Origin of the sequence: Microbacterium sp. NPDC006705 (assembly GCF_044903545.1) — a bacterium.
GTDB classification, from domain to species: Bacteria; Actinomycetota; Actinomycetes; order Actinomycetales; family Microbacteriaceae; genus Microbacterium; species Microbacterium plantarum.
Genome location: NZ_JBJDQQ010000001.1, coordinates 1072785 through 1297667 on the forward strand (window position 1 = coordinate 1072785; position 224883 = coordinate 1297667).

The window sequence follows — 224883 nt, forward strand, 5'->3', positions numbered from 1 at the left end:
GCGGCTCGAGCTCGGGCGGCGACGAGCGCGGCCTCAGCGGCTTCCGCTTCCGCACGCAGTCGTGCGAGATCGGCTGCGGCGATCGCGTCGTCGGAGGGCATGGCCGGGTCGTCGGGCGAGACGCTCATGCCGGCGAGCCTAGCCCCGCCGCTCTCGCACGGCGCGGCGCTCGCGTTCGAGCTGCTCGGTGAACATGGCGGCCACGATCAGGGCGACGCCGGCGCCCAGCAGCATCCCACCGACGGTGTCGGAGAGCCAGTGAGCGTGCACGACCGTACGGCTGAGCGCCATCAGCAGGGTCCAGACGATTCCGACGAGCGCGACCCAGACGCGCGGGAAGAGGATGATCGCGACGATCGCGATCGTGGCCGCATTTGCCGTATGCCCCGAGGGATATGAGCCCGCATCTGTCGTCACGAGGATGTCTTCGGGTCTCGACCGATCGATGAGGTTCTTGATCAGCTGGACCACCAGCGCGCTCAGCGCCGACGCCACGAGGAAATAGCCCGCAGCCCAGGGCCGTCGCAGCAGGACCAGAGCCACGGCGACCGCGATCGGGATCGCGAAGACGCCGACCCACGTGCCGCCGATCCGGTTCATCACGAGCCCGAACACCAGGCCGACCGCGCCCGGGTCGGCCGGCAGCGTCTCGTTCCACCACCGGTCGATCGCGAAGGGCTGGCCGAGCTGCGTGAACAGCCACCATCCCAGCAGCGCACCGGCCACCACCAGCACGAAGCCGATGGCGGCGCGGCGCGGCCAGAGTCGGCGGGGGTCGGTCGGCGGAGCGTCGTTCATCCGTCCATTGTGTCGACGGCGGCGGATTCGACCCCGCCCCTTGCGCTGAGAGCAGCGATCAGGGAGAGAGCTGCGGCACGCTGCGCGGCCGCACGACGAGCCACAGCGAGAGGACCGCCACCACGGCGCACCCCGCCATCACCGAGGCCATCGTCGTCGCGGTGATGCCCGAGCCGCCCGAGATCCACGCCGCGAGCGGCGAGATGAAGCCGGCGACGCCGAAGTTGACGGCGCCGATCAGGGATGCCGCGGTCCCGGCGGCTCGGCCGTGACGGTCGAGAGCGAGCACCTGAACGCAGGGGAAGGTGAAACCGCACGCCGTGATGAAGAAGAACAGCGGCACGACCGTGCCCCACAGGCCCAGCCCCAGCTGGTCGGTGACGATGATGGTGGCCCCCGCGATGACGAGCACGGCGGTCGAGACCGCCATGACCCACTGCGGGCCGAAGCGGGCGGCGAGCCGCGACGCCGTCTGCACGCCCAGCACGACTCCGAGGGAGTTGACGGCGAACAGGACGCCGTACTGCTGCGGATCGAAGCCGTAGGTCTGCTGGAAGAGGAACGACGACGACGACAGGTACGAGAACAGTCCGCTGAAGGTCATGCCGCCGATGATCAGCACGCCGATGAAGATGCGATCGCTCAGGACGCTGCGGTAGCGCTGCCAGACCGTGGCGGAACCGCTGTCGCGGCGGCGCGCTTTGGGCAGGGTCTCGGGCACGAGGAAGAGCGAGGCGATCAGCATCACCGCGCCGTACGCGGCGAGCACGACGAAGATGCCGCGCCAGGGCATGACCGTCAGCAGGCCCGAGCCGACGAGCGGGGCGGCGACCGGGGCGACACCGGAGACCAGGGCGAGTCGGCTGAGCATCACCACGAGCCGGCGTCCGCCGAAGAGGTCGCGCACGATCGCCATCGCGACGACACCGCCCGCCGCGGCGCCGATCCCCATGAAGACCCGGGCGGCGCTCAGCAGCTCGAGGGTCGGGGCGATGGCGGCGGCCGTGCTCGAGAGCACGTGGAGCGCGGTCACGCACAGCAGCGGGACCCGGCGCCCCAGCTTGTCGCTGAGCGGGCCGACGATGAGCTGGCCCAGCGCGAAGCCGACCATCGTTCCGGTGAGCGTCAGCTGAATCGCCGCCGCCGTCGTCTGGAAGTCGGCCTCCAGCGCGGGGAAGGCGGGCAGGTAGAGGTCGATCGTGAAGGGCCCGAGCGCCGTCAGCGCGCCGAGCAGGATGATGTAGATGACGCGGCGTGAGGTCGGGATCGCGTCACCCGGATGCAGCATGATGGGCGCGGTAGCCGGGTTCGAGCCCAGCGTGCGGATCGCCCCGGTGGCGGAGGAGGAATGATGGGGAGGAGTTTCGGGCACGTCTTCTTCGTTTCGTGGCAGCAGCGTTTTTGAGCGACCTTCTATCGTAACCCGCCGCCGCTCCGCGTCGTTCGCGCCTCTCAGCCGATTCACCATTCACGCGCATAGGCTGGCTCCGCGCCGCGCGCGCTCCGACACTCCCCTTGCCCCCGAACCGAGGTCACAGCAATGACTCCGTCCGCCGACAAGCGAACGAGCGGCAATCCTGCCGCCCAGGCCCAGATCAACCTCACCGTCAAGCAGCAGCGCGAGCAGCAGAAGCAGGCCAAGCTCGCCGAGTACCAGAAGCAGCTGGCGAAGCGACGTCGCAGCAAGCTGACGTGGTGGGTCGTCGGCTCGACCGCCGCGGTCGCCGTGGTGGGCCTCATCGCCGCGTCGGTCATCCTCGCGCCTCGGCCCGTCACGTACGAGGCCGGCAACAGCACGGGTCGCGAGATCCCCGGCGTCGAGACGTTCCAGAACATCACGACGCACGTGGAGGGCACCGTCGAGTACCCGCAGAACCCGCCGGCCGGTGGCGAGCACAACCCGTACTGGCTCAACTGCGGCGTCTACACCGAGCCGCAGGCGAACGAGAACGCGGTCCACTCGATGGAGCACGGCGCCGTCTGGATCACGTACGACCCGGCCCAGGTATCGGATGCCGACATCGAGACCCTCGAGGGCTACATGCCGAGCACGTACGCGCTGCTGACGCCGTACCCCGACATGGACACCCCCATCGCCGTGAGCGCCTGGAACGCGCAGCTGAAGGTCGACTCGGCCGACGACGAGCGCATCCGCGACTTCTTCACCGAGTACTGGCGCAGCCAGAACGTCCCCGAGCCGAACGCGATCTGCTCGGGCGCGATCGACGGCCCCGGCAAGGCGTGACGGACGACGTCACGGCGGAGACGGGCGCGCAGATCCCCGTCCCGTCATCCACCGGCCTGCGCTGGTGGGCGGTGCTCCTCATCGTCCTCGCGGTCGCGGGCTCGGCATTCGCGGTAGGACGATTCTCCGCCTTCGGCACCTCCCCGTCGGTTCCCGGCGGCTCCTCCCCCGAGGCCGGGTTCGCCCGTGACATGCAGGTGCACCACACGCAGGCGATCGAGATGGCGATGACGATCTATCGCAAGACCGAGGATGAGGGCATCCGCACGCTTGCGTTCGATATCGCCACCGCACAGGCGGGCCAGCGCGGCGAGTTCTACGACTGGCTCGTCCAGTGGGGGCTGCCGCAGGCATCCACCGCGCCCCTCATGCAGTGGATGGTCGGGCACCCCGCTCACAACCACGGGACTCAAGCGCAGCAGCCGAGCGACGAAGAGCTCCGCGCCGAGATGGGCATGGCCACGCCCGCTCAGCTGGCGCAGCTGGATGCCGAGACCGGGGTCGCCGCCGACTGCACGTTCCTCGGCCTCATGATCCGGCACCACGAGGGCGCGATCCCCATGGCGCAGGCTCTCGTCGACCTCGGCAGCGACCCGCGGGCCGTCCAGGTCGCCGGCGGCGTCATCGAGACGCAGAGCGCCGAGATCGACCTGATGCGCTCGATCCAGCAAAGACTGGGGTGCGAGGGCTGACAGCCCCCGCACCCCAGCGGCATCCGATCCTGCCGATCAGCCCTTCGTCGCACCTGCCAGCAGGCCGCGCACGAAGAAGCGCTGCAGGGCGAAGAACACGATCAGCGGCACGATGATCGAGATGAAGGTTCCCGCCGACTGCAGGAACCAGCGGTTGCCCCACGTGCCCGACAGCGAGTTGAGCGCCTGCGTGATCGGCAGCGCGCCCGGCGACGCGAAGATCGTCGCGACCAGCAGGTCGTTCCACACCCACAGGAACTGGAAGATCGCGAACGATGCGATGGCCGGGGCTGCCAGCGGGACGATGATGCGGAAGAAGACCTGCCCGTGGCCGGCGCCGTCGACCCGCGCCGCCTCGATGATCTCGCCCGGGATCTCGGCGATGAAGTTGTGCAGCATGAAAGTCGCCAGCGGCAGGGCGAAGATCGCGTGGGCGATCCAGACGCGGGCGAAGCTGTACTGCACCTCGTTCAGGCCGAAGCCGGGGAAGATGGGCACGTCGTTGATCGTCAGGCCCTCCGAGAAGAGGCTGAGCAGCGGAACCAGGGCCATCTGCAGGGGCACGATCTGCAGTGCGAAGACGAACACGAACAGCGCACTGCGGCCCTTGAAGTCGATCCAGGCGAACGCGTAGGCGGCGAGGGCTGCCATCACGATGGGGAACACCGTCGCGGGGATGGTGATCGCGAGCGAGTTGATGAACGCCGACGCGAGCGTCGTGGACGTCCCTCCCGACGTCAGCGCCTCGGCGTAGTTGTCGAGGGTGAACTCGGGATTGGTGAAGACGGTCCACCAGCCGGTGGACTGGGTGTCGGCACCGGGTCGGAACGACGTCACGAACAGGCCGAACGTCGGGATCGTCCAGAAAACGGCGATGATGACGGCCGCGATGGTCGCGCCCTTAGACGTCAGCTTCTTGTGGGCGATCGCCTCGTTGCGGCGGGTGTCGCGCGCCACTTGGCGCTTGGTGCGGGTGTCGACGGGCGCGGCCGGGGCTGCAACGGTCATCAGCGGATCTCCCTCTGCTTGGCCATCGATCGGGCGTTGTAGATGATCAGCGGCAGGACGAACAGGAACAGCACGACGGCGAGCGCGGACGAGTGCCCGTAGCTCTGGAATCGCTGCTGCTGGTTGACCATCTCGAAGCCGAGCACGGTCGTCTCATCGCGACCGCCAGTCATGACCGCCACGATGTCGTACACCTTGAGCGACGCGATCGTGATGGTCGTGAGGACCACGATGAGCGACGACCGGATGCCGGGCACCGTGACGTTGCGGAACCGCTGCCAGGCATTGGTCCCGTCCAGCTGCGCCGCCTCGAGCTGCTCGGTCGGCACCGCCTTGATCGCGGCCGACAGAATCACCATGGCGAATCCGGTCTGGGTCCAGATGAAGACCACCAGGAGCATGAGGGTGTTGATGACCGGCTTGATGGCGAGCCACTGGATCGGATCGCCGCCGAATGCCGTGACGATCGCGTTGAGCAGGCCGACCTGCTCCCCCTGGCGGGCGTCGTACATGAACTTCCAGATGATGCCGGCGCCGACGAACGAGATCGCGACGGGCATGAACACCAGGACCTTCAGGACCTTTTCGCCGCGGGCACGATCGATGAACACCGCGTACGCCAGGCCGATGGCGACGGAGATCGTGGGAGCGAGGAGCGCCCACAGGATCGTGTTGACGACCGAGGCCGTGCCCGTCGGGTTCGTGAACACCCAGAAGTAGTTCTCCAGGCCCACGAACTGCTCGCCCGACTTGTCGTAGAACGACTTGAAGATCGTGGCGATCGCGGGGTAGATCAGTCCGAGCGCCAGCATGATGCTGGCCGGGGCCATGAAGAGGATGAGCTGGAACAGATAGCCCGCGCCCTGACGCGACCGGAAGTCCGCGAAGAAGAGCAGCGCACCGACGAGCAGCGCGATCGCGACGACGTAGAGGACGGCGTTGGCGTAGGGCCGCAGCAGCAGGAAGGCGAGCACCGGGATGACCAGGCACGCGACGAGCCGCATGATGAAGTAGCCGCGACCCGGGCGGGGCGCGTACTCGATGAGCACCAGGATGATGCCCACGACGAGCCCGAACACGGCCAGGATGACGGGGATCTGGATGAGCGGATTCATCGCGCCCAACCAGAGGAAGAAGCTGTTGAGCGAGAACCCGATCGTGATGCGCGACGATTCCTCGCTCGATCCGGTGAAGATCAGCAGCAGGAGGATGGCGACGATCAGGGCGAATCCGGCGGCGACGATGATCCGAGTGATCGACCGCCCCTTCGGATCGGTGGCGTGCGTGGTGGTGGGAGGTTCGGTGTCGACGGGTCTGTCGACGGTCGTCTGCGACATGTGGATCCCCTTCTGAGTACAGCGGCGTACCCGGGCGGTACGGACGGGAGGAGCGGGGCCGGGCTTGTGCAGCCCGACCCCGCTCGGCTCAACCGATCGTCAGGCGACGATCAGTTCTCGTAACCGGCCTGGATGTCGGACAGGACCGTCTCGGTGTCCTTACCGTCGATCCAGTCGACCATGCCCTTCCAGAACGAGCCCGAGCCCACCGTGGACGGCATCAGGTCGGATGCGTCGAAACGGAAGACCGTGGTCTCGTCCTGCAGCGTCGTCATGGCTTCCTGGAGGAACTCGCTCGAGGCGAGCGAGGGGTCGGCGTTCTTGTTCGCCGAGATCACGCCGCCGAGCTTGACGCGCGCGTCAGCGAACTCGGGCGAGGCCATGAACTCGAGAACCTTCTGCGTCGACTCGTCGTCCGAGAACGCGGCGACGAACTCGCCGCCGCCCTCGACCTGGAGCTCGCCTTCGGTGTACCCCGGCGTCAGGAACGCGTAGACGTCACCGTCGGGAGCGACCTCGGGGGTCGCGCCGTCGGCGGTCTGCACGTCGAGGAAGTTCGCCGACAGGAACGAGGCCTGGTGCGTGAGGGCGCAGTCACCGCTGGCGACAGCCGCGGCCACGTCGCCGAACGCGGTCGAGTTGATGCTCTTGACGTCGCCGTAGCCCGCGTTGACGTACTCGGGGTTGAGCAGGATCTCGCCCACCGCGTCGAACGCGGACTTGATCTGCGGGTCGGTGAACTTCACGTCACCGGCCACCCACTGGTCGTACACGTCGGGGCCGGCCTGGCGCAGGACGAGGTCCTCCACCCAGTCGGTGCCCGGCCAGCCCGAGGCGGCGTCGGAGGCGAAGCCGGCGCACCACGCGGGACCGCCGGTCGTCTGCACGATCTTGTCGGTGAGAGCGATCATCTCGTCCCACGTCTTGGGAATCTCGACGCCCCACTCGGCGAACTGCTTCGGCGAGTACCAGACGTAACCCTTCAGGTTCGCGAGCATGGGTGCCGCGTAGAAGGTGTCGTCGAACGTGCCGTACTGCTTCCAGTCGGGCGACCAGTTCTCGTCGACCGCGCTCTCGACCGCCTCAGTCGCGGGCAGCACCTTGCCGGTCTCGACGAGCGTCTTCAGCAGGCCGGGCTGCGGGACGATCGCGATGTCGGGGGCGTCGCCACCGGTCACCTTGGTGACGATGTTGCCCTCGAACGACTTGTCGCCGGTGTACTCCACCTTGATACCGGTGTCCTCGGTGAACTGCGCGAACGACTCGTTGAGTGCGTCAGCCTCACCACCGGTGATGCCGCCCGAGATGCGGACGGTCGTCTTCGCGTCGCCGCCGCCCTCGCCGCCGCCTTCGCCGCCACCTTCGGCGCACCCAGCCAGCACCAGTGCTGCCGCGCCCATGAGGGCGACGGGGGCAAGAAGACGGTATCGCTGTGACAATGCCATGTACTTCTCCTCTATCGGGATCATCGTTCACCCAGAGGAGCCTTGTCCGCATCCATTGGGGAACCGATTCCAGGACAACCTACTGTCCTGCGGAGTCCGGCACAACCAGCGGAATATCACGGATTGACAACCATCCCATGTGGTAATAAGCGAGGCCGTGGGAGCGCTCACACTCGAGGCGCCTGGAACCGGTTCCCGGTCGCGGTCGAAACCGCTACGCTCTGGTGGGAGTCCCCCGGCAGGTCTCCCCGAACGGACGAGGAGGTCCCATGAGCACCATCGCCGACGTGGCCACCCGTGCAGGGGTGTCGAAAGCGACGGCGAGCCGCGCCCTCACCGGACGCGGGTACGTGTCCGACGAGACCCGCAGGCGCGTCGCTGCCGCAGCACAGGAGCTGTCGTATGTCGCGCACTCGTCGGCGATGAGCCTCGCGACCGGTCGCACGCAGACCGTCGGCGTCGTCATGCCCCACGTCAGCCGATGGTTCTTCGGAGAGGTTCTCGAGGGCATTCAGGCGGCTCTCCTGGAGCACGGCCTCGACCTGACCCTGTACGACGCTCGCCCGGGGACGGAGACGCGGCGCCGGGTGTTCGAGGACTTCCTGGCCCGTCGGCGCTTCGACGGTGTCATCGCGGTGGGCCTCGAACCTGCCGAGAGCGAGCTGGGCGCACTGCTGGCGCTGGGAAAGCCAGTCGTCAGCGTCATCGGCACCGAGGGCGACACCAGCCTCGTCACGCTCGACGACGCGCACGCCACCGCTCTCGCGACCGCGCACCTCGTCGAGCTGGGGCATCGCCGCATCGCGTTCCTCGGTGGCACCGACTCCACGCACTGGCCTCACGTCGAGTCCGAGCGATACGCCGGCTACGAGTCGGAGATGCGTCGCGCCGGTCTCGCCGACGAGATCTCGCGGGTGCCGGCCGAGCTCTCGATGCCAGCCGGGTACGCTGCCGCGGTCGACCTGCTGAGCGACCCCGCCGCCCGACCCACGGGCATCGTTGCGGCCTGTGACGACGTCGCGATCGGAGCGATCATCGCCGCCCGCCGCCTCGGCATCCTCGTCCCGTCGTCGCTGAGCGTCGTCGGCATCGACGATCACGTCAATGCCGAGATGTTCGCCCTGACGACGTTGCGACAGGTCCCCCACGAGCAGGGCCGGGCCGCCGTCGAGCTGCTCCTGCGCCACATCGAGGACCCCGAGGCCGACACCGTGACGATGCGGATCAAGCCGCGCATGGTGGTCCGGGGGACGACAGCGGGAGCACCTGGACACAGCTCCGTCGCCGTCCGCGACTCGACCCTCTCCCGCCGGGACTGAGTCCGGCGCAGACGACGACGGCCCCGGATGCAGCATCCGGGGCCGTCGTGCTGCTCTCGAGTGAGAGCGGGGAATTACTTGAGGGTGACCGTCGCGCCGGCCTCTTCGAGAGCGGCCTTCGCCTTCTCGGCGGTCTCCTTGTTCGCGCCCTCGAGGACGGCCTTGGGAGCACCGTCGACGACAGCCTTGGCCTCGCCGAGGCCCAGCGAGGTGAGCTCGCGGACCGTCTTGATGACCTGGATCTTCTTGTCGCCGGCAGCCTCGAGGATGACGTCGAACGAGTCCTTCTCCTCCTCGGCCTCAGCGGCACCAGCGCCACCAGCGGCGCCGGCAACGGCGACGGGGGCAGCAGCGGTGACGTCGAACTTCTCCTCGAACGCCTTCACGAACTCGCTGAGCTCGACGAGGGTCAGGCCGGCGAACTGCTCGAGCAGCTCCTCGGTGGAAAGCTTCGCCATGATGTATCTCCTAGATAGATGGGGTTGGTGTAAGAGCTCGCCTGTCGCTCACGCGGCGTCGGCGGTCTCCAGCTTTTCGCGAAGCGCGTCGATGGTGGCGGCAGCCTTGCCCATCGTCGCCTTCATCATGCCCGCGGCCTTGGCCAGCAGAACCTCGCGGCTCTCGAGCGAGGCGTACTTGTTGACCTCGTCGGCGGTGAGGGCGTTGCCCTCGAAGATGCCGCCCTTGATGACGAGGAGCGGGTTGGCCTTGGCGAAGTCACGCAGAGCCTTGGCGGTGGCGACGAAGTCGCCGTGCACGAACGCCACGGCCGAGGGACCCTTGAGGTCCTCGTCGAGCGCCGTGATCCCCGCGTTGTTCGCGGCGATCTTGGTCAGCGTGTTCTTCACCACGGCGTAGTTCGCGTCCTGACGGATGCTGTTGCGCAGCTGCTTGAGCTGGGCCACCGTCAGACCGCGGTACTCGGTCAGCAGAACGGCAGTCGAGTCCTCGAATGACTTCGTGAGCTCGGCGACCGATGCGTCCTTCTGCACCATGGTCACTCCTTGATGTGTGCCTGACGCCCCGCGGTGGCGGAGCGCCGGCCTCGACCAGCCCCGGACATGACAAAAGCTCCGGCGCAGAGGCACGGAGCTCGGTTCCCGAAGGAGAAGTTCAGTGTCACCTGCGCGGGCCCCTGCAGTGCAGAGCTTCGATCACGAGTGCGCTCACGCGCACACCGATGACCAGCGGTCTTTGGCTTACCCCCACCATACCCCCACACCCCCCATCCCCCAAATCCCCCCGCTTGTCGCCGAGTGCACGGCATCCCGCCCACTGCACGGCACCGCTACGCAGCGTGCCCGTGCACTCGGCGCGAGCTCGTTCGCTCGGCGCCGGCCGCGAGTTCTGCACACGTGGGGGTGGGGTGGGGGTGTCCACACATAAGTGGGGGGATGGGGTGGGGTGTGGGGGTGGGGGTGAGCATGGGCGGGATGCGCAGACGACGAGGACCGGATGAGGTGCGGGCATTGCTCCACCGCCGACGCGACCTGCTCGTGGCGGGTGAGAGCGAACGCTCGATCGACCGCTCGGTGCGGGACGGCATCCGGGTGCACGTGCGACGCGGCTGGTACGTCGACCGCGCCGCGTTCGATGAGCTCTACGCCGAGGACGCGCATCTGCTCCATGTGATGGCGGTTGCGCACGAGGTCCGGGGCCACGCGGTCGTCTCGCACGAGTCCGCCGGGGTGCTGCACGGCCTCGACCTCTATCGCGTCCGGCCGGCCCGCGTCCACCTCACGACGGCCCCGGGCGCCCGGGTCTCCAGCAGTCCCGATGCATTCCGCCACTGCGCGCCCCTCGATGCGCAGGACGTCGTCGAGGTGAACGGCATCCGCTGCACCTCCCTCGCGCGGACGGTCTTCGACGTCGCACGCACGATGACTCCCGAGGCGGCGCTCGTCATGGCCGACCGCGCGGAACGGATCTGGTGCGACCGCACGGGCCGCTCCCCCGACGACTGGCGGATGGCGATGTCCGCTCGGATCGCCGAGGCGGGGGCGGCGCGAGGGATCCGGCGGGCTCGATGGGTGGCGGGCTTCGCCGACGGCCGGGCCGAGTCGACCCTGGAGAGCGTGAGCCGGTTCCGGTTGCACCAACTCGGCTTCCGGTCGGTTCGGCTACAGGTGCCGATCGCTGGCCCGCGCGGTGCGGGCTGGTACCGCGTCGACTTCGGCCTCGACGACGCCGATGCCTGGGGCGAATGCGACGGCGTCGGCAAGTACCTCGACCCGGAGCTCCGCTCAGCCCGCTCGGCAGAGAGGACGGTCCTCGACGAGAAGCGCCGCGAAGACTGGATCCGGGGTACGACCGGGCGCCGCCTCGTGCGCTGGGAACCTCGTCACGTCACCTCCCCGTCAACCCTCGCCGCCCACCTCAGGGCATTCAACATCCACCCTCCCCGTTGAGCGCACGGCTTGCCGCCGAATGACCGCGACATCTACGCACCGATGCCGTGCAATCGATGGGATGCCGTGCACTCGACGCCTACGCGTGAGGTGGGGTGGGGCGGGGGCACGCCGAGGGGCAAGGGCGGGGAGGGAGGGCGGGCGGGGTTAGGGTCTAATGCGTGTCACCCGAACTCGCTGCTCGCATCGTCGCGGACTCGCGCGACCGCGTGGCGTGGATCCGGGCTCGCTCGCGGGGCATCACGGCGACGGACGTCGCGGCGCTGACGAGCCCGAAGGCGATTGCGCGCGCCGCCGACGCCAAGCTCATGGGCTCGGGGTTCTCCGGCAACGCGTACACCGACCACGGTCGCCGCCGCGAGCCGGAGATCGCCGCCTGGGTCGCTGCGACGCACGGCATCCAGCCATCGTCCGCGCTCTTCCACGCCCTGGTCGAGAAGCGACACCTCGCCACGCCCGACGGCGTGATGGTGGATGCCGACGGCCGTGTCACCCTCGCCGAGATCAAGACCACGAACAAGAGCTGGCGCTCGATCCCCCGCACCTATCTGCGTCAGGTGTGGTGGCAGCAGCACGTCCTCGGCGCCGAGCGCACCCTCGTGGTGTGGGAGCAGCACGACGACTTCGTCCCCATCGACGACGAGCCGCGCTGCGCGTGGGTCGACCGCGACGAGCGCGAGATCCGATCACTCGTGAATCTCGCGACCGATCTCATCGACGAGCTGTACCGCCGCACGATGCAGCGGCGCGCGGCGGAAGCGCCGCGGATCGTCGCATCGCGCCCGCGCGAACCCTTTCGAGCCCTCGCCCTCAGCGACTGACCGGCCTCTCGTCACGGGCGGGGCGATCACGCCAGCGGCGTGACCACCTTGGCCTCGGCATCCCAGAGGCGCAGTCCGGTCAGTTCACCCTCGAGGGTCGGCGCCCCGACGATGCCGAGCGCGCGTCCGATCTGCTCCGCCGTCATCCGGCGCGCCAGGGTGATGTGGGGTGTCCATCGGTCTGCCGCGGTGACGGCGTAGCGCACCGGCGGCGGTCCGATGAGGTCGACGATGCGGGCGTGAAACCTCAGCAGCGCGGCCGTCATGACGAGGGGCCGGGCCAGGACGAACCTCTCCCCCGCAGCGAACACCACCGCGCCACCGAGCCGGCACTCCACCGGCAGGGCGTCACCGAGACGCGCCAGTTCGCGCCCAGCATCCGTCGACAGGTCGTCGCGCACCGCGAGAGTCACGTGGGGGCGGTTCGATTCCGAGGGATGCCGCCCCGCGCTGGGCAGGTCGGCTTCGATGAGCCGCTGCCAATCGGCCCGCACGGCCACCTCGATGCGGGTATCGGGAAGCGCCTCCACACTGAACACGTCCCCATCCTCGTCGCAGCGAAGCGCGCGCGGGAATAGTTGACGTAACTCAACGATTGAACATATAGTTGACCGATCTCAACGGTTGACTTTCGTCAACCAGTTACGCCGCCCCGCGGCTACCGAAATACCGTCCGCCGACGATCCGCGCCAACGCAGCCGCGTCCGTCCGAATCCCAGGAGGACTCATGTCCGCTTCCGCATCCACTCAACCCGAGGGGAAGAACATGTCGCGCCGCGGCGTGCTCGAGGCCCTTTCGGGCCTTCTGCTCGGCATGTTCGTGTCGATGCTCGCCTCGACCGTCGTCTCGACCTCGCTGCCGGTCATCATCCACGATCTCGAGGGCACCCAGGCCGCGTTCACGTGGGTCGTCACGGCGACTCTGCTGACGACCGCGATCTCGACCCCGATCTGGGGAAAGCTCGCCGACCTCACCAACCGCAAGGTGCTGTACCAGCTCGCGATCGTCATCTTCGTGCTGGCGACCGCTGCTGCCGGCTTCTCGCAGTCCCCCGAGATGCTGATCGCGTTCCGCGCGGTGCAGGGCATCGGCGCCGGTGGCCTCGCCGCCCTCAGCCAGGTGCTGATGGCCGACATCATCAGCCCGCGCGAGCGCGGCCGCTACATGGGCCTGTTCGGCGCCGTCATGGCCGTCGCCACGATCGGCGGCCCGCTGCTCGGCGGCGTCATCACCGATGCCTGGGGCTGGCGCTGGAACTTCTTCGTCGCCCTCCCCGTCGCCGTCGCCGCCCTGCTGATCGTGCAGCGCACGCTCCACATCCCCGCGCACCCGCGCAAGGAGACGCGCATCGACTACCTCGGCATCGTGCTGCTGTCGGCATCCGTCTCCCTGCTGCTGATCTGGGTGACGCTCGCGGGCGACTCGTTCGAATGGATGAGCGTCGAGACCCTCCTGATGGTCGGTGGCGCCGTCATCGGCGCGGTGCTCTTCGTGATCACCGAGCTCAAGGTGCGCGAGCCGCTCGTGCCCCTCACGCTCTTCCGCAACCTGACCTTCACCCTCTCGGTGATCGCCTCGATCGCGACGGGCATCGCCATGTTCGGCGCCTCGGTGTTCCTCAGCCAGTACATGCAGCTCGCCCGTGGAGCCACCCCCACCGAGGCCGGCCTCATGACCATCCCGATGATCGGCGGACTGCTCGTCGCCTCGATCGGCGTGGGCGCGCTGATCACGCGGACCGGCCGCTGGAAGCCGTTCCTCATCGTCGGCGCACTGCTGCTGATCGGCGGAGCGAGCCTGCTCTCCACGATCCACTACGACACCGACTTCACGCTCGTCTCGATCTACATGGCGATGCTGGGCGCGGGCATCGGCATGACGATGCAGAACCTCGTGCTCGTCGTGCAGAACACCTCTCGCCCCACCGAGATCGGCGTCGCGAGCTCGGGCGTGACGTTCTTCCGGAGCCTCGGCGGCACGATCGGCGTCTCCGTCATGGGGGCGGCGCTCGCCTCGCAGGTCACCACGCTCGTCAGCGATCGGAAGGACGACATCCAGGCCGCGCTGGTGTCTCTCGGCGACCAGGCCCCGACCTGGGCCGCACAGCTGCAGTCGGACACGCTCCCCCAGGTCTCGGCGATGCCCGAAGCGCTGCGGATCGTCTTCGAGGACATCTACGCCACCGGCATCTCGCACTCGTTCCTCATCGCCGTGCCGTTCGCGGTCCTGAGCCTGATCGCGATCGTGTTCCTGCCGAACAAGCCGCTGACGACGATGACCACCACCGAGCGTCTGCAGGCCGGCGAGGCCGACCTGGCCACCGTGTCGGTTCCGGAAGGCATGAACGCCCTCACCGCGACCGGCGCCGTCCACACGGATGCCGCAGACTCCGACGCCCCGGTCGACGCGGAGACGCGCCGCTCGGCTCGATAGGGTGATCGGGATGACCGCGCGAGAGTCCGCCGAGTCCCGGGGGTGCACCACCCCCGGGACTCCCGGCCCGTGGGGATCGGTCTTCGACGACGAGCGCACCGCGGCCGTCCGAGCGCTCGAGCTCGAGTTCGGTGAGCTGTTCACGCACGTCCGGCGGCTGTTCGCCGAGAACGCCGACCGGCTGAGCCCGGGAATGCTCCCGGGCGCGTACAAGGTGTTCACGACGATCGCGCGCCGTGGCGAGATCACGCTCTCCGCCCTCGCCGAGACGCTCCACTCCGACAAGGGCCAGATCAGCCGCACGGTCCGCGAGCTCGAGGAGCTCCAGCTCGTGCAGCGCACGCCCGACCCCGCCGACGGCCGCTCGAGCCTGCTCTCGGCCACCCCCGACGGCATCCGCCGGCTCGACGCCGTCCGCGCGCCGCGCGAGAACTCGCTGCTGACCGCGCTCGAGTCGTGGCACGTCGACGACATCCGCGAGCTCACCCGGCTGCTCCACGCCCTGTCGTCATCCGAGACGCCCGACTGAACGCCCTCGCTCCCGCTTCCGGCGACGCCGAGCTTCTCCCTCCGGTGACCGCGGCGTAACACGGTCGAGACAATCTCACGATTGACTGAGATCGACCGAGCATCATCGCCGCCGACGCCGCGGTGTGAGGAAGGAGCGACGGATGAGATTCCGGCCGCTGCGCACAGCAACCGCCTCCCAGCCGACGACGCCGGCCGAGGCGACGCCCGAGACGATGCGAGCGGTCGTGTTCGATGAACCCGGCGCGCCCGAGGTTCTCCGCGTGACCGATGTCCCGGTGCCCTCTCCCGCCCTGAGCGAAGTGCTCGTGCGAGTGGTGGCCGCCGGTGTGAACCCCATCGACACCAAGACGCGGCTGGGACGCGGTGTGGCAGGACTCATCGATCGCTGGCCGAGCACCCTCGGCTTCGACTTCAGCGGCGTGGTCATCGCGAGCCCCTACGAGACCCACGAGCTGCAGCCCGGCACCGAGGTGTTCGGCATGCTACCGTTCCCCCGCTCGGGTGGCAGCTACGCGGAGTACGCCGTCGTGCCCTCGTTGTCCGTCGCCCGAAAGCCCGCGAGCCTGTCGCATGTGGAGGCGGCGGGGGTTCCCCTCGCCGCGCTCACCGCTTGGGGGCTGGTGGTCGAGACCGCCCACGCGCACGAGGGACAGCGAATGCTGATCCACGCCGGATCGGGCGGGGTCGGTCACTTCGCTGTGCAGCTCGCCGCGTACTTCGGCGCACAGGTGACCGCCACCGGCTCGGACCGCAACCTGCCCTGGCTGCGCGAGCTCGGCGCTTCGGTCGCGATCGACTACGCGACGACGCGCTTCGAGGACGTCGTCGGCGAGATGGATGTCGTCATCGACCTCGTGGGCAACGTGCACGACGACACCGGTTCCCGCTCGCTCGGGGTGCTGCGTCCGGGCGGTCTGTACGTCATGGTCCCGACCGGCGGATGGCCGGGGTACGCCGAGGCTGCCGCAGCGGCGGGCGTACGCGCGACCGGGTACAAGGTGATCCCCGACGGCAGCGTGCTGGCCACCCTCGGCCGCCTGCTCGACTCGGGCGCCATCCAGGTCTTCGTCGACAGCGTCCACGACCTCGCCGATGTCGCCGCCGCTCACATCGAGGTCGAGCGGGGTCACTCCCGCGGAAAGGTCGTCCTCACGGTCGCGGAGTCCTGAGTCCCTCCCCGCCCGGCGGAGCGGCTTCGCCGAGCACGCACCGTCCAGCCCACCACATACCGTCACAGCGACACTCTCGCGCCGAGGGTGCACTCTCGGCGAGCCGAGCTCGGGATCAGGCGGCGGGCTCGAGCACGCGCCGGGCTTCTGCGACGATCTCCTCGGCGACCGCGTCGAGGAGCGGCGAAGCGAGGTTCCACTGCTGCCAGTACAGCGGCACGACGATGTCGTCTCCCCCGAGCCGCACCAGCTCGCCCCGTTCCACGTGCACGCGTGACTGCAGTGTCGGCAGGAGCGCCCACCCGAGGCCGAGCAGCACGGCGGTCGCGAAGTCCTGGGATGCCGGGACGCGGTGCCGCGGCGGTGCGTCGGCAGCCACACCCGCGCCGCGCAGCCACCGGGTCTGCAGCTCGTCGCGGCGGTCGAAGTCCACGACCGGCGCCGACGCGAGTCCGGCGCGATCGGGTCCTGCGCCCACGCCCGCGCCCTCCGCGAACCATCGCCTCGCAAAGGCGGGCGTTGCGACCGCCTCGTACCGCAACGCGCCGAGCGCCGACACCCGGCATCCCGCCACCGGAACCCGCCGAGAGGTCACCGCGCCCATGACCGTTCCGCTCTCGAGCAGGCCGGCGGTGAAGTCCTGATCGTCGCGATGCAGGTCGAACACGACATCCCGTGCGGACGCGACCCGGGCGAGCGGCGGCAGGAACCACGTCGCGAGCGAGTCGGCGTTGACCGCGAGCGGAACGCTCGTGGCCTCTTCGTCGGCCCCCTCGAACGCGTCGCGCTCGAGCAGGGCGAGCTGGCGGGCGTAGCGCACGAAGCGGTGCGCCGCCTCGGTCGCGCGCGCAGGCTTCGACCGCACGAGCAGAACCTGGCCGGCGACGCGCTCCAGAGCCCGCACCCGCTGGCTCACGGCGGATGGCGTGATGTGCAGACGACGCGCGGCGGCATCCAGGCTCCCCTCGTCGAGGATCACCGCGAGGGTCTCGACCAGCTCGACCGGAACGCGCATCTTCAGCTGTGCTGCATCGACTGCAGATCCATGAACTGGACTGTACCGACCTGCGACCCTAGCGTCGACTCGTGCTCTCCGCTTCCCTCTCGGGCCTCGGCCTCGGCCTGTCGCTCATCGTCGCCATCGGCGCGCAGAACCTGTTCGTGCTGCGGCAGGGCATCCGGCGGGAATACGTTCTACTCGTCGCGACCATCTGCGCCGTATCCGACGCCGTGCTGATCGTCGCGGGGGTGACCGGCCTCGGCCTCGTGGTGGCGGGCCTGCCGTGGCTGGTGCCCGTCGTGCGGTGGGCCGGCGCGGCGTTCCTCCTCGCCTACGGCCTCCTCGCTGCTCGTCGTGCCTGGCGCCCCAGCGGGCAAGCTCTCGACGCGCGGGCGGCGACCGAGCGCCCCGCGCCGGCCCGCCGCGCCGCCGTCGCGCTCACGTGCCTCGCGCTGACCTGGCTGAACCCCCACGTCTACCTCGACACCGTCTTCCTCCTCGGGAGCATCGCCGCGACCCACGGCGACGACCGCGTCTGGTTCGCTGTCGGCGCTGTGACGGCGAGCGTCGTCTGGTTCTTCGCGCTCGCGTTCGGAGCGCGCCTCCTCGGGCGCGTGCTCGCGACCCCGGGCGCGTGGCGCGTGCTCGACGGGCTCGTCGCCCTGGTCATGATCCTCCTCGCCGTGAGCCTCGTCTGGCCGTGAGGCAGGATGAGGGGATGCGAAGCGTTCACGTGGTCGTCGAGGGCCGTGTCCAGGGCGTCGGATATCGCTACAGCCTGCTGCTCGAAGCTGATAGGCGCGGCGTCGCCGGCTGGGTGCGCAACCGTAGCGACGGCACCGTCGAGGCTGCCCTGGAAGGCACGGATGACGCTGTCGACGCGGTGCTCGCCTGGATGGCGGAGGGCCCTCCCGGGGCGCGGGTCGACGCGGCGCGGGTCACCGACGCGGTGCGCATCGGCTCGATGGGCTTCGAGGTTCGCGACACCCAGTGACCGAAGCCGCGGCACCGCGCCGGCGCCGCGACCGGCCTCACGACGCCGGCAGCCCGGCGGCGAGCTCGCGCAGCACGTCTCCCGCGTTGTCTCGCGTGGCGAGACCTGCGGCCTGGCCCGCCCACAGCGACGAGAGCTCCGGGTCACCCCCGGCGGCGGCGCGGAAGACTCCCGTGAGCCAGTTCTGCGCCGGGAATGGCGCGATCACCCCCGCGGACTCGATGTGGCGGACGGCGCGATTCGGGATGCCGCGCGCGAGGCGCCCGCTCATCGCACGCGTGAGCACCGTCGAGGTGTCCTGCGCCCCGGCGATCGCGGCGCGATGGCCCTCGGATGCGGCCGACTGCCGCGTCCGGAGGAAGGCGGTCCCGACCTGCACCCCCGAGGCCCCCAGGGCGAACGCTGCGGCGACGCCGCGCCGGTCGGCAACGCCGCCCGCGGCGACCACCGGCACGGACACGGCGTCGACGACCTGCGGCACGAGAGCGAAGGTCCCCACGAGGGAATCCTCCGGCGCCCCGAGGAACGAAACGCGGTGACCCGCGGCCTCGGCGCCGCTCGCGACGATGACGTCGACGCCGCCGGCCTCGAGCGCCCGCGCCTCGGCGACCGTCGTGGCGGTCCCCATCACGCGGATGCCCAGCCGATGCGCGTCTTCCACGACCGCCGACGCGGGCACGCCGAACACCACGCTCAGGACCACGGGTCGTGCCTCCCAGATCGCAGCGAGCTGCTCCTCGAGCGGCGGCAGGAAGCGCTCCGGCAGCTCGGGTACGGCCGCGCCCGCGACTGCGTAGAGCGGCCGCAGCGCGTCGCGCGACGGCGCGGCATCCACTCCGTGCGGCGTGACCTCGTCGCCGAGCGGCAGCCACAGGTTGAGAGCGAACGGGCGAGCCGTGCGCTCTCGGATCGACGCGACGGTCTCGCGGATCCGCGTGCCGTCGTACCCGTAGAGCCCGAACGACCCGAGTCCACCTCCCTCACTGACCGCGGCCGTCAGCGCCGCGGACGACAGACCCCCGAAGGGGCCGAGCACGATGGGCAGATCGATTCCGAGGACATCGGTGAGGGAATGCCGCATGAGCCGACGCTAGCGCGATCCGGGCGAGCCCGGAACGACGAACGGGGCCTCACCCGAAGGTGAGACCCCGTTCATGCGAATCGCGATCAGACGAGCGCGTTGACGTCCAGCGGGATGCCGGGGCCGAACGTGGTCGACACGGCGCCCTTCTGGATGTAACGACCCTTGGCGCTCGAGGGCTTCAGACGGACGATCTCCTCGACCGCCGCGTTGAAGTTCTCTTCGAGCTGCTCGGCCGAGAACGACGCCTTGCCGACGACGAAGTGCACGTTGGCGTGCTTGTCGACACGGAACTCGATCTTTCCGCCCTTGATCTCCTCGACGGCCTTGGCCGGGTTGGGGGTCACGGTGCCGGTCTTCGGGTTGGGCATGAGGCCTCGGGGACCGAGGACCTTGCCCAGGCGGCCGACCTGGCCCATGAGCTCGGGCGTCGAGACGGCCGAGTCGAAAGCGGTCCAGCCGCCGGCGACCTTCTCGATGAGCTCGGCGCCACCGACCTCGTCAGCGCCAGCGGCGATGGCGGCCTCAGCGGCCGGGCCCGTCGCGAAGACGATGACGCGAGCGGTCTTGCCCGTGCCGTGGGGCAGGATGACCGTGCCACGGACCATCTGGTCCGCCTTGCGCGGGTCGACAGCGAGCTTCAGCGCGACCTCGACGGTCGAGTCGAACTTCTTCGAACCGGTGTCCTTCGCCAGAGCGACGGCCTCGGTGGAGCTGTAGAACTTGTCGCGGTCGATCTTCGCCGCGGCTGCTTCGTAAACCTTGGACTTAGCCATTGTGTTCTCCCCCTCAGCTCTCGACCGTGATGCCCATGGAACGGGCGGTGCCGGCGATGATCAGCGAGGCGGCCTCGATGTCATTGGCGTTCAGGTCGGGCATCTTGGCCTCGGCGATCTCGCGGACCTGGTCCTTCGTGAGCTTCGCGACCTTGGTCGTGTGAGGCGTGGCCGAACCCTTGGCGACTCCGGCGGCCTTCTTGATGAGCTCCGCGGCGGGCGGGGTCTTCAGGATGAACGTGAAGCTGCGGTCCTCGTAGACGGTGATCTCCACGGGGATGACGTTGCCGCGCTGCGACTCGGTCGCGGCGTTGTACGCCTTGCAGAACTCCATGATGTTGACGCCATGCTGACCGAGCGCGGGGCCGATCGGCGGCGCCGGGTTGGCTGCTCCGGCGTTGATCTGAAGCTTGATCAGGCCGGTCACCTTCTTCTTCGGTGCCATTCGTTTTCCTTTCGTCGAGCGGATGCCGGCGGCATCCCTCTCCCGCACGCCCGGCATCTCCGAGCGGCGGTTGTGTCATGCAGGCGCACAAGCGCCCGCAAACTCCCCAAGCTTACCGCATCCTCGGCTTCGAGGATGCTGGCGAGGGCGGCGCCGGGACGACGAAGCGCCCCGGCCGCCGGGTGGCGGAGGGGCGCTCGTCGACGTGATGTCGCGTTACTGCTTGGTGACCTGGTCGAACGAGAGCTCGACGGGCGTCTCGCGCTCGAAGAGCGACACGAGCACCGTGAGCTTGCCGCTCTCGGGCTTGATCTCGCTGATCGAGCCGGGAAGGCCGGCGAACGAGCCCTCCTTGATCGTGATGGTCTCGCCGATCTCGAAGTCGACCTCGGTGACGACGCTGCGCGTGGGGGCGGCGACGCCCTTGGCCGCGCCGGCCTTGGCGGGAGCCGCTTCCTTGACCTCGACGAGCGACTTCAGCATGTTGAACGCCTCGTCGAAGCGCAGCGGCGTGGGGTTGTGGGCGTTGCCCACGAAGCCCGTGACACCGGGGGTGTGGCGGACGACCGACCAGGTGTCTTCGGTGAGCTCCATGCGGACGAGCACGTAGCCGGGGATCCGGACGCGCGTGACCATCTTGCGCTGACCGTTCTTGATCTCGACGACGTCCTCCATCGGGACCTCGACCTGGTAGATGTCTTCCTCGACCTCGAGCGTCGACTTGCGCTGCTCGATGTTGGCCTTCACCTTGCGCTCGAACCCGGCGTAGGAGTGAATGACGTACCACTTGCCCGGCAGCATGCGCAGCTCGGTACGGAACGCCTCGTACGGGTCTTCGTCGTCGCCGACGGAGATCTCGATGCCGGCGGCGGCCTCGAACTCGGAGAGGTAGTCGACGGCCTCCTCGGAGACCTCGACGTCGGGCTCGGGACCGTCGTAGGGCTCGACCTCGTCGGCCGCCTCAGCGGCCTGCTCGGCGATCTCCTCCTCGAGGGAGTCGGTCAGGACCTCCGCGGCGGCTTCGGCCTCGGCGGTCTCGTCGATCTCGAGCGCGTCGTTCACGACGGCGTCGGCCTCGGGGTCGTCGATCTCCACACCGTCGAGGTCGGTGTCGTCCTGCTCGGCCTCATCGTCCACGACGTGGACAGCGGCGTGCTCGGCGGCGTCGGAGGCGCGCTCCTGGCCTGCCAGCACGTTGCCCTCCTGGGCTTCGTCGTCCTCGCTGGACTGCTCGGCGGCCGTGGCCCAATCGACGTCGTCGGGGATGCGTTCTGACACTGCGTTCTCTTCCATCGGTTGTCGGGATGCCTGGCTGGCAGGCATTCGCGGGTCGTGCGGGCTGGGCCCGTCGATCAGCCCGGGACGCCGAAGACGACGGTCGTGATCCAGACGAACAGGACGTCGAGGCCGTAGACGAGCGCCATCATGACGACGACGAATCCGAGGACCACTGCCGTGAACTTCACGAGCTCCTGGCGGGTCGGGGTGACGACCTTGCGGAGTTCGGCGAACACCTGGCGGATGAAGATGATGATCCGCGCGAAGATGTTGGGCTTCTTCTCGCGGGGCGCGCCACCTGCGGCGACGACTTCGCCACCCTCTTGGACCATCGAACCCACCTGATACCTTCCGTGTGCCGGCTGACGCCGACGCGCAGGGCGGACAGGAATCGAACCTGCAACCTGCGGTTTTGGAGACCGCTGCTCTGCCAATTGAGCTACCGCCCTAGAGATCCTTCGGACCCCGGGGTCTACGCCCGCATTCCTCCACGGCCGTCGAGTCTTCGACGCTTGGGCATGGCGAAAGAATGCAGATTTCGACTGCTCCTCTCAGTGTACGTCATGACCGCCGGGGTCGCGAACGTCGGCGCGATTTCGGCACGGGCTCCTCCCCTGGCGCGACGTGGGACGAGTTGCCCACAGGGGCACGTACGTTCGACGGGAATGTCTGAGGCTGGTGCCAGGATGGGAACATGACAGCGAACCGTGGTAGCGGGCTCGGGGGTGACGGCGCCGCGGATGCGTCGCCGCACGCCGAGGCGTTCTCCGTGTTCGCTGAGGCGCTCGACCTGTTCCATGCGGCCGATGTTTCGCGGGTTCGGGCGTTGGCGGAGCTGGGCCGGTCGGCGATGCGTGAGGCGCGGCGTGACGGCGTGCGGGGGATGGCGTCGGACATGGAGTTGCGGTCGGTCGCGGCCGAAGCCGCGGGGATGGCGCGGCTGACGGACCGCAGGTTGCAGGGTGAGATCGACCACGCGATGACGGTCATCGACGACTACCCCGCCGTGTTCGAGGCGTGGGTTCAGCGGCGGATCGAACGCGGCCACGTCGATGTGGTCGTGCGGGTCGGCGCCGGGGTGCCGCACGAGGTGCGGTCGGCGTATGCGGAAGCGGCGGTCGGGGTGTGTGAGCGGGATGTGCCTTCCCGGGTGCGCGGGACGCTGGAGGCTCTTGCGGCGAAGTTGCACCCGCAGACCTTCACCGAGCGGCACAAGACTGCGGCGGCGGAGCGGTGCGTGCGGGTGTTCCACGGCACGGACGGGATGTCGAACCTCGTCGCCAACCTCCCGACCGTCATCGCCGCGGGGATGCTCGACCGGCTCACGCAGATGGGGCAGTCGGTGAAGGACGCCCGGGTCACGACTGGTCCGGAGGGCGGGTCGGATGCCGCGGGGTCGGGCGAGCCGGCGGATGCTGGTGGGGCGGATGCCGCCGACTTGGCCGCGGACCCCGATACGCGGACGATGGATCAGCTGCGGGCCGACATCCTCGGGGACCTCGTCCTCGGCGGGGCACCCGTCGTCGACCCCACGTACGGGACCGACCGGGCCGGTGGGCTCGGCGCCATCCGGGCACGCGTGCAAGTCGCCGTCACCGCCGAAACCCTGATGGGGCGCGACGAGAACCCCGCCGAAGCCGTGGGCGCGGGGCTTGTCGATGCCGACACGGTCCGCCAGCTCGCCGGGCAGGTGTCCGAATGGGACCGACTCTTCATCGACCCCGTCACCCGCACACCGGTCGAGATCGACACCTACCGGCCCACGGCCTCGATGAAGAAGCTCTTAATGGCGCGGGATCAGCACTGCCGGTTCCCCGGATGCCGCCGCGCCGCGATCCGCTGCGAACTCGACCACACCATCGATTACGCCCTGAGTGGGCACACCCACATCTTCAACCTCGCCCACCTCTGCCAAAGACACCACTCCATGAAGCAATTCACGAAATGGGAAGTCCGACAGGTCGGCGGAGGAGTTCTCGAATGGACCTCACCCCTCGGCCGGGTCTACCGCGAAGACGTTCCCATACCGGCGGTCTGCTTCACCATCGACACCACGGATCCGCCACCGGATGCGACACGCGGCGGACCACCGCCGGACGAACCGCCACCCTTCTGAACCGGTCCGGTTGCCATGAGCATGAGGCGGCGGTCGATAACTGCGCGTCGATTCTGGACGCGAATCAGAAATGCGCCCTTACCGGGAACTGTTACGCTCTGCTGTCGCACCGAGGACGCCATCGGTGGTGCTTACCCGAAACGAAATCAGGCGGATGAATACCGGACGATCACAGCAGTTCCAGGTCGACCTTCGCGGCATCGTCGACCTCCTGAGTCGACACATCTACTCGGGTCCTCGCGTCTTCCTGCGAGAGCTGATGCAGAACGCCTGCGACGCGATCACCGCTCGGGCAGAGTTCGAAGCGAGCACATCCCCCGCCGGGATGCCGCGGCAGTCGAGCGGCATCCGCATCACCCCGCTCAGCGACCGCAGTGACGAGTTCATCGTGCGCGACGACGGCATCGGGCTCACCGCCTCAGAGGTGACGGACCTCCTCGCGACGGTCGGCCGCAGCTCGAAGCGCGACATCTTCGACCTGCCCAGGAGCGACTTCCTGGGGCAGTTCGGCATCGGACTGCTGTCGTGCTTCATGGTGGCCGAGACGATCGTCATCCGATCGCGGAGCGCGCGCGGGGGCGACGCCGTCGAATGGCAGGGCAACGCCGACGGCACGTTCACGGTGCGGACGATTCCCGACGACCTCCCTGTCGGCACGAGCGTGCACCTGCGTCCGCGCCCGGGCCAGCGCGATCTCCTCAGCACGCCCGCGACGGTCGAGCTGGCCGAGACCTTCGGCGAGTTCCTCCCCATCGCGGTGCGCGTCGACCTTCCCGGCGGCGGCGAGCAGCTGACGACCCGCACGCCTCCCTTCCGTGCCGCCACGACCGGCATCGACGAGGCGGCGCGCTGGGCCTACGGGCGCGATCTGCTCGGCCAGGACCCGTTCGACGCGATTCCCCTGCACGTCCCGGGAACCGACACCGTCGGAACCGCGTACGTCCTCCCCTACGCTCCCCCGCCCGGCGCCCGGCAGGCCACCCGCGTCTACCTCGGCCGGATGCTGCTGAACGAGAACGCCGACGACATCCTGCCCGACTGGGCCTTCTTCGTCCGAGCTGTGATCGACTCCGCAGCGCTCAGCCCGACCGCGAGCCGAGAGGCGCTGGTCGAAGACGAGGCTCTCGAGCACACACGCCAAGAGCTCGGAGCCGCGATCCGGCGCTGGGTGCTCGACCTCGGCCTGACCGAACCGCACCGTCTCGCGCAGTTCGTCGCGGTTCACGAAGTCGCTCTCAAGTCGCTCGTGCGTCATGACGACGAGCTCGCCGCCTTCATCGTGCGATGGCTGAGTGTCGAGACCACGCACGGCCGGATGCGGGTCGGCGACCTGATCGGCCGCTTCCCCCACCTGCGATACGTCGAGACGGTCGACGAGTACCGCCAGATCGCCGGCATCGCCGACCCGCGGCAGCCGCTCGTCAACGGCGGATATCTGTTCGACGCCGAACTGGTGCGCCTGCTCCCGCTCGTGTTCGACGGCGTCACGGTCGAGCACGTCGACCTCGCTGAGGAACTCGACCGGCTCGATCCGCCCCCGCTCGACGACCGCGCCCGCGTCCTCGCACTGGAGGAGCGCGCGAGCTCCGCCCTGTCGGCTGTCGGCTGCACCGTCGCGGTGCGTTCTCTCGACGCCGCCGAGATCCCGGCGGTCTACCTCGCAGGCGCCGAAGCGCTGCGCGCGATCGACCGTGGCCGCGCCCGATCAGTGGGCAGCCCGCTGTGGGGAAGCGTCATGGACCGCATCGACGCGACCGCCGAGAAGCTGCGCCCGGCGTCGCCCGAGAGCGCGTCCGGGGGCGTTCGGCTGTGCCTGAACTGGCAGAACTCGGTCGTGCGCTCGCTCCTGGACATCCCCGACGACCTCGCCTTCGCACGCACGGTCCACCTCCTCTACGTCCAGGCGCTCCTCGCCGCGCAGCGCCCCCTCAGCGGCGACGACCGCGCGCTCATGATGGGCGCGCTCCATGCGCTCGTCGAACTCTCCGCGCGCCCTGCGTCCTGACCGCATCCCGCGCCTCGGCCCCCACGAAAGGACAGCATGACCAGCGACCGCATCCTCGAACTGTTCGAGCAGATCGACCGCACCCCGGTCGGCATCGAAGAGCGAGCCCTCATCAACGAGGCCATCGCCCTCGCCGTCGAGGCAGGCGACGAGCCCCTGGAGTACCGGGCCCGGATGCGGCTGACCTCGTCCGCCTGCATGAGCGGCGACACCGAGGCGATGCTGACCTCCTTCGCGTGGTGCCTCGGCAAGCATGACGACGACCCCGAGCGCTTCCCCGCCGACCTCGGCGACGAGACCGCCGACCTCATGTGGCAGTTCAAGTGGATGGCCGACAGCCTGGCCGCATCCCCGGCGTTCGACCGCGAACAGATCTCCGCCGTGCTCGACGACATGGAGAACCACTACCGCGCCGCCGGGCTCGGTCAGAGCGGCGTCCTCATGGCCCGCTTCGAGAACGCGTGGATGGCCGGCCGCCTCGACGAGGCCGAGCAGCTGCGCACCAAGCTCGAGACGACACCCCGCGACAGCCACAGCCACTGCGAAGCGTGCGTCCGCAGCGTCGTCGCCGGATACCTCATCGACACCGACCGCGAAGACGAGGCGATCCGCCTCGTCGAGGAGCTCGTCGAGGGCGACTTCTCATGCGGTGAAGAGCCGGAGCACGCGCTCGCCCGGTCGCTCGTGCCGTACCTGCACGCGGGCGAATACGACAAGGCACGCCTCGCTCACCTGCGCAGCTACCGCCTGGCGAAGGACAACGCGGACAACCTCGCCATCGTCGCCGACAACATCGTCTTCTGCGCCATCACCGGCAACGAGGCACGGGCGCTCTCGCTGGTCGAACGCCACCTCGACTGGCTCGCGCACGACGCGCTCGGCGTCGACGGGCATCTCTCCGCCCTCACCGCCTTCGCGATCGCCCTGGAAGCGGTCAGCGCCGCGGGTCACGCCGACACCATCGTGCGCGGCGCCGACTCCGAGCGGCTTCGTGCCTTCTTCGGCGACCACGACGGCCCGTGGCGTGCCGCCGAGCTGGCCGCGGTGATGCGTTCGGAGGCCGAGCGGATCGCCGGCGAGTTCGATCGCCGCGACGGCACCGACGGTCACCGCCGACGCCTCGACCGGGCCTGGGCCGTCGGGCAGGAGCGCTATTCGCTCCCCCTCAGCGCCGAGCCCCTGCTCCCCCGGGTCGCCCCCGTGGCCGCACGGTCGGCCGAAGAGCTCGTCCAGCGGGCTATCGACCTCGGCGACTACGGAGCCTCGGAAGCGCTGGCTGCGGCGGATGCCGCACTCCCCGGCGCGACCCTCGAGCAGCGCGCCAAGCTCCACTCGGCGCGCATCGCCGCTCTTGTCGCGCGCGACGACCTCGAGGGCGCCCAGGCGGCTCTGCAGGACCGTCTCGACGCCCTCCGCGCCGCCGGCCGCGACGCGGAGGCCCAGGTCGAAGAGCGCGCCGGGCTCGCGCTCTTCGGACGCGGCACCCCCGACGACCTCGAGACGCTTCGCGCGGTCCTCGCCGACGGCGAGAGCCTGCCGCCGCGCCTGCACGCGATCGTGGAGGTCGTACTCGGCATGGCTGTCGCCGAGAGCGACCCGGAGACGGCCCGCGAGCTCTTCGACGACGCGCGCGACCGCGAGGCCGCGCTCGGCGACGACGACCTGCGCCGCATCGTCGCGCTCGCGCGTGCGTCATTCCAGGGCGCCATCGGCGCGTTCGACGAGTGCGACGCGACGATCGCCGCCGCGCTCGAGAGCCCCGCAGTCGGCGCCGGCGCACGAGCCCGGCTGCTCGGGCTGCGCGCTCGCATGCGCGGTGGCCAGGAGCGGTTCCTCGACGGCGTGACCGACGCCGACGAGCTCTGCCGCATCCTCGTCGAGCTCGACGCGCGCAGCGTCCTCGCCGGGGCATACGTGCTCGCGGCCGCCCTGAACGAAGACGCCGGCGCTCCCGGCGAGGCGGTCGCGCGCTACCGGTTCGCCGAGCGCGCCGCGACGGAGAACGGCGACTCCGTGACCGCGGTGCAGTACCGCCTCGCGCGGGCACTGCTCGCATCCGGCTCTGCCGACGAGGCCGCCGAGCTGCTGGTGAACGTCTACTCCGACGAGACCGACCGCGACGAGCCTGCGGCCTCTCGCGCCCAGACGCTCATGCTGCTGGCCCGCGCCTTCGAAGACGCCGGCGAACCCGGCCGTGCCGTCGGCGCCTGGGATTTCGCCGCCGAGCTGTTCGACGAGGGAGAGGCCCCGGTGGGTCGCGCCAACGCCCTCCTGTCGCACGGTCGCCTGCTGCACCGGTTCGGAGAGTTCGACGACGCCCTCGCCTCGCTCGAGACGGCGGTCGCGATCGCGCGCACGGAGCCCGACCAGGGCGGCCTGCTCGCCGAAGCGCGGCACTCGGAGGGCCAGGTCCGCGCCGCCCGCGGCGAGCAGGAGGCGCTGACAGCCCTCGACGAGGCCCGCGAGATCGCGTCCGGTCTCGGTGCCCCGTGGCTCGCCGCCGACATCACCGACTCCCGAGCCCGCGCGCTCGCGATGCTCGGGCAGGCGGACGAGGCGGTCGCCACCGCTCTGCAGGCCGCCGACGGCTTCGCCGAGGTCGGCGACGCGGGCTCTGCCGGCGCGTCCGAGCTCTTCGCCGCACGCGTCCTCACGCAGCACGAGCGCGCGGCCGACGCGGTGCCGCTCTATCGGTCGGTCATGGAGCGTGCCGCGGAGATCCCGCCGCTGCTCCAGGTGGCTGCGGGCGAGCTCGGCGACGTCTACGAGGCTCTCGGCCGCCCCGCCGAGGCCGCGGAGGTCCGCTCTCTGCTCGACGCCTGAGCCCGGTCACCCCACGACCCCGATCACCCACGACGAAGGGCGCGCCGATCCGCTCGGCGCGCCCTTCGTGCTGCTCCGTGGGCTCCCGCGACGGGTCAGGCGCCGGTACGGATGAGCTTCTTGTTCACGAACTCGTCGGCGGCGAGGAGCCCGAGCTCGCGTGAGGTGCCGCTGCGCTTGACTCCGCCGAACGGCAGCCCGGCCTCGTCCGCGAGCACGAGGTTGATGTAGACCATTCCCGCGTCGATCGCATCGGCCACACGCTCAGCCTGCTCGGCATCCGTCGTGAACACGTACGACCCGAGCCCGAACGGGGTGTCGTTGGCGAGCTCGATCGCCTCGGTCTCATCCGCGACGCGGTAGACCACGCCGACGGGACCGAAGAACTCCTCGCGGTAGGCATCCATCTCCGGTGTCACGCCGGTGAGCACCGTTCCCGGGTAGAACGCGCCGTCGCGGCGTCCGCCGGTCACGAGGGTCGCCCCCTGCGCCACGGCTCGGTCGACCTGCTCCGCCAGCCGCTCCGCCGCCGTGAGCGACGACAGCGGTCCGAGGACCGTATCGTCGGCGAACGGATCGCCGACCTTCGCGTCGGCCAGCGCCGCGGCGAACTTCTCGACGAAGGCGTCGTAGAGTCCATCGACCACGATGAACCGCTTCGCGCCGTTGCACGACTGGCCCACGTTGTCGAGGCGCGCCTCGGCGGCCGCCGACACCGCGGCATCCAGATCGTCGGTCGAGAGCAGGATGAAGGGGTCCGACCCACCGAGCTCGAGCGCGACCTTCTTCAGGTTGCGACCGGCGATCTCGGCGACCGCCGATCCGGCGCGCTCCGATCCGGTCACCGAGACGCCCTGCACGCGGCGGTCGGCGATCACATCGGCGGCCTGCTCGTTGCTCAGGTACAGGTTCGTGTAGACCCCGGCCGGGAAGCCCGCGTCGCGGTAGATCGCGTCGATCGCTGCGGCGGACTCGGGGCACTGCGGCGCGTGCTTGAGCAGGATGGTGTTCCCGACCGCGATGTTCGGCGCCGCGAAACGGGCTACCTGGTAGTACGGGAAGTTCCACGGCATGATCCCGAGCAGCACGCCGAGCGGGCTGCGACGGATGACCGCCGCACCCTCCCCCTCGATCGGGATCGGGGTGTCGCCGGTGATCTCGTCGATGTGGTCGGCGTAGTACGCGGTGATATCGGCGGCGAAATCGACCTCGCCCTCCGCCGCGGCGAGCGGCTTGCCCATCTCGCGCACGATGATGGCGGCCAGCTCGTCGCGGCGCTCGCGGTGCAGCTCGGCCACGCGGCGCAGACGCTCGGCCCGATCGGCCGGCGCGACGACGCGCGACCACGTGCGGTAGGCCGCGTCCGCCGCGGCCAGGGCGCGCTCGACGTCCTCGTCGGTCGCGGGGTCGTACGTCGCCAGGGTCTCGCCGGTGGCGGGGTTGGTCACGGCATACGTGCTCATCGGTTCTCCTTCGTCTCGTCAGTCGGCGGGGATCAGGGTGTACTTCGTCGAGAGGTATTCGTGGATGCCCTCGAGTCCGCCCTCGCGCCCGATTCCCGACTGCTTCACACCACCGAACGGGGCCGCCGCGTTCGAGACGACTCCGACGTTCAGGCCCATCATGCCGGTCTCGAGGCGATCGATCATCCGGTGGCCGCGCGCGAGATCCTGCGTGAACACGTACGACACCAGTCCGTACTCGGTGTCGTTGGCCAGGCGCACGGCCTCGTCCTCGTCGGAGAAGGTCGCGATCGCCAGGACGGGTCCGAAGATCTCCTCGCGCAGGATGTCGCTGCCCGCGGCGACCTCGGTCACGACCGTGGGCTCGAAGAACGTCCCCTCCCCGTCGATCGCCGAGCCGCCCGTGCGCACCGTGGCGCCCCGCGCGACGGCGTCCTCGACGAGCGCGCCGGTCTTCGCGACCGCCTTCTCGTCGATGAGGGGCCCGATCTGCACACCGTCCTCGGTACCGCGACCGATCTTCATCGCCGAGACGCGCTCGGTGAGCCGGTCGGCGAACTCGTCGGCGATCGACTCGTGCACGATGAAGCGGTTGGCCGCGGTGCAGGCCTGCCCGATGTTGCGGAACTTCGCGAGCATCGCGCCCTCCACCGCCTTGTCGAGGTCGGCGTCGTCGAACACGACGAACGGGGCGTTGCCGCCGAGCTCCATCGAGACCCGCAGCACCCCTTCCGCCGCCTGCTCGATGAGCTTGCGTCCGACCGGGGTCGAGCCGGTGAACGAGAGCTTCCGAAGCCGGGGGTCGGCGATGATGGGCGCGGCGACCTCGCTCGAGCGCGTCGCGTTGACGACGTTGACGACGCCCGCCGGGAGGCCCGCCTCTTGCAGGATCTGGACGAACAACGTCGTGGTGAGCGGCGTAAGCGCCGCGGGCTTGACCACGACGGTGCACCCGGCCGCGAGCGCCGGAGCGATCTTGCGCGTCGCCATCGCGAGCGGGAAGTTCCACGGCGTGATGAAGAACGACGGGCCGACGGGACGCTGCGAGACGACCATGCGGCCGGTCCCCTCGGGGTTCAGGCCGTAGCGGCCCGAGATGCGCACCGCCTCCTCGCTGAACCACCGTAGGAACTCACCGCCGTAGACGACCTCGCCGCGCGCCTCGGCGAGGGGCTTGCCCATCTCGAGCGTCATCAGCAGCGCCAGGTCCTCCTTGCGCTCCTGCACGAGGTCGAACGCGCGGCGCAGGATGTCGCTGCGCACGCGCGGCGCGGTGGCGGCCCACTCCTCCTGCGCCGCGACGGCAGCGTCGAGGGCGCGGATGCCGTCCGCCGGCGAGGCGTCGGCGATCTCGATGAGCGTGCGGCCGGTCGAGGGGTCGGTGACCGGGAAGGTCGCGCCGCCCTCCGCATCCACCCACTCGCCACCGATGAAGAGGCCGCGTTCGATCCCCGCCAGCAGTCGTGTCTCGTTCTCGTGCGTCATCGCGCCGCTCCTCTCGCGCGCCGGCTCACCGGCGCATCCTTGGTCAAAGTCTCGCCCCGGAAGAACGCGGGGCGCTTCACGGCCTGCCACACCATCACGACGACGCCGACGAGGATGACTCCCACGCCGAGGATGAACACCAAGCCGATGCCGCCGATCTGCGATCCGCTGCCGTACGCGGGATCCATCGTGTCGATGAGCGTCGTGACGAACAGCACCGCCAGGATGACGCCGCCCACGAGCGGGAAGAGGAACGTGAAGAAGACGTTCCGCACCGAGTCGAACCACTGGCGCCGGAAGTACCAGACGCAGGCGAATGCCGTCAGGCCGTAGTAGAAGCAGATCATCATGCCGAGCGCGAGGATGGTGTCCCACAGCACGTTCTCGCTGACGATACGCATGACGACGTAGAAGCCCGATGCGACGATCGCCGAGACGATCGTGGCGTAGCCGGGCGTGAAGAATCGGGGGCTCACTTTCGCGAAGCTCTCGGGGAGGGCGCCGTAGTGGCCCATCGCGAGCAGTGTGCGCGCCGGCCCGACGAAGGTCGACTGGAGCGACGACGCCGAGCTGGTGAGCACCGCGAGCGAGACGAGGAACGCCAGCGGGCCGAGGATCGGGCCCGACAGGTGGAAGAAGACGTTCTCCTGGATGTCCTCGTTGCCGAGCCCGAGCTCGCCCGTGCCGACGCCGGCGAACATGATCATCGCGATCGCGAGCAGCAGGTAGAGGGCGACGATCATGACGACCGTGATCGTCGCGGCGCGTCCCGGCGTGCGCTCGGGGTCCTTCGTCTCCTCGTTCATCGTCAATGTGACGTCCCAGCCCCAGAAGATGAAGATCGACAGCGAGAGCCCGGCGGCGAACGCACTGAACGTCGGCACCGCGAACGGGTTGAACCACGACCAGTCGAACGCCGTGGCGTCGAAGGCGTTGCCCGACACCGACTCGACGATCGCCGCGATCGCGAACAGCACGAGGACGACGACCTGGAAGGCGACGAGTCCGTACTGCAGCTTCTGCGTCGTCTGCATGTCGCGGTACGAGATGAACGTCGCCGCGGCGACGAACAGGACGCAGACGAGGACGTTGATCCAGACCACGGAGGCGAGGCCGGCAATCGACTCCTGTCCGGTGAGCTGGGCGATCAGCAGGAAGAGGAAGTCGACGGCGACCCCCGCGAGGTTCGAGAGCACGAGGATCGTGGCGGCGACGAGCCCCCAGCCGGCCATCCACCCGATCCACGGGCCGAAGGCGCGCGTCGCCCACGTGAAGCTCGTACCCGAGTCGGGCATGCGGTTGTTGAGCTCGCGGTATCCGAAGGCGACGAGCAGCATCGGGATGAAGCCGACGAGCACGATCGCCGGCACCTGAGTGCCCACGACGGATGCCGTCGGCCCGACCGCCGCGGTGAAGGTGTAGGCCGGGGCGATGCAGGAGATGCCGATGACGACTGCTCCGATGAGGCCGACCGTTCCGGCGCTCAGCCCCTTCCGGGAGATGCCGCCGGTGACGGGGTCGCCCGCGGGCACCCCCGCCTGTTCTGCTCGGGTCATGCGCTCGCTCCTTCGCGGTCGCTGCGGGTGCGGGGCACCACGATCATGGGGGCGGTGACGACGCGCAGCATGCGCGCCGCCGTGGAGCCGAGGAAGAGCCGTCGCGGCTGCGCGAGACGGCTGGAGCCGACGATAACGACCTCGCCGGCCTCCCATTCGAGGTGCGACACGGCGTCCTCGATGCCGTCGCCGGCCGCGACCACGGCGGTGACCTCGGCCTCGGCCGGAAGAGCTCCGCGGACCTCGTCCAGGACCTCCTGCGCGTGGTTCTGACCGACCGTGCGGATGGCCCCGGTGTCGAGGCCCGCGGGCAGGTCGAGGGCGACGAGCGAGAGCAGCCGCACCGGCGCCGCGGTCGCCGCGGCGAGCCGGATGGTCGCCTCGACGAGGAGCTCGGTGCCCTCGCGCTCCCCCACGGCGGCGGTCAAGCGCGTGATGCCGGTCTCGACCGGAACCCGGCGCGCGCCGCGCGGAACCAGGGCGACCGGCACGTCGGACGAGTGCACGAGCTCGGTCGTCGTCGTGCCGAGCCGGTGCCGGCCCCGATTGCCGCCGTCGGCGGCCCCGACGACGATGAGTGACGCGCCGAGCTCATCGGCCGCGTCGATGAGCCCCGCGGCGACCGACTCGCCGTAGCGGACGTGTGCGCGGTGCGACACACCCTCGGGCACCTCCGCGGCGCCCTCCCGCAGCCAGCCGGCGGCCTGCTCGCGCAGCAGCCGTTCGTAGCCCGCGTCCGGCGGGACGACCCCTGGCTTCTGGGCGGGGAGCACGAGCACGAGGTGGAGCGCGGCCCCGGATGCCGTCGCGAGGCGACTCGCGAAGGCCACGGCATCCCGCCCCGCCTTGGTCGCGGTGTATCCGACGACGATGCGGCCGCCGGACGCCGAGCGGCTCATGCGCGGTCCGCTTCGAGGATCTCGTCGGCGACGCGGTGGCCCATGCGGATCGCTCCGTCGACGTGCTGGTAGCCGAGTCCGGCGAGATCGCTGCACGCGACGTGCAGCGGTGCGACGAGCTCGAGCTGCTCAGCGCCGTAACGGGTCAGGCCGCCGAGGTCGAAGCTCGCGGCGTAGGCGCCGCGCGTCCACTCCTCGCTGCCCCAGTCGCTCTCGTAGTAGACGATCGGGTTCTTCGCCTCGGGTCCGTAGTAGTGCGAGAGCGACTCGAGGATGCGCTCGCGCCGCTCGTCCGCGGAGAGGCGGAAGAGGTCGTCCGCGTTCTGGTCGGACACGAACCCGACGAGCGTGCCCCGCTCGTCGCCGTGGTTGGTGTTGTCGTACGCCTCGTGCGACAGCTCGTACGGGCTGAAGGCGGTGCCCGACAGCCCCTGCTCGCGCCAGAACGGCCGGTCGTAGACGGCGTGCACCTTGATGACGAAGCCCATCGAGAAGTGCTGGTGCATCTGGTGCTTCAGACGCGGCAGCGGCGGCGAGAACGAGATGCGGTTGTAGAGCACCGGCGCCAGAGCGAGCACGACGTGGCGTGCCCGCACCGTGACCTCGTCGGTGCGGACGACCGCACCCGCGTCGGAGTACTCGATCGAGCGCACCGGCTGACCCAGCAGGACGTCCTCGCCTAGCCGCTCCGCGAGGCGCAGCGGCACCTGCTGCAGACCTCCGACGACGCGCTTGTCGAGGATGAAGTCCGCATCGACCAGGTGCGAGTACGAGCCCGCCGACGCCGCCATGAGCAGCGACTGGAGCAGCGAGAAGGTGTGCGTCGGCTTGGTGAGCATCGCCGATCCCGTGGCGAAGGCGAGGTTGCGCACCGCCTCGTCGTCATCGGTCTGCTGACGCAGCCACGCGTCCCACGAGATGCGGTCCCACTCGGCCGCCTTCTCGTGCGCCCACGGCCGGTCGGGGTCGATCTCGGCGACCATCTCGTCCAGCCGCGCGGTGATCTCGTCGATGACGCGCTCGGTCTCCGGCGCCACCGGGAACATCTCGCCGCGGAAGCGCCGCGCCTGCCCGTCCGGACCGACGTACACGCTGTCGCCGTCGCGATACCGCGTGTACGTCTCGAGTCCGAGGTCGGCGAGCGTGTCGATCAGCGCGTGCTGGTCGGGCGAGACCCACTGTCCGCCGAGCTCGAGCATGGCGCCGTCGATCTCGTCGGTCCACAGGCGTCCGCCGACGCGGTCGCGCGCCTCGAGCACGACGACCGACAACCCGGCCTTCCTCAGGTCGTTCGCGGCCGTCAGTCCGGCCGCGCCGGCTCCGACGATCGCGACGTCGCGGGTGATCTCAGTCATTTCCGACTCCTTCGTTGGCAGAACCCGTGACCGGGGCGACACTCTCCCGGTCGAGCCGACGGGCGCGCAGGTTGCGGCGCACGAGCGGCCAGAACACCAGTAGTACACCGGTGGCGATGAGACTCGTCCACACCTGCGAACGCCCCGACTCGGTCGTGAGCATGACCACCACGACGGCGGCGATCGCGACGATCAGGAAGATGTTGAGCCACGGGTGCAGCCACATCTTCAGCTTGAGCGCGGCCACCTCCTCGGGCGTCATCCGCTGACGCAGGCGCAGCTGGGTGAGGGCGATGAAGACGTACACGAAGAGCGCGACGAGGCCGGCCGAGTTCATGATGAAGTCGAAGATGCCCGACCCCGGCGTGAGGAAGTTCACGAGCGTCGCGATGAGCCCGCCGATGGTCGAGGCCAGCAGCGCCATCACGGGAACGCCGTTGCGCGAGCGCCGCGCGACGAGCTTCGGGGCGAAGCCCTTGTCGGCCAGCGCCGAGAACATCCGCGAGGCCGAGTACAGGCCCGAGTTGAGGACCGAGATGACGGCCGTGAAGATCACGAGCTGCATGATGACGTCGGCCCCGGGGATGCCGAAGCGCGACAGCGCGACCGTGAACGGCGCGTTCGCGACATCCGTCGGCGCCGGCAGCTCATCCCAGGGCACGACGGTGACGATCACGAGCACCGACCCGACGAAGAACAGCAGGATGCGCCAGATGATCGTGCTGGTCGCCTGCCGGATGCCCTTGGCGGGATCGACGGATTCGGCCGACGCCATGACGGCGATCTCGGTGCCGAAGTACGAGAAGATCACGAGGGCAACGCCGGTGAAGGCGACGCCGATGCCGTTGGGGGCGAACCCGCCGTGCTCCCACAGGTTGGGGACGGCGAAGGTCGCCTGCGGCCACAGCCCGAGGGCGAAGAGGATGCCGGCGCCGAGGAACACGACGATAGCGAGCACCTTGATGCTGGCCAGCCAGAACTCGACCTCGCCGAACGTGCGGACCGAGATGACGTTCGTGCCGACGAAGACCCCGAGCAGGATCAGCGACCAGCCCCAGGAGGGGATGACCGGGAACCAGGTGTGCATCGTCTCGCCGCCGAGCACCGCCTCGTAGGCGAGCACGCCGACCCAGAAGTACCAGTAGAGCCAGCCGACGAGATAGGCAGCCCAGTCACCGAGCCCGACGCGGGCGTACTCCATGAACGAGCCGATCGCCGGACGCGACGCCGCCATCTCGCCGAGCATGCGCATCGCGAGGAAGACCAGCAGACCGCCCAGCAGGTACGACAGGACCGCGGCCGGCCCGACCGTGCGGATGACGTTGCCGGATCCGACGAACAGGCTCGCGCCGATGATGCCGCCGAGAGTGATCATCGTGACGTGGCGCGACCGCAGCTTGTTCGAACGCGCCTTCGTCACCGCCCCGAGCCCCGCGGACGTCTCGGGCGAGACCGGGTTCTCCCAGCCGCTGGAGCTCGGGGCCGCCACGCTCAGGCCCGCCCGAGAGCCGCGGCGATGACGTCGAGACCGTCGTCGAGCAGCTCGTCGCCGATCGAGAGCGGCGGAAGGAACCGGATCACGTTGCCGTAGGTGCCGCACGTGAGGACGATGACGCCCTCCGCGATGCACGCCTTGGCGATCGCCGAGGTCAGCGCGGCGTCGGGGGCGCCGGTGGCGGGGTCGACGAACTCGGCGGCGATCATCGCGCCGAGCCCGCGCACCTCCCCGATGCGGGGGTCGCTCTCGCGCATCGCGTTGAGACGAGCTGTCAGGCGCGCCCCGATCTGCTGAGCGCGCTCGATCAGGCCGTCGTTCTCAAAGGCGTCGATCGCGGCGAGGGCCGCCGCGCAGGCGACGGGGTTGCCGCCGTACGTGCCGCCCAGGCCACCGGGGTGCGAGGCGTCCATGAGGTCGGCGCGGCCGGTGACGGCCGCGAGCGGCAGGCCCGCCGCGATGCCCTTCGCCGTCGTGATCAGGTCGGGGACGATGCCGAAGTGCTCGCTCGCGAACATCGCACCGGTGCGGGCGAAGCCGGTCTGGACTTCGTCGGCGATGAACACGACGCCGTTCTCGCGGCACCAGTCGGCGACCGCCGGCAGGAACCCGTCGGCGGGGACGATGAACCCGCCCTCGCCCTGGATGGGCTCGATGATGACGGCGGCGAGGTTGTCGGCTCCGATCTGCTTCTCGATCTGCGAGATCGCGCGGGCCGCGGCATCCGGGCCCGACAGTCCGTCGCGGAACGGATACGACAGCGGCGCACGGTAGACCTCGGGGGCGAAGGGCCCGAATCCGCTCTTGTAGGGCATCGACTTCGCGGTGAGCGCCATCGTGAGGTTCGTGCGGCCGTGGTAGCCGTGGTCGAAGGCGACGACCGCCTGACGGCCGGTCGCCTTGCGTGCGATCTTCACGGCGTTCTCGACCGCTTCGGCGCCCGAGTTGAACAGCGCGGTCTTCTTCTCGTGGTCGCCGGGGGTGAGCCGGTTGAGGGCTTCGGCGACGGCGACGTACGACTCGTACGGCGAGATCATGAAGCAGGTGTGGGTGAACTGCGCGACCTGCGCCTGCACAGCGGCGACGACGGCGGGATGCGCGTTGCCGACCGAGGTCACGGCGATGCCCGAGCCGAGGTCGATGAGCGAGTTCCCGTCGGCGTCGACGACGACTCCGCCACCCGCGGCGACGGCATGGATCGGCGCGGTGTGGCCGACACCGGCCGGGACGGCGGCTGCCTTGCGTGCCAGCAGCTCCTCGGAGCGGGGTCCGGGGATCGCGGTGACGACGCGGCGCTCCTGCGGGAGGGTCGGGCCGCCGAGGGGGATGATCGGCGTCGAGGTCGTGGTGCTCATTCCGCGACAGTAAGACGCGCATCGCGCAACCCGCATTCACCGGGTTGTACAGTGATGCCACCTCTTATCGCCAGCACGTACAGGATGCCGATGCCCGCCGCCGCTCCCCCGTCACCGACGATCCGCGCCCTGCTGGCCCGGCGTGAACTCGATCTGCGCCTCGCGACGCCTGCCGACGACGCCAACCTCGACGCGCCGGTGCGCTGGGTGCACAGCTCCGATCTTGCCGACCCCACCCCCTTCCTCTCGGAGGACGTCGTCCTGCTCACGACGGGCACCCAGTTCGCCGGGGACTCCGATGCGGATGCGGAGGTGGAGGCCTATGTCAGCCGCCTGCGGGCGCGCGGTGTCCGCGGGCTCGGCTTCGGCACGGCGGTGGTCCGCGACGGCATCCCCGATTCCCTCCGGCTCGCCTGCACGACGGCAGGCATGCCGCTGTTCGAGGTGCCGTATCGGACCCCGTTCATCGCCGTCGCCCGAGCCGCCGCGGAAGCCATCGCCGCGCAGGCGTACGCTCGGCGCAGCTGGGCGCTGGACGCGCAGCGCGCCCTCGCGATCGCCGCCCTGCGGCCCGACGGGTTCGACGCGACGCTGGCCGAGCTCGCGCGCCAGCTCGGCGCGTGGGTCGGCCTCTACGACGCCTCGGGGACGCTGACGCACGAGCACTCCTCCGCCGGGTCCGCGGTCGACGGCGATCTGCGCGGGGCCGTCGGAGCAGAGGCTGCGGCACTGCTGCGACGGGGAGGGGGAACTGGCGCGGCGATGCGGTTGGCGGGCCATCCGGTGACGCTGCAGACGCTCGGCTCGGGGGGGCAGCGCGGCGTCCTCGTCACTGCCTGCGCCGAACTCGACCAGGACGCCCGCGCCGTCGTCACCGCCGTCGTCGCGACGACGGGCCTCGCTCTCGAGCAGCGCCGGATGACCGCGGGCGCGTGGAGCGGGCTGCGCGCTGCGCTCGTCGACCTCCTCGCCGACGGGCACCTCGCCCTCGCACGGAAGGTGGCGACCGATGCCTGGGGCGGCTTCCCCGCCGCGCCCTACGTCGTCGCGGTGGCGGATGCGCACGCGCCGACCGGCGCGCGCGAAGTGCTCGACAATCACGCCGCAGGCGGCCGGCTGTTCTACGGTCGCGACGAGGACGGCGTGCTCCTCATCGTCGGGACGAACGAACGGCACCTGCTCGACGAGATCGCCGCGCGGCTGTCGTGGCGACTCGGGACCGCGGCGGCCACGACCGACGACGACGTGACGGCGGCCCGCGACCGGGCCCGGCTCGCGCGCGACCGCGGGCGTCCGGGTGCCGTCACCGATGTCGTCGATGCTCCAGGCGACCTGCTCGACGATCTCGCGACGGCGCCCGCTCGCGCCCGCGCCGGAGCCGAGCTCACCCCGCTACGCACCCACGATGCACGTCACGGCACGGCGCTCGAGGCGACGCTCGTCGCCTGGCTCGACCACGACGGCGCTCACGAGTCGACGGCGCGCGCCCTCGGCGTGCATCGACACACCGTCCGCACGCGCATCGCCCTGGCCCAGCGCCTGCTCGGCCGCGACCTGTCGAGCTTCGCCGACCGCGCCGCCGTCTGGACGGCCCTCCGCCTCTCCCCCTGACCCCGTGCTCAAGCCCCGAGATTGTCGGAGAGGACCTCGAGCACCTGCGCGCGCACGGCGCTCGCGCCGCCGGGCAGGCGCGCGGCCACCTCGTCGGCGAGAGCCTCGACGAACAGCGCGTGCGCGGCCCGCGACGTGTGCTCGAGCTCATCGCGGAAGCTCGTCCCCGCCGGCGCGATGACGAGCGCGTGCGTGGCTCGTTCGACGAGCGGGGATGCCGCGAACGAGGTGATCGCGATGACGACGGCTCCCCCGGTCGCGGCCGCCGCCGCGGCCCGCAGACTCGCCTCGTTCGCGCCCGAGCCGCTCACGACGATGCAGACGTCACGACTGCCGAGCTGCCGAGCGGAGATCTGCTGCGCAATGACGTCGGCGATCACCTCGGCGGGCCGCCCCACGGCGGTCAGGCGCATCGCGAGATCGCTCGCGACCGGCGACGAGAGTCCGTTGGCGACGACCAGCAGCCTGCCGGCGCCGACCACAGCCGTCACCGCTCGCTCGACCTCGTCAGCCTCGAGCAGGCTCGTCGACGCCGGCAGCGACGCCGCGGCTCGATCGATCGACCTGCGCACGCGCCCGAGCGCCCCGTCGCCGTGGTCGGATGGCGCCGGCGCGGCCGCTCCGAGTTCGGCGGCGAGCGCGACCCGCAGCTGCGGATAGCCGCGGAACCCGAACGTCTGACAGGCGCGGACCACCGACGAACGCGCGACGCCCGCACGGTCGGCCAGCTGCTGCGCGGTGAGTTCGACCACGACCTCGGGCGCGTCGAGGATCACGTCCGCGACGCGGCGCTCGGTCGGCTGCAGCCCGTTGCGGAGCGCCTGGATGCGCACGGTCGGCGGAGCGTTACCGGACACGTGCGCCCTCCATGATCCGTCGGCGGATGCGGCCCGAGATGCCGTCGATCGTCATCGTGACGACGATCACGACGATCAGCAGCATCCCCACCGTCGACCACTCACGGTACTGGGTGTAGGTCGTCAGCATGTCGCCGATCCCGCCGACTCCGATGAGCCCGAGGACAGCCGACGAGCGCACGTTGATCTCGAAGCGGTAGAGCCAGAACGACAGGAACACCGGGGTCGCTTGCGGCCACACGCCCCATCGCAGCACCTGCGCCGGGCTGCCCCCGGCCGCGCGCGCCGCTTCGATGGGTCCGGCGGGGACGGCTTCAACGGCTTCGTACCCCCACTTGCCGAGGGTGCCGATGCCGTTCACCGCGAGGGCGAGCGCCCCCGTGAGCGGCGTGAGCCCGGTCATCGAGAGGATGATGATCGCGAAGATGATCTCGGGAACGGCGCGAATCGTCGAGAACACGAACCGCAGGATCGAGCGCAGCCATGCCGGACCGAACCCTCGGGCCGCCACCAGGCTGAGCGGTGTGGCCACGATGACCCCGAGCACGGTCCCGACCCACGCCATCTGAACGCTCTGCCAGGTCTGCCACAGAGCGTCCGGCAGCTTCTCCCACGTCGGCGACGAGAACATGAGCCAGCCGTAGCGCACGAGCTCGGCGGGCAGGTCAGCCAGCCGCGACCAGGTGATGTCCACCGACCAGAAGGCCAGGATGACGACGATCGTCACGGCGGCGGCGACCACGGTGCGCACCCGTCGACGCGGGCGGGAGGGCACGGCCGGCGCTGACGTGCGTCGCGGATCGGCGAGAACGGGAGCGGTCATGCGAGCCTCCGTCGCAGGGCGGAGCTGGCGGCGTCGATGACGAGCACGACGACGAGGATCTCCAGGATGATGAGCGACAGCTGGTCGTACCGGTAGAAGGTGCGCACGGCGTCGATGATGAGGCCCATGCCGCCGGCGCCGACGAGCCCCAGGACGGTCGACGCGCGGACGTTGAGCTCGAGGACGTACAGCGTCTGCGCCGCGAACGCGGGCCAGGTGTCGGGCAGGGCGAGGGCACGATTGATCTGAAGCTGCGTCCCGCCCGCGGCGCGGCCCGCTTCGAGGGGCCCCGTGTCCATCGCGTCGATCTGCTCGGAGACCAGCTTCACGATGATGCCGACGTTGAAGATCACGAGGGCGAGGATGCCGGGCAGCGCGCCGACCCCGACCATCGCCACCAGGATCGCCGCCGACAGCAGGTCGGGAACGCTCCGGACGATGTTGAGCATCGCGCGGACCGCACCCCGCAGCACCGGGCGCGGGTTGGTCGGCCGAGCCGCCCACAGACTCAGCGGCAGCGAGAGCGCGGCCCCCACCGCGGTGCCGATCACCGCCATCTGGAGCGTCTCCAGCAGCGGGGCGACGGTCCGCGGGAAGAACGTCCAGTCCGGCTGCAGCAACCCGAGCACCTTGTCGGCGCCGTGCTGCCAGTTGCGCGCGATGCCCGACAGGTCGAGGCCGACGCCGATGCCGGGGAGGCAGGTGACCACCGTGATCGCGGTGACGATCCCCGCGACCAGCCACGGCACCGCACGTCCGCGGGGTCGCGGCGGGACGACGAGTGCGGGCGCGCTCATGCGTCGAGCCGGTCCTCGGCCGTCAGCGATCGCCCGTAGATGCCGGCGAAGTCCGCGTCGGAGGCATCCGCTGCCGGGCCGTCGTAGACGACCTCGCCCGCCCGCATCCCGATCAGTCGCACGCCGTAGGTGCGCGCCAGGTCGAGCAGGTGCAGGTTCACCAGCACCGTGATGCCGAGCTCGGTGTTGATGCGCTGGAGGTCTTTCATGACCCCGTGCGCCGTGGGCGGATCGAGGCTCGCGACCGGCTCGTCGGCCAGGACGATGCGCGGCTGCTGCGCGAGGGCGCGGGCGATCGCGACGCGCTGCTGCTGACCTCCCGAGAGAGCGGCGGCGCGATCCCAGACCCGCGGCAGCATCCCCACGCGCTCGAGCGCCTCGAAGGCGAGGCGGCGGTCGTCGGACCGGTAGGCGCCCAGCAGGGTGCGCCACACCGGGGTATGGGCGAGGCGACCGACCAGGACGTTGTTGAGCACGCTCGTGCGACCGGCGAGGTTGAAGCCCTGGAACACCATGCCGATGTCGCCGCGCAGGCGACGCAGCTCGCGCCCACGCGCCGTGTCGACGCGCACGCCGCCGACCTCGAGCACGCCCGAGGTCACGGGGACGAGGCCGTTGATCGTGCGGATGAGGGTCGACTTGCCCGATCCCGACAGCCCGACGACGGCGACCATCTCGCCCGCACCGATCTCGAGCGAGACCCCGCGCAGGCCGAGAGTGCCGTTCGGGTAGCGCACCGTGACGTCGTGCAGCCGGATGCCCGACGGCGATGCCGGGGCCGCGGCCCCGGCATCGCGTGCAGTGGTGTCGGTCACTGCAGTCCGAGCGCCTGCGCGGCGCGTGCGACGACGTCGAGCGACGAGGCGTCGGCGGGTGCGAGCTTCGTGATCGAGTAGATGCTCTGCAGCACCTCCGAGCCCTCGGCGGTGTTCGAGAAGTCCTCCAGCGCGGTCGCGATGCGCTCGCGCAGCTCGGGCGAGAGGTCCGAGCTCAGCGCGACACCGTCGTTCGGGATCTCCTCGGTCATCGCGAACACGACGACCTTCTGCCCGACGTCCGGGGTGTCCTTCTTCACGATCGTGCGCGCGTCCCAGAAGCTGAACCCGACTTCGGCGTCACCGTTGTACACGGCGAGCACGGACGCGTCGTTCGCGGTCACGGGCAGCTGATCGATGTCGCTGTCGGTGTCGAGCCCGGCCTCCTGCAGCGCGAGGATCGGGTAGATGTAGCCGGCGGGCGACCCGGGTCCGAGCACGGCGACCTTCGCGCCCTTCACCTTGGTGATCGAGTCGAGGCCCGCGGGACCCGTCATCGCGTCGGCGCCGTTGCAGAAGAGCATCCCGTCGCGCTCGACGGGAGCGTCGTCGCAGTACTTGTCGGGGTTGTTCGTCATGAACTGCGCGGGGTAGCTGATGTTGCCGTTGCGCTCGGTCTGCAGCACGACGTCAGCGCCGTACATGTCGTTGGCCTGCCACAGCTGCAGCGACGGGAGGAAGCCGATCTGCGCCTGGCCGGCGCCCATCGCCTCGACGGCGGCCTGATAGTCCTTCGAGACCACACCGGTGACCTCGATGCCGAGCTCGTCGCTCAGGTAGTCGGTGAGCGGAGCCGCGGTCTCGACGAGCCCGTTCTGGTCCTGCGAGGGGACGAGCGCGAGCACGAGCGACGTCGGGTCGGCGGCGGCCTCAGGGGTGTCACCGGCGGCGGGCGAGCCCGCGCAGCCGGCGAGGGTGATGGCGGCGATGGCGCTGACGGCGGCCGCGGCGAGAAGTCGGGTGGTGCGCATGAGTGGATGTCCTTCGGGTGAGGGGTGGGAAAGGAGTGGTGTGAGAGGTGTACGGAGTCAGGGGGCGGATGCCGCGGCCCACGCTTCGATGCGCGGCAGCAGTTCGGTGAGCGTGTCGGCGTGGAAGGTCGGGGATGCCGCGGCATCCGTCCACGGACCGACGAGCGCGGTGTCGTGTCCGCGCCGGTGCGCGGGCTCGAGGTCGTTGCGCCAGATGTCGCCGACCGCGAGCACCCGGCGGTCACGGACCTCGGGCGCGTCGAGCAGCCGTTCGAGTCCGGCGGGCTTGCCCGCGTCGGTGACGATGCGCGCGAAGGCGTCGCCGAGCCCGAGCGCGTCGAGGGTCTCCGCGACGCGGGTCGCCGGGGCATTGGTGACGAGGACGCACTCGGCCGGCAGGCGTTCGGCGACCGCGGCGAGCCCGACCGGCGCCTCGACGGGAGCGAGATCGGTGCCCAGCAGTGCGCGGCTGTCGAGGTAGGCACGCGACAGCGCCTCGGCGCCGACCCCCGCATCCTCGGCGACGAGGCGGATCACGTCGTACGCGTCGAGGGGCGCCCCGGCCCCGGCGGGTCGGCCACGCAGTCCGTCGTCGACCCGGGCGAGGAACCGGTCGGGCTCGCCGGAGGCAGCGGCGGCAGCACGCGCGTAGGCGAGCACCGGCCCGTCGCCGAGGGCGACGGTTCCGTCGAAATCGAAGATGATGAGAGCAGGGTTCGGCACGGATCGGACTTTCTGAGTGGACGCTTCGTCCATCGTTAGGTGCACACGTGGACACAAATCCCACAGTCGATGAACTGCGGATGAACGAGATCCGACGACTCGATGCGGCGGCCGCGACCGCCGCGCGCGGCGACGCCGGGCAGGCGTTCGACGCGGTGCCCTGGCTCTCGCGATCGATAGCCCAGGATGCGGCATCCGGTCGCTTCGCACGCTGGTCGCGGTCGACCATCGTCGACGAGAACGTCGGTGCGCCCGTGCTCGACCGTGCGGTCTTCGACCGGCTGCACGACCTCGCCGGCGAGCCGAGTGCCTGGCCGGTCGGGAACGCGGGCCTCCTTCACGTGTACGGCTACCTGCTCTCGCTGACGCCGACGCCGTACGGCCTGAAGCGCGAACGCTGGCTCGGCCCCGAGCTCGCCCGCGCGTTCGGGCTCGCCGACGCTGCGTTCGCGCCCTGGGCGGACGGGCCGACGCTGCTCGAACGGGTGACGGACGCGGCGACGAGCCTGCTCCGCTCCCCCGCGGCGGCGCGGTCCGAGGCCGGCGGCGAGTACCTCACCGTGCTGTCGGCATCCACCGGTGCCGCCGCGCTCGTGTACGCGCGTGTCACCGACGACGGCATCCGCCTGGTGACGACCTTCCCCGTCGCCGACGCTGCCGCCGTCCTGACCGCGATCGACACTGCCTCGCCCGCCCCCGGCACCCCCTACCGCCCCCGGTGGAACGCCGCCCCCTGACCCGAGTCGACGGGGTGCTTCAGGAGGGGGCGTGTGCCTCCAGGAACGCGTAGAGGTCGGTCGTGTCGACGCCCGGGAAGGCGCCGGTCGGCAGAGTCGCCAGCAGCGTGCGCGGGGTCTTCACGTTCGGCCACGCGGCGGCACGCCACCGCTCCTCGAGGTCGGCCGGCGCACGTCGGCAGCACACGTCGACCGAGTGCCGTGACACCCCGCGATGGGGTGTGTCGCGCCCGAGGAACCACTTCGTGTCATCGAACCGCACGCCGACGCTGACCGAGTGCGCGCCCTCGCTCGAATGCTCGACGCGAGCCGTGCACCAATAGGTCCCGTTGCCGGTGTCGGTGTACTGGTAGTACGGGTTGAAGCGGTCATCGACGTCGAAGACCGCGCGGCTCGTCCACTCCCGGCAGCACAGCTGCCCCTCGATGGCGCCGAGGCGGTCGGTCGGGAAGTCGACGTCGTCGTTCTCGTACGCCTTCGTGATCGTCCCCGACTCGTGAACCTTGAGGAAGTGCACAGCGATGCCCAAATGCTCCGTCGCGAGGTTCGTGAATCGGTGCGCGGCGGTCTCGTAGGTCACCGAATACGCGTCGCGCAGATCCTCGATGGAAATCGCGCGCCGCTCCTTGGCCTCGCGCAGGGCGGGCGCGGCATCGGCCTCGGGGATCAGCAGGGCACCGGTGAGGTAGTTGGTCTCCACCCGCTGCCGCAGGAACTCGTCGTAGCTGGCCGGCTCGGTGTGACCGAGGATGCGGCTCGACAGCGCCTGCAGCACGGCGGTCCGCGGATCGGCGGACGTCGCGGCAGCGAGGCGGCTCGACAGGTAGAGCCGCCCATGGGCGAGGTCGGCGACGCTTCTGGTCGTCTGGGGCAGATCCGCGACGTAATGGATGCTGAAGCCGAGATGCCCCGCGATGTCGCTCGCGGTGCGCTGCGTCAGCGGCCCGCCCGGGTGCCCGACCGCCGCCAGCAGCTCCCGCGCCTGCTGCTCGAGCTCGGGGAAGTAGTTGTTCTGCGTCCGCATAAGACGCCGCAGGGCGACGTTGGCGCGCCGCGCCTCCTCGGGGGTCGCGGCGCGCTCGTCGTGCAGCCGCTCGATCTCGCCCTGCAGCGCGAGAAGGGCGCGCAGCACCTCGTCGGGCACGGCGCGCGGGATGCGGAACGGCGTGATCCCGGCGCTTCGGAACGTCGGCCCCGCCATCGCGCGGGCGACCTCAATCTCCAGGGCGGCACGGGGATCCAGCTCCTCGGACTCGAGGAGCGCATCGAGCGAGGTGCCGAGGGCGCGCGCGATCGTGCGGAGCAGCGAGAGCTTCGGCTCGCGGCGACCGTTCTCGATCATCGAGAGCTGGCTCGGCGCACGCCCGACGGCAGCGGCGAGGTCGTCGAGGGTCATCCCTCGTCCGGTGCGGATCTGCCGGATGCGCCGGCCGATCGTGAAGGCGTCCATGTCCTCATCGTCGAGCGCCACGCCCGCGGCGGCGACGGCGTCCTTGCGCGTCATGGCGGGATTCTGTCACGAAAGCAGAAGATCGGCCGATCTTCTCCTCGAACCCGGCGGTGCTGCGCCCGGTAGTTCGCCCACAGTGGTCTCCACGACGGGCAGAGCCGCCCGTTCCGACGAAGGAGACCGAGATGACCACGATTCCCGCTCCGGGTCCGCTGCGGCCCGGCGACCAGGTTCAGACCGCTGCCGAGCTCGAGGAGCTGTGGCAGACCGACCCCCGCTGGGACGGCATCGAGCGCACGTACCGCGCAGACGACGTCATCCGGCTGCGTGGCTCCGTCCGTGAGGAGGCCACCCTCGCCCGCCGGGGTGCCGAGTCGCTGTGGAACCTCCTCCACACCGAGGAGTACGTCCGCGCCCTCGGGGCCTACACGGGCGGCCAGGCCGTCCAGCAGGTGCGCGCCGGCTTGAAGGCGATCTACCTGTCCGGCTGGCAGGTCGCGGCCGACGCGAACCTCGCCGGGCAGACCTACCCCGACCAGAGCCTGTATCCCGCCAACTCCGTGCCCGCCGTCGTGCGGCGCATCTCGAACGCGCTGCTGCGACAGGACCAGATCGAGCACGCCGAGGGCGGCCGCACCCGCGATTGGCTCGCCCCGATCGTCGCCGACGGCGAGGCGGGGTTCGGCGGTCCGTTGAACGCCTACGAGCTCGCGGCATCCCTCATCGCCGCTGGTGCCGCCGGCACGCACTGGGAGGATCAGCTCGCGAGTGAGAAGAAGTGCGGCCACCTCGGCGGCAAGGTGCTGGTGCCGACCGCTCAGCACATCCGCACGCTCAATGCCGCGCGGCTCGCCGGGGATGTCGCGGGCGTGCCTGCGATCGTGATCGCGCGGACCGACGCGCTGGGCGCCGACCTCATCACGAGCGACGTCGACGAGCGCGACCGCCCCTTCCTCACCGGCGAGCGCACGAGCGAGGGCTTCTACCGCACCCGCGCCGGGATCGACCCCGTCATCGCGCGCGGCCTCGCGTTCGCGCCCTACGCAGACCTGCTGTGGGTCGAGACCGGCGAGCCCGACATCGAGCTGGCCCGCGAGTTCGCCGCAGCCGTCCACGCGGAGCATCCCGGCAAGCTGCTCGCGTACAACTGCTCGCCGAGCTTCAACTGGAAGCGGCACCTCAGCGACGCGCAGATCGCGACGTTCCAGGCGGAGCTGGCCGAGCTGGGCTACCGGTTCCAGTTCATCACCCTGGCCGGATTCCACGCCCTCAACCACTCGATGTTCGACCTCGCCCGTGGCTACGCCGACCGTGCAATGAGCGCGTACGTCGAGCTGCAACAGGCGGAGTTCGACGCCGAGGCGCACGGCTACACCGCCACCCGCCACCAGCGCGAAGCCGGCACCGGCTACTTCGACGCCCTCTCGACGGCGCTCAACCCCGACAGCGCCACCCTCGCCCTGGCCGGATCGACCGAGGCATCCCAGTTCTGACCCGAGCGTCACAGATCACAGGAGACGAGACCATGACCATCACAGAGACTCAGCGCCGGCGGCGCACCTGGACGGGGCCCGTACCCGTGCAGACGCACGAACCCGCGATCGAGGTGCGCGGCGAGATGCACCCGCGCTTCGACGAGATCCTCACGCCCGACGCGCTCGACTTCGTCACGGCGCTGCACGACCGCTTCGCGGGGCGACGGCACGACCGCCTCGCCGACCGGATGCGGCGCCGCTTCGAGATCGGCAACGGGGCCGACCCATCGTTCCGCAGCGACACCGCGCACATCCGCGAGGACGACTCGTGGCGCGTCGCGGGTGCGGGCCCGGGCCTCGAGGACCGCCGCGTCGAGATCACAGGACCCACCGATCCCAAGATGACGATCAACGCCCTGAATTCAGGCGCCCGCGTGTGGCTCGCCGACCAGGAGGACGCCACCTCGCCGACCTGGCGCAACGTCATCGGCGGGCAGCTGTCGCTGCGCGACGCGATCCGCGGTGAGCTGGAGCACACCGGTCCCGATGGGCGGCGCTACACCGTCACCGCCGAGCGCACGCCGACGATCGTCATGCGCCCGCGCGGCTGGCACCTCACCGAGAAGCACCTCGCCTACACCGACCGCACAGGGCGCACCCTCGACGCCTCCGGGTCACTCGTCGACTTCGGGCTCTATGCGTTCCACAACGCCGTCCGGCTCGTCGAGAGCGGCCGGGGACCGTACTTCTACCTCGCCAAGCTCGAATCCAGCGCCGAGGCGCAGCTGTGGGACGACGTCTTCTCGTTCACGGAGCGCCGGCTCGGACTGGCCCACGGCACCATCCGGGCGACCGTGCTGATCGAGACGCTGCCGGCGGCGTTCGAGATGGACGAGATCCTCTTCGCTCTCCGCGACCACTGCGCGGGTCTCAACGCCGGACGGTGGGACTACATCTTCTCGATGATCAAGAACTACCGCGGACGCGGGGCCCGGTTCGTGCTGCCCGACCGCAGCGCGGTCACGATGACGGTGCCGTTCATGCGCGCGTACACCGAGCTGCTCGTGAAGACCTGCCACCGCAGGGGCGCGCACGCGATCGGCGGAATGAGCGCCTTCATCCCCAACCGGCGGAACCCCGAGGTCACGCGCGCCGCGTTCGAGAAGGTCGCCGCCGACAAGCGTCGCGAGGCCGGCGACGGTTTCGACGGCACGTGGGTCGCGCACCCCGACCTCATCCCCGTTGCGCGCGCCGAGTTCGACGCCGTCCTCGGCGACCGTCCGAACCAGCTCGACCGGCAGCGAGACGACGTCGAGGTCGCAGCATCCGAACTGATCGACTGCCACATCGGCCTGCCGATCACGACCGCCGGTGCGCGCGCGAACGTGTCCGTCGCCGTGCGCTACCTCGAGGCCTGGCTGCGCGGGATCGGCGCGGTCGCGATCGATGACCTGATGGAGGATGCCGCCACAGCCGAGATCAGCCGCTCGCAGATCTGGCAGTGGATCCACCAGGACCGCACGACGGATGACGGCACGCCGATCACCCGCGCCTGGGTCGACGAACTGGTCGACGACGTCATCGCCGAGGTCGAGCGCCGCGACGGCGACCGCTTCGACGATGCCGCGGCCCTGTTCCGCGAGGTCGCGCTCGGCTCCGAGTTCCCCGCGTTCCTGACCCTCCCCGCCTACGCGAAGTACCTCTGAGCCGCCTCCCCTAGCCCCCGTCGGGGCTGGGGGTAGGTCAGGGGGACAGGAGGGGGATCAGAGACGGAGGGGCGGGGCGGGTCTGGAAGTCGCTGCCGACGATGCGCTGACAGCCGTCGAGCTCGACGGTCACAGTGAGAGGCGCGCCGCCCGCGGCGGCCGTGACGTCCGGGTGGACGACGACGAAGCGGGATGCCGTCTCGGAGCAGTGCGCGCCCGCACGCGTCGCGCAGCCGGCCGCCGTCGCCTCGTGCAGTTCGACGCGCCCCGCCCCCGAGAACGTGCGGTCGACGACTTCGAGCCGAGCCAGAGCGGCGAGAGGTTCGTCCTCCTTGGGTCCGCCGCACGCCGTCAGGGGGAACGACATCGGCACGAAGCGTCCCGCCGCATCGGTCGCCCAGATCGCGCGGAACCCGTACCCCACGGCGGGGCAGACCGCTGCCGGCCCAGGATCGCTGGGCGCCGCCATCGCGTCGAGGAATTCCGTGAGGTCGCCCTCGTAGCGCCGCACCTCGTTGCCGGCGATGACGCCGTCGGCATCCTTACGCGTCACGCCGTTGGCGCACTCCAGCACCGCGATGACCTCGAAGTCCTCAGGGACGAGACCGGCGCCGGGAAGCGGGTTGAGGATCGGGTCCGGGCACGACATCGTGTCGGACACGGTCGCCACCTCGCGGACAGGCGGCGGTCCGAGCGGGATCGACGCGCACCCCGCCAGAAGCAATAGCGTGGCGAAGCCCGTGGCCAGAGCCGCCCGCATCCGCATCCCCGCAGCCCTCCCCCGCCCTGTTCCTTCCGTTCCCTCCCACGCTACGACAGCGCCCGCTCCCGCATGTGACGACCCCATAACGGGGGCTTCGGGTCAGGGAAGCAGGCCGCGCTCGAGGGCCAGGGTCACGGCGCGGGTTCGGCTGTCGACGCCGAGCTTGTCGTAGACCCGCAACAGGTGCGTCTTGACGGTCGACTCGCCGATCCCGAGCTGCACCGCGATCTGCCTGTTGCCGTGCCCGGCGGCGACGAGGCGCAGCACGTCGGTCTCGCGCGGAGTGAGAGCGGATGCCGCCGGCTCGGGCTGCCGCATCCGTTCCACCAGACGCACCGCGACGGCCGGCGAGAGAGCCGACTGGCCGGCGGCGACCGAACGGATCCCCGCCACGATCTCCTCGCGCGGAGCCGCCTTGAGCAGATACCCGCTGGCTCCGGCTTCGATGGCGGCGAGGATCTGGTCGTCGCTCTCGTAGGTCGTGAGGATGAGCACCCGCGGCCCCGCGGCCCCATCGCGCGCCGTCACGATACGAGCGGTGGCTGCGACGCCGTCGAGCACCGGCATCCGGAGGTCCATGAGGATGACGTCGGGATGCGCCTCGGTGGCGAGCCGGACGGCCTCGTCGCCGTCGGCGGCCTCCGCGATCACCTCGAACCCGGGCTCGTCGGCGAGCAGACCGACCAGCCCCGCCCGGACGATCGGGTGGTCGTCGACGATGAGCAGACGGATCATGCGCGCACCGCCGCGCCAGCGCTCGGCACAGGCGACCCGGGCAGCCGAACGGAGAGCGTCGTCCCCGAACCCGCGACGGCCGTGATCTCGAGGTTCCCCCCGGCGAGTGCGACTCGCTCGCTCATGCCGTCGAGACCGTACCCGGTGCGCGGAGACGAGACGTCGAACCCGCGCCCGTCGTCCTCGACGACCAGTCGCAGGGCGCCGTCGTCCTCGCGCGTGAGCGCCACCGTGATCCGCGCGGCTCCCGCGTGCTTGCGCACGTTGGCCAGCGCCTCCTGCAGGCAGCGCAGCGCGACGACCTGCGTCTCGCGATCGGCCCCGGAAGCCGTGTCGACGACGGAGATCTCGAGCCCGGTGTCGGCGCGGAAGCGTTCGGCGAGCCGCTCCACCGCAGCGCCGAGCACGGGGTCGTCGGGGACGGCGGCGGTGCGCGCGACGATCGCACGGGCCTCGCCAAGCGCGTCGCGAGCGGCCACCTCGAGGCGCTCGACCGCGGTCGCGGCGCCGCCTGCATCCCCCGCGCGCGAACGCCGCCCGGCTTGTTCGGCGAGCATGACGATTCCCGCGAGGGTCTGCGCGAGGGTGTCGTGGATCTCGCGGGCCAGATGCTCCCGCTCGTCGGCCGCGCCCTTGTCGCGGCTGAGCGCCTCGACCTGCTGCTGCGCCCGGGAGAGCTCGTCGAGCAGGCGCGCACGCTCGGTGCCGTATGCGGCGATCGCTGAGATCCACCACCCCATCGCGATCGAGAACGCAACCGAGAGCACCGCGACGGCAGCTGCCTCCAGCAGCGCGTCGGGAGCGAAACCGAAGCCGCCGGCATACCCGACGAGCATCCCAGCGCCGACCGAAAGCGATCCCACGACACCATCACGGCGCAACGGAGCGAAGATCCACACCAGCGGATACACGATGACCTGCATCGTCGCGAGCGAGACCTCGCCGAACGTCATCGCTGCGATCGAGACCGTCACGACGGCGAGGAACACCGCGAAGCGCCGGGGATCCTCCGCGCCGGCGGAGGGCCGCGCGATCAGATACGCCGCGAGCAGGAGCACCAGGCCCGCGACCGCCCACGGCAGCCGGTCCGTCTCTCCCGCGGCTGCGAGGATGCCCACGCCGAGGGCGAGCACGACACCGACGGCGACATCCACCCAGCTGCGACTGATCACGCTCCCATCCTGCCCCTCAGCGGATGCGCGAGCGGATGCGGGCCGCGGCGAGCACCGTGAACGCCACGGCCACGACAGCGAGCACGACCGCCGCGACCCAGACCGGCACCGCCGCCGACCCCACCTGCAGGTCGAGCCCGTAGATGCGGCTGAGCTCCTCGACCGCGCCCGGCGCCCCGCCCGCGAGGCGATCGAGCGGATCGGCGGCGAACTCGCGCCGCACGAGCATCGCCGACTGCGCGAACGGGAGCACGCCGACGGCATCCCGAACGGCGTCGGGGAACGAGCCGACGGGGATGTACGCACCCGCGACGAAGCCGGTCAGGGTTCCCACGAGGGTCGACAGTCCCGAGTACGACCCGCTCGTGCGAAGGAACGACACCACGAACGCCCAGAGCGCCGTGTAGGCGGCCACCGAGAGCACGGTCCACAGCACGATGCGGATGATCTGCCCGGCGTCGGGGAGCGTCCGCCCGGTGAGCCCGAGGTAGGCCAGCGCGACGGCGAGCACGATCAGCGTGGTGATCAAACCGATGATGAACGCCGACCCGAGGTAACCGAGCACGAGCTGCGCGCGGCGCACCGGCGAGACGAGGAAGTCGCGGAACCGTCCGGACGCGGCATCCTCGACGAACGTCGACAGCGCGCCGAGCGGCGTCGTGACGGCGGCGACGGCCACGACCCCGGCGAACATCCACGAGTCGACGAAGTCGCGGGCGGCGTCGGCATCGAACCCCGGAGTCGCGGCGAGCGAGTCCACCTGCATCTGGCCGAGGAACAGGGCGTAGAGGAGGAACACCACCAGGGCGCCGGTGAGCGAGAAGAACACCCCGAGCGGGTCCCGGTAGAACAGTCGGAGATTGCGCCCGACGTACGCCTGCACGGTCTTCATCGCGCCGCCTCCCCTGTTGCTGTCTCCCCCGCCGCCGCCTGTCCGGTGAGGGCCAGGAAGACGTCGTCCATGCGTCCATGACAGAACTCGAAGTCGAGCACCGCGTCGCCCCGTTCGGCGAGGATGCCGCGGGCTTCGGCGGCATCCGCCACCGCGATGCGCTCGTCGCCGTCGGCCGTGACGAGCGACAGGATGCTGGAGCTGTACCGCGCACGCAGCTGCGCCGGAGTGCCGTCGGCGACGACGCGCCCGCGGTCGATGATGCAGACCTGGTCGGCCTCTTCCGTCTCCTCGAGGTAATGCGTCGTGAGGAACACGGTGAGACCGGCGCGCTCGCGCAGCTCATGGATCGTCCGCCACACCATCTGCCGGCTCGCGGGATCGAGTCCCGTCGTCGGCTCGTCGAGGAAGACGATCTCCGGGTCGTGGAGCAGCGCGCGGGCGATGTCGGCGCGGCGACGCTGCCCGCCCGAGAGCCGGCCGTAGCGACGGTCGATGAACTCGCCCAGGTCGATGATCTCGGCGAGGCGGTCGATGCGGTCGCGGATCGCCGCCGTCGAGCCGAGGTACGGACGCGCCCGCACCGTCAGGTTCTCGCGCACGGTGAGGGCGGAATCGAGGAGCGAGTCCTGGAAGACGACGCCGATCGCGCGGCGCACGGCGTCACCGTCGGAGCGCACGTCGTGACCGGCGACCTCGAGCTGCCCCGCATCCGGCTCGATCACAGTCGTGAGAGCGCTGATCGTCGTGGACTTGCCGGCCCCGTTCGTCCCGAGGAACGCGAACACGCCCCCGGCGGGCACCTCGAAGCTCACGTCGTCGACGGCCGTCACGTCGCCGTATCTCTTGGTCAGGCCGCGCACGACGGTCGGTGCGCTCGCTCTCGTGGTCATGCCTCCAGCGTGCCGGTTCCGTCGCCGGCGCGGGAGAGGTCATCCGGTCGATCCCCGTCCACCATTCGGTGGACCACGCCGCTACTCTCGAAGGGTGACCGAACGCGCACCGCTGTCCCGCAAGCTCTCCGCCATCGCCGAGTCGGCGACCCTCAAGGTCGACGCCAAGGCCAAGGCCCTGCAGGCCGCCGGCCGGCCGGTCATCTCGTACGCCGCGGGCGAGCCCGATTTCTCGACGCCGCAGTTCATCGTCGAGGCCGCTCAGCACGCCCTCGCCGACCCGGCCAACTACCGGTACACCCCCGCCGCCGGCCTCCCCGTGCTGCGCGAGGCGATCGCCGCCAAGACGCTGCGCGACTCGGGCCTCGAGGTCCAGCCCTCGCAGGTCATCGTGACCAACGGCGGCAAGCAGTCGGTGTACCAGGCCTTCCAGACGGTCGTGAACCCCGGCGACGAGGTGCTGCTGCCCGCGCCGTACTGGACCACCTATCCCGAAGCGATCGCCCTGGCCGACGGCATCCCGGTCGAGGTCTTCGCCGGCGCAGACCAGGAGTACAAGGTCACCGTCGAGCAGCTCGAGGCCGCGCGCACCGAGCGCACCACCGTGCTCGTCTTCGTCTCGCCCTCCAACCCGACGGGGTCGGTGTACACGCCCGAGGAGACCGCGGCGATCGGCCAGTGGGCTCTCGAGCACGGCATCTGGGTCATCAGCGACGAGATCTACCAGAACCTCGTCTACGAAGGCGCCCGCGCGGTCTCGATCGTCGAGGCCGTACCCGAGCTCGCGGGTCAGACGATCCTGGTCAACGGCGTCGCCAAGACCTACGCCATGACCGGATGGCGCGTGGGCTGGATGGTCGGCCCCGCCGACGCCATGAAGCTCGCCGGAAACCTGCAGTCGCACCTCAGCTCCAACGTCAACAACGTCGCGCAGCGCGCGGCTCTCGCCGCACTCACCGGCCCGCAGACCGAGGCCGAGGAGATGCGCTTGGCCTTCGACCGTCGGCGCCGGCTCATCGTCGAGGAGCTCGCGAGGATCCCCGGCGTCGAGGTCCCCAACCCCCTCGGGGCGTTCTACGTCTACCCCGACGTCACCGGACTCCTCGGACGCTCCTGGGGCGGCGTCGAGGCGAACACGAGCCTCGAGCTCGCCGACCTGATCCTCGAGCAGGCCGAGGTCGCCGTCGTGCCCGGCGAGGCCTTCGGTCCGTCGGGCTACCTGCGCCTGTCGTACGCGCTCGGTGACGATCAGCTGCTCGAGGGCCTCCAGCGCCTCCAGCGCCTCTTCTCCTAACCCCTCCTTCTCCCGTCGAGTCGCCAAGAAACGCGGATGCCGGTACCCGACCATCCGCTTTCTCTGGCGAGTCGACGGCAGCGACGGGGTTAGAGCTCGACACCGACGAGGACGGGCTCGGGCTGCAGGATGAGGCCGAACTCCGCCTGCACGCGCTGCTGGACGAACCGCGCGAGTGCGGCGAGCTCCTCGGCCGTCGCTCCCCCGCGGTTGGTGAGCGCGAGGGCGTGCTTGGTCGACAGGCCGGCTCGCGATCCGGGCAGCGAGAAACCCTTGCCGATACCGGCGTGCTCGATGAGCCAGGCCGCGCTCACCTTGACGTCCGGCTCGGCCACCTCACCCGTCGGCGAGACGCCGTAGTACTCGTTCAACGGGATCACCCGGTCGCTCACAGGGTCGGGTGCCACCGGCCAGCGCGGGCAGGCGTCGGGCAGCGTCCGAGCGAAGGCGGCGGTCACCACGGCGTTCTGGAAGAACGACCCGGCGCTCCACGTGTCGGGGTCGGCGTCGTCGAGCACCATCCCCTTGCTGGCCCGTACGGACAGCACGGTCTCGCGCACCCAGCGCAGCGACACCGTCGCCTCCGGGTCGAGCCCCAGGGCGCCGCGCAGCTGCGGCCCGCTGATCGCGAACTCGCCGTGCCCGACTCGGTCGAGCTCGAGCGTGATCGACAGGATGACCGCGGAACGCGCCGCGACCGATCCGTGGTGATGCTTCAGCACCGAGGTGCGGAAGCCGAGGCCCAGCTCGGCTGCCGGCACGACACTGACCTCGCCGGTCGACTCGTCGAGCAGCTCGACCTCGACGAGGGTCTGCACGACCTCCTGACCGTAGGCGCCGATGTTCTGAACGGGAGCTGCCCCCGCGGTGCCCGGGATGCCCGACATCGCGGCGATCCCGCCGAGACCGGCCGCGACGGCGTACTCGACGAGGTCATCCCACGAGTGTCCGGCCTGCACCTTCAGACGCGCACGCCCGGGATGCGGCGACGGCAGCTCTTCGATCCCGGTCGTGCGCACGGCGACGACGGTGCCGTCGAACGGCTCGTCACCCACCAGCAGGTTCGACCCGCCTCCGACGACCAGCCAGGGCTCACCGGCCGTCCACAGCTCGCACATCGTGGCGACGAGCTCGTCGGCCGTGTGCACCTCGACCATGCGGTCGGGCACGGCGCCCGCGCGCAGCGTGGTCAGCTCCGCGAGGGGTCGCGGTTCGATCTCGGCCACGGTCACTCGGCGGTGCGCACGCGCACTTGCGCCTTGCCGAGCACGACGGTGCCGTCGTGGCTGACGGTCAGGTCGATGCGTGCGACGCCCTCATCGACGGCGCCCACCTTCGCGACGACGGTGAGAGTCGCGCCGGTCTCAGCATCGACGACGACAGGGCGGGTGAAACGCACGCCGTACTCGACGATGCGGCCGCTGTCGCCGAGCCACTCCACGATCGTCTCGACGGCCAGCCCCATCGTCAGCATTCCGTGGGCGAGCACACCGGGCAGGCCGACGCGTGCCGCGACGTCGTCGCGGTAGTGGATGGGATTGAAGTCGCCCGATGCCCCGGCATACCGTACGAGCGACTCGCGCGTGAGCTCGACGGTGCGTTCGGCGACGACGGACCCGACAGTCAGATCGCTCATGCGTCCTCTCCCCCGACCAGCAGCACGGAGACGGCGGTCACGACGTGGTCACCGGCGACGTCGCGGATATCCGCCTCGCTCGTCACCATCGCCCCCTTGCCGAAGGCACGGATGCCGGTGACGGTGAGCTGCGCGGTGAGCTCATCGCCCGCGACGATCGGGCGCGTGTAGCGGAATCGCTGCTCGGCGTGCACCGTCCGCTCGAGGGCGATGCCCGAGTCGGCCTCGCCCAGGAGCTGCTGCAGCGTGAGGTCCTGGATCACCATGGCGAAAGTCGGCGGAGCGACCACGTCGGTGTAACCCAGCGCACGTGCCGCTTCGGGGTCGGTGTGCTGCGGATCGGTCGCGAAGACGGCGCGGGCGAACTCGCGCACCTTTTCGCGACCCACGAGGTACGGGGCGGTCGGCGCGAAGGCGCGGTCGACCAGATCGGGGTTCACGGACACCGTCCGATTCTACCGGTGGCCCCCCGACGGCTGCGCGGCCCGCTTCGTCGCGCGTGCCGCCCGGTGCGCCTTCACGGCGCGGATCGCCATCTGAGACGCGATGAAGGTGAGGAACACGGCGAAGAGGATGTTGGCCGTCAGCGGGTTCAGCAGCGTCGCGATCCACGCCCCCAGCGCCGTGGTTGTACACGCGGCGAGCCCGACGACGAGGGCCGCCACGAGGTCGACGTTGCGTCGCCGAGCGTTGCCGACGGTTCCCGAGATCGCGGTCGGGATCATCATCAGGAGCGAGGTGCCCTTCGCGATGAGGTCGCTCGTGCCGAAGAGGAACATCAGCGCCGGAACGACGATCACGCCTCCGCCCACACCGAGCAGGCCGGCCATGATCCCCGTGAACAGCCCGAGCCCGGCGAGCCCGATACCGACGCCCCAGTTCAGTTCGAGTACCGCGTCACGCGAGGGCACCACGATGAAGAGCATCACGATGACCACGACGAGGAACCCGACGAAGCCCCACCGCAGCGCGTTCTGCGGGATCTTCGCCAGCAGCCAACTGCCGATCTGTGCGCCGATCACGGCACCCGCGGCGAGGATGATGGCCGGGACCCAGGCGACGGATCCGGTGAGGGCGTAGGAGATGACGCCGACCGAGGCCGTGGGGACGATCGCGGCGAGGGAGGTTCCGGCAGCCAGCCGCTGATCGAATCCGAGCAGCAGCACCAGGAGCGGGACGATGACCGTTCCGCCGCCGACGCCGAACAGTCCCGACAACAGGCCGGCCGCGAGCCCGACCCCGGCACACGCCAGATAGAACCGCGCGCTCCGGCGCGCACCACGCTCGACCATCACTGCTCGACGTAATCGTCGATGAGCCAGCCGGAGCCACCCGGAACGAGCGTGTAAAGCGCTGAGAAGCTCGCGGGAACGGGGTTCTCGAGCGGAGCACCGGCGGCGTCCGCCGTCTGCGTGAAGGTCTCGACGGTTTCGACGTAGATGGTGTCTCCTTCTCGGGTCGTCGAGATGAAGCTCACCTCGTAGTCCTCGACCGAGTTGTTGAACTCGCGGGCCGCCTGGGCGAAGTCCGCGCAGTCGGACAGCCCGCCGCTCGCGAGGAACTCGGGAGTCAGGATGGCCTGGTAGGCCGCGCAGTCCATCTCGTCCCATGCGTCGTCGTACGCGTCGACGATGTCTTCGGCCGCCCGCAGATCGGCCCCCTGGACCGCCGTCGCACCGGGGCGATCGCTGCTCGGATCCAGGATCCCCACGATGAAGCGCGGAATGAACACGGCGGCGAGGACGACGAGCCCGACGAGGACGACGCCGAGCGCGACGAAGACGATCCAGAGCCGGGAACGGCGCGGAGGCGCTGCGTCGGTTTCGCCGACGGCGCCGGTCACGGCCGCCGTCGCGATCGACGGATGCGCGCCGGGATACACCGGCGCGAACCCTCCCGGCGACGGCGGGATCAGCGGCAGCGCGTCGGTCGGCGACGCGGTGTCGGATGCCGCGACCCCGTGCTGGCTCTCGGTGAGGGAGGCCTCCGTCACGGCCGGCGGTTCTTCGGGCTGAGGCTCGGTCTCCGGCTGCGGCTCGGGCTCGACGGGGGCGTGCGTGTGCTCGGTCCACCGCGAGCCGTCCCACCATCGCAGTGCGCCGTGCCCGTCGTCGTACCAGCCCGGAGGCGTCGAACCGCTCAACTCTGCCTTCTCTCGCGTCGGGCGCAGATCCGCCTCGTTCAGACTACCGATCGGCCGAGACCGGCCGGCCGCCCGCGGTATCATCGGCCGCGCCGAGCTCGGCGACCGAATCCGGCTGCTCCGTCGCCGCCTGCTCGAACTGCGATTGGTACAGACGCCAGTAGGCGCCCTGAGCCGCGATCAGCTCGTCATGCGAGCCCTTCTCGACGATGTCGCCGTGCTCCATCACGAGGATGAGGTCGGCGTCGCGAATCGTCGACAGCCGATGCGCGATGACGAAGGAGGTCCGCCCCTCGCGCAGCGCCGACATGGCCTGCTGCAGCAGCAGCTCGGTTCGCGTGTCGACGGAGCTCGTCGCCTCGTCGAGGATGAGCACCGCGGGCTGCGCCACGAACGCGCGCGCGATCGTGATGAGCTGCTTCTCGCCGGCCGAGACGTTCGCGGCATCCTCGTCGAGGACGGTGTCGTACCCGTCGGGCAGCGAGTGCACGAAGCGGTCGACACGCGTCGCGATCGCCGCCTCGACGATCTCGTCGTCGGTCGCGCTCTCGCGGCCGTAGCGGATGTTGTCGCGGATCGTGCCGGCGAAGAGCCACGGGTCTTGCAGCACCATCCCGGTACGCGAGCGCACGTCGTCTCGGGAGAGCTCGGAAATGTCCTGACCGTCGAGGAGGATGCGGCCGCCGTCGAGCTCGTAGAAGCGCATGAGGAGGTTGACGAGCGTGGTCTTGCCGGCCCCGGTCGGACCGACGATGGCGACCGTCTGGCCCGGCTCGACCCGGAAGGTGAGGTCGGTGATGAGCGGCTTCTCGGGTGAGTAGGCGAAGCGGACATGCTCGAACTCGATCACGCCGCGGCCACCACGCGCCGGCTCGACATCGGGAGCGTCGGGGTCCTGCTCGTCCTCGTCGAGGAGCTCGAACACCCGCTCAGCGGAAGCCGTGCCCGACTGCACGACGGCGGCCATGCCGCCGAGCTCCGACAGCGGCTGGGTGAACTGCTGCGAGTACTGGATGAACGCCTGCACGTCGCCGAGTCGCAGCTGGCCCGAGGCGACCATCAGACCGCCGAGGACCGCGATGCCGACGTACGTGAGGTTCCCGATGAAGGTCATGCCCGGCATGATGAGGCCCGAGAGGAACTGCGCCTTGAAGGCTGCTTCGAAGAGCTCGTCGTTCTCGGCCTCGAACTTCTCGCGGGCGTCTCGCTCGCGACCGTACACGCGGACGAGGGCGTGCCCCGAGAACGACTCCTCGACACGAGCGTTCAACCGGCCGACCTTGCGCCACTGCACCGCGAAGGCCTTCTGCGACCGCGGCCCGATGACACCGAAGATCACGGCCATGAGCGGCAGCGAGACGAGCGCCACGAGCGCCAGCTGCCACGAGATCGAGAACATCATGAACAGCACGCCGACCACCGTCAGCACGCTCGTGAGCGCGGTCGAGAGGGACTGCTGCATCGTCTGGGTGATGTTGTCGATGTCGTTCGTGACCCGCGAGATCAGCTCGCCGCGCTGGACCCGGTCGAAGTACGACAGCGGCAGCCGGTTGATCTTCGCCTCGACCGACTCGCGCAGTCGCCACATCGTCCGCACCATGATGATGTTGATCACGAAGCCCTGCAGCCAGGTCAGCACGGCGGAGCCGACGTAGATCGCGAGGACGGTGACGACCACCCACTTCAGCCGGTCGAAGTCGACGCCCGCGCCCACCTGGAAGTTCTGCATCGCCCCGACGATGTTGGCGACATCCGTCTGCCCCGCGGCGTTGAGCGCCGCGACGACGTCCTCCTGGCTCGTACCCGGGGGGAATTGCGAGCCGAGGTTCGCGGAGACGACGCCCTCGAAGATGAGGTTGGTGGCATCGCCGAGCACGCGCGGGGCGAGGACGGCGAGGACCACGCCGATCGCACCGAGAACGGTCATGAGACCGAACACGAGAGCATAGGGGCGCAGCAGACCGATCATCCGCACGAAGCTCGGCCCGAACTTCGCCGCCTTGCCGGGAGCCACGCTGTCCCAGCTGCCGGAGTTCTGGCGAGCCTGTTCCGCCAGCTCGAGCTCGGCGCGCTCGTCGTCTGTGAGGTTCTCGGCGCTCATGCGTCCACTCCCAGCTGCGATTCGACGATCTCGCGATACGTCTCGTTGGACTCGAGCAGTTCGTCGTGTGTGCCGAGACCCGCCATCCGGCCGTCGTCGAGCACGAGGATGCGGTCGGCACCGGTCACCGTGGAGATCCGCTGTGCGACGACGATCTTCGTGACCTCCGGCAGTTCGCGCCACAACGCTTCGCGCAGTCGGGCGTCGGTGGTGAGGTCGAGCGCGGAGAACGAGTCGTCGAAGACCAGGACGTCGGGGCGCCGCACGATCGCTCGTGCGATGGCGAGCCGCTGGCGTTGCCCTCCCGAGACATTGGTGCCGCCTTGCGCGATGCGCGCTTCGAGGCCTCCCTCCATCTCCGCGACGAAGTCGCGCCCCTGCGCGATCTCGAGTGCCTTCCACAGTTCGTCGTCGGTCGCGTCCTCCCGCCCGAACCGGAGGTTCGACGCGACCGTGCCGGTGAACAGGAACGCGCGCTGAGGGACGTAGCCGATGCCGCTCCAGAGCAGGTCGAGGTCGGCCTCGCGCACGTCGACGCCGGCGACCGTCACCGATCCCCCGGTGACGTCGAACAGCCGGGGTATGAGCGAGACGAGCGTGGTCTTGCCCGACCCCGTCGACCCGACGACGGCGACCGTCTCGCCGGGATCCGCGCGGAACGAGATGCCCTGCAGCACCGGCGTCTCGGCGCCCGGGTACGTGAACGCGACGTCGTCGAACACGATGGCGCCCGGCTCGGGGAACTCCCGCACGGGCGAGGCGGGACGCTCGAGCGCATCCTGAGAGGAGAGCACCTCGCCGATCCGGTCGGCGGAGACCGCGGCGCGCGGGATCATGATCGTCATGAACGTCGCCATGAGCACGCCCATCAGGATCTGGCCGACGTACTGCATGAACGCGAAGAGTGTGCCGATCTGCACGTTGCCCTGATCGACCTGGATGCCGCCGAACCAGATCACGCCGACGACCGTGACGTTGAGCACCAGCATCGCCAGCGGGAACATCAGCACGAACAGCGACCCGACCTTGCGCCCGACGATCATGATGTCGGTGTTCGCACCGCGGAATCGCTGCTCTTCGATGCGCTCGCGGACGAACGCCCGCACGACCCGGACGCCGGTCAGCTGCTCGCGCATGATGCGGTTGACGTTGTCGAGCCGGGTCTGGAACTGGCGGAACAGCGGCACCATGCGGCCGATGATGAGCCCGGCGACCACGAGCAGGAGCGGCACAGCGACCCCGATCAGCCAACTGAGCCCGACATCCTGCTGCAGCGCCATGATGACGCCGCCGATCGCGAGCATCGGAGCTGTGACGAGCATCGTGGCGCCCATCATCGCGAGCATCTGCACCTGCTGCACGTCGTTCGTGTTGCGGGTGATGAGCGTGCCCGGGCCGAAGCGCGACACCTCGCGCTCGGAGAAGCCGCTGACCTTCTCGAAGACGTCGCGTCGGATGTCGCGTCCCGCGGCCATCGCGGCACGGGCAGCGCACAGCGTCGCGATGACCGACGCGACGATCTGCCCGAGCGCGATGACCAGCATGATGGCCCCGCGCGACCAGATGTAGGCGGTGTCGCCTCGGGCGACGCCGTTGTCGATGATGTCCGCGTTCAGTCGAGGCAGATAGAGCGAGGCCATCGCCGAGCCGAACTGGAACACCAGCACGCCCAGGAGCAGCCACCGATAGGTGCGCAGATAGCGGAACAGGAGCTTGCCGAGCATGGGTCTCCTTGAGCGAGTCGACCGGACGGTTCATGGTAGCGCCGGGCTCCGACACGCGAACGACCGTGGATCCTCACAGCCGCCGCCGATGCCGGATCGGTACCGTCGGTGCCATGACGACCGGCAGCTCCGTGCCCCCGCTCTCGATCACCGACGGTCTCCAGAACTTCACGCCACAGGAGCTCCGGAGCCTGCGCGACGAGTTCCAGCAGTTCCTCCTGGAGTACCGCTTCGGCATGCAGGAGATCGAGACGAAGCTGCAGATCCTGCGCGACGAGTTCCAGCAGCTGCACGACTACAACCCCATCGAGCACCTCTCGAGCCGGCTGAAGTCACCCGACGGCATCGTGGAGAAGGTCGTCCGGAAGGGGGTCGAACCCGAGTTCGCGTCGATCCGCGAGCACATCACCGACATCGCCGGCGTCCGCGTCACCTGCAGCTTCACGCAGGACGCCTATCGCCTGTTCGACCTGCTCACGGCCCAGGACGACATCGAGGTCCGGACCGTCAAGGACTACATCGCGGAGCCCAAGCCCAACGGTTACAAGAGCCTGCACGCGATCGTGGAGGTGCCCGTCTTCCTCTCGACCGGACGCATCACCGTGCCCGTCGAGGTGCAGTTCCGCACCATTGCGATGGACTTCTGGGCGAGCCTCGAGCACAAGATCTATTACAAGTTCGCCGCGAACGTGCCGGCGGAGCTGATCGCGGAGCTGAAGGATGCCGCCGAGACGGCGGCCGAGCTCGACGCGAAGATGGAGCGCCTGCACCGCGAGGTGCGACACCGTCCCCGCGTCGTGCGCATCTGAGCGCGCGACGCGGGGACGCGGGGATCAGTCCTCCGAGACCGTGATCTCGACGGGGATGTTGCCGCGGGTCGCGTTCGAGTACGGGCACACCTGGTGCGCGGCGTCCGCGAGCTCCTGTGCGACCTCGCGATCGACGCCGGGCAGCACGACCTCGAGGACGACCGAGAGCGAGAACCCGCCGGCATCCGTGGGGTGGATCTGCACCTGGCCGCCGACGGCCGAGTCGGTCACGTCGATCTTCTTGGAGCGCGCCACCATCTGCAGGGCGGAGTGGAAGCAGGCGGCGTAGCCGGCGGCGAAGAGCTGCTCGGGGTTCGAGCCGCTGCCCGAACCCCCCATCTCCTTCGGAATGGCCATCTCGAGGTCGACCCGGCCGTCCGTGGTGCGGACGTGCCCGTTGCGGCCGGCGCCCGTCGAGAGTGCTTCGGCGGTGTAGAGAGCGCTCATGCGTGCTCCTCCTTCATTTCCTTTTCGGGGGTGGTCTTCGTCGCGCGGGTATCCGCGCGCAGATCGGTGGCGGTGTCGCGCATCCCGTCCGCCAACTCGGTGAGGGCGGCGATCAGCTGCCGGGCACCATCGACGGTGACGCCCATCCCCTGCGCGATGCAGGCGGGCACGTGGGCGAGCTCCGAGCGCAGTTCGCGGCCTCGGGGGGTGAGCGACACGGTCACGACGCGCTCGTCGACACTGTCGCGACCCCGTTCCACCAGGCCGTCGCGCGTCATCCGGCGCAGCAGTGGCGACAGCGTGCCGGAATCGAGGTCGAGCGCCTGGCCCAGGTCACTGACGCTGCGGCCGTCGCGGTTCCACAGCAGCACGAGCACGAGGTACTGCGGGTAGGTCAGCCCGTGCGGCTCGAGGAGAGCCGCGTACGCCTTCGTCGTTGCCCGCGACGCGGCGTAGAGCGAGAAGCAGACCATGTGCTGCGTCGGTTCCATGTATGCACTGTACACAACTAGGTTGTGCGCAATCAATACGCTGGAAAAGTGCGCCGGCAGCCGCGGCCACCGGCGCACTCGTCAGCGATGACGTCAGGGCGTGGGCATTCCGCCGTTGACGTTCAGGGTCTCCCCCGCGACGTAGCTCGACTCCGCCGACGCGAGGAACACGTAGGCGGGCGCGAGCTCCGCCGGCTGACCCATACGTCCCAGCGGGGTCTCCTCGCCGAAGCTGTCGATCTTCTCCTGCGGCTGGCCGTCGCTCGGCTGGAGCGGCGTCCAGATCGGCCCCGGCGCCACGGCGTTGACGCGGATGCCCTTCGGCGCGAGCTGCTGGGCGAGCGCCTTGGTGAACGTGTTGATCGTCGCCTTCGTCGAGGCGTAGTCCACGAGCGTCTCGGACGGCGAGTAGGCCTGGATCGACGTGGTGTTGATGATCGAGGCACCTGCCGGCAGGTGCGGCAGCGCGGCCTTGGTGATCCAGAACATCGCGTAGACGTTGGTCTTGAAGGTGTCGTCGAACTGCTCGTCGGTCAGATCGGCCAGCTCGTACTGGAAGATCTGCTTGCCGCCGTTGTTGACGAGGATGTCGATGCCGCCGAGCGCCGAGACCGTGTCGGCGACGAGCGAGCGGCAGTACTCCGGGTCGCGCAGGTCGCCGGGAAGCTGCGCCACCGTCACACCCGCATCCTTCAGGATGCCGGCGATGCGCTGCGCGTCCTCTTCCTCCTCGGGAAGGTACGAGATGGCCACGTCGGCACCCTCGCGCGCAAAGGCGATCGCGGTAGCGGCGCCGATTCCCGAGTCGCCGCCCGTGATGAGCGCCTTGCGCCCGGTCAGGCGGCCGCTGCCACGGTAGCTCTCCTCGCCGAGATCGGCCTTCGGCGTGAGGTCGGCGTCGAGGCCCGGCTCGTCCATGTGCTGCTTCTCGGGCTCGATGTCCGCGTACAGCTCGGCGGGGTTGACGAAGGTGTACTGGTCACGGGACATGGTGTCTCCTTCCATCGGTCTTCCTGGGGGTGGTCGTCACTCGGGTCCGTCGATCAGGCGATCGACGCAGACCCGAACGTGTGGATGGCGCGGCCGGTCGCGCCGGGTTCGAGGCGGAGGATGCCGCCCGAGAGAGGATGCCGCTGCAGCTGCTCCTCGGTGAGGTTCTCGCGCGCCGATCCGACGAGGAGGACGTCGAGGTCGGGCCCGGCGAACGCGACGGAGGTGATGTTGGGCACGGGCATCGTGCTCTCCTCGACGAGGTCTCCGTCGGCGCTCCAGCGCGCCACCATGCCCTCGCCATAGAGCCCGTTGAAGAACGAGCCGTCGGTCGCCATTACCAGCCCGTCACTCGACCGGCCGACAAGGTAGGGCTCGAGCTCTCCGAGCTCGCCGGCGGGACCGTAGGACGCGCGGTAGACGGTCGAGGTCGCGGTGTCGGTGATGTACATCGTGCGCCCGTCGTCGGACCACTCCATACCGTTCGCGATTCCGTAGCCGCCGCCGAGCACCCGCACGTCGCCGTCCGGGTCGACCGACCATACCGCCGCATCGGGGTCGTCAGTCGTGAGCTCCATGGCGCCGACGATGAAGCGGCCGAACGGGTCGACCTTTCCCTCGTTCAGCCGCATGCCGTCGTGGCGGTGACGCAGCGAGGCGAGGTCGCGCTCGATACGGCCGTCCGCGTCGAGAAGGACGACGCGGTCCTTCAGTGCCGCGATGTAGCCGCCTCCGGCGGCCGGCTGCACCGCCGATAGCGGCGGGGGCAACTCGACGACCCGGTCGTCGCTGCCGTCGACCGCCCCGTCGAGCGGGCCGCGATGCAGCAGCCCTGCGGTGATGTCGACCCACACGACCTCGTCGGTGCGGTCGTCCCACCAGATGCTCTCGACGAGCACGGCACGAGTGTCGCGGAACACTCCGATCTCATCTGCCACGGAGGGCCTCCTCGGGGACGACGTCGCGGATGGTGAGGACCGTCGCGATGAACGCGAGGTGGCTGAGGGCCTGCGGGGTGTTGCCCCAGGCGGTGCCGTCGTCAGCGTCGATCATCTCGGCGTAGATGCCGACGTCGTTCGCGAGGGCGACGAGCTGGTCGACGAGGTCGAGCGCCTCGTCATGCCTGCCGACGCACGCCAGCGCCTCGGCGCGCCAGAACGCGCAGGCGACGAACGTCTTCTCCTCCGCCGACACCCCGCTGTAGCGGTACAGCAGCGGGCCGGCGCCCAGTTCGTCGGTGAGGGCGTCGATCGTCGTCGACATCCGCTCGCCGCGGTCGAAGCCGGTGGGCGCGTGCAGCAGCACGGAGGCGTCGAGCTCGTCCGAACCCGCGTAGAAGGCGTAGGCCGACTTCGCCTCGGACCAGCAGTTCTCGTCGATCCAGAGCCGGATGCGCTCGCGCTCGGCCTTCCACCGCTCGGCGCTCCCGGGGATCGCGCCGCTCTCGGCGAGCGCGACAGCGTCGTCGAGGGCTTTCCAGCATCCCATCTTCGAGGAGGTGTAGTGCCGTTCCTCCGGCAGCTCCCACATTCCCGAGTCGGGATTGCGCCACAGGTCGCAGGTGCGGTCGGCGACGCCCGCCAGCATCCGCCCCGTACCGATGTCCAGGACGTTCCCCGCATCGACGTACGTCCGGCAGATCGCCATGAGGTCGCCGTAGACGCCGAGCTGAAGCTGCTCGCGCGCTGGATTGCCCGTGACGACCGGACCGACGCCTCCCCAGCCGGGCACGGGGTAGTCCTGAGCATCGGGCACGAGTTCGCCGCCCAAGGTGTACATGACGTGCAGCTCGGGCCCGTGCTCGCGGATGGTGCGCAGCATCCATGACAGTGCCGCGTGCGTCTCCTCGCGGAGACCGAAGCGCACGAGCGCGTGAGCGGTGTAGGCGAGGTCGCGCACCCAGGCGTAGCGGTAATCCCAGTTCTTGCCGCCCTCGGGATTCTCGGGCAGCGACGTGGTGGCGGCAGCGGCGATCGCGCCGGTGGGACTGAAGATGAGCAGCTTGAGGGCGAGCGCGCTGCGCTGGATGCGTTCCTCCCAGGGGCCTTCGTACGAGAAGACCTCGGACCAGTGCCGCCAGTTGTCGATCGTCCGGTCGATGCCGACGTCGACGTTACGGGGGTCGGGAAGGTGCAGGGGCTCGTCGTGCGTCGCGGCGAGCGCGATGAGGTGACGCGAACCCTTCGAGGCGGTGAACGAGCCGGTCAGGCGGGGGCCGCTCGTGCCGTCGGGATCGGGAGCCTCGGGCCCGTGCTCGAACCCCACGACGACGAGAGCGGTCTTGCCGCTGCGGATGACGTCGCCGTGCTGGGTGCGCTCGATCCAGGGCGACGCCGTACGCAGCGAGGTGCCGGGATGGATGCGCCAGGCCATCGGCACGGTGCCCTCGAGCCCGTCGATGCGACGAGCCAGCTCCGCCCACGGCATCCGCCCGGCGACTCCCGACACCATGGCGTCGGTGACTCTCACGGACCCGCGAGCCGTTGTGAACGTCGTCTCGAGAACATTGGTGTCGGGCACGTACCGACGGGTGGTCTCGAACTCGTCCGTGGGCGCGAGCTCGAGACATCCGCCCGTCTCGCGATCGAGCAGGCGCGCGAAAACGGGCGTCGAGGTCAGATCGGGGAGCGGCAGCCAATCCACGCTGCCGTCGAGACCGATCAGCGCGACGGTGCGGCCGTCGCCGATCGGCGCGTACGACTCGATCCCCGGGGTCACATGCCCTCGTCGTTGATGTCGCCCTCGCCGTCCTCGCCGAGTTCGGCGATGACCGGGTCGTCTCCCTGGGTCTCCGGCTGGGCGTATCCCGTGGGCAGGTCCTCTGCGGGGATCTCGTCTTCGTCCGACGGGATGTGCGCCGGGTCGTCGCTCGTCGCCGTCGCGACATCGAGTTCGGCGGGGTCGACGCCGGAGTCGAGCGCCTCGTCGATCGCGTCGGTGCGGTCCCACTCGCGCTGGGCCGGGTCGAGGTCGGGGTCGGCCACGCTGGTCGCATCGCCGTCGCGCAGCGGCTGGATGCCGGCATCCTCGGCTGCGGCGGGGCGGGCGAGGTCGTCGTTGAATGCGTTGGACATGCCTCCACGATGCGGCGGGGCGGCGAATCCGTCGAGCCACTTGCACCGGGCCGGAGTGCGCGGTAACGCGCGCACCCCTCGATCGCTCAGGTGCCGTCGGTAGGCTGGCACGCTCCGTCCCCGCTCTTCCCGGAGGTCCCCCATGCCCGTCGCCCGAATGCTGCTGGATGCCGGACGCGGCGCTCTCATCGGAACCGTCGAGATCATTCCCGGAGTCAGCGGCGGCACCGTCGCGCTCATCATCGGCGTCTACGAGACGCTCATCGAGTCGGCCGGCCACCTCGCCCGCGGGGTCGCCCGTGGTGTCGCGGACGGCGTGCGAGGCCGCGGGCTGACGCGCGCTCGTGCCGAGTTGGCCGCCGTGCGCTGGTCCGTCGTGCTGCCGGTCGGCATCGGCATGATCACCGCCGTCCTCGTCGCGTCCGCCGTCCTCGCCCCGATCATCGAGGCCGAGCCCGTCGCCTCACGCGCCTTGTTCGCCGGGCTCATCCTCGCGTCGCTCGTCGTGCCGATCCGCATGGTCGGCGGCCGGTGGCGGATGCGCGAGTACGCCGTCGCCCTCGTCGGCGCGGTCGCCGGCTTTGCCCTCACGAGCCTCCCCCAGGTCGACCCCCTCGACCCTCCTCTCCCGGTCGTCGCACTCGCGGCGGCGTTCGCCGTGTGCGCTCTGGTGCTGCCCGGCGTCTCGGGGTCGTTCCTCCTGCTGGCCGTCGGGATGTACGCGCCGACGCTGGCCGCCGTCAACGAGCGCGATTTCCTCTACCTGGGCGTCTTCATCCTCGGCGCCATGATCGGTCTCGGCCTGTTCGTCTCGGTGCTGCAGTGGCTGCTCGTCCACCGTCGGCGCATCATGCTCGCGACGATGACCGGCCTCATGATCGGCTCGCTCCGGGCGCTGTGGCCCTGGCAGGAGGGCGGCGCCGTCCAGGCCCCCGGGCCCGACGCGCTGCCGGCGCTCCTCCTGGTGGTGCTCGGCGCGGCGGCGGTGGGCGGCGTGCTGCTGATCGAGTCGGCCGTGTTGCGGCGGGCCGCGCGGCGCCTCGAATCCGGAGCCGCGGGCTAGCACACGGCGGTCCGATCCGCCTCCCCCTCGGCTCATCGGACCCGACGTGTGAGCGTGGAGACATGATGTCTTCGATCGCCGCCGCTGCACGCACGCTGACCGACGACTCCCCTCAGCTCCTGCTGCGTGGGTACCGATTCGGCGACCGCATCTGGAGTCGCGTACGGGCTGGCGCCCGCTCGGCTCCGATGGGCCTGCTCGGCGACCCGACCGTCTTCGTCCGCGGCGCGGAGGGCGTCGAGGTGTTCTACGACGAGGAGCGGGTCCGGCGCCACGGGGCGATGCCGGGAATCGTGCAAGAGACCCTGTTCGGGCATGGTTCGGTTCACAGCCTCGACGGCGAGGACCACCGGCACCGCAAGGCGACCTTCCTCGACGTCGCCTACGAGGACGAGCAGGTCGAGCGTCTGCGTCCGCTTCTGGCTGCCGAATGGCAGGGCGAGCTCGACGACTGGTTCGCCGGCGGGGAGCGTTCCGCCTACGACGCGGCAGTGGGCGCCTTCGGCCGCGCCGTCATGCGGTGGGCAGGACTCCCGGGAACGCCTGCGGCGAAGACGCGGTGGGCGGCTCGTCTCGCCCAGATCGTCGATGGCTTCGGCGTCCCCTACTCCCCCGAGTACCTCCTCGCCTGGATCAATCGCCGCTGGTCAGACCGGCACACCCAGCACCTCATCGAGGCGGTGCGCGACGGCGACCTCGAGCCCGAGCCCGGAACGGCCCTGCACGCATGGGCCTGGCACCGGGACCGCGCCGGTGTCCTGCTGTCCGCCCGCCTGGCCGGCATCGAACTGCAGAACAGCATGCGTCCGATGATCGCGGTCGCACGCTTCGTGGCGTTCGCCGCGAAGGAGCTCCACGAGCGTCCGGAGTGGCGCGATCGCATCGCCGCGGAGGCGGCCGAGCGTGAGACGCTCGACGGCGGGCCTCTCGCCGTGGCGTTCGCGCAGGAGATCCGGCGCACGGCCCCGTTCGTCCCCATGCTCCCCGCGCGTGCGGTCGCCGATATCGAACTCGACGGCCAGAGCGTCGCGGCGGGTGGCCGCGTCGTCCTCGACATCCTCGGCACCAACCTCGATGAGAACTCGTGGGAGCGTGCCGACTCGTTCGCGCCCGAGCGTTTCGTCGGCGTCGACGACTACGAGGCTCTCCCCGCATTCATCCCCCACGGCGGTGCCGATGTCGCGACGGGCCACCGCTGCCCTGGCGAGAAGCTCGCGATCGCCGGACTCGCGACGGCGATCACGGCGATGAGCCACCCGGATGTCACTATCCTCGACTCGGGTCTCGACGTGAACATGCGCCGGTTGCCCACCAAGCCGGCGTCGGGCGGGCGCGTGCGGGCGACGGGCACCGGCGGCGGCTGCCCGTTCCACCGGCGCTGACGCGTCACCGGCAGACGACGTGTCCCCCGAAAGGCCGACTCGACGGACCGGCGGGGAGGCCCTAGCGTCGATGACGTCGACGATCTTCCCCCCGGATCGTGGAACGCCCCGCATCCTCCGATGACGGGGCGTTCTGGTTTCTGCGGGACGCGCGGCGCCACGTCATCCGATCGGATGAAATCCTGCGCGGAAATTCAGCCCATACGTAGCTCGCAAATGGCACCGTTGCGCCCCGATTTCACTGCTTCACCGGCCATTTTCCCTCGAGGTGGACGGATGGTCGGCGCGCCCCAGCATCCTGCCACGCGAGGCATGATCGTGACGTCGGGTGCGATCCAGCGCTGATGGGGAGCAGGGCGGGCCTGCTCGATCCCTCGGCCGCGAGTTAGGTCCTCGTCTCGCGTCCGACCTGCGCCCGGGACTCTGGAGGGGTCCCGGGCGCCTTCTCGTTCCCGCGGACTTTCGCGCGCGGTTGCCGTTGCCGAATACGACAAAACCCCCGGTGCGTCCGGGGGTTTTCATCTGTAGCAGGAGCGGGGCTTGAACCCGCGACCTCACGATTATGAGTCGTGCGCTCTCACCAACTGAGCTACCCTGCCGCATCGCATCCGAGGATGCTGCGAGCCCCGAGTCAGGATTGAACTGACGACCCCTTCCTTACCATGGAAGTGCTCTGCCACTGAGCTATCGGGGCGTGCTACCCGCAAGCGGGCAACTAGAAGAGGATACCATCTCGGCGGCCTCACTTCGAATCAGGTCAGCGCTTCGTGTGCTCTTCGAGCCAGGCGATCGGGTCGATCTGCGTCGTCCCGCCGAGGAGCACCTCGAGGTGCAGGTGCGCGCCGGTCGACTTGCCGGTGCTGCCGACCTGTCCGATGATCTCGCCGGGCTCGATCGTGTCTCCGACCTTCACCCGCAGCGAGCCGTACTGCATGTGGCCGTAGCGCGTCGAGACGAGCTCACCGTCGATGTTGTGGTCGATGACGACGGTCACGCCGTAGTCGCCGCCTGCCTCGGTCGCGATGCGCACGGTTCCGCCCGCGACGGCGTGGATCTCAGCCCCGGCCCCCGGCGTCAGGTCGACACCGCGATGCGGGCGGGAGAACTCGGACAGGTACGAGACCGAGCCGAACTGCGCCGAGATCGGAACCCCGACCGGGAACGGCCACTGGATCGCGGCGTTGGGGTCGTTGACCCACGTACCGGCGAAGTTGGTCACACCCGAGTCGGCCGCGATCTCCGAGACGGACGTCACATCGAAGGTGTCGCTGCGATCGAAGGTGACGCCCGTGTTCGGAGACGAGACGTACGCCTGGATCTCTTCGGGCTCGATCGACGCGGATGTCCGGGGCGCCTCGGCCGTGATGTCGCGACCCGTGTCGCCCGAGGCGAAGACGGCGGCGGCAGGGCTCGTCAGGCCGACGGCCAGGAGACCGACGGCGGCGACGGCGCTCATCGAGACGGATGCGGCAGCAACTCGCTTGCCCACGCGACGCAGGCGACCCGGACGCGCGACCGTGACCTCGCGGGTGCGCTGCTGGTGCTCGGCGATGGACTCCTCGCCCACCTGCACCGGGGTCTGCGCTGTGAAGGAGAACAGCCGCGCGGCGAACTCGAACTCGTCGACGTCGTGCGCGTCGGACGGCTTGCGCGTCTCATCGCTCGCGTGCGCGTCGCTGTGCGAGCGCGCGTCATCGGCATCCGGCGTCTCGGTCGTCGCGGAGTCGACCGCGGCCGGGCCGAACGACTCGCCCTGCGCGGCGGCATGCTCGGCGGCCGGGCGGGTGCGACGACGGCGGGATGGCGCGACGAAATCCGGTCCCGCGTAAGCGTCGCCGTCCACGACGGTGAGGACCATCTCGTCGGCTACGGTCTCGCTGGTCGCGGCGGCCTGCGAATCGACGGCTTCGACGTCCGGCGTCTGCGGTGCCTCGTCGATCGTTGCGACGTCATCGGCCGGAACGGCGGCGACCTTCGCGGCGAGCTCAGCTTCAGCTGCCAGCCGCCGCCACTGTGCCCGGGTGAGACCGGCAGCCCGCGTGAGTCCCGCCGAGGCTTCCCCTGCCGAGGGTCGCGAGGACGCGGCCTCAGTGGGAGTGGTCTCAGAAGTCAAATCGCAGGCTCTCGAAAACAGCGCGCGCTCGTGCGCAGCGGAACAGTCCGGGTTGCGTTCGATCCCTCGGCTCGGGTTCCGAAGATAACGAACGGGTAAACACTAACGTCTTACAGCTGGGAACGCGATCCACGCGTCAGCTTTCGTGGAAAACCCGTTCGGTCAGCCGACTGTGGAGCGACGACGACGCGGCGATCGTCATGGTACGGCCGGGCCGCTCGCCGGGCATACCGGTGACGACGCCGCCCGCCTCGGCGACGAGAAGCGCCCCGGCGGCGTGGTCCCACGGCTGCAGCCCACGCTCGACGTAGCCGTCGAGACGCCCCGCCGCGACGTAAGCGAGATCGAGCGATGCGGCGCCGGCTCGGCGGATGTCGCGAGCGACCGGCATGATCCGCCCGAGTCGCGCGAGGTCGCCCGCGTGCGTCGCCGGGTCGTAGCCGAAACCCGTCGCCAGGAGGGCACCGGCATCCGTCGGCTCGGACACCGCCAGGCGCGCATCCCCGAGCCACGCTCCCCCGCCCGCGGTCGCCCGGAACATCTCGTCGACAGCCGGCGAGAAGACCGCCGCCACGACCGCCTCCCATCGCTGAGGATCGGGTTCACCGTCGACGACCGCGATGCTCACGGCGTAATGCGGGATGCCGTAGGCGTAGTTGACCGTTCCGTCGATAGGGTCCACGACCCAGGTCAGCCCGCTGGCGCCGCGCTCGGCGCCGGACTCCTCGCCGAGGAAACCGTCATCGGGGCGCGCATGTGCGATGCGATCGCGGATGAGGAGCTCGACCTCGCGGTCTGCTTCGGTGACGATGTCGGCGAGCGCCGACTTCGTCGCGGCGATCGCGACTCCCTCGCCGCGGCGTCGGCGCGCGAGCGCACCCGCCTCGCGGGCGATGTCGACGGCCAGGTCTTCGAGCTCTCGGGCATCCACCATGCCTCCACGCTACGCGGTCGTGCCGGAGGCCAGCCTCGAAGCCGGATCGCCCAGGTCGAGGACTCGGGGTTCGACCGCCTGCAACGCCTCCTCATCATGCGTGGCTCACACCACCGCACCGCCCTGAGCGAGATGACCGGTCAGCAGCTCTCGGAGCGCGCGGGCGGAGCTCCCCCCAGATCAATCCCGCCCAGTTAGCGAGGTCGAGCCCAATGAGGATGACGGCGCCGGCCGCTGTCTGCGACGGCACCCCGAACCGGGGCAGGCGAAGTGTCGTCAGGGCAGCAGCGACGATCCATGCGTGGGGCAGATCCACGATCACCGGCGCACCTCGCTCCGAACCGCCGGCATACGTGACAGCGAAGCTAGTGACGACACGGACATCAGCGCGTCGGCAGGAAGTCGCTCTACCGGAAGCTGACGAGTCCGAAGCGCGCCGCCGTGATGAGAACCTGCACCCGGTCGCGGGCGTTCCACTTCAGCATGATGTTGCTCAAGTGGGCTTTGACCGTTCCTTCGGATACGTGCATCGAACGGGCGATCTCGCCGTTGGACTGGCCCGCTGCCAGATATCGCACGATCTCTGCCTCGCGCGCCGACAGCTTCTCCGACTCGGTAGGCAGTCGCAATGCACCGGTTTCAGCTGTCTGCAGGGCTCGGATCAGCTAGGGCGGCCCTCCTCGGTGGAGCTTTCGACTCCCGGCGTGAGGGGCGAGAATGGGTGGTGACGGCAGCCCTGCCCATCACCTGACGTGCGGCCGCGGAAGGCCTCAGCGCGGGGCGATGGGCTGGTCGGGCAGCGGCGGAGGCGGCGGATAGTCCCCGTACCCGGGCTCGGCGTGGGCCGCCTGCTGCGGCGGGGCCACCTGCGGTGCGGGGGCGGACTGCTGCGTCGGCGCGGGGGCCTGCGGCGCCGGCTGCGCGGGAGCGTAACCCTGCGGGTAGGTGGGGCGCCCCGTGTAGTACGCCTGCCAGTCGGGCGATCCGTCGGCGAGGACGGGGAGAGGCGTCCGGCCATCGGCGTAGGTCGGCCATGCCGGGGCAGCCGGCTGAGGAGCGCGAGGCATCAGTAGCGCGTTCACGAGGGGCACGAGGGCCGTGCCCACGGCGGCGAGGATCGTCAGTGCGACCACGACCCGCCAGTAGATCGGCAGGAAGTCGAACCACTCCCCTCCGACCAACGGCACGATGAGCATGACGGCCACGATGCCGAGGAAGGCGATCGTCACATAGGTGACGATCGACAGGAAGGTCGTGGGGTTGCGCAGGTACGCCTTGGTGAAGAGTCGCAGGTGCAGCAGCGCCAGCTGCAGGATGAGCAACACCAGCAGGAAACGCATGAACCGCTCGTACCCCCAGCCGAAGCTCTCGGTCGGGGATGGAAGCCAGATCATGACGGCGCCCACGAGCAGCGCCCCGACCCACGTGCCCATACTCGTCAGAGCGAACCACGCCGGGCGACGACCCGCGAGGTGCGACTCGAGGATCGCGATGCCTGCGAAGCCGGCGAGCAGCAGGACTGTCATGAACGCGCGGGCGACGATCCCGGTGCCCGACCCGATCAGCACCCAGACGACGCAGACGATCGCCGCCGCGATGAGCGCGCCGATAGCGACCCAGATCGCGGCTCGCAGCAGCTTGTTCGATTCCGGAGATGTGATGGGTTTGCTCATCGACAGGGTTTCCTTCCGCGCTGACACCTCACATCCTGGCACGCGCGAACGTTCCGTGCGGGGCTGAGAGGATTCTGTGGTGAACCCACCCCGAGAGCCTGGCCTTGAGTTCGACGCATCCGCGACGCGCACCTTCTTCCGCACGCGTCGCGCGGCGCTGATCCTGGTCGCGATCGTCTCGGTGAGCACGACCGTTCAGGTGCTCGCAACGCCGATCACCGCAATGATGGCTGGCCCCGTCGATTGGCCCTTCGACATATCGATATCGCTGCTGTGCGTCATCCTCGCCCTGGCATGCGTGGCCCAAGCCTCGGCTGTCCTCCTGAGCGATCGGTGGCCCCGCATCGCGGTCTTCGCAACCGTGGCCGTCTACCTCCTCCTCCTCGGCGCCTTCGACATACCGAACTGGCTCATCGGCATGTATCTCGTCGTGGCACTCGCGCAGTTCCTTCTTGCCCGCCGGGTCTCGGCCGGCTCGGCCGTCGTGTGCTTGCTCGGCGTCGTGGTCGCCGGAATGGGCGGGCTCTTCACCTGGGCCGTCTTCTACTCGGGTGATGTCGGTACCGCCCTGAGCTTCATGGCGAACGAGTTCTTCCGCTTCACCGCGCCGGCCCTCGGTGCGACCGCCCTGGGGATCTGGTGGGGCGCCCAGGTGCGTCAGGTGACCCTGGCTCGCGAGCAGGCCGAGCTCGCGCGCCAGGAGCACGACGCGCGGGTCAACGACGCGCGCGAACGCGAGCGCGCCCGCATCGCGCAAGAGCTGCACGATGTCGCGGGCCAGCACCTCGCCGGGCTCGTGACGCTGGCCGACGCCGCTATCTCCCTCGCACCGGCACGCCCCGACGAAGCCATCCGCCTGGTCGGCGAGGTGCGCAACGAGGGCCGATTCGCCGCCGCGAGCCTGGCGGGTGCGCTGAGCGACCTGCACGCCGCCGACGCAGCTGGTCCCGCCGAGACGACCCGCGACCTGCGTCGCGCCGGCGAGCTCGTGGAGTTCTGGTCGCAACGCGGCATGCCGGTCTCATTCGACCTAAACGGGGCCGTGTCCGATCTGCCCGCCGTCGTCTCGACCACCGCCTACCGCGTTCTCCAGGAGGCACTGACGAACGCGGCGAAACACGCCCCCGGAGCGCCGGTCACCATCTCGGTGACCGTGACCGAGGAGGAGCTCCATGCCCGCGTCGTCAACCAAGCACCCGGCACTGATTCGATGCCCGTTCCGGGCCTCGATCTCGGCTGGGGCCTGCGCGGGATGCGCGAGCGCGTCGAGCTGTTGCGCGGCACACTGTTCGCAGGGCCGACGCCGACCGGCGGATGGGATGTGCGGATCGCGATCCCGATCGACCCGATCGCCTGACAAGGAGAACGGTATGAACCGTGGGGCCGAGCGCATCCGCGTTCTGATCGCCGACGACAATCGCGCCGTGCGGCGGGGGCTGCGGCTTCAGCTCGAAGGCGCCCCCGGCATCCAGGTCGTCGGCGAGGTCTCGAACGGCGTCGACGCCGTTCATGTCGCACGCGCCGAACGCGCCGACGTCGTGCTCATGGATATCCAGATGCCCCAGATGTCGGGATTGTCCGCCACCCGCATGCTCGCTCGTCCCGACGACGGCCGCTCCCCCATCGCCGTCATCGTCATGACGAGCTTCGCCGTCGATGGCTACGTCAGTGAGGCACTTGATTCGGGCGCCGTCGGATACCTGCTGAAAAGCCACGACTCGGACCAGCTCGTCGGCGCGATCTACGCCGCAGCGCGGGGCGAAGCACTCGTGTCGTCGCGAGTGACGGCGCCGCTGATCCGAGAGTTCGTGCGCCGCGGCGGCGCTCCCGAAGACCCCGAAGCAAGCGCTCTGCTGACCTCGGCCGAGCGCCGCGTGATCTCCGTGCTCGCCGGCGGAGTCACGAGCAACGAGGGCATCGCCGAGACGCTGCAGGTGTCGGTTCACACCGTGCGATCGCAGCTGCACTCCGCACTCAAGAAGCTCGATCTCGCCGACCGCACCCAGCTCGCGCTGTGGGGCGCGCGCAACCGGGTGTGAGATTACTTCATCCATCCGGGTGAAACTTCGACACGGGTTTTCACCGCACGACCGACCGCACGACCGTCCCCCTCCCGCTGACCAGCGAGAGGGGGACGGTGCGTGTCAGGCTCAGCGGACCGCGCGCTGACGGTGGACCCGCAAGCCTCCCACGAGCAGGAGCAGACCGACCATCATGCTGCCCAGTCCGAGCATGAGGGCCAGGTGCGGTTCGCTGCCACCGGTGGCGGGCAGGGCGCTGTGGCCCGGGACCACCGGCTCGCCGCCGCGGACGTCGTTCACGAGGGCGGCGTCGACGGTGTCGCCCGGTTGGATCTCCACCGTGACCGGGTCGGCGGTGGCCACCTGGACCAGTGCGGTCGTTCCCGCCTTCGTCTCCGTGACGACGCAGTCCGAACCGGCGGGCAGGTCGGTGTACACCTGCTCGTAGTCGCCCGCTGCACTCCTCGCGGGGATCGTGAACGTCTCATCGAGCACGGCCCCGTCATCACAACGGACGGTGAGTTCGATGTCCGCCTGCAAGCCGGCGCCGCCACCCGTGATCGTCTTCACAACCCGCAACGAACCGGACAGATACACGACGTCGTTGGCCAGGGCGGCATCGACCGTCGCGCCCGGCTCGATCGCCACCGTGACCGGGTCGCCGGTCGTGACGTCGACCTGCGCGGTTGCGCCCGATTCGAGCTCCGTGACGGTGCACTCGGTACCCGCGGGGATGTCGGTGAAGAGCTGTTCGTACTCCCCCGCGGCAGCACCCGCGGGGATCTCGAACGTCTCGTCGAGGACGTCTGCGCACACGATGCCGAGCTCGATCGCTCCCTGCTGCCCGGCCGCCACTCCGTCGATGGACTTCACCACGCGCAGCGAACCGGGCCGGTAGGTCACGGCGTTCGCCAGGGAGGCGTCGACCGTCGCGCCGGGCTGGATCTCGACGGTGACAGGATCGCCGGTCGCGACCTGCACCTGCGTCGTCTCACCGGTCTCCGTCTCCGTCACCGTGCACTCCGTGCCGGCAGCCAGGTCGGAGTAGACCTGTTCGTAATCACCGGCCGCGCTCCCCGCGGGAATCTCGAAGGTCTCGTCGAGCACGTCGCCGCACACGATGCGCAGCGAGATGGCGCCCTGCTGACCCGCCGCGTCGCCGTCGATGTTCTTGACGACTCGCAGCGCTCCCGGCCGATAGGTCACCGTGTTGGTGACGGTGACGGCCGCGCCCTCTGACGTGATCTCCGCGTCCTGGCCGGCATCCGTCGAGACGTCGACGACCGTGTTCGCGCCCGTGACCGGTTCGGTCACGGTGCAGGTCGTGCCCACCGGTATGTCCGAGTACGTGAAGGTCTGCGTCGACGCGGTACCGGCCGGGATGTCGGCGGTATAGGCGTAGCCCTCGCCGCAGTCGATCGTCAGCTGGATATCGCCCTGCAACCCGAGCGCTTCACCGGCGAACGCCTTGCTGACCGTCAGCGAGCCCACAGCGAGGAACTCCGCCACCGCAGAGTCGACCGCGTCGAGTTCGGCGGTATCCGCGAGGATGAGCCGCTGCGCGTCGGCGAGATCCGGGGTGTTGCCGTCATATAGGTAGACCTGGCCGCGCTGAACGGTCACCGTCGCGCGCGCGTTGATCACCGCGTCTCCCGGTGATCCGTCGGGGACTCTCACCCAGATGTCGGTGCCCGATGGGACGGTCGCGGGGTTTGCCAGGGGCTCCATGCCCGCCTCATCCGTGAACATGGCGTACCCGCCGGGAACGGAGACGGTGACGTCGGTCGCTCCCTCGGCGGTGACCGTGTAGGGCCCGGCACTCGATGTCGCTCCGACCGTGTCGGACTCCGGCGTGATGCTCACTTCAGGCGCGGGCGGCTCCACGACGGGACCGGCGGCCTGAGCTGCCGCGACGATCGCCGCCGTGGCCTCGCGCACCGTGGAACTGGCCGCGGTGTTGAGCACATAGCCATCGGTGAAGTACCAGATCGCGGACTGCACGGCGGCAGCCTGCTGGTTCGCCGACAGACCCGCCGGCTCCGGAACGGTGGGGTAGAAGTTGTTGAGGATGTAGGTCACGTACCCGATGTTGGGCACGTTCGACTCCTCCCAGCTGCCGGACTCGTATCCGATCCCCACGTAGGTCGAGACGCGCAGATTGATGCAGTACATCTCAGCGGTGAGCGACGGGTCCGAGACGCTCGCCGCGACGATCGTGCCGGCGAACGTCGAGACCGATGCGTATCCCTCCGGGTTGCTCGCCGGGTACGGCGCCTGCGGGTCTTGGGTGATGGGCGACGGGGGTTGGAGACCGGGAAGCGTCGCACCCGGGCCGAGGCTCGTGATCTGGATCTCGGTGTTGGGACCGATCTGACCATCACCGATGGGCGTCGCATCATCGATGCGCGCATGTGCGGCGGGACCGAGCGGGAACAGAACGAGCGCCGCGACGACGAGAGCTCCCAGTGCGGCGATGATGCCACGGCTGCTCGCGCCGACTCGATCACCGCCAGGCGCGATGACTGAGCGCACCGTCACGGCGCGACCTGCTTTTCCTTCGACGAGTGATGCGCGGCTTCATGTCTCATGCCAGTCATGGCGTCGTCCTCTCTCCGGGGCGGGGGTGCAGACGCTCCCTTTCACGGGGATGCGTACGGTCACCCTCGACCACGACGGAGCGAGATCGGCAGTGCCATTCGTCCCTTCGATCTCCAGAAATCGAAAGAACTATCTCGCTCATAAAGGGCCGCTGTGCGTGCTTTCGTCGTGAGTGACGCGATACACGGCGGCTTGCGTACGACTTTCCAGATGCAACTTGGCGAGCAGTCCCGAGACGTAATTCTTGATGGTCTTCTCCGCCAAGCCGAGCCGGAGGCCGATCTGCCGGTTCGTCATTCCGGCGGCGATGAGACGGAGGACCTGCCGCTCGCGCAGGGTGAGGTCGGACACTCCCGGTTCGTCGGCGGGAACGACCGCGGTGGGCACCGCCTGCAGCCCATGGGAACCGTCGCCGCGCGCGATCCGCCGCACCAGCTGCAGGACGTCCTTCCCGCGGGCGTCATCGAGAAGATATCCGTCGGCTCCAGCCGCCCACGCGATGCGCTTGGCTTCCTCGGCGTCGGTGCGTCCGTGCACGAGCACGGGAACGTTCGCCTGCACACGACGGATCGTGTCGACCGTGTCGACGATGCGCGCGGTGGGTTCCGTCGCATCGAGGATGGCGACATCCAGCTCGGTCCGGTCGATCATTCGTCCCGTGTCGTCGAGTCGAGCCGCGTCGCCCACCACGACGACGTCGTCCGAATCCTCGATGACCGCTCTCAAGCCTCGTCGGACGACATCCCGTCGATTGATGAGGAGGACCCGTACTTCGTCTTCGGCGTCGAGGTCCTCATCAATTGACTCTGGCTGCGTCTCCACTTCGTCATTCATAGCCTCCGTGCCTCTCCCGGGTGGCCCCAGTCAAACACCTGCACCCGGGCGCGCCTAGGGGGTGCCCGGGTTTTCGAACGGTTTCAGGCCTTTAGTCCATACCACCTCCTTGCGGCGCGCATTCTGGACAAACGCGACTCCTTCATCCATTCGGATGAATTTTCACGACTTGTTTGCGGACCGCCTCGGTGCCCCTGCACCACTGCAACGCGGCACCACCGGTAGCTCAGGGCGCCTTTGTGCCGGGAGCGACGCAGGCGACGCCGCTCGAGCGGACGGATGATGACCCTGGGCCCGTCGTTCCGGGCCATGGGGGAAGCAGATGGAACCGATTTTCGGGCGCTTCGCGACACGAGGTCGGGTGTTCTACGACGCGCCCGGCACGGGTGACGCCAGCGCCGAAGCCGAGGGGCGTACCGCTGCGTACGTACCGGCGACGACCCTCGCGTGGCAGGGCTGGCGGCACAGCCGACGGGGCCCGTGGTCGGTGTGGCTGCCGCCCGCGCATCGTCTGCCCGAACAGGGATGGAAGGTGCACATCACCGCACTTCCCGATGCCGCAGCGACCGTGCTGGACACCGCCTCGAGGTACTGCCACCGCCACGGCATCGCTTTCAAGCACCTGCAGAACGCGCACGCGCTCGGCGCCGTGCTCGCCAAGGATGCCGACCGCTCAGGCGCGGGCAAGTTCATCACGCTCTATCCGCCATCCGAGCGCAGCCTCGAGCACTGCCTCGTCTCGCTCGACGACGCGCTCGGCGGCCAGCCCGGCCCGTACGTCCTTTCGGACCTTCGCTGGAACACGGGCCCCCTGTTCGTGCGGTACGGCGCGTTCACCGATCGCGAAGTCCTCGTCGGCGGCGAAGCCCTGCCCGCCATACAGGATCTGCGGACGGGAGAGTGGGTACCCGACCGGCGGACCGCGGGGTTCCACATCCCACCTTGGGTCGAACTGCCGCCTTTCCTTCAGCGGCAACTCGACGCGCTCGGACACGAGCCGCCGCCCGGCTTCCCGGAGATCACCGGCGCCCTGCACTACTCCAACGCCGGCGGTGTCTACACCGGAGCCCTCGACGGCGCCGAGGTCATCGTGAAGGAAGCTCGCCCGTTCGCGGGCTGGACGCCCGACGGGCGCGATGCCGTCGCCCGGCTCCGCGACGAGGAACGCACCCTCCGCGCTCTCGCCGGAAGGGTCCGCGTCCCGGCGGTCCGCGCTGCCTTCGAGGCGCACGGTCACCGCTTCGTCGCCATCGAGCAGCTGCCGGGACAGCCCCTGGACCGGCTGGTCGCAACGACCAGCCCGCTCACCGCCGCCGTCTCGACCGCAGCCGAGCGCCGCGCGTACCGCGATCGGATGCTGCAGCTGCTCGACGCGCTGCGGAGGGAGATCACCCGGCTGCACGCCGCGGGCGTCACCCACGGCGACCTGCACCCGGCGAACGTCATGGTCGACGCCGACGGCTCGGTGAGCCTCCTCGATCTCGAGATGTCCCTTCCCGTCGACTCCCGCGCGCCCGCCGTCCTCGGCGCAGCGGGATTCTCCCTCCCGGACGAGCCGGACCCCGTGCGCCGCGATGCACACGCTCTGGCGTGCATCGAGCTCTACGTCTTCCTTCCGATGACGAGCCTGCTGGCGCTGCAGCCGGCCAAGGCGGATGCCCTCGTCACCGAGGCCGCGACGGTCTTCGATCTGCCCCGCGAATGGTGCGAGCGGATGAGCGCCCGGCTTCGGCCCGCCAACTGTGCGGCGCGGCATCCTGCACCCGTCGTATCGATCGAGCGCGTCGCCGAGCAGCTCGTGGCCGACGCGACGCCCGAGCGGACCGACCGGCTGTGGCCCGGCGACCCCCGCCAGTTCGGGCAGCCCGCGTTCTCTCTCGGTCACGGCGCACTGGGGGTGGCCGTCGCGCTGGATGCCGGGGGCGTCGCCCTCCCGTCGAAACTGCGATCGTGGGTGTCGCGCTCGATTTCGAGGTCGCTCACCGGGCAGGCACGCCTCGGGCTGATGGACGGCGCGGCCGGCGCGCTCTGGGCCTGCCGGCGCCTCGGCTTCGCCGACGAGGCGACGGCACTCGACGAGTACCTGCACGACGACGCCGTCGGGTCACTCGGCTCCGACCTCGCGACGGGTCTTCCGGGGATCGGCATCGCTCTGCTCGACGAGCCCGATTCCGGGCGCGACATCGAGCGGGCGACCGCGATCACCGACGTCCTCGGCGCACGCTGGGGGCTGCTCGGCCCCGCCGCGCCGTCGGGAGCGCCGTCGCCCGCGCCGTCACGACGGCACGGCGGCCTGATGGGCGGCGCGAGCGGGACGGCTCTTCTGGCTCTCCGGGTGTTCGAACTCACCGGAGAGCGCCGCTTCCTCGAGATCGCCCGCCGGGCGCTCGACGTCGACCTCCGCACGTTGCGCCGCGACGCGGACGGGTCGGTGCAGGTCGACCAGGGATGGCGCATGCTTCCCTACCTCGCGCACGGGTCGGCCGGCGTCGGCCTCGTGCTCGCACGGTACCTGGCGCATGAGCCTGCCGATGACGAGCTGCGTGTCACGCTGCACGGCATCATCCGCGCGGCGTCGGCGCCCTTCGTCGTACAGGCGGGACTCTCCGCCGGCCGAGCCGGATTGGCCCTCTTCCTTCATTCTCTGGAGGCGACCGGACACGCGAGCGCAGACACGGTCCGCGCGCGCGACCATCACCTCGGGCGAATGACGCTGCACGCCCTCGACGCGCCGGTCGGCGCGCGTTTCGTGGGCGACGGGATGCTGCGCGCGTCGTGCGATCTTGCGACCGGCGCCGCGGGCGTGCTGCTCGCGCTCGCCTCCGCGTCGCCTCCGGCTTCGAACAGTGACCAGCCGGTCCTGCCCTTCCTCCCCCCGGTGCTCGTGCCCGCCGGTTCTCCGGCGGCGAGAGGATGAGGGAGGTGAACAAATGGGTTTCATCCTGGCATTGCAGACGCTCGAGAAGAGCGAAGAGGAACACCGCACTGTCGTGGGCAGCACAGTAAGCATCGGCCTGTGCCGGAGCACCGTGTCGACGGCCTGCTGATCCCGCCGTGATCGCGCGCTCCGCAGCGAAAAACGAAGGGCCCCCGCTGAGCGGGGGCCCTTCTCGATGTGGCGAGTGAGGGATTCGAACCCCCGAATGCAATGCAGTCTGATTTACAGTCAGATCCCTTTGGCCGCTTGGGTAACTCGCCAGTGCGCACCCGCCCGGCTTGTACAGTCGACCGGAGGCGCGAGAACCCATATTACCCCCTGTGGCCGGGTGCTCCGAACCACGGGGGTCGGCCGTCAGTCGTTGCCGACGACCCGTTCGACGAAGGCCTCGGTGCGGTGGCGCGTGCCGTCGATTCGGCGATCGACGCTCGCGCGGATCTCGCTGGGCGCGAGCGGGCCAGCGATCCGCACGTTGTCGTGGCATCCGAGGTCGGCGCAGATGTACGTGCCGATCGTGTCGCCGGCATCGCCGGCGGGCCCGGCCTTACGCGCACTGAAGAGGGTGACCTGGTCTCCGGGCTGCATCGTGTGACAGAGGTTGCACAGCGCGGACCGTGCGCGTGAGCTTCCCGACGCCGCGCGCATGACGACTCCGACCGGGGCGCCCTCACGCTGCGTGATGACGTATCCCCGCTCGCGCGAGTTCGGATCCCGCCACGCGAGGAAGTCGAGGTGGTCCCAGTCGAGCAGCATGAAGTCGATCGGCATCGCCATGATCCGGCGATCGTCGACCGTCGCGTTCACGAACGAAGCGCGGACTTGGTCTTCGGTCAGAGCTTGCACGCGTTCCAGCCTACGAAGCGCACGGCATCCGCGGGCCGCGTGCGCGGACGCCCTCCCGCGGTCACTGCGATGCGACCCATGCCTGCCAGTCGGCCTCGGTGAATTCGGTGCTGTCGACGAAGAATCCGCCGCCGAGGACCGAATCCACTGCCATCGTCCAGGCCGACCCGTCATAGGCATCGGCGTAGGCGTAGAACGAGCCCGCGGCGTCGTACGCGAGGTTCGCGTCCTTGCTGCGCAGCGCCTCGTCGGTGAAGGCACCCATCCCCTGCGCGGCGACGGCGGCCTTCACCTCAGGCCGGAGGTACCCGGGATCGGCGAGCCCCGATTTCCATTCGACGAAGCGGGCGAATCCCTCGTGGACCGCGACGGGCGGTGCGATGAACGACCCGGGCGCCGCTGCGTAGTGAAGGCCGTGTGCGAACTCGTGGACGAACACCTGCTCGCGACCCGACGCGCTGCCCGGGCCCATCACGATGAGCGTTCCGGATGTGTCGGATCCCGTCGCGATCACGGGGTCGAGGAAGCGCTGCGCGATCTGCGGACGCAGGGTCGGACGGGCATAACCGGCGACATCCATGTCCCACGGCGTGCCCTTGCCGTACTGCCAGCGCTGGAAGCGGTCATCGTCGTCGGTGATCGCCGATACGAAGCCGTCCTGCGTCGGCTCGCCGCCGAGGGCGCGGATCGTGTCGAGCGCGATGACGGCCGATCGCTCGGCCGCATCCGCGTTCTGATCGACCAGCTCGGCCTCGTCGCTCATCCCGAACAGGACGACGTGATCGCGCTTGGTGACGTAGATTTCGCCCTCGTCCCACGGGTTCGGCTCGCGCGCGGGGACGATGGACGTGATCGTTGCGGGCTCGGGCGGTTCCGTCTGCTCGTACCGGTCGAACGACCGGCTGGGGACGGTACCGGGCTCGAAGGTGACGGTGTAGGCGAAGCCCTGAATGAGGTCGAGGCCGGCGTCACGGTCGCCGTCGCCTCGCTGCGGCTGTGCCGCGAAGGCGTACTGAGCGCCGAGGATCACCTCGATGGTGCCGGTCTCGTCGACGTCGAAGTCCGACGGCGCGATCGCCGCGACATCCCACCCGATCTTGCTGGAGTTGTCCCACCACAGCGCGAGCTGCGTCGCCGCGTCACCCGTGGCGTGAGCGAGGAACCGCTCACGATCCTTGTCGCGCATCGCGGCGTTCATCTCGGCGAACGTGGCGCTGGTGGGAGTCGCGAGGTCGTTGTCGGCCCACGGCGCCCAGCCGACCGGAACATCGGCCGTCGGCCCGGTCTCGGGCGTCCGCGGCCACAGCACGACGCCCGCGGCGACGGTCATCAGCAGCGCACCGATGCCGAGGGAGGCGATGACGATCTGCATCGTGCGCGCCGCGCGATTGCGAGGCTTCGGCTGCGGTGATGCCGCAGGGTGCACTTCAGTCGTGTCGGTCATCGGGTCTCCGCCTTAGAGATGAGGATGATGCGGCGTTCGGAGTCGGTCGTCAACTCGCCGCCGACGCCTGTCGAGGCGAGAACGAAGACGTAGTCGGTGCCACCGGAAGAGATGAGGTACTGCTCGAGCGGCGCCGGGGTGTTGGGGTCGTTGTGCCAGCCCATCAGATCGGTCATCGGTGCAGCCTGGCCGACGACGGGGAACCCGGCGGCGAGGGCGTCGATGTCGATGCCGTCGTCGAAGGAGGTCGAGGTTCCGCCGCTCAGGCAGACCGCGGCCAGCACGCCTTCGGTGCGCGCGATCTCGGAAATCTGCGACAGCACCACGTCGGAGGTGTAACAAGCCTGATCGATAGGGGCGGGCTCGAAGCTCGTGGTCGCGACGACCGCTCCGTCGTACGCCGACGCCGAGGCGGCGCCCGTCACCCGCCAGGGGCCGATGGCCGTCGGAGTCTCCCCCTGGCGAGCGCCGGAGGGCACATCGTCACCGTAGTAGTAGGGCCGGGTCAGCCAGATCTCGCGGGTCGAGGTCGCCGTCTGCGGCGTGCCGTCGACGGTGAAGGTGTAGGTCATGTCGACCAGTGCTTTGGCGGTGTCCGCGCCGCTCGGCGACTCGTAGCCGGCGGTGCCGTTGGTTCCATAGAGGATGCCGCGCCGGTCGTACTCGATGGAGAGGTCGAGCACCTCCGCGGCACGCGCATCGCCGAACAGGGGCGTCGCCGACCCCGAGATCGCGATGTACCCGGGCGAGGCGTACTGCGTCCAGCTGGGCTCGTCTGCTGTGGCGGCGGCGAGGAAGCCGTCGACGACATCCGGCGCCTCCGAGGTCGCGGCGGCGTTGGCCGAGACGACGGTCCAGCCGACGAACCCGGCTGCGCCGCCGACGATGAGGAGGGTGGCCGCCAGCACGATCCAGGTCACGCGCGTCATCACCTTCTGCCCGGGGTTCTTGGACGCGGGACCGGGCGCGGCAGCGGGGGCCGCCGCCGGCGCGGCATCCGACGCCGACTGCTCCGCCACAGGGTAGGGCGAGACATGGTCGGTCCATCGCTGGCCGTCCCAATACCTCAGCTGCTGCTGTCCCGATGGGTCGGGATGCCAGCCGGCCGGCGCGGTCGGAACAAAGTCCGGCACGTCGTTCACACGTCCCCCTCGCCCCGGCCGCGAGCACCGCCGGTCCGTGACGATGCTATTGGCATGCGCGAAGTGGCTCGTACACCTGCTTTTCCGCGCCGGATCTGCTAGTCGTGACGGACACCCTGGGCGTCAGATGAACCAGCCGTTCAGGAATCCGGTCCCCAGCAGCACCTGCCCCCAGCCGAGGATCAGCGCGACCACGGGCCACCCGTATCCTCCTCGGTCACCGCGCGCCGCGATCAGCCCGATGATGCCGAGCACGCCGCCGAGGGCTCCGGCCGCGATCGAGATCGGCAGTGCGATGAACAGCATCCATCCCCAGAGCGGATCCACCGCGTACCCGAGGACGACCACGACAGCGACCGGGAGGATGCCGATGCCCGCGAGGATCGTCGCGGCGATTCCCCACCCGCGGCCGCGGCGGCGCCAGGGCCGGTTAGCGGGCTCACTCGTCATGGCGCGAGCCTAGCCTCCCCCGGCGCGCGGCCACGGGCGCGGCTAGAGTAGCGGCATGGCAGATTCCTCGTTCGACATCGTCAGCAAGATCGATCGCCAGGAGGCCGACAACGCGCTGAACCAGGCACGCAAGGAGGTCGAGCAGCGCTACGACTTCAAGGGCACCGATGCCTCCATCGAGTGGTCGGGCGAGTCGATCCTCATCAAGGCGAACTCCGAAGAGCGCGCCAAGGCCGTGCTCGACGTCTTCCAGACGAAGCTCATCAAGCGGGGCATCTCGCTCAAGAGCCTCGACTCGGGCGAGCCCACCGCTTCCGGCCGCGAGTACCGCATCGTCTCGACGCTGAAGGAGGGCATCTCGTCGGAGGATGCCAAGAAGATCAGCAAGATGATCCGCGACGAAGGTCCGAAGTCCGTCAAGTCGCAGATCCAGGGCGATGAACTGCGCGTGCAATCGAAGTCGCGCGACGACCTGCAGGAAGTGCAGCGGATGCTGAAGGCCGCCGACCTCGACGTCGACCTCCAGTTCGTCAACTACCGCTGACGCTCCCCCGCACCATCCCGGGCTGAGCGCTCACCGGTCGAGGCCGCTGACGAACGACACCAGTCGGTCAGCGGCTTCGGCGCGTGCGGGCGCAGCCGAGAGGAAGACGTCGTGCAGGGCGCCCTCGATGCGGGCGATCGTGACGGTGGCGGCGATGCGGGTGGCCGCGCGTGCGATGTCGTCGACGACGAGCACCGAGTCGGTCGAGGTCATCGTGTCGTTCCAGCGCAGCGGCGACGTCGACCGCGCCGAGAGCAGAACGAGGGCCGGTGCGCCGACCTCCACGCCGGCCGCGACGCGCGCATGCCCGGCGATGACGGCGGCGAGCCATGCGGGATGCGTCGGGAAGCCCCGTTCGGGACGCCAGCCGTCGGGCGCATCGGGCAGGCTGCCCACTTCACGCTGGGCCCGCGTGTAGAACCCGAGATCGACGGCGGGGTGGGCACCGCGCGGGTCGAAGCGCGCCCGCACCTCGACGAGCGGCGCGACCGCCTGCCGCCCGAGGGGGCCGAGCTGCAGCTCCAGCCACGGACTGTTCAGCACCACGGCGGCGGCTCGCCCCGGGTGACGCGCCGCCCAGAGGGTGAGCGTCAGCCCGCCGGTGCTGTGCCCGAGGAGCATGAGCCGCCGGCCCAGACGCTCGGTGTCCATGGCAGCGAGCGCCGCCTCGATGTCGTCGTCGTAGACATCGAGCGATGTGACGTACCCGCGCGCCTGTCCGGGACGGATGCTGCGCCCGTACTTCCGCAGGTCGAGCGCGTGGAACCGCGCGCCACGATCGGTGAAGATCCGCGCGAGGTCGGTCTGGAAGAAGTAGTCCGACCAGCCGTGGACGTACAGCACGTCGATGTCGCGCCACGCGCCGAAGAGGCGGAGCCCCGGATGCGGCATCGCCCGCACGAGTGTCGCGACCACGTCGCCCTCGTCATCCGACCCGAGCGGAAGCGTCGTCTGCTCGAAGCCGGGACCCAGCAGGTCGGGACCCCACGTCACCTCATCCGCCCGCATGCCCCCACCCTAGGTCGTGGACATCCGCGGGCGCAGGGGGTCAGGCGGCGGAACTCTGCTGCGAGCCCGAGCCCGCACCGGAGCCGGTGCGACGGGCCTCACGCTCCTGGGCACGCTGGAGCGCGCGCTTGCGCTGCTCGCGGGCGTCGTCCTCGAGCTTCGCTGCCCTCTCCTCGTCGCGCGTGAGGTTCTCTCCCGTCTCGGGGTCGAACACGTGCAGCGAGTCGGGCGAGAACCACAGTGTCGCCGGATCCCCCGCGCGGATGTTGCTGAGCGAGTCGAGCGCCACGACGAGCTCCGTGCGGAGCCCCTCTCCGTCGAGATCGCGGTCGAGCTCGGCGAGCTTCTCGCGTACCGATTCCTCGACCTCGAACGGAATGTAGGCGTACAGCACCTCGCCGAGCCACTCGGTCATCTCGACATCGACCTCGGCGCGCACACCACCCTCGAGCGGACGGTCGGAGGTCTCGGCATCCTCGAATGCATCGGGACGCACGCCGACGATGACGAGCTCGCGGTCTCCGATCGCGCGGCGCAGCCGGTCATCGAGCGGAACGTCGAACATCGGCAGCTTGAGGGTGTCGCCCTCGACCGTGCCGTGCAGGAAGTTCATCGGCGGCGAGCCGATGAAACCGGCCACGAAGAGGTTCACCGGCTGCTCGTACAGCCCGCGCGGGCTGGCCACTTGCTGCAGCTCGCCGCGGCGGAGCACCGCCACCCGGTCGCCGAGCGTCATGGCCTCGGTCTGATCGTGGGTGACGTAGACGGTCGTCGTTCCCAGCGAACGCTGCAGCCGGGCGATCTCGGTGCGCATCTGCCCGCGCAGCTTGGCGTCGAGGTTCGACAGCGGCTCGTCGAACAGGAACGCCCGAGCGTTGCGGACGATCGCGCGGCCCATCGCCACGCGCTGACGCTGGCCACCCGAGAGATTCGCCGGCTTGCGCTCGAGGTGCTCGTCGAGCTCGAGAAGGCTCGAGGCCCGCCGCACGCGCTCGTCGATCTCGTCGTCGGGCACGTTGCTCGACTTCAATCGCATCGGGAAGGCGATGTTCTCGTACACCGTGAGGTGGGGATACAGCGCGTAGTTCTGGAATACCATCGCCAGGTCACGATCCTTCGGCGCCTTGTCGTTGACGAGGTCGCCGTCGATGAGCATCTCGCCGCTCGTGATGTCTTCGAGGCCCACGATCATCCGCAGAAGCGTCGACTTGCCGCATCCGGAGGGTCCGACGAGGATCACGAACTCGCCGTCGGCGATGTCGAGGTCGACGCCCTTGACCGCCGTGAAGCCGTCGTCGTACGTCTTCACGATGTTCTTCAGCGTGATGGAGGCCATGACGTTCCCTTCGAGGTAGACGCGGCGGCGGCGGGGATGCTGGGGGTCATCCCTTGACCGCGCCCTGCGTGAGGCCGGAGACGATCCGGCGCTGGAAGATGACGACGACCACCACGATCGGGATCGTCACGATGATGGCGGCCGCCGAGATCGCGCCCGTGGGCTGCTCGAACTGCGACGCTCCGGTGAAGAACGACAGAGCGGCGGGCACGGGGCGCGCCGCACTTGTCGAAGTGAGCGAGATGCCGTAGACGAAGTCGTTCCACGCGATGAAGAACGCGATGATCGCCGTCGTGAACACTCCGGGTGCCGCGAGCGGGACGACCGTCTTGCGGAAGGCCTCGAACGGCGTCGCGCCGTCGACCTGCGCCGCCTGCTCGAGCTCCCAGGGGATCTGGCGGAAGAAGGCCGCGAGCGTCCAGATAGCGATCGGCAGCGTCAGCGAGAGGTACGGGATGATGAGGCCCAACCAGGTGTCGTAGAGGCCGATGACCCGCCACAGGTTGAACAGCGGCGTCACGATCGAGACGATCGGGAAGACCGACACCGCGAGCGCGGTGACGAGGATGATGCGCTTGCCGCGGAACTCGAGTCGCGCGATCGCGTAGGCGCACAGCGTGGCGAGAACGACCGCGACGAAGGTGGCGATGAGCGAGATGCCGACGGAGTTGCGCAGCGCCGGAAGGAACAGGTCTTGTGCCCCGCCGCCCGGCGCGAGGATCTCGGTGTAGTTCTCGAGCGTCCATTCCTGCGGGAGCAGGGTTCCCGAGAACAGACCCGACGGCGTCTTGAACGACGTCATGAGGATCGAGAAGACGGGGAAGAGCGACCACACGAGCACCGCGATGATGATCGCGGCCCATCCGATCCGCTGCGGCCAGGTGAGCGTGCGCATCAGGAGTTCCGTCCCGTCGCCAGGTCGACTTTGAAGCCCTTGATGAAGATCGCGGCGATGACCAGGACGCTGAGGAACAGCAGCACCGAGATCGCCGAGCCGAGCCCGATCTCGAGGCGCCCGATCGAGGTGTTGTACGCGAGCAGCGACAGCGCCTCGGTGTCATTGGCGCCACCGGTCATGATGTAGATGTTGTCGAAGATGCGGAACGCCTCGAGCGTGCGGAAGAGCACGGCGACCATGATCGCGGCCTTCATGTTCGGCAGGATGACGCGACGCATGACCTCCCACCCGGTGGCTCCGTCGACCTTCGCGGCCTCCTCCAGATCGCCGGGCACCTGCGCGAGGCCCGACAGCAGCAGCAGCGAGATGAACGGCGTCGTCTTCCACACCTCGGAGAAGATGATCACCACGAGGGAGGTGCCCTGCTCAGCGAACCAGTTGAGCTCGGGGTCGAACCGCGGGATCCAGCTGAGCCAGTTGTTGACGTACCCGCCCGAGTTTATGTCGAACGCGTAGAACCAGGCGAAGGCCGCCACGACCGTGATGATGCCGTACGGCACGAGGATCGCGGTCCGCACGAGCCCGCGGAGCTTCTTGATCGCCCGGTGCATCACCAGCGCGAGGAGGAAGCCGAGGATGAGCTCGAACAGCACGGTCACGACCGTGATGAAGAGGGTGACCCCCATCGACCGCCAGAACGCGGGGTCGCTGAGGACCACCCGATAGTTCTCGAAGAGGACGAACGACCGCTCGTCGGGGGCGGTGAGCCGCAGGCTGAACAGCGAATCGAACAGGGCCTGTCCGATGGGGTACATCGTGACCAGCAGCATGATGACGAACGCCGGGCCGGCCAGCATCCAGCCCAGTCGTCCCTCCGCACGCGCCCGGGCCGAGCGTCCGGGCCGCGGCGACGCGCTCTCCCGCGTGCTCACAGCAGACGCTCCCCTCGCAGGACGGCGAGGATGAACTCGCTCGATGTTCTCGGGGTGGTGTCGGGGTTCACAGCTGCCGGCGGGTGCCATGTCCGCTGGAGCCCGATCGAGATCTCGTTGTAGTACGGCGTCTGCGGACGCGGCACACCGAGGTCGAGCGACTCGCGGATGGTGTCGGCCATCGGGAACTCCTCCTGCACGCGAGGGTCGTCGTAGGCGGCGGCGTTGGACGGCGGGTTGCCGTCGGTGACGAAGTACTCCGACTGGTTCTCGGGCTGGACGATGCACTCGACGGCCTGCCAGGCGAGGTCGGGGTTTTTGCTGAAGGCGCCGACGCCGAGGTTGATGCCGCCCACCGGAGGTGCGGCCGGGGTGTCGGCATCGACACGCGGATACACCGCCCAGCCGAGGTCGTCGGCGATGGCGGGGTCGGCGCCGGTCATCGCCGGCCACACGAACGGCCAGTTGACCATGAAGGAACCCTGCTCGCCCTGGAACAGGTTCATGTTGGCGTTCTCGTCGGCGGTCGGGAGGCCCGGCCCGCCGAGCCCGTCGGCCCCGATGCGGTGGATGATCTCCGCCGCGGCACGTCCCGCGTCGCTGTCGAGCCCGAGCTCGAGCTCGTCAGCGGGCGCCTCGGGGTTCTTCAGGATCTCGCCGCCGGCCGACGCGACGAGAGCGTTGATCCACACCGTCAGCGACTCGGCCAGCGCGCCCTGAACGCCGAGCCGCAGATCCTGCTCCTGGGCGACGGCGATGATGTCGTCCCAGGTGACCGGCTGCGACATGTCGAGGCCCGCCGCCTCGACGACCGACTGCCGATACCAGAGCAGCTGCGTGTTGGCCCAGAAGGGAACGGTCACCAGCTCGCCGCCCCAGCTCGCGGAGTCGACCGCGCCCTGGACGATGCCGTCGGTGTTCTGCAGTTCTTCCGGGACGTCGTCGAGGAAGCCGGGCTCGGCGAGCTCCGGGATGAACGGCGGGTCGAGGCTCATGATGTCGAGCGAGGTGTCGCCGGCTGCCAGACGCCGGGCGAGCTGCTCGCGCTGCGACGCCGCATCACGCGGCAGCAGCGACGTCTCGATGCGATACGCGCCGTCAGCGGCATCCGTGCAGGCGGCGGCGATCCGCGCCTGCCCGCCGTCGTCGGGGTTGATGTACCAGGTGAGCGTGGGCACACCGTCATCGGGGGCGCAGGCGCCGAGCGTCGCTGCGAGCGCGACCACCGACGCGGCTGCCAGGACCCGGGTCGTGCGCATCGGGCCTCCTCGTTCCGTATCGTCGCGACCCAGCGCGCTCACGGCACCGGGCGTTCCCCCATCATGGCGTCGGAGGAATGCAGCGACCACGGGTTGCCCAACCCGACGCGCTGTAGTACGCCGGGCGGGCGAGGATGCCGGTCAGTTCTCGGCGACCAGGCTCACGATCTCAGCGGGGTCGTCGCCCGCGAACGCGTGCGATTTCGTCTCGAGGAACGCGCAGAGGGTCGACACCATCGCGAGCTCGGTCGACAGGGCGAGCGCGGCGCCGGCTCCGAGCCGCAGTTCGGTCTCGCGCGCCTCGAACGTGATGCGCCAGGTGTTTCCGCCCGGCACGTCCGGCTCGATGTACGTCACGGTCTGCGCGTTCATCATGTTGATCGCGACGAGCCCCGTGTCGCGGCCGAGACTGCCGTCCTGCGGGATGACCTTCACGGCGAGGGAGTATCCGAACTGCCGGAACTCCTCGATCCACGAGACGAGCGTCTCCTTGCTGCGGAAGGTCATCGCCCGACCTCTTCGCCGCGCGAGATGGCGACCATGTCGTCGCGGTCGACGACCTTCACACGCGCGCGATCGGCAGCGGCGCCGAGAGCGATCTCGTGCTCGTCGAGACGGTGCCACCCGTCGAGGTCGGTCCAGGCGACGCCGCGCTCGGTCAGCAGATCGAGGACGCCCTGCTCGGACGGGTCCACCGGCTGCCACCACGACCCCTGGTCGTTGATGACATGGCGCACGGTCTCCATCGCGTCGGACTTCGTGTGGCCGATGAGTCCGACGGGTCCGCGCTTGATCCATCCCGTCGCGTACACGCCCGGCACGCGCTCGTTCGAGTCCTCGTGGAGCACCTGACCCTCGTGGTTCGGGATGACGCCGTGCGTGGCGTCGAACGGCACGCCCGGCAGCGGCGACCCGAAGTACCCGACCGCGCGGTAGAGACCCTGGAGGGCGACCTCGCGCATCTCGCCGGTGCCCTCGACCCCGCCTTGCCCGTCGGGACGCGTCCGCTCGTAGACGAGCGCGGCGACGCGGCCCGCGGCATCCTTCTTGACCTCGACCGGCTTGGCGTAGAAGTGCAGGTGCAGGCGACGTGAGGCCTCTCCCCCGGCGCCGTTGACGCCCGGGCGCTGACGCCATGACTGCAGCACGCGGTCGATGACCATCACCTGCTTGTTCGACGCGATCGCCGCCTTCGAGGCCTCGTCGTAGTCGAAGTCCTCGTCGTAGACCACGAGGTCGACGTCGCGCAGATCGCCGAGCTCGCGCAGCTCGAGGGGCGTGAACTTGACCTGCGCGGGTCCGCGGCGTCCGAAGATGTGGACATCGGTCACGGCCGACGAGCGGAGACCCTGGTAGACGTTGTCGGGGATCTCCGTGACCAGAAGGTCGTCCGCGTGCTTGGCGAGCAGTCGAGCCACGTCGAGCGCGACGTTGCCGTTGCCGATGACGCCGACGGATGCGGCATCCAGCGGCCATTCGCGTGGGAAGTCGGGGTGACCGTCGTACCAGCTGACGAAGTCGGCCGCGCCGTACGAGCCGTCGGCATCGATGCCGGGGATGTCGAGGGCTGCGTCGCGCACCGCGCCGGTGGCGAAGATGACGGCGTTGTAGTGGTGCTTCAGGTCATCGAGCGTGATGTCCTCGCCGAAGCGCACGTTGCCGAACAGGCGGATGTCGCCGCTGTCGATCACGTCGCGGAGGGCGTTGATGATGCCCTTGATGCGGGGGTGATCGGGCGCGACTCCGTAGCGGACGAGCCCGTAGGGGGCGGGCAGGTGATCGAACAGGTCGATCGAGACGTCGAACTTGCGCTCGGCCTTCAGCAGCAGATCCGCGGCGTAGATGCCGGCGGGCCCGGCTCCGACGATGGCCAGCCTCAGCTTGGTCATGGGTGTTCCTCGTTCCTGGTGGCACCCGAGCGCGGGCGCAGCGGGGGTCTGTGTCAGCTGGCGCGGTCGACGACGACCTCGGCGAACCGGGTCAGCGCGTCGCGCACGGCGCCGGTCGGCAACGGTGCGAGGGCCGCGACGGCGTCGTCGGCCCACTTCTCGGCGAGCTGCCGCGTCTGGGCCGTCACCTCGTGGTCGCGCAGGCGGGCGAGCGGCTCGTCGAGGATCGCGGGATCGGCTCCCTCCGCGATCTCGGCGACGCCGCGGTCGATCGTCGCGGCGAGCTCGCGCGAAGCGGCATCGTCGGCGCGGGTCAGCAACAGGTAGGGCATCGTCGGCACCCCGGCACGCAGGTCGGTTCCGGGAACCTTGCCCGTGGCCTCGGGGTCGGCGGAGAGGTCGATGACGTCATCGAGCAGCTGGAAGGCGACGCCGGCCTTCTCGCCGAACGCGAGCAGCGGCTCGGCGAGCTCCTCCGGTCCGCCGGAGAAGAGCACGCCCACCTGCGCCGCAGCGGCGATGAGCGAGCCGGTCTTGTCGGCGAGCACCTGGATGTAGAACTCGACGGGATCATCGCCGGGCTGAGCGCCGATGGTCTCGTGCATCTGACCGAGCACCAGGCGCTCGAAGGTGTCTGCCTGCACGCGGATTGCTCGCTCGCCGATGCGCGCCATCAGCTGGCTCGCCCGCGAGAAGAGCAGGTCGCCGGTGAGGATCGCGACGTTGTTCCCCCACACCTCGTGTGCGCTGGGGACGCCGCGTCGCTTGTCGGCACCGTCCATGACATCGTCGTGGTACAGCGATCCGAGGTGGGTCAGCTCGAGCGCCGCAGCGCCGGCGATGACGTCCTCGGTCGCACCGTCGCCGAGCTGCGCGGTGAGCAGAGCCAGCATGGGCCGCAACCGTTTGCCGCCGGCTTCGTAGAGGTATCGGGTCTTGGCGTCGACGAGCGCGTCGCTGACGGTGAGCTCATCGCCGAGGCGCGACTCGACGCGCTCGAGCCCGGCTTCGACGGTCGCGAGCAGCTTGCGGGTGCGGGGTCCGGCGAAGATGCGCTCGGTCATCCCGAGGTGCTTCGCCAGCCGCGGCGCGGATGGGCTCGATGTCACCTCTCCAGCCTACCGGCCGGGCGACCGCGCCGATCCGCGCGAGCCGGTTCAGACCGCGGGCTTGACAGCGCGGTGGAGCGCCACGATGCCGAAGGACAGATCGCGGTGCGCGACCTCGTCCCAGCCGGCCTCGCGGATCCACCCGGCCAGGGTGCGCTGGTCGGGCCAGTCGCGGATCGACTCGTTGAGGTAGTCGTAGGCCTCGGCGTTGGAGCTCACCGCGCGCGCGACCAGCGGCAGCACCCGGTCGTTGTAGAAGCGGTAGAGCCCAGCGAACGCCCGGGAGGGCGGCTGCGAGAACTCGCTGATGAGCAGGCGGCCGCCGGGCTTGGTGACGCGCAGCATCTCGGCGAGCGCCTTCTTCGGCTCGTTGACGTTGCGGAGTCCGAACGAGATCGTGACGACGTCGAACTCGGCATCCTCGAAGGGCAGGTTCGTGGCATCCGCCTCGACGAACGACAGGTTCGGGATGCCGCCGCCCGGCGCCTGCGCTCCGTACCGGCGGACGCCCTCGGCGATCATGCCGGGCGAGAAGTCAGCGGCGACGACCTCGGCACCGCTGCGGGCGAGCGAGACCGAGCTCGCACCCGTTCCCGCGGCGAGGTCGAGGATGCGCTCCCCCGGCTTCGGGTCGATCGCGCGGGTGGCCGCGATGCGCCAGAGGCGGTCCTGGCCGAGGCTCAGGACGTCGTTGGTGCGGTCGTAGGCGCCGGCCACCTGGTCGAACATGCCGCTCACACGCGACGGGTCCTTGCCGAGGTCGGCGCGGTTGGGCTCGCTGGTCACGCTCCGAGTCTAGGCGCGGCTGTGCCCGCTCAGCCCCGCCCCGCGAGGTCCCACTTCGGCCGGGTATGGGCGCGGCTTTCCCGGCCGGAGTGGGACCTCGGCGGGCGGACGGGAGTCAGGGGCCCGCGGGGGCGGGGAGGGATGCCAGGATGCCGAGCCAATGGGCGGCCGTGGGGGCGTCGAAGGGCGCTCGGTGCGCGGTGACGGCCGCCTCGAGGTCGACGGCCAGGGCCTCGAGCTCGGCGACGATCTCCCGCGGGTACCCGTAGGCGACGCGATGCTCGTCCCACTCGTCGCGGTCGTCGATCCAGATGCCGCGGGTGGCGGAGTCGACGACATCCAGGTCCATGTCGATCGCCGTGGGCTCGCCGCCCTCGTCCCACCGGGCGTCCCAGGCGATGTCGATGTACACGCGGGTGGGATGCGGCGGAGCGTTCATCGTCAGCACCCACTCGCCGACCGGAGGCAGGAGCATCACGCACGGATGCGTCGCGACGAAGTCGCGTCCGGGCCGGTTGCTGCGGTCGCCGGGGCGCTGGCCGAACCAGTCGCCGTGCTCGTCGCTTCCGAGGTAGGTGCAGGCGTGCACCCAGTGGGTTCCGCCGTTCCACTTGCGCCAGCGGAAGGTCATCGGGGTTCCCGGCACGGGGCGGAGCATCACGCGCCGAGTCTAGGCTGGTCGAGTGAACGATTCTGCGCCCGCCGCCCGGCTGCGCGTGGTCACTCGCGAGATCGAGGCCCCCGACGAGCTGCTGGTGTTCGCCGACCCGCAGCACCCGACGGTGTGGTCGCGACGCGGCGACATCCTCGTGGCGCGCGGCACTGCCGCGGCCTTCGACTCAGCCGACGCGAACCCCGGTCCACGCGAAGCCGCCGACTGGTGGCGCAGAACGGTCGCCGCCGCCGAGATCGACGATCCGGTCGGATTGCCCGGATCGGGAATCCTCGCGTTCGGCGCTCTGCCGTTCGATCCCCGCCCCGACGACCGCGCCGACGCCACGACACCGCCGCTGCACTTCGCGGTGCCTCGATTCGTCGTGGGTCGCCGCGGGTCACGCGCCTGGGTGACCGCGATCACCGCCGACGGCTCCGACCCGGATGCCGCCCTCCCCGCCGCGACCGGCTTCGGCCCGCACTGGTCGGCGACGACCGGCCCCGGAGCGCTGACACCCGACGGCTACCAGGAGATCGTGCGCGCGGGCGTCGACGCGATCCTCCACGGCGACCTGCAGAAGGTCGTCCTGGCGCGTGATCTCGCCGGCACCGTTCCCGCGGATGCCGATCTCCGGCGCCTCGTGCGCGCACTGTCGTCGGCGTACCCGGACACGTGGGCGTTCGCGGTCGACGGTCTGATCGGTGCAAGCCCCGAGACTCTCGTGACGGTGTCGGGCGGCACCGTCACCGCGCGCGTCCTCGCCGGGACGATCGCACGCGGGGCCGACGCCGACGCCGACACGGCGGCATCCCTGTCCCTCGCCACCAGCACGAAGGACCTCGACGAGCACGGCTATGCGGTGCGCAGCGTGCTCGACGCACTCCGCCCGTCGACCTCGTCGCTCGTCGCCGGCGAGCAGCCGTTCATGCTCAAGCTGCCGAACGTCTGGCACCTGGCGACCGACGTCGAGGGCGAGCTCGCCGGGGATGCCTCCGCCCTCGACCTCGTCGCCGTGCTGCACCCTACCGCGGCGGTCGCCGGCACACCGACCCCGAACGCACTCGACGAGATCCGCCGCCTCGAGCCCTTCAGCCGGGGACGGTACGCGGGACCCGTCGGATGGATCGACGCGCACGGCGACGGCGAGTGGGCCATCGCGCTGCGGTGCGCGCAGTTCCGTCCCGGCGACCGCGCCGACGGCGGCGCCTCGATGCCCTTCACCGCCTACGCCGGTGCGGGCATCGTGGGCGCGAGCGACCCCGAGTCGGAGATGCTCGAGACGCGAGTGAAGTTCCGGCCGATCATCGACGCGCTGGCCTGAGCGGGCGCGCACGGACCGCACACCGGGCGGAGCGACTCAGCGGGCGAGCGGGACCTCGATGAGCTGACGTCCGCCGACCGGCGAGGTGAGCACCTGGTCGAGCGCGGAGCGCGTCGTCACGCGGCGGTACTCCCACCCGTAGGCGAGCGCGAGCTGCTCGAGCCGCGCCTCATGCGGCGTGAAGAGCACCCGGTCGGCGGCCTCCGGCGGTGCGGTGCCGGCGACCTCGAGCCCGTCGAAGATGGTGCCCCCGCCGTCGTTGCCGACGATGACCTGGATCCGGGGTTCGTCCTCGGTGCCGGGAAGCAGCAGCGCGCCGACGTCGTGCAGCAGAGACAGGTCGCCGGTGAGCACGCGGGTCACGCCCGCCCGTGCGTCGTCCTGGCTCGCGACCGCGATACCCATTCCGGTGGCGACGATGCCGTCGATGCCCGCGAGCCCCCGATTGGCGTGCACGGGCACCTTCTTGCCACCGAGCACCGTGTCGGCCACGCGAACGAGCCTCGACGAGGCGAACAGCAGACGATCGTGCGGCCAGCTCGCCCGCCAGACGGCGTCGACGAGCGACTCACGGTCGAGCGGAGCCTTGAGAACGGCCATCTCCGCCGAGATCGCGCCGAGTCGCTCCTGCGGCACCGCCGACGCGAGCCCGTCGACATCGGGCGCCGCGGGGCTCAGGTCGACGGCCTCCTCACGCGATGCGCGCATCCAGGCGCCGAGCCAGGCCCGGTCCGCCTCTCCGGGCTGAACGGACACCGCGGCGACCGCTGTCGTCGTTCCGTTGAGATTCAGGTCCTCTCCTGGGCCGCGCACGGCCCAGACCTCGACCTCCGGTCGCGAAAGCAATGCGGCCACCTCGCGGCTGAGCGTCGGGTGCCCGAACACGACGACCCGTTCCACGGCGTCGGCGAGATCGGGGCGGGAGAGCACCGCACGGTAACCGTGGACGGTGTTGCGCCCGAACCGCGCACCGCTGACGATCTCGGCGACGAGCGGCCAGCCTCCCGCGTGAGCGAGATCCTCCGCCGCCGGACCGGCATCCGCGCCCGCGACGACGAGCGTGTTCGGCCCGCGGGTGAGCTCCACCGGCTCGAGGGGCATCGGGGGTTCGGCTTGGCCGATGCCCCCACCGCCCTGATAGTGCGCGCCCGACACTGTGGCGTCGACTGTTTCGCCCGGCTCGGCGCCGCGGGCGGCCGGGGCGGGCGCGGGCTCGGCGTCCGCGTCGATGAGCCACGGCGGGAGGCCGCCCGACAACGGGTTCCGATACGGCAGGTTCAGGTGCACGGGGCCGGCCGGCCGCGATCGGTCGCCGAGCGCCGCGGTGAGCGCGTCGGCGGCCAGGACGGCGATCTCCGCCGACTGCGCCCCGGTGGGGGCGTCGTCGATGTCCTGCGGCGTCACGGCGTCGACCTCGAGCCGGACGAAGCGCGAGAACATCCCGGGCTGATGCGTCGCCTGATTGGCCCCGATGCCGCGCAGCTCCGGCGGCCGGTCGGCGGTCAGCAGCAGCATCGGCACGCCGGAGTGGTGCGCCTCGAGAACGGCAGGCATCAGGTTGGCGACCGCCGTTCCCGACGTGCATACGACAGCCGCCGGCATCCGGGTGTCACGTCCGATACCGAGCGCGGTGAACCCGGCGACCCGCTCGTCGATGCGGACGTGCAGACGGATGAGGCCCCGCCGCTCCAATTCCGCCGCCACGAGCGCGAGCGCCTGGGAGCGCGATCCCGGGCTCAGGACCACGTGGCGCACTCCCCCGGCGACGAGAGCACCGAGCAGTGCGGCGGCGGCGTCGGTCGCCGGCGCCCGATCCGCCGGCGTCGGAGCGTGTTCGGCCCCGCTCATCTCAGGCGCGCGGGCCGCGTGAGCCGGCCGGACCTTCGGCGTCGTCGTCGCTCGACGACGAGGAAGCGGGCGGAACGTCGCGAGGGTCGTCGGCCTCGGCGTCGAGGGCCGCGAGCTCCTCCTCGAGACGGCGGATGCGCTCGTCCTGGTCTCGCACCGACCCGAGGCTGCCGAGGAAGTCGGGGTCGTCGTCCGGGGCTCGGCGGACGGGAGCGCTCGCGCGGCGGGCGCGTCCGACGACGAACCAGAGGATGCCGCCCAGCACGGGCAGCAGGACCACGATGAGGATCCAGACCGGCTTGCTGACGCCGCGGTGACGGGTCGCGTCCTGCAGCGCGCAGTCGACGATGCTGTACACCCAGAAGGCGAGTGCCAGCAGCACACCGATGAGCAGGAGCCGCGCCATCCCCCCATCCTAGGCGTCCGGCGACCCCCTCGGCCCGGACGTAGAATGGCCGGATGAATGCCCGCTCGGCCGTCGTCTACTCGGTGCTGCGGCTCCTCGCCTTCCTGGTCCCGTTCGGCATCATGATGCTGTTCCCCATCATGCGCGAGTACTACTGGCTCTCAGCGATCTTCGCCGCCCTCATCGGCTTGAGCCTGTCGATGATCTTCCTGCGCCGGCCGCTCGACGATGTCGCTTCGGGCCTCGCCGAACGACGCACGCGCCGCCGCTCCGGCGCCCAGACCGACGCCGAGGCCGAAGACGCCGCGTCCTGACCTCAGGTCTTCCGGGCCTCAGCCGACGAAGGCCCAGAACAGGAACGCGCCGTACGCGACGGACGTCAACGAGGTCAGCGCGAGGGCGACGACCAGTTCACGCGGCTGGCGGTACGTCCAGACGATGAGGATGGCCGACAGAGCCGGCAGCAGCGCGAAGAGGCTCAGCCAGGCGATCGGATAGACCAGGGCGAGCAGCACGGCGATCGCGAACGGCGCCAGGACGAACAGGGTGAAGACGATGCGCGTCGCCGTCCGGCCGATCAGGACCGTCAGGGTGCGCTTGCCGGCGATGCGGTCCTGGTCGATGTCGCGCAGGTTGTTCGCCAGGAGCACGGCGCACGCGAGGAGCCCAGCGCCCACCGCGCCGAACCAGCTCTCCTGGGGAACGAATCCGGCCTGGACGAAGGTCGTGCCGACGGTTGCGACAATGCCGAAGAAGACGAAGACGAAGAGCTCGCCGAGACCCGCGTAGCCGTACGGGCGCTTGCCACCCGTGTAGAACCACGCCGCGACGACGCAGGCGGCCCCGACCAGCAGCATCCACCAGTGCCCCGTCCGCACGACGATCGCGATGCCGGCGACGGCGGCGATACCGAAGAACCCGAGGGCGACGATGAGCACCGTTCGGGGCTTCGCCAGCTTGCCGCCGGTGAGTCGCGCGGGACCCACGCGCACATCGTCCGTGCCCCGGATGCCGTCGCTGTAGTCGTTGGCGTAGTTGACGCCGATCTGCAGTGCGACCGCGACCACGAGGCAGCACAGCGCGATGACCCAGTGCAGGTCGCGGTCGACGAGCATCGCCGCCCCCGTGCCGATGAGAACCGGGGTGATCGCGAGCGGCAGGGTGCGCAGCCGCGCCGCGCCGATCCAGTCGCGAGCCGTCGCCTTCCGCGGCGGCGGAGCCGAGACGAGGCCGCGCTTGGCGGGGTTACCGCCGCGCGGCGCGGGACGAGACGACTTCGGGGAGCGAGACGAGCGAGCCACGAGGGATCATCCTAGATCGCGAGCATGCGACGCAACGCCGCACGGTCGGGTTTTCCGCTCGCGAGCACCGGCATGCGCTCGACCGGGACGACCCGTGCCGGGCGCGCCGGCTTGCCGAGCCGGTCGCCGACCGTGTCCCGGATCTCGGACAGCAGAGCCGACTCGTCGGCACCGATCTCGGCGAGCGCTGCGATCTCGACGACGACGGCGGACGCCTGCCCCCATCGCTCGTCGGCCGTCGCGACGACGACGGCCGACGCGAGTCCGGGTCGCTCCCGGACGACGGCCTCGACGCGGTCGAGCGAGACGTTGACGCCACCCGAGATGATGACGTTGTCGACGCGCCCGGTCACCCGCAGCACGTTCTCGTCGAACTCCCCCGCGTCGCCGGTGCGGTACCAGCGCACACCGTCGTCCACGATGAAGGATGCCGCCGTGCGGTCGGGCTCGCCGAGGTAGCCGTCGGCGAGCATGGGGCCCGAGAGCTGCACCTCGCCGGCCACGATCCGCACCCCTACCCCGTCGAGCGGGACGCCGTCGTAGACGCATCCGCCACTGGTCTCCGTCGAGCCGTAGGTGCGCACGATGCGCGCCCCCAACCGCGTGGCGCGCTCGCGCTGCGACGCCGGGAGCGCCTGCCCGCCCACCAGGATCGCCTCGTAGGCCCGCAGGGCGTCGGCGACGGCGGCATTCGTCTCGGCCGCATCGAGCAGATCGGCCAGCTGGGCGGGTACCAGCGAGGTGAACGTCGCCGCACGCTGCCCGCCGACGCTCGAGTGCGTCGACGCGGTGACCGCGGCGAAGGCGGCGGGCGAGAACGACCCCGTGAGGACGGCCGGCTGGTGCCCCGCGAGGAGGCTGCGCACCATCACCTGCAGCCCCGCCACGTACCCGGGCGACAGGGCGAGGAGCCAGCGCCCTTCGCCGATGCGGGCCGCGGTCGACGCGGCGCTGGCGATGAGGGCCGAACGGCTGAGCACGACGCTCTTGGGCACCCCCGTCGACCCCGACGTCGTGACGACGGCGACGGTTCCCGGCGGCGCCTGCGCCGGAGCGCTCGTGCCGGCGGGCGCGCCGAGGGCGAGCGCCGGCCCGGCACCGTCGAGGGTCTGCCGAAGGGCCCGGAGCACCGCGCGGGGCTCCGACGCGACCGGGACGAGGTCGACCGCCATGTCAGAGGCGAGCCATCTCAGAAGTGGTAGGGGTAGGGCGACCAGTCGGGGTCGCGCTTCTGCAGGAAGGCGTCACGCCCCTCGACGGCCTCGTCGGTGCCGTAGGCGAGCCGCGTCGCCTCGCCCGCGAACACCTGCTGGCCGACCATTCCGTCGTCGATCGCATTGAAGGCGAACTTCAGCATGCGGATCGCGGTGGGCGACTTGCCGAGGATCGTGCGGGCCATCGCGATCGCCTCGCGCTCGAGCTCGGCGTGCGGGACGACACGATTGACCGCGCCCATCTCGTAGGCGCGCTGCGCGGAGTACTCCTCCGCGAGGAAGAACACCTCGCGGGCGATCTTCTGGCCGACCTGCCGCGCCATGTACGCCGAGCCGTACCCGGCGTCGAACGACCCGACATCCGCGTCGGTCTGCTTGAACCGGCCGTGCTCGGCCGAGGCGATCGAGAGGTCGCACACGATGTGCAGGGAGTGCCCGCCGCCCGCAGCCCAACCCGGAATGACGGCGATGACGACCTTCGGCATGAACCTGATGAGGCGCTGCACCTCGAGGATGTGCAGGCGCCCGGCCCGGGCCGGATCGGCGACCGCGCTCTCGTCATCGCTGTACTTGTAGCCGTCGCGGCCACGGATGCGCTGGTCACCGCCCGAGCAGAACGCCCAGCCGCCGTCCTTCGCGCTCGGACCGTTGCCGGTGAGCAGCACGACGCCGATGCGCGGGTCCTGGCGCGCGATGTCGAGCGCGCGGTACAGCTCGTCGACCGTGTGCGGGCGGAAGGCGTTGCGCACCTCGGGACGGTCGAACGCGATGCGCGCGATGCGCCCGTCGGTCGAGACGTGAGCGGTGATGTCGGTGTAGGCGTCCGCCCCGGGGGCGAGCGACCATTCCGCGGGATCGAACAGTTCCGAGACCATGCCGCCAGCCTATGCCGCGGTGGGAGGATGAACGCGTGGACCCCGCCATGCCCCTCCCCTCCCTGGCCGAGCTGCTCGACCGATCGCACGTCGTGGCGCTGCCGCTGACGACGCGTTTCCGCGGCGTCGACGTGCGAGAGGCGCTGCTGCTCGAGGGGCCGGAGGGCTGGACGGAGTTCTCGCCGTTCACCGAGTACGACGACGGTGAGGCCGCGACCTGGCTGGCCGCCGCGCTCGAGTTCGGCTGGACCGCGATGCCCGCGCCGGTCCGCGAGCGCGTCGCCGTGAACGCCACCGTGCCGGCCGTCGCGGCCGAGCGCGTCGCCGAGGTGCTCTCGCGGTACGACGGATGCCGCACGGTCAAGGTCAAGGTCGCGGAGCGCGGCCAGGTGCTCGCCGACGACGTCGCCCGCGTGCGGGCGGTCCGCGAGGCGCTCGGCCCCGAGGGGCGTGTGCGGATCGACGCGAACGGCGTGTGGAACCTCGACGAGGCCGAGCACGCGCTCCACGCCCTGGCGGAGTACGACCTGGAGTACGTCGAGCAGCCGTGCGCGAGCGTCGAGGAGCTCGCCGAGTTGCGCCGCCGTGTGCGTTACATGGGAATTCCCATCGCCGCCGACGAGAGCGTCCGCAAGGCCGACGACCCGCTCGCGGTGGCGCGAGCCGGTGCCGCCGATCTGCTCGTCATCAAGGCGCAGCCGCTCGGCGGCGTCCGGCGTGCGCTCGCTCTGGTGGCAGAGGCGGGTCTACCCGCGGTGGTCTCGAGCGCCCTCGACACGAGCGTCGGCCTGTCGATGGGGGTCACCCTGGCGGCGGCCCTGCCTAACCTCGACTTCGACTGCGGCCTGGGAACGGCCTCCCTCTTCGTCGACGACGTCGCGACCCCCGCCCTGCGTCCGCTCTCGGGTGAGCTCGCGACCGGACGGGTCACGGTCGACCGGGATGCCGTCGCCGCGCTCGCCCCGTCCGCGGAGCGGCAGCGGTGGTGGCGCGAGCGGCTCGAGCGCTGCCACGCGGTGCTCGCACAGGCGCGCTGAGCGCAGGTCGCTCGGGCCTCAGGCGTCGAGGAGCGCGGTCGCGAGCTGCCCGATGCGCTCGTGCAGCAGCCGCGTCGTCTCGGGTTCGCCGAGCCCTTCGACCGCCGCCCGCTCGCACGTTGCATCGGAGAGGTCGACCATGAGCTGCGCGACCTCCGAGACCGGCAGCCGGAACCGCAGCTCGTAGACCTTCCGGATGTCGTCGACGATCACCCGGACCCGTTCGACGATGCCGTCCTGCAGGCGAAGGTACGCCTCGGCCATCCTTTCGTCGCGCAGAGCCTGCGTGCGCAGCTCGGACACCAGCCGGGGCTCCATGCCGGCGAGCGAGACGCCAACGACCTGGGGGACGAGCGAGGACGGGTCGGGCGCCGCGGTGCGGTCGAGGGCGCGCACGCGGTCGGCGACCAGGTCGAGCTTCTCGCTGGAGGACCGCTCGACCAGGGCGAGGAAGAGCTCGCCCTTGGAGTCGAAGTTCGAGTAGAAGGCGCCGCGCGAGAATCCGGCGCGGTCGCAGACGGCCTCGACCGACGCGGCATCCAGCCCCACCTCGGCGAACACCTCGGCGGCGGCGTCCAGCAGCCGGGCGCGCGTGTTCTCGCGACTGCGGGTGGCCGGGCGGGCCTCGGCATCCATGGTGCTCCTCGTGTTTCACACCGATCGTCCAGCCTGATCGATGGGTGATCAACCTAGGATACATTGGTGTATCGGATACAGCGCTGTATCGAACAACCATGACGATCGATCAGACCTGGAGCGCCCGTGTCCACACTCCTGTTCACCCTCGGACGCTGGTCGTTCCGTCACCCCTGGCGGGTCCTCGTCTCGTGGCTGCTGATCCTCGTCATCGCCGGCGGCGGAGCGGCGCTGCTGAACAAGGGCACCGACAACTCCTTCTCGATCCCGGGGACCGAGGCGCAGGAGGGGCTGGAGTTGCTGAACCGCACGTTCCCCCAGGCGAGCGGCACGAGCGCGCAGCTCGTCGTCGTCGCCCCCGAGGGAGACAGCGTGCGCGACGAGCCGTTCGCCGGCGAGATCGCCGACACCGTGACCGCGTTCGGCGACCTGGGTGATGACGTCCTCGCCGTGACCGATCCGTTCGACCAGACGGTCTCCGGCCTGGTCTCGGAGGACGACCGGGCCGCGATCGTCCGCGTGCAGTTCGACGGCGAGGCGACCTCGGTCAGCGCAGAGACGAAGGACGCGCTCACCTCGGTGGCCGACCGGATGCGGGCGGACCTGCCCGACGGCACGCAGATCGCGCTGGGCGGTGACCTGTTCTCGACCTCGATCCCGGCGCTGTCGATCGTCGAGGTGATCGGTGTGCTGGTGGCACTGTTCGTCCTCATCGTCACGTTCCGCTCATTCGCCGTCTCGTGGTTCCCGCTCGTCAGCGCTCTCATCGGGGTCGCGCTCGCGACGGCGATGATCTTCGTGGCGACGCAGTTCGCCTCGGTGTCGTCGACGACCCCGCTGCTGTCGGTCATGCTCGGCCTCGCCGTCGGCATCGACTACTCGCTCTTCATCGCCGCCCGACATCAGGACCAGGTGCGTGCGGGCATGGACCCGGAGGAGTCCGCCGCCCGTTCGACCGGAACCGCGGGATCGTCCGTCGCGTTCGCGGGCATCACGGTGCTCATCGCACTGATCGGGCTCAGCTTCGCCGGCATCCCCTTCCTCACGACGATGGGCATCGCTGCAGCCGTTGCCGTCGCGATCGCCGTCGTCGTCGCCGTCACCCTCACTCCCGCGCTCCTCGGTTTCGCCGGAGCTCGTGTCGCCGGTTGGCCCCGCCGAGCGAAGCGGTCGCGGAAGCGACCGGCCGCGCCCCGTCGATCGTTCTCGGAGCGCTGGGTGCGCGGCGTCACGCGGCATCCGCTCGTCACCACGATCGCGGTCATCGCGGGTCTCGGCGTCGTCGCGATCCCGTCAGCGAGCCTGACCCTTGCCCTCCCCAACGCGGGGGTGCAGCCGCCCTCGAGCGAGGCCCGGCAGGCGTACGACCTCACCGCCGAGCACTTCGGTCCCGGCGCGAACGGTCCGCTGATCATGACCGGGACGATCGTCACCTCGAACGATCCGCTGACCCTGATGCAGGACATCGGCGATGACATCGCCACCATTCCCGGGGTGAAGGAGGTCGCGCTCGCCACCCCCAACGAGACCGCCGACACCGGGCTCGTGCAGATCGTGCCCGAGACCGCACCCGACTCCCCCGAGACGGCCGACCTCGTGCGCGAGTTGCGGGCACAGCACGACCGCCTGCTCGACGAGTACGGGGTCGACCTCAAGGTCACCGGGTTCACCGCCGTGGGTATCGACATCTCCGATCGGCTCGGCGAAGCCCTGCTGCCCTTCGGTGTCTTCGTCGTCGGGCTCTCGCTCATCCTGCTGACGATCGTGTTCCGATCGATCTGGGTGCCGATCAAGGCCGCGCTCGGATATCTGCTGTCGGTGCTCGCCGCCTTCGGCGTCGTCGCCGCCGTCTTCGAGTGGGGCTGGTTCGCCGACCTGCTGCACGTCACCCGCGAGGGGCCCGTGATCAGCTTCATGCCGATCATCCTCATGGGCGTCCTGTTCGGCCTCGCGATGGACTACGAGGTCTTCCTCGTCTCGCGGATGCGCGAGGACTACGTCCATGCCCGCCGCGACCGGGGCGGCCGCGCGGATCGCCTCACCGCCGTCGGGGCCGTCCGCTCCGGTTTCACCTCGTCGGCGCGCGTCGTCACGGCCGCGGCGGTGATCATGTTCGCCGTCTTCGCCGCGTTCGTCCCCGAGGGCGACTCGTCGATCAAGCCGATCGCACTGGGGCTCGCCGTCGGCATCGCCGTCGACGCATTCCTCATCCGCATGACGCTCGTGCCGGCCGTCATGGCGCTGCTCGGTGAGAAGGCGTGGTGGATGCCGCGCTGGCTCGACCGCATCCTCCCCCACTTCGACATCGAGGGCGAGGCCGTCGAGCGCGAGCTCTCGCTGCGCGAGTGGCCGGAGCGCAACACCTCCGCCGCCCTGGTCGGAGAGGATGTCGCCGTCCACGCCGACGACGACGGCCACGCGGCGGTCTTCTCCGACGCGACCTTCCGGGTCGAGCCCGGCGAGTCGCTCGTCGTCTCCCACCCCGATCCGCGCGTCGGCCGCGCCTTCGCCCTCGCCGTCTCCGGGCGGCTCCGCGTCGACGGGGGGCTGCTCCGCGTCGGCGGGCACCTGCTGCCCGAGCGGGCGCCGTGGGTCCGCTCGCACGTCGGCCTCGCGCTGCTCGACGACACGACCGACCCGGTGGCCGAGCTGCGTCGCGCCACCTCGGGCGGAGCGACGATCGTCGTGGTCGACGGACTCGACGCCCTCGCCGGCGCTGACCGCGATCAGGCCGCCGCGGTGCTCCGCGATGCGGCATCCGACCTCGACGAACGCCACGCGGGGGCCGGTGCCCTCACCGTCGTGGCGATCGTGCGGCGCGAGCTCGGCGTGCTCGACATCCTCGCTGAGGCCCATCGCCCGGCGCCCCACACCCTCCCCCTGCACGGCGGTGCATCCGCGACATCCGCGTCCGAACCGTCGCACCCGAACACCGAGGTGATCCCGTCATGACCCTGTTCATCGAGCGCGCCCGCTCGCGCAAGCCCGTCACCTGGCTCACGATCGTGGGCGTCATCCTGCTGCCCGTCCTCATCGGCGGCGTCTTGGTCGCAGCGCTCTACAACCCCGTCGAGCGCCTCGACAACATGCGGGCGGCGATCGTCAACGACGACCAGGCGGTCGAGGTCAACGGTCAGCTCGCGCCCCTCGGCCGGCAGCTGACCGCCGGTCTGGTCGCCGGGTCGGACGAGGTCCCGAGCAACCTGGACTGGGTCATCTCGAACGACGAGGACGCCCGGGCCGGGCTCGCCGACGGCACCTACGACGCCGTCGTCACGATCCCGAGCGGCTTCTCGGCTGCGGCCACCTCGACCGCCCCGGGCGGCACGCCCGAGAAGGCCACCATCCGGGTCGACACCGCCCCGGACAGCCTCGTCGTCGACGACGCCATCACGGCGCAGATCACACAGGCGGCCACCTCGCTCATGGGCTCGCAGCTCTCGACGGTCTATCTCGAGAACGTGTTCCTCGGCTTCACGACGCTGGGAGATCAGCTCGGAGATGCCGCCTCGGGCGCCCGACAGCTCGCCGACGGCGGGCGGCAGGCAGCCGACGGCGCCACGCAGCTCGCCGACGGTGCGGGCCAGTTGGCCAGCGGTGCGGGAACCCTCTCGGACGGGGTCGGCCAGCTCGCGACCGGTGCCTCGCAGCTCTCCGACGGGGCCGCGGCGACCCAGACGGGCCTGACGACCTGGGCGCAGGGCGCGCGCACCCTCGCGGGCGGAACCAACGAGTTCGCGACCCAGTTGTCGCAGTCGCTGAGCGGGCTGAGCGTTCCCGAGATCCCCGCCGAGGCCGTTGCCGGAGCGCAATACCTCGCCGAGAACTCCGACCGCATCGCGACCGGCGTGACGCAGGCCGCCGACGAGCTCGCGGCCGTCGCGGCGAGCTGCGAGGCCGACGGCGGATCGGCGCAGGTCTGCGACGCCCTTCGCACCGTCTCCGCGCGCACGCAGAGCGCCCTGCCCGAGGTCACCGGTGTGATCGGTCAGTCCGGGCAGATCGCCGGACAGGTCTCGGGACTGGCGGCCTCTGCGCCCGAGCTGATCTCCGGTCTGCAGCAGGCCGCCGGTGCGGCGACGCAGCTCGCGAACGGCATGACCGAGCTCGCCGACGGTGCCGACGCTCTCGCAGCCGGAGGCGGCCAGCTGGCCTCCGGCGCCTCGGCCCTCGCCGCAGGTGCCGGATCGGCCGCCGACGGCGCCTCACAGCTCTCGTCCGGCGCCGGCGAACTGGCCGGCGGTGCGACCGACCTCGCCACCGGCGTCGGAACCGTCGCCGACGGCACGGGCACCCTCGCCGACGGCCTCGACACCGCGACGGCGGCGCTGCCGTCGTACACCGACCAGCAGGCGACCGACCTCGCGAGCGTCGTGGCCGCCCCTGTCGAGGCAGAGGGTCTCGGGTCCGACCTGTTCGGCGCCTCGGCCATCCCGCTACTCACGGGCCTCGCCCTGTGGCTCGGCGCGATCGGATCGTTCGTCGCGCTGCAGGCCGTCCCCCGCGGCGCGCTGACCTCACGTCGCCCGTCGTTCCTGCTGACGCTGCGGGCCTTCGCCCCCGCCGCGGTGGTCGGGCTCGTGCAGGGCGTCCTGGTCGCGGTGGTCGTGCAGCTCGCGGCGTCGTACGACCCGTGGACGTGGGCCGCGTTCGCCGGACTCTCCGCCCTGGCGGGTGTCGCCTTCGCCGCCGTGAACCAGGCCCTCGTCGCGCTGCTCGGCGGAGCGGGCCGATGGGTCGCGGCCGGTGTCGCCGTGCTGGCGGTGGCCACGGGAGTCGTCTCGACCGTGCCCGGAGTGCTGTCGCAGATCGCGGGGCTGCTGCCGACGGCATCCGCCTACCAGGGCCTGCTCGCGGTGCTCACCTCGGCCGGAGGTGCCGGAGCCGCGGTTGCGGGGCTGCTCGTGTGGACGGCGATCTCACTCGTGGTCACGGTCATCGTCACGGCCCGGGCGCGCACGACCTCGGTGCGCGACGTGCTGCACCCCGCCGCCGTCTGACACGCGTTCGCCCCGCCTTCTCGTGAGGCGGGGCGGAGCGAGTGAGTTGGCAGTTCACGCCCCCTCGAGCGAAAGGAATGGGCGCCTGCTGCCAACCGAGCAGACGCCCCGCACCCCGGCGAGGTTGAGTTGGCAGTTCACGCCCCCTCCCGCGACGAGAACGGGCAGCTACTGCCAACCGAAGCGACGCCGCGCACCGCGGGCGACTCCCAGCTGGCAGTTCGCGCCCCCCTCCCGCGACGGGAATGGGCACATGCTGCCAACCGAGCCGACGCCCCGCACCCCGGCAAGGTTGAGTGGGCAGTTCACGCCCCCTCCAGCGACGAGAACGGGCAGCTACTGCCAACCGAAGCGACGCCGCGCACCACAGGCGACTCCCAGCTGGCAGTTCGCGCCCCCTCCCGCGACGGGAATGGACACATGCTGCCAACCGAGCCGACGCCCCGCACCCCGGCAAGGTTCAATTGGCAGATCACGCCCTCTCCCGCGACGAGAATGGGCGCCTGCTGCCAACCGAGCCGACGCCGCGCACCACAGGCGACTCCCAGTTGGCAGTTCGCGCCCCCTCCCGCGACGGGAATGGGCACATGCTGCCAACCGAGGCGACGCCCCGCACCCCGGCGAGGGGTCAGCTCAGGCCGCTGTAGGCGTGCAGACCCTTGAAGAACTGGTTGACGATGATGAAGTTGAACAGCACCGCTGAGAAGCCGACGATCGACAGCCAGGCGCTGCGGTTTCCGCGCCAACCGCGCGTCGCGCGAGCGTGGATGTAGCCGGCGTAGAGCACCCAGATGACGAAGGTCCACACTTCCTTCGTGTCGAAGCCCCAGTACCGGCCCCACGCGTCGTTAGCCCAGATCGAGCCGGCGATGAGGGTGAAGGTCCAGAAGATGAAGCCGATGATGGCGAAGCGGTAGGCGAGCGACTCGAGGGCGTCGGCGCTCGGCAGCGTACGCAGGAACCGCGCACCGTCGCGCTGCGGAGCGGATCCCGCGGATGCCGCATCCCCAGCCTCGGCGCTGACCCGAGCGATCGCGCGTGCCTCGCGTCGCGCCTGCATGAGCTGCACGATCGACAGGGCGAACGCGAGCGCGAAGAACGCCGACGCCAGCGAGGCAACGAAGACGTGGATGACGAGCCAGATCGACTTCAGCGGGTCGGCGAGCGGCACCACCGCGACGTAGAAGTTGAGGACCGAGCCGCCGAGCAGCACGACCGCGAGCCCGGTGATGAAGGTACCGAGGAACCGGAGGTCGTACCGGAAGAGCACGACGAGGTAGACCATCACCACGAGGAGCAGCCCGGTGAGGGCGAACTCGTACATGTTCGACCACGGCACCCGCTCGGCGGCGATGCCGCGCAGCACGGTCGCTCCGAGGTGGAAGAGGAACCCGATCCAGGTCAGGGTCGTGCCCATGCGCGCCCACAGCAGGCGCGGGCGGTCGGCGGGACGGGCGTTGAGCGCGAGCTCGGCCTGCGCCTCCGCGGCGCGGATCTCGCCGATCGTCTGCGCACCGCCTGCGGCGACGAGGGCGGGAGCCGCCGCCGCGGCGGGGACGGAGTCTTTCGTCTTCAGCGCGAGGTCGGAACGACGAGCCAGATCGATCGCGTAGGCGATGAAGGCGAGCGCGTAGACAGCCACCGCTGTCCAGACGAGCAGGACCGAGACGGCATCCAGCGACAGGTCTTCGGGCATGATCCTCAGTTTACGTCGGGCGCTTGCGCGCGGGCGGGGCGGGGACGGCGCGGACGCTCGGCCTCGGGCGGCAGCTCGACCTCATCGCGCCCGAGGGCGGCGAGGTGACTGCGGGAGATGTCGGCGACCGCCTGCGCGATCGCGGGGTCCTCGCCGCGGGCGAGGCCGGCGTACTCCAGGCGGATCGCTCCGTCTACCGGGGTCGCCTTGACCCACAGGCGCCGGCGCGGCACGAAGAGCCCCGCGAGCAGGCCGAGGGTGGCGAGGATCGCGAAGACGAGCACGAACGGCGCCCCCACGTCGCGGTGGATCGACAGCGAGACGTAGCGCTTGACCGCCTCCTGAGCGCCGGATGCGCGCTGGTCCTCGAAGGTCACGGTGCCACGACCGCCCGGGAGGTCGACGGTCTGACCGGGTTCGAGCTCGAGCGACGCGGCCTCCGCGTCGCCGCCGGCGATCTGCTCCATGCCGGTCGGATCGAGCGTGTAGACCGAGCGGGGCGTCCCGTCGTCGATGCCGAGGTCGCCCTCGTAGACACGGAAGGTCACGAGCGGGTTGGTGAGGTCACCGTAGGCGGAGGCGATGGCCCCCGTCTCGAGCGTCGCTGCCGTCGGGTAGAAGAAGCCGGCGAATCCGAGCTGCTTCGGCATCCCGTCGGCGATCTTGACGACGCCGATCGAGGTCATGTTGTTGTCCTGCGGCAGGAACGGCACGTCCTCGCTGAACACGACCTCGCCGGCGGCGTCGCGGACGGTGATCGTGGGGGCGTAGCCGTTGCCCATCAGATAGACGCGGTCACCCTCGATCCCGTAGGGGTGGTTGACACGCACCTCCCCGTCGCGCGGCTCCTGCCCGGGCTCGGTCACCGTGAGGTGGGCGAGGAAGTCTCCGGCCATCCCGTGACCCGGTCCCCCGCTGAACGGGCCGTACGTCACGTCGAACTTGTCGAGGGTCAGCGAGTACGGCGGCATCTGGTCGGTGTCGACGAAGCGGCCCGGGTTGAACGAGGTGTACCCGAGACCGAGCGAGTTGACGAACGTGTCACCCTCGACGATGACGGTCTGACCCGTGTACGTCAGCCCGCCGCCGATGCCGACCGAGATCAGCACGCCCACGAGCGCACCGTGGAAGACGAGGTTGCCCGTCTCGCGCAGATAGCCCCGCTCGGCCGAGACGGATGCGACCTGGCCCGAGTCGTACCGCTCGACGCGGTAACCCGACTTGCGCAGCTGTCGCTGAGCCTCGTCGACGGCCGCCGACGCCGCGGCCGCGGCATCCTCGTCGTCGCGCAGGGCGACTCCGACCGTGCGGTGATCGGCCAGCCGTGACAGGCGCACGGGGGTGCGGGGCGGGCGCGACTTCATGGCCTGCCAGTGGTGCTTCGTTCGCGGGATGACGCACCCGACGAGCGAGACGAACAACAGGATGTAGATCGCCGAGAACCACACCGAGGTGTAGACGTCGAACATCTGCAGCGCATCGAGGATGGGGTACAGATCGGGGTTGTCGGTGCGCCACTGGGTGACGCCGTTGGGGTCGGCGCTGCGCTGCGGCACGATCGACCCCGGGATGGCCGCGATCGCGAGCAGGAGCAGCAGGACCAGCGCCGTGCGCATGCTCGTCAGCTGCCGCCAGCCCCACCGCAGCCACCCGACGAAGCCGAGCTGGGGCTGGGTGATCTCGCGGTCGCCGTCGGCGGGTTCGGCCGCGGGAGCGGCGTCGGAGTGGTCGCCCGGTCGCAGCGGCGCCGAGGGATCGGCCTGGTCAGAGGAAGGTCGGGACACCGGCCACCACTCCTTGGAAGACGGACATGATCGTGGTCCAGACGCCGGTGACCATCAGCAGGCCGAGGACGACCAGCAGCGCTCCCCCGGCGATGTTCACGACGCGGATGTGGCGGCGCACGAAGGCCACCGAGCGGGTGGCCCAGCTCGCGCCCAGCGCCAGCAGGACGAAGGGGATGCCGAGCCCCAGCGAGTACGCCACGGCGAGAACCCCCGCGCGGGTCGGGTCGGCCTGGCTGAGGGCGATCGAGAGGATCGCGGCGAGGGTCGGACCGATGCAGGGCGCCCAGCCGATGCCCATCGCGATGCCGAGCAACGGCGCTCCGGCGAGGCCGAGATTCTGCCGCAGCTGCGGCCGGTAGATCCGCTGCGCGAAGCCGAACATGCCGACGAACACGAGCCCCAGGACGATCACGACGGCGCCGAGGACGCGCGTGATGACCTCCTGGTACTCGAAGAATGCGCGGCCGATCGTGCCCGCGAAGACACCCATCGCGAGGAAGACGACCGTGAACCCCGCGATGAACAGCCCGACACCGAGCAGGAGGCGTCCGCGGCCCGGCGCGGACGTCGGAGAATCCGTCGAAACGCGGACCGATCCGGCGGCATCCTCCGAGCTTCCCGACATTTTCCGAGCTTCACCGCGGCTGACAGCCCGTCCGGCGGGCTCGCGCGGCGTGACCGCGCTGCCGAGGAAGCCCAGGTAGCCGGGGACGAGCGGCAGCACGCACGGCGACAGGAACGACACCAGTCCCGCGAGCACGGCGATCGGCACCGCGAGCCACAGGGCTCCGCCGAAGACGATCTCGCCCGGGTTCACGACGATCCCGCGCCGGCGCCCGCCTTCGCGGCGTCCTCGACGAGGGTGCGGAGGATGCCGGCATCCCGCAGCTGGCCGACGATGCGGGCCGCTACGCGCCCTTCGGTGTCGAGCACGAGCGTCGTCGGCGCCGCCTGGACAGACGCGGATGCCGCGAGCGCGAGCTTCAGCTCGCTGTCGCCCTGCATGAGGAGCGAGGGGTAGCTGATGCCGTAGTTCCGCTCGAAGGCCGACGCCTGCTCGGGACCGTCGTAGATGTTGACGCCGAGGAACTCCGCGCCGACCTCCTGCGTATCGGTGTAGACCTCTTCGAGCAGCGGCGCTTCGGCGCGGCACGGGCCGCACTGCGCGTACCAGAAGTTGAGGACGAGCGGCTTGCCGGCGTAGTCCGCGCTCGAGATCGTCGAGCCGTCGACGGCCGTGCCGCTGAACGCGATCGGAGCGCCGCGCTCGGCCTCGGGGATCTCGGTGGTCGTGCCATCGCCCGAGATGAACCCCTTGTTGTCGCCGTCGCGGTACTGCCCGGCGAGGTCGTCGTTGGGGCTCGAGCAGGCGGCGAGGCCCGCCGCGAGTCCGAGTGCGAGGACGGCGGCCACGAGGCGGCGCTTCATCAGACTGCTCCTACATCGACGGCGCCCGCGGTCGATGCGGGCTCGGCGTACGCGACCTCGCGCCACGCGGCGCGCTCTCCCCCGTCAGAGAGCTCGAAGCTCGTGACGCTCGAGAGCGCGCATCGGCGCCGACGCGGGTCGTGGCGCAGCGGCTCGCCGGCGATCGCGAGGTGGGTGATCCAGATCGGCAGCTGGTGCGAGACGATCACGGCATCGCCCGAATCGGTCGAGTGCCACAGGTCGCGCATGGCCGCATCCATGCGCGCGACGATCTCGAGGTAGGGCTCACCCCAGCTCGGAGTCGCCGGCGTGCGCAGGTGCCACCAGTTCCAGGGGTTGACGAGGGCGTTGCGCATGCGCCGACCCTCGAAGACGTTGTGCGGCTCGATGACTCGTTCGTCGATGACAGGATCGAGGCCGAAGAGCTCGGTGAAGGGCTCGGACGACTCGCGCGTGCGCTGCAGCGGCGACGACATCAGGGCGGTGACCGGGCGGTCGAGCGACGCGACGTGCTCGGCGGCCGAACGGGCCATGCGCCGTCCGTCCTCGCTCAGTCCGAAGTGCGGCAGCCGTCCGTAGAGCACGCGCTGGGGGTTGTGAACCTCACCGTGGCGCACGAGATGGAGACGGGCTGCGGGCACGGTCTCCAGTCTACGGCGGCGGCTCCTATGCGGACCCTGAGCGCCCGATCGGCCGGCAGCCGGTGGGTCAGGATCCCTCGGCGCTCGGCTCCGGTGCCGGCCCCGCGCCCGCGGCTCGATCGCGACGCAGATCGCGCACGCGCTTCACGACGAACCAGACGATGAGCACCGCGACGACGACGATCACGATCAGCTGGAAGGTCTCGGCGTAGCGCTCGACGATGTGCCAGTTCTCGCCGAGGAGGAAGCCGGCCATCACGAAGATCGAGTTCCAGATCAGGCTTCCCGCGGTGGTGAGCAGGCCGAACTTCCACCAGTGCATCCGCGCGACCCCGGCTGGGATCGAGATGAGGCTGCGGAACAGCGGCACCATCCGTCCGAAGAACACCGCGATCGAGCCGTGCTTCTCGAACCAGTGGACCGACCGCACGACGTCGTCGCCGGTCACCAGCGGCATCCGGTCGGCGATGCGGCGCAGCCGGTCCGCTCCCAGCCAGCGGCCGAGGAAGTACAGGATGTACGCGCCGAAGACCGACCCGAACGTGGTCCACAGGATCGCCTCGGCGAGCGTGAAGGATCCGCGTGAGGCCGCGAGCCCGGCCATCGGCAGGACGACCTCACTGGGGATCGGCGGGAACAGGTTGTCCATGCCGACCGCGATCGCCGCCCCCGCCGGCCCGATCGTGTCCATGAGCGAGACGGTCCAGTCGGCGAGCGTGGTCAGCCACGACCCGCCCTCGTCTGCGGAGGCCTCCGACGCGTGGGCGTAGGCGGTGCGGGTCATGACGGTCATCGGGTGCCTTCGCGCTCGGTGATCGGATGCCCGGCCGGGCCCCGCGCACAGCCTAGGACGGCAACGTCGGAGATTGCTGGACGCGTAGACTCTCCCCTCGTGAGTGAACGCGTTCTCGTCCAGCAGCTGCAGGCCCGCCCCGACGGCCCCGTTTCGGTGTCCGGATGGGTCGAGACCGTCCGCGATCAGAAGAAGGTGCAGTTCGTCATCCTCCGCGACGAGACCGGCGCCGTGCAGCTGGTCAACCCCGCGACGCGCCCGGCCGAGGACGGCAGCGAGCAGGATGCCGCGGCCCTCGCCCTCACCGAGCTGATCTCGAACCTCTCGACGGGCACGTTCCTCACCGTCACGGGCGAGCTCAAGCACGACGAGCGCGTCAAGCTCGGCGGCGTCGAGATCAAGATCGGCGCCCTCGACATCGCGGCCGCCGCCCTCCCCGAGACGCCCATCGCGGCCGACTCCGGTCTCGACAAGCGCATGGACTGGCGCTTCCTCGACCTGCGTCAGCGCCGCAACAACCTGATCTTCCGCGTGCAGACGACGCTCGAGCACGCGATGCGCACGTACTGGATCGAGCGCGACTACATCGAGATCCACTCCCCCAAGCTCATGGCCTCCGCTTCCGAGTCGGCCGCCGAGCTGTTCGAGGTGCCCTACTTCGAGGACAAGACGGCGTACCTCGCGCAGAGCCCGCAGTTCTTCAAGCAGATGGCGCAGTCGGCGGGCTTCGGCAAGATCTTCGAGATCGGCGACGTCTTCCGCGCCGACCCGTCGTTCACCTCGCGGCACGCGACCGAGTTCACCTCGATCGACGCCGAGATCAGCTGGATCGACTCGCACGAGGACGTCGCTGCGATGCAGGAAGAGCTGCTGCAGTTCGCCTTCCAGGCCGTCAAGGACAAGCACGGCGACGAGATCGCCGAACTGTTCGGTGTCGAGGTACAGGTTCCGCAGACCCCGTTCCCCCGCATCCCCCTGGCCGAGGCCCGTGAGATCGTCGCGGCACGCGGCTACGACATCCCGCGCACCGACGGCGACCTCGACCCCGAGGGCGAACGCCAGATCTCGGCGCACGTGCTCGAGACCTACGGTCACCAGTTCGTCTTCATCACCGACTACCACCCCGAGATCCGCGCTTTCTACCACATGCGCGACGAGGAGACCGGGCTGACCAAGTCGTACGACCTGCTCTTCAACGGCGTCGAGATCACGACCGGCGCGCAGCGCGAGCACCGCGTCGACGTTCTCATCGAGCAGGCGAAGGAGAAGGGTCTCGACCCCGAGCACCTCGACTTCTACCTCGACTTCTTCCGCTACGGCGCCCCGCCGCACGGCGGCTTCGGCATGGGCCTCGCGCGCGTGCTGATGCTGCTGCTCGGTGAATCGTCGATCCGCGAGGTCACGTACCTCTTCCGCGGGCCGACGCGCCTCGCCCCGTAACACAACACCCCACGCACCCGGCAAGCGCTCAGGCAGCGTCCGCCGCCGCCCGTATCGTGGCTTCTCCCGTGACGGAAGGAGTACGACGTATGTGGGACGGGTGGATGGAGTTCGCCATCGCGGTGCTGGTGGGTCTCGCGATCGCCGTGGTGATCGCTGTGGTCGCTCATGTGGCGCTGAGCATCGCCGCGCGACGGCAACGCTGGCCGGAGGTGCTCGGCCGCCGCTCGCGCGCGCCGTTCCGTTCGCTGCTCGTCGCCATCGTCCTGTGGGCCGCCGTGCAGACCGCCTTCCCCGACGAGCTCTGGCGGTCGGTCCTGAGCCAGCTGCTGACGATCGTCATCATCGCCGCGAGCGCCTGGCTGCTCGCCTCTCTCGTGCTGGTCGTCACCGACATCGCGCTCGGCCGGTACCGCATCGATGTGCCGGACAACCGCGTCGCCCGCCGTATCCGCACGCAGATGCTCATCGTGCGGCGTCTGGCCGTGGCGATCATCATCGTGATCGGCATCGGCGCGGCCCTCCTGACCTTCGACTCGGTGCGGGCGGTGGGGGCGAGCGTCCTGGCCTCCGCGGGAATCGCGTCGGTGGTCGCGGGACTGGCCGCCCAATCGGTGCTCGCCAACGTCTTCGCAGGGCTGCAGATCGTCTTCAGCGACGCCTTGCGCGTCGACGACGTCGTCGTGGCCGACGGCGAATGGGGCCGCGTCGGAGAGATCACCCTCAGCTACGTCGTGCTCGACCTCTGGGATGACCGCCGACTCGTCCTCCCCTGCACCTACTTCACCACGACGCCGTTCGAGAACTGGACGCGGCGCGGCTCCGAACTGCTGGGGGCCGTCGAGATGGATCTCGACTGGAACGTCTCGCCCGCCGCGATGCGCGCGCACCTGCACGACGTGCTCGAGAAGACCGACCTCTGGGATCGCCGGACGTCGGTGCTGCAGGTGACGGATGCCGTCGCCGGCTACGTCCGCGTGCGCATCCTGGTCACCGCGAAGGACGCTCCCACGCTGTTCGACCTCCGCTGCCTCGTGCGCGAAGCGATGGTCACGTGGGTGCAGCGCACGATGCCGCAGGCCGTTCCGGTTCAGCGGATCGTCATGTCGGATGCCACGGCCCCGGGGCACCACACCGACCACCCGATCACGCACGACCCCACCCCGACCAACGACGGGCTCTTCACCGGCAGTGCCGAGGCCGAACGACGGGCGAGCACGTTCACGAACGCGATCCCGGTGGTCATGACGGACGAGCTCGCCGAGCGCGATCGGCGGGACTGAGACCCCCTCGGGGCGAGCCGGTCGAGGCCGGGTGGCTCAGACCTCGAAGTCGACCGAGATGCGACTCGCGACGACGCCGCGGACGAAGGCGGCGACCTCCTGGTGAGCCGGGTGCACCTGGTACGCCTCGAGACCGGCGACATCGTCGAAGTCGGCGACGAGGGCGACGTCGCCGTTGACGTCGGCGTAAGCCGCGTTCGGCCCGATGCTCAGCGAACGGATCGAGGGGACGACACCGACGAGACCCTGGATGCGGCGCGCCACCTCGGCGGCGTGCTCGGCCCGGGTCTCGGGGTCTTCGGCGGCGAGCTTCCAGGCGACGACGTGGCGAATGGTCATGCGGACTCCTCGGTCGGGGTCGGGGTTTCGTCGGTCAGCGCGGCGCGCAGCCGGTCGGCCGACACGCGCCAGTGCGCGTGGAGGCGGTCGTCGATCAGCACGACGGGGATCTTCTCCCACCACTGCTCGAAGAGCGCCGGGTCGTCGAAGATCGACCTCTCGACGACCTCGACGTCCGCTTCACCGGGCAGGTCGGCCACGACGGTGTCGACGATCTCGCGGGCGACGTCGCAGAGGTGGCAGCCGGGCTTGGAGATGAGCGTCAGCGTGGACATCAGTGGCGCGCCGCTGTCAGCGCTCGAGCTCGAAGCCGCGCGAGGCCCACTCGCCCGTGCCGCCGGTGACGTTCGTGGCGTCGTAGCCGCGTGCCTCGAGGGCGGCGACGACCTGGGCCGACCGTCCGCCGGCCTGGCAGATGACATCGAAGGCGCCGTCGGGCAGCTCGTCGATCCGCTCACCGAGCTGCGACATCGGGATGCTGATCGCGCCGGGGACCCGTCCCGCGGCGAACTCGTGATCCTCGCGGACGTCGATGAGGGGGATGTCGCGGCCCGCGCGGAGCTCGTCGATGGTGATGGATTTCATGCTCGTTCCTCCACGTTCAGCCTAGGCCGCGGCGCAGTGGGGCGGCCGCATCCGGAAAGCACGAAGCGCCCCTCGGCCGGAGCCGAATGGGGCGCTCAGTGACGTCGCCGCGACTTACTTCTTGTTGCGGCGCTGGTGGCGAGTCTTGCGAAGCAGCTTGCGGTGCTTCTTCTTCGCCATGCGCTTGCGGCGCTTCTTGATGACAGAACCCACGGAAAACCTCACTATGTCAGGGTCTGGACGCATCTCGTCTGCGTCCGGGAACAGGCACCTCGCGAAAAATGCCTCGGATCAGTCTAGCCGACGTCGGCGATCGGCCGTTGCACGGCGTCGCGAACGGCAGATTCGGGCACGCGATAGCTCCGACCGAAGCGGACAGCCGGCAGCTCGCCGGAATGCACGAGGCGATACACCGTCATCTTCGACACCCGCATGATCTCGGCCACCTCCGCAACGGTGAGGAAGCGCACATCGGGCAGCTCGGCCATCGTCATCCCTTTCCCCCGGATGCGAACACTCTAGGGGCGCGGCGCGACGCGTGTAAACCGGAGTGACACGTGTTGCGGACCGGGCACGGATCCCGCCGTGTCAGCGACCGGAGCGCTTGCCGAACACGCTCGTGACGGCGTGCTTGGCGGATGCCGCGGCCCGGCCGACGAGCTCGGCCGCAGCCACGGCCTGTTCGGGGAGGGCGGCGACGGGCTCGGCGTCGTAGGCCTCGGAGGACAGGAAAGGGACGAGCCAGTCGTCGACGACGTCGAGCGGCTCGGGCGACAGGCTGTAGTACCGGTGCTGCCCTTCCTCTCGGACCGTGACGAGCTCGGCACCCCGGAGGACCTTCAGATGCTTGGAGATCGTCGGCTGGCTCACCCCGAGCTCACTGACGATCTGCGAGACGCTCGTGCCGGACGAGCGGGGATCGGAGTCCCGATCGAGCAAGAGCCGCAGGATGTCCCGACGGGTACCGTCGGCGATCACGTCGAAGATGTCCGCCATGCCATCAGGTTAGTCGGCGCACGCGCCCGAGTACCATGACATCGGCACCGACCTACTGCGGCGCCGGGAGCAGCAGCTGCGATCGTGGGGAGGAACACGCATGGCGGACAGGTCCGTCGGCGCGATCGTCCTCCACCGCCTCGGTGGTTTCGGGCGCAGCGCCTGGGACGCCGGGCGTGATCTGGCGACCGCGTCGCCGTCTCGGTTCGCGGTGCTGATCTTCTCGACGCTGATCCTCGTCTTCACGACGCTGTTCTCCCTGCCGGCGGCATCCGCATCGGGCCGGGCGACCCCGTTCGCCGACGCACTGTTCACCGCGGTGTCGACGATCTGCGTCGCGGGGCTCGCGACCGTCGACATGGCCACGCACTGGTCGCCGTTCGGTCACGTCCTGATCTACATCGGCGTCAACGTGGGTGCGCTCGGCGTGCTGACCCTCGCGTCGATCCTCGGCCTCGTCATCTCCAAACGCCTCGGTCTGCGCGCGAAGCTCATCGCCGCCGGCGACAGCAATCCGATGCGCGCGCACGGCGGTCCCGTCAACGAAGGTCAGGCCGTCCGCCTCGGCGAGGTCGGCTTGCTGCTGCGGACCGTCGCGCTATCGACGCTCGTCATCGAGGCGGGGCTGGCGATCCTGCTGTATCCCTCGCTGCTGTTCGGCGGCGTCGATCCGCTCACCGCGCTGTGGGAGGCCCCGTACTACGCGGCGATGGCCTTCACCAACACCGGCTTCTCACCGAATGCCGAGGGCCTGCAGCCGTTCGCCCAGGACTACGTGATGCTCACCGTGCTCATGGCGGGGGTGTTCCTCGGCTCCATCGGCTTCCCGGTGATCTTCACGCTCTGGCGCCACCAGTGGCACGTGCGGGCGTGGTCGCTGCACGCGAAGCTCACGATCATCACCACGATCATCCTGTTCTTCACCGGCGCCGGAGTCTTCCTGCTCCTCGAGTACGACAATCCGGCGACCTTCGGGTCGATGGAGGCGTGGGACACCACGTTCCAGGCGTTCTTCATCTCGGCGATGACCCGGTCGGGAGGCTTCTCGATCATCGACATCGGCGAGATGCACGGCTCATCCCTCATCGTCGGATCAATGCTCATGTTCGTCGGCGGCGGCTCGGCCTCGACGGCGGGCGGCATCAAGGTCACCACCCTCGCGGTGCTCGCCCTCGCCGTGTGGTCCGAGGCGAAGGGGCGCCCGTCGGTGCAGGTGTTCCGCCGCCGCATCCCCAGCGACGTGCAGCGCGTCGCGCTCTCGGTCGTCGCCTGGAGCGCCACGATCGTCGCGATCGGCACCGTCACGATCGCGCAGATCACCAAGGCCCCCGTCGACGAGGTGCTGTTCGACGTCATCTCCGGGTTCGCGACCGTCGGCCTGTCGACAGGCTTGACGGCCGAACTGCCCGACCCCGCGGTGTACGTCATGGCCCTCGTCATGTTCATGGGCCGCGTTGGTACAGTGACTCTCGCTGCAGCGGTGGCCGCGGCATCCCGTTCGCAGTTGTACGCCCTGCCCGTCGAAAGGCCGATCGTTGGTTGAGCAGATCCGAAGCGACGCTCCCGTCCTGGTCATCGGGCTGGGGCGCTTCGGTGCCGCCTGCGCGGGAGAGCTCGACCGCCTCGACCGCGAGGTGCTCGCGATCGACGACAACCTCGAGCTCGTCCAGAAGTGGTCGGAGCGCGTCACGCACGCTGTGCAGACCGACGCCCGCAACCTCGACGCGCTCAAGCAGATCGGTGCGCAGGACTTCCAGGTCGCCGTCGTCGCCGTCGGCTCGTCGATCGAGGCGTCGGTCCTCATCACCGCGAACCTCGTCGACCTGAAGGTCCCGCAGATCTGGGCGAAGGCGGTCTCGCAGTCGCACGGCAAGATCCTCGCCCGCGTCGGCGCCAACCATGTCGTGTACCCCGAGCGCGAGGCCGGCGAGCGCGTCGCGCACCTCGTGAGCGGGCGCATGCTCGACTTCATCCGTTTCGACGACGACTTCGTGCTCGCGAAGATGTACCCGCCGAAGTTCATCCGCGGCGTCGGCCTCAACGAGTCGGGCGTGCGGACGAAGTACCGCGTCACGGTCGTCGGCGTGAAGAGCCCCGGCAAGCCGTTCCGCTATGCCGAGGCCAACACCGTCGTGACCAACCACGACCTCATCATCGTCTCGGGCACCAACTCCGACATCGAGCGCTTCGCCTCCCTCGACCGCTGACCCGGTTTGGTCGCCGCGGTGTCGCGGTGTGCCGGGGTCAGGCGCCGGCGGCGAGCTCGCGGGCGCGGGCCAGCGCCGCGTCGGTCGCGCGGGCGAAGACGTCGTCGAGGCGGGCCTCCTGCAGCACGGCGATCGCCCGCTCGGTGGTGCCCTTCGGGCTCGTGACGCGTCGGCGCAGCTCCGCCGGGTCCTCCCCCGAGGAGTCCAGCAGGGCGGCCGCACCGATGAACGTCTGCTCGGCCATCACCCGCGCCTCGGGCTCGGCGAAGCCCTTGTCGATCGCGGCGCGGGTGAGCTCCTCGATCAGCAGGAAGACGTAGGCGGGGCCCGAGCCGGAGATCGTCGAGAGGGCGTCGATCTGCGCTTCCGGAACCTCGACGACGACGCCGCACGTCTCGAACAGCGCACGCACGGTCGCCCGGTGATCGTCGGATGCCGCGGGGCCGGCGGCCAGCCCGGTGACGGCCTTTCCGACGACGGCGGGGGTGTTGGGCATCGACCGGATGACTGCGACATCCGACCCCAGGATCCCGGCGAAGGTGTCGATCGTGACGCCCGCGGCGAGACTCACCACCACCACCCCCGGGCGCAGCACCGGCGCGATCTCGCGCAGCAGGTCGGGCACCATCGCGGGCTTGACGCCGATCAGGACCACATCGGCCGCGGCGGCGGCATCCGTGTTGCCCGTGGGAGTGTCGGCGAGCGCGACGCTCGTCACTCCCGGCAGGTCGGCGAGGGCGGCGGCCTTCTCGGCGGTGCGGTTGGTGACGGTCACTCCCCCGGCCGCGGCGCCCGAGGCCACGAGCCCCGACAGCACCGCACCCCCCATCGAACCGGCTCCGAGGATGGCGATCGGGGGCAGGGCGACGAGGTCGGGCATGCGGCCATCTTAAGTCCGGCCGTTTCCCAGCGGAGGGAACGGGCGCGAGGTAGAGTCGAAGCGTCCGCGGGCGCGGAGGCGCTCGCCGCGCAGAGCAGAGCGAAGGATCCCGCCATGCCCCTCTTCGACGGCATCACGCCACGCACCATCGAGACGTCGCGCCTGGCGGTGAACATCCTCGAACGCGCTGCAGACGACCCCGAGACGCCGGCCGACCGCACGCTCGTGCTGCTTCACACGGCTCCCGGGTCGAGCCTGTTCTGGCACGAGATCATCGAAGACCTGCCGAGCGACGTCCGCCCGATCGCCATCGACCTCCGTGGCTTCGGCGACACCGAACGGCTTCCCGTCGACGCGACCCGCGGCGTCCGCGACTTCTCGGACGACGTGCGGGCGACGCTCGAGGCTCTGGGCCTCGATGCCGTGCACCTCGTGGGCTGGGGCCTGGGTGCCGCGGTCGCGATGCAGTACGCCCTCGATCACCGGGTGCTCTCGCTGAGCCTGCTCTCGCCCGTGTCGCCGTACGGCTTCGGCGGTACCCGACTCGACGGCACGCGCCTGACCGACGATGACGCCGGATGCGGCGCGGGCGCCGTCAGCCCGGCCCTCGTCGACCGCCTCACGGCTCGCGACGCGGGCGACGACGAGGGCACCGCCCGTTCGTTCTTCCGCACGTCGTTCGTCTCGCCCGACTACGAGTCCGACAACGAGGACACGTGGGTCGAGGCGATGCTCACGACCTCGACGGCCGAGGGCAACTACCCCGGCGACAGTGTTCCGAGCGAGAACTGGCCCGGTTTCGCCGCGGGCCGGCTCGGCGTTCAGAACGCCCTCGCCCCGGGACACTTCGACGTCTCGTCGATCGTGGACCTGGCGGCCGGTTACGACGCTCCCCCGATCCTGTGGGTACGGGGCGGCGCCGACGTCATCGTCGCCGACGGCTCGTTCGCCGACAGCGGTCACCTCGGCGAGATCGGCGCGATCCCCGGCTGGCCCGGCGTGGAGGCCGCACCGGCTCAGCAGATGGTCGCGCAGACCCGTGCCGTGTTCGAACGGTACCGCGAGGCGGGCGGTCAGGTGACCGAGGTGGTCATCGAGGGCGTCGGGCACGCCGTGCACCTCGAGCGCCCGGGCAAGGTGCGCACCGCGATCCTGTCGACGATGGGCTACCTGGGAACGCCCATCTCGCCGGCTCCCCCGACCGAGGCGATCATCCTCAGCTCCTGGGACTGACCGGACCCGTCATCGTTGCTGCGCGAAGAACGTGCGCAGCAGCGCCGACGACTCCGCGGAGCGCACGCCCGCGACGACCTCCGCCCGCACGGGCAACCGACGGTCGCGCACGAGGTCGTACTGCGACCCGGCGGCTCCGGCTTTGTCGTCCCACGCCCCGAAGACGAGTCGTGAGACGTGCGCCTGGAGCATCGCGCCCGCGCACATGATGCAGGGCTCGAGCGTCACGGTGAGGGTGCACCCCGACAGGTTCCACGACCCGGTCGCGACCGCCGCCGCGCGCAGCGCGACCACCTCGGCATGAGCGGTCGGGTCGCCGGTCTCCTCGCGGAGGTTCCGGCCCTCGCCGATCACCGTGCCCGCGGCATCCGTCACGACCGCGCCCACGGGGATGTCGCCGGCCGCCGCAGCCGCCTCTGCGAGCTCGAGGGCGCGCGCCATGCTGCGGATGTCGCCAGCGGATGCCGTGAGGGTCACCGCACCAGCGTAGAGCCGAGGACACACGGGCCGTCCGCGTAGGATCATCACATGCGTGTTCACGTCGCCGACCACCCCCTCATCACCCATAAGCTCTCGGTCCTGCGCGACAAGAACACCACGTCGCCGGTGTTCCGCCAGCTCACCGAAGAGCTCGTCACCCTGCTCGCGTATGAGGCCACGCGCAACGTCCGCACCGAGCAGGTGGAGATCGAGACCCCGGTGACCCGGACGACCGGTCTGGCGATCGCGAAGCCGCGTCCCCTCGTGGTGCCGATCCTGCGGGCCGGGCTGGGCATGCTCGAAGGCATGACCAAGCTCCTCCCCACGGCCGAGGTGGGCTTCCTGGGCATGGCACGCAACGAGGTCACGTTCGAGCCGACCACCTACGCGGAGCGCCTGCCCGACGACCTGAGCGACCGCCAGTGCTTCGTGCTCGACCCGATGCTCGCCACGGGCGGGTCGCTGGGGGCCGCAATCGACTTCATCTTCAAGCGCGGCGCGCAGGACGTCACCGCGATCTGCATCCTCGGTGCTCCCGAGGGCCTTGCTGCGATCGAGAAGCAGGTCGGCGACCGCGACGTGACCCTCGTCCTCGGCTCGCTCGACGAGCGTCTCGACGAGCGTGGCTACATCGTGCCCGGTCTCGGCGACGCCGGCGACCGCCTCTACGGCACCGTCGACTGACCCGCGCCCGCACCTGCACCCTACCCGGGGCATCGAGCGCACCTCCGCGAATGAGGCGCAGTTCAAGCTGCGCCTGTCGGTGGGAAGTGCGCTCGATAAGAGCGACCAGCGCGCTTCAGACCGCCCCGACGAGGCGAGCGAACGCGCTCATCCGCGCGACGCCCTCGGGCGTGCGCGGCAGATCGTCGAGGATGCCGGTGCCGTAGACGATGTACGCCGTGTGCTGAGCACGTGAGACGGCGACGTTGAGGCGGTTCTGCAGCAGCAGGAACTCCAGTCCCCGCGGTGCGTCGCGACCCGAGGATGCCGCGAGCGACACGATCGCCACCGCCGCCTCCTGACCCTGGAAGCGGTCGACCGTTCCCACCGGCACCTCGGCGTAGCCCGCTGCGGCGAGCGCTTCTTCTACGAGCACCTGCTGCGCGTTGTACGGCGTAACCACGATGATGTCGCGCTGTTCGAGCGGACGCGGTGCGAGCGCGGCGTCGGGCAGCCACGCGCGGCCGAGGAGATCGCCGACCAGGCGTACGACGACCTCGGCCTCTTCGGGAGAGGCGGTGGCGTTGCGCCGATGGGCGACGGGCACCGGCACGACGCCCGGGGCCACGCCCTCGAGCAGCCGATCGGCCGTCGACGCGTGCGCGGCGAGACGTCCGTCATAGGCCAGCACGGAGACCGGTTCGGCGACCTCCGGCCGCATCCGCCGGGTCTCGGCGAGGAAGAACCCGCGGTCGGCGGGGATGACGTGCGCGCCGTCCATGATCCAGCCGAGAGCCGACGTGTCGACCGGCTCGGGGTGCGTACCCTGGCTGACCTGCGGCAGCTGCTGCGGGTCGCCCAGGAGGAGGAGGCGGGATGCCGCGACCGAGACCGCGATCGTCGAGGCGAGCGAGAACTGGCCCGCCTCGTCGATCACGAGCAGATCGAGGCTGCCGCGCGGGATGCGACCCGCGTGGGTGAGGTCCCACGCTGTGCCGCCGATGACGTAGCCATCCGGACGGGTCGCGGTGAAGTCCGCCACGCCGTTCTTCGGGATGACGGTGAAGGCCTCGTCACCGGTCGGCTCGCCCTTCACCGCCTTGGCGATCTTCTCGCGGGGCACACCCGCCGCCGCGATGCGATCGAGCATGTTCTCGACGACGGCGTGCGACTGCGCGACGACCCCGACGCGGTAGCCGCGTTCACCGACCAGACGCGCGACGACGTGCGACCCGACGTAGGTCTTGCCCGTCCCCGGCGGGCCCTGGACGGCGAGATAACTGCGGTCGAGGTCGACGATGGCGCGCGAGATATCGGCAACCGGGTCCGATCCATCGCTCGGCAACCCGCCCGAAAGCGTCCGCGGCGGCCGGCGCAGCAGGAGATCGGTCGCGGGGTCGGCGGGCAGCTCGGGCGCTGCGGCGATCACGCCGTCGGCCCACGTGTCGATCGCCGCCTGCTGGCTGCCCGCGGGAGGCGGGGCTGCCGGGGTCAGCGCGATCGGCAGCTCCGACCACATGTACGCCCCCGCAGCGAGCTCCTCGACGATCGCGCCGTCGTCGAGGAGCTCGACGACCCGGACGCGCCGGTCGGCGTGGATGAAGCGCGGCCGCGGTTCGGTCGGGAACGGCGCGGGCGACTCGTAGATCGCGAAGGGGGACGAATCGACGCTCAGCCGCGTGCCCGGCGCGACCTCGCCGCGGAGCTCGAGGATGCGCCGGTCGGTCCGGGCGCCCTGGGGGCGATGCCAGTCCTCGAGCACGCGGCTGCGCTCCGCCGCGACGGCGACGACATCACGGGTGTCCTCCCACATCGAGAGCGGTTCGCGCAGACGGAGGAAGTGGGTGGCCCAGAACGACTTCGCCTCGCGCGGGTAATAGTCGATCGCTGCCGCGCCGAGCCGGAGTGCAACCGCGGCCGGCGCTTCGACGCCCGCGGGGTCGTCGGCGGCCGCGGCATCCGCGAGCCGTGAGAGCGCGGTCGCTCGCGGCGACGGCTCGTAGGCGCGCTCTTCGGGCTCGACGTCTGCCGACGGCCGCAGCTGCGCTTCTCGCGCCCGATCGACGAGCCAGTCGCGCAGGCGCCGAGTGGAGACGCAGTCGTAACGGTTGTAGTCGGCGAGGTCGGCGAGGATCGCAGCGGCTCCGTCGGCGTCACCGGACTCGGCGAGCGCCCGCGCCTCGACGTAGCGGACGATCGAGTCGTCGCCCTTCTGGACATCGCTCGTCCGGACCTCGGCGCCCATGTACAACGGTTCGAGCTTCTTGATCGAGTACGACCGCGACCCCACGCGCAACGCGCGGCGGACGATCGGATACAGGTCGACGAAGACGCCGTCGCGCAGCAGCCGGTCGACCTCGGCCTCGCCGACGCCGTACCTCGCGGCCATCGCGAGAAGGTGCGTCGGCTCGTACGGTGCGTAGTGGTAGATGTGCATCGCCGGGTGCGCGGCGCGGTGCACGGCGACGAAGTCGAGGAAGGTCTGGAACGCCGCCTTCTCCTCGTCGAACGTGTGAGCCCACAGCGCGGAGTACTGCTCGCGCAGGTCGACCCACCCGAACAAGTAGTCGATGCCCCAGTGGCGACCCGGCCCTTCGGTGTAGAGCGGGTCGCCCTCGAAGTCGAAGAACAGGTCGCCGAGATCGGGCCGGGGAAGCGCGCCGAGCGCCTGGGGGAAGACGACCTCGAAGGTCGGCAGGGCCGCAGCGCTCGGGGAGTTATCGGGGTCGCCGTCGACCGCGGCCGTGACGCCTCCCGCCGGGCTCTCGAGTTGCAGCCGCGCCTGGGTGCGGAGCCCGGTGAACGTGTCCCACGACATCCGCGCGGGCGCTTCACGTGCCGCGGCGAGCTCGTCGATCGTGGTGACTCCGGCGGCCCGCAGACGCTCGCGCTGGATCGGCCGCATCCCCGCGACGAGCAGGAGATCTCGCGCGGCCACGACCTCGAGGTCGCAGGTCGCGCAGCGTCCGCAGGCCGCGATCCGCAGGTCGCCACGGTCGTCGCCCCACGCGATGGGCTCACCTGCCGCGCCCGTAGCGACATCACGATCGGCGATGAGCGAGCGCAGACGCTCGCGACGCAGGACGAACACCGGCGCGATGTCGGCCCGGGCGTGCCGCGACACCGTCCCGTCGCCGAGCAGCAGCTCGACGTGATCGGCCACGCGGGCGCCCTCGCGATCGAGCTGGACGGCATACGCCTCGAGCTGCATCAGCGCGGTGACGCGGGCGTGACGCGCGAGCTTGGTGTCCTGCACGATCCACCGGCCGTCGTCGTCGCGCAGCAGGAAGTCGGCGAACCCGACGAAGTCGGTGTCGGAGAACGCGGCCTGGTAGATCACTCGCGCGTCCGATGCGAGGGCCTCGCGCGTGAACGCGACAGCCTGTGCCAGGCCCGCGGCATCCGATGACCGTGTCTCGGGAATCTCGGTCACGCGGTCACCGAACTCGGCGCGGTACGCCGCGAGCTGGCGCTCTTCGTGCCGGTCGCCGAGACGTCCGGCCCGCTCGAGCGTCGGGTCGTCGGGCTCGTCGACCGCCGCGACGCGTCCGAGCTTGGCGTCGATCGCGCGCAGCCAGGCGAACTCGCACTCGGCCGCGGCCTTGAGGTCGCTCGCGCTCCAGACGACCCGGCCTTCGTCCTCGATGTATCGCATGATCCCCTTCCGTTCAATGACCCTAACCGCGGGGTGCGACACCGCCGACGCCGGTGCCAGACTGAGGAGGGTGAACGAGTCGCTCCCCTTCGCCAGCGCGTACGCCCACGGCTTCGCGCGGATCGCCGCCTGCACCATTCCGGTGGCCATCGCCGATCCCGCCGCCAACGCCGAGGCCGTGCTCGCCGAGGCGCACGCGTGCGACGCCGACTCCGTCGCGGTCGCCGTGTTCCCCGAGCTCTGCCTCACCGGGTACGCCATCGAGGACCTCGTGCTGCAGGACGCCGTGCTGGATGCCGTCGACGCGGCGATCGAGCGCATCGTCGAAGCATCCGTCGATCTCATGCCGGTGCTGGTGGTCGGTGCCCCGCTCCGCCACCGCAGCCGCCTGTACAACTGCGCCGTCGTCATTCATCGCGGCGAGATCCTCGGTGTCGCGCCGAAGGCCCACCTGCCCACCTACCGCGAGTTCTACGAGCGTCGCTGGTACGCCGCGGGTGAGGAGTGGGACGGCGAAGGCATCCGCATCGGCTCGCACGAGACCGTGTTCGGGACCAACCTCCTCTTCGACGTCCGCGACGTGCCCGGGCTCGTGCTGCACGCCGAGGTGTGCGAGGACATGTGGGTACCGGTGCCGCCCTCGTCGCGTGCGGCTCTCGCGGGAGCGACGGTGCTCGTGAACCTCTCGGGCTCGCCGATCACGATCGGCCGGGCCGACGACCGCCGCACGCTGGTGCAGTCGCAGTCGCTGCGATGCCTCGCCGTCTACGCCTACGCCGCGGCGGGTCTCGGCGAATCGACCAACGACGTCTCGTGGGACGGCCAGACCATGATCTACGAGGGCGGTTCGCTCCTCGCCGAGACCGAGCGCTTCCCCGACGGGCCGCGGCGCAGCGTTGCCGACGTCGACCTCGACCGGGTGCGCCAGGACCGGTACCGGCAGGGCACCTTCGACGACAACCGCCGCACGACGGCGACCGACTTCCTCACCGTCGAGACGTTCCTGCACCCGCCCGCCGAGGACATCGGCCTGCGGCGCACCCTCGACCGCTTCCCGTTCGTCCCGGACGACCCGGCACGTCTCGACCAGGACTGCTACGAGGCGTTCAACATCCAGGTGTCCGGACTCGAGCAGCGGATGCGCGCGATCGGCGGCCCCCGCCCCGTCATCGGCGTCTCGGGCGGACTCGACTCCACCCATGCGCTGCTCGTCGTCGCCCGCGCGATGGACCGCATGGGGCGACCGCGCAGCGACATCCTCGCCTACACGATGCCCGGCTTCGCCACGAGCGACCACACGAAGTCGAACGCCGTCGCCCTCGCCGAGGCGATCGGCGCGACGATCGAGACGATCGACATCCGCCCCGCCGCGAACGAACTCCTGCGCGGCATCGGACACCCCTACGCCTCCGGCGAGCCGGTGTACGACGTGACGTTCGAGAACGTCCAGGCCGGTGTGCGGACCGACTTCCTGTTCCGGCTCGCGAACCGCCTGAACGGCATCGTCATCGGCACCTCCGACCTCTCGGAGCTCGCGCTCGGCTGGGCCACCTACGGCGTCGGCGACCACATGAGCCACTACGCCGTCAACGTCGGCGTTCCGAAGACCCTCATGCAGCACCTCATCCGGTGGGTCATCGCGCATCGCGAGGGCACGGGCACCGACCTGTCCGACGAGGCCGTCGCCGTGCTGCAGTCGGTCCTCGACACCGAGATCAGCCCCGAGCTCGTGCCCGCCGGCGAAGACGGCAAGGTGCAGTCCACGGAATCGACGATCGGGCCCTACGCCCTGCACGACTTCGCGCTGCACCACGTCCTGCGCTACGGGTTCCGCCCGTCGAAGATCGCCTTCCTCGCTCAGCACGCGTGGTCGGATGCGGATGCCGGCGACTGGCCGGTCGGCTTCCCCCGCGACAGCCGGTACGCGTATGACCTCGCCGAGATCACCCAGTGGCTGCAGGTGTTCATCAAGCGGTTCTTCGGCTTCGCGCAGTTCAAGCGCAGCGCCATCCCGAACGGGCCCAAGGTCGCCGCGGCGGGCTCGCTGTCGCCGCGAGGCGATTGGCGCGCGCCGTCGGACGGCAACCCCGAGGCGTGGCTCGCCGAACTCCGTCGGGCGCTGCCCGATCTCGTCGACTGACCGGCCTGACCGGGAGGACCCGGGTCAGGCTGTCGGCAGGGTGCCGGAGGCCAGGGTGATGAGCCACCCGTCGCGCGAGATGTCGACGAGCGTGTACTTCATGTTGCGATCGGGGATCCAGCCGCGGTGCCGGCCCGGGTCGAGCCGGACCTGCTCCGGCGCGACGCGGACACCGCGACCGTCGGCCTCGAGCACCGCCTGCACGTGAACCCAGTGGTCGACCAGGTCGAGTGTGTCGGTGCCCGCGAACAGCCGCGAATGCTTGCGCATCCGGGCCAGGTCGGCCGGCTCGGGGTGCGCGTCGCGGATGTCGATCCCGAGCGGCAGTCCCGGGTCGCTGACCGCGACGACCGTCGCCGCGCGGAAGCTGGCCGTCGTGATCGCCAGCGGCACCTCGACTCCGTCGCGTGAGGCGACGAGTCGCGTGTGATATCCGAACCCCCGCGGCGCCTCGCGTTCGATCCGCACGTCTTTCTCGTCGCAGCCGAGCGCCTGTGCGACGAGTTCGCGTGCGATCATCCGCCGCCGGTGGTGCACCGTGATCGCCGGGTCCCAGCCGAGCCGAGCCGTGATGCCCGCGGGCGTGTCGAGAAGTACCGTCTGCATGTCGTCGCTCCCGCCTCTGGATGGTCTGACCTCAGTTCGAGTCTAACGATCACGCCTGCCCGTACCAGGGTGTGCCGCCGGGTCAATCCGGCCACCTGGCCGCTCGCGCTTCCGGTCGACGCGACCTCGCCTAGGCTGGCGGGATGAGCCTCGACAACGGCGACGACAAGCGACCGTCCTCCGCCCGCATCGCGATCTGGGTCGTGGTGGGCGGCATCGGCGCCTACCTGCTGATCTCCGGCATCCTCGGCATCATCGCTCGGGGCGGTGCCTGACCGTGCGACGCCTCCTGGTCGTCGCCCACCGCGACGAGCTGACCGGCTTCCCCGCCGACATCCCGGGGTTCGACATCCTGCTCACCGGCCCCGGCAAACTGCTCGCCGCGCATGAGCTGACCCGCGCTCTCGATCGCACCGCATACGACGAGATCGTCGTCGTCGGGACGGCGGGGGCGGTGGCCGGCGCTCTGGGACCCGGCATCTACGAGGTCGGCGACGCCGTTCAGCACGACGTGTTCGATCTGGCCGGCGTGCGCGGGCGACACCTCTCAATGCCCGAGCGCGTCGAGGCCGGGGGCGCCGGGGTGCGCATCGCGACGGGTGACGTCTTCGTCGACGATGCCGAGGCGGTCGCCCTCATCCAGTCACTCGGCGCCCAGCTGGTCGACATGGAGGCGTACGTCTACATCTGGGTCGCGCAGCGCTTCGGCATCCCCATCCGGGTGCTCAAAGCGGTGTCGGATGATGCCCAGGACGGCGCGACGACCGGGTGGGATGAGGCCGTGGCCGCGTGCAGCCGGGCTCTGTACGAGCGGATCCGCGCCGACTACGGCGTCTGATCGCTGCTGCGCGCGAACAGCCGGCGTAGCAGCAGGAACACGACGAGGGCGACGACCGCGACGAGCCCGAGCTTGACCGCGAACACGGCCAGGCGCAGCACGATGTCGACGATCACCCACGCGACGAAGATCGCGGCGATCACTCCGACGACGGTCCAGAAAGTCCTCACGACGCCAGCCTAGTCGCGCTCGCTGAGCGCCTCCTGCCGGATGATGCTCGGGCCCTCGCGCGTCGCCTCGACGACGATCTGTGCGGCGAGCTGCTCCTTCATGCCCTCGACGTGACTGATGACGCCGACGGTCCGGCCGCCCGCGCGCAGCTCGTCGAGAGTGCGCATCGCAAGCTCGAGGGTCTCGGGATCGAGCGACCCGAAGCCCTCATCGACGAAGAGCGTGTCGAGACGGATGCCGCCGGCACGACCGGTGACGACCTCGGCGAGACCGAGCGCGAGGGCGAGGGAGGCGAGGAAGGTCTCTCCTCCCGACAGCGATTGCGGCGAGCGGAGACGGCCGGTGTGCGCGTCGAGCACCTCGAGCCCGAGTCCGGATGCTGCGCCACGGGCCTGCAGCGCGTCGCTGTGGTGGAGGGTGTAGCGACCCGACGACATGTCGCGCAGGCGCAGATTGGCGGCCGCGACGATCTCTTCGAGCTCGGCCGCGAGTACGAAGGTCTCGAGATCCATCTTCCGGGTGTTCGGGGCCCGACCCGCGACGGTGTCGGCGAGGCGGGTCACCGTCGCCGTCCGCTCGGCGAGACCGGCCACCGCGACGAACGCGTCGTCGATGCGCAGGAGGAGGTCGCGCATCGTCTCGGCGGCGTTGACGGCATCGCGGTGCGCCGCGATCGCCGCACTCCGCGCGCGGTCTCCGCTGGCGACCGCCTCCGCAGCAGCGTCGAGATCGGGCCGCTCGTCGGGCAGCCCCGCGGCGGCGAGTTCGAGCTCGAGAAGGCGGGCGCGCGTGGCCGCGACGTCCGCGGCGTGCTCGGCGACGCGCCGCGTGAGGGCGGTTCGCTCGTTCTCAGGGAGCAGCGCCTCGCGCACCTCGCCGACGTCCGCGAACACCGATGCCTCGATCCGCTGCGCCCGGTCGTTCGCCGCATCACTCGCGGTCGCCTCGCTGTGGGCGAGCGCCCGCCGGCTCTCGAGCACCGCGCGCGCGAGGTCACGCCGCTCGGTCGCCGCCGCGATGCGCTCCGCGACCGTCGCGAACGGACCCCGCGCGTCGGCCACCTCCCTCTCCAGGCGCGCGAGCGTCGTCGTCGCGACGGCGGAGCGCTCGCGCGCATCGGCCAGGGCGGCCGCGAGGCGAGAGCGTTCCTCGGTGGCCTCCGCGTCGAGACGGTCGAGCACGTCGCGCTTCTCGGTGAGAGCGATGACTCGCTCTGCGGCGCGTTCGGAGGATGCCAGCTCGTCCCGGGCCTGAGCGAGCAGGTCCGCGAGCTCGTCGCTCCCGCGTGCGCCCGCGCGCGCTGTCGCGGCGGCGAGCTCTGCGCGCAGCAGGGCGGCGCGCTCGCCCGCGTCGCGGGCCTCGGCGGCGGCGGCATCCCGCGCCGACTCCGCGTCGGCCAGATCGTCGTCCGTCACACCGTCGTCCGCCGGGGGTGCGGGATGCGGGTGATCGAGCGCCCCGCAGACCGGGCAGGCCTCGCCCTCGGTGAGTTCGGCGGCGAGCTCTCCCGCGCGACCGGCCACCCGTCGCCGCAGCAGGTCGGTGACGGCGGCGGCTGCCGCCTCCGCGTCACCGCTCGCCCGCAGGTAACGCTCCTCGGCCTCGCCGAGCTTGCCAGCAAGGCGTCCCGCGTCGTCGGCGGCCTCGGCCCGGGCGGTGAGATCACTCACTCGCACGCGCTGCTCGTCGACGCGCGCCGCCGCGAGCGTCTCTGCCGCGACCTCGGCCGCGACGCGTTCGCGCTCCGCGGGCAGAAGGGCATGCTGCTCGTCGAGCAGCGTCGCCTGTTCTTGAAGGAGGGCGATCTCGGCCGCAGTCGCGTCTCGGGCGTCGGTGGCGTCCGTCAGCTCGTGCTCACGGGCGAGCGCGTCGGTCCAGCGCGCGATGTCGCCGGTCAGGGTCTCGACCAGAGCGGAGATGTCGTCGTCGGCGGCTCCGCCCGCTGCGGTCCAGCGCGTCTCGGCCCGCTCCACCATCGCGCGGGCCTGCCCCGCCGCTTCGCCCGACCGGTCGGCCTGCTCCAGTGTCGCGCGGAGCGCTTCGGCGGCGCGCGCACGCTCGAGTCGGCGTTCAGCCGCAGCTACCTCATCGGCGACCGCGTCGAGGTCGTCCAGACGTCGCCGCGCCGCGGCGAGGTCATCGAGCACCCGCACCCGCTCGACGAGCTCGGCATGCGCCGCCACGAGAGCGGCCTGCCGTGACTCCGCCTGCTGGCGGAGTTCGTCGGCCTGCTCCACGCGATAATCGGCGCGACGGTGTGCTCGCTCGACGACATCGCGTCGACCGGCGAGGTCGAGCGGCGCCGCCTCGTCCGTCGCGCCGTCGTCGCCGATGGCGCTGCTCTGCTGCGTCATCGCGGCCTCGGCCAGCTCGAGAAGCGTCCGCACCTGATCACCGGCGGCGTCGAGCTCGCGCTGCGCGGCGCGGCGACGCTCCTCGAGGTCGTCCTTGTACTGCTCGAACCGCTTCGTGCCGAACAGGGTGCGCAGCAGCTGCTGCCGCTCGTCGTTGCGGGCGAGGAGGAATCGCGAGAACTTGTTCTGCGCCAGCAGGATCACCTGCTGGAACTGCTGCGCGTTCAGCCCCAGCACCTCGTCGAGCAGCAGGGCGACCTCGCGGGGTTTCGCCGCCCGGCCCACCCACTCACCGTCGACGTGCTGCTCGAGCTCGGCGCGCGCGATCTCGGTCGTGAGCTTGTCGCCGCGCTTCGCGGGCCGCTCGTACTCCGGCGCTCGGGTCACGCGCCAGCGCTGCCCGCCGACGGTGAACTCCAGCCGCACCTCGGTGGGGTCGCCCAGGAAGCTGTGGTCGCTGCGAAGACGCCGCTCACCGTTGTCGTAACGCGGCACCGAGCCGTAGAGCGCGAAGCTCACCCCGTCGAGGATGCTCGACTTGCCCGCGCCGGTCCGCCCCGAGATGAGGAAGACGCCGTCGCGATCGAAGGCGTCGAAGTCGACGGTCTGCTTCTCGCGGAACGGACCGAAGCCGGTCAGCTCCAGGCGATGGAGCTTCACGCCATCGCCTCCACGCGGATCCGCTCGTCGAGGACGTCGGCCAGCAGCTCGCGCTCGCGCTCGTCGGCCCCAGCCCCCTCTCGGACGTGCACGAGGAACGCTTCGACGAGCTCGGCGTCGCTGCGCGCGGCGCGCACGCGGTCGACGTAGGTGCGCGCGTCGCTCGGCGCGGCATCCGCCGGGGCGTGCACCACCTTCGCGCAGAACGGGAAGCGTTCCTGCAGACGACGCATCGGATCGCGCTCGGGCAGCGTGTCGGTGTACTCGACGCAGACCCACGCATCGGCGTGCTGCTCGTGCGCGGGATCGGCGAGAACGTCGGCCAGCGGCCCGCGGAGGGTGACCACCCGACGCGGGACCGGCAGCTCGAGCCACCGCGCATCCGCGAAGCCGTCGGCGTCGAGATCGACCAGCCACGAGCCCCGGGGCTTCTCACCCTCGCCGAAGCTGTAGTGGAGCGGCGCACCCGCGTAGCGGACGGCGGGGGCGAGCTGCTGGCGTCCGTGGATGTGCCCCAGCGCCATGTAGTCGACGCCCGCGAAAGCAGACAGCGGCACGACGTCGAGACCGCCCTGCTGGATGTCTCGCTCGAGGTGCGGCGTCGGCTCGACACCCGCGGCGAAGCAGTGGGCGATCGCGACGGACCGCCCGCCCCGCATCGCCAGGTCGTCGCGCACGAGCCCCATCGCGCGATCGATCACGGCCGCCTGCGACCGCGCCTCGGGCCACAGGTGTCGCAGCAGTGCCGGCTCGAGGTACGGGATGCCGTAGAAGTGCACGGGCCCGTCGGCATCCGTGATCGTGATCGGAGTGCCCACCGCGGCCGGGTCGGTGAGGACGTGGATGCCCTCGCGCAGCAGGCCCGCCTGAAAGCCCAGGCGCGCGGCCGAATCATGGTTGCCGCTCGTGACGATGACGCGCGCGCCGGTGTCGGCGATACCTTGCAGCGTGTCGGAGAGGAGGGCGTAGCAGCCCGCCGCCGGCGCGGCCGAGTCGAACACGTCGCCCGCCACGACGACGACGTCGACCTCGTGCTCGCGGACCTGAGCCGTGAGCTCCTCGAGCACGCCGCGAAGCGCATCGAGCGTCGAATGACCGTGGAAGGTCCGCCCGATGTGCCAGTCGGAGGTGTGGAGGATCCGCATGCCGACCAGGGTAGGAGCAGGCTCGGACATCGCCGGGGTGCCCCGCGGGGAAGCAGCCAGACTCAGGCCTGACGGGCTCGCCTGCGCCGCGAGGAAAGGTCGGCGACGCCGAGCACGAGCGCGAGCGCGAGGAACAGGCCCACCGAGACCATCCCCAGCGCATAGGCGTCGTGGTAGACATCGATCCGCGGTGTCGACCCGCCGCCGAGCCGGTTCACCGTCGAGTAGAACAGCGACAGCGCGACGGCGGTTCCGACGGCGGTTCCGATCCGCTGCACGAGCTGACCGACCGAGCCTGCGAGACCGCCCTGCTTCACGGGTATGTCGGCGAGGGTGAGGGTCTGGTTCGGCGAGATGACGAGGCCACCGCCGAAGCCCCCCACGGTCAGGACTCCCGCCATCGCGAACTCCACGATCCCGGGCGGCACGAAGTACGCGACGAGGGCGAGAGCGACCACGGCCGAGAGCATGATGACGAGGCCGCCGACGACGAGCGGGCGCCCGACGCGCGTCACGATCCGGCCGCCGACATACGAGGCCGCGGCGCTCGCGACGGCGAATCCGATCGAGACCATCCCCGCGAAGACGGGCTCGAGGCCGACGCCCAGCTGCAGGAAGAGGGTCGTCAACAGGAACATCGCCGGCAGCGCCATGAAATAGACCGCCTGGATGAGAGTGCCGTTGCGGTACGACGAGATGGCGAAGAGCTGCAGCGGAATGAGCGGATGCTTGCCGGATGCTGCATAGCGTCGCTCCCACCACACGAAGAGGGCGGCGAAGACGCCGAAGGCGACGAGCGACCACCAGCGCTGCGGATCATCGCCCGGCGCACCGGTCGTGAGGAGGAAGGGCACCATGAGGGCGATGACGACGAACGCGAAGAGCAGGAGACCGACGGGATCCAGCTGCAGCCGCGCCGGCCGGGATTCGCGCGTCTTCGGAAGGAGCCAGACGACCCCGGCGAGTACGGCGAGGGTCAGCGGGACGTTCATCCAGAAGATGTAGCGCCAGCCGTCGTCGGCGCCGCCCAGCGCGATCATGAGGCCTCCGAGCGTGGGGCCGAAGGCCGTCGAGATGCCGATCGTGGCACCGAACAGCCCGAATGCCTTGCCGCGCTCGGCCCCCTGGAACATCTCCTGGGCCAGTCCGATCACCTGCGGCATCTGGATGCCGGCGGCGACGCCCTGCACCAGCCGTGCGGCCAAAAGCACCTCCGTGTTCGGAGCGAGCGCGCACGCGATACTCGTCACGGTGAACAGCGAGAGTCCGATCACGAACAGCGCGCGTCGCGAGCGCTGGTCGCCGATACGTCCGGCGGGAACGAGCGTGAGCCCGAAGGTGAGGACGTAACCCGACACGATGAGCTGGAGCTCGGTCGAGCCCGCACCGAACGCCTGCTCGATCGAGGGCAGCGCGACGTTGACCTTCGTCAGGTCGAGGATCGTCAGCGCCGCGACGGCCACGCAGACCCAGAAGGCCCGCCACCGCTGGTGCACCGACAGCGGGATGCTCGCCGTGTCACTCATCGTGGGTCAGGGTATGCCCGCATGAGCGCGGCAGGCCCGCCCTTGCACTCTCGGGCCGAGCGTCGTACAGGGCACCGCCTCGACACGACGAATGCCCCGGGGTCCCACCCGGGGCATTCGTACCGTCGTCCGTCAGTCGGCGGCGAGGTCGTCGACGATTCGCGCGATCTCGTCGTCGCCGACACTCAGGCCGACCTCCGAGACGCGCTGACGCACGTACTTCTCGACCGTCGCGCGGTTCTCGCCCGGGAGATCAGCCCGCAGCTGCGCGACGAGCCCGTCGAGGCGCTCCTGCTCGGTCGTGTCGTGCATCGACAGCGCGGGGCCGTCCTGCACGCCCGGGGGCGAGACCGGGGTGTCCTCCTTCGGAGGCGTCACGTCGCCGCCGGTGCCCGCAGTGGTCGACCGCGTGCCGCCGCGGCCGGTCTCGGGCGCGTCCTGCGTCGCGGAGTCAGAGACGCTCGAATCGATCTCGTCGGCCTGACCGCTCATCGCTGCTCCTCCTCGTCTGCCTGCTCGTCGGTGACGAGGTCGGGGTCCAGGCCCTGCTGGATCTCGGCGCTCTCGACGAAACCGTCGGGGCTGTCGCCATCGGGCATCGGGACGTCGGCGGGGCTGTCCGCGTCGCGCACGGCGTCGTCCTCGGCCTCGCTCGCGGCGAGCGACGTGGCACCGGCGCCGTCAGGATCGACGACACCCTCGGGTAGATCGCGGTTCATGACTGTCTCCTTCGATCGATCGCCCCAGTCTGGCCCCGGCGTCCTCTCGCGAGCACCGTCTTGACAGCCGCGCGGCAGGAGACGTATCTGCGGCTTCGCGGGTCAGCGCCGCGGCTGCAGAATCCCCGCGCGATCGGGGTGCGCCTCGAACCAGTCGGCGACGTACCAGCAGACCGGGCTGATCGTCCGGTCACCGAGCGCCTCGATGTCGGCGACGGCGCGCTCGACGACCTCCGCCGCATAGCCGTGCCCGCGGAACGTCGGAATCGTGTACGCGCGGGTGAGTGCGACCGTGCGCCCGTCGTCGCGGTAGTCGAGCACGCTGACGAGGTCGTCTCCCCGGTGCAGCGTGTAGCGGGAGGCATCCCTCTCATGCGTGAAGGTCAGATCGCTCATGCGCCCACGCTACGCCCGGCCGGTGGCAGCGAGGCGAGCCAGGCGTCGATCTCCGAGCGATCGCGCAGCCGCACGATGCGCTCCCCCGCGGCGATGCGCCCGAGCATGCGCTCGCGCGTGACGGGATGGTTGGTCCACGCGAACCGGATGATGTTCCGCTCCGGATGCCATCGGAAGAGATTGCCCGCGCGCTCGCGGTTGCCGTGCCAGAGCTCCTCGCGCCGCACCACGCGGCGCAGCGTGCGTCCGACGACCTGACGCATCACGCGTCGGCGCGGCAGGTCGAGCCACACGACCGTGTCGGCGCCGTCCGGCGAACCCGGGTCGAGCAGGTCGCCCAGGCGCGACGTCCAGTTCCCGTCCGCGACCCACCCGTCCGGATGCCGCCGCACGAACTCCCGGACCCGGGCCCGGGCCTCGTCGAGATCGCGCATCCGCCAGCCGGCATCCCAGAAGACGGCGTCGAGCTCGAGCCGCGGCAGCCCGGTCCGCGCCGAGACGCGGTCCGCGAGCACGCTCTTCCCCGAGCCGGAGGTGCCGACGATCCGGATCCGCGTAGCCACGATCGTGCACCGTAGCGAGGATTGAGCAATCTGTCACATTCCGTCATCGAAGGACGCGCGGCGCTGGTGTGTTTGACACATCCGGACACGGATCGTCATAATCAACCCCATGACTGACATCGCACGCACTCTGTCCGCCCGGGAGGCGAACGGAACTGCCGACATCATGATGATGTCGCAGCGTGCTGTCATGTGTTGCCGAATGTGCCGCTGACAGGTGAACCCCGCCTGATCCTCCGCCGCTTCTGAACGCGGCCGCGGATCCCCGAGTTCCGATGGCCCGGCCCACAACGCCGACATCCGGATGCTCGCTCACCGGCCCCCGCTGGGCCTCACGCAACGCACACCCGAACCCGCCGCAGGCTGACAGCCCGGGTTCACGTTCCGAGGACGAACCTCCCATGTCGAACACCGCTCTTCTCGCCCCCGCCGCCCCCGCTCGCCACCTTCGCGCCGTCGAGACGCCTCCCCCGGCGCCCGCCGCTGCGACCTCGACCGCACCCCGCGGCTTCGCCCTGTACGTCGGCATCGACGAGGCCAAGGCCGCCGTCGACGGCGTCTCGCTCTCGACCCTCGTCGAGGCGCTGCGCCGCACGCTGGGCGAGCTCGCCCCCCACGCCGAGACCTACGCGACCGTCGCCCTGGCACCGGTCGGCGCGGGCGGACGCGACGTCGACGTCGTCCGTCTCGCGCTCCACGAGCCCAGCGCGGTCGCCCGCACGAAGCAGGACGTCCCGGCGGAGGACCACGTCCCCGGCGGCGTGACCGTCGACATCTCGCGCAAGCGCGTCTTCATCGATGGCGAGTCGGCGGCCTTCACCTTCAAGGAGTTCGAGCTGCTGCAGTACCTGGTGCTCCGTGAGGGACGCACCATCGAGCGCTCCGAGCTCGTCGAGTCGCTGTGGAGCAACGGTTCCGACGACGAGGCGCCGGGCGAGCGCACGATCGACGTCCACGTCCGCCGGCTGCGTGCGAAGCTCGGCCGCTACGAGGACATCGTGCGCACGGTACGCGGCGTCGGCTACCGGTTCGACCGCCACGCCGACGTGGTCATCCGCTACGGCCACGGCACGCCCTCGCCCGACCGCTTCTGATTCGCGCCGCGTCACCCCGACGCCGATCGACGTCGCTCACGGCGGGATGTCGGAGGTTCCGACGTAGGGTGTCGGCATGAGCGCGGTGACGACGGGACGGATGCCGGGTCGCCGCCCGGCGATCCGCGAGCGCGATGCCGCGCCGCCGCCGCCGTCATCCCGCCCGATCGAGACCGAGTACCGACCGGCTGCGCCGATCGACATCGCCCGCGCGGTACGTCACCAGCAGCACGGCGCCCACGATCCCACGATGACGGTCTCAGGCGACGTGATCTGGCGCGTCAGCCGCACGCCGCGCGGCGTCGCGACGCTCGCCCTGCGGGTGGGCCGCTCGCTCGTGAGAGCAGCCGCCTGGGGTCCCGGCGCCCAGTGGGCGATCGAGCAGCTGCCGCGGCTGTGCGGCGCACACGACGATCCCGAAGGGTTCGACGGGACGCGGCATCCGCTCATCGCCGACATCCACCATCGGCATCCCGACATCCGCCTGGGCGCGACCGACCTCGTCTTCGACGACCTCGCGAGCGCGATCTTCGAGCAGAAGGTGACGGGCCTGCAGGCCTTCGGCGCTTGGCGCGCGATCGTCACCTGGTACGGCGAGCGCGCGCCGGGACCGACGCCGCGTCCGATGTTCGCCCCGCCCGCGGACTGGCACCTGATTCCGAGCTGGGCGTGGCATCGCGCCGGCCTCGAGCCGCCGCAGTCGCGCACCGTCGTGCGCGCGGCACAGCGACGGGCGTCGATCGAGCGCGCGGTCGCCGGCGCCCGCGGCGGCGACGAGCACGAACGCATCCTGACCTCACTGCCGGGGATCGGGCCGTGGACCTCCGCGGAGACCCGCATCCGCGCCTTCGGCGATCCCGATGCCGTGAGCGTGGGCGACTACCACCTGTGCCACACCGTGGGCTACGCCCTGACGGGCCACCGCGTCGACGACGACGGGATGCTCGAACTGCTCGAGCCGTGGCGGGGCCACCGGCAGCGTGTCATCCGGCTCATCTACGCGGGCGGCGTCTTCGAACCGCGCCGCGGCCCGCGGCTGCATCCCGAAGACCACCGCGACCGCTGACCCGCGCGGCACCGTAGGCTCGGGGCATGGCGAATCGGGGATGGCAGCGCGGACACACCTACTGGGCGCTCGGCGCCGCCCTCGTCTTCCTGCTCGGCATCGTGTTCGGCCTCGTGATGAACAACGTGTGGCTCGGCCTCGTGCTCGCCGCGGCGATCTCGGTGGGATGGCTCATCGCCTACGAGTCGCGCCGGGGACGCAACGAGGGCGTCTACGACCGCGACGACGACGGCGCGCAGCTCTGACCGCCGCGCGAGCCGCTTCACCTGACACTTTCCGCCCCCTTCACGCGCCGGATGCGGCCACAACTGCCAGGTGAAGCCCTCTCGGTGCGCTGCGATCAGCGGAAGTACACCGCGAGCGGGTACTCGCCGTCGTCGCGGACCGCGATCGGCGTCTGGAACACGCTCTCCAGCACGTCGGGGCGCATGATGTCTCGCGGTGTCCCCGCGCACGCCACCGTTCCCCCGGTGAGGGCCACGATGCGGTCGGCGTAGGCGGCGGCGAAGTTGATGTCGTGGATGACGACGACGACGGTCTTGCCCAGCTCATCCGCCGCACGCCGCAGCTGCCGCATCATCCCCACGGCGTGACGCATGTCGAGGTTGTTGAGCGGCTCGTCGAGCAGGATGCAGTCGGTGTCCTGCGCGAGCACCATCGCGACGTAGGCGCGCTGGCGCTGCCCGCCGGAGAGCTGATCGAGGTAGCGGTGCGAGAGGTCCTCCAGATCGAGGAAGCGCAGCGCCTCGTCGACGTGGCGCCGGTCGTCGGGAGTGAGGCGTCCCCCGGAGTGGGGGAACCGCCCGAAGCCGACGAGGTCGCGCACCGTGAGCCGCGTGACGAAGTGGTTCTCCTGCCGCAGGATCGACACCACGCGCGCCAGCTCGCGGCTCGGGGTGCGCGCGACATCGAGACCGCCCACCGTGACCGTGCCCGTGGTGGGCTCGGTCAGGCGCCCGACGATCGTCAGCAGCGTGGACTTGCCGGCGCCGTTGGGCCCGACGAGGGCGGTCACCCCGCCGGCCGGGATCTGGAGGTCGATGGGACCCAGCACGCGCAGGCCCCCGTAGGACTTCGAGACGTCGGTGAGGGTGATCACAGCGCGCCCTTTCGCAGCAGGTAGACGATGAAGAAGAGGCCGCCGACGAACTCGATGATGACCGTGAGCATGCCCGCGGCGTAGAACACGTGCCGCAGCACGAAGTAGCCGCCGAGCAGCGTCGCCGCCCCCAGCAGCGCCGCGAAGGGCAGAATCACGGCGTGGCGGGACGATCCGCCGAGCTGGTAGGCGAGGGTCGCGACGATGAACCCGAAGAAGGTCATCGGGCCGACGAGCGTCGTGGAGACCGAGATGAGCACGGCCACCAGGATCAGCAGGACGGTGACCTCGCGCTTGTACGCGAGGCCGAGGTTCGTGGCGACGTCGCGCCCGAGGGTCAGCACGTCGAGACGTCGGCGGCGGCGCCACACCACGACGAGGACGATCGCGACGATCACCGCGGCCCACGGCAGGTACTCGGGGTTCGAGTTGCTCAGGTTGCCGAACAGGCGCGCCGAGAGCAGGTCGAAGTCGCTCGGCGTCAGCAGCCGCTGCATCACCGTCGAGAGCGAGCCGAAACCGACCCCGAGCACGATCCCGATCAGCAGCATGATGTGCAGGTTTCCCCGCTTGCCGGCGAAGAGCCACCCGTAGAGGAGGGTCGCGAACGCCACCATCAGCAGGCTCTGGAGGGCCACCTTGGCGAGCCCGTCGGTGGCCGCGAGCGCAGCTCCCCCGAAGAAGAACACCAGGCCGGTCTGCATCACGACGTAGAGCGCGTCGAACCCCATGATCGAGGGCGTCAGGATGCGGTTGCCCGTCGCGGTGTGAAATAGCACCGTCGCCACCGCCTGGCAGCAGGCGACGATCGCGACCGTCGCCACCGTCGTGACCCGGAGCTCCACGGCGAGCCAATAGCCGCGCTGCGCCGGATCGAGAGGGATGTTCCAGGTCAGCAGCAGGACGGCCGCCGCGGCGACCATGATGGCGAGAACGACGAACCGCAGCCACACCCGCGATCGGACAGTGCCGCGCAGCGTCTCAGCCATCGTGCCCTCGCTGCCGCAGGAGCAGCACGACGAACACGGCAGCACCGAGGACGCCGAGGATCATCGAGACGGGCACCTCGAACGGCATCCGGATGACGCGGCCGACGATGTCGCAGACGACGATGACAGCCACTCCGCCGAGACACACCCAGGGGAGGTTCGCGCGGAGATTGTCTCCCCGCCACATCGACACGAGGTTGGGCACGACGAGCCCGAGGAAGGGCAGGAACCCCACGACGACGGTCGTGACGCCGGTCGCGACGGCGACGAGGGCGGTGCCGAGGAGGAGCACCCGGTCGTAGTCGACACCGAGCGTCGTTGCGACATCCTTCCCGAGGCTCGCCGCCGTCAGCCGGTCGGCGAAGAGCGCGACGAGCACGACGACGATGCCGACGACCCACAGGACCTCGTAGCGACCACGGACGACGGCGGTGAAGCTGCCCATGAACCACGTACCCAGCATCTGCAGGGCGTTCGCACTGACCGCGAGGTAGGTCGTGAAGGACGAGACGACGGCGCCGAGCATGATGCCGATGAGCGGCACGATCAGCGACGAGCGCAGCTGGATGCGACGCAGGATCGCGAGGAAGACCATCGTGCCGACGAACGCCGCGAGGCTCGCGAAGAGCATGCGTACGACCAGCGGAGCGTCGGGCGCGAGGAGCACCGTCGCGAGGAGGCCGAGCGCTGCCCACTCGGTGGTCCCAGTGGTGGTCGGCTCGACGAAGCGGTTCTGCGTCAGCAGCTGCATGACGAGGCCGGAGACGGCCATCGCGCAGCCCGCGAGGACCAGCGCGAGCGTGCGCGGAATCCGGGTGATCCACAGCATCTCCGAGCCGACGTCGTCCGAGGCGAGGTCGTAGACGCCGACGAAGAGGGACAGCACGACGAGACCGGTCACGACGGTGATCGCGGCCGGGAGGGCGAGACGCCCGCGGATGCGGGCGGGGGCGGTGAGCGCAGTCATGACGGATCGCGGCGCCCCGGCCGGCAGTACCGGACGGGGCACCGCGCAGGACGATCAGGCCGCCGCGGCGAAGGCCGTCGCGATGTCGGCGTAGAGCTTGGTGTACGCCTGGATGCCCTCGTCGAGGTAGAAACTCGGTGCGAGGTAGACGATCTGCCCCTTCTGCACGGCGGGCACGTTCTGCAGCGCTTCGGACCCCTCGATGAGCTCCTTCGCCGAGACATAGCCGTCCTCGCCGAACATGGCGTCCCGGTCCAGCACGATCAGCCACTCGGGGTTCGCCGCCGCGATCGCCTCGACGCTGATGTCGTCGCCGTGCGAGGCGTTCTCCGCTCCGCGATCGATGCCGGGGACGAGTCCGAGCGTGGGGAAGACGGCACCGACGCCGCGCCCCTCCCCCGGGGCTGCGAACGAGATCTTGCCGCCCGAGGTGAGCAGGCCGACGACCGTGTCGGTGCCGTTGTAGGCCGCCTTCGCGTCGGCGACGGCGCCGTCGAGGGCGTCGGCGAGCTTCTTCGCGTCATCCTCCCGATCGAAGACCTGTCCGAGGATCTCGACCTGGCGCTTCAGCTCGGCGACCTGCTCCTCGCCCTCGCGAGCACTGGTCTCGATCGTCGCGGGCTGGATCGCCGTCAGGTCGTCGTAGATGTCGCGGAAGCGGTACCCGCCGACGATGAGGTCGGGCTGGGCCGAGATGATCGCCTCGAGGTCGGGCTCGCGGTGCAGCCCGACGTCGAGCACGTCGTCGCCCCCGGACAGGTTGGGCCACAGGTCGTACATCAGCGGCTTGGGTGCCGCCACGAGGTCGATGTCCCAGTCGCTGAGCGTCTGGAACGTCGTGTTATCGAGCGCGACGACGCGTTCGGGGGCGACGGGCACCTCGATCTCGCCGTGGTTGTCGGTCACGGTGACGGTCGTGGGCGCGGTCGCGTCACCGCTGGGCGCGGCATCCGGGCTCGCCGACGACGCGCACCCGGCGAGGCCGAGCGCTGCGACGAGCGCGATCGAGACGAGTGCGGGACGGCGGATGGCATGGCTCACGTGACGTAACTCCTGGTGCGGTGCGTATCGGATGCTGGTCGACGGGGCGACCGGATGCCGGGATCGAGAACCGGCGACTGTGTAGGTTAGCCTAACCTTCATGTCCGCCTCGACCGCAACCCCCTCGTTCCGGATCGCTCGCCGAGCGCTCGACCTGCGTTTTCGCTTCGTCCGCCTGGCAGCCCGACAATGGCTCACTCCCGCCTATGTCCGGGTGCGGCTCGAGGGCGCCGATCTGCGGGACTTCGATTCCCCGGGGTGCGACGACCACGTCCGTGTGTTCTTCCCCGAGGTGGCCCCCGAGAGCATCGACGAGCTGCGTGCGGCGCCGAGCCGCGAGTACACCCCGCTCGCCTGGGACGCCGACGAGGGCTGGCTCGACCTCGAGTTCGCCCTGCACGGCGACGGCGTGGCTGCGGACTGGGCGGCGACGGCGGAGATCGGGTCGACGATCGGCATCGGCGGACCGCGCGGATCCGCCGTGCTCACGGGACGCCCCGACGGCTGGTTCCTGGCGGGAGACGAGACCGCGGTCCCCGCGATCCGGCGGTTCGCCCATCACATGGATGCCGCTGCCGTCGGGCGCGTGCTCATCGAGGTGCCCGACGCCGATCACGAGCTGCCCATCACCACGCCGCCGGGGGTCGTCGTCGAGCAGGTGCACCGCGGATCGGCATCCGCCGGCGCTCCCCTCGCCGCTCGTCTCGCCGCGCTCGGCGACGACGACCGACCGGACGGCGCCGTCTTCGCTTTCGTGGCGGCCGAGCAGTCGATCGTGCGCTCCGCTCGAACGCTGCTCCTCGACCGCTGGCGCCTCGACCCCGAGCAGATCACGGTGAAGGGCTACTGGAAGCGGGGCGAGCCCGAGTATCACGCACCCCACTGACGCGCACGGGTCGGTTCACCTGACGCTTCCCGCCCCCTCTCCGCGCGGGATGGGGCCAGAACTGACAGGCGAAGACTGCGCCGCCCCGCGACGCTCCGCTAGCATCGCGGGATGGAGGCCGTCTCGACAGCACCGCTGCCGAACGCTTCGCTGCCCCAGGCGATGCGCCGTTTCGTGGTGCACGCCTTCCGCCTGCGCGGGCGCGCCAGCCGCAGTGAGTACTGGTCGTGGATGGCCGTCGGCTTCACGGCCGCCGTCGTCTTCCTCCTCGTGATCCCGCGGATGCTGTCGGGGCGCTGGCCGCAGCTCGACCTCGGGCTGCACCCCTTCGGCTGGTGGGGATGGCGCGGGATCGAGCTCCTCGGGCCGATCGCTCCGACCGATCCCCTCTCGACCCTGGTGGCGGTCTACCTGTGGACCTCGACCGTGTGGGTGGTGGCCACCTTCATCCCGGGTTTCACCGTCGCGGTGCGGCGGCTGCACGATTCGAACCTGTCGGGATGGTGGGTGCTGCTGAACCTGATGCCCATCGGCGGGTTCGTGCTTCTCCTGCTCGCCCTGCGACGGTCGCGCCCCGAGGGCGCGCGTTTCGACGGGGATGCCGCGCTGCTGGAGCGCGCCGCGGGCTGGGCCCCGACAGGGGTGGTGGCGTGATGTCCCTCCTCTCCACGCTCCCGATGCTGCTCTCGGTCATCGGCGCCCTCTCGCTCGGCGACTCGAGCGGGCTCGCAGCGGCGACCGCGGTGGCGCTGCTCACGATCGCGATCGCGGTCGCCTCGATCGCGGGCGCCGTCACGGCGACGGGGGCGGCGGGTTCGCGGCGCCCCCACCCGCGGCGATCCATCTCGCCGTCGACTCTGCTGGCGCAGAGCGACCCGGACGCTCCCGGGAGACGACGCCCCCGCGCCCCGGGGCTCGCGGCTCCAGCCGCGTAGCCACGTCCGGAACGACTCGACACCCGCGCACACCCCCGCCAGCGCCACGTACTCCGCGTCGTCCGGCGTCCCCTCGCGGCTGACCCCCCGTGCTCAGCTTCGTCGATCGGACTCTCCATGGACCTGTACTCCTTCCCGCCCATCGCCGCGGCGCTCGACGCCGTGGCCTCGATCCTCGCCGCACTGACCGCGGCGCTCGGACCCGCGCTCGGCGACCTCGCCGCCGCGGCATCCGTCATCCTCATCACCGTCGTCGTGCGCACAGCACTGATCCCCGCGGGCGTCGCCCAGGCGCGAGCGGATCGCGCTCGTGCACGCCTGGCGCCGCGGCTGCGCGAGCTCCAGCAGCGATACCGGACCGACCGCGAGAAGCTGCAACGCGAGACGCTCAAGCTCTATCGCGACGAGAACGTCTCGCCGACGGCGAGCTGTCTGCCGCTGCTGGTGCAGGCTCCCGTCGTGGGGCTGCTGTACGGGGTGTTCATCCATTCGACGATCGCGGGCCACACCAACGGGCTGCTCGCCGAGACGCTCGCCGGGGTCCCCCTCGGGTCGAGCCTGGCGGGCACCGTCGCGTCGGGCACACTGCCGCTCGCCGCCGCCCTCGTGTTCGGCGCCGTCATCGCCTCGATCGCGCTCGTCGGCGAGCTGACGCGGCGAGCCTTCCGGGTGACGGATGCTCCGGCCGCCCTGTCGGGGGTGCTCGGGGTCGCGCAGTTCGCGACCGCCGTCGTCGCGGTGTTCGTTCCGCTCGCGGCGGGCCTGTACCTGGTCGTGACGGTCGCCTGGACGCTGGCGCAGCGGCTCATCCTCCGTCGCATCCTCCCGCCCGTCGCCGCGTGAACCCGTTCATCTGACAGGAGTGGTCCCCTCCCACGCGGGGAAGGGGCCACTCCTGTCAGGCGAGCGCCGCAAGGCGCGACTGAGACGCGACTCAGGCGCGCGCGGGCAGGTTCTCCTCGAGGAACGCGAAGACCGTCTCGTACCAGACCCGCGCGTTCTGCGGCGAGAGGATCCAGTGGTTCTCGTCGGGGTAGTACAGGAACCGGTGCGGGCTCGTGCCGTCCTCGGCGGCGTGGTGCTCGTTGAGGTCGGCCCACAGCCGCAGACCCTCGCCGATCGGCACCCGGTAGTCACGGTCACCGTGGATCACGAGCATCGGCGTCCGGATGTCGGCGACGAAGCGATGCGGCGAGTTGGCGACCGCACCCTCGGGGCTGAAGATGCTCTGCCAGTACGGCGCGAAGTCGGTCGTGCCGGCGAACTGGTCGAACGCCCACAGGCTCGCGTGGGTCACGATCGCGTCGAAGCGGTCGGTGTGACCCGCCACCCAGTTCGCCATGTAGCCGCCGAACGATCCGCCCATCGCGGCCGTCCGGGTCTCGTCGATGTCATCGCGCGCGACGACCGCATCCGTGATCGACATGAGGTCGGTGAAGGGCGCGGCGCCCCACGCGTCCCACCCGCGCGCGATGAAGTCGAGCCCGTAACCGGTCGACAGCGCCGGGTCGGGCAGCAGCACGGCATAGCCTCGTGCCGCGGCCAGCAGCGGGCTCCACCGCCAGCTCCACGCGTTCCAGCTGTTGAGCGGTCCGCCGTGGATCCACAGCAGAAGCGGCGCCGGGGTCGCGGCATCCGCCCCCTCGGGCAGCACGAGCCAGCCGCGCACGCGGGCTCCGTCGTCGGCGGTCGTCTCGACCTCGACCATCGAGGCGGTCGTCGCGGGGGACGGCGCCGGGTTCGCCAGCGGCGTGACAGAGCCGTCGGCGGCGACACGGACCGGATGCGGCGGCGTCATCCAATTGGAGCGGAGCGCGATGACGTCCGTGGTGCCCGAGACCGGCTCGACGTGCGTGTACGCGAAGTCGTCGTGCGTCGTCTGCGAGACAGCGCCGCCGTCGAGCGGCACGCTGAAGACGGGGCCGCGACCGTCGTGGTCGGCGGTCACCACGAGCGCCGCGTCGTCATCGGAGAATCGGATGCTGCTCGGCCAGCGGTCCCAGTCCGAGGCCAGGCGCTGCGCGTCGGCACCGTCGAGGGCGCTCGCCCACAGCTCCTGATCGGCGGGCCCCGCTGGGGTGGACTTCACCGTGCGGACGTAGGCGACACGGGCGCCGTCGCGGCTGATCGCGGGCATCTCGACGTCGACGTCGACCTCGTCGCGGATGACGCGCAGCTCGCCCGTCGCGGTGTCGATCGCGACGAGACGGTACCGGGCGTCACGCCCCTGCGGCTCGGGCACCGAGGCGACGAGGGTCGCACCGTCGGGCGTGAGCGCCATACCCGCCGTCGAGGCCGCACGACCACGGAGCAGGATGCGCGGGCGCGGCAGCCCCGCGGGGTAGGGCTCGTCGGCAGCCTCCCCCGCTTCGGCGCCAGCGCCGACGACCTCGTCGACGGCCTGGTCGGCGGTCGCGATGACGGCGGGCGCGTCGCCCAGCTCGTTCAGATCGAGGGCAAGCAGCGCGGGCTCGTGGGGGCCGAGATCGTGGTCCCAGTACCGCACGGGGTAGGTGTCGTGGATGATCGCGGAAACCTTGAGCTTCTTCCGCTCCGCCCGCAGCTTCGCGTCGGCCTCGATCGTGGCGGCCTCGGGGAGCAGCGACGACGCGATCACGATGCGGTCGGAGTCCGCAGCCCTGACGACCGCGGAGACGCCGCCGGCCAACCGCGTCACCGGGCGCGCCTCGCCGCCGGCGGCCGGAAGCAGCCAGAGCTGAGCGGGTGCGCCGTCCGCGGCGTCGTTGTCGGGGCGGGCCGACACGAACAGCAGATCGCCGGAGGATGTGAACACGGCGCCGGACTCGCCGGTCGTCGAGCGGGTCAGGCGTCGCGGCGCACCGGCGCCATCGGCGGGCACCGACCACAGCGAGCGCTCGTAGCCGGTGCGATCCTTCGTGAGGGTCGCGACCGTCAGCACGACGTGCGAGCCGTCGGGCGCGGTCGCCGCCGCGTCGATGCGGGGAAGGGCGTAGTAGTCGTCGAGAGAGTCGAACGGCGTCGTCATGCCTCCACGCTATCCGGCGCGGGCTACATCTCCTCGTGGGTGTCGGGGTCGCCGTCCCAGAGCCGGCCACGTTCGAGGGCGCTGATCGCCGCGATCTCGTCGCCCGACAGCAGGAAGTCGAAGACGTCGGCGTTCTCGCGCTGGCGGACCGGGTCGGCAGACTTCGGGATCGGGGTCGACGACAGCTGCGTGTGCCAGCGCAGCACGACCTGCGTTCCGGTGACGCCGTGGGATGCCGCGATGTCGGCGATGACCTGCTCGTTCAGCAGCTCGCTGCGCCGAGCCAGGGGGCTCCAGCTCTCGGTGCGGATGCCGTTCGCAGCGTGGAACGCGCGCAGGCCGGCCTGCGGGAAGTAGGGGTGCATCTCGACCTGATTGACCGCCGGGGCGACTCCGGTCTCCTCGATGAGGCGGGCGAGCATCGGCTCGGTGAAGTTCGAGACGCCGACCGAACCGACCTGCCCCTCGTCGCGGAGCGCCAGCATCGCACGGTAGGTCTCGAGCCACTTGCCCTGGCTCGGGTTCGGCCAGTGGATGAGGTACAGGTCGATCTTCTCGACGCCGAGCCGGCCGAGCGAGCCTTCGGCGCTGCGGATCGTCTCGTCGAAGCCGTGGTCGCGCCCCGGCACCTTGGTCGTGATGATCAGCTGGTCGCGGATGCCGCTGCGACGCACGGCTTCCCCGACCTCCGACTCGTTCTGATAGTTCACCGCGGTGTCGAGCAGCCGGTAGCCCGAGTCGATCGCGGCGGCGATGGCGTCGATGCCCTCGGGGCCGCGCAGGTTGTAGGTGCCGAGCCCGAGCTCGGGGAAGTCGGAGCCGTCGTTGAGCGAGACCGTGGGAATCGTGACCATGCCGCACACGCTACGCCGTCGCCGTGGTCTTCGGTGCGGGCTTGCGCAGAGCGATCCCGTCGCTCAGCGGGCCAGGAACTCCTCGATGACCGTCAGCACTCCTGCCTCGGTGTGCGAGGGCGCGCTGTAGCGGGCGACGGCCGCGATCTCGGGGTGCGCCTCGGCCATCGCGTACGAGTAACGGGCCTGCTGGAGCAGTTCGAGGTCGTTGAGGTAGTCACCGAACGCCATCGTGTGCTCGGGGCCGATCCCGAGCGTCTCCTGCAGACGGGACAGCGCCCGCCCCTTGTTGACCCCCGGGTTCATGATGTCGACCCAGTGCTGCCCCGACACCACGACCTGGTGCGTCTCGCGGAGGTCGAACAGCTCGGGTGCGACCGAGTCCTCGGCGAGCGCGAAGTCGTAGACGGCGAGCTTGAGGATCTCGTCGTCGACCGAGGTCAGGTCGTCCACGACAGCGAGCTCGGCGTAGTACTTGTCGGCCTCGGCGAAGAAGGCTGCGTCCGCGCGCTCGATGTAGGCCGACCGCTTGCCGCAGACGACGAGGCCGACATCGAGGTGGTCGAGACCGCGGATGCGGCGGACGACGGATGCCGCGAACGCGGGGTCGACGGCATCCGAGCTGACCTCGGCGCCGTCTCGGACGACGTACGCACCGTTCTCGGCGATGTAGTCGAGCTCGACCGGCGCATCCGCGAACTGCCGGCGGAGCGTCGCGAGCTGGCGTCCGCTTGCGGGAGCGAACACGATGCCCCGATCGCGCAGCCGCGGCAACAGCCGCCACAGGCCCTCGGGGATGCGGCCGTCCGCGTCGAGGAGCGTGCCGTCCATGTCGACGGCGATCAGGCGGATGTCGGGAGAGGTCACTCCCCCATCCTCTCCGACACGACCGGCGGCTGCGGCCGTGCGCCCCCGGGGGATAACCCGAAAGGGAGTCTCCGGGCGGCTCGCCTGCGCGGCACCCGGCCGCGGTCCTAGCGTGGAGCCATGACCACCGCCGTCGCCAGCACCGCCCCTCCATCCCGTGCTCTGACCTGGGTGCGCCCGCTCGGAGCGCTCGCCCAGCTCGCCGCCCTCGGCTTCGCGGGCACCGCCGTGTTCACCGTGCTCCTCACCCTCATGGCGACGGGGATCGGCCTGACTCCGGCACTCGGACTCGGCCTGCCGATCCTGGTGGGTTTCGTCTACGCGCTCTGGCTCACCGGCTGGCTCGAATACGCCCGCGTCGACGGCCTGTACGGGTGGGGCCTGCCCTCGCTTTCGCCGCGCAGCAGCGGCCGGCCCGGGTTCGGCGGCTGGCTCCGCACGGTCTGGCTGCAGTTCACCGACGGGCGGATGTGGCGCGGGGTCGCCCACGCAACGATCTCGACGGTGCTGGGGCTCATCGCGCTCAGCCTGTCCGGACTGCTCGCGTCGGGCTTCGCCCTGATCTTCGCCCCGCTCTACGCGGAGCAGACCGTCACCGTCGCCTCGACCTGGATCAGCGTTCCCCGCGAGGGCGCCGTCGTGGCCGGGGTGCTCCTGGTCCTCGTGCCGGCAGCCCTCCTCGTGGGGATCACCCTTCTGCACGGCATCCTCGCCAAGGCGATCCTCGTCCCCTCGCGCGAAGCGCAGCTGGTCGAGGCTGCCCGCACCGCGGGGGTGCAGCGCGAGGGCGCGGTCCGCGCCGGTGAGCTCGAGCGCACCCGCATCGAGCGCGACCTGCACGACGGCGTGCAGCCGCGGCTCGTCTCGGTGGGCATGACGCTGGGACTCGCCCAGCAGAAGATCGACGACGACCCGGATGCCGCGAAGGAACTGCTTGCCGAGGCCCACACCTCGACGAAGGCCGCGATCACCGAACTGCGTCAGCTCGCCCGCGGCATCCACGCCTCGGTGCTCGACGATCGCGGACTCGACGCGGCACTGTCCGCCCTCGCCGCCCGCTCGCACGTGCCCGTCAGCCTCGACGTACGGGTCGACCAGCGGTGCAGTCGCACCGCGGAGGCGGCGGTGTACTTCGCGATCGCGGAGTCGCTCACCAACGCTGCCAAGCACTCGCGGGCCGGGGAATGCCGCGTGGTGGTCCGTCACCGCGACGATCACACCCTCTGGGCGCGGGTCGAGGACAACGGCGTCGGTGGAGCCCGGGTCATCCCCGGAGGCGGGCTCGACGGGATCATCAACCGCATCACCGCCGCGGGCGGCACGACACGCCTCGACAGCCCGGCCGGTGGACCGACCGCTCTGGAGGTGAGCGTGCCGTGCGCATCCTGATCTGCGAGGACTCGACGCTGCTGCGAGAGGGGATCGTCCGGCTGCTGGCCGACTCGGGCCACGAGGTCGTCGCGGCCCTCCCCGATGCCGACGGTATCTCCGCCGCCGTGGCCGAGACCCAGCCCGACCTCTGCATCCTCGACGTCCGGCTGCCGCCGACGTTCACCGACGAGGGCATCCGCGCGGCCCTCGCCCTGCGTGCCGAGAACCCCCGGCTGCCCATCCTCGTCCTGAGCCAGTACGTCGAGGAACGCTACGCGAGCGAGCTCATCACTTCGCAGGGGGCGGCCCTGGGCTACCTCTTGAAAGACCGCGTGGCCGACGTCGGCGAATTCCTCGCGACGATCGAACGCATCGGCGCGGGAGCCACGGTTCTCGACCCCGAGGTGGTCGCGCAGCTGCTCATGCGCCGATCGCGTGACGAGCGGATGTCGCGGCTCACCGAACGCGAGCGGACGGTGCTCGCCCTCATCGCCGAAGGGCGCAGCAATCAGGCGATCGCCGCCGCGATGTTCCTCAGCGAGGCGAGCGTCGAGAAGTACATCACCTCGCTCTTCCAGAAGCTCGACCTCGAGCAGGACGAACACGGAAACCGCCGCGTGCTCGCCGCTCTCGTCCATCTCGAACACGGCGGCTCACAGCCGCAGAACGGAGCAGTGCGATGAGCACGACCCTGACCCCGCCTCCTGCCACGCCGCCGGGAGCCGCCGACGGGCCGCCGTCGGCGGGCGGGCCGCCCCCGACGGGGCCGACGTCGACGCCGTCGTCCGCAGCTCGCGTGATCGCCGGGCTCACGATCGCCGCGGGCGCAGGCCTCCTCGTGTTCACCGCCGGAACCAGTGTCGTGTCGACGGTCGTCAGCGGCGGCACCGCGACCTCGACGATCTCAGCGCCGACCACGGGTGTGAGCATCCTCGAGATGGATGCCGCGGCTGCCGACGTCGAGGTCTCCTTCGGCGATGTCGACGAGGCGACCCTCACCGTGACGGGCACGGGAGGCGCCGAGGCGTGGGAGCTCGCCCGCGACGGCGACCGCCTCGTGGTCGACTCGGACCGTGACTGGTGGAGCGGATGGCGCCTGTGGGGCGGAACGTCGCGGGCGACGCTCGTCCTTCCCGACGACCTCGCGGGACTCGACGCCCAGCTGACCGTGGGGGCGGGGGCCCTGCGAGCGGACGGGGAGTTCGGCGCTCTCGCGCTGCGCGCCGATGCCGGGTCGATCGATACGGCCGGCTCCGCGACGAGCCTCGACACCCGAGTGTCCGCCGGACGCGTTTCGGTCGAGCTCGACGGGGTCCGTGAGGCGACCGTCGACGTCAGCGCCGGCCGGGTGTCGGGCTCCCTCGCGGGCACCGCTCCGACGTCGGTGACGATCGCCGCCGAGGCGGGCGGGGTCGACCTTGCGCTCCCGCGTGGTGATTACGCCGTCAGCTCGACCCAGGAGGCAGGCTCGTTCGTCAACGGCCTGACCGAAGACCCCTCGTCGCGCAACCGCGTCGAGGTCCGGGTCTCGGCGGGGTCGGTCGTCCTTCGGGAGGGTCGCTGAGGGTCCTGCCGCGATCCTGAACGATCACTATGCAGCGCTGATGAGAACGGCCCAGCCGTTGCATCCCGTTACCTGGTCGTTATAACTTCGAGGCACGCAGTTCCCCCCAACTGCGCGGTGTGATCTCTGGTGCAAGGGATGACAGGGCCGGTCGACGATTCTGAGTCGACCGGCCCTTCTCACGTCCGGCTGGCGGTCGCCGCGGTCGTAGGCTGGCCCGGTGCGTGCGTTCACCGGTCATGTTCCCGGGTCGCCCGCTTACCGCCGGCTCATCGCCGGATTGTTCTTCGCCGGCGTCGCGACCTTCGCGCAGTTGTACTCGCCCCAGGCGGTCCTCCCCTTCATCGGCTCGGAGTTCGGGGTCGAACCGGCCACGGCCGCATTGGCGGTCTCGGTCTCGACGCTCGGTCTCGCCGTCGGCGTCATCCCCTGGTCGGTCGTGGCCGACCGCATCGGTCGCGTACCCGCGATGGCGACCGGGGTCATCGCCGCGACCGTGCTCGGCCTGCTGGCCCCGCTCGCCCCGACGCTGCCGCTGCTGCTCTCCGCCCGGCTGCTCGAGGGCGTGGCACTCGGGGCCGTGCCCGCCATCGCCCTCGCCTATCTGTCAGAAGAGGTCGACGCCGCCCACACCGCGACGGCAGCCGGCAGCTACATCGCCGGCACCACGATCGGCGGACTGCTCGGAAGGCTCGTCGCGGGCCCCTTCGGCGATGTCGGTCTGTGGCGCGGCGGCGTGTTCGCCGTCGCGGCGGTGTGCGCGGCGTCGGCCGTGCTCTTCCTGTGGCTCACCCCGCCGGCCCGCGGCTTCGCGCCGCAGCGGAGGACCGGAACCTCCGGCCCCTCGCTCGTCGCCCGGCTCGCGACGAACCTGCGCGACCGTCGCCAGCTGTCGCTCTACGCGCAGGGATTCCTGCTCATGGGCGGCTTCGTCGCCGTGTACAACTACCTCGGTTTCCACCTGGTCGCGCCGCCGTACTCGCTGCCGCTGTGGGTCGTGAGCTTCCTGTTCCTCGCCTACCTCGCCGGGACCGTAGCCTCTCCCTGGGCCGGGTCGCTCGCGGGGCGGTTCGGACGTCTGCCGGTGCTGCTGGCGGCGCTCGCGGTCATGGCGATCGGCATCGTCGTGACGGCGGTGCCCCACGTGATCGCGGTGCTCGTGGGGCTCCTGATCCTGACCGCCGGCTTCTTCGGCGCCCACGCGATCGCCTCGGGCTGGGCTCCCGCGGCCGCGAGGCCGGAGACGCGCGCTCAAGCCGCGTCGCTGTACTACCTCGGGTACTACGGTGGCTCGAGCCTGTTCGGCTGGCTCCTGGGATATGCCTTCCACGACCTCGGCTGGGCCGGTGTCGCCGGATGCACCCTCGTGATGGTCGCGGTCGCCGGCCTGCTCGCGGTGCTCGGGCTCAGGGCGCCGCGTCAGCCGGCCTGACCGGGGCCGGGTCCGGCAGCGCAGCGGCGGCAGCCGCGGGCTCCGGCGGCGCTGCGTCGGCGTAGGCCCGGCTCAGTCGCCGGTACTGCGGCGAGAGGAACGCGAGCAGCACCACCACGAGCATGAGCGCGCTCGCGGCGACGAAAGCCAGGGCGATGCCCCGCGCCTCACCGCCGCCGAGGAGCCAGCCGAAGCTGCGCTCACCGGCATCCGTGCGCATGAAGGGAATCAGACCGAACTGCGCGAGCGGTCCGACGAGGTACGCCGAGATCGGCGAAGCGGCCGACTCGACCGACGCCGCGAAGCCGAAGACGCGGCCCTGGGTCTGGAACGGGACGACGCGCTGGATGACGGTCTGCTCGGCAGCCTCGGCTGCGGGCATGAGCATCATGAACACGAAGATGCCCAGGGCATAGAGCCACCACCACTCGCGGATCGCGAAGGTCATCCCGAGCACCGCGACGCCGACGTTGACCAGCAGGAGGGTGCGCACCGGGTTGCGGCCGAGACCGCGGGCGGCGACCAGCGCGCCGCCGACGATGAACCCCGCGGTGACCGCGAGCACGATCCCCCACGCCTCGACGGTGAAGAGCGTCAGCCCATACGGATCCATGAGCGCCATGAACACCCCGCCGACGAGGTTGTTGAGGGTCGTGAACAGGATCAGGCCCAGCAGCCCCGGGACGGATCGGATCGCCGGAACGACGCCGCGGAACGTGAAAGCCGGTGCCGCAGCCTCGTGCGATGCGGCGATGCCGCGCTCGGGGATCGACACGAATGTCAGATGCGCGAGGGCCAACGCGGTCGCGGACACCGCGATCACGACGGTCCAGCCCATCCCGAGGAGGCCGATCGAGAGACCGGAGAAGACGCTCGTGACGATGAACGCCACACCCTGAACCGTCCCGACGAGGCCGTTCGCCCGGTCGCGGCGGTCGCTCGGCACGAGAAGGGTCACGGTGGTGGACAGCGCGATGTTGCGCAGGTTCTCCACGACTCCCCCGACGAGGATCAGGCCCGCGAACACCCAGAACCAGGGGCGCCCCCAATCGACGAGGATCGACTCGGGAAACAGCAGGTAGACCGCGCCGGCACCGAGATAGGTCGCCAGGGTGATGAGGCTCGAAAGCACCATCACGGCCTTCTTCTTCATGTGGTCGACGAGGGCCCCGAAGACCACCCCGAACACGGCGACGAGCAGCATGTACGAGCCGCCGATGATGGATGTCGCCAGAACGTTCTCCGTGGCGAGGTAGGCCCAGAACGTCAGGGCGAACCAGAGGAAGCTCGAGGTCACGTTCGCGAGCAGAGTGTTGCCGAGCACCTGGTGGAACGCGCGTATGCGCGAGGTCTCCAGCGCGCTGAGCGGGGCGGTCATGGGACGAACAGTAGACCCGCTCGCGAACGCGGAGAAGAACGCGTTTCGGGTCGACGGTCAGGCTCGCAGCGCGGGATCGGCGAGCGACCACTTCTGGGCCGTCTGCATCATCCAGAACACCAGGAACAGCGCCAGGGCGATGAGCTCTCCCGCCAGCACGACGGGGATGTCGAACAGCACCGCCGACACGACGGTCGCGGCGAGGTCGAGCAGGAGCGCGATCGCGACGATGACGTACCCGATCCGCGTCCGCCTCGCCGGTGGGTGCGCATCGGAGGGCCGCAACGCCTCGGCGAGCGCGACGAGGGCGATGAGGATGAAGAAGCCGAAGGCCGCGACGGCGTGACCGTAGCGGACGAGCAGTTGCGGTGCGAGCGTCCACACGAGGGCCACGCCCGCGAGCACCGTCGCCGCAAGGGCGAGCGTCGGCCCCGTGTCGCGGAGGGCGACGTCTCCGCGTCGCGCCAGCACGAGACCGATCGCGAGCACGACGGCGCCGATCACGAGGTACGTCGCCAGAGCGTTGTCGAGGTCGTCCGTGAACCCGGCGGGGACGCACGGGGCGGCGCAGTCGACGACGACGCCGGGCACCTCGCCGGCCGAGATCGGCGTCGGGATGATGGCGATGAGCGGGGCCAGGAGCGCCGCGACATCCAGCAGCACCCGCTGCGGGCCCCGCCCGGAGAGCGCGAGCAGGCAGGCCGCGGCCGCGACGAGGGCGGCGGAGAAGACGGTGCGGGCCGAGCTGTAGAAGTAGTGGCTGACGCTGGGCAGCACTCCCGCGTCGGGGATCGCGAAGAGCACCGCGAGCATGATCGCGACGGGTGCGCCCGCGAGGGTCAGGCGCAGGTAGCGATACGTGCGCTGCGAGGTCGAGACGGGCGGCACGACGCCAGGCTAACGGCGACGTCCGACGTCCGCCGCATCCGCCCCGGTGACCGGAGCGGATGCGGCGGCGCGGCGCGTCAGGAGACGGCGGCGATCTCGTTCGGAACGTGCGGCAGCTTCACCGTCTGCACGATCTCACCCGTCGTGAGGTCGACCGCGACGAGCTCGCTGTCCGCCGGGTCGGCGACGTAGGCGATGTCGCCCGCGACCTTCACGGCCGGGTGCGGAGCCTGCCACTCGGCCGGACCCTCCCACGGGTCGACAACGGGCAGGGACTTCGTGATGCCCCCCGTGGCGGGATCGATCCAGTGCAGCGATCCGTCGGTGCCGATCAGCACGGCCTCGCCGGCCGGCCCGCGCGCGATGCCGCGGAAGGTGTACTCGACGCCGGCGGGCAGCGCGACCTTGGTCAGCGACTTCGCCTCGGTGTCGACGAGGGCGATGTTGCGCAGCAGGTAGCCCTCGGCGTCGGGGTCGTCCTTGTAGTCCATGACGACGAGCGGGCTGTCCTCCGCGACGAAGGCGTTGCCGATCCGGCCGTACGAGTCGGGCGAGGTGACTTTGGTGATCTCGCCGCCGTCGTAGATGATCGCGCCGTTCTCGCAGCCGAACACGACGCGCTCGCCCTCGGCGGTGCCCTCACCGTGGACGCCCGGGCAGTCGGCGTTGGACGCGACCTCGGTGCCGTCCGCATCGAGCACGCGGATGCCGGTGCGCCCGGCCTCGCCGCCGACGGTGGTCAGCAGTGTGCCGTCCTCGAGCTCGACCGAGACGCCGTGGTGCGCCTCGACGCCGGCGATCACCTCGGCGTCGGGCAGCTTGCCGTCGAGCTGTGCGAGGTCGGCGGTGTCGAAGATCGTCGTATCGCTCGTCGCGTCGTCGTACAGCACGGTCTTGCCGCCGTGGACGACGACGTGTCCGGCGGCGTCCGCCGGGACGACGAGGTCGGTGAGCTCGGGCTGCTGCACGTCGAGCAGCTGGAAGCCCTCCGACGTGGTGACCATGACGTGGCGGCCGTCACCGGCCGCGTTGAGCCGGATGAAGTCCTCGGAGTCGAAGTCTCCGATCACCTCGAGCTCGTCGCCGCCGAGCACGAGCACGCCGCCCTCGTAGCCGAGCGCGACCCGGGGACCGGCGGGGACGGATGCCTCGGCCGACGCGTCACCGGACGGGCTGGACGTCGCGGAGGGCGAGGACGAGCATCCCGCCAGCACCAGGGCTGCGGCGCCGGCGAGGGCGCCGAACTGCAGGGTTCTCTTCATGGGGTGGGTTTCCTTTCCAGGGAAATGCCTCATCGGGTGAGGCCGTCGGTGATGCGCTGAAGGTTCTGGCGCATCATGTCGAGGTAGGTGTCGCCGGGCTGTCCCTCTGGCGCGAGCGACTCGGTCAGCAGCGGCACGACGGACACGTCGCGCCCCGCTTCGTCGGCGAGGACGCGCATGAGCCGGTCGGGCTGCGACGAGTCGGCGAAGATCGTGCGCACCCCGGCGGTGTCGATGGCGTCGACGAGCTCCTGCAGGTCGGACGCGCTGGGCGCTGCGAGCGTCGTGCCGCCCGGCGCGGCCGCCCCCAGGATGCGGACGTCGTAGCGGCGCGCGAGGTAACCGAACACGTGATGGTTGGTGACGAGCGCGCGGTGCTCGGCGGGGATGGACTCCAGGCCCGCCGCCATCTCGGCATCGACGGCCTCGAGTTCCGCGACGTACGCGTCGGCGGCGTCCGTCACGGCCTGCCCGCCGTCACCGGCGAGGTCGGCGAGGACCGGAGCGAGGGCGTCGACGACACGAGCGGTCTGGGTCGGATCGGTCCAGAAGTGCGGGTCGACCGCGTCGGAGTCGAGGTACCCGAGGGTCTCGACGTGATCGCCCGCGACGAACTGGGCCACACCGTCCGCGGCGGACGCGTCGACGTGGTGCTGCACCCCCTCTTCGAGCCCGAGCCCGTTCGAGACCACGAGATCGGCACTGCGCATCGTCGCCGCGTCCTGGGCCGAGAGCTCGAAGGAGTGCGGATCGGCGTCCCGCGGCATGAAGGTGACGACGTCGAGCTCTTCGCCGGCGAGGTTCTGCACGATGTCGCCCAGGATGTTGGTCGTCACGACGACGGTCGGGCGGTCGCTTCCTGCCCCCGAGCAGCCCGCGAGCGAGACCACCCCGGCGACGACGAGGCCGAGAGCCAGCGCCGCCCGCCTCATCGGCCCGTCTCCGTGAAGAGGGCGGGGGCGTGCTCGGTCGCGAAGCTTCGGGCCACCCGCCCGCCGTCGGCGGGATCGAGCTCGAACAGCGTTCGCTCCGCGGGCCCGTTGAGGTAGGTGCGACGCTGGTCCGCGACGAGGTCGACGCCCGCGGCGAGCGCCGGGTCTGCGACGGATGCCGCCACCAGCGGCTCCGTGCGGGAGAGCTGCTCGCCCGTCGCACCGGAGATGACGATCACCGAGCCGTCGGCGGCGAGCGCGACCACGGTCTCGTCGGCGTCGTCGACGGCCGTCACGCGGACGATCGGCTGGCCGGCGTCGTGCGCCGTCCACGAGCGCTCGCGGGTGTCGAGCAGCCAGAACGCCGAGGACTCGGTACGACCGGCCACGGTGGGGCGACCCTCGCGGTTCGCGAACGACAGGGCACGGCTCGGCCCGCCCGCGGGATACGGGATGCTCTCGAGAGCCGTGCCAGCGGCATCCGAGACGGCGAGCACGGCACCGTCGGCGCATCCGATGACGACGCCCACATTGGTCGCGATGGATCCTGCCGGGTCGACGCAGGGCGCGGTGTCGAGTTCCGATCCCGAGGCGTCGACGCGGCGGATCTCGCCCGAGCCGGCGTCGGCGATCAGCGCTCCCCCGGGGATCGGTGCGACGAGGGACCCGGGGGCATCGAGGTCGAGGCGGAACCTCTCGACGATGTCGCCCTTCTTGAGCGCGTCGAAGTCGAGCAGCACGGCCTCGCCGCCGCGGTCGCCGTCGTCGAAGTAGACGCCGACCCCGAGATCGCTCGTCACGGTCCGCGGTGTGCCGGAACCCTCGAGCTCACCGAGGATGCGGGACGGCGCCTCGTAGTAGTGGAAGTGGTCGACGTGGTTCCACGTCCACACGCCGCTGTCGATGATCGACACCTCACCCTCGCGGCCCGCGAAGAGGAAGCGTCCTTCGCTGTCGAGCGTGTCGGCGGGAGCGATGTCACCGAGGACCTCGGACTGCTCGTCGATCAGGTCGAGGTGGTGCACGGCACCGTCGGTGCCGATGCTGGTGAGGTGCAGCGCGGGCTCGGCGAGTTCGCGCGCCCCGGCGATGGCGCCGTGACCGTCGCCGAGGGCTTCGCCACGCGCGGTGGCATCGGCATCCGGAGTCGCGGCGGAGTCCGACGGAGCGGCCTGGCAGCCGGCGAGCAGGGCGGCACCGGCGGTGAGAGCGATGAGCGAGAGAGGTGCACGAGTTCTCATGCGGTCCTTTCCGGGGTGTTCGGGATGACGGATGCCGGCGCGCGGCGCCCGTCCGGGCGGGTCAGAGCGCGCACGAGCGCGCGGATGCCGGTGGAGACGGCACCGGAGCAGATCGCGGTGAATGCGACCGTGGCGCCGGCAGCCGTGGCGGCGTGCCAGGAGATGAGCAGGCCCACGGCGACGGAGAGCGTGCCGATCAGGGCGGCGAGGATCATCGTGGGCACGATGCGCCGGGTCCACTGCCCGGCCGCGACGGCGGGGCCGAGGAGCATGCCGACCACCAGCAGCGAGCCGACCGCCTGGTAGGCCGAGACCACCGCGAGCGTGACGAGCCCGACGAGGACGATGTGGGCGGCGCGGGGACGGAGACCGAGCAGCTGCGCCTGTCGCGGGTCGACGGTCAGCGCGACGAACGCGCGGTGCCCGAGGGATGCGACGACGACGGTGACGATGACCGCGACGGCGAGGGCGACGAGTTCGGAGGGACCGATGGCCAGGATGTCGCCGAAGAGGATGGCCGAGGCATCCGTCGCGAAGCTCCGCGACGCCGAGATGACGATGATGCCGAGCGAGAGGCTCGCGACGAACAGGAGTCCGATGCTGGTGTCGGCCGAGAGGCGGCCCCGGCGCTGCAGGGCTCCGACCCCGAGCGACATCGCTGCCGCACTGATGGCAGCGCCCGCCATCGGCGGGAACCCCGTGAGGGTCGCGACGGCGACCCCGGGAAGCATGCCGTGCGCCATGGCCTCGCCCAGGAACGCCATGCCGCGCAGCACGACCCACGTGCCGACGATGCCGCACACGATCGCCACGAGCGCACCGCCGAGCAGGGCGCGCTGGACGAACGTGACGGCGAAGGGATCGAGGAGGAGGGACACGGTCGACGACCTTACATGAAAGTGAGAACCGTTTTCATTTGCAATACTGGGTGGATGTCCAGCTCCACCACCCCACTCGTCCCCGGTGGCTCCGTCGTCGCCCTGCGGGAGGTGACCGTCGCCTTCGACGGGCACCTCGCCCTTCGCGGCGTGGATCTCGACGTGACCGGCGGAGAGGTCCACGCGATCGTGGGCGCCAACGGGTCGGGGAAGTCGACCCTGATCGCCGTCGCGGCCGGGCTCCTCTCCCCCACCTCGGGAACGGTGCGCCGGGAACCCGGCATCCGCGTCGGTCTCGTACCGCAGACCTCGAACGACGGCGCCCGCCTGCCGCTGACCGTGGCCGACCTGGTCGCGATGGGGCGCTGGCGCGAGCGGGGACCATTCCTGCCGCTGCGGCGCAGCGACCGCGCGCGCATCGCCGAAGCGATCGACACCGTCGGGCTGGCCCCGCTCGCCCGGCGGCCGCTCGGCCTGCTCTCGGGCGGCCAGCGCCAGCGGGCGTACATCGCGCAAGCCCTCGCGCAGGAGGCCGACCTGCTGCTGCTCGACGAACCGATGAGCGGACTGGATGCGGCATCCCGCGACGCCGTCGCATCCGCTCTCGCCGCCGTGGCGAGCACGGGCACGGCCGTCGTCGCCGTCACGCACGATCTGGCAGAGCTCGGCGACGTCGATGCCGTGTGCCGCCTGGTCGACGGGCGCGTCGTCGAGAGTTCTTCCGCCGCGCCGCGTGGACGCGGACACCGCGGCGCGGCTACCGTGAGAGCGTGACCGCTGCTCCCATCGATGCCACCACCACCGCCGCCTGGACCGACCTCGAGTCGCTGAAGAAGGGCTTCACCCCCGACCTCCGCGGGTGGTTCGACAGCGACCCCGGGCGCGTCGAGCGTCTGAGCCTGCCGCTGGCCGACCTGCACGTCGACCTGTCGAAGAACCTCGTCACCGATGAGATCGTCGCCGCCCTCGTGCGCCTGGCCGAGCAGACCGGCGTCGCCGAGCGCTACGCCGCGATGGTCTCCGGCGAGCACATCAACACCAGTGAAGACCGCGCGGTGCTCCACACTGCCCTGCGTCGCCCCGCCGGCGCCTCACCCGAGCTCGTCGTCGACGGCCAGGACATCGACGCCGACGTCCAGGCCGTGCTCGAGAAGATGTCGGCCTTCGCCGACCGGGTGCGCTCGGGCGAATGGACCGGCATCACCGGCAAGAAGGTGACCCACGTCGTCAACATCGGCATCGGCGGCTCCGACCTGGGCCCGGTCATGATCTCCGAGGCGCTTCGGCCGTACGCGACCGCCGGCATCCAGGCGCGGTTCGTGTCGAACATCGACCCGTTCGACATCGCGAACAAGACCGCCGACCTCGACCCCGAGACGACGCTGTTCATCGTCGCGTCGAAGACCTTCACGACCCTCGAGACCCTCACCAACGCGCGCCTCGCCCGCGACTGGCTGTGGGCCGGGCTGCAGGAGGCCGGCGCGATCGACGACGGCGAGGCGCAGAAGACGGACGCCGTCGCCCGCCACTTCGTCGCCGTCTCGACCGCGCTGGACAAGGTCGAGGCCTTCGGCATCGACCCCGCCAACGCGTTCGGATTCTGGGACTGGGTCGGCGGCCGCTACTCCGTCGACTCGGCGATCGGCCTGTCGCTCGTGATCGAGCTCGGCCCCGACGCGTTCCGCGACCTGCTCGCCGGCTTCCACGCGGTCGACGAGCACGTGGCATCCACCCCGCTCGAGAAGAACGTGCCCGTTCTCATGGGCCTGCTCAACGTCTGGTACACCAACTTCCTCGGCGCGCAGACGCACGCGGTGCTCCCCTACGCTCAGCAGCTGCACCGCTTCGCGGCCTACCTGCAGCAGCTCACGATGGAGTCGAACGGCAAGTCGGTGCGCTGGGACGGCACCCCCGTCACCTCCGACACCGGCGAGGTGTTCTGGGGCGAGCCCGGTACCAACGGCCAGCACGCCTTCTACCAGCTCATCCACCAGGGCACGCGGCTGATCCCCGCCGATTTCATCGCCTTCGTCAACCCCGCGCACCCGCTCACGGACGGCGGCCGCGACGTGCACGGACTGTTCCTCGCGAACTTCCTGGCGCAGACGAAGGCGCTCGCCTTCGGCAAGACGGCCGACGAGGTCGAGGCCGAGGGCACGACCGGAGCGCTCGTCGCCGCACGCACGTTCGCCGGCAACCGTCCGACGACGTCGATCTTCGCGCCCGCGCTCACCCCGAGAGTGCTCGGCGAGCTCATCGCGCTCTACGAGCACATCACCTTCACGCAGGGCACGATCTGGGGCATCAACTCGTTCGACCAGTGGGGCGTCGAGCTCGGCAAGCAGCTCGCCCTGCAGATCGCGCCCGCGATCGAGGGCGACGCCGACGCGCTCGCCGCGCAGGACGCCTCGACCCAGGCCCTCCTCGCCTACTACCGCACGCACCGCGATTCCTGACCCACAAACACACACCGTCGACTCGCCAGAGAACGCGAATGCTGGGGCACCGGCATCCGCGGTTCTCGGCGAGTCGACGCGCAGGGGCCGGGGTCAGGAGGGGGCCGTCAGGGTATGCATGCGCTCACCGGCGGCGTTGAAGATGCTGATGACCTCGGCGGGGCGCGTACCCACCGCGCTGATGGAATGCGGGGTGCGGGTGTCGAACTCCGCCGCCTCGCCGCGCGCGAGGATGAGCTCCTGGTCGTCGAGCACGAGCCGGATCCGCCCGCTCAGCACGTAGAACCACTCGAAGCCGTCGTGGACCCGAGGGGCCGGCGCCTCATCAGACGGCGGGAACGTCACCTTGTAGGTCTGCACGGGTGAGCTCTCGCGCGTCAGCGGCGCGACGACATGACCGTGCCGGGTCGTCGCGGGCCGACGCACCCGGGGATCGGGATGCTCGGCGGGCACGAGATCGTCGATCCGGATGCCGAGCTGCCGCGTCAGCGGCACGAGAAGCTCGAGGTTCGCTTGACGCTTGCCCGACTCGAGCCGCGAGAGCGTGCTCGTCGACATGCCCGCCCGCTCCGCGAGCTCTTCGAGGGTGAGCCCGCGTTCCTGCCTGGCCGCGCGCAGGCGCGGGCCGATTTGATCCAGTCCGGTCATGCATCCAGTTTGCCATTTCCGCAAACCTGTTTGCCAGACCGCACTCGAAACCGGATGCTGTTCGACATGCAGAATCTCGATCAGGACGTCGTCATCGTCGGCGCCGGCCCCGCCGGCCTCAGCGCCGCGCAGATGCTCGGACGGGCCCGCCGCCGCACCCTCGTGCTCGACTCCGACAGCCCGCGCAATCGTTTCGCCGAGCACATGCACGCCGTCGTGGGCTTCGACGGGACCTCGCCCGCCGAGCTCCGCCGGCGTGGCCGAGAAGAGGCGGAACGCTACGGCGTCGTCTTCCGCTCAGCACGCGTCGCGTCGGTGACCGAGATCGACGCCGGCCTCGAGGTCGTCCTCGCCGGCGGCACCGAGCGGATCACGACGCGAGCGCTTCTCGTCGCGACCGGCGTCTCCGACCGCATGCCCGATGTGCCGGGGCTCGCCGAGCGCTGGGGACGGACCGTGCTGCACTGCCCCTACTGCCACGGGTGGGAAGTGCGCGATCGCCGTATCGGCGTGCTCGCGACGTCGCCGATGAGCCTGCACCAGATCGAGCTCGTACGGCAGTGGAGCCCCGACGTCGTGGCGTTCACCGCTGCGGCGGGTGACCTCGGGGACGACGTGCGGGAGCGGCTGCGCGCTCGCGGCATCCGCACCGTCTCCTCGCCCGTGGTCGCCGTCACCGGCCCGGCGGAAGCGGTGGACGACGCCGGCGACGCAGCGATCGGCGATGTCGTGACCGCCGATGGGCAGCGCGTGGCGATCGACGCGATCTTCACCGGCGGACACCTCGAGCCTCACGACGGCTTCCTCGCCGGGCTCGACCTCGCCCGCGCCGACGGACCGGTCGGGTCGTTCATCGCCGTCGATGCGGCGGGGGCGACGAGCCACCCCCTCGTGTGGGCCGCCGGCAACGTCGTCGCACCGATGGCGAACGTCCCCCTGTCGATGGGCGCCGGGTCGATGGCCGGCGCCGCGGTCAACGCCGCGCTCGTCGGCCGCGACGCTGCCGCAGCGCTCGAGCGCCGCCGCGGTCACGCCGCCGACTGGGAGGCGCGATACGCCGAGACGGACCGGGTGTGGTCGGGGCGCGTGAACGAGACGACCTCGACGGTGATCGCCGAGCTCGAGGCGGCGGGCTCGCTCACTCCGGCCGCGGCGCTCGATCTGGGCTGCGGCGAGGGCGGCGATGCCCTGTGGCTCGCATCGCGCGGGTGGTCGGTGACCGGCGTCGACCTGTCGCCGACGGCGGTCTCACGGGCCCAGGCGGCCGCCCGTGACGCTCAGGTCGACGCGACCTTCGTCGCCGGGGAGATCGACGCGGCCGAGCTCGGCGAGTTCGACCTTGTGACGACGAGCTTCTTGCACTCGTGGGACCCGGAGTTCTCCCGCATCCCGCTCCTGCGCGCCGCCCTGCGCCACGTCGCCCCGGGCGGACGACTGCTCGTCGTGTCGCATGCCGGCGGACCGCCGCGCGGGCCCGAGGACGGCGAGCCGCACGACCATCTTCCGTTCCCCACGCCCGCCGAGGAGCGCGCCGCGCTCGACCTCGACCCCGCAGAGTGGGTGGTCGAGCGCGAGGAGATCGTCGAGCGGCGAGAGATCCGCGAGCACGCCGCCTCTGCGGCATCGGGCCACGCGGCATCCCGTCCCCCGCACCCGCTCGACGGCGTCCTCCTGCTCCGCCGCCTCCCCTGACCCCACCTACGTAAAACGTCGACTCGCCAGAATCTGCGGATGCCGGGGGCCCGGCATCCGCGATTCGTGGCGAGTCGACGTTGGGGGTCGGGGGTTGGGAGTTACTTCTCCAGGACCAGGAGGGGGGCGCCGGTCGTCGTCGGGCCGAAGCCCACGGGGTCGACCGTCGCGAACGCGTCACCGTTGAGGACGATGACCGGCGTGATCAGCGGGTAGCCCGCCTTCTCGATCACGGCACGGTCGAACGTCACGAGGGGCGTGCCCTGCTCCACGCGGTCGCCGGCCTTGACGTGGACCTCGAAGCCCTCGCCCTTCAGGTTGACGGTGTCGATGCCGACGTGGATGAGCAGTTCCACCCCGTTGTCGAGCTCGAGGCCGAACGCGTGGCCGGTCGGCTGTGCAGCCGCGACGGTTCCGGCACCGGGCGAGACGACGGTGTTGCCCGTCGGCTCGATCGCGACACCCGGACCCATGACGCCGCCACCGAAGACGGGGTCCGGCACCTCGGAGAGCGCGAGGGCCGTGCCGTCGAGCGGAGACGCGATCTCGATCGCCGCCGACACCTCATCGGTGGCGCCGGGCTTGTCGAGGGTCGCGGTCGCGGTCCCCTGCGCGGTCTGCGCGGGTGCCGCGGTCGACGAGCCCGAGGCCGCAGCCGCAGCGGGCGCTGCCGCAGCACCGGCAGCCGTCGCGCCGGCCTTCGCCTCGGCCTTATCGCGCTGCGCCTCGAACTCGGCGCGCTGCTCGGGCGTGCGGTAGTCGCTGATGATGACGAGGGCCATCGCGACAACGAACGCCGCGAGCACGGCGATGCCGTAGAGGACGACCGAGTCGAAGGCGGGGATCGTCAGGAGCGACGTGAACACGAACGCCTGCGTCTTGACGCCACCTCCGATGCCGATGATGAGACCACCGACGAGGCATCCGACGAGCATCCGGGGGTAGATGCGCTTGAAGCGCAGGTGGATGCCGTAGAGCGAGGGTTCCGAGATGCCGCCGAGCAGACCGGCCGCGAGGGCTCCCGTCGCCGTCTGCCGCATCTGCTTGTCACGGGCACGCCACGAGATCCACAGCACGCCGGCGGTCGCGCCGAAGCAGGCGAAGTTCCACGCACCCATGGGGCCCTGGATGAAGTCGTAGCCGAGCGTCTGGATGTTCAGCAGCATGATCGCGTTGATCGGCCAGTGCAGCCCGAGCGGCACCATGAAGGGGTAGGCGAGCGGGATCACGATCGCGAAGATGAACGGCGAGAAAGTGTTGATCGAGCTCAGGACGTTCGCGAGACCGGCACCCGCGTACACACCGATGGGTCCGATGAGGAAGGCCGTGAGCGGGATCATGATCAGCATCGCCAGGAACGGCACGAAGATCAGCTGGATGTTCTCGGGGATGACCTTGCGCAGCCCCTTCCAGAGCAGCCCGAGCGCACCCGCCATGAGCAGCGGCGGGAACACCTGCGAGCTGTAGTCGAAGATCGTCAGCGGCAGACCGAAGACCGAGACGGTCGTGATGTCCGAACCGAGGAAGTTGATCTGCTGCGCGCCCTCCTGGGTCGCCAGACCCGAGAACTGCGGCAGCATCACGACGGCCATGATCGCGAAGCCGACCCACGGGTCGGCCCCGACCTTCTTGGCCGCGTTGTAGGCGACCATGAGCGGCAGGAAGATGAAGACGCACTGCCACATCAGGTTGACGAACTGCCACGACGGGTCGAGGACGACGCCCGGGGCGTTCCAGGCCGGGATGACGCCGAGAGTCGCCATCAGCGCCATGAACGTGATGAACAGGGATGCTCCCAGCAGCGCGCCGAGGATGGGGCGGAACGAGTCCGACAGGAACTCGAACAGGGAGTCGAGCCAGGCGACCTTGCCGCGCGGGCCCTTCGCGCGCTCGCGCGCCTTGACCGAGTCGATGTCGTCCTCGTCGACAGCGCCACCGCCGGCGCCCGACATCGACGGGAGCGCGTTGATGTCGTTGTAGACGTTCTGGACGGCTCCGCCGATGACGACCTGGTAGCGGTTCCCGGCCTGCGGCACGGCGCCCATGACGCCGGGGATCGCCTCGACCGTCGACTGATCGACGTTCGAGGAATCGCGCAGTTGGAAACGCAGGCGCGTGGCGCAGTGCGTCAGACTCTCGATATTTCCCGGACCGCCGACGGCGTCGACGATCGATTCAGCGGGGCTTGTCGTCATGGCTTCTCTCCTGTTCTCCGACGGGTGGCCGGAGTTCTTCGCCCGGAACTTTACCCTGAGAATTCGCCGGGAACGAGGGCTTGACCGGTCATGGCCTGACCACACTCGTTTCCGCTCCCCCGGAGGAAGATCTCCGCGCCCGACGACCCCGGGCGCCCTGTACGAGCGCATCCCCGATGACGAACGCGGCGAGCGGCAGGCCGACGAGGGGAAGGAAGTACCCGATGCCGATCGCGACGGCCACCACGAGCACGACACCCCATACCGGCGCGTTCGGAAGGGCCTCGCCGGGGACCGTGCCCATCCGGCGAGCGGGGTCGCGGGTGGGCCGGCGCTTCCACCACATCAGGTACCCGAGCACGACCATCGTCGCGATCCCTGCGGCGACCACGAACAGGACGAGCTGATTCACGAGGCCGAACATCGACCCCATGTGGAGGTCGACGGCCCACCGCGCGAGCTTCGCCATGAACGGGTAGTCCGCGAAGTCGACCCGGTCCACGACCGCGAGCGTGTCGCCGTCGATCGCGACACCGTCGACCTCCGTCGGGAAGCTGCGCTGGATCTCCTGGACGACCCACGCCTGCCCCGCAGCCGAGGGCGGCCGGATCTCGATGAGGCCGACGTTCACGTTCTCGGTGCGCGCGACCGCGAGCACGTCGTCGAAGGTGTCGGGTGAGACCGCGGCGGTCGGCGCCGCGACGACCCCGTGGTCCGCATGGGCTCCCGCAGCACCACCGGAGCCGGTGTCACCGAGCGCCGTCGACAGCGCCGGGTTCTGCCACGACAGTGCCGCTCGCAGCGTCGAGACGTTCGCACCGCCGTAGGTGGACCACGTGATGCCGGAGGCAGACAGGAAGAGCGCTCCGAGTACGAGCCAGACTCCGAGCGACGCGTGCCACCCGAAGAGGCGTCGGTAGCCCCGCGCTCCGCGCTTCGGGCGGAGCAGGTCCTTCTTGGCGCGCGCCGTACGCAGCCGCACCGCCCAGAGCGTGAGCCCGGCCACCACGACGATGCCGAGCCACGAGGCGGCGAACTCGCTGTAGAGGCGGCCCGGCTCGCCGAGGTGGAGATTGCGGTGCAGGTCGCTGACCCACGCGCGAAGCGGCAGCGCGCCGCTCGTGCCGTAGACCGTCAGGTCGCCTCGGATCTCGCCCGTTCCGGGGTCGACGAAGACAGCGCGGGTCTGGCTCGGACCGAGCCCCTCCTGGGCGAACATGACGCGCGTCGTGTCGCCCGCTGCGGGCGCGGGCCGCACCGCCGCGAGCGAGGCGGCGTCACCGATGTACCCCTCGGCGATGCGGACCTGGTCGCCGATCGGGAGTGTCGTCTCGGTGACCGGCGCGCTGAGCTCATGGGCGTAGATGACGCGCTCGAGCTGCGGCGTCACGACGTAGACCGCTCCGCTGAGCGCCGCGATCAGGATGAACGGGCCGACCAGGATGCCGGCGAAGAAGTGGATCCGCAGCAGCAGCGGCATGACCCACGCACGCGACCGCCGGGGCGGAGCGTGTTCGCGGGGCGTGGTGGCGGGCGCGCCGCCCGTATCGGCGGCGCCGCCGGTGGACGCGTATGACTCGGTGATGGACATGGGACTCCTCGGTCATCGGGGTGCCGGCACGCGAAGCATGGTCAGCGCGCACGACGGATCGCCCCGACGGGCGCCGGGGCGTCAGAGAGCGAGGAGAGCGGGCGGGCCGCGACGCGCGGGCGCCGCGACGAGGGCGCGAAGGCGCGGTGTGCGAACGCTCGACGCGAGGGGGCGCAGACGCGGCGGCATCGGCGCGGAAGGGACGGCATCCCGAGTCACAGACCGCAGCCGCGTCGCGATGCGCCGCGCGAGATCGGCGAGCGCCGCGAGCAGCCGTTCGCCGCGATGCAGCAGCAGGGTCGTTATGGCGGCCGCCAGGATGTGGGCACCGATCATCGCGGCGTCCGGGGCTGCCGCAGCGATCGCACCCGGCGCGGACGGGGATGCCGGGAGCGACATATGTCCCGCGTGCAGGCTGAACGGCCCCGTCAGGCCCGACGCCGGCGTGGGCATCCGTGCGGAGCCTGCGAGCGGCACGACTCCGAGGGCGAACATGACGTGGAAGAGCGTCTGCGCGGCCGTGACCGCGGCACCGAGGCGCACGACCGAGACGCGGCACCCGACGACGGGGAGGCTGATCATCAGCGACAGCGCCCACGGGAGGGCGGCACCCAGCGCCGAGGGCGGTTCGCCTCCCGCTGCGACGTGCGACAGCAGCGCGACGAACGTGGCCAGGGTCGCGGCAGCGGCGGCTCGCAGCGCGCGCTGGTGGCGAGAAGGGGTCACGTCGCGGCGGTCGGTCGGCTGGCGTCAGACGCCGACGCGGGAGAAGGCGTCGAGGCTGATGCCCTGATCGAGGACGGTCTTCGACCACTCGCGGGCCGAGTGCAGCGAGTGGTCACGGTAGTTGCCGCACTCGAGAGCGGAGACGCCCGGAATGTCGGCCTCGACGGCCTCCTCGGCGATGAACCGCAGGCTGCCGGTGAGCGCCGCGACGACATCGGCGACCTCGGGCTCGCCCCACATGAGCAGGTGGAAGCCGGTGCGGCATCCGAACGGCGAGATGTCGATGACCCCCGCGATCCGATCGCGGAGGAGACCCGCGAGCATGTGCTCGATGGTGTGGATGCCGGCGGTCGGGATCTCGCCGGCGTTGGGCTGCACGAAGCGGACGTCGAAGTTGGTGATGGTTCCGCCGTCCGGTCCGTGCTCGACGCCGATCCGGCGCACGTACGGGGCCAGCACAGCGGTGTGATCCAGCGTGAAGCTCTCGATTTCAGCCACGTGTTCCTCCTTCGACGCGGACGGTCGGACGGCCGCCGAGCGCCGCCGTTCCGGCCAGAGTAACGCTCCCCGTCATGGGCTCGGCGCGCTCGGGCATTCAGGTTACGTCCAGGGACTGTCCGGGACTCGTCCAGACTCAACCCGCAGACTCGGGGAGTTTTGTGCGTCCGCCCGAGACGCCCGCCGCCTGTCGCGGTGCCCGCAAACATCGAAGGACCGCCCCTGTTCGCATGACTTCTTCGTCGAACCAGACCACCCGCCGCGACCTGCGGCGCTCCGCCAGCGTGAGCTCCAGCTCCGCATCCCGCCGCTTCGTCCGTCCCGCCGCCCTCACCCTCGGGCTGGCCATGGGGCTGACCGCGGTCGTGGGCACGACGGCCTCGGCCGCACTGCCCACGGCATCCGGCCCCGCACCGGTGATGCAGCGCGCTGCGCTGGTGACCGCCGCGGTCACGTCGACGGCGAAGCCGCTCAGCGCGATCGAGCAGGCCACGAGCGACGCCGTCGCCGCGGCTGAGGCATCGGTCGTCGAGGCCGCCACCGTGACCGGTGACGTCTCGGCCGCCGCGCTTCCGATCGAGGGCGATACGACGATCGACACGACGCAGCTGCGCGAGCGCATCGAGGGCCTGAAGGACACCGAGGTCATCCCGACGCTGCTCCTGCCCGACCTCACCGACAAGCTCACGGACGCGACCGACGATGTGCAGGCCGAGACGGCCGACCTCCGCGGACGTCTCGAGGCCGCACAGGCGCAGAAGGCCGCCGAGGAAGAGGCCGCGCGGATCGCCGCCGAAGAGGCCGCAGCCGCTGAGGCCGCCGCGAAGGCGAAGGCCGAGGAAGAGGCCGCAGCCGCAGCCCAGCGTTCGAGTGGCTCGCGCTCATCGTCCTCGTCGTCGTCGTCCGCGCCCGCTGCTTCGGCGGTCGCTTCGACGGGCGACAACTCCCCCGGCGCCGCGCAGCAGGCCGCGAGCAACATGCTCGGCGAGTTCGGCTGGGGCCAGGACCAGTTCTCGTGCCTCGTCTCGCTCTGGAACAAGGAGTCGGGCTGGAACTACCAGGCCTACAACAGCGGCAGCGGTGCGTACGGCATCCCGCAGGCGCTTCCCGGCAGCAAGATGGCTTCGGCCGGTGGCGACTGGCAGACCAACGCCGTCACCCAGGTTCGCTGGGGCCTCGGCTACATCTCCGGCCGCTACGGCTCGCCCTGCGGCGCCTGGGGCCACTCGCAGTCGGTCGGCTGGTACTGATCACCGCTCGCTGACGGTTCGCGAAAGCGCACGTCCGCACGGTCCGCTCACGCGGAGACCGTGCGGACGTGCGCTTTCGCCGTTCCGGAGCGGGGTCAGTCCTCGTCGAGGGGGTCCTCGTCGAGGGGGTCCTCGTCGAGGGGGTCCTCAGCCGTGACCTCGAGCGTCGGAGCTTCCTCGATCGGGTCGATGGGCATCTCACCGGGTGCGACGAAGGGCACGTTTCCATTGAGGCTCATGGTGGTTCCTCCCTGCAGTTCGTGAGTGGCTCACGCTACGACGTCGCCAGCGAGCGGTCAGCCCCGTTGCCGTCCAGCGATACCGGGTGTACCCACTGTCGGAGGGCGGGAGTACCGTCGGTCGCGACGAGGAGGTCACCGGCTCGAAGCGGGGGCGCAACCGCCTGCACATCGACGTGTCGGTCGCGCCCGTCGACGGTGCTCGCCGCGCGACGGCCGAGGCCGTGGATGCCGAGAAGGATCGTCTCGTCGGGCTCGGGGCGAGCGTCGTCCGGCTGGTGGAACAGCAGTGGGGTGCGTGGCCCGAGCGGTACTGGCAGATGCGAGACCCCGAAGGCAACGAGTTCTGCCTCCCGTGATCGTCCGGCATAGGGTCGAGGGCATGGCCCCCCGCATCCTCGCCGTCGTGAACGGCCGCATCGTCCCCGTGTCCGCGCCCGTCATCGAGAGCGGGACGGTGATCGTCACGGACGGCGTGATCACCGCTGTCGGCGGGGCCGAGACGCCCGTGCCCGACGGCGCCGAGATCGTGGATGCCGCGGGGCGCTGGGTTCTGCCCGGGTTCGTCGAGGCCCACGGCCACCTCGGAGTCCACGAGGACGGCGAGGGCTGGTCGGGCAACGACACCAACGAGATGACCGACCCCAACGGCGCCCGCTTCCGCGCGCTCGACGGCATCGACATCGATGAGGTCGGGTTCCGCGACGCCCTGCGCGGCGGCGTCACCTCCGTCGTGATCAAGCCGGGGTCGGGCAACCCGATCGGCGGACGCACCGTCGCCATCAAGACGTGGGGCGGGCGCACCGTCGACGAGCAGGTGATCGCCGAGAACGTGTCGGTGAAGTCCGCCCTCGGCGAGAACCCGAAGCGCGTCTACGGCGACAAGAAGCAGACGCCCTCGACCCGCCTGGGCGTCGCGTCCGTGTTGCGCGACGCCTTCGTCGGCGCCCAGAACTACGTCGCGAAGCGGGATGCCGCGGCGGCCAAGGGCGAGCCGTTCGAGCGCGACCTCGGCAAGGAGACGCTGGCTCAGGTGCTCGACGGCACGCTGCTGTGGGATCAGCACAGCCACCGTCACGACGACATCGTCACCGCGATCCGGCTCGCCGAGGAGTTCGGCTACCGGCTCGTCGTGAACCACGGCACCGAAGGCCACAAGATCGCGGACGTCCTGGCCGAGAAGGGCATCCCCGTCATCTTCGGGCCGATGCTCACCTCGCGCTCGAAGGTCGAGCTGCGCGACCGGGCGATCGGGGCGCTCGCCCTGATCGCCGAGGCCGGCGTCACCGTCGCCATCACGACCGATCACCCGGTGGTGCCGATCGACCAGATCCGTCTGCAGGCGATCCTCGCCGTGCGCGAAGGACTCCCCGCGGACATCGCCCTCCAGGCGCTGACGACCAACCCCGCGAGCATCCTGCGGCTCGACGACCGCGTCGGCGCGCTCGAGGCCGGTCGCGACGGCGATCTCGTCCTGTGGTCGGGCGACCCGCTCGCGGTGGAGTCGCGAGTCGAGCACGTCGTCATCGGCGGCACCACGGTGCTCGAGACCACGGACGACGGCGATGTGCACATCGTCGAGCGGTGGGAGCGGTTCGGCCGGTCCAGCTGGCTCCGCTGAGCCGGAGTCCATTCCGGCCGCGAACGCAAGCGGTACGCCGTCGCGCCGGTTCGGGTGTGCACTGAGGGGATGTCGAACCTGCCCCTCTGGCTGCTCCTCGTGGTCTTCGCCGCTGCCGCCGCTGTCGTGTGGGTCGCCGGCATCCAGCTGTCGAAGTCGACCGACGTCCTCGACGATCGCTGGCACATCGGCAGCGCGTTCGGCGGGCTGATCGTGCTCGCTGTGGCCACGAACCTGCCCGAGATCGCCATCACCGTCAGTGCCGCCATCGCGGGCAACCTCGAAGTCGCCGTGGGCAACATCCTGGGTGGCATCGCGCTGCAGACCGTGGTGCTGGTGATCCTCGACCTGTTCGGCAAGCGCGGTCGCGGGGTCAGGCCGCTGACCTATCGCGCCGCATCCCTCGTCCTCGTGCTCGAAGCCGTGATCGTGGTCGCGGTGCTCGCCGTCGTGATGGCGGGGAGCCAGCTTCCCAGCGACCTCGTCGTCGCACGCCTCACCCCCGATGTCGTGCTCATCGCGGCACTGTGGCTCGCCGGGCTCTTCCTCGTGCAGCGCGCCGGCACGCACCTCCCCTGGCACGAGAACGGCACGTCGCCGGGTGCGAGTGAACACACCCCGGGGCACCGGCGCGCCAAGCCGCGGCATCCGCATCATTCGATGAGCACCGGGGCGGTCGTCGCGACCTTCGCGGTCTCCGCGCTCGCGACGCTCGGAGCCGGTGTCGTGCTCGAGCGGGTCGGCGACGCCATCGCCGACGAGATCGGACTGTCGGGTGTGCTGTTCGGCGCGACCATCCTCGCGCTCGCGACCGCGCTGCCGGAGATCTCCACGGGGCTGCAGGCCATCCGTCAGGGCGACGACAATCTCGCGATGAGCGACATCTTCGGCGGCAATGCGTTCCTGCCCGTGCTGTTCCTCGTGGCCACCCTGATCTCGGGGCAGGCGGTGCTGCCGCAGGCGAATGGAGCCGACATCTACCTCACCGCGCTGGCCGCGCTGCTGACGCTCGTCTACGTCGTCGGGCTCATCTTCCGGCCGGCGAAGCGGATCGCCGGGATGGGTGTCGACTCGCTGACCGTGCTCGTTCTCTACGGCGCGGGGATCGCGGGGCTCTTCGCCGTCGCCGCGTGACCGGACCGCGACGGGCGGGCGACTCAGACCTCGTCGGAGCGCGGCGACCGCACCGACCATCCGACCCGCCGCAGCGCATCGGCCAACCGCGCGGCCTCTGTCGCCGCGACATCCCACGACACGTCCGAGCAGACGTCGACGGCAAGCGGCGGCGGGTCGGCGAACTTCGGGATCTGCACCTCGGCCCATACGTCCCGGCCCAGCCCGACGCGCGGGAAGGCCGTACCCGCATTCTCGATCGCCCCGTCCGATACGAAGGCGATCGTCTCGAGGGCATCGGGCTTGGCGATCGGCAGGTCGACGACGAGCGTGACCACGAAGGGTCCGCTGGCGGTGTCTCGGCCGTGGGCGTGCACGCGCTCATCCTGACAGAACTGCGGCACTGCGAAGGCCGAAAACCGGATGTCGTCGAGGTGCCGGCTCAGCGTTTCCGATGATTACGAAAAGATAACGGGAAAACCCTTGCTCGTCGTTACCTCGCCGTTATAGAGTGCTCGCACGGTAGCTGTTTTGCTGTGGCAGCCACCGGCATGTGATTGCAGGAAACTCTTGGTGCAAAGGGACGAGGGTCCGACCGAATGCCTCTTCGGTCGGACCCTCAACTGCTTTCCGGCTACGCGAGCCGACTGCGCGGACGACGCGTCAGGCGCCGCCACCACCGCCTCCGCCGCCTCCCCCGCCGGCAGACCCGCCGCCGCTCGACCCGCCCGACGTCGACGACGACGACGATGCCGCCGACGACAGCGTGCCGATGCCCGCCGCGAACGATGACGCATCGAACGCCGCCGTTCCCACGTACCACCCCGGCGTCGCGATGCCCGCGTCGCCGTAGAGCGCCGTCAGGTGCGCAGCCCACTCCTTCTCTCGGCCGAACAGCACGGCGTACGGCAGCAGCCGCTCGTAAATCCGGAGCATCTCCCGGGGGTCGTCCGTTGCGACCGGCTCGCGCTCAGCGCCGGTCGGCGACTGCAGCATCCGGATGCGGTCGGCTTCGGCCCACCGGATGAAGAGGTCGAGCCCGCGCAGATGGTCGCGGATCTCCGCCCCCGTGTCCGACAGCGGCTCACCGGCGACCGCGAAGACGACCACCAGGAACGACGCCGCCGCCAGAACGATGCCGACGATGGGCAGTGCGGGGTGGACGTAAGCGTTCAGCGCGAGCGCACCGAACAGGACCACCAGACCCGCCGCGATCGCCCACGCGGCGACGGGCCAGCCGCGCACTCCCGCCGGCACGGGCTTGTACATGCCGCGACCGCGGAGACTGTCTTTGGCCATCTTCAGCGCCCGCTGGGTCTCGGTGGACAGCCGGGTGTCGGAGGATCCGAAGCGGTAGACCTCGCCACGACGGTGATGCGGGAACATGCCGCGCAGGAGTCTGCGCCCGTTCTCGTCGGCGGCCCGAGGGTCGACGAGCTCCGCCTGCAGCTTCGCACGTCCCCAGCGGCTCTTCCCATCGTCGACGATGCGGATGGCGCCCACCAGCGCCAGCTCGAGGACCTCGGCGGGAATCGCCTTCGACGTCTTCTGCAACAGCGCCGCCGCGTCGATCGCATCGATGCGGCGCGGCGGCGCGTACTCGGCGATGACCGTCGGGCGCCCGGGCTCGTCGCGGAGGTACCGCCGGCGATTGCGCAGCGCCCAGCCGGTGGCGCCGGCGAGCAGCGCCGTCGACCCGGACTGGAGCCATCCGAGCGGCGACGCCAGGAACCCGGTGTCGTACACCTCGAACGTGCCCTCCTCGAACCCGACGGCGAAAGTGAGCGTCTCGTGCGGCGCGAGGTCGGTCGCCGAGGCGGTGATCGCGGTTCCGTCCGGTGAGGCGACGATCTCGGGACACGGCGTGGTGCTGTCCTGCTCGCCGACATAGCAGGCCTGCCGGCCGGCGAGGGCGTCCGCGATAGCGGGGTCGACCCGCAAGGTGGCCGTCACCTGCCGGAACGGCTGATTCCAGTCGGTGCCGTTGACGTCCCAGTAGAACTCGAGCCCGGTGTCCGGGAAGTCCCACACGACATTCTCGAGGTCGTAGGTGAAGACGAAGGTGTTCGGCCCGTGCAGGTACTCGGGCCCGCGCGTCAGGATGCCGAGGGTGCCGTCCTCGCTGTCGGTCTCGACGGGACGGGCATCGCCGTTCTCGTCGGTGACCGAGATGAGTTCCGGATGCAGCGGCTGCCCGTTGTAGGTCTCGGGCAGAAGGCGGCGCATGCCCCGGTTCTGATCGGACGGGGGGAAATCGGCGACGAAGGTCTCGACGACCCGCATCCTGGCCGTGCCGTCGTCGTCGCGGCTGAGGGTGTAGTCCACGGCGAGCGAATCGAAGACGAAGGCGTCGAGATCGGTGGATTCGTCGGCGGATGCCGCGGCAGGGACCGCCAGCCCGAAAAGGCCCGTGATCAGCACGAGGACCACGATCGCGAGTGCCGCCCGGGTGCGACGCATCATGCCGACCAGCTTAGGCGGGCAGTAAAGTTGTCGCCATGAACGATCGTCGTCGCGCCGTTGCCGCGTGGGAGAGTCTCTTCCGCGCGCAGCACGAGATCTTCGACGACATCAGCAATGACTTCGCCGGCGATGAGCTGACCCAGGCCGAGTACGACGTGCTCCTGACGGTCGCGCGAGGCACGGGCCATCGCGCTCGCCTGCGCGACGTCACCGCGAACATGCTCATCAGCCAGCCGAGCGTCTCGCGCCTGGTCGATCGGATGGTCGCGCGCGGCCTCATCACCAAGTGCGGCGACCCGACGGATGGCCGCGGCGCAATGCTCACGGCGACGCCGGAGGGGCTGTCGGCGTTTCGTCGACTCGCCGCCGCCCACGGCCGCTCCATCGCCGAACGGATGTCGGTGCTGTCGACCGAAGAGCTCGAGCAGCTCGAGCAGCTGACGACGAAGCTGCGACGTCTGTCCTGACGACCGCGGTCGGGGTTGCGGGTCGCGCGGCGTCTCGCGATGTCGATTCCTCCCCCGGCGGGACGGTGCCCCGACTTTCGACAACCGAACATAGGTTCGACTCGGATGTCGTACCCCGCTGTCACACTGGGAACATGACAGCGAGTGACGGGGGTGGCGAGGCGCGACGCGACGACGTCACGCCGTCGCAAGCGCTCGCTTTTGCGAGATACGCGGCGGCCCTTGACCTCTCTCACGCCGCCGATGTCGCGCGCACTCGGGCACTGGCGGACCTGGGCCACGCTGCACTGCACGACGCGCGGCGCGATGGGGTTCGTGGGATGGCGTCGGACATGGAGCTGCGGTCGGTCGCGGCCGAGGCCGCGGGGATGGCGCGGTTGACGGACCGGCGGCTGCAGGGCGAGATCGACCACGCGATGACCGTCATCGACGACTACCCCGCCGTGTTCGAGGCGTGGGTTCAGCGGCGGATCGAACGCGGACACGTCGATGTGGTCGTGCGGGTGGGCGCGGGAGTGCCTGCGGAGGTCCGGGGGTCGTTCGCGGAGGCCGCGATCGCGGTGTGCGAGCGGGACGTGCCGTCGCGGGTGCGGGGTGCGCTGGATGCGTTGGCAGCCCGGCTTCACCCGCAGACGTTCACCGACCGGCACAAGACCGCGGCGGCGGAGCGGTGCGTACGGGTGTTCCACCGGTCGGATGGGATGTCGAATCTCGTCGCGAACCTTCCGACGGTCATCGCCGCCGGGATGCTCGACCGGCTGACGCAGATGGGGCAGTCCGTGAAGGACGCCCGGGCGGAGGGCGATGGGGCGGAAGGTGCCGGGGCGGATGCCGCTGGGTCGGGTAAGCCCGCCGACACCAGGACGATGGATCAGCTGCGCGCCGACATCCTGGGCGACCTGGTGCTCGGCGGGGCGCCCGTCGTTGACCCGACGTATGGGATCGACCGGGCTGGTGGGCTCGGGGCGATCCGCGCACGGGTTCAGGTGGCGGTCACCGCCGAGACGTTGATGGGGCGTGACGAGAACCCGGCCGAAGCCGTCGGGGGCGCGCTGATCGATGCGGATACGGCGCGCGAGCTCGCCGGGCAGGTCAGCGAGTGGGACCGGCTCTTCATCGACCCCGTCACCCGCACACCGATTGAGATCGACACCTACCGGCCCACGGCTTCGATGAAGAAGCTCCTGATGGCGCGGGACCAGCACTGCCGATTCCCCGGATGCCGCCGGGCCGCGATCCGCTGCGAGCTCGACCACACCATCGACCACGCCCTCGGCGGGCACACCCACATCTTCAACCTCGCCCACCTCTGCCAGCGACACCACTCGATGAAGCAGTTCACGAAGTGGGAGGTTCGGCAGGTCGGTGGCGGGGTCCTGGAATGGACCTCACCCCTCGGCCGGGTCTACCGCGAAGACGTCCCCGTACCGGCCGTCTGCTTCACCATCGCCACCACGGACCCGCCACCGGATGCGACACGCGGCGGACCGCCGGCGGACGAACCGCCACCCTTCTGAGGGCTGCAGCCACGCAGTCGGGCGAGCGCATCGCGCACCTTCGAATCGGTCGCGGGCTAGGGGATATACGCGAAAGGGCGGCCGCCGCCCCCGAAAGAGCTGCGGCCGCCCGTCGTGCGCACGCGGATCTGCGCGATCAGTTCTCGATCGGCACCACCGGCGCGGCTGCGTCGGTCGTGACCTCGACCTTGCGCGGCTTGGCCTTCTCGCTGACCGGGATGGTCACGGTCAGGACGCCGTTGTTGTAGGTCGCGGCGATGCCTTCCGTGTCGACACCCTGGCCGAGGTTCAGCTGACGCAGGAAGCTCGCGGCTTCACGCTCGCGCGTGATCCACTTCACTCCGTCACCGCTCGCGAGCGTTCGCTCGGCGCGGATGGTCAGCAGCTGGCCGTCGACGTCGATGTCGACCGAGCCCGGGTCGATGCCGGGCAGGTCGGCGGTCATCACGTAGTGGTCGCCGTCACGGTAGAGGTCCATCGGCATGCGACGGGGGCCGCGGCGCGTGTCGAAGAGGCTCGAGGCGATGCGGTCGAGGTCGCGGAACGGGTCATAAGTAGCCATCGATCTTTCCCTTCTCTGATGCTTCGTGTTGAGATCTGAAAGTTGAGCCATACCGGCTCAACTGCATCCAGATTAGCACTCTCCCCCATCGAGTGCCAAGGGTTCTCGCACGGCGAACAGCGCCCCGAAGATGGGGCGCAAGGACCTCTCAGCACTCGACGACGTTCACCGCGAGACCGCCCTCGCTCGTCTCCTTGTACTTGTGCGACATGTCTATCCCGGTCTGGCGCATCGTCTCGACGACGGCATCCAGCGACACGTAATGCTGCCCGTCACCCCGCAACGCGAGTCGCGCCGCGGTGACCGCCGTCGACGCCGCGATCGCGTTGCGCTCGATGCACGGGATCTGCACGAGGCCACCGACCGGGTCGCACGTGAGCCCGAGGTGGTGCTCCATCGCGATCTCCGCCGCATTCTCGATCTGCGCGCTGTTGCCGCCCATGACCGCCGTCAGGCCTCCCGCCGCCATCGCGCACGCAGATCCGACCTCGGCCTGGCAGCCGCCCTCCGCACCCGAGATGGACGCGTTCGCCTTGAACAGCGACCCCAGAGCCGTCGCGGTCAACAGGAACCGCCTGATGCCGCGGCGCCGATCCAGATCCTCCGACGCGAGCCGCGACTCCGCCGCGAACCGCCACCAGTACATAGCCACCGCCGGAAGGATTCCTGCGGCGCCGTTGGTGGGCGCGGTGACCACGCGTCCACCCGACGCGTTCTCCTCGTTGACGGCGAGCGCGAAAGCACCGAGCCACTCCCCCGGCAGCTCACGCCCGCCGGCCGCCTCCGCCTGTTCGAGCTGCGCCCGCATCGCCCCCGCCCGGCGCCGCACGCGCAGCATCCCCGGCAAGGTGCCGTCGGCTCGAAGCCCCGCCTCTACGCACCCCGCCATGGCATCCCAGATCGCGTCGAGGCCGGCAGCGACCTCGGCCTCGGGCCGGAGTGCCTCCTCGTTGCGGCGCGCGAGGCCGGCGATGCTCATCTGCTCGCGCTCGCACAGCTCGAGCAGCTCCGCCGCGGTACTGAAACGGTACGGCCAGGCGACAGCGCCCGCACCTCCGCGCCGCCCGCCCGACTCGGCGGCTTCGCCTGCGCGACGGATGAAGCCGCCCCCGACCGAGAGATACGTTTCCGACGCGACGAGATCGCCCGCGGCGTCCCACGCGCTCAGGGTCATCGCGTTGGGATGCTCCGGAAGCCGCGTCCGCGGTTCGAAGGTCACGTCGCTCCGCGAGAACGGCACCGCGTGCCACCCCGCGAGCACCAGGGGCGACCCGTCGACCCATTCGGTCCACGCGCCGCGAACCTCGTCGGGATCGACGGTCTCGGGCGCATGACCCTGCAGCCCTGCGACCACGGCGTCGGGCGTGCCGTGCCCGATCCCGGTCGCTCCGAGCGACCCGTACAGCACGCAGCCGACACGTGCGACCTCGGGAAGCCGCCCCGCGGCCTCCAGCCTGACGACGAAAGCACGGGCAGCACGCAACGGGCCGACCGTGTGGGAGCTCGAGGGTCCTACACCGATGGAGAACAGCTCGAACGCCGAGACGTAAGCGCTCACTCGCCCAGGCTACGCCAGCATCTGCCGTACGGGCCCGGCGGCGTCAAGGGGCTGCTGTCGGGCGCACTGTACGCCTATCGTCGCGATCGATGACCGCCCTACCCCATCCCCGCCTTGTCTCGCTGAAAGCCGCGGCGCGGACCGCGGGCGGCGAGGCCTTCGCGCTCTCTCGTCTGCTGCTCGCCGGCAAGGCGGCCCTCGCCGCGGCGATCGCCTGGTATCTCGCGCCGTACGTACCCTTCGCGCACGACGAGTACTCCTACTACGCGCCGCTCGGCGTGCTCGTGAGCATGTATCCGACGATCGCCGACTCGGCCAAAGCCGGCCTGCAGGCGGTCGGCGGCCTGGCGATCGGCATCGCGATCGGCCTGGTGGGCCTGTGGTTCGTGTCGGGCCCCAGCCCCCGCATCGTGGGCGTGGCGATCGTCGTCGGCGTCGGCGTCGCCGTCGGCGGCATCCGGGCGCTCGGCACCGGCCGAGACTGGATCGCCATCGCCGCCCTGTTCGTGCTGCTGCTCGGGGCGAACGACGCGGGCGGCTTCTCGGTGTCGTACCTGGTCACGATGGCGTTCGGCGTCGTCATCGGCGTCGCCGTCAATCTCGCCATCATTCCGCCCCTCTACCTCCGCCGCGCCTCCACACGCCTGTCGCAGCTGCGCGACGCCGTATCGGACCGGCTCGAGATGCTCGCGACCTCGATCGCCGACGGCGAACCGGCCGACGAGGCCGGTCAGCGCTATCTCGAGGAGATCCTCGACGCTGTGTCGACCGACGTCCGCGAGGCCGCACGCAGCCGCAAAGCGCATCCGCTCGCCCGTCGCCGACGGGGCATCGAGACGGAGAACAACCGCCGATTGCGCGCCCTCGAGAACACCGTCCGCCAGACGATCGAGCTGGCCGACGGCATCGACGGGCTGCCCCTCACACCGGATGCCGCGCCCCCGCGTGCCGCACTCGCCGAGGCTGTCCGTGCGACCGCCCGAGCCGTGGCTCGCCCTCTGGGCGACCCCGCCGCCGCGACCACGGTCGAGGATGCCGAGAAGGCGCTCGCCCGCGTCGTCGAGACGGTTCCCGCCCGCAACGACGGGCGCATCTCACCGTGGACGCGGACCGCCGTCGACCTCAGCCGCATCATCGACGCCTCGCGACCCTTCACCTGAGCCGCGGGGCACGTCAGCGCGCGGGGATGCCCAGTACCCGCTCGAGGTAGGGGCCCGAGAACTTCCCCGTCGGGTCGACGCGCGCCACGAGCTCCCGGAAGTCATCCAGGTGCGGCAGCGATCCGCCGATGGGCATCGAGAAGACCTTGCCCCAGTGCGGGCGCGGATCGAAGGGGGCGAGCACCCGCTCCACGTGCGAGATGGCCGTGCGCACGGCATCCGGCTCGTTCTTCCAGGTGAAATGGATGCACACGCTGTCACGCCCGAACCCGGGAGAGAGCCAGAGCTCATCGGCGGCGACGGTCCGCAGCTCCGTGACGAGGAGGGCGGGCTCTACCCGGTCGGCGATCGAGCGGACGGCGGCGATGGCGTCGACGGCGACAGCCCGGTCGACCCAGTACTCCGTCTGGATCTCGTCACCGTTGGACGGCGTCGCGTCGATGCGGAAATGAGGCAGACGCTCGCACCAGTCGCCCGGGACGCCGCCCTGCTCGGTCGTGTTGTCGACCCCGTCGGCCGCCGGCGAGTCCGCCTTCGCCGTCACCCGGCGCGCGCTCAGCACCCGTTCCGGCATGTCGGGAGCCGAAGTGTCGTCGAGGCGCTCCTTGACCCATACCTCGCCGACGTCGCGCGTGTTCCAGCGTGTGAAGACACTGACGCTGTAACCGGCTGCCGTCACCTCGTCGAATCGCTCGAAGAGGTCGTCCCACGTCAGGCCGGCGTAGGTGTCCTGCCTCACCTGATACGTCGGCTCGATCGCGAGCGTCAGCCGGACGACCGGCCCGAGGGCGCCGAGGTGGACCACACTGCCGGCGAAGTCTGCGTCGCCCGCGGAGACCGTGCGGAGCTCGCCGCCCGGGCCGATGAACTCCAGCGCTCGCACGGCGGTGGCGAGGGATCCGTTGCGATCCCCCGAGCCGTGCGTCGATGTCGCCGTCGCACCCCCGACGGAGATGTGGGGCAGCGACCCCATGTTGTGCAGCGCCCAGCCGTGATCGGCGAGGTTTCGCGCGACCACCGCGTAGCGCGTGCCGGCCCCCACTGTCACCGTGCGGGCCGTGTCGTCGACCTCGATGTCGGGCGCGATCGCCGTCAGGTCGAGAAGGGTGCCGGGAGTATCGGCCAGATCGTTGAAGGAATGCCGCGTTCCCAGCGTCCGGATGCGCTCGTGCGAGGCGACCATCCGCTGCGCCTCGGCGATCGTCGTCGGTGTCAGCACAGCTTCGGCGGCGAAGGTGTGCGTTCCGGCCCAGTTCCGTTCGGTCACGACCCCACGCTACGCGATACCCGTCGAGAATGTATAGGAACACAACAAAGTCGGCGGGAGCAACCAGGAAACAAAGAAGCCCCCGCAGAGCGGAGGCTTCTCGTTCACTGTCTCAACACAGTGTGCGCCCGAAGGGACTCGAACCCCTAACCTTCTGATCCGTAGTCAGATGCTCTATCCATTGAGCTACGGGCGCATGTCCCGGAATCTCTCCCGGGCCGTCGTCAAGCATAGCCCGCTCTCGCGCAAAGAGCGAATCGAGCGCGGAGTGGCTAATCGATCACCGGCGCGACCGCGGAATCCACGGCCTCGTCGCGCTCGACCGCCTGGCGCTGAGCATTGCGCCGCTGCGAGCGCAGGCGCGGCAGATCGACCATCCGCAGGGCCTGCATGCGGGCCGTGCGCATGCGCTCGTAGTCGGGCTCGAGATCGGGCCGCGCCGCCTCGATCCGCAGCGTGCGATCGATGTTGCCGGCCACCTCGCTCCACGCGGCCTCGCGCGCGTCGGCGATGAGCTTGCGCAGCTCGGCCTCGTCGGCGGCGCGCTCGCGCAGCTCCTTCGCGATCCGCAGCGACTGCTTCCGCCGTCGCCGCAGGTTCGACACATCACGGCTGCGATAGTCGTGCGTGCCGCTCGAATCGCTGTAGCGGCCGCTCGCCGCCTTGCGTTCACGGTGGGTGCGTTCGGCGTCGGCCTCGGCCTCCTCGGCGAGCGAGATCAGCGCGTCACGCGCGTCGTCGAGGAAACGATCGGCCTCGAAGTCGCGCCCATCGGCGAGGATGTCGACGAGAATGGCGTTCTTGAGCGCGAGGCGGGTCGCCGCGGAGGCGATGTACAAACCTTCGGCGACGATCTCCGAGCTTTTGGTACGCGCTTGACGGGTGGCCAACGCTGCCCCTCCTCACCTCACCCCAATCCTACGGGGCGCGCGTGTCAGCCGAGCTTGGCGACGACCGCCGCGATCCGCCGCGCGCGCGTCTCGGGCGCCTTCGCGGACTCGATGTTCACGACGTGCGCCTTGCGCGCACTCGGCGACAGCGCGGCGAACGCCTCACTCGCCCCGGCATCCGTCAGGGCGGTGGCGAGATCGGCCGGCACCTCGACCTCGCGCGGCGCGTCGTCGAGCTCGATGTCGACGACGATCCGGTCACCTCCCGCAAGCCCGCTCTCGCGCCGTCGCTCCGCTGAGAAGGGGATGAGGGCGAGACCCCGCATCGACCCCACCGTGCTGCGGAAAGCGAACCCGTTGACCGCGACCGAGACCGCCGGGCGACGACCGCCGCCGAGGGCATCCAGCACCGAGAACGGCACCTCGATGCCGGTGTTGTTGCCGAACTGGGACAGCGTGGTCTCGAATCGCACGCTCCTCCATACCACCGTCCGATAAGGACGCACAAGGCCTGTGAGCCGTGAGATCGCTGACCGTAGCCTCGCGTTCACGGCCTGGGCATTACTCCCCATCGATATCGACGACTCACACAAGATCGGACGCCCCGGGCTCCGTCAGAGGCAAACCGATCTGCCACTGTCACCGAACAACCGCAGCACCGCGACATCCGTCGCCCAATGGGAGGGAACCCTCATGCGTACATCACCGAACCGCCTCGTGGCGATCATCTTCGGCGCCGTCTACATCCTCGTCGGCCTCCTCGGCTTCACCGTGACCGCGGGCGTCGACTTCATCGCCACCGAGGGTGGCCTGCTGCTCGGCATCTTCGAGGTCAACCCGCTGCACAACATCGCGCACCTCCTGATCGGTGCCGCGCTGCTCATCGGCGGCCTCTCGGGCGTCCGCGCCGCCAAGGGCGTCAACGTCACCGTCGGAGCGGCCTACCTGCTGCTCGGCATCATCGGCTTCTTCATCCAGGACAGCGCTGCGAACGTGCTCGCCCTGAACACCGCCGACCACTTCCTCCACCTCGCCAGCGCCCTCGTGCTGCTGGGTGTCGGCCTCGGCACCGACCGCGCCGTCGACAACCGTCGCCACGCCGTCGCCTGATGAACACCGCCGCGCTCACCCGCTCCTGGCCCACGCTCGCCGCGTGGGGGGCTGGCCTGCTTCAGCTCGGCGTGGGCGCGGGCATGATCACGCAGGGCACCGGCGTCGCTGACCGCGGCGTCGGTGTCCTCGCGGCCGTCGTCGGGGCGGCCGCTCTCGGTTGGGGCGTCGCCGCCCTGACCCGCGGCCGCCTCGTCGCTCCCCGCGTCGCGATGGCCATCGCCGTCGTCGGCACGGTCGTATCGGGGCTCGCTCTCGCAGCGGACCCGATGCGGATCAGCGTGCACGCCGTCGGCGTGACCGCGCTTCTCCACGTGGCGTACGGCGTGGCCGCGGCGGCCGTCGTACGCCGGGCGCGCTCGACGTCCGCCGACACCTCCCCCTCCGACGCCCGCGTCGCCCCGCGGACGAGCGTCATCGGGCTCGTCGCAGGCTGCGTCATCGTCGCCGGGCTCGTCACGCCCGCGCTGGGCGCGACGGAAGCCGGCCGGGCCGCCCCGAGCCACTCCGACCACCCGCTCTTCTCCACCGAGCACAGCCACTGATCCAGCCGCCGCTCGGCGGCTCGGACAGCTCGGATCCGGTCAGATCGCGCTGATGCGCCAGGAGGCCTCGACCGTGTCGGCCGGCTCGATGAAGACGAGCCCCGCGTCGTAGTCGTACCGTGAGGCGTTGAAGGCATCCGGCGCGCACGTCATGGGCTCGACGGCCAGACCCGCGCGGTGCCCCGGTTGCGCCGGTCCCCCGGGGAGGTCCGCCGTGTGAACTTGGACCCACGGGCACACGGCATCCCACGAGATCGCGACACCGGTTCCCGACGGGTCGGTCACCCGTACGGCGGCGATGCCGTCCTCGGCACGTGAGAGCGCCGTGAACGCGTGGTCGATCTCGACGGGGCCCAGCGTCCGCGGCTGGCGGAAGTCGAACTCGGCGACATCCGTGACGTCGGACAGCCCGACCGGCGAGAGCCGATCGGGGGTGACCTCGAGCACACGGTCGGCAGGCAGCTCGAGCGTCCACTCGTCCAGCGGCGCCGATCCGGCGACGAGATACGGGTGCGGGCCGGTGCCGAAGGGCGCGGCATCCGCGCTCTCGTTCGTCGCACGCACTGTCTGCGTCAGGCCGTCGGCCCCGAGCCGGTAGGTCGTCTCGATGCGCACGGTCCACGGGTAGGCGGTCTGCGCGACGATCGTGGCGCAGAGCGTCACGTGGTCGGCCCCGACGACCATGGGCTCGAAGTCGAGCCACGCCACCAGGCCGTGCAGCGCGTGGTGGCGCTCGGGCTCGGTGAGCGCGAGGCGGTAGCGCGTGCCCGCCACCTCGTACTCACCGTCGACGACGCGGTTGGGCCACGGTGCGAGCGTCGCACCGCGGTATCCCGGGCGCACCTCGTCCTCGCCGTAGGGCACGACGAGGTCGCGTCCGGCGACCTGGAAGGAGCGCAGCGACGCCCCCACGCTCGCCACGATCGCCTCGGCGTCGCCGAATCGCAGCACGTACGACGTTCCGGATGCCGCCACGGGCGTCCCCTCTCGGTTCTGGTCCTCGGAGCTCACAGTCCGCGGGCCAGGCGGTAGTAGGCCTGGTTCCAGCGGAGCTCCTTCTGGAATCCTCGCACCGTCGTGTCCTCGTCGATGACCACGAGCTCCGTGCCGGCGATCTCGGCGAAGTCGCGGAACACCTCGATGCCGACGGCCGTCGTCATGACGGTGTGGTGGGCGGCACCGGCGGCGAGCCAGCACGCGGCCGACGTGGCGAAGTCGGGGGCCGGCTTCCAGATCGCCCGGCCCACGGGCAGCTTCGGCAGGTCGGGAGCCTCGACGTTCTCGACCACGTTCGCCGTCAGGCGGAAGCGGTCGCGCATGTCGCTCATCGCGACCACGAGGGCAGGACCCGGGTCGGCGGTGAAGACGAGGCGCACCGGGTCGTCCTTGCCGCCGATGCCCAGCGGGTGGATCTCCAGACGCGGCTTGGCGGTCGTCAGCGACGGCGACACCTCGAGCATGTGCGCCCCGAGGATGCGCTCCGAACCGGGAACGAGGTCGTACGTGTAGTCCTCCATAAGGCTCGCCCCGCCGGGCAGGCCCGAACCCATGACGTTGGCGACGCGCACGAGGATCGCGGTCTTCCAGTCGCCCTCGGCGCCGAAGCCGTACCCCTCGGCCATGAGGCGCTGGACGGCGAGCCCGGGCAGCTGCTTGAGCGCGCCGAGGTCTTCGAACGACGTCGTGAAGGCGCCGAACCCGCCCGCCTCGAGGAACGAACGCAGCCCGATCTCGATCGCCGCGCCGTCGCGCAGCGACTGGTGACGCTCTGCCCCGGGAAGAAGTTCCTCGGCGACGTCGTACTGCGCGAGGTACACCTCGACGAGCGCGTCGATGTCGGCGTCGGAGGCCGCGGCGACGGCATCCGCCAGCTCGTTCACGCCCCACGTGTTGACCTGGACGCCGAACTGCAGCTCGGCCTCGGTCTTGTCGCCCTCCGTGACGGCGACGTAGCGCATGTTGTCGCCGAAGCGCGCGAGCTTGAGCGTACGGGCGGCCTGCCAGCCGGCCGCGGCTCGCTGCCAGTCCTCGATCTGGCGCGTGACCTCGGGGTTCGAGACGTGGCCGACGACGGTCTTGCGCGAGACGCCGAGGCGGGTCTGGATGTAGCCGAACTCGCGGTCGCCGTGAGCGGCCTGGTTGAGGTTCATGAAGTCGAAGTCGATGTCGGCCCAGGGCAGCTCTACGTTGGCCTGCGTGTGCAGGTGCAGCAGCGGCTTGCGAAGAGCGTCGAGGCCCGCGATCCACATCTTGGCGGGGCTGAAGGTGTGCATCCACGCGATGACGCCGATCACCGAGTCGTCGGCGTTGGCCTCGAGCGCAAGTCGGCGAATCGACTCGGAGTCCTTGAGCACCGGCTTCCATTCGACGCGCACCGGCAGCCCGGCGAGGCCGTCGACGACCTGCTGCGACTGCTCGGCGACCTGGCGCAGGGTTTCCTCGCCGTAGAGGTTCTGGCTGCCCGTCACGAACCAGACGGTGTACTGCTCGAGAGAGGTGGAGAGGGTCATTGTTCTTCTTCCGGTGATGTCGGACGGGTCAGGAGAGGGCGGCGACGGCGGCGCGCTCGACGGCGAGCCCCGCGTCGTAACGGTCGAGGTAGGCGGCGAAGCCGGCGGCATCCGCCTCGTCGGGCTCGGCGACGTCGATCGACGCCGACGCGAACACGCGCTCGCGGAGATAGGCGCCGAGATCGAGACCGTCGCCGTGGACGAGGTAGTCGGCGAGGACGGCGATGCCCCAGGCCCCGCCTTCGGAGGCGGTGTCGCCGACCGCGACCGGGGCGCCGAGGGCGGCGGCGAGGAATCGCTGGGCGACCCCGGCGGTGCGGAACATGCCGCCATGGGCGAACATCCGGTCGAGCTGCACCCCCTCGCGGTCGAGCACGCGCATGCCGAGCGCGAGCGTGCCGAACACGCCGTAGAGCTGCGCCCGGATCGCGTTGGCGAGCGTGAACCGGCTGTCGGGGGTGCGCACGAAGAGCGGACGGCCCTCCTCTGTGCCGGCGATCGGCTCGCCCGCGAGGTGGTTGTACGCCAGCAGGCCGCCGGCGTCCGGGTCGCCCGTCAGCGCCTCTCGGAACAGGGTGTCGTACACCGCGTCCGCGTCGAGCGCCGATCCCGATGCCGCGGCGAACCGCTCGAACATCCCCACCCAGGCCGCGAGCTCGCTGGCCCCGTTGTTGCAGTGGACCATCGCGACGAGGTCGCCCGCGGGGGTGGTGACGACGTCGATCTCGTGATGCGTGGACTGCAGCGGGCGCTCGAGCACGACCATCGCGAAGATGCTCGTCCCGGCGCTGACGTTGCCGGTGCGGGGCGCGACAGCCTCGGTGGCGACCATGCCGGTGCCCGCATCGCCCTCGGGCGGGCAGAACGGGATGCCGGGCCGCAGCGCTCCCGACGGATCGAGCAGCGCGGCACCAGCCGCGGTCAGCGAGCCGGCGACCTGACCCGCCACGCGGACCTCGGGCAGCAGAGCACGGAGGTTCGCGGGGAGTCGCCCGGCGCTGTGCGCGTCGAAGAGGTCGACGCGGCGCTGGTCGTAGTCGCGCGTCACCGGGTCGATCGGGAACATCCCCGATGCATCACCGACTCCGAGAACCTTCTCGCCGGTGAGGCTCGCGTGCACGTACCCGGCGAGGGTGGTCACGTGACGGATGTCGGCGACGTGCGCCTCGCCGTCGAGCACCGCCTGGTGCAGGTGGGCGACCGACCACCGCAGCGGGATGTTGATGCCGAGCAGCTCGGTGAGCTCGGCCGCGGCCGGGCCCGTGCTCGTGTTGCGCCACGTCCGGAACGGCACGAGCAGCTCGTCGTCGGCGTCGAACGCGAGGTAGCCGTGCATCATCGCCGAGACGCCGATCGCGCCGAAGGTCGCGGGCACGACGCCGTACTCCGACTCGACCGCGGACGCCAGGTCGGCGTACGCCGCCTGGAGACCCGACCAGACGTCGTCGAGGGAATACGTCCAGCGCCGCTCTTCGAAGCGGTTCTCCCACGCGTGCGAACCGGTCGCGAGCACCTGCGTGGGGTCCGAGCCGATGAGGCACGCCTTGATGCGCGTCGACCCGAACTCGATGCCCAGGCTCGTGCGACCGGCGAGGATGTCGTCGCGCTCTGCCGATCGGTCGCGCGTGGCGGTGTGGGTCACGGATGCCTCCATTGGTCGTGCCGCGGTGGGATCATGTTACCGGTAACACAGCGCCGACGCGAGTGCCGGCGGGGACGGATCGACGAACCTCAGACCCGGCGAGTCGAGTCGCGCACGACGAGCCGGGGCGACGTGGGTTCGGCGGGTGCATCGTCGCCCAGCAGGAGGCGCACGCACCGCTGCGCCTCCCCCGCGATGTCGAGACGCACCGTGGTGAGGGCGGGCCGGTAGAACGCGGCGTCGGGATGGTCGTCGAAACCGACCACGCTGACGTCCGCGGGCACATCCACCCCGAGGCGGGCCAGCCCGGAGATCAGGCCGAGCGCCATCTGATCGTTCGCGACGACGATCGCGGTCGGCCCGGCTGCGTCGCCGACGGCGGCGGCGATGCGGGAAGCGATGGCTGCACCCGAGCCGGCGGACCAGTCGCCGCGCCATCGACCCGCGAGCTGCAGTCCCCGGCGCGCGAGCGCAGACTCGGCACCGGTGTCGCGCGCGACGGCCTCGAGCCAGGCAGCGGGGCCCGACAGCTGAGCGATGCGGCGGTGCCCGGCGTCCAGCAGGTGATCGACGGCGAGCGCCGCTCCCTCGGCGCCGCGGTCGCCGCCCCCGCTCGCTCGCTCCCCCGCGGCATCCACTCGTGCATGCAGCGGCACGACGGGAACTCCGAGGGATGCCGCAGCAAGAGCCTCGAGGGCGGCGGTATGCGGCGCCACGACGACGATCCCGTCCACCCCCTGCGCGAGCAGGTGATCGGCGGCAGCGGTGACGCTCCCCGCGTCGGAGCCGTCGGCGTAGGCCGTGGCGATCCACCGGCCCGCCGCGCGCGCCGCACGTTCGAGGGCGCCGATGCCCGCCGCGGGGCCGTACAGGTCGGTGTCGGAGGCGATCACCCCGATCGTGCGCGTCGTTGCGGTCCCGAGAGCACGGGCCGCGTTGTTGACGCGGTAGCCGAGCTCGGCCATCGCTGTGATCACGCGCTCCCGCGTCTCGGGCCGGATGTGGGGGTGGTCGTTGATGACACGCGAGACCGTCTGCGTCGACACCCCCGCGGCGGCGGCGACATCCCGCACGCCCACTCGCGCCCGCCCGGGCATCGCTTCGCTCACTGCGCCAGGCTAGCGGGCACGCCGAAGGGCGGCACCGGCCGAAGCCGCGTGCCGCCCTTCGAGACCTCTCGGTCGGACCGGATCCGGTGGATCAGCGGTCGCCGAGGATGCCGCCGACGAGGTCGTCGACGTCGGAGGTCACGTCCGAGGTGATGCCGCCGACGAGGTTGTCGACGGTGCTGCCGATTCCGCTCGTGACATCGCCCGTGCTGACCTCGCCGGTGCTGACGTCGCCAGTGCCGACGTCCGTGCCGTTGCCGAGGTCGGTGTCAGTCTGGTTGCCGTTGCCGACCTCGTTGCCGTTGCCGGTCTCGTTGCCGTTGCCGGTCTCGTTGCCCGAGACGATGGGGGCGTCGACCGGGGCGTCCACGGCGGTGTCGTTGCCCGAGGCGATCGGGGTGTCGTTGCCCGAAAGAAGCGCGCCGTTGCCGACGTCGCTGATCAGCGGGCCGTTGACGAGGCCGCCCTCGAGCCCGAGGTTGCCGACGTTCGCGTTCTCGCCCACGCCGTTGCCGTTGGCCTCGAGGACGCCGTCGATCCACGTCGACAGCGCATCGAACGACGATGCGACATCCGTGGTGGTGGTCGTGTCGGTGGTGGACGAGTCGACTGCGGTGGTGTCGTCAGCCGACGCGGGCAGGGCGAATCCGGCGGTGGCGATCGCGGCGGCACCCAGGCCCGCCGTGCCGAAGATTGCTGCTCGCTTCAGGTTCGTACGCATGTCTCTTCCTTCCGTCACGTGCGCTGGATTGCGGCACGTGGGGCTATCCGGGACGACCCCCGGATGCGGATTGGACACCTCGGGCGAAAACCGTGCATCCGCCCCCGTTCGGGCCGCCTGCGATCCGCGCCCTCATGCGGATCGCGGCGGTTTCCTGGCAGTCGCCTGAGAGCGGTCGATCCGGCTCAGGCTTTGACCGGGCGCCCGCGCTTGGGCTTGTCGGTCGACAGCTCGATCGCCATGGCGCGTCCCGGATGCTGCGCGAGGCGATGCTCGGCGTGGTCGAGCCACCGCACCTCGGCCTCGGCCGCGAAGACCATGGAATCGACCACGAGCGACCAGGCGAGCTCCTCGGGGCCCTCGGGGTTCGCGCCGGCGTACTCGGAAGTGCGGAGCTCCTGCAGCCGCGCGAGCGAGGAGCGACGCTGCGCCGCGATCACCTCGCCGACGTCGACTCCGGGGAGGGTCGCCGCGACCGCGAGCTTGATCGCGAGCTCATCCCGTGTGCCCGCCGGCCGTTCGACGGGCGAGGCCAACCAGGACGCGACCTCGGCGCGCCCGGCATCCGTGATCTGCCAGTAGACGTGGCCCTGCCCATCGACCGCCCCCTTCTCGACGAGCCCGTCCCGCTCGAGCCGGTCGAGGGTGTTGTAGATCTGGCCGACGTTCAGCGGCCACGTCGACCCGGTCCGACGGTCGAACTCCGCCCGCAGCTGATAGCCGTAGCAGGGGCCCTGATCGAGGATCGCCAGAAGGCTGAGTCGAACCGACACGATCGTCCTTTCGCATACCGGGTATGTAGTTTGCGAGTATATGCATACCGGGTATCGAACGACCTACCGGCGCGGCCCCACCACGATCAGGCTGCTGAGGATGCCGAGCCCGACGCCCACCGCGGTGTCGACGACGCGCTCTGCCGCGAGCTCCGCACCGCCCGCGCCCGCCGCGCTCAGGATGAGCAGCACGAGCGGCGTGATGAAGACGAGCGCGAGCGCGTAATGACGCACGACGACGAGCTCGATGACGAACTGCAGTGCGCCGAGCACGATGCCGAGCACGACGCCGCCGAGCGGCACGACGCTGATCGCGAGGAACACCGCCGCACCAGCCGCGGTGCCGAGCGCCCGGTGGATGCCGCGCGACAGCGCGACGCGCCGACTCGCGCTGACCCCGAGCACGGCGATCCCCGCCCCGACGATCCAATAGGCGCGCTCGGGATCGACGAGGAGCGCGATCGCCGTGCCGACGACCGCCACCGCCGCCGTGCGCGCGACGAGTGTCCGCGTCGTCGCCCCACCCCAGGCGGCGGGGAAGAGAGAGCGCAGCGCGCGAGGCTGCGTGCCGCGGTGCGCGCGCCGCACGAGTGGGGCCGCCGTGACCAGCCATCCGAACAGGAGCGACGCCGCGAGGATGCCGAGGTACAGCGCCGAGTTCACCGCGTGCGATGACTGCGGCGCGGTGACGTGGGCCGACAGCCCGTAGATGAGCACGGCGAACAGCGGGCCCGGCGGCCCCACCGAGCGCCCGAAGACCAGAACGGATGCCGCGACGGCGACCACGATGAGGCCGACGGCCACCGCGACGGGACCGATGGCCGCCGCCGCGACCCCGACCGCCGCGCACGACCACAGCACCGCCGCGACGATCGGGACGAAGCGCAGGCGCTCGAGCGGCGACAGACGCCCACCGTAGAGCGTCGCGAACGCTCCGGTCGCCGCGAGCAGCGCGATGCTCTCGAGCCCTAGCGCCGAGAGCACGATGACCGGCGCCGCCATCGCCAGCGCGGCCTGCAGCCCCAGATGCCAGCGTGGCCCCGGCGACGGCCCGAATCGCGTCAGGCTGCGGCCCAGCTCGCCCGCCTCACGCCGCCACCGGCCGGAACTGTCGGGCGTCGGTTCGGGCGAAAACGGCATTACCCCATTGTCTCGCGAGAACGGCGACGCCCGCGCACCGGCACGTACCCTGGAGGCGGAGAACGACATGAGCGACGATTCCCCCGCATCCCCGACGCCGGAGACGCCCGCGCCCGGCGCGCGCGAACGAGCCGCCTACATCGAGACGGCGATCCAGCAGGCCATCCGCCGCGGCGACTTCGACGACCTGCCGGGAGCCGGCAAGCCGATCGCCGACCTCGGCCCGCACCATGACCCCGACTGGTGGATCAAACGGAAGATCCGCGAGGAGCAGCTCACCGGCCTCGGTCCGCCGGCGCTGACCCTGCGGATCGAGCACGCCGAGTTCGATGCCCGCGTCGACGCGCTCACCCGCGAGGACGATGTGCGCGAGTACGTCGCCGACTTCAACCGGCGCGTCGTCGAGGCCCGCCGGCAGCTGCAGGGCGGCCCACCGGTGGTGACGCCGACGCGCGACGTCGAGACCGAGGTCGCGGCCTGGCGTCAGCGTCGCGCGGATGCCGCCGCCGCGGCATCCGCCGCTCCCCCGGTCGAGCCTCGACGCCGTCGGCGGCTGTTCCGGCGCTGAGCGGTTCGCCGGCGCCCGGACGTCAGCGCAGCGCCTGCTCCACGTCGGCGAGCAGATCGTCCACCGACTCGATGCCCACCGACAGCCGCACGACCTCGACCGGCACGGCGGCCTCCGTGCCGCGGACCGAGGCGTGGGTCATCGCATCGGGGTAGTTCACGAGCGACTCGACCCCGCCGAGCGACTCGGCGAGCTGGAACAGCCGCGTCGACTCGGCGAAGCGACGCGCCGCCTCGCCGGACTCGAGCGCGAGCGAGAGCATCCCCCCGAAACGGGTCATCTGCGACGCGGCCAGCTCGTGTCCCGGGTGCGAGGCGAGCCCGGGGTAGAACACGCGGGCGACACGCTCGTGCCCCTCGAGGAACGCGGCGATGGCCCCGGCGTTCTCACTGTGACGCTGCATGCGGACATCGAGCGTCTTGATGCCGCGCGTCGTGAGCCAGGCATCCATCGGTCCCGACACCGCACCGGCGGCGTACTGCAGGAAGCCGATCTTCTCGGCGAGCGCGTCGTCATCGAGCACGAGCGCACCGCCGACGACATCCGAGTGTCCGCCGAGGTACTTCGTCGTGGAGTGCACGACGACGTCGGCCCCGAGCTCGAGCGGACGCTGGAGCGCGGGGGTCGCGAAGGTGTTGTCGACGACGACCAGCGATCCGGCCTCGTGTCCGATCGTCGCGAGCCCGGCGATGTCGGTGATCCGCAGCAGGGGGTTCGACGGCGTCTCCACCCACAGCACACGGGGCGCACGCTCGGCGACCGCGGCCCGCACGGCGTCGAGGTCGCTCATGTCGACGACACGCAGCTTGACCCCCCAGGGCGCCAAGACACGGGCGATGAGGCGATGGGTGCCTCCGTAGACGTCGTTGCCGAGCAGCACCTCGTCGCCGGGCGTCAGCGCGGCACGCAGCAGCCCGTCCTCGGCCGCGAGGCCCGACGCGAACGAGAAGCCGTGCGCGCCGCCTTCGAGCGCCGCGAGCTGCACCTGGAGCGCCGTCCGGGTCGGGTTGCCCGAGCGGCCGTACTCGTACCCGCCGCGGAGGCCGCCGATGCCGTCCTGAGCGAAGGTGGTCGAGAAGTGCACCGGCGGGATGACGGCCCCGGTGGTGGGGTCGAACTGCTGGCCGGCGTGGACGGCGAGGCTGGCGAGGCCGCGGGCGGAATCGTGCGTGCTCATGCGTCGCTCCTGGTGTCGTGGGTCGTGCGGGGATCAGGGGTGTCGGTGCCGGGTTCGTCGACGAGGTCGGCGAACCCGTGGGTCCGCATCCAGTCGTCGTCGTAGATCTTCGAGAGGTAACCGCGGCCGTGGTCGGGAAGCACGACCACCACGACGTCGTCGGGTCCGAGGTCGCGCGCCGTCCGCAGAGCGGCGACGACCGCCATGCCCGACGAACCGCCGACCAGCAGCCCCTCTTCGCGCGCCAGGCGTCGGGTCATCGCGAACGATTCCCGGTCGCCGACGCGCTCGTAGCGGTCGACCACCGAGGGGTCGAAGGTCTCCGGCCAGAAGTCCTCGCCGACGCCCTCGACGAGGTACCGCCCCACCTCGCCGCTGTAGATGGATCCATCCGGATCGGCGCCGACGATCGTGACCGCGCCGCCGGAGGCTTCGCGCAGGTAACGCCCCGTCCCGGTGATCGTGCCGCCGGTGCCGACCCCAGCGACGAAGTGCGTCACGCGTCCCACCGTGTCACGCCAGATCTCGGGTCCGGTCGTGTCGTAGTGAGCCCGCGGTCCGGCGGCGTTGGCGAACTGGTTCGGCTTGAACGCGCCGGGGATCTCGCGCGCGAGCCGGTCCGAGACGCTGTAGTACGAGTCCGGATGCTCGGGCGGGACGCTCGCGGGGGTCATCACGACCTCGGCGCCGTACGCCTTCAGCACGGCCACCTTCTCGCCGGCGAACTTGTCGGGCACGACGAAGACCATCCGGTAGCCCCGCTGCTGCGCGACGAGGGCGAGTCCGACACCGGTGTTGCCGCTCGTGGGCTCGACGATCGTGCCGCCCGGGCGCAGCAATCCGTCGCGCTCGGCGGCCTCGATGATCCTCGCGGCGATGCGGTCCTTCGCCGAACTGCCCGGGTTGAAGTACTCGACCTTGGCGAGCACGGTCGCGCGCGTCGAGGCGGCGACGCGGGTCAGACGAACGAGCGGGGTGTTGCCGACGAGATCGGCGATGTTCTCTGCGTAGCGCACGAGGGTTTCCTCACGGTGTCCGCGCGCTCAGAGGCGCGGGTGCTGTCGGGGTCGTCTGAGGTGAGCGCGGCGGCGCTCAGCGACAACAACGACAGGTCTGCACGCGTCAACCCTAAGCCAGGGCCGCGCCGCTGTCGAGGGTTCCGGCTGTCGGGCTCAGCGCGACGACAGACCGCGGCGTTCGAGCGAGCGGCGCATCGTGTGGCGCCCGTGCAGGCTCGCGGCATCCCGCACCCGGGCGATCGCGGCGCGGAGCCAGCCCCGCGGCTCGCCCTGCGTGCGGTAGTACGCCGTGACGGCGTCCTCGTATGCGGCGATCTCGGCGTCGTCCGGCAGACGGTAGGTCTCGCGGTGACGGACGACCCGCTGCGGCAACCGGGGCTTCACCCCCGCCCGGTCGTTCGGGTCGGGGTGGCCGAGGACGACGCCGAACGCCGGGAAGGCCCCGTCGGGAAGCTCGAGCAGGTCGGCGATCTGCTCGGGATGGTTCCGGACCGCCCCGACGTAGACGGCGCCCAGGCCCAGCGACTCGGCGGCGATCACGGCGTTCTGTGCGGCCAGCGCCGCGTCGATGAAGCCGACGATCGTGCTCTCGATGTACTCCACGGCATCCGAAGGTTCCCCCGCGCGATGCGCGAGCTCGCGCGCCCGCGCCCAGTCGGCGACGAAGACGAGAAAGACGCCGCCCCGGCGGATGAAGTCCTGGTCGCCCGCGAGTCGTGCGAGCGCATCGCGTCGGTCGTGGTCGCGCACCTCGATCACCGACCACGCCTGCAGGTTCGAGCTCGTCGAGGCCGACTGGGCGGCGGCGATGATCGCGGTCAGCGCCGCATCGTCGATCTCGCCGGGCCCGAATCGCCGCACGGAACGGTGACGGTAGAGCACATCGAGCACATCGTTGCGCGGGAGGCCCTCGGGAGCGGGCGAACCGTACCGCCGAGTCCAGCCGTCGTGTGGTTCCGTCGTCACGCGGGGCACGTTACACGGCGTCATCGATCGTCTCCGACGTTCACGGAACATGCGACGGGTCGTCGTGGTTACTAACGTCGTGATCATGTCGCAGCCGAACCTCGACCCGTCCGCGGAGCACCCCTCCCGTCATCTGGGCGGTTCGCTGTCCGCCGATGACTTCAAGACGCTATTCCGCGGGCACCCCGGCGGTGTCGCCGTCATCACGGCCGACGCCGGCGATGGTCCGGTCGCCCTGACGGCGACGTCGGTCTCCTCGGTGAGCGCCGACCCGCCGCTGCTGGTGTTCTCGGTGTCGGCGCAGTCCTCCGCCTCCGCCGTGCTGTCGACGGCCGAGACCGTCGTGGTGCACCTGCTCGACGCCGACGACCTCGCGCTGGCGAAGCTCGGCGCGACCAGCGGCATCGACCGCTTCGCCGACGCCTCCGCCTGGTCACGGCTGACCACCGGCGAGCCGGTCTACCGCGGCGTCCGCGCCTGGGTCCGCTGCGCCGTCGTCTCTCGCATGGATGCCGGCGGTTCGATCGTCATCGCCGGCCATGCCCTGCAGTCGCACGTCGAGCGCGACGTGGAGCCGGGCGGGCACGGCGATGCGCTGGTCTACCACAACCGCACGTGGCACCGGCTCAGCGAGGGCTCGGCGATCCGCGACTGACGCGGTTCCCCGAGCCCGGTCAGACCACGCCGATCGTGGCCGCCGGACTCGGCCCCGTCGCGACGGGGCGTCCCGGATCGCGGGACCACTGACTCCACGATCCCGCGAACACGCGCGCCCGGCGGTACCCGGCCACCGCGAACGCCAGCGCGGTGTGGGCTGAAGCGACGCCCGAGCTGCACGTGATGACGACGTCCGTGTCGGGTCCGACTCCGACGGCCGCGAGCGACATGCGGATCTCGTCCGGGTCGCGGAGAAGACCGTCCGGGCCGATGTGGACGACGGTCGGAAGGTTGCGAGCCCCCGGGATGTGGCCGCTGACGGGGTCGGCCCCCACCGCCTGACCGCGGTAGTGCTGGGGTGCGCGCACATCGAGGAGAACCCCGCGCGCCGGGGCGACAGCCGCTTCGTCGATGCCGGCGAGGCCTCCGCTCCCCTCCGGGACATCGACGTCACCGGTCGCCGCGGCGCGGTCGCTGTGCTCCAGGCGACGGCCCGATCCGACCCAGGCGCGGAAGCCGCCGTCGAGCACCCGGATGTCGAGGCCGTGGCGACGGAGCAGCCACCACGCACGAGCCGCGGCGACCCCGTCGTTGTCGTCGTACGCGACGAGCCGGTCGCCCGCGTTCACACCCCACCGCCGGGCAGCGGCCTCGAGATCTGCGCGGCTGGGAAGCGGATGCCGTCCCTGTTCCGGAACACCGGGACGAGCGAGCTCGCGCTCGAGATCGACGTACACGGCGCCGGGCAGATGCCCGAGCAGATAGTCGGGTCGTCCTTCGGCACGGTCCAGGCGCCACCGGACGTCCAGCAGACGCACCGGAGCGTCCGCGGCAAGTTCGGCGGCGAGGTCGTCGACACTCACCAGGGGGGACATGACCCCATGCTCGCCACCGCGCGCTCCCATCGTGAACGGGGCCGAAACAGTCGGAAACCGGAGAACACAGAGAGACACACGAGGGCGAGCTCCGGTCACCGCGTGACTCCGGATGACGGCGGAGAAGCGCCGCCGCGGCCGCCCGCCGTACTCTTCCCCCCATGCCCGCTCTCGAGAACCACTCCGAATCCCTCGCCTTCGCGACGCGCCAGCTGCACGCGGGCGCCCGTGGCTTCGACGCGTATGGCTCGCGCGCGACTCCCATCTACCTGACCGCCGGCTTCGAATTCGACGACATCGCCGACGGCGAGGGCCGCTTCGCGGACCCCGCCACCGGGTTCAGCTACACGCGCGTGGGCAACCCGACCGCGGCGGCGGCCGAGCGGCGCATCGCCGACCTCGAGGGCGGCGTGGGCGCGCTGCTCGTCGGCAGCGGCCAGGCGGCGACCTCGACGGCGCTGCTGACGATCCTCGAGTCGGGAGACCACATCGTCGCGGCCTCCGCGATCTACGAGGGAACGCGCGAGCTGCTGCGCTCCGAGTTCGGGCGCCTCGGCATCGCAACGGACTTCGTCGACGATCCGCGCGACCCGGCCGCCTGGGAGGCGGCGATCGGCCCGCGCACCCGCGCCCTCGTCGCCGAGACGATCGCGAATCCGCGCGGCGGCGTGCTCGACATCCCGACCGTCGCCGAGGTCGCACACCGGCACGGCATCCCGCTCGTCGTCGACTCGACCCTCGCGACGCCGTACCTGCTGCGCCCGCTCGAGCTCGGGGCCGACATCGTCATCCACTCGGCGTCGAAGTTCCTGTCGGGCCACGGCACGGGTCTGGGCGGCGTCATCGTCGACGGCGGACGCTTCGCCTGGGATGCCGCGCCCGGCCGTTTCCGCCAGATCGCGGCCGAGACCGGACCCGACGGCCGCACGTTCGTCGAACGCTCGGGCGAGCGCGCCTTCCTCGACACCGCGCGCCGCGTCGCGATGCGCTTCGGCCCCTCACCGTCGCCCCTCAACGCCTTCCTGCTGCTGCAGGGCATCGAGACCCTGTCGCTGCGAGTGGAGCGGCAATCGCAGACGGCGGCGACCCTCGCCGGCTGGCTCGAGACCCGCCCGGAGGTCGCCGGCGTCGACTACAGCGGACTCCCCTCGCATCCGGACCACGACCTCGCCGTGCGCCTTCTCCCCGCGGGGCAGGGCGCGCTGTTCTCCTTCACCCTCACCGGCGGGCGGGCAGCTGCGGAGGCCTTCACGCGCAGCGTGCGGCTGTTCACCCCGATGACCCACCTGGGCGATGTGCGGTCGCTCGTGCTGCATCCGGCGACCACTACCCACGCGAGCCGCAGTGACGCCGACCTGGCGCGCATCGGGGTCGGGCCGGGCCTGCTGCGGCTCTCGGTCGGCCTGGAGGACGCCGGCGACCTCATCGCAGACCTCGACCGCGGACTCGATGCCGCCCGAGCCGCGACCGCCGCAGCACCGGAAGCGGTGTCGGCATGACGCGCGCCCAGCACTTCGGCTGGTTCCTCTCGCGCGGTTTCGGTCCCCACGGCTGGGCGCGGCCGTACCAGCGGTGGAATTGGCCGTGGCAGAAGCCCGACCTCTACCAGCACTCGGCCCGTGAGCTCGAGCAGGCGGGGTTCGACTTCGTCCTGATCGAAGACGCGCTCTCGGTCGGGATCACTCCCGAGACGCTGAACCTCCGCGTCCGCAAGGCCTACGGCGGGCCCAAGCACGACCCGTGGACGCTCGCCCCGTACCTGTTCGCCGCGACGCAGCACCTGGGCGTCATCCCCACCGTCAACCCGGCCGCGTGGCCGCCGTACCTCGCCGCTCGCCAGTTCGCGTCGCTGCAGCACCTCAGCGGCAGCAGGCTGGGCCTGAACGTCGTCACGGACGTCGGGTCGGCGCATCATTTCGGCACGGAGCGCCTCGGGCACGACGCTGCCTACGACCGTGCGCAGGAATGGCTCGATGCGCTGCGCCTGCTGTGGCACAGCTGGGACGACGAGGCCCTGATCGCCGATCCCGACACGCAGATCTACGCCGACGGCTCGAAAATCCACGCCGTCCAGCACCGGGGCGAGTACTTCTCGTTCGACGGTCCCCTCAACGCCGAGCCCCTGCCCGCCGGCGACCCGATCGTCGCCTCCCCCGGCGGCTCGCCGCGGGGCATCGGCTTCGCCGGGGCGAACTCCGAGATCCAGCTCGCCCTGTCGAACCTCGACCCCGCGAGCATCCGCGCGTACCGCGGCCGCGTGCGCGAAGCGGCGATCGCCGCGGGGCGGGACGCCGACGCGATCAAGACTCTCTTCGTCGTCAAACCGATCGTCGCGAGCTCGGTCGAGGAGGCGGAGCGCATCGTCGAGGCATCGCGGCATCCCGACGAGGCGACGCTCGTCGAGGTGGCCGAGGCATGGTCGAGCGACCTCGAGACCGACCTCACGTCGCTCGACCTCGACCGCCCGCTCGATCCCGCGATCTTCGGCGATCACGTCTCGAAGGGCACCATCCGGGGGCTGCTCGGGCGGTACTCCGACTTCTCCGAGGCGCCGCTGCGCGACATCCTCGCCGGCAAGGCGCGGCTCGGACGTGTGACCGACGGTGCCGGAGGCACGGTGGGGACCGCGGAGGAGATCGCCGACGTCATCCAGGCGCTCGGCGACGACGCCGACAACGACGGGCTGATCTTCTCGGGCGACTTCCACCCCGTGACGCTCCACCGCGCTCTCGACGAGCTCGTGCCGGTACTGCGACGGCGGGGCATCCTGCGCTCGGAGCACACCGGGCAGGGCCTGCGCGCCGACCTCGACGCGTTCTGACCCCGGCCGGCGCGCTCAGACGTGCGGGTGCGTGCGCTCGAGCTTGGCGCCCTCGACGTCGACATCCGGGAGGATGCGGTCGAGCCATCGGGGCAGCCACCACGCACCGCGCCCGATGAGGTGCATGAGCGCGGGCATGAGCAGCATGCGCACGACGAGCGCGTCGACGAGGATGCCGAAAGCGAGACCGAAGCCCATCGAGCGGATGATCGTCGCCTCGGCGAAGATGAAGCCGCCGAAGACGGACACCATGATGAGCGCGGCCGCGATCACGACCGAACGCCCGGCGCGGAAGCCCTGCATGACGGCGAGCCTCGCCTCGGAGCCGTGCACGAACGCCTCGCGCATCCCCGACGCCAGGAACAGCTGGTAGTCCATCGCGAGGCCGAAGAGGATGCCGACGAGGATCACCGGAAGGAAGTTCAGGATCGGACCGGTCGTGTGCAGGCCGATGAGCTCGGCGCCCCACCCCCACTGGAAGACCGCGACGACCGCGCCATAGGTCGCGAACAGCGACAGGATGAAGCCTCCGGTCGCGATGAGCGGCACGACGAGCGAGCGGAAGACGACGATCATGATCACGAGCGAGAGCCCGACCACGACCGCGAGATAGATCGGCAGGATGCCGACGAGCCCCTCGGAGATGTCGATGTTGATGGCGGCCTGACCGGCGACACCGAGCGCGTACTCGCCGTCGACCGGTGGCAGTGAGCGCAGGTCACGCACCAGGTCTTCGGTCGCGACGCTGCTCGGCCCATCCGTGGGGATCACCTGGAACGCCGCGATGGTGCCGCTGTCGGAGACCGCGATCGGCGCGACGGCACTGACGTGGTCGCGGTCGGCGATCGCCTCGGCCACAGCGACCTGCGCTCGCAGCCGCCCCGTGTCGTCGAGGCCCTCGGGCAGGCTCGCGGTCACCAGCAGCGGCGAGTTCGCACCGGGGCCGAACGCGTCCTCGGTGAGCTCGAACGCACGCTGGCCGTACGATCCCTCCGGCTCGGACGCTCCGTCGGGCAGGCCCACCCGCATCGACAGCGCCGGAACCGCGAGGGCGAGCAGGAGCCCGACCGACACGACGGCGGTCGTGATGGCGCGCCAGGTCGGCATCGCGCGCGTCGGGGTCGATACCGCGTCGGGCTGGCCTACGCGCGCACGCGCACGACGGCCGAGCACGCGCATCCCGAGCAGCCCGAGGAGCGCCGGCAGCAGCGTGATCGCGATCAGCACCGCGATGGCGACGCAGACGGCTCCCGCCGTACCCATGAGACCGAGGAACGGGATGCCGGTGATGTTGAGGGCGAGGAGGGCGACGACGACCGTCGATCCGGCGAACACGACGGCGTTTCCGGCGGTTCCGCCGGCGAGGCCGATCGACTCGTGCAGGTCGATCCCGCGCAGCAGCTGCTTGCGGTGCCGATTGAGCACGAACAGGGCGTAGTCGATGCCGACCGCGAGCCCGAGCATCACGCCGAGCACGGGCGTCACCGAAGCCATCTGCACGACTCCCGACAGTGCGAGCACCCCGAGCACGCCGACGCCCACTCCGACGATGGCGGTGACGAGCGGGAGGGCGGCGGCGATGAGGCTGCCGAGCATGACGAGCAGCACCACGGCGGCGACCGCGACGCCGACGGCCTCGCCGACGCCGAGGATCTTCGGCACGCCCTGGGAGATCTCGGTCGAGAAGCCCACCTCGACGCCGTCGATCGGCGCGGCGGTGAAGTGCTCGACGACGGCGTCCTTCGCATCCTGCGGCAGCTCGAGGCGCGGCAGGGTGAAGGCGACGTTCACGGTCGCGGTCGAGCCGTCCGGCGAGACGAGGGCGATACCGTCGGCGAGGTCGAGCAGGCGCCCGCCGAGGTCGGCGGTCTCGGCCTGCGCCTCGAGCTCGGTCCGCCCGGAGTCGAGGGTCGCCTGCTGCCGCTCCAGCTCGGCGCGGCCCGCGTCGAGCTGAGCCTGCTGAGCGGCGAGCGCGGCGAGCTGCGCGGCCGGAGCACCGGCTGCCTCGAGTTGGGCGCGCGCGGCGTCGAGCTGGGCCTGGCCCGCCTCGAGCTGCGCCGCGCCCTGATCGAGCTGCGCCTGTCCGGCGTCGAGCTGGTCGCGCGCGGAGAAGATCTGCGCTTGACCGTCAGCCAGCTGCTGGGCCTGCGCCGCGCGCTGCGCCTCGGCCTCGAACGGGTCGTTGACGGTCGCGACGTCGGGCAGATCCGTGGCGGAGGCGACGAGGTCGGAGATCGCCGCACGCTGATCGTCGGTGAGCGCGCCGTCCTCAGCGTGGAACACGACGGTGCCCGCCGCTCCGGCGAAGTCGGGCAGCTCCTCGGCGAGCTGGTCGGTGACCTTCGACGAAGCGGTGCCCGGGATGTCGAAGCTCGATGAGAGTCCGCCGAAGCCGAGCGCGAAGGCGCCGCCGGCGATCCCCAGCACGGCGACCCAGGCGACGACGACGAGCCATGCGCGACGCGCGGCTCCCTTGCTCAGGCGGTACAGCAGCTCGGCCATCAGCGACTCCTTCGGAATGCGGACGCCCTTGACGAGACGCAGCGTCTCGTCAACCCTAACCCGGGACCAGCGCGTGGACGATCGCCCGGATGCCGTCCGGCGTCGGAGCCGCGCCCATGAGCACCTGCATCATCATCCAGCCGGCGATCGCGTCGCCGATCTCGACCGCGGCGACCGCGGGATCTCCGTGCGCGACGACCCGCGCCCGGATGCCGCCGTCGGCGCTCAGCCGATCGCGCATCAGCTCGCCGATGGCCGGGTGCTCGGTCGCCGCGGCGACGAGCGAACGCAGCAGCATCCGGCCCTGCGGCGCATCGAGGACCGACCACACCCGCGACATCCACTCCGTGAGATCGCGGCGCAGGTCTCCGGTGTTCCGCACCGCGAGCTGCTGTCGGAAGATCATGCCCTCGAGCAGCGCCTCCGTCAGGATCGCCGCACGCGAGGGCCACCACCGGTAGATCGTCTGTTTGCCGACCGATGCCTGCCGCGCGATGGCCTCGATGGTGAGATTCTCATAGCCGTTCTGCGCGAGCAGGTCGGCCGCCGCCGTCAGGACCGCGAGGCGGGCCTGTTCGCTCCGCCGCGGACCGGCCCGGTGCTCCTCCATCCCCCCACCGTATCCAGCCGAACGCTACGGTGGAGGCCATGCTCGCCGTGCTGGTCCTGGCCGATCACGACCTGGTGCGCCGCGGCGTGGCCGACCTGATCGACGCGGCCGCGGGCATGCAGGTCGTCGCCGAGGCGGCGACCGCACGTCAGGCGAAGGCTCGCGCCGGGGTGACACGACCGGATGTCGCGATCCTCGGCTATCAGCTGGCAGACGGCACCGGCGCGGCGGTCTGCGCCGCCCTGCGCGCAGCGGATCCGCGCCTGCACTGCATCATCCTCTGCGCCTCGGACGACGACGAGGCGCGTCGCGAGAGCGCATCGGCGGGCGCGTCCGCCTTCCTCCTCGAGGACGTCGCGGCCGGAGAGCTGATCGACGCCGTGCGCCGGGTGGGATCGGGCCATCCGCTGGGCGCGACGCTGCATACGACCGCGTCCTCCGCGCCGTCTCCGGACCCTCTCCCCCGGCGCCAGCGGGAAGTGCTGGCGCTCGTCGCCCGCGGGCTGTCGAATCGCGCGATCGCGGCCGAGCTCGGCATCGCCGAGAAGACGGTCAAGAACCATCTGACAGGCATCATGCGAACGCTCGGCGTCACCAGCCGCACGCAGGCCGCTCTTCGCGCGGCGCAGCCCGCGCACGAATGAGCGAAGGCGCGGACCCCCGGGGGGGGGATCCGCGCCTTCGGCGGGGCGACTCGGTGTCAGACGAGCCACCGGAAGCGCTGCACAAGAGGCAGCTTCTTCCACATGGCGCCGAGGCCCCAGGTGTCGCCGGCGTGGAGCACGGCGATCACGATCAGCGCGAGAGCGTAGACGATGTGGTAGTCGACGAGGGGGTTGGTAGATGCCGCACCCCAGGCGAACGGCCACTCGGCGAGGTACATCAGGAGCATGACGAGGCTTCCGGCTACCGCTGCGACGCGGAGACCGATGCCCGACATGACGGCGACTCCGATGGCCAGCATGCCCGCCATGAACAGGACGTCGGCGAGCGGGCTCGCCATGCTCTGGAACCAGGGCTGAAGGGGGCCGGTGACGGCGGGGCTGTTGAGGAAGCCCTGCGCCGGGGTGCCGCCGTTGATCCACGCCCGCTCGAACGGCGTCGAGAATCCGAGGCCGAACAGCTTGTCGAGGAACGCCCAGAGGAAGATGAAGCCGGTCGCGTAGCGCAGCGCAGCGAGAGTGCGGCGCCCGGCGAGCGAGGTCACGATCTCGTCCTGGCGGGCGATCGCCTGGGTGCGGGTCCGAGCCTCCGTGCGGGGGATGGCTGCGTGGACCGCGTGCGTGGTCATTTCTGTCTCCTTCGTCGTATGTGGTCTGACCACATAACTATCTCGCATTCGCGATGACTACACCAGGGACCAAAGTCCCAGTCGAGCTCTGCGCCTCCCGCGCGATATCACCGTGCCGAATCGGAGACAATCCCCGCACGCGTCTCCTCCACCGGTGCTTAGGGTCGCGCCAGGAGGAGAAATGACCCACATCGATGAACTCGCCCGGCTGGCACAGGAGAGCGGCACCGTGATCGCGGTGGCGGAATCGCTGACCTCGGGCAACCTCGCCGCCACCATCGGCGCGGCGGAGGGCGCGGGCGACTGGTTCGCCGGCGGCGTCGTGGCCTACCGACTGGAGACGAAGCACCGCGTCCTGGGTCTGGCCGAGGGGATCGACCCCTGCTCCCCGGAATGCGCCGAGCACCTCGCACGCGCGGTCCGCGACCTGACAGGCGCGGATCTGGCGGTGTCGGTGACGGGCGTCGGGGGTCCGGAGCCGCACGACGGCCACGAGCCGGGGACGGTGTACCTCGGGTGGAGCGACGGCGCAGAGACGGGCCACGTCCTGCTCGACCTCGACGGCGAGCCCGAACAGGTCATCGACGACAGCGCGAACGCAGCCGTCGGGTTGCTGATCGATCGGATGCGGCGCTGACCGCACCCGAGCCTCAGGCCCGCGAAAGCGGCGGACGGTGCGCGATGGGAATCGGCTTGGTCGCCAGCGGCGACCCGGTGCGGCGGGACGCGGCGTGTCGGTCGGCGATCGCGCAGGCGGCTTCACCGATCGCGACGAAGGTCTCGGTCCCCGCAGTGCCGCAGAGCCACACCACCTCGAAGACACCGTCCCGGCGCCGTTCGACGTAGGCGACGACGGCATCGGCATCGGAGGACGGGCGCGTGGGATCGCATACCCGCCAGGCATCCTCAGCGATCTCATCCCAGCGCAGTCCCGTGTGGTGCATGGGACGAGCCTGCGTCGACACCGGCTGAAACCCCAGGGCCTTGACAGGGCGCTCAGCGGATGCGTCAGCCGGTTGTCGCCTGGCGGATGCGCTCCATGGTCCGCAGCGTCGCCGCCGTGCGCGCCTGGTCCTCGTCCGGAGCGATCGCGCCGCCCACGAGCTCGACGAAACGCGCGACCTCGCCGTCGAGCGTGTCGACGGCAGCATCCGACGTCCACGCGGACTCCGCACCGTCGAGACCGACCCGTGTCACGCGGCGCGGACTGGCCAGGTGATCGATGAGCAGCGTCGCATCCTCGCCCTGGATCTCGCTCGACCGGAAAGCGGTGGTGATCTTCGAGTAGCCGACGTCGACGACCAGCCCCGGGTATTCGAGCACCGCCAGACCGGCGCCGTCAGCGCCCGTGGCGATCGTCACCGACGACCCGGCCACGCGGGTGGGTTCACCGAACAGGAGGACCGCCGCGTGCACGCCGTAGACACCCAGATCCGCGAGCGCTCCGCCGCCCATGGCGGGATCGAAGATGTTCGGCGTCCCACCCGCCAGCACGGCGTCGTAGCGCGACGACCGTTTGGCGTAGTGGAACGAGGCGCGGCGGAGGGTTCCGAGCGATCCGAGCTGCTCGCGGACGGCCGCGATGCCGGGGTCGTACGCCGTGCGCATCGCCTCGAGCAGGATCACGCCCGCGCGGCGCGACCGGTCGACGAGGTCATCCCACTCCCGGGCTGTGGCGACCGCGGGCTTCTCCACGAGCACGTGCTTGCCCGCCGCGATGGCGGACTCGACCTGCGAGCCGTGGGCGGCGTTCGGCGAACCGATGTAGACCGCGTCGACTTCGGGATCGGCGAGGACGGTATCGAGGCCGGCGATCGCCCGTGCGACACCCAGACGATCGGCGTAGGCCTGCGCCTTCACCGCATCTCGAGACGACACCGCGACGACCTCGATCCCCGGGGTGCGAGAGGCCGCACCGATGAAGGCGTCGGTGATGACACTCGTGCCGATGGTGGCGATGCGGATCATGTCCCCCAGCCTAGGAGGCCGGAGGACCGCTGCCGGGCCGCGCCTCAGTGACGCCGGGTCGAGCGCAGCGTCTGCACCGCTTCATCGAAGCGGAGCGTCTGACGCAGCTCGACGGCAGCCGAGTACCAGGGCCCGCCGAGGGCTACGAAGACCGCGCCGACGACGTCGATGTAGCCGAGGGTGACCTCTCCCTCTCGCACCTCGTAACGGTCGACGTCGACGAGCTCCCAGCGGACGTCCGCCTCGGTGCTCGGCGCTTCCGGCCGCCGCGACGGCAGCTGACGCAGAGCGCCCGACGTGGCCAGGCGCACCGCGCTGGGCTTGCGGGCGATCGGTGACATATCCAAGACCATGATCACTCCCGTCGCTCTGACACGACTATCGCGGCCCGAGCCGTCTGCACCTACCCGCTTGACAGAAGTTCACGAGGGGTTTACGCGCCATCCCTCCTCTAACTAGTTCGCCTAACTAACCGGAATTAATTAGGCGGACCCCCGCCAGTACCCTCGCGTCCGTGGGAACACTCGTTTACGGCAGTCAAGGACGGACGTTCGACGTAGAAGACCGTCTGCTCGCGCACCTGCGGGTCGTGTTCATGAACAAGCTGCGCCGCAACGAGCCGTTCATGTTCCACCGTTCGACCGACAGCGGGCTGTTCAGCGTGTGGGTGCACCCGGCCGTCCCGATGGTGTTCCTCTTCAGCGGCAGCCGTCCGCCGACGATCAATCGACATTGGGTCGAGGCCCTCCTGCTCGAAGCGGGCGGAGCGAACGGCCTGCGTGTCGTCCCGGAGCCCGCGACCGGCGACGCCTGACCTCAGCGACACTCCTCGTCGACCGCATCCGCGATCGCGTCGAGAAGGGTCGTCAGCTTCGCGGCGGTGTCGTCATCCAGCCCGCGCGCGATGTCGCGCACACGCAGCGTCAGCGGATCGACACCCTCGACGTCTGCGTTGCGATCGGTCGGCACGACGTACTTGCTCCGACCGTCGTCGGGGTTGCGCTCGAACGCCACCAGTCCCCCGTCGCGGAGACGCTTCAGCATGGTCGTCGCCGTCGGCGTCGAGATGCCCAGCGAGGCGGCGATGTCGGTCGGGGTGACGCGCCGGCCGGCATCCGCGCTGTCGTACACCACCCGCATTGCGGCGCGCGCCGTCTCACTGGGACCGCAGTCGCTCTGACGCCGCCGAGCCAGGCTGGCCTCTGCCAGACGGAGCCGTTCGACGGCTCGCGCGACGGATTCGGGCTCGGAAGCACCGGACACCATGAACCTCCCGCAGACGACAATGGTGCGTCCACTGTACGAGCGCGGCGACGGGGCGCTCTTCCGCTTGACTCCGGCGCCTCCCACCCCTAGAGACGCGGTGAGAGGTCGGGACGCGTGAGCACCCCGAACTCGTGCCGCAGAGCGCTCAGAGCCGACCACCATCCGGCCAGCCCATGAACGCCTGGGCCCGGGCTCGTCGAGGACGAGCACAGATAGACGCCGCCCATGGGCGTCCGCCACGGGTCGCGTGCGAGCAACGGGCGGGCGATCAGCTGATCGAGCGACGGGATGCCGGCGGAGATGTCACCCTCGGGATAGTTGAGGTTGCGCGCGGCGACCTGCTGCGCGGTCTCCGAGTGGGTCGCGAGGATCGTGTCGCGGAAGCCCGGCGCGAACCGCTCGATCTGGCGCACGATCGCCTCGGTCCGGTCGACCTCGCTGCCCGCGGGAACGTGCGTGTATGCCCACAGGGTGTGATGGCCCTCCGGCGCCCGGCCCGCATCGAACAGCGACGGCTGCGCGACGAGCACATACGGCGCGTCGGGCAGCCGGCCGGCGCGCACCGCGTTCTCGGAGGCGGCGATCTCCGGCCGGGTCCCGCCGACGTGGACAGTGCCGCTCTGCGCGATCGCGGGATCGCGCCACGGCACCGGCGCGGACAGGGCGAAGTCGACCTTCGCCACCGCGTCACCGTACCGGAAGCGCTCGAGGCGGTGCCGATAGCGCGTCGGCATCCGGTCCCCGGCGATCGCGATGAGGGCGCGCGGCGTCACGTCGAGCATCACGGCGCGCGCGCTCGGCAGCTCGTCGAGCGAATCGATACGGCGTCCCGAGAACAGCTCGCCGCCGTGCGCACGGATGTCGTCGACCATGGCGGCCACGATCGCCCCGCTTCCGCCGATCGGGATCGGCCACCCGCGGGCATGACCGTATGTCGCGAGGGTGAGGCCGCCGCCGGCTGCCGCGAGACTCGGGAGGCCGAGAATGGTGTGGGCCGCGACCCCCGACATGAGGGCCGGGGCCGCCTGCTCGCGGAACCGCAGGCTCCATGCCGGTGTCCCCTGCTCGAGGGTGCGCAGGCCGAACCAGGCCGCGGCGATCGGATCGCCGGGCACGCGCAGCAGCGATCCACCGGTGAAGTCCGCGATGCCGCGCACGCGCTCGACGAGCGGCGCCATCAGCCGGGCATACGCGCGGCCGTCGGCACCGAGCCCCTCCGCCGTGCGGTCGAGATCGCGGTACGCCAGCGCCGCGCCGCCGTCGAGAGGGTGCGCGTACGACACCTCGGGCACGACGAACTCGACGCGGTGGCGCAGTCCGAACTCGCGGAAGAAGGCGGATTCGAATGCGAGCGGGTGCACCGCCGAGCACAGGTCGTGCAGGTAGCCGGGGAGGGTGATCTCCCCGGAGGCCGCCCCGCCGCCGAAGTGATCCTCGGCTTCGAACACCGCGACCGAGAGCCCGGAGCGCGCCAGGGTGACGGCCGCCGCCAGCCCGTTCGGCCCGGAGCCGACGATGACGGCGTCGTACTCGGTCGTCACCGTCCCGCGCCGCCCTCCGCGAGGTGCGCGAGCCGACGCAGGGTCTCGGCGTTGCGCACGTGCAGGGGCAGGTCGAGCAGCGGTTGCGGGATGAACGACCCCGGCCCCTCCGCGGCCACTTCCTGAATGCGCACGACGCAGTCATCGCCTCGGGGCTTGACGTCGATGGTGATGTGGGCTTCGCCGATCGGCCAGCCGCGCGCCTGCAGCACCATGCGGTGCGGCGGATCGAATTCGAGCACCGACGTGCTGTCGTCGATGACGAAGGGCCACACCCCGAAGGAATGGTGCAGACGCGACCCCTTCTGGGGCCAGGCGGGACTGACATCGCGCATGCGCGAAGCACCGACGACCCACGCCGGGAACAGCCAGCCGTCGTTCAGGACCGCGAAGACGTCTTCGGGGGCGCAGCGCATGAGTCGGACGTTACGCGACATGGCAGTCTCCTCTCCGGGGCGGAGTCACGGCTGCAGCACCACCTTGATGCAGCCGTCCTCCTTCTTCTGGAAAGTCTCGTAGAGGCCCGGCGCGTCGGACAGCGGCGCGCGGTGGGTCGTCAGATCCATGACGCCGAGCGGGTCAGCGGGGTCTTCGACGAGAGGCAGCAGGTCATCGATCCACCGCTTGACGTTGCACTGACCCATCCGAAGGCTCAGCTGCTTGTCGAACATCGTCTTCATCGGCATCATGTCGGCCTCGCCGGCGTACACGCCGCTGAGCGAGACGGTGCCGCCGCGGCGGACGATGTCGATCGACGAGTGGAGCGCCGCCAGCCGATCGAGCCCGCCGGTCTCCAAGACCTTCTGAGCCAGGGCATCGGGCAGCAGCCCCAACGCCTTGTGCACCGTCGAGACGGCGGGGTTCCCGTGGGCCTCCATGCCGACGGCATCCACGACGGCGTCCGCGCCGCGCCCGTCGGTGAGGTCGCGGAGTTCGTCGACCACCGAGTCGGTCAGGTCGAACACGTCCGCACCGTGCCGCTCCGCCATCGCTCGCCGTTCGGCGACCGGGTCGACCGCGAGCACCCGGTACCCTCGGTGCACACCGACGCGCGCGACGAACTGGCCGACGGGCCCCAGCCCCATCACCGCGAGAGTGCCGCCCTCGGGAACATCGGCGTACTCCACGCCCTGCCACGCGGTCGGCAGGATGTCGCTGAGGAAGAGGTACCGGTCGTCGGGGAGGTCGTTGCCGACGCGGATGTGGTTGTAGCCCGCGAGCGGCACCCGCAAGTACTCGGCCTGACCGCCGGGGACCTGGCCGTACAGCTTGGTGTAGCCGAACAGCGACGCGCCGCTGCCGTACTCGGTGACCTGCGTCGTCTCGCACTGCGACTGCAGCCCGCGCCGGCACATGAAGCAGTGCCCGCACGAGATGTTGAACGGCACGACGATGCGGTCTCCGACCGCCAGGTTCGTGACGGCCGAGCCGACCTCGACGACGACGCCCATCGGCTCGTGTCCGAGCACGTCGCCGCTGTCGATGAACGGCCCGAAGATCTCATACAGGTGCAGGTCGGAGCCGCAGATCGCGGTCGAGGTGATCCGCACGATCGCATCGGTGGGCTCGAGGATCTCGGGGTCGGGCACCGTCTCGACGGAGACGTTGCGGCGCCCCTGCCAGGTGAGGGCCTTCATCGCTCGACCTCCGGCTCGTCACCGTCGGCCTCGGGCGTACCGGGCCCAGGTCCCGGACGCACGGCGGCCGAGTCGGCGATGTCGATGCGCGTGACGCCGTCGTGCTCGCTCGTCTCGATCCGCGGCGCCGCGTCGGCCTCGGTCGATCCGCCGGCGCGCAGCAGTTCCTCGCGGCGGGCGTCTTCGTCGGTCAGGGGTTCGGATGCGTCGGACATGGGGTGACCGTAGGCACATCGTCCCGCCCGGGGCGAGGGGATGGCGGGGGTTGGACAAGCGTGATAGCCAGAGACGACGACCCCATCTCGGAAGGAGACCGTCGATGTCACGAGACGACGCGAAGCCCAGCCAGGCCGAAGGCGCCGACCCCGATCACCCCGACACGGGCGAAGCCCCGGAAGAGGAGACGGGACACCCCTCGCAGGCTGAGGGCGAAGACAGCTGACACGACGAAGCGGGGGCCGACACCACTGATATGGAGTCGGCCCCCGCTTCGTTCGGGAGTCAGGCGCTGCGCTCGGCGATCTCGTCGAGGGCGGAAGCGAGGAGGTCGATGACCTCGGCCGCGATGGCGGTACGCTCAGGGTCGAGCTCATCGATGACCGTCACAATCGCTCGGTGATGGGCGGCGAAGGCGGCATCCACCCGCTCGACGGCGGCGGCGGTCGGAACGAGGTAGTGCGCCCGGCGGTCGCTGGGGTGCTGCACGCGCTCGACCAGGCCCTTCGAGGCGAGACGCTCGACGACATTGGTGACCGTGGCGCTCGAGGTGGCGAGCATGACGATGAGGTCCTTGGGCCCGAGATCGCGGCCGTCGCGGTGTCCCTGAACGAGGTAGCGCAGCGCGGTCAAGTCGATCGCCGACAGCTCGGAGGCGCGCACGGCGAGCCCGGCCTGCACCTGTTCCGCACGCCGCAGACGCAGGACGGCGTCGCTCAGCCGACGACCGACCTCGTCACGAGGTTGATCCGCGTACAGGTGAAGTCCTTCATGACGGACGACGTTTCGAGGCATCGGGTTGCCACCTCCTCCGACAGCATCCTAGAACACTAGCCCAGCTTGACAGATTCTGTCTTTCACAGATGGTGAGATACATAGGATCTAAGAATTGACAGAAACTGTCTTGTCTGGCTAGATACTTAACGAGGGAACCAACACTTCACTCGCTCATCGACGATCTCAGGAGGACAGCATGGGACAGCTCCACTACGGAAACTCCGACACCCGAATCGAGATCCCGGACCGCCTGCTCGCGCACCTCAAAGTCGTCATCGCGACGAAGCTGCGGCGCAACGAGAGCTTCATGATGTCGTGGACGGCCGACGACGGTCGTTCCTCGATCTGGCTGCAGCCGTCCATCCCGCTGCGCTTCGTCTTCGAAAGCGCCGACATGGAGGTCCTCAACCCGGCCGCCATCCGCGACATGGCCAATGCGGCGACGTCGTCCGCCGGACTCGTCGTCGCGCTGGACCAGGAGATCCCCGAGGCCCCGCAGCGTGAGCTGCGGCCGGTGACCGCCGGAGTGCCGCGACTGAAGGTCCCGGCGTAACCCGTACCGAACACTTCACGCCGTCGTCGGTCGTTCCTATAATCGGAACGTCCGGCGGCGGCGTTGCCGTCGGTGCTCGAAAAATGGGCACGAAGCGGCATCCGCGCGTGAGACACATACGGCCTCCATCACCGTTCCGTCTCGAAAGGCATCGCCATGCCCTCCGTCTCCGCGCACGTCGCCGCCGCCCTCTCCCGACACGTCTCGCACGTCTTCGGCGTGATGGGCAATGGCAACGCACACCTGCTCGATGCGCTCGAGCGCTCCCCCGGCGTCACCTTCACCGCGCTCCGTCATGAGGCGGGCGGCGTGGTGTCCGCCGATGCCCACTACCGTGCCGGCGGAGGCCTCGCGGCCGCGACCGCGACGTACGGAGCGGGGTTCACCAACACCCTGACACCGCTCGCGGAGGCAGCGCAGGCACGCACCCCGCTGGTCCTCGTCGTCGGCGATGCGCCGACGTCCGGCCCGCGCCCGTGGGACGTCGACCAGATCGCGCTCGCCTCGGCGGTCGGAGTCCGCACCTACACGGTGGGCCGGGCGGATGCCGCGGCCGCGACCGTCATCGCGATCGAGCACGCCCTCGCGTACTCCTCCCCCGTCGTGCTGGCGATCCCCTACGACGTCGCCAAAGCCGACGCCGGCCCGCTCACCCGTACCCCCGAGCCGCGGCGAGCGCCTGAGCTCGCTCCCGCCACGCCGTTCGCGACCGGAACCGTGACGCAGATCGCCCGCGCACTGGCGGGCGCGCAGCGGCCCCTCCTCCTCGCGGGCCGCGGCGCGTGGCTCGCCGGAGCGGGCACCGCTCTCGGCGCGATCGCCGACGCGACGGGAGCGGTGACCGCGACCACGGCTCTCGGGCGCGGGGTCTTCCCGCGTCCGGAGTTCGATCTCGGCGTGACCGGCGGATTCGGCGCCGACGGGGCGATGTCCGTCATCCGCGACGCCGATGTCGTGCTCGTCGTCGGCGCGTCTCTCAACCAGTTCACGATGCGGTTCGGGACTCTGTTCGCCCCCGGGACGACGGTCGCTCAGATCGACACGGCACCCACGGCGACGCATCCGCACGTCGGGCTCTACCTGCGCGCCGACGCGGCCCTCGCGGCCCGGGCGATCGCCGACGAGCTCGCCGCGCTCGTCGCTCCGGCGAGCGGATGGCGCGAGTCGCTCGACATCGCCGCCCTGCGCGACCATCTCCCCGGCGACGCCCTCGCCCCCGACGGGCGTCTCGACCCGCGGTCCGCCGCGCGGCGGATCGGAGAGCTGCTGCCCGAGGACCGCGTCGTCGTGTCGGACGGTGGCCACTTCATCGGATGGGCGAACATGTACTGGCCCGTGTCGTCACCCGACCGGATGATGATGGTCGGCACCGCCTATCAGTCGATCGGCCTCGGCTTCCCCTCGGTCCCCGGCGCAGCCCGCGCCCGTCCCGCCGCGACGATCGTGCTGACGACGGGCGACGGCGGCGGTCTCATGGCCGTCAGCGACCTCGAGTCGGCCGTCCGGGTCGCCGGCGGCCGCGGCCTCGCCGTCGTGTGGAACGACCGCGCGTACGGCGCCGAGGTGCACCTGTACGGCGCGCAGGGCCTCGCCCCCGCCCCCATGCTCATCCCCGAGGTCGACTTCGCCGCGCTGTGCCGCGCGGTCGGCGGCGAGGCCGTCGTGGTGCGCACGCTCGACGATCTCGAGGCCCTCGCCCGGTGGCGCGATCGCCCCGCCGATGAGCGCCCGTTCCTCCTGCTCGACCTGCGGGTGTCGGCGACGATCCGCGCCCCGTACCAGGAGGAGATCCTCCGCGTGAACTCCTAGGGCGAAGCCCTAGGCGCGCAGCAGGGCTCCCGCGAAGAAGGCGGTCAGCTCGTCGGTCGCGGTGAGCGGCAGCACAGCCGCGACGTACTGGTCGGGGCGGACGACAACGACGACTCCGTCGCGCGAGAGCCCGCGCTCGTCGAAGATGTCGGCATCGTGCCACGCGCTCGGTGCCGCGGCGAACACCTTCTCCCAGTCCGTCAGGCCGAGCGGGCCGGTGCGGGGGCGGAAGATGTCGGGCACGAGCGGCAGCTCGATCTCGTCGTACCGCTGCTGGTACACCACCTTGACGTCGAACACCGCGTCGACGTCCGCGCCCGCGGGGGTGTGCACGGACACCGGCGACACGGGCGACGCGAGCCACCGCGCGAAGTCGTCGAGCGCGGACGGCGCGCCCGGCAACGGGGCGTCGGCGAACGCGTAGATGCGCCACCGCCCGTCGGCCCGGGCATGGTGACCCAGGTGCACGGCGTTGCCGTCGGCGACGCGCGCGACCTCGACCGACGCGAATCGCATGCCGATCGGGAAGCCCGAAGCGAGGTCCTGGTGCGCGGCATCCGCGACGATCTCCGACGGGTCGTACCGGGTGCGGAAGCCGGAGGGGAACTCCGCCGTCGCGAGGTAGTGGGTCGCGAGATCCTGCGGGTCGGTGATCTCCTCGGGCTTGCGCGCCATGAGGGCCGACCACTCCCGGTCGAAGTCGATCAGCTGCTGCGCGACGGGGCGTCGTTCCGCCCCGTACGTCGACAGCAGCGACGGCGCCGCCAGGCCCGTCAGGACGTGGCCGAGCTTCCACCCGAGGTTGAAGCCGTCCTGCATCGAGACGTTCATCCCCTGCCCGGCCTTCGCGCTGTGGGTGTGGCAGGCGTCGCCGGTGAGGAACACGCGCGGCGCGCGCGGGGCGGCCGCCGGCACGTCGTCGAAGCCGTCGGTGACGCGATGCCCCACCTCGTAGACGCTGTGCCAGGCGACTTCTCTCACGTCGATCGAGTACGGGTGCAGGATCGCGTTGGCTCGCCGGATGATCTCGTCGATCGGCGTCTGCCGCACGCGATGATCGTCGTCGGGGGCGACCTCGCCGAGGTCGATGTACATGCGGCTGAGGTAACCGCCCTCGCGTGGGATGTGCAGGATGTTGCCCGCCGCTGAGTTGATCGCGCACTTGATGCGCCAGTCGGGGAAGTCGGTGTTCACCAGCACGTCCATGACGCCCCAGGCGTGCGCCGACGCCGCCCCGACGT

220 protein-coding genes and 5 tRNA genes (2 of these 225 running past the window's edge) are annotated in these 224883 nt (G+C 70.5%); 73 read left to right on the forward strand and 152 right to left on the reverse strand.

The window, feature by feature from the left end:
• The 3 genes in view from ACI2K6_RS05140 to ACI2K6_RS05150 are tightly spaced (at most 58 nt apart) and all read right to left on the reverse strand, a layout consistent with a single transcriptional unit that may run on beyond the window.
• A protein-coding gene (locus ACI2K6_RS05140; RefSeq protein WP_404568212.1) for a helicase HerA-like domain-containing protein crosses the window boundary here: on the reverse strand, window positions 1–128 show its 5' end (the start). The gene continues 1777 nt to the left of window position 1, outside the view; 128 of the gene's 1905 nt are visible here — the first part of the coding sequence; it begins with the start codon at window positions 126–128; its stop codon lies beyond the left edge, outside the window.
• A gap of 10 nt (window positions 129–138) precedes the next feature.
• Complete coding sequence (locus tag ACI2K6_RS05145; protein ID WP_404568213.1) at window positions 139–798, reverse strand: phosphatase PAP2 family protein; 660 nt, start codon at window positions 796–798, stop codon at window positions 139–141.
• Between the two features lie 58 nt (window positions 799–856).
• Window positions 857–2086, reverse strand: a complete 1230-nt coding sequence (locus ACI2K6_RS05150) for a multidrug effflux MFS transporter (protein ID WP_094262140.1) — start codon at window positions 2084–2086, stop codon at window positions 857–859.
• A gap of 252 nt (window positions 2087–2338) precedes the next feature.
• Here ACI2K6_RS05150 and ACI2K6_RS05155 point away from each other — a divergent pair, with 252 nt between their 5' ends.
• Together ACI2K6_RS05155 and ACI2K6_RS05160 are read left to right on the forward strand one after the other, a co-directional pair.
• Entirely contained in the window at window positions 2339–3043 is a 705-nt protein-coding gene (locus ACI2K6_RS05155) for a DUF3105 domain-containing protein (RefSeq protein ID WP_112613535.1), read from the forward strand.
• Window positions 3040–3735, forward strand: coding sequence for a DUF305 domain-containing protein (locus ACI2K6_RS05160; protein WP_337994937.1), 696 nt, complete (start codon window positions 3040–3042; stop codon window positions 3733–3735). Before ACI2K6_RS05155 ends, ACI2K6_RS05160 begins: the two co-directional genes overlap by 4 nt.
• A gap of 36 nt (window positions 3736–3771) precedes the next feature.
• On the opposite strand, the gene ACI2K6_RS05165 is transcribed toward ACI2K6_RS05160, so the two are convergent.
• The 3 genes from ACI2K6_RS05165 to ACI2K6_RS05175 form a co-directional block, all read right to left on the reverse strand.
• The gene (locus ACI2K6_RS05165) at window positions 3772–4743 is read right to left on the reverse strand and encodes a carbohydrate ABC transporter permease (protein WP_112613533.1); all 972 of its coding nucleotides are present in this window, start codon (window positions 4741–4743) and stop codon (window positions 3772–3774) included.
• On the reverse strand, window positions 4743–6080 hold the full coding sequence (locus ACI2K6_RS05170; protein ID WP_112613531.1) for a carbohydrate ABC transporter permease: 1338 nt from the start codon (window positions 6078–6080) through the stop codon (window positions 4743–4745). The genes ACI2K6_RS05165 and ACI2K6_RS05170 overlap by 1 nt, the downstream gene beginning before the upstream one ends.
• 110 nt (window positions 6081–6190) lie before the next feature.
• Window positions 6191–7525 carry an ABC transporter substrate-binding protein gene (locus tag ACI2K6_RS05175; RefSeq protein ID WP_282502195.1) on the reverse strand — a complete coding sequence of 445 codons (1335 nt, stop codon included), beginning with the start codon at window positions 7523–7525 and terminating at the stop codon, window positions 6191–6193.
• Between the two features lie 269 nt (window positions 7526–7794).
• Between ACI2K6_RS05175 and ACI2K6_RS05180 the strand changes: the two genes are divergently transcribed.
• Entirely contained in the window at window positions 7795–8844 is a 1050-nt protein-coding gene (locus tag ACI2K6_RS05180; protein ID WP_282502194.1) for a LacI family DNA-binding transcriptional regulator, read from the forward strand.
• A 74-nt stretch (window positions 8845–8918) separates the two neighbouring features.
• On the opposite strand, the gene rplL is transcribed toward ACI2K6_RS05180, so the two are convergent.
• The gene (gene rplL, locus ACI2K6_RS05185; RefSeq protein WP_023952029.1) at window positions 8919–9302 is read right to left on the reverse strand and encodes a 50S ribosomal protein L7/L12; all 384 of its coding nucleotides are present in this window, start codon (window positions 9300–9302) and stop codon (window positions 8919–8921) included.
• Between the two features lie 48 nt (window positions 9303–9350).
• Window positions 9351–9839 (reverse strand): 50S ribosomal protein L10, encoded by a 489-nt coding sequence (gene rplJ, locus ACI2K6_RS05190; protein ID WP_112613525.1) that lies wholly within the window; start codon window positions 9837–9839, stop codon window positions 9351–9353.
• A 438-nt stretch (window positions 9840–10277) separates the two neighbouring features.
• Here rplJ and ACI2K6_RS05195 point away from each other — a divergent pair, with 438 nt between their 5' ends.
• Together ACI2K6_RS05195 and ACI2K6_RS05200 are read left to right on the forward strand one after the other, a co-directional pair.
• Window positions 10278–11252 (forward strand): hypothetical protein, encoded by a 975-nt coding sequence (locus tag ACI2K6_RS05195; protein WP_274177451.1) that lies wholly within the window; start codon window positions 10278–10280, stop codon window positions 11250–11252.
• A gap of 161 nt (window positions 11253–11413) precedes the next feature.
• Window positions 11414–12073 (forward strand): YqaJ viral recombinase family protein, encoded by a 660-nt coding sequence (locus ACI2K6_RS05200; protein ID WP_404568214.1) that lies wholly within the window; start codon window positions 11414–11416, stop codon window positions 12071–12073.
• 26 nt (window positions 12074–12099) lie between these two features.
• Here ACI2K6_RS05200 and ACI2K6_RS05205 read toward each other — a convergent pair whose 3' ends face one another.
• A complete protein-coding gene (locus ACI2K6_RS05205) occupies window positions 12100–12612 on the reverse strand; it encodes a 2'-5' RNA ligase family protein (RefSeq protein WP_269267439.1) in 513 nt (170 codons plus the stop codon).
• A 188-nt stretch (window positions 12613–12800) separates the two neighbouring features.
• Between ACI2K6_RS05205 and ACI2K6_RS05210 the strand changes: the two genes are divergently transcribed.
• The 3 genes from ACI2K6_RS05210 to ACI2K6_RS05220 all read left to right on the forward strand — a co-directional run bounded on the left by ACI2K6_RS05210 (window position 12801) and on the right by ACI2K6_RS05220 (window position 16207).
• Complete coding sequence (locus ACI2K6_RS05210) at window positions 12801–14507, forward strand: MDR family MFS transporter (protein ID WP_282502192.1); 1707 nt, start codon at window positions 12801–12803, stop codon at window positions 14505–14507.
• Between the two features lie 10 nt (window positions 14508–14517).
• Window positions 14518–15036 carry a MarR family winged helix-turn-helix transcriptional regulator gene (locus tag ACI2K6_RS05215; RefSeq protein WP_112616995.1) on the forward strand — a complete coding sequence of 173 codons (519 nt, stop codon included), beginning with the start codon at window positions 14518–14520 and terminating at the stop codon, window positions 15034–15036.
• A 142-nt stretch (window positions 15037–15178) separates the two neighbouring features.
• The gene (locus ACI2K6_RS05220) at window positions 15179–16207 is read left to right on the forward strand and encodes an NADP-dependent oxidoreductase (RefSeq protein ID WP_274177448.1); all 1029 of its coding nucleotides are present in this window, start codon (window positions 15179–15181) and stop codon (window positions 16205–16207) included.
• A gap of 115 nt (window positions 16208–16322) precedes the next feature.
• Here ACI2K6_RS05220 and ACI2K6_RS05225 read toward each other — a convergent pair whose 3' ends face one another.
• The gene (locus ACI2K6_RS05225; protein WP_274177447.1) at window positions 16323–17222 is read right to left on the reverse strand and encodes a LysR family transcriptional regulator ArgP; all 900 of its coding nucleotides are present in this window, start codon (window positions 17220–17222) and stop codon (window positions 16323–16325) included.
• A 71-nt stretch (window positions 17223–17293) separates the two neighbouring features.
• Between ACI2K6_RS05225 and ACI2K6_RS05230 the strand changes: the two genes are divergently transcribed.
• The gene (locus tag ACI2K6_RS05230) at window positions 17294–17911 is read left to right on the forward strand and encodes a LysE/ArgO family amino acid transporter (protein WP_274177446.1); all 618 of its coding nucleotides are present in this window, start codon (window positions 17294–17296) and stop codon (window positions 17909–17911) included.
• Between the two features lie 14 nt (window positions 17912–17925).
• Entirely contained in the window at window positions 17926–18201 is a 276-nt protein-coding gene (locus ACI2K6_RS05235) for an acylphosphatase (protein WP_282502189.1), read from the forward strand.
• Window positions 18202–18238: 37 nt separating this feature from the next.
• Here the strand turns inward: ACI2K6_RS05235 and ACI2K6_RS05240 are convergent, their stop codons facing one another.
• The 6 genes from ACI2K6_RS05240 to ACI2K6_RS05265 all read right to left on the reverse strand — a co-directional run bounded on the left by ACI2K6_RS05240 (window position 18239) and on the right by ACI2K6_RS05265 (window position 22230).
• Window positions 18239–19282 carry an NAD(P)H-dependent flavin oxidoreductase gene (locus tag ACI2K6_RS05240; protein WP_404568215.1) on the reverse strand — a complete coding sequence of 348 codons (1044 nt, stop codon included), beginning with the start codon at window positions 19280–19282 and terminating at the stop codon, window positions 18239–18241.
• Between the two features lie 86 nt (window positions 19283–19368).
• Complete coding sequence (gene rplA / locus ACI2K6_RS05245) at window positions 19369–20058, reverse strand: 50S ribosomal protein L1 (RefSeq protein WP_112616874.1); 690 nt, start codon at window positions 20056–20058, stop codon at window positions 19369–19371.
• Window positions 20059–20071: 13 nt separating this feature from the next.
• Window positions 20072–20503, reverse strand: a complete 432-nt coding sequence (rplK, locus tag ACI2K6_RS05250) for a 50S ribosomal protein L11 (RefSeq protein ID WP_023952050.1) — start codon at window positions 20501–20503, stop codon at window positions 20072–20074.
• 216 nt (window positions 20504–20719) lie between these two features.
• Window positions 20720–21781: a transcription termination/antitermination protein NusG gene (nusG, locus tag ACI2K6_RS05255; protein WP_181574192.1), complete on the reverse strand. Its 1062-nt coding sequence runs from the start codon at window positions 21779–21781 to the stop codon at window positions 20720–20722.
• 74 nt (window positions 21782–21855) lie between these two features.
• A complete protein-coding gene (gene secE / locus ACI2K6_RS05260; RefSeq protein ID WP_114588099.1) occupies window positions 21856–22113 on the reverse strand; it encodes a preprotein translocase subunit SecE in 258 nt (85 codons plus the stop codon).
• Between the two features lie 44 nt (window positions 22114–22157).
• A tRNA-Trp gene (locus ACI2K6_RS05265) sits at window positions 22158–22230 on the reverse strand.
• Between the two features lie 245 nt (window positions 22231–22475).
• Here ACI2K6_RS05265 and ACI2K6_RS05270 point away from each other — a divergent pair.
• From ACI2K6_RS05270 to ACI2K6_RS05280, 3 genes are all read left to right on the forward strand, one after another.
• On the forward strand, window positions 22476–23897 hold the full coding sequence (locus ACI2K6_RS05270; protein ID WP_404568216.1) for a DUF222 domain-containing protein: 1422 nt from the start codon (window positions 22476–22478) through the stop codon (window positions 23895–23897).
• A gap of 154 nt (window positions 23898–24051) precedes the next feature.
• Window positions 24052–25902: an HSP90 family protein gene (locus ACI2K6_RS05275; protein WP_274178530.1), complete on the forward strand. Its 1851-nt coding sequence runs from the start codon at window positions 24052–24054 to the stop codon at window positions 25900–25902.
• 36 nt (window positions 25903–25938) lie between these two features.
• Window positions 25939–28725, forward strand: a complete 2787-nt coding sequence (locus ACI2K6_RS05280; RefSeq protein WP_274178529.1) for a hypothetical protein — start codon at window positions 25939–25941, stop codon at window positions 28723–28725.
• 95 nt (window positions 28726–28820) lie between these two features.
• Here the strand turns inward: ACI2K6_RS05280 and ACI2K6_RS05285 are convergent, their stop codons facing one another.
• The 7 genes from ACI2K6_RS05285 to gabT are packed head-to-tail and all read right to left on the reverse strand — an operon-like array spanning window position 28821 to window position 38333.
• Window positions 28821–30188 carry an NAD-dependent succinate-semialdehyde dehydrogenase gene (locus tag ACI2K6_RS05285; protein ID WP_274178528.1) on the reverse strand — a complete coding sequence of 456 codons (1368 nt, stop codon included), beginning with the start codon at window positions 30186–30188 and terminating at the stop codon, window positions 28821–28823.
• 18 nt (window positions 30189–30206) lie between these two features.
• Window positions 30207–31673, reverse strand: coding sequence for an NAD-dependent succinate-semialdehyde dehydrogenase (locus tag ACI2K6_RS05290; protein WP_274178527.1), 1467 nt, complete (start codon window positions 31671–31673; stop codon window positions 30207–30209).
• On the reverse strand, window positions 31670–33229 hold the full coding sequence (locus ACI2K6_RS05295) for an APC family permease (protein WP_404568217.1): 1560 nt from the start codon (window positions 33227–33229) through the stop codon (window positions 31670–31672). The genes ACI2K6_RS05290 and ACI2K6_RS05295 overlap by 4 nt, the downstream gene beginning before the upstream one ends.
• Window positions 33226–34128 (reverse strand): universal stress protein, encoded by a 903-nt coding sequence (locus ACI2K6_RS05300; protein WP_404568218.1) that lies wholly within the window; start codon window positions 34126–34128, stop codon window positions 33226–33228. Before ACI2K6_RS05300 ends, ACI2K6_RS05295 begins: the two co-directional genes overlap by 4 nt.
• Complete coding sequence (locus ACI2K6_RS05305; RefSeq protein WP_274178524.1) at window positions 34125–35483, reverse strand: NAD(P)/FAD-dependent oxidoreductase; 1359 nt, start codon at window positions 35481–35483, stop codon at window positions 34125–34127. Before ACI2K6_RS05305 ends, ACI2K6_RS05300 begins: the two co-directional genes overlap by 4 nt.
• Window positions 35476–36972 (reverse strand): amino acid permease, encoded by a 1497-nt coding sequence (locus ACI2K6_RS05310; RefSeq protein WP_404568219.1) that lies wholly within the window; start codon window positions 36970–36972, stop codon window positions 35476–35478. The genes ACI2K6_RS05305 and ACI2K6_RS05310 overlap by 8 nt, the downstream gene beginning before the upstream one ends.
• Window positions 36973–36974: 2 nt before the next feature.
• On the reverse strand, window positions 36975–38333 hold the full coding sequence (gene gabT / locus ACI2K6_RS05315; protein ID WP_404568220.1) for a 4-aminobutyrate--2-oxoglutarate transaminase: 1359 nt from the start codon (window positions 38331–38333) through the stop codon (window positions 36975–36977).
• 90 nt (window positions 38334–38423) lie between these two features.
• Between gabT and ACI2K6_RS05320 the strand changes: the two genes are divergently transcribed.
• Window positions 38424–39944: a PucR family transcriptional regulator ligand-binding domain-containing protein gene (locus tag ACI2K6_RS05320; protein ID WP_404568221.1), complete on the forward strand. Its 1521-nt coding sequence runs from the start codon at window positions 38424–38426 to the stop codon at window positions 39942–39944.
• An 8-nt stretch (window positions 39945–39952) separates the two neighbouring features.
• On the opposite strand, the gene ACI2K6_RS05325 is transcribed toward ACI2K6_RS05320, so the two are convergent.
• From ACI2K6_RS05325 to ACI2K6_RS05350, 6 genes are read right to left on the reverse strand one after another with little or no spacing between them, the layout of a single operon-like run.
• Window positions 39953–40801, reverse strand: a complete 849-nt coding sequence (locus ACI2K6_RS05325; protein WP_114588107.1) for a MurR/RpiR family transcriptional regulator — start codon at window positions 40799–40801, stop codon at window positions 39953–39955.
• A complete protein-coding gene (phnE, locus tag ACI2K6_RS05330) occupies window positions 40791–41624 on the reverse strand; it encodes a phosphonate ABC transporter, permease protein PhnE (RefSeq protein ID WP_112616846.1) in 834 nt (277 codons plus the stop codon). Before phnE (ACI2K6_RS05330) ends, ACI2K6_RS05325 begins: the two co-directional genes overlap by 11 nt.
• Window positions 41621–42421 carry a phosphonate ABC transporter, permease protein PhnE gene (gene phnE, locus ACI2K6_RS05335; RefSeq protein ID WP_114588108.1) on the reverse strand — a complete coding sequence of 267 codons (801 nt, stop codon included), beginning with the start codon at window positions 42419–42421 and terminating at the stop codon, window positions 41621–41623. The genes phnE (ACI2K6_RS05330) and phnE (ACI2K6_RS05335) overlap by 4 nt, the downstream gene beginning before the upstream one ends.
• A complete protein-coding gene (gene phnC, locus ACI2K6_RS05340; RefSeq protein WP_112616842.1) occupies window positions 42418–43236 on the reverse strand; it encodes a phosphonate ABC transporter ATP-binding protein in 819 nt (272 codons plus the stop codon). Before phnC ends, phnE (ACI2K6_RS05335) begins: the two co-directional genes overlap by 4 nt.
• The gene (gene phnD / locus ACI2K6_RS05345; RefSeq protein WP_112616840.1) at window positions 43233–44207 is read right to left on the reverse strand and encodes a phosphate/phosphite/phosphonate ABC transporter substrate-binding protein; all 975 of its coding nucleotides are present in this window, start codon (window positions 44205–44207) and stop codon (window positions 43233–43235) included. Before phnD ends, phnC begins: the two co-directional genes overlap by 4 nt.
• 57 nt (window positions 44208–44264) lie before the next feature.
• On the reverse strand, window positions 44265–44930 hold the full coding sequence (locus ACI2K6_RS05350; RefSeq protein WP_323987321.1) for an HAD family hydrolase: 666 nt from the start codon (window positions 44928–44930) through the stop codon (window positions 44265–44267).
• Window positions 44931–45010: 80 nt separating this feature from the next.
• Here ACI2K6_RS05350 and ACI2K6_RS05355 point away from each other — a divergent pair, with 80 nt between their 5' ends.
• The gene (locus ACI2K6_RS05355) at window positions 45011–45667 is read left to right on the forward strand and encodes an amino acid deaminase (RefSeq protein WP_404568222.1); all 657 of its coding nucleotides are present in this window, start codon (window positions 45011–45013) and stop codon (window positions 45665–45667) included.
• A gap of 19 nt (window positions 45668–45686) precedes the next feature.
• On the opposite strand, the gene ACI2K6_RS05360 is transcribed toward ACI2K6_RS05355, so the two are convergent.
• Entirely contained in the window at window positions 45687–47117 is a 1431-nt protein-coding gene (locus ACI2K6_RS05360; RefSeq protein ID WP_114588209.1) for a helix-turn-helix domain-containing protein, read from the reverse strand.
• A gap of 185 nt (window positions 47118–47302) precedes the next feature.
• On the opposite strand from ACI2K6_RS05360, the gene aceA reads away from it, so the two are divergent.
• A complete protein-coding gene (gene aceA / locus ACI2K6_RS05365; protein ID WP_114588110.1) occupies window positions 47303–48610 on the forward strand; it encodes an isocitrate lyase in 1308 nt (435 codons plus the stop codon).
• Window positions 48611–48642: 32 nt separating this feature from the next.
• Window positions 48643–50298, forward strand: coding sequence for a malate synthase A (gene aceB / locus ACI2K6_RS05370; protein WP_337994956.1), 1656 nt, complete (start codon window positions 48643–48645; stop codon window positions 50296–50298).
• Window positions 50299–50335: 37 nt separating this feature from the next.
• Here the strand turns inward: aceB and ACI2K6_RS05375 are convergent, their stop codons facing one another.
• The 5 genes from ACI2K6_RS05375 to ACI2K6_RS05395 form a co-directional block, all read right to left on the reverse strand.
• Window positions 50336–50959, reverse strand: coding sequence for a hypothetical protein (locus ACI2K6_RS05375; RefSeq protein ID WP_404568223.1), 624 nt, complete (start codon window positions 50957–50959; stop codon window positions 50336–50338).
• A 201-nt stretch (window positions 50960–51160) separates the two neighbouring features.
• Window positions 51161–51796 carry a response regulator gene (locus tag ACI2K6_RS05380; protein ID WP_404568224.1) on the reverse strand — a complete coding sequence of 212 codons (636 nt, stop codon included), beginning with the start codon at window positions 51794–51796 and terminating at the stop codon, window positions 51161–51163.
• Window positions 51793–52968 (reverse strand): sensor histidine kinase, encoded by a 1176-nt coding sequence (locus ACI2K6_RS05385; protein WP_404568225.1) that lies wholly within the window; start codon window positions 52966–52968, stop codon window positions 51793–51795. Before ACI2K6_RS05385 ends, ACI2K6_RS05380 begins: the two co-directional genes overlap by 4 nt.
• A 16-nt stretch (window positions 52969–52984) precedes the next feature.
• Complete coding sequence (locus tag ACI2K6_RS05390) at window positions 52985–53860, reverse strand: ABC transporter permease (RefSeq protein ID WP_404568226.1); 876 nt, start codon at window positions 53858–53860, stop codon at window positions 52985–52987.
• On the reverse strand, window positions 53857–54753 hold the full coding sequence (locus tag ACI2K6_RS05395; RefSeq protein WP_404568227.1) for an ABC transporter ATP-binding protein: 897 nt from the start codon (window positions 54751–54753) through the stop codon (window positions 53857–53859). The genes ACI2K6_RS05390 and ACI2K6_RS05395 overlap by 4 nt, the downstream gene beginning before the upstream one ends.
• 94 nt (window positions 54754–54847) lie before the next feature.
• Between ACI2K6_RS05395 and ACI2K6_RS05400 the strand changes: the two genes are divergently transcribed.
• Window positions 54848–56047, forward strand: coding sequence for a pyridoxal phosphate-dependent aminotransferase (locus ACI2K6_RS05400; RefSeq protein ID WP_404568228.1), 1200 nt, complete (start codon window positions 54848–54850; stop codon window positions 56045–56047).
• An 89-nt stretch (window positions 56048–56136) separates the two neighbouring features.
• Here the strand turns inward: ACI2K6_RS05400 and ACI2K6_RS05405 are convergent, their stop codons facing one another.
• The 7 genes from ACI2K6_RS05405 to ACI2K6_RS05435 are packed head-to-tail and all read right to left on the reverse strand — an operon-like array spanning window position 56137 to window position 63651.
• Window positions 56137–57273 carry a UDP-N-acetylmuramate dehydrogenase gene (locus ACI2K6_RS05405; RefSeq protein WP_404568229.1) on the reverse strand — a complete coding sequence of 379 codons (1137 nt, stop codon included), beginning with the start codon at window positions 57271–57273 and terminating at the stop codon, window positions 56137–56139.
• A gap of 2 nt (window positions 57274–57275) precedes the next feature.
• Window positions 57276–57683, reverse strand: a complete 408-nt coding sequence (locus ACI2K6_RS05410) for a MaoC/PaaZ C-terminal domain-containing protein (RefSeq protein ID WP_112616814.1) — start codon at window positions 57681–57683, stop codon at window positions 57276–57278.
• On the reverse strand, window positions 57680–58129 hold the full coding sequence (locus ACI2K6_RS05415; protein WP_274178511.1) for a MaoC family dehydratase N-terminal domain-containing protein: 450 nt from the start codon (window positions 58127–58129) through the stop codon (window positions 57680–57682). Before ACI2K6_RS05415 ends, ACI2K6_RS05410 begins: the two co-directional genes overlap by 4 nt.
• Before the next feature lie 9 nt (window positions 58130–58138).
• Window positions 58139–58975: a sulfite exporter TauE/SafE family protein gene (locus ACI2K6_RS05420; RefSeq protein WP_274178549.1), complete on the reverse strand. Its 837-nt coding sequence runs from the start codon at window positions 58973–58975 to the stop codon at window positions 58139–58141.
• On the reverse strand, window positions 58975–59826 hold the full coding sequence (locus tag ACI2K6_RS05425; protein WP_404568230.1) for a DUF2510 domain-containing protein: 852 nt from the start codon (window positions 59824–59826) through the stop codon (window positions 58975–58977). The genes ACI2K6_RS05420 and ACI2K6_RS05425 overlap by 1 nt, the downstream gene beginning before the upstream one ends.
• Window positions 59827–59869: 43 nt before the next feature.
• Window positions 59870–61927, reverse strand: coding sequence for an ABC transporter ATP-binding protein (locus tag ACI2K6_RS05430; protein WP_404568231.1), 2058 nt, complete (start codon window positions 61925–61927; stop codon window positions 59870–59872).
• Window positions 61924–63651, reverse strand: coding sequence for an ABC transporter ATP-binding protein (locus ACI2K6_RS05435; RefSeq protein WP_404568232.1), 1728 nt, complete (start codon window positions 63649–63651; stop codon window positions 61924–61926). The genes ACI2K6_RS05430 and ACI2K6_RS05435 overlap by 4 nt, the downstream gene beginning before the upstream one ends.
• 113 nt (window positions 63652–63764) lie before the next feature.
• Between ACI2K6_RS05435 and ACI2K6_RS05440 the strand changes: the two genes are divergently transcribed.
• A complete protein-coding gene (locus ACI2K6_RS05440) occupies window positions 63765–64460 on the forward strand; it encodes a GTP pyrophosphokinase family protein (RefSeq protein ID WP_274178509.1) in 696 nt (231 codons plus the stop codon).
• 24 nt (window positions 64461–64484) lie between these two features.
• On the opposite strand, the gene ACI2K6_RS05445 is transcribed toward ACI2K6_RS05440, so the two are convergent.
• From ACI2K6_RS05445 to ACI2K6_RS05470, 6 genes are all read right to left on the reverse strand, one after another.
• Entirely contained in the window at window positions 64485–64907 is a 423-nt protein-coding gene (locus ACI2K6_RS05445) for an organic hydroperoxide resistance protein (protein ID WP_274178508.1), read from the reverse strand.
• Window positions 64904–65398: a MarR family winged helix-turn-helix transcriptional regulator gene (locus tag ACI2K6_RS05450; RefSeq protein WP_240309688.1), complete on the reverse strand. Its 495-nt coding sequence runs from the start codon at window positions 65396–65398 to the stop codon at window positions 64904–64906. Before ACI2K6_RS05450 ends, ACI2K6_RS05445 begins: the two co-directional genes overlap by 4 nt.
• A 93-nt stretch (window positions 65399–65491) precedes the next feature.
• On the reverse strand, window positions 65492–66388 hold the full coding sequence (locus ACI2K6_RS05455; protein WP_112616993.1) for an SDR family oxidoreductase: 897 nt from the start codon (window positions 66386–66388) through the stop codon (window positions 65492–65494).
• 53 nt (window positions 66389–66441) lie between these two features.
• Window positions 66442–67326 (reverse strand): SMP-30/gluconolactonase/LRE family protein, encoded by an 885-nt coding sequence (locus ACI2K6_RS05460; protein WP_274178507.1) that lies wholly within the window; start codon window positions 67324–67326, stop codon window positions 66442–66444.
• Window positions 67316–69106: a glycoside hydrolase family 15 protein gene (locus tag ACI2K6_RS05465; protein ID WP_404568233.1), complete on the reverse strand. Its 1791-nt coding sequence runs from the start codon at window positions 69104–69106 to the stop codon at window positions 67316–67318. Before ACI2K6_RS05465 ends, ACI2K6_RS05460 begins: the two co-directional genes overlap by 11 nt.
• On the reverse strand, window positions 69103–69462 hold the full coding sequence (locus tag ACI2K6_RS05470; RefSeq protein WP_112616796.1) for a sugar ABC transporter ATPase: 360 nt from the start codon (window positions 69460–69462) through the stop codon (window positions 69103–69105). Before ACI2K6_RS05470 ends, ACI2K6_RS05465 begins: the two co-directional genes overlap by 4 nt.
• Before the next feature lie 142 nt (window positions 69463–69604).
• Between ACI2K6_RS05470 and ACI2K6_RS05475 the strand changes: the two genes are divergently transcribed.
• Both ACI2K6_RS05475 and ACI2K6_RS05480 read left to right on the forward strand, forming a co-directional pair.
• Window positions 69605–70525, forward strand: a complete 921-nt coding sequence (locus ACI2K6_RS05475) for a DUF368 domain-containing protein (protein WP_282502168.1) — start codon at window positions 69605–69607, stop codon at window positions 70523–70525.
• 62 nt (window positions 70526–70587) lie between these two features.
• Window positions 70588–71907, forward strand: a complete 1320-nt coding sequence (locus ACI2K6_RS05480; protein WP_404568234.1) for a cytochrome P450 — start codon at window positions 70588–70590, stop codon at window positions 71905–71907.
• A 525-nt stretch (window positions 71908–72432) separates the two neighbouring features.
• Here ACI2K6_RS05480 and ACI2K6_RS05485 read toward each other — a convergent pair.
• The 6 genes from ACI2K6_RS05485 to ACI2K6_RS05510 all read right to left on the reverse strand — a co-directional run bounded on the left by ACI2K6_RS05485 (window position 72433) and on the right by ACI2K6_RS05510 (window position 76627).
• A tRNA-Met gene (locus ACI2K6_RS05485) sits at window positions 72433–72506 on the reverse strand.
• 23 nt (window positions 72507–72529) lie between these two features.
• Window positions 72530–72601 (reverse strand) — tRNA-Thr (locus ACI2K6_RS05490).
• Between the two features lie 63 nt (window positions 72602–72664).
• The gene (locus tag ACI2K6_RS05495) at window positions 72665–74020 is read right to left on the reverse strand and encodes a M23 family metallopeptidase (protein ID WP_282502167.1); all 1356 of its coding nucleotides are present in this window, start codon (window positions 74018–74020) and stop codon (window positions 72665–72667) included.
• 136 nt (window positions 74021–74156) lie between these two features.
• On the reverse strand, window positions 74157–74954 hold the full coding sequence (locus ACI2K6_RS05500) for an inositol monophosphatase family protein (protein WP_282502166.1): 798 nt from the start codon (window positions 74952–74954) through the stop codon (window positions 74157–74159).
• A 407-nt stretch (window positions 74955–75361) separates the two neighbouring features.
• Entirely contained in the window at window positions 75362–75583 is a 222-nt protein-coding gene (locus ACI2K6_RS05505) for a response regulator transcription factor (RefSeq protein WP_404568235.1), read from the reverse strand.
• 141 nt (window positions 75584–75724) lie between these two features.
• On the reverse strand, window positions 75725–76627 hold the full coding sequence (locus tag ACI2K6_RS05510; protein ID WP_323987312.1) for a hypothetical protein: 903 nt from the start codon (window positions 76625–76627) through the stop codon (window positions 75725–75727).
• Between the two features lie 79 nt (window positions 76628–76706).
• On the opposite strand from ACI2K6_RS05510, the gene ACI2K6_RS05515 reads away from it, so the two are divergent.
• Both ACI2K6_RS05515 and ACI2K6_RS05520 read left to right on the forward strand, forming a co-directional pair.
• A complete protein-coding gene (locus ACI2K6_RS05515; protein ID WP_274178494.1) occupies window positions 76707–77984 on the forward strand; it encodes a histidine kinase in 1278 nt (425 codons plus the stop codon).
• A gap of 13 nt (window positions 77985–77997) precedes the next feature.
• Window positions 77998–78666 (forward strand): response regulator transcription factor, encoded by a 669-nt coding sequence (locus ACI2K6_RS05520; protein WP_274178493.1) that lies wholly within the window; start codon window positions 77998–78000, stop codon window positions 78664–78666.
• Window positions 78667–78777: 111 nt separating this feature from the next.
• Here the strand turns inward: ACI2K6_RS05520 and ACI2K6_RS05525 are convergent, their stop codons facing one another.
• Window positions 78778–81186 (reverse strand): thioester domain-containing protein, encoded by a 2409-nt coding sequence (locus ACI2K6_RS05525; RefSeq protein WP_282502163.1) that lies wholly within the window; start codon window positions 81184–81186, stop codon window positions 78778–78780.
• 198 nt (window positions 81187–81384) lie between these two features.
• Complete coding sequence (locus tag ACI2K6_RS05530) at window positions 81385–82080, reverse strand: response regulator transcription factor (RefSeq protein WP_282502162.1); 696 nt, start codon at window positions 82078–82080, stop codon at window positions 81385–81387.
• 322 nt (window positions 82081–82402) lie between these two features.
• On the opposite strand from ACI2K6_RS05530, the gene lanKC reads away from it, so the two are divergent.
• The gene (gene lanKC, locus ACI2K6_RS05535) at window positions 82403–84997 is read left to right on the forward strand and encodes a class III lanthionine synthetase LanKC (RefSeq protein ID WP_282502161.1); all 2595 of its coding nucleotides are present in this window, start codon (window positions 82403–82405) and stop codon (window positions 84995–84997) included.
• A gap of 13 nt (window positions 84998–85010) precedes the next feature.
• Complete coding sequence (locus ACI2K6_RS05540) at window positions 85011–85127, forward strand: SapB/AmfS family lanthipeptide (protein WP_354451194.1); 117 nt, start codon at window positions 85011–85013, stop codon at window positions 85125–85127.
• A gap of 69 nt (window positions 85128–85196) precedes the next feature.
• Here ACI2K6_RS05540 and ACI2K6_RS05545 read toward each other — a convergent pair.
• The 5 genes from ACI2K6_RS05545 to ACI2K6_RS05565 form a co-directional block, all read right to left on the reverse strand.
• A tRNA-Tyr gene (locus tag ACI2K6_RS05545) sits at window positions 85197–85278 on the reverse strand.
• A gap of 94 nt (window positions 85279–85372) precedes the next feature.
• A complete protein-coding gene (locus ACI2K6_RS05550) occupies window positions 85373–85861 on the reverse strand; it encodes an FBP domain-containing protein (protein WP_269267386.1) in 489 nt (162 codons plus the stop codon).
• Between the two features lie 61 nt (window positions 85862–85922).
• Window positions 85923–87305, reverse strand: coding sequence for a hypothetical protein (locus tag ACI2K6_RS05555; protein ID WP_282502159.1), 1383 nt, complete (start codon window positions 87303–87305; stop codon window positions 85923–85925).
• Window positions 87302–88447, reverse strand: coding sequence for a DUF2510 domain-containing protein (locus ACI2K6_RS05560; RefSeq protein WP_282502158.1), 1146 nt, complete (start codon window positions 88445–88447; stop codon window positions 87302–87304). Before ACI2K6_RS05560 ends, ACI2K6_RS05555 begins: the two co-directional genes overlap by 4 nt.
• A gap of 123 nt (window positions 88448–88570) precedes the next feature.
• On the reverse strand, window positions 88571–88897 hold the full coding sequence (locus tag ACI2K6_RS05565) for a hypothetical protein (RefSeq protein WP_404568236.1): 327 nt from the start codon (window positions 88895–88897) through the stop codon (window positions 88571–88573).
• Between the two features lie 55 nt (window positions 88898–88952).
• On the opposite strand from ACI2K6_RS05565, the gene ACI2K6_RS05570 reads away from it, so the two are divergent.
• Window positions 88953–89441 carry a YajQ family cyclic di-GMP-binding protein gene (locus ACI2K6_RS05570; RefSeq protein WP_071918434.1) on the forward strand — a complete coding sequence of 163 codons (489 nt, stop codon included), beginning with the start codon at window positions 88953–88955 and terminating at the stop codon, window positions 89439–89441.
• A gap of 30 nt (window positions 89442–89471) precedes the next feature.
• On the opposite strand, the gene ACI2K6_RS05575 is transcribed toward ACI2K6_RS05570, so the two are convergent.
• The 10 genes from ACI2K6_RS05575 to ACI2K6_RS05620 form a co-directional block, all read right to left on the reverse strand.
• Complete coding sequence (locus ACI2K6_RS05575) at window positions 89472–90449, reverse strand: alpha/beta hydrolase (RefSeq protein ID WP_282502156.1); 978 nt, start codon at window positions 90447–90449, stop codon at window positions 89472–89474.
• A 40-nt stretch (window positions 90450–90489) separates the two neighbouring features.
• On the reverse strand, window positions 90490–91785 hold the full coding sequence (locus ACI2K6_RS05580) for an ABC transporter ATP-binding protein (protein ID WP_269267378.1): 1296 nt from the start codon (window positions 91783–91785) through the stop codon (window positions 90490–90492).
• A 46-nt stretch (window positions 91786–91831) separates the two neighbouring features.
• Window positions 91832–92680 (reverse strand): carbohydrate ABC transporter permease, encoded by an 849-nt coding sequence (locus ACI2K6_RS05585; RefSeq protein ID WP_094262209.1) that lies wholly within the window; start codon window positions 92678–92680, stop codon window positions 91832–91834.
• Window positions 92680–93615, reverse strand: a complete 936-nt coding sequence (locus tag ACI2K6_RS05590; RefSeq protein ID WP_404568237.1) for a carbohydrate ABC transporter permease — start codon at window positions 93613–93615, stop codon at window positions 92680–92682. Before ACI2K6_RS05590 ends, ACI2K6_RS05585 begins: the two co-directional genes overlap by 1 nt.
• Window positions 93612–94874: an extracellular solute-binding protein gene (locus tag ACI2K6_RS05595; protein WP_282502153.1), complete on the reverse strand. Its 1263-nt coding sequence runs from the start codon at window positions 94872–94874 to the stop codon at window positions 93612–93614. Before ACI2K6_RS05595 ends, ACI2K6_RS05590 begins: the two co-directional genes overlap by 4 nt.
• Window positions 94875–95015: 141 nt before the next feature.
• Entirely contained in the window at window positions 95016–95381 is a 366-nt protein-coding gene (locus tag ACI2K6_RS05600; RefSeq protein ID WP_274178475.1) for a hypothetical protein, read from the reverse strand.
• Window positions 95378–96763 carry an FAD-dependent oxidoreductase gene (locus tag ACI2K6_RS05605; RefSeq protein WP_274178474.1) on the reverse strand — a complete coding sequence of 462 codons (1386 nt, stop codon included), beginning with the start codon at window positions 96761–96763 and terminating at the stop codon, window positions 95378–95380. The genes ACI2K6_RS05600 and ACI2K6_RS05605 overlap by 4 nt, the downstream gene beginning before the upstream one ends.
• A gap of 53 nt (window positions 96764–96816) precedes the next feature.
• Window positions 96817–97872 (reverse strand): polyprenyl synthetase family protein, encoded by a 1056-nt coding sequence (locus tag ACI2K6_RS05610; protein ID WP_274178473.1) that lies wholly within the window; start codon window positions 97870–97872, stop codon window positions 96817–96819.
• A gap of 48 nt (window positions 97873–97920) precedes the next feature.
• Window positions 97921–98658 carry a bifunctional demethylmenaquinone methyltransferase/2-methoxy-6-polyprenyl-1,4-benzoquinol methylase UbiE gene (gene ubiE / locus ACI2K6_RS05615; protein ID WP_112616737.1) on the reverse strand — a complete coding sequence of 246 codons (738 nt, stop codon included), beginning with the start codon at window positions 98656–98658 and terminating at the stop codon, window positions 97921–97923.
• A 115-nt stretch (window positions 98659–98773) separates the two neighbouring features.
• A complete protein-coding gene (locus ACI2K6_RS05620; RefSeq protein WP_354452201.1) occupies window positions 98774–99316 on the reverse strand; it encodes a DUF402 domain-containing protein in 543 nt (180 codons plus the stop codon).
• A 25-nt stretch (window positions 99317–99341) separates the two neighbouring features.
• Between ACI2K6_RS05620 and ACI2K6_RS05625 the strand changes: the two genes are divergently transcribed.
• Window positions 99342–100634, forward strand: a complete 1293-nt coding sequence (locus tag ACI2K6_RS05625; protein ID WP_354451207.1) for an isochorismate synthase — start codon at window positions 99342–99344, stop codon at window positions 100632–100634.
• A 36-nt stretch (window positions 100635–100670) separates the two neighbouring features.
• On the opposite strand, the gene menD is transcribed toward ACI2K6_RS05625, so the two are convergent.
• Window positions 100671–102482, reverse strand: a complete 1812-nt coding sequence (gene menD, locus ACI2K6_RS05630) for a 2-succinyl-5-enolpyruvyl-6-hydroxy-3-cyclohexene-1-carboxylic-acid synthase (protein WP_404568238.1) — start codon at window positions 102480–102482, stop codon at window positions 100671–100673.
• Window position 102483: 1 nt separating this feature from the next.
• The gene (locus tag ACI2K6_RS05635) at window positions 102484–102888 is read right to left on the reverse strand and encodes a PLD nuclease N-terminal domain-containing protein (RefSeq protein WP_274178470.1); all 405 of its coding nucleotides are present in this window, start codon (window positions 102886–102888) and stop codon (window positions 102484–102486) included.
• 53 nt (window positions 102889–102941) lie between these two features.
• Between ACI2K6_RS05635 and ACI2K6_RS05640 the strand changes: the two genes are divergently transcribed.
• Window positions 102942–103202: a DUF4229 domain-containing protein gene (locus ACI2K6_RS05640; RefSeq protein WP_112616729.1), complete on the forward strand. Its 261-nt coding sequence runs from the start codon at window positions 102942–102944 to the stop codon at window positions 103200–103202.
• 18 nt (window positions 103203–103220) lie between these two features.
• On the opposite strand, the gene ACI2K6_RS05645 is transcribed toward ACI2K6_RS05640, so the two are convergent.
• Genes ACI2K6_RS05645 through ACI2K6_RS05655 form a run of 3 tightly spaced genes read right to left on the reverse strand, consistent with a single transcriptional unit; the run spans window position 103221 to window position 106278 of the window.
• On the reverse strand, window positions 103221–104189 hold the full coding sequence (locus ACI2K6_RS05645) for a 1,4-dihydroxy-2-naphthoate polyprenyltransferase (protein WP_323987304.1): 969 nt from the start codon (window positions 104187–104189) through the stop codon (window positions 103221–103223).
• Window positions 104190–104200: 11 nt separating this feature from the next.
• A complete protein-coding gene (locus tag ACI2K6_RS05650; RefSeq protein ID WP_274178469.1) occupies window positions 104201–105361 on the reverse strand; it encodes an AMP-binding protein in 1161 nt (386 codons plus the stop codon).
• Window positions 105362–105378: 17 nt separating this feature from the next.
• On the reverse strand, window positions 105379–106278 hold the full coding sequence (locus ACI2K6_RS05655) for a 1,4-dihydroxy-2-naphthoyl-CoA synthase (RefSeq protein ID WP_114588152.1): 900 nt from the start codon (window positions 106276–106278) through the stop codon (window positions 105379–105381).
• A 47-nt stretch (window positions 106279–106325) separates the two neighbouring features.
• Between ACI2K6_RS05655 and ACI2K6_RS05660 the strand changes: the two genes are divergently transcribed.
• Window positions 106326–107315, forward strand: a complete 990-nt coding sequence (locus tag ACI2K6_RS05660) for an o-succinylbenzoate synthase (RefSeq protein ID WP_282502545.1) — start codon at window positions 106326–106328, stop codon at window positions 107313–107315.
• A gap of 18 nt (window positions 107316–107333) precedes the next feature.
• On the opposite strand, the gene ACI2K6_RS05665 is transcribed toward ACI2K6_RS05660, so the two are convergent.
• The gene (locus ACI2K6_RS05665; RefSeq protein WP_282502148.1) at window positions 107334–107951 is read right to left on the reverse strand and encodes a TetR/AcrR family transcriptional regulator; all 618 of its coding nucleotides are present in this window, start codon (window positions 107949–107951) and stop codon (window positions 107334–107336) included.
• 126 nt (window positions 107952–108077) lie between these two features.
• Here ACI2K6_RS05665 and ACI2K6_RS05670 point away from each other — a divergent pair, with 126 nt between their 5' ends.
• Together ACI2K6_RS05670 and ACI2K6_RS05675 are read left to right on the forward strand one after the other, a co-directional pair.
• The gene (locus ACI2K6_RS05670) at window positions 108078–110903 is read left to right on the forward strand and encodes an MMPL family transporter (protein WP_404568239.1); all 2826 of its coding nucleotides are present in this window, start codon (window positions 108078–108080) and stop codon (window positions 110901–110903) included.
• Entirely contained in the window at window positions 110900–112951 is a 2052-nt protein-coding gene (locus ACI2K6_RS05675; RefSeq protein ID WP_378717557.1) for a YhgE/Pip family protein, read from the forward strand. The genes ACI2K6_RS05670 and ACI2K6_RS05675 overlap by 4 nt, the downstream gene beginning before the upstream one ends.
• 628 nt (window positions 112952–113579) lie before the next feature.
• On the opposite strand, the gene ccsB is transcribed toward ACI2K6_RS05675, so the two are convergent.
• The 6 genes from ccsB to ACI2K6_RS05705 form a co-directional block, all read right to left on the reverse strand.
• Window positions 113580–114647 carry a c-type cytochrome biogenesis protein CcsB gene (ccsB, locus tag ACI2K6_RS05680; protein ID WP_354451219.1) on the reverse strand — a complete coding sequence of 356 codons (1068 nt, stop codon included), beginning with the start codon at window positions 114645–114647 and terminating at the stop codon, window positions 113580–113582.
• Window positions 114648–114652: 5 nt separating this feature from the next.
• Window positions 114653–116431, reverse strand: coding sequence for a cytochrome c biogenesis protein ResB (locus ACI2K6_RS05685; protein WP_274178463.1), 1779 nt, complete (start codon window positions 116429–116431; stop codon window positions 114653–114655).
• Window positions 116412–117251, reverse strand: a complete 840-nt coding sequence (locus ACI2K6_RS05690; protein WP_274178462.1) for a cytochrome c biogenesis CcdA family protein — start codon at window positions 117249–117251, stop codon at window positions 116412–116414. The genes ACI2K6_RS05685 and ACI2K6_RS05690 overlap by 20 nt, the downstream gene beginning before the upstream one ends.
• Window positions 117248–117862 carry a TlpA disulfide reductase family protein gene (locus ACI2K6_RS05695; protein ID WP_112616711.1) on the reverse strand — a complete coding sequence of 205 codons (615 nt, stop codon included), beginning with the start codon at window positions 117860–117862 and terminating at the stop codon, window positions 117248–117250. The genes ACI2K6_RS05690 and ACI2K6_RS05695 overlap by 4 nt, the downstream gene beginning before the upstream one ends.
• Entirely contained in the window at window positions 117862–118503 is a 642-nt protein-coding gene (locus ACI2K6_RS05700; RefSeq protein WP_112616709.1) for a histidine phosphatase family protein, read from the reverse strand. Before ACI2K6_RS05700 ends, ACI2K6_RS05695 begins: the two co-directional genes overlap by 1 nt.
• 67 nt (window positions 118504–118570) lie before the next feature.
• Complete coding sequence (locus ACI2K6_RS05705; RefSeq protein WP_274178461.1) at window positions 118571–119296, reverse strand: DedA family protein; 726 nt, start codon at window positions 119294–119296, stop codon at window positions 118571–118573.
• Window positions 119297–119395: 99 nt separating this feature from the next.
• Here ACI2K6_RS05705 and aspS point away from each other — a divergent pair, with 99 nt between their 5' ends.
• Complete coding sequence (aspS, locus tag ACI2K6_RS05710; RefSeq protein ID WP_064956100.1) at window positions 119396–120736, forward strand: aspartate--tRNA(Asn) ligase; 1341 nt, start codon at window positions 119396–119398, stop codon at window positions 120734–120736.
• Window positions 120737–120825: 89 nt separating this feature from the next.
• The gene (locus ACI2K6_RS05715) at window positions 120826–122019 is read left to right on the forward strand and encodes a mechanosensitive ion channel family protein (protein WP_404568240.1); all 1194 of its coding nucleotides are present in this window, start codon (window positions 120826–120828) and stop codon (window positions 122017–122019) included.
• A gap of 36 nt (window positions 122020–122055) precedes the next feature.
• On the opposite strand, the gene ACI2K6_RS05720 is transcribed toward ACI2K6_RS05715, so the two are convergent.
• The 6 genes from ACI2K6_RS05720 to ACI2K6_RS05745 form a co-directional block, all read right to left on the reverse strand.
• Window positions 122056–122358: a Dabb family protein gene (locus ACI2K6_RS05720; protein ID WP_112616703.1), complete on the reverse strand. Its 303-nt coding sequence runs from the start codon at window positions 122356–122358 to the stop codon at window positions 122056–122058.
• On the reverse strand, window positions 122355–122633 hold the full coding sequence (locus tag ACI2K6_RS05725; RefSeq protein ID WP_274178459.1) for a glutaredoxin family protein: 279 nt from the start codon (window positions 122631–122633) through the stop codon (window positions 122355–122357). The genes ACI2K6_RS05720 and ACI2K6_RS05725 overlap by 4 nt, the downstream gene beginning before the upstream one ends.
• 16 nt (window positions 122634–122649) lie before the next feature.
• A complete protein-coding gene (locus tag ACI2K6_RS05730) occupies window positions 122650–122943 on the reverse strand; it encodes a rhodanese-like domain-containing protein (RefSeq protein WP_269267353.1) in 294 nt (97 codons plus the stop codon).
• Between the two features lie 114 nt (window positions 122944–123057).
• A complete protein-coding gene (locus tag ACI2K6_RS05735) occupies window positions 123058–123156 on the reverse strand; it encodes a 30S ribosomal protein bS22 (RefSeq protein ID WP_003792170.1) in 99 nt (32 codons plus the stop codon).
• Between the two features lie 83 nt (window positions 123157–123239).
• Entirely contained in the window at window positions 123240–123431 is a 192-nt protein-coding gene (locus ACI2K6_RS05740) for a helix-turn-helix domain-containing protein (protein WP_094262527.1), read from the reverse strand.
• Between the two features lie 100 nt (window positions 123432–123531).
• Window positions 123532–123939 (reverse strand): helix-turn-helix transcriptional regulator, encoded by a 408-nt coding sequence (locus tag ACI2K6_RS05745; protein ID WP_023952229.1) that lies wholly within the window; start codon window positions 123937–123939, stop codon window positions 123532–123534.
• A 100-nt stretch (window positions 123940–124039) separates the two neighbouring features.
• Here ACI2K6_RS05745 and ACI2K6_RS05750 point away from each other — a divergent pair, with 100 nt between their 5' ends.
• Together ACI2K6_RS05750 and ACI2K6_RS05755 are read left to right on the forward strand one after the other, a co-directional pair.
• Window positions 124040–125482 (forward strand): TrkH family potassium uptake protein, encoded by a 1443-nt coding sequence (locus tag ACI2K6_RS05750; protein ID WP_112616695.1) that lies wholly within the window; start codon window positions 124040–124042, stop codon window positions 125480–125482.
• A complete protein-coding gene (locus ACI2K6_RS05755; protein ID WP_023952231.1) occupies window positions 125475–126146 on the forward strand; it encodes a TrkA family potassium uptake protein in 672 nt (223 codons plus the stop codon). Before ACI2K6_RS05750 ends, ACI2K6_RS05755 begins: the two co-directional genes overlap by 8 nt.
• 37 nt (window positions 126147–126183) lie before the next feature.
• On the opposite strand, the gene proC is transcribed toward ACI2K6_RS05755, so the two are convergent.
• Entirely contained in the window at window positions 126184–127026 is an 843-nt protein-coding gene (gene proC, locus ACI2K6_RS05760; protein WP_274178457.1) for a pyrroline-5-carboxylate reductase, read from the reverse strand.
• 114 nt (window positions 127027–127140) lie between these two features.
• On the opposite strand from proC, the gene ACI2K6_RS05765 reads away from it, so the two are divergent.
• Entirely contained in the window at window positions 127141–128259 is a 1119-nt protein-coding gene (locus tag ACI2K6_RS05765; protein WP_274178456.1) for an alpha/beta fold hydrolase, read from the forward strand.
• A gap of 9 nt (window positions 128260–128268) precedes the next feature.
• Here the strand turns inward: ACI2K6_RS05765 and ACI2K6_RS05770 are convergent, their stop codons facing one another.
• Complete coding sequence (locus ACI2K6_RS05770; protein WP_274178546.1) at window positions 128269–128700, reverse strand: nucleoside deaminase; 432 nt, start codon at window positions 128698–128700, stop codon at window positions 128269–128271.
• An 87-nt stretch (window positions 128701–128787) separates the two neighbouring features.
• Here ACI2K6_RS05770 and upp point away from each other — a divergent pair, with 87 nt between their 5' ends.
• The gene (upp, locus tag ACI2K6_RS05775) at window positions 128788–129423 is read left to right on the forward strand and encodes a uracil phosphoribosyltransferase (protein WP_023952235.1); all 636 of its coding nucleotides are present in this window, start codon (window positions 128788–128790) and stop codon (window positions 129421–129423) included.
• A 115-nt stretch (window positions 129424–129538) separates the two neighbouring features.
• Here the strand turns inward: upp and ACI2K6_RS05780 are convergent, their stop codons facing one another.
• A complete protein-coding gene (locus tag ACI2K6_RS05780; RefSeq protein ID WP_404568241.1) occupies window positions 129539–133057 on the reverse strand; it encodes a TM0106 family RecB-like putative nuclease in 3519 nt (1172 codons plus the stop codon).
• Between the two features lie 70 nt (window positions 133058–133127).
• On the opposite strand from ACI2K6_RS05780, the gene ACI2K6_RS05785 reads away from it, so the two are divergent.
• Entirely contained in the window at window positions 133128–135197 is a 2070-nt protein-coding gene (locus tag ACI2K6_RS05785) for an NAD(+) synthase (RefSeq protein ID WP_274178454.1), read from the forward strand.
• 24 nt (window positions 135198–135221) lie between these two features.
• Here the strand turns inward: ACI2K6_RS05785 and ACI2K6_RS05790 are convergent, their stop codons facing one another.
• Entirely contained in the window at window positions 135222–135803 is a 582-nt protein-coding gene (locus ACI2K6_RS05790; protein WP_282502134.1) for a hypothetical protein, read from the reverse strand.
• Window positions 135804–135946: 143 nt separating this feature from the next.
• Between ACI2K6_RS05790 and ACI2K6_RS05795 the strand changes: the two genes are divergently transcribed.
• Both ACI2K6_RS05795 and ACI2K6_RS05800 read left to right on the forward strand, forming a co-directional pair.
• Entirely contained in the window at window positions 135947–136078 is a 132-nt protein-coding gene (locus tag ACI2K6_RS05795) for a hypothetical protein (protein WP_258524632.1), read from the forward strand.
• 2 nt (window positions 136079–136080) lie between these two features.
• Window positions 136081–136641, forward strand: a complete 561-nt coding sequence (locus tag ACI2K6_RS05800; RefSeq protein WP_282502133.1) for a nucleoside phosphorylase — start codon at window positions 136081–136083, stop codon at window positions 136639–136641.
• Here ACI2K6_RS05800 and ACI2K6_RS05805 read toward each other — a convergent pair.
• The 8 genes from ACI2K6_RS05805 to ACI2K6_RS05840 form a co-directional block, all read right to left on the reverse strand.
• Window positions 136629–136811 carry a hypothetical protein gene (locus ACI2K6_RS05805; RefSeq protein WP_023952247.1) on the reverse strand — a complete coding sequence of 61 codons (183 nt, stop codon included), beginning with the start codon at window positions 136809–136811 and terminating at the stop codon, window positions 136629–136631. The two genes, ACI2K6_RS05800 and ACI2K6_RS05805, sit on opposite strands and share 13 nt — an antisense overlap.
• Window positions 136812–136820: 9 nt before the next feature.
• Window positions 136821–139826, reverse strand: a complete 3006-nt coding sequence (locus ACI2K6_RS05810) for an AAA family ATPase (RefSeq protein WP_282502132.1) — start codon at window positions 139824–139826, stop codon at window positions 136821–136823.
• Entirely contained in the window at window positions 139823–140971 is a 1149-nt protein-coding gene (locus tag ACI2K6_RS05815; RefSeq protein WP_282502131.1) for an exonuclease SbcCD subunit D C-terminal domain-containing protein, read from the reverse strand. Before ACI2K6_RS05815 ends, ACI2K6_RS05810 begins: the two co-directional genes overlap by 4 nt.
• Before the next feature lie 62 nt (window positions 140972–141033).
• Window positions 141034–142497, reverse strand: coding sequence for an MFS transporter (locus ACI2K6_RS05820; RefSeq protein WP_274178450.1), 1464 nt, complete (start codon window positions 142495–142497; stop codon window positions 141034–141036).
• Window positions 142498–142629: 132 nt separating this feature from the next.
• A complete protein-coding gene (locus ACI2K6_RS05825; protein ID WP_258524631.1) occupies window positions 142630–142989 on the reverse strand; it encodes a hypothetical protein in 360 nt (119 codons plus the stop codon).
• Complete coding sequence (locus tag ACI2K6_RS05830; protein ID WP_064956107.1) at window positions 142986–143216, reverse strand: hypothetical protein; 231 nt, start codon at window positions 143214–143216, stop codon at window positions 142986–142988. The genes ACI2K6_RS05825 and ACI2K6_RS05830 overlap by 4 nt, the downstream gene beginning before the upstream one ends.
• Before the next feature lie 102 nt (window positions 143217–143318).
• Window positions 143319–143612 carry a GNAT family N-acetyltransferase gene (locus ACI2K6_RS05835; RefSeq protein WP_112616677.1) on the reverse strand — a complete coding sequence of 98 codons (294 nt, stop codon included), beginning with the start codon at window positions 143610–143612 and terminating at the stop codon, window positions 143319–143321.
• On the reverse strand, window positions 143609–144175 hold the full coding sequence (locus ACI2K6_RS05840) for a toxin (RefSeq protein WP_282502130.1): 567 nt from the start codon (window positions 144173–144175) through the stop codon (window positions 143609–143611). The genes ACI2K6_RS05835 and ACI2K6_RS05840 overlap by 4 nt, the downstream gene beginning before the upstream one ends.
• A 401-nt stretch (window positions 144176–144576) precedes the next feature.
• On the opposite strand from ACI2K6_RS05840, the gene ACI2K6_RS05845 reads away from it, so the two are divergent.
• From ACI2K6_RS05845 to ACI2K6_RS05855, 3 genes are all read left to right on the forward strand, one after another.
• Window positions 144577–145269 carry a winged helix-turn-helix domain-containing protein gene (locus tag ACI2K6_RS05845; RefSeq protein WP_274178448.1) on the forward strand — a complete coding sequence of 231 codons (693 nt, stop codon included), beginning with the start codon at window positions 144577–144579 and terminating at the stop codon, window positions 145267–145269.
• Window positions 145270–145369: 100 nt separating this feature from the next.
• Window positions 145370–146335, forward strand: coding sequence for a DNA-3-methyladenine glycosylase (locus ACI2K6_RS05850; RefSeq protein ID WP_274178545.1), 966 nt, complete (start codon window positions 145370–145372; stop codon window positions 146333–146335).
• A 26-nt stretch (window positions 146336–146361) separates the two neighbouring features.
• Entirely contained in the window at window positions 146362–146580 is a 219-nt protein-coding gene (locus ACI2K6_RS05855) for a hypothetical protein (protein WP_112616669.1), read from the forward strand.
• Window positions 146581–146675: 95 nt separating this feature from the next.
• On the opposite strand, the gene ACI2K6_RS05860 is transcribed toward ACI2K6_RS05855, so the two are convergent.
• The 4 genes from ACI2K6_RS05860 to ACI2K6_RS05875 are packed head-to-tail and all read right to left on the reverse strand — an operon-like array spanning window position 146676 to window position 150431.
• Window positions 146676–147434: an ABC transporter ATP-binding protein gene (locus ACI2K6_RS05860; RefSeq protein WP_282502129.1), complete on the reverse strand. Its 759-nt coding sequence runs from the start codon at window positions 147432–147434 to the stop codon at window positions 146676–146678.
• Window positions 147431–148423: an iron chelate uptake ABC transporter family permease subunit gene (locus tag ACI2K6_RS05865; RefSeq protein WP_274178446.1), complete on the reverse strand. Its 993-nt coding sequence runs from the start codon at window positions 148421–148423 to the stop codon at window positions 147431–147433. Before ACI2K6_RS05865 ends, ACI2K6_RS05860 begins: the two co-directional genes overlap by 4 nt.
• Entirely contained in the window at window positions 148416–149390 is a 975-nt protein-coding gene (locus ACI2K6_RS05870) for an ABC transporter permease (protein ID WP_274178445.1), read from the reverse strand. The genes ACI2K6_RS05865 and ACI2K6_RS05870 overlap by 8 nt, the downstream gene beginning before the upstream one ends.
• A 54-nt stretch (window positions 149391–149444) precedes the next feature.
• Complete coding sequence (locus tag ACI2K6_RS05875) at window positions 149445–150431, reverse strand: siderophore ABC transporter substrate-binding protein (RefSeq protein ID WP_274178444.1); 987 nt, start codon at window positions 150429–150431, stop codon at window positions 149445–149447.
• 100 nt (window positions 150432–150531) lie between these two features.
• Between ACI2K6_RS05875 and ACI2K6_RS05880 the strand changes: the two genes are divergently transcribed.
• The 4 genes from ACI2K6_RS05880 to ACI2K6_RS05895 all read left to right on the forward strand — a co-directional run bounded on the left by ACI2K6_RS05880 (window position 150532) and on the right by ACI2K6_RS05895 (window position 153095).
• Entirely contained in the window at window positions 150532–151317 is a 786-nt protein-coding gene (locus ACI2K6_RS05880) for a siderophore-interacting protein (RefSeq protein WP_274178443.1), read from the forward strand.
• Window positions 151318–151428: 111 nt separating this feature from the next.
• Window positions 151429–151971, forward strand: coding sequence for a DUF805 domain-containing protein (locus ACI2K6_RS05885; RefSeq protein ID WP_323987285.1), 543 nt, complete (start codon window positions 151429–151431; stop codon window positions 151969–151971).
• The gene (locus tag ACI2K6_RS05890; RefSeq protein WP_354451242.1) at window positions 151968–152252 is read left to right on the forward strand and encodes a DUF6412 domain-containing protein; all 285 of its coding nucleotides are present in this window, start codon (window positions 151968–151970) and stop codon (window positions 152250–152252) included. Before ACI2K6_RS05885 ends, ACI2K6_RS05890 begins: the two co-directional genes overlap by 4 nt.
• A 117-nt stretch (window positions 152253–152369) precedes the next feature.
• Window positions 152370–153095 (forward strand): membrane protein insertase YidC, encoded by a 726-nt coding sequence (locus tag ACI2K6_RS05895; protein WP_323987284.1) that lies wholly within the window; start codon window positions 152370–152372, stop codon window positions 153093–153095.
• Between the two features lie 91 nt (window positions 153096–153186).
• Here the strand turns inward: ACI2K6_RS05895 and ACI2K6_RS05900 are convergent, their stop codons facing one another.
• The 3 genes from ACI2K6_RS05900 to ACI2K6_RS05910 all read right to left on the reverse strand — a co-directional run bounded on the left by ACI2K6_RS05900 (window position 153187) and on the right by ACI2K6_RS05910 (window position 156980).
• Window positions 153187–155259 (reverse strand): S9 family peptidase, encoded by a 2073-nt coding sequence (locus ACI2K6_RS05900; protein WP_404568242.1) that lies wholly within the window; start codon window positions 155257–155259, stop codon window positions 153187–153189.
• A gap of 23 nt (window positions 155260–155282) precedes the next feature.
• Complete coding sequence (locus ACI2K6_RS05905) at window positions 155283–156113, reverse strand: aldo/keto reductase (RefSeq protein WP_282502123.1); 831 nt, start codon at window positions 156111–156113, stop codon at window positions 155283–155285.
• Between the two features lie 63 nt (window positions 156114–156176).
• Window positions 156177–156980: a Cof-type HAD-IIB family hydrolase gene (locus ACI2K6_RS05910; protein WP_274178437.1), complete on the reverse strand. Its 804-nt coding sequence runs from the start codon at window positions 156978–156980 to the stop codon at window positions 156177–156179.
• A 120-nt stretch (window positions 156981–157100) separates the two neighbouring features.
• Here ACI2K6_RS05910 and ACI2K6_RS05915 point away from each other — a divergent pair, with 120 nt between their 5' ends.
• The 4 genes from ACI2K6_RS05915 (at window position 157101) to ACI2K6_RS05930 (ending at window position 161347) form a co-directional block, all read left to right on the forward strand.
• Window positions 157101–158369, forward strand: coding sequence for a sensor histidine kinase (locus ACI2K6_RS05915; RefSeq protein WP_404568243.1), 1269 nt, complete (start codon window positions 157101–157103; stop codon window positions 158367–158369).
• A complete protein-coding gene (locus tag ACI2K6_RS05920) occupies window positions 158357–159034 on the forward strand; it encodes a response regulator transcription factor (RefSeq protein WP_112616643.1) in 678 nt (225 codons plus the stop codon). The genes ACI2K6_RS05915 and ACI2K6_RS05920 overlap by 13 nt, the downstream gene beginning before the upstream one ends.
• On the forward strand, window positions 159031–159915 hold the full coding sequence (locus tag ACI2K6_RS05925) for a hypothetical protein (protein ID WP_274178435.1): 885 nt from the start codon (window positions 159031–159033) through the stop codon (window positions 159913–159915). The genes ACI2K6_RS05920 and ACI2K6_RS05925 overlap by 4 nt, the downstream gene beginning before the upstream one ends.
• A gap of 220 nt (window positions 159916–160135) precedes the next feature.
• A complete protein-coding gene (locus ACI2K6_RS05930) occupies window positions 160136–161347 on the forward strand; it encodes an MFS transporter (protein WP_404568244.1) in 1212 nt (403 codons plus the stop codon).
• Here ACI2K6_RS05930 and ACI2K6_RS05935 read toward each other — a convergent pair.
• The 6 genes from ACI2K6_RS05935 to aztB all read right to left on the reverse strand — a co-directional run bounded on the left by ACI2K6_RS05935 (window position 161322) and on the right by aztB (window position 167926).
• Entirely contained in the window at window positions 161322–162725 is a 1404-nt protein-coding gene (locus tag ACI2K6_RS05935; RefSeq protein WP_404568245.1) for an MFS transporter, read from the reverse strand. The genes ACI2K6_RS05930 and ACI2K6_RS05935 overlap by 26 nt on opposite strands.
• Window positions 162726–162782: 57 nt before the next feature.
• Window positions 162783–163613 (reverse strand): hypothetical protein, encoded by an 831-nt coding sequence (locus ACI2K6_RS05940; protein ID WP_323987279.1) that lies wholly within the window; start codon window positions 163611–163613, stop codon window positions 162783–162785.
• A gap of 77 nt (window positions 163614–163690) precedes the next feature.
• Window positions 163691–164875: a zinc metallochaperone AztD gene (gene aztD, locus ACI2K6_RS05945; protein ID WP_404568246.1), complete on the reverse strand. Its 1185-nt coding sequence runs from the start codon at window positions 164873–164875 to the stop codon at window positions 163691–163693.
• Between the two features lie 29 nt (window positions 164876–164904).
• Window positions 164905–165807, reverse strand: coding sequence for a metal ABC transporter solute-binding protein, Zn/Mn family (locus ACI2K6_RS05950; RefSeq protein WP_404568247.1), 903 nt, complete (start codon window positions 165805–165807; stop codon window positions 164905–164907).
• Window positions 165804–167048, reverse strand: coding sequence for a hypothetical protein (locus tag ACI2K6_RS05955; protein ID WP_274178429.1), 1245 nt, complete (start codon window positions 167046–167048; stop codon window positions 165804–165806). The genes ACI2K6_RS05950 and ACI2K6_RS05955 overlap by 4 nt, the downstream gene beginning before the upstream one ends.
• Window positions 167045–167926, reverse strand: a complete 882-nt coding sequence (gene aztB / locus ACI2K6_RS05960; RefSeq protein WP_274178428.1) for a zinc ABC transporter permease AztB — start codon at window positions 167924–167926, stop codon at window positions 167045–167047. Before aztB ends, ACI2K6_RS05955 begins: the two co-directional genes overlap by 4 nt.
• A gap of 54 nt (window positions 167927–167980) precedes the next feature.
• On the opposite strand from aztB, the gene aztA reads away from it, so the two are divergent.
• Both aztA and pgi read left to right on the forward strand, forming a co-directional pair.
• On the forward strand, window positions 167981–168700 hold the full coding sequence (aztA, locus tag ACI2K6_RS05965) for a zinc ABC transporter ATP-binding protein AztA (RefSeq protein ID WP_274178427.1): 720 nt from the start codon (window positions 167981–167983) through the stop codon (window positions 168698–168700).
• Complete coding sequence (pgi, locus tag ACI2K6_RS05970; protein ID WP_404568248.1) at window positions 168697–170382, forward strand: glucose-6-phosphate isomerase; 1686 nt, start codon at window positions 168697–168699, stop codon at window positions 170380–170382. The genes aztA and pgi overlap by 4 nt, the downstream gene beginning before the upstream one ends.
• Before the next feature lie 93 nt (window positions 170383–170475).
• Here the strand turns inward: pgi and ACI2K6_RS05975 are convergent, their stop codons facing one another.
• A complete protein-coding gene (locus ACI2K6_RS05975) occupies window positions 170476–171030 on the reverse strand; it encodes a helix-turn-helix domain-containing protein (protein WP_112616623.1) in 555 nt (184 codons plus the stop codon).
• 66 nt (window positions 171031–171096) lie between these two features.
• Here ACI2K6_RS05975 and ACI2K6_RS05980 point away from each other — a divergent pair, with 66 nt between their 5' ends.
• On the forward strand, window positions 171097–172722 hold the full coding sequence (locus ACI2K6_RS05980; RefSeq protein WP_404568249.1) for an FAD-dependent oxidoreductase: 1626 nt from the start codon (window positions 171097–171099) through the stop codon (window positions 172720–172722).
• Between the two features lie 101 nt (window positions 172723–172823).
• On the opposite strand, the gene ACI2K6_RS05985 is transcribed toward ACI2K6_RS05980, so the two are convergent.
• From ACI2K6_RS05985 to ACI2K6_RS06000, 4 genes are all read right to left on the reverse strand, one after another.
• Window positions 172824–174917: a glucose PTS transporter subunit IIA gene (locus tag ACI2K6_RS05985; protein WP_404568250.1), complete on the reverse strand. Its 2094-nt coding sequence runs from the start codon at window positions 174915–174917 to the stop codon at window positions 172824–172826.
• An 88-nt stretch (window positions 174918–175005) separates the two neighbouring features.
• Window positions 175006–176508 carry a PepSY-associated TM helix domain-containing protein gene (locus ACI2K6_RS05990; RefSeq protein WP_404568251.1) on the reverse strand — a complete coding sequence of 501 codons (1503 nt, stop codon included), beginning with the start codon at window positions 176506–176508 and terminating at the stop codon, window positions 175006–175008.
• A gap of 81 nt (window positions 176509–176589) precedes the next feature.
• On the reverse strand, window positions 176590–177234 hold the full coding sequence (locus ACI2K6_RS05995) for a hypothetical protein (protein WP_404568252.1): 645 nt from the start codon (window positions 177232–177234) through the stop codon (window positions 176590–176592).
• 24 nt (window positions 177235–177258) lie between these two features.
• Window positions 177259–177732, reverse strand: a complete 474-nt coding sequence (locus ACI2K6_RS06000) for an S-ribosylhomocysteine lyase (RefSeq protein ID WP_114588189.1) — start codon at window positions 177730–177732, stop codon at window positions 177259–177261.
• Between the two features lie 230 nt (window positions 177733–177962).
• Here ACI2K6_RS06000 and ACI2K6_RS06005 point away from each other — a divergent pair, with 230 nt between their 5' ends.
• A complete protein-coding gene (locus ACI2K6_RS06005; protein WP_404568253.1) occupies window positions 177963–178982 on the forward strand; it encodes a lytic transglycosylase domain-containing protein in 1020 nt (339 codons plus the stop codon).
• 95 nt (window positions 178983–179077) lie between these two features.
• Here ACI2K6_RS06005 and ACI2K6_RS06010 read toward each other — a convergent pair whose 3' ends face one another.
• A complete protein-coding gene (locus ACI2K6_RS06010; RefSeq protein WP_404568254.1) occupies window positions 179078–179221 on the reverse strand; it encodes a hypothetical protein in 144 nt (47 codons plus the stop codon).
• Between the two features lie 86 nt (window positions 179222–179307).
• On the opposite strand from ACI2K6_RS06010, the gene ACI2K6_RS06015 reads away from it, so the two are divergent.
• The 3 genes from ACI2K6_RS06015 to ACI2K6_RS06025 all read left to right on the forward strand — a co-directional run bounded on the left by ACI2K6_RS06015 (window position 179308) and on the right by ACI2K6_RS06025 (window position 181976).
• Complete coding sequence (locus ACI2K6_RS06015) at window positions 179308–179580, forward strand: VOC family protein (protein ID WP_404568255.1); 273 nt, start codon at window positions 179308–179310, stop codon at window positions 179578–179580.
• Between the two features lie 23 nt (window positions 179581–179603).
• A complete protein-coding gene (locus ACI2K6_RS06020) occupies window positions 179604–180842 on the forward strand; it encodes an amidohydrolase (RefSeq protein WP_404568256.1) in 1239 nt (412 codons plus the stop codon).
• Between the two features lie 69 nt (window positions 180843–180911).
• Window positions 180912–181976, forward strand: coding sequence for a sodium:calcium antiporter (locus ACI2K6_RS06025; protein ID WP_404568257.1), 1065 nt, complete (start codon window positions 180912–180914; stop codon window positions 181974–181976).
• 23 nt (window positions 181977–181999) lie between these two features.
• Here the strand turns inward: ACI2K6_RS06025 and ACI2K6_RS06030 are convergent, their stop codons facing one another.
• Together ACI2K6_RS06030 and ACI2K6_RS06035 are read right to left on the reverse strand one after the other, a co-directional pair.
• The gene (locus ACI2K6_RS06030) at window positions 182000–182332 is read right to left on the reverse strand and encodes a hypothetical protein (RefSeq protein WP_112616605.1); all 333 of its coding nucleotides are present in this window, start codon (window positions 182330–182332) and stop codon (window positions 182000–182002) included.
• Between the two features lie 286 nt (window positions 182333–182618).
• Window positions 182619–184418, reverse strand: a complete 1800-nt coding sequence (locus ACI2K6_RS06035; RefSeq protein WP_404568258.1) for a DUF2207 domain-containing protein — start codon at window positions 184416–184418, stop codon at window positions 182619–182621.
• Between the two features lie 35 nt (window positions 184419–184453).
• On the opposite strand from ACI2K6_RS06035, the gene ACI2K6_RS06040 reads away from it, so the two are divergent.
• Both ACI2K6_RS06040 and ACI2K6_RS06045 read left to right on the forward strand, forming a co-directional pair.
• On the forward strand, window positions 184454–184885 hold the full coding sequence (locus tag ACI2K6_RS06040) for a MarR family winged helix-turn-helix transcriptional regulator (protein ID WP_112616601.1): 432 nt from the start codon (window positions 184454–184456) through the stop codon (window positions 184883–184885).
• Between the two features lie 134 nt (window positions 184886–185019).
• Window positions 185020–186402 carry an HNH endonuclease gene (locus ACI2K6_RS06045; protein WP_404568259.1) on the forward strand — a complete coding sequence of 461 codons (1383 nt, stop codon included), beginning with the start codon at window positions 185020–185022 and terminating at the stop codon, window positions 186400–186402.
• A 136-nt stretch (window positions 186403–186538) separates the two neighbouring features.
• On the opposite strand, the gene ACI2K6_RS06050 is transcribed toward ACI2K6_RS06045, so the two are convergent.
• Both ACI2K6_RS06050 and ACI2K6_RS06055 read right to left on the reverse strand, forming a co-directional pair.
• Window positions 186539–186964, reverse strand: coding sequence for an Hsp20/alpha crystallin family protein (locus ACI2K6_RS06050; RefSeq protein ID WP_064956137.1), 426 nt, complete (start codon window positions 186962–186964; stop codon window positions 186539–186541).
• 148 nt (window positions 186965–187112) lie between these two features.
• Window positions 187113–188522 carry an L-serine ammonia-lyase gene (locus ACI2K6_RS06055; RefSeq protein WP_404568260.1) on the reverse strand — a complete coding sequence of 470 codons (1410 nt, stop codon included), beginning with the start codon at window positions 188520–188522 and terminating at the stop codon, window positions 187113–187115.
• A gap of 89 nt (window positions 188523–188611) precedes the next feature.
• Between ACI2K6_RS06055 and ACI2K6_RS06060 the strand changes: the two genes are divergently transcribed.
• Window positions 188612–189682 carry an FUSC family protein gene (locus ACI2K6_RS06060; RefSeq protein WP_404568261.1) on the forward strand — a complete coding sequence of 357 codons (1071 nt, stop codon included), beginning with the start codon at window positions 188612–188614 and terminating at the stop codon, window positions 189680–189682.
• A 13-nt stretch (window positions 189683–189695) separates the two neighbouring features.
• Here the strand turns inward: ACI2K6_RS06060 and ACI2K6_RS06065 are convergent, their stop codons facing one another.
• The 4 genes from ACI2K6_RS06065 to ACI2K6_RS06080 all read right to left on the reverse strand — a co-directional run bounded on the left by ACI2K6_RS06065 (window position 189696) and on the right by ACI2K6_RS06080 (window position 192312).
• On the reverse strand, window positions 189696–190949 hold the full coding sequence (locus tag ACI2K6_RS06065) for an FAD-binding protein (protein WP_404568262.1): 1254 nt from the start codon (window positions 190947–190949) through the stop codon (window positions 189696–189698).
• Window positions 190950–191072: 123 nt separating this feature from the next.
• Window positions 191073–191145 (reverse strand) — tRNA-Arg (locus tag ACI2K6_RS06070).
• Between the two features lie 76 nt (window positions 191146–191221).
• A complete protein-coding gene (locus ACI2K6_RS06075; protein ID WP_404568263.1) occupies window positions 191222–191839 on the reverse strand; it encodes an asparagine synthase in 618 nt (205 codons plus the stop codon).
• A gap of 44 nt (window positions 191840–191883) precedes the next feature.
• On the reverse strand, window positions 191884–192312 hold the full coding sequence (locus ACI2K6_RS06080) for a YdeI/OmpD-associated family protein (protein WP_404568264.1): 429 nt from the start codon (window positions 192310–192312) through the stop codon (window positions 191884–191886).
• 220 nt (window positions 192313–192532) lie between these two features.
• Here ACI2K6_RS06080 and ACI2K6_RS06085 point away from each other — a divergent pair, with 220 nt between their 5' ends.
• A complete protein-coding gene (locus tag ACI2K6_RS06085; protein WP_404568265.1) occupies window positions 192533–192949 on the forward strand; it encodes a DUF4383 domain-containing protein in 417 nt (138 codons plus the stop codon).
• Window positions 192949–193494: a hypothetical protein gene (locus ACI2K6_RS06090; RefSeq protein WP_404568266.1), complete on the forward strand. Its 546-nt coding sequence runs from the start codon at window positions 192949–192951 to the stop codon at window positions 193492–193494. The genes ACI2K6_RS06085 and ACI2K6_RS06090 overlap by 1 nt, the downstream gene beginning before the upstream one ends.
• A gap of 39 nt (window positions 193495–193533) precedes the next feature.
• On the opposite strand, the gene ACI2K6_RS06095 is transcribed toward ACI2K6_RS06090, so the two are convergent.
• From ACI2K6_RS06095 to ACI2K6_RS06125, 7 genes are all read right to left on the reverse strand, one after another.
• Window positions 193534–194469 carry an aldose 1-epimerase family protein gene (locus ACI2K6_RS06095; RefSeq protein ID WP_404568267.1) on the reverse strand — a complete coding sequence of 312 codons (936 nt, stop codon included), beginning with the start codon at window positions 194467–194469 and terminating at the stop codon, window positions 193534–193536.
• Window positions 194470–194501: 32 nt separating this feature from the next.
• A complete protein-coding gene (araA, locus tag ACI2K6_RS06100) occupies window positions 194502–196004 on the reverse strand; it encodes an L-arabinose isomerase (protein WP_404568268.1) in 1503 nt (500 codons plus the stop codon).
• Window positions 196005–196032: 28 nt separating this feature from the next.
• Window positions 196033–197646 carry a xylulokinase gene (locus ACI2K6_RS06105; RefSeq protein ID WP_404568269.1) on the reverse strand — a complete coding sequence of 538 codons (1614 nt, stop codon included), beginning with the start codon at window positions 197644–197646 and terminating at the stop codon, window positions 196033–196035.
• Between the two features lie 89 nt (window positions 197647–197735).
• Window positions 197736–198755: a LacI family DNA-binding transcriptional regulator gene (locus tag ACI2K6_RS06110; protein WP_404568270.1), complete on the reverse strand. Its 1020-nt coding sequence runs from the start codon at window positions 198753–198755 to the stop codon at window positions 197736–197738.
• 91 nt (window positions 198756–198846) lie between these two features.
• Window positions 198847–199476, reverse strand: coding sequence for a hypothetical protein (locus tag ACI2K6_RS06115; protein ID WP_112616579.1), 630 nt, complete (start codon window positions 199474–199476; stop codon window positions 198847–198849).
• A 185-nt stretch (window positions 199477–199661) separates the two neighbouring features.
• A complete protein-coding gene (locus ACI2K6_RS06120; RefSeq protein ID WP_404568271.1) occupies window positions 199662–200249 on the reverse strand; it encodes a PadR family transcriptional regulator in 588 nt (195 codons plus the stop codon).
• A 63-nt stretch (window positions 200250–200312) separates the two neighbouring features.
• On the reverse strand, window positions 200313–201389 hold the full coding sequence (locus ACI2K6_RS06125) for an FUSC family protein (protein ID WP_404568272.1): 1077 nt from the start codon (window positions 201387–201389) through the stop codon (window positions 200313–200315).
• Between the two features lie 67 nt (window positions 201390–201456).
• Here ACI2K6_RS06125 and ACI2K6_RS06130 point away from each other — a divergent pair, with 67 nt between their 5' ends.
• A complete protein-coding gene (locus ACI2K6_RS06130) occupies window positions 201457–201957 on the forward strand; it encodes a DUF1992 domain-containing protein (protein WP_378717426.1) in 501 nt (166 codons plus the stop codon).
• Between the two features lie 22 nt (window positions 201958–201979).
• On the opposite strand, the gene ACI2K6_RS06135 is transcribed toward ACI2K6_RS06130, so the two are convergent.
• From ACI2K6_RS06135 to ACI2K6_RS06145, 3 genes are all read right to left on the reverse strand, one after another.
• Window positions 201980–203134 carry a cystathionine gamma-synthase gene (locus ACI2K6_RS06135; protein WP_404568273.1) on the reverse strand — a complete coding sequence of 385 codons (1155 nt, stop codon included), beginning with the start codon at window positions 203132–203134 and terminating at the stop codon, window positions 201980–201982.
• Window positions 203131–204150, reverse strand: coding sequence for a pyridoxal-phosphate dependent enzyme (locus tag ACI2K6_RS06140; protein WP_269267269.1), 1020 nt, complete (start codon window positions 204148–204150; stop codon window positions 203131–203133). The genes ACI2K6_RS06135 and ACI2K6_RS06140 overlap by 4 nt, the downstream gene beginning before the upstream one ends.
• Before the next feature lie 156 nt (window positions 204151–204306).
• A complete protein-coding gene (locus ACI2K6_RS06145; protein WP_282502090.1) occupies window positions 204307–205119 on the reverse strand; it encodes a nitroreductase family protein in 813 nt (270 codons plus the stop codon).
• Window positions 205120–205204: 85 nt separating this feature from the next.
• Here ACI2K6_RS06145 and ACI2K6_RS06150 point away from each other — a divergent pair, with 85 nt between their 5' ends.
• Window positions 205205–205774 (forward strand): flavin reductase family protein, encoded by a 570-nt coding sequence (locus ACI2K6_RS06150; protein WP_112616979.1) that lies wholly within the window; start codon window positions 205205–205207, stop codon window positions 205772–205774.
• A gap of 19 nt (window positions 205775–205793) precedes the next feature.
• Here the strand turns inward: ACI2K6_RS06150 and ACI2K6_RS06155 are convergent, their stop codons facing one another.
• Entirely contained in the window at window positions 205794–206651 is an 858-nt protein-coding gene (locus ACI2K6_RS06155) for a sulfurtransferase (RefSeq protein WP_404568274.1), read from the reverse strand.
• A 161-nt stretch (window positions 206652–206812) separates the two neighbouring features.
• Between ACI2K6_RS06155 and ACI2K6_RS06160 the strand changes: the two genes are divergently transcribed.
• Window positions 206813–208150 carry an O-acetylhomoserine aminocarboxypropyltransferase/cysteine synthase family protein gene (locus tag ACI2K6_RS06160; protein WP_282502087.1) on the forward strand — a complete coding sequence of 446 codons (1338 nt, stop codon included), beginning with the start codon at window positions 206813–206815 and terminating at the stop codon, window positions 208148–208150.
• Window positions 208147–209472 carry an NtaA/DmoA family FMN-dependent monooxygenase gene (locus ACI2K6_RS06165; protein ID WP_404568275.1) on the forward strand — a complete coding sequence of 442 codons (1326 nt, stop codon included), beginning with the start codon at window positions 208147–208149 and terminating at the stop codon, window positions 209470–209472. The genes ACI2K6_RS06160 and ACI2K6_RS06165 overlap by 4 nt, the downstream gene beginning before the upstream one ends.
• A gap of 15 nt (window positions 209473–209487) precedes the next feature.
• On the opposite strand, the gene ACI2K6_RS06170 is transcribed toward ACI2K6_RS06165, so the two are convergent.
• Both ACI2K6_RS06170 and ACI2K6_RS06175 read right to left on the reverse strand, forming a co-directional pair.
• On the reverse strand, window positions 209488–211974 hold the full coding sequence (locus ACI2K6_RS06170) for an MMPL family transporter (RefSeq protein WP_404568276.1): 2487 nt from the start codon (window positions 211972–211974) through the stop codon (window positions 209488–209490).
• A gap of 55 nt (window positions 211975–212029) precedes the next feature.
• Window positions 212030–212584, reverse strand: a complete 555-nt coding sequence (locus ACI2K6_RS06175; RefSeq protein WP_112616556.1) for a TetR/AcrR family transcriptional regulator — start codon at window positions 212582–212584, stop codon at window positions 212030–212032.
• Window positions 212585–212622: 38 nt separating this feature from the next.
• Between ACI2K6_RS06175 and ACI2K6_RS06180 the strand changes: the two genes are divergently transcribed.
• The gene (locus ACI2K6_RS06180) at window positions 212623–213228 is read left to right on the forward strand and encodes a LuxR C-terminal-related transcriptional regulator (RefSeq protein WP_282502084.1); all 606 of its coding nucleotides are present in this window, start codon (window positions 212623–212625) and stop codon (window positions 213226–213228) included.
• A 56-nt stretch (window positions 213229–213284) separates the two neighbouring features.
• Here the strand turns inward: ACI2K6_RS06180 and ACI2K6_RS06185 are convergent, their stop codons facing one another.
• On the reverse strand, window positions 213285–213875 hold the full coding sequence (locus tag ACI2K6_RS06185; protein ID WP_269267261.1) for a DoxX family protein: 591 nt from the start codon (window positions 213873–213875) through the stop codon (window positions 213285–213287).
• 181 nt (window positions 213876–214056) lie between these two features.
• Here ACI2K6_RS06185 and ACI2K6_RS06190 point away from each other — a divergent pair, with 181 nt between their 5' ends.
• On the forward strand, window positions 214057–214512 hold the full coding sequence (locus ACI2K6_RS06190; RefSeq protein ID WP_282502082.1) for a CinA family protein: 456 nt from the start codon (window positions 214057–214059) through the stop codon (window positions 214510–214512).
• Between the two features lie 13 nt (window positions 214513–214525).
• Here the strand turns inward: ACI2K6_RS06190 and ACI2K6_RS06195 are convergent, their stop codons facing one another.
• The 3 genes from ACI2K6_RS06195 to ACI2K6_RS06205 all read right to left on the reverse strand — a co-directional run bounded on the left by ACI2K6_RS06195 (window position 214526) and on the right by ACI2K6_RS06205 (window position 216184).
• Window positions 214526–214819: a hypothetical protein gene (locus ACI2K6_RS06195; RefSeq protein WP_112616550.1), complete on the reverse strand. Its 294-nt coding sequence runs from the start codon at window positions 214817–214819 to the stop codon at window positions 214526–214528.
• A 64-nt stretch (window positions 214820–214883) separates the two neighbouring features.
• Window positions 214884–215843, reverse strand: a complete 960-nt coding sequence (locus ACI2K6_RS06200) for a Gfo/Idh/MocA family protein (protein ID WP_282502080.1) — start codon at window positions 215841–215843, stop codon at window positions 214884–214886.
• A 44-nt stretch (window positions 215844–215887) separates the two neighbouring features.
• Entirely contained in the window at window positions 215888–216184 is a 297-nt protein-coding gene (locus tag ACI2K6_RS06205; protein ID WP_114589261.1) for a hypothetical protein, read from the reverse strand.
• A 173-nt stretch (window positions 216185–216357) separates the two neighbouring features.
• Between ACI2K6_RS06205 and ACI2K6_RS06210 the strand changes: the two genes are divergently transcribed.
• On the forward strand, window positions 216358–216657 hold the full coding sequence (locus ACI2K6_RS06210) for an ATP-dependent DNA ligase (protein ID WP_282502079.1): 300 nt from the start codon (window positions 216358–216360) through the stop codon (window positions 216655–216657).
• A gap of 2 nt (window positions 216658–216659) precedes the next feature.
• Here ACI2K6_RS06210 and ACI2K6_RS06215 read toward each other — a convergent pair whose 3' ends face one another.
• From ACI2K6_RS06215 to ACI2K6_RS06235, 5 genes are all read right to left on the reverse strand, one after another.
• Window positions 216660–217109, reverse strand: a complete 450-nt coding sequence (locus tag ACI2K6_RS06215) for a MarR family winged helix-turn-helix transcriptional regulator (RefSeq protein ID WP_269267256.1) — start codon at window positions 217107–217109, stop codon at window positions 216660–216662.
• 86 nt (window positions 217110–217195) lie between these two features.
• Window positions 217196–218650 carry an NAD(P)/FAD-dependent oxidoreductase gene (locus ACI2K6_RS06220; protein ID WP_274178398.1) on the reverse strand — a complete coding sequence of 485 codons (1455 nt, stop codon included), beginning with the start codon at window positions 218648–218650 and terminating at the stop codon, window positions 217196–217198.
• Window positions 218647–219087 carry an SRPBCC family protein gene (locus tag ACI2K6_RS06225; RefSeq protein ID WP_282502078.1) on the reverse strand — a complete coding sequence of 147 codons (441 nt, stop codon included), beginning with the start codon at window positions 219085–219087 and terminating at the stop codon, window positions 218647–218649. The genes ACI2K6_RS06220 and ACI2K6_RS06225 overlap by 4 nt, the downstream gene beginning before the upstream one ends.
• 24 nt (window positions 219088–219111) lie before the next feature.
• A complete protein-coding gene (locus ACI2K6_RS06230; RefSeq protein WP_404568277.1) occupies window positions 219112–220287 on the reverse strand; it encodes a zinc-dependent alcohol dehydrogenase in 1176 nt (391 codons plus the stop codon).
• Window positions 220284–220502, reverse strand: a complete 219-nt coding sequence (locus tag ACI2K6_RS06235; protein WP_112616536.1) for a multidrug transporter — start codon at window positions 220500–220502, stop codon at window positions 220284–220286. Before ACI2K6_RS06235 ends, ACI2K6_RS06230 begins: the two co-directional genes overlap by 4 nt.
• 104 nt (window positions 220503–220606) lie before the next feature.
• Here ACI2K6_RS06235 and ACI2K6_RS06240 point away from each other — a divergent pair, with 104 nt between their 5' ends.
• Entirely contained in the window at window positions 220607–220729 is a 123-nt protein-coding gene (locus ACI2K6_RS06240; protein ID WP_258524624.1) for a hypothetical protein, read from the forward strand.
• 59 nt (window positions 220730–220788) lie between these two features.
• Here the strand turns inward: ACI2K6_RS06240 and ACI2K6_RS06245 are convergent, their stop codons facing one another.
• The gene (locus ACI2K6_RS06245; RefSeq protein ID WP_274178396.1) at window positions 220789–221298 is read right to left on the reverse strand and encodes a MarR family winged helix-turn-helix transcriptional regulator; all 510 of its coding nucleotides are present in this window, start codon (window positions 221296–221298) and stop codon (window positions 220789–220791) included.
• Between the two features lie 178 nt (window positions 221299–221476).
• Between ACI2K6_RS06245 and ACI2K6_RS06250 the strand changes: the two genes are divergently transcribed.
• Entirely contained in the window at window positions 221477–221833 is a 357-nt protein-coding gene (locus ACI2K6_RS06250; protein WP_269267244.1) for a hypothetical protein, read from the forward strand.
• A gap of 156 nt (window positions 221834–221989) precedes the next feature.
• Window positions 221990–223642: a thiamine pyrophosphate-binding protein gene (locus tag ACI2K6_RS06255; protein ID WP_282502076.1), complete on the forward strand. Its 1653-nt coding sequence runs from the start codon at window positions 221990–221992 to the stop codon at window positions 223640–223642.
• Between the two features lie 9 nt (window positions 223643–223651).
• On the opposite strand, the gene ACI2K6_RS06260 is transcribed toward ACI2K6_RS06255, so the two are convergent.
• Window positions 223652–224883, reverse strand: partial view of an FAD-dependent monooxygenase gene (locus ACI2K6_RS06260; RefSeq protein WP_282502075.1) — the 3' portion only. The gene runs 658 nt beyond the window's last position; 1232 of the gene's 1890 nt are visible here — the last part of the coding sequence; its start codon lies beyond the right edge, outside the window; it ends in the stop codon at window positions 223652–223654.

Coding starts and splice junctions, on each gene's coding strand:
- ACI2K6_RS05145 (WP_404568213.1), bottom strand. CDS start 798: ATGAACGACGCTCCGCCGACCGACCCCCGCCGACTCTGGCCGCGCCGC.
- ACI2K6_RS05150 (WP_094262140.1), bottom strand. CDS start 2,086: ATGCTGCATCCGGGTGACGCGATCCCGACCTCACGCCGCGTCATCTAC.
- ACI2K6_RS05155 (WP_112613535.1), top strand. CDS start 2,339: ATGACTCCGTCCGCCGACAAGCGAACGAGCGGCAATCCTGCCGCCCAG.
- ACI2K6_RS05165 (WP_112613533.1), bottom strand. CDS start 4,743: ATGACCGTTGCAGCCCCGGCCGCGCCCGTCGACACCCGCACCAAGCGC.
- ACI2K6_RS05170 (WP_112613531.1), bottom strand. CDS start 6,080: ATGTCGCAGACGACCGTCGACAGACCCGTCGACACCGAACCTCCCACC.
- ACI2K6_RS05175 (WP_282502195.1), bottom strand. CDS start 7,525: ATGGCATTGTCACAGCGATACCGTCTTCTTGCCCCCGTCGCCCTCATG.
- ACI2K6_RS05180 (WP_282502194.1), top strand. CDS start 7,795: ATGAGCACCATCGCCGACGTGGCCACCCGTGCAGGGGTGTCGAAAGCG.
- rplL (WP_023952029.1), bottom strand. CDS start 9,302: ATGGCGAAGCTTTCCACCGAGGAGCTGCTCGAGCAGTTCGCCGGCCTG.
- rplJ (WP_112613525.1), bottom strand. CDS start 9,839: ATGGTGCAGAAGGACGCATCGGTCGCCGAGCTCACGAAGTCATTCGAG.
- ACI2K6_RS05195 (WP_274177451.1), top strand. CDS start 10,278: ATGCGCAGACGACGAGGACCGGATGAGGTGCGGGCATTGCTCCACCGC.
- ACI2K6_RS05210 (WP_282502192.1), top strand. CDS start 12,801: ATGTCCGCTTCCGCATCCACTCAACCCGAGGGGAAGAACATGTCGCGC.
- ACI2K6_RS05215 (WP_112616995.1), top strand. CDS start 14,518: ATGACCGCGCGAGAGTCCGCCGAGTCCCGGGGGTGCACCACCCCCGGG.
- ACI2K6_RS05220 (WP_274177448.1), top strand. CDS start 15,179: ATGAGATTCCGGCCGCTGCGCACAGCAACCGCCTCCCAGCCGACGACG.
- ACI2K6_RS05225 (WP_274177447.1), bottom strand. CDS start 17,222: ATGCGCGTTCCGGTCGAGCTGGTCGAGACCCTCGCGGTGATCCTCGAC.
- ACI2K6_RS05235 (WP_282502189.1), top strand. CDS start 17,926: ATGCGAAGCGTTCACGTGGTCGTCGAGGGCCGTGTCCAGGGCGTCGGA.
- ACI2K6_RS05240 (WP_404568215.1), bottom strand. CDS start 19,282: ATGCGGCATTCCCTCACCGATGTCCTCGGAATCGATCTGCCCATCGTG.
- rplA (WP_112616874.1), bottom strand. CDS start 20,058: ATGGCTAAGTCCAAGGTTTACGAAGCAGCCGCGGCGAAGATCGACCGC.
- rplK (WP_023952050.1), bottom strand. CDS start 20,503: ATGGCACCGAAGAAGAAGGTGACCGGCCTGATCAAGCTTCAGATCAAC.
- secE (WP_114588099.1), bottom strand. CDS start 22,113: ATGGTCCAAGAGGGTGGCGAAGTCGTCGCCGCAGGTGGCGCGCCCCGC.
- ACI2K6_RS05270 (WP_404568216.1), top strand. CDS start 22,476: ATGACAGCGAACCGTGGTAGCGGGCTCGGGGGTGACGGCGCCGCGGAT.
- ACI2K6_RS05275 (WP_274178530.1), top strand. CDS start 24,052: ATGAATACCGGACGATCACAGCAGTTCCAGGTCGACCTTCGCGGCATC.
- ACI2K6_RS05280 (WP_274178529.1), top strand. CDS start 25,939: ATGACCAGCGACCGCATCCTCGAACTGTTCGAGCAGATCGACCGCACC.
- ACI2K6_RS05285 (WP_274178528.1), bottom strand. CDS start 30,188: ATGAGCACGTATGCCGTGACCAACCCCGCCACCGGCGAGACCCTGGCG.
- ACI2K6_RS05290 (WP_274178527.1), bottom strand. CDS start 31,673: ATGACGCACGAGAACGAGACACGACTGCTGGCGGGGATCGAACGCGGC.
- ACI2K6_RS05295 (WP_404568217.1), bottom strand. CDS start 33,229: ATGACCCGAGCAGAACAGGCGGGGGTGCCCGCGGGCGACCCCGTCACC.
- ACI2K6_RS05300 (WP_404568218.1), bottom strand. CDS start 34,128: ATGAGCCGCTCGGCGTCCGGCGGCCGCATCGTCGTCGGATACACCGCG.
- ACI2K6_RS05305 (WP_274178524.1), bottom strand. CDS start 35,483: ATGACTGAGATCACCCGCGACGTCGCGATCGTCGGAGCCGGCGCGGCC.
- gabT (WP_404568220.1), bottom strand. CDS start 38,333: ATGAGCACCACGACCTCGACGCCGATCATCCCCCTCGGCGGCCCGACC.
- ACI2K6_RS05320 (WP_404568221.1), top strand. CDS start 38,424: ATGCCCGCCGCCGCTCCCCCGTCACCGACGATCCGCGCCCTGCTGGCC.
- phnE (WP_112616846.1), bottom strand. CDS start 41,624: ATGACCGCTCCCGTTCTCGCCGATCCGCGACGCACGTCAGCGCCGGCC.
- phnE (WP_114588108.1), bottom strand. CDS start 42,421: ATGAGCGCGCCCGCACTCGTCGTCCCGCCGCGACCCCGCGGACGTGCG.
- phnD (WP_112616840.1), bottom strand. CDS start 44,207: ATGCGCACCACCCGACTTCTCGCCGCGGCCGCCGTCAGCGCCATCGCC.
- ACI2K6_RS05355 (WP_404568222.1), top strand. CDS start 45,011: ATGAACGAGATCCGACGACTCGATGCGGCGGCCGCGACCGCCGCGCGC.
- ACI2K6_RS05360 (WP_114588209.1), bottom strand. CDS start 47,117: ATGGACGCCTTCACGATCGGCCGGCGCATCCGGCAGATCCGCACCGGA.
- aceA (WP_114588110.1), top strand. CDS start 47,303: ATGACCACGATTCCCGCTCCGGGTCCGCTGCGGCCCGGCGACCAGGTT.
- aceB (WP_337994956.1), top strand. CDS start 48,643: ATGACCATCACAGAGACTCAGCGCCGGCGGCGCACCTGGACGGGGCCC.
- ACI2K6_RS05380 (WP_404568224.1), bottom strand. CDS start 51,796: ATGATCCGTCTGCTCATCGTCGACGACCACCCGATCGTCCGGGCGGGG.
- ACI2K6_RS05390 (WP_404568226.1), bottom strand. CDS start 53,860: ATGAAGACCGTGCAGGCGTACGTCGGGCGCAATCTCCGACTGTTCTAC.
- ACI2K6_RS05395 (WP_404568227.1), bottom strand. CDS start 54,753: ATGACCACGAGAGCGAGCGCACCGACCGTCGTGCGCGGCCTGACCAAG.
- ACI2K6_RS05410 (WP_112616814.1), bottom strand. CDS start 57,683: ATGAGCGATCTGACTGTCGGGTCCGTCGTCGCCGAACGCACCGTCGAG.
- ACI2K6_RS05420 (WP_274178549.1), bottom strand. CDS start 58,975: ATGGTCGAGCGTGGTGCGCGCCGGAGCGCGCGGTTCTATCTGGCGTGT.
- ACI2K6_RS05430 (WP_404568231.1), bottom strand. CDS start 61,927: ATGAGCGCCGAGAACCTCACAGACGACGAGCGCGCCGAGCTCGAGCTG.
- ACI2K6_RS05435 (WP_404568232.1), bottom strand. CDS start 63,651: ATGCTCGGCAAGCTCCTGTTCCGCTATCTGCGCACCTATCGGTGGCTG.
- ACI2K6_RS05440 (WP_274178509.1), top strand. CDS start 63,765: ATGACGACCGGCAGCTCCGTGCCCCCGCTCTCGATCACCGACGGTCTC.
- ACI2K6_RS05445 (WP_274178508.1), bottom strand. CDS start 64,907: ATGAGCGCTCTCTACACCGCCGAAGCACTCTCGACGGGCGCCGGCCGC.
- ACI2K6_RS05450 (WP_240309688.1), bottom strand. CDS start 65,398: ATGGAACCGACGCAGCACATGGTCTGCTTCTCGCTCTACGCCGCGTCG.
- ACI2K6_RS05455 (WP_112616993.1), bottom strand. CDS start 66,388: ATGTCCCGTGACCAGTACACCTTCGTCAACCCCGCCGAGCTGTACGCG.
- ACI2K6_RS05470 (WP_112616796.1), bottom strand. CDS start 69,462: ATGTCCAACGCATTCAACGACGACCTCGCCCGCCCCGCCGCAGCCGAG.
- ACI2K6_RS05475 (WP_282502168.1), top strand. CDS start 69,605: ATGCCCGTCGCCCGAATGCTGCTGGATGCCGGACGCGGCGCTCTCATC.
- ACI2K6_RS05480 (WP_404568234.1), top strand. CDS start 70,588: ATGATGTCTTCGATCGCCGCCGCTGCACGCACGCTGACCGACGACTCC.
- ACI2K6_RS05500 (WP_282502166.1), bottom strand. CDS start 74,954: ATGGTGGATGCCCGAGAGCTCGAAGACCTGGCCGTCGACATCGCCCGC.
- ACI2K6_RS05510 (WP_323987312.1), bottom strand. CDS start 76,627: ATGAGCAAACCCATCACATCTCCGGAATCGAACAAGCTGCTGCGAGCC.
- ACI2K6_RS05520 (WP_274178493.1), top strand. CDS start 77,998: ATGAACCGTGGGGCCGAGCGCATCCGCGTTCTGATCGCCGACGACAAT.
- ACI2K6_RS05530 (WP_282502162.1), bottom strand. CDS start 82,080: ATGAATGACGAAGTGGAGACGCAGCCAGAGTCAATTGATGAGGACCTC.
- lanKC (WP_282502161.1), top strand. CDS start 82,403: ATGGAACCGATTTTCGGGCGCTTCGCGACACGAGGTCGGGTGTTCTAC.
- ACI2K6_RS05540 (WP_354451194.1), top strand. CDS start 85,011: ATGGGTTTCATCCTGGCATTGCAGACGCTCGAGAAGAGCGAAGAGGAA.
- ACI2K6_RS05555 (WP_282502159.1), bottom strand. CDS start 87,305: ATGACCGACACGACTGAAGTGCACCCTGCGGCATCACCGCAGCCGAAG.
- ACI2K6_RS05565 (WP_404568236.1), bottom strand. CDS start 88,897: ATGACGAGTGAGCCCGCTAACCGGCCCTGGCGCCGCCGCGGCCGCGGG.
- ACI2K6_RS05570 (WP_071918434.1), top strand. CDS start 88,953: ATGGCAGATTCCTCGTTCGACATCGTCAGCAAGATCGATCGCCAGGAG.
- ACI2K6_RS05575 (WP_282502156.1), bottom strand. CDS start 90,449: ATGCGGGCGGATGAGGTGACGTGGGGTCCCGACCTGCTGGGTCCCGGC.
- ACI2K6_RS05580 (WP_269267378.1), bottom strand. CDS start 91,785: ATGGCCTCCATCACGCTGAAGAACATCGTGAAGACGTACGACGACGGC.
- ACI2K6_RS05585 (WP_094262209.1), bottom strand. CDS start 92,680: ATGCGCACGCTCACCTGGCCGCAGCGGATCGGATGGGCCGCGATCATC.
- ACI2K6_RS05595 (WP_282502153.1), bottom strand. CDS start 94,874: ATGCGCACGACCCGGGTCCTGGCAGCCGCGTCGGTGGTCGCGCTCGCA.
- ACI2K6_RS05600 (WP_274178475.1), bottom strand. CDS start 95,381: ATGACCTTCCGCAGCAAGGAGACGCTCGTCTCGTGGATCGAGGAGTTC.
- ACI2K6_RS05605 (WP_274178474.1), bottom strand. CDS start 96,763: ATGACCAAGCTGAGGCTGGCCATCGTCGGAGCCGGGCCCGCCGGCATC.
- ACI2K6_RS05620 (WP_354452201.1), bottom strand. CDS start 99,316: ATGCTCCGCCCCGTGCCGGGAACCCCGATGACCTTCCGCTGGCGCAAG.
- menD (WP_404568238.1), bottom strand. CDS start 102,482: ATGAGCGGGGCCGAACACGCTCCGACGCCGGCGGATCGGGCGCCGGCG.
- ACI2K6_RS05635 (WP_274178470.1), bottom strand. CDS start 102,888: ATGGCGCGGCTCCTGCTCATCGGTGTGCTGCTGGCACTCGCCTTCTGG.
- ACI2K6_RS05640 (WP_112616729.1), top strand. CDS start 102,942: ATGAATGCCCGCTCGGCCGTCGTCTACTCGGTGCTGCGGCTCCTCGCC.
- ACI2K6_RS05650 (WP_274178469.1), bottom strand. CDS start 105,361: ATGGCGGTCGACCTCGTCCCGGTCGCGTCGGAGCCCCGCGCGGTGCTC.
- ACI2K6_RS05655 (WP_114588152.1), bottom strand. CDS start 106,278: ATGGTCTCGGAACTGTTCGATCCCGCGGAATGGTCGCTCGCCCCCGGG.
- ACI2K6_RS05660 (WP_282502545.1), top strand. CDS start 106,326: ATGCCCCTCCCCTCCCTGGCCGAGCTGCTCGACCGATCGCACGTCGTG.
- ACI2K6_RS05665 (WP_282502148.1), bottom strand. CDS start 107,951: ATGGATGCCGAGGCCCGCCCGGCCACCCGCAGTCGCGAGAACACGCGC.
- ACI2K6_RS05675 (WP_378717557.1), top strand. CDS start 110,900: ATGACCCTGTTCATCGAGCGCGCCCGCTCGCGCAAGCCCGTCACCTGG.
- ccsB (WP_354451219.1), bottom strand. CDS start 114,647: ATGCCCGAAGACCTGTCGCTGGATGCCGTCTCGGTCCTGCTCGTCTGG.
- ACI2K6_RS05695 (WP_112616711.1), bottom strand. CDS start 117,862: ATGAAGCGCCGCCTCGTGGCCGCCGTCCTCGCACTCGGACTCGCGGCG.
- ACI2K6_RS05705 (WP_274178461.1), bottom strand. CDS start 119,296: ATGACCGTCATGACCCGCACCGCCTACGCCCACGCGTCGGAGGCCTCC.
- ACI2K6_RS05715 (WP_404568240.1), top strand. CDS start 120,826: ATGTGGGACGGGTGGATGGAGTTCGCCATCGCGGTGCTGGTGGGTCTC.
- ACI2K6_RS05720 (WP_112616703.1), bottom strand. CDS start 122,358: ATGACCATTCGCCACGTCGTCGCCTGGAAGCTCGCCGCCGAAGACCCC.
- ACI2K6_RS05725 (WP_274178459.1), bottom strand. CDS start 122,633: ATGTCCACGCTGACGCTCATCTCCAAGCCCGGCTGCCACCTCTGCGAC.
- ACI2K6_RS05730 (WP_269267353.1), bottom strand. CDS start 122,943: ATGAAATCCATCACCATCGACGAGCTCCGCGCGGGCCGCGACATCCCC.
- ACI2K6_RS05740 (WP_094262527.1), bottom strand. CDS start 123,431: ATGGCCGAGCTGCCCGATGTGCGCTTCCTCACCGTTGCGGAGGTGGCC.
- ACI2K6_RS05745 (WP_023952229.1), bottom strand. CDS start 123,939: ATGGCGGACATCTTCGACGTGATCGCCGACGGTACCCGTCGGGACATC.
- ACI2K6_RS05750 (WP_112616695.1), top strand. CDS start 124,040: ATGGCGGACAGGTCCGTCGGCGCGATCGTCCTCCACCGCCTCGGTGGT.
- proC (WP_274178457.1), bottom strand. CDS start 127,026: ATGCCCGACCTCGTCGCCCTGCCCCCGATCGCCATCCTCGGAGCCGGT.
- ACI2K6_RS05765 (WP_274178456.1), top strand. CDS start 127,141: ATGCCCCTCTTCGACGGCATCACGCCACGCACCATCGAGACGTCGCGC.
- ACI2K6_RS05770 (WP_274178546.1), bottom strand. CDS start 128,700: ATGGCGCGCGCCCTCGAGCTCGCAGAGGCGGCTGCGGCGGCCGGCGAC.
- upp (WP_023952235.1), top strand. CDS start 128,788: ATGCGTGTTCACGTCGCCGACCACCCCCTCATCACCCATAAGCTCTCG.
- ACI2K6_RS05780 (WP_404568241.1), bottom strand. CDS start 133,057: ATGCGATACATCGAGGACGAAGGCCGGGTCGTCTGGAGCGCGAGCGAC.
- ACI2K6_RS05790 (WP_282502134.1), bottom strand. CDS start 135,803: ATGCAGACGGTACTTCTCGACACGCCCGCGGGCATCACGGCTCGGCTC.
- ACI2K6_RS05795 (WP_258524632.1), top strand. CDS start 135,947: ATGAGCCTCGACAACGGCGACGACAAGCGACCGTCCTCCGCCCGCATC.
- ACI2K6_RS05815 (WP_282502131.1), bottom strand. CDS start 140,971: ATGCGGATCCTCCACACCTCCGACTGGCACATCGGGCGGACCTTCCAC.
- ACI2K6_RS05820 (WP_274178450.1), bottom strand. CDS start 142,497: ATGAGTGACACGGCGAGCATCCCGCTGTCGGTGCACCAGCGGTGGCGG.
- ACI2K6_RS05825 (WP_258524631.1), bottom strand. CDS start 142,989: ATGAGCGGTCAGGCCGACGAGATCGATTCGAGCGTCTCTGACTCCGCG.
- ACI2K6_RS05830 (WP_064956107.1), bottom strand. CDS start 143,216: ATGAACCGCGATCTACCCGAGGGTGTCGTCGATCCTGACGGCGCCGGT.
- ACI2K6_RS05835 (WP_112616677.1), bottom strand. CDS start 143,612: ATGAGCGATCTGACCTTCACGCATGAGAGGGATGCCTCCCGCTACACG.
- ACI2K6_RS05845 (WP_274178448.1), top strand. CDS start 144,577: ATGTCGAACACCGCTCTTCTCGCCCCCGCCGCCCCCGCTCGCCACCTT.
- ACI2K6_RS05850 (WP_274178545.1), top strand. CDS start 145,370: ATGCCGGGTCGCCGCCCGGCGATCCGCGAGCGCGATGCCGCGCCGCCG.
- ACI2K6_RS05855 (WP_112616669.1), top strand. CDS start 146,362: ATGGCGAATCGGGGATGGCAGCGCGGACACACCTACTGGGCGCTCGGC.
- ACI2K6_RS05865 (WP_274178446.1), bottom strand. CDS start 148,423: ATGGCTGAGACGCTGCGCGGCACTGTCCGATCGCGGGTGTGGCTGCGG.
- ACI2K6_RS05870 (WP_274178445.1), bottom strand. CDS start 149,390: ATGACTGCGCTCACCGCCCCCGCCCGCATCCGCGGGCGTCTCGCCCTC.
- ACI2K6_RS05880 (WP_274178443.1), top strand. CDS start 150,532: ATGTCCGCCTCGACCGCAACCCCCTCGTTCCGGATCGCTCGCCGAGCG.
- ACI2K6_RS05885 (WP_323987285.1), top strand. CDS start 151,429: ATGGAGGCCGTCTCGACAGCACCGCTGCCGAACGCTTCGCTGCCCCAG.
- ACI2K6_RS05895 (WP_323987284.1), top strand. CDS start 152,370: ATGGACCTGTACTCCTTCCCGCCCATCGCCGCGGCGCTCGACGCCGTG.
- ACI2K6_RS05900 (WP_404568242.1), bottom strand. CDS start 155,259: ATGACGACGCCGTTCGACTCTCTCGACGACTACTACGCCCTTCCCCGC.
- ACI2K6_RS05905 (WP_282502123.1), bottom strand. CDS start 156,113: ATGGTCACGATTCCCACGGTCTCGCTCAACGACGGCTCCGACTTCCCC.
- ACI2K6_RS05915 (WP_404568243.1), top strand. CDS start 157,101: ATGACCACCGCCGTCGCCAGCACCGCCCCTCCATCCCGTGCTCTGACC.
- ACI2K6_RS05925 (WP_274178435.1), top strand. CDS start 159,031: ATGAGCACGACCCTGACCCCGCCTCCTGCCACGCCGCCGGGAGCCGCC.
- ACI2K6_RS05935 (WP_404568245.1), bottom strand. CDS start 162,725: ATGACCGCCCCGCTCAGCGCGCTGGAGACCTCGCGCATACGCGCGTTC.
- aztD (WP_404568246.1), bottom strand. CDS start 164,875: ATGAAGAGAACCCTGCAGTTCGGCGCCCTCGCCGGCGCCGCAGCCCTG.
- ACI2K6_RS05950 (WP_404568247.1), bottom strand. CDS start 165,807: ATGAGGCGGGCGGCGCTGGCTCTCGGCCTCGTCGTCGCCGGGGTGGTC.
- ACI2K6_RS05955 (WP_274178429.1), bottom strand. CDS start 167,048: ATGAGAACTCGTGCACCTCTCTCGCTCATCGCTCTCACCGCCGGTGCC.
- aztA (WP_274178427.1), top strand. CDS start 167,981: ATGTCCAGCTCCACCACCCCACTCGTCCCCGGTGGCTCCGTCGTCGCC.
- ACI2K6_RS05975 (WP_112616623.1), bottom strand. CDS start 171,030: ATGACCGGACTGGATCAAATCGGCCCGCGCCTGCGCGCGGCCAGGCAG.
- ACI2K6_RS05980 (WP_404568249.1), top strand. CDS start 171,097: ATGCAGAATCTCGATCAGGACGTCGTCATCGTCGGCGCCGGCCCCGCC.
- ACI2K6_RS05985 (WP_404568250.1), bottom strand. CDS start 174,917: ATGACGACAAGCCCCGCTGAATCGATCGTCGACGCCGTCGGCGGTCCG.
- ACI2K6_RS05990 (WP_404568251.1), bottom strand. CDS start 176,508: ATGTCCATCACCGAGTCATACGCGTCCACCGGCGGCGCCGCCGATACG.
- ACI2K6_RS06005 (WP_404568253.1), top strand. CDS start 177,963: ATGACTTCTTCGTCGAACCAGACCACCCGCCGCGACCTGCGGCGCTCC.
- ACI2K6_RS06010 (WP_404568254.1), bottom strand. CDS start 179,221: ATGAGCCTCAATGGAAACGTGCCCTTCGTCGCACCCGGTGAGATGCCC.
- ACI2K6_RS06020 (WP_404568256.1), top strand. CDS start 179,604: ATGGCCCCCCGCATCCTCGCCGTCGTGAACGGCCGCATCGTCCCCGTG.
- ACI2K6_RS06025 (WP_404568257.1), top strand. CDS start 180,912: ATGTCGAACCTGCCCCTCTGGCTGCTCCTCGTGGTCTTCGCCGCTGCC.
- ACI2K6_RS06035 (WP_404568258.1), bottom strand. CDS start 184,418: ATGATGCGTCGCACCCGGGCGGCACTCGCGATCGTGGTCCTCGTGCTG.
- ACI2K6_RS06040 (WP_112616601.1), top strand. CDS start 184,454: ATGAACGATCGTCGTCGCGCCGTTGCCGCGTGGGAGAGTCTCTTCCGC.
- ACI2K6_RS06045 (WP_404568259.1), top strand. CDS start 185,020: ATGACAGCGAGTGACGGGGGTGGCGAGGCGCGACGCGACGACGTCACG.
- ACI2K6_RS06050 (WP_064956137.1), bottom strand. CDS start 186,964: ATGGCTACTTATGACCCGTTCCGCGACCTCGACCGCATCGCCTCGAGC.
- ACI2K6_RS06060 (WP_404568261.1), top strand. CDS start 188,612: ATGACCGCCCTACCCCATCCCCGCCTTGTCTCGCTGAAAGCCGCGGCG.
- ACI2K6_RS06085 (WP_404568265.1), top strand. CDS start 192,533: ATGCGTACATCACCGAACCGCCTCGTGGCGATCATCTTCGGCGCCGTC.
- ACI2K6_RS06090 (WP_404568266.1), top strand. CDS start 192,949: ATGAACACCGCCGCGCTCACCCGCTCCTGGCCCACGCTCGCCGCGTGG.
- araA (WP_404568268.1), bottom strand. CDS start 196,004: ATGACCCTCTCCACCTCTCTCGAGCAGTACACCGTCTGGTTCGTGACG.
- ACI2K6_RS06115 (WP_112616579.1), bottom strand. CDS start 199,476: ATGCGTACGAACCTGAAGCGAGCAGCAATCTTCGGCACGGCGGGCCTG.
- ACI2K6_RS06125 (WP_404568272.1), bottom strand. CDS start 201,389: ATGCCGTTTTCGCCCGAACCGACGCCCGACAGTTCCGGCCGGTGGCGG.
- ACI2K6_RS06130 (WP_378717426.1), top strand. CDS start 201,457: ATGAGCGACGATTCCCCCGCATCCCCGACGCCGGAGACGCCCGCGCCC.
- ACI2K6_RS06135 (WP_404568273.1), bottom strand. CDS start 203,134: ATGAGCACGCACGATTCCGCCCGCGGCCTCGCCAGCCTCGCCGTCCAC.
- ACI2K6_RS06150 (WP_112616979.1), top strand. CDS start 205,205: ATGTCGCAGCCGAACCTCGACCCGTCCGCGGAGCACCCCTCCCGTCAT.
- ACI2K6_RS06155 (WP_404568274.1), bottom strand. CDS start 206,651: ATGTCCCCCCTGGTGAGTGTCGACGACCTCGCCGCCGAACTTGCCGCG.
- ACI2K6_RS06160 (WP_282502087.1), top strand. CDS start 206,813: ATGCCCGCTCTCGAGAACCACTCCGAATCCCTCGCCTTCGCGACGCGC.
- ACI2K6_RS06165 (WP_404568275.1), top strand. CDS start 208,147: ATGACGCGCGCCCAGCACTTCGGCTGGTTCCTCTCGCGCGGTTTCGGT.
- ACI2K6_RS06170 (WP_404568276.1), bottom strand. CDS start 211,974: ATGGCCGAGCTGCTGTACCGCCTGAGCAAGGGAGCCGCGCGTCGCGCA.
- ACI2K6_RS06175 (WP_112616556.1), bottom strand. CDS start 212,584: ATGGAGGAGCACCGGGCCGGTCCGCGGCGGAGCGAACAGGCCCGCCTC.
- ACI2K6_RS06180 (WP_282502084.1), top strand. CDS start 212,623: ATGCTCGCCGTGCTGGTCCTGGCCGATCACGACCTGGTGCGCCGCGGC.
- ACI2K6_RS06185 (WP_269267261.1), bottom strand. CDS start 213,875: ATGACCACGCACGCGGTCCACGCAGCCATCCCCCGCACGGAGGCTCGG.
- ACI2K6_RS06190 (WP_282502082.1), top strand. CDS start 214,057: ATGACCCACATCGATGAACTCGCCCGGCTGGCACAGGAGAGCGGCACC.
- ACI2K6_RS06195 (WP_112616550.1), bottom strand. CDS start 214,819: ATGCACCACACGGGACTGCGCTGGGATGAGATCGCTGAGGATGCCTGG.
- ACI2K6_RS06200 (WP_282502080.1), bottom strand. CDS start 215,843: ATGATCCGCATCGCCACCATCGGCACGAGTGTCATCACCGACGCCTTC.
- ACI2K6_RS06205 (WP_114589261.1), bottom strand. CDS start 216,184: ATGTCACCGATCGCCCGCAAGCCCAGCGCGGTGCGCCTGGCCACGTCG.
- ACI2K6_RS06215 (WP_269267256.1), bottom strand. CDS start 217,109: ATGGTGTCCGGTGCTTCCGAGCCCGAATCCGTCGCGCGAGCCGTCGAA.
- ACI2K6_RS06225 (WP_282502078.1), bottom strand. CDS start 219,087: ATGTCGCGTAACGTCCGACTCATGCGCTGCGCCCCCGAAGACGTCTTC.
- ACI2K6_RS06230 (WP_404568277.1), bottom strand. CDS start 220,287: ATGAAGGCCCTCACCTGGCAGGGGCGCCGCAACGTCTCCGTCGAGACG.
- ACI2K6_RS06235 (WP_112616536.1), bottom strand. CDS start 220,502: ATGTCCGACGCATCCGAACCCCTGACCGACGAAGACGCCCGCCGCGAG.
- ACI2K6_RS06240 (WP_258524624.1), top strand. CDS start 220,607: ATGTCACGAGACGACGCGAAGCCCAGCCAGGCCGAAGGCGCCGACCCC.
- ACI2K6_RS06245 (WP_274178396.1), bottom strand. CDS start 221,298: ATGCCTCGAAACGTCGTCCGTCATGAAGGACTTCACCTGTACGCGGAT.
- ACI2K6_RS06250 (WP_269267244.1), top strand. CDS start 221,477: ATGGGACAGCTCCACTACGGAAACTCCGACACCCGAATCGAGATCCCG.
- ACI2K6_RS06255 (WP_282502076.1), top strand. CDS start 221,990: ATGCCCTCCGTCTCCGCGCACGTCGCCGCCGCCCTCTCCCGACACGTC.